At 69.5% G+C, this 230,686-nt stretch carries 197 protein-coding genes, 9 tRNA genes, 1 other RNA gene, 20 pseudogenes and 1 other annotated feature (2 of these 228 only partly in view); of the genes and pseudogenes, 132 read left to right on the top strand and 95 right to left on the bottom strand.

Translation table 11 applies throughout. The annotated features are described in order from the left end of the window. Together FHX68_RS01930 and clpX are read left to right on the top strand one after the other, a co-directional pair. Window positions 1-640 carry the 3' portion of an ATP-dependent Clp protease proteolytic subunit gene (locus FHX68_RS01930; RefSeq protein WP_373288696.1) on the top strand. 50 nt of this gene lie to the left of the window's left edge, so 640 of the gene's 690 nt are visible here — the last part of the coding sequence; its start codon lies off the left edge, out of view; its stop codon occupies window positions 638-640. A gap of 159 nt (window positions 641-799) precedes the next feature. Continuing rightward, window positions 800-2,068 (top strand): ATP-dependent Clp protease ATP-binding subunit ClpX, encoded by a 1,269-nt coding sequence (gene clpX, locus FHX68_RS01935; protein ID WP_141379991.1) that lies wholly within the window; start codon window positions 800-802, stop codon window positions 2,066-2,068. 114 nt (window positions 2,069-2,182) lie between these two features. Here clpX and FHX68_RS01940 read toward each other — a convergent pair whose 3' ends face one another. Next, window positions 2,183-4,231, bottom strand: a complete 2,049-nt coding sequence (locus FHX68_RS01940) for a M3 family metallopeptidase (RefSeq protein ID WP_141379990.1) — start codon at window positions 4,229-4,231, stop codon at window positions 2,183-2,185. Between the two features lie 79 nt (window positions 4,232-4,310). Here FHX68_RS01940 and FHX68_RS01945 point away from each other — a divergent pair, with 79 nt between their 5' ends. Further along, on the top strand, window positions 4,311-4,937 hold the full coding sequence (locus tag FHX68_RS01945; protein WP_229661488.1) for a winged helix-turn-helix domain-containing protein: 627 nt from the start codon (window positions 4,311-4,313) through the stop codon (window positions 4,935-4,937). Further along, entirely contained in the window at window positions 4,937-5,164 is a 228-nt protein-coding gene (locus tag FHX68_RS01950; protein WP_141379988.1) for a hypothetical protein, read from the top strand. The genes FHX68_RS01945 and FHX68_RS01950 overlap by 1 nt, the downstream gene beginning before the upstream one ends. Window positions 5,165-5,171: 7 nt before the next feature. Here FHX68_RS01950 and FHX68_RS01955 read toward each other — a convergent pair whose 3' ends face one another. After that, a complete protein-coding gene (locus FHX68_RS01955; protein WP_141379987.1) occupies window positions 5,172-5,420 on the bottom strand; it encodes a hypothetical protein in 249 nt (82 codons plus the stop codon). A 1-nt stretch (window position 5,421) separates the two neighbouring features. Then, entirely contained in the window at window positions 5,422-8,019 is a 2,598-nt protein-coding gene (valS, locus tag FHX68_RS01960; RefSeq protein ID WP_141379986.1) for a valine--tRNA ligase, read from the bottom strand. 334 nt (window positions 8,020-8,353) lie between these two features. Here valS and FHX68_RS01965 point away from each other — a divergent pair, with 334 nt between their 5' ends. Next, entirely contained in the window at window positions 8,354-8,632 is a 279-nt protein-coding gene (locus tag FHX68_RS01965) for a type IV toxin-antitoxin system AbiEi family antitoxin domain-containing protein (protein WP_141379985.1), read from the top strand. 18 nt (window positions 8,633-8,650) lie between these two features. Here the strand turns inward: FHX68_RS01965 and FHX68_RS01970 are convergent, their stop codons facing one another. Together FHX68_RS01970 and FHX68_RS01975 are read right to left on the bottom strand one after the other, a co-directional pair. Continuing rightward, window positions 8,651-9,211 (bottom strand): GNAT family N-acetyltransferase, encoded by a 561-nt coding sequence (locus tag FHX68_RS01970; protein WP_141379984.1) that lies wholly within the window; start codon window positions 9,209-9,211, stop codon window positions 8,651-8,653. Further along, complete coding sequence (locus FHX68_RS01975; protein WP_141379983.1) at window positions 9,208-9,582, bottom strand: hypothetical protein; 375 nt, start codon at window positions 9,580-9,582, stop codon at window positions 9,208-9,210. Before FHX68_RS01975 ends, FHX68_RS01970 begins: the two co-directional genes overlap by 4 nt. Before the next feature lie 242 nt (window positions 9,583-9,824). On the opposite strand from FHX68_RS01975, the gene ileS reads away from it, so the two are divergent. From ileS to ndk, 4 genes are read left to right on the top strand one after another with little or no spacing between them, the layout of a single operon-like run. Beyond that, window positions 9,825-13,223, top strand: coding sequence for an isoleucine--tRNA ligase (ileS, locus tag FHX68_RS01980; RefSeq protein ID WP_141379982.1), 3,399 nt, complete (start codon window positions 9,825-9,827; stop codon window positions 13,221-13,223). Further along, window positions 13,220-14,572 (top strand): bifunctional folylpolyglutamate synthase/dihydrofolate synthase, encoded by a 1,353-nt coding sequence (locus tag FHX68_RS01985; protein WP_141379981.1) that lies wholly within the window; start codon window positions 13,220-13,222, stop codon window positions 14,570-14,572. Before ileS ends, FHX68_RS01985 begins: the two co-directional genes overlap by 4 nt. Continuing rightward, window positions 14,560-15,006 carry a DUF4233 domain-containing protein gene (locus FHX68_RS01990; RefSeq protein ID WP_307723051.1) on the top strand — a complete coding sequence of 149 codons (447 nt, stop codon included), beginning with the start codon at window positions 14,560-14,562 and terminating at the stop codon, window positions 15,004-15,006. The genes FHX68_RS01985 and FHX68_RS01990 overlap by 13 nt, the downstream gene beginning before the upstream one ends. Window position 15,007: 1 nt before the next feature. Further along, the gene (gene ndk, locus FHX68_RS01995) at window positions 15,008-15,421 is read left to right on the top strand and encodes a nucleoside-diphosphate kinase (RefSeq protein ID WP_141379979.1); all 414 of its coding nucleotides are present in this window, start codon (window positions 15,008-15,010) and stop codon (window positions 15,419-15,421) included. 43 nt (window positions 15,422-15,464) lie between these two features. Here ndk and FHX68_RS02000 read toward each other — a convergent pair whose 3' ends face one another. Continuing rightward, complete coding sequence (locus tag FHX68_RS02000) at window positions 15,465-16,070, bottom strand: vitamin K epoxide reductase family protein (protein ID WP_141379978.1); 606 nt, start codon at window positions 16,068-16,070, stop codon at window positions 15,465-15,467. Window positions 16,071-16,393: 323 nt separating this feature from the next. Between FHX68_RS02000 and FHX68_RS02005 the strand changes: the two genes are divergently transcribed. Beyond that, window positions 16,394-18,832, top strand: a complete 2,439-nt coding sequence (locus FHX68_RS02005) for an Rne/Rng family ribonuclease (protein ID WP_141379977.1) — start codon at window positions 16,394-16,396, stop codon at window positions 18,830-18,832. A 100-nt stretch (window positions 18,833-18,932) separates the two neighbouring features. Here FHX68_RS02005 and FHX68_RS15655 read toward each other — a convergent pair. Next, window positions 18,933-19,196: pseudogene (locus tag FHX68_RS15655) on the bottom strand (DUF4031 domain-containing protein); the annotation flags it as partial. 249 nt (window positions 19,197-19,445) lie between these two features. Between FHX68_RS15655 and rplU the strand changes: the two are divergent. The 11 genes from rplU to FHX68_RS02065 all read left to right on the top strand — a co-directional run bounded on the left by rplU (window position 19,446) and on the right by FHX68_RS02065 (window position 26,813). Next, window positions 19,446-19,754, top strand: a complete 309-nt coding sequence (gene rplU, locus FHX68_RS02015) for a 50S ribosomal protein L21 (protein ID WP_170214204.1) — start codon at window positions 19,446-19,448, stop codon at window positions 19,752-19,754. Between the two features lie 18 nt (window positions 19,755-19,772). Continuing rightward, complete coding sequence (gene rpmA / locus FHX68_RS02020; protein ID WP_141379975.1) at window positions 19,773-20,030, top strand: 50S ribosomal protein L27; 258 nt, start codon at window positions 19,773-19,775, stop codon at window positions 20,028-20,030. Window positions 20,031-20,119: 89 nt separating this feature from the next. Beyond that, entirely contained in the window at window positions 20,120-21,634 is a 1,515-nt protein-coding gene (gene obgE / locus FHX68_RS02025) for a GTPase ObgE (RefSeq protein ID WP_141379974.1), read from the top strand. Further along, window positions 21,631-22,452, top strand: coding sequence for a glutamate 5-kinase (gene proB / locus FHX68_RS02030; protein ID WP_141379973.1), 822 nt, complete (start codon window positions 21,631-21,633; stop codon window positions 22,450-22,452). The genes obgE and proB overlap by 4 nt, the downstream gene beginning before the upstream one ends. A 31-nt stretch (window positions 22,453-22,483) precedes the next feature. Further along, on the top strand, window positions 22,484-23,743 hold the full coding sequence (locus tag FHX68_RS02035; RefSeq protein WP_141379972.1) for a glutamate-5-semialdehyde dehydrogenase: 1,260 nt from the start codon (window positions 22,484-22,486) through the stop codon (window positions 23,741-23,743). A 40-nt stretch (window positions 23,744-23,783) separates the two neighbouring features. Beyond that, window positions 23,784-24,011, top strand: coding sequence for a hypothetical protein (locus tag FHX68_RS02040; protein ID WP_141379971.1), 228 nt, complete (start codon window positions 23,784-23,786; stop codon window positions 24,009-24,011). Window positions 24,012-24,021: 10 nt separating this feature from the next. After that, window positions 24,022-24,618, top strand: a complete 597-nt coding sequence (gene nadD / locus FHX68_RS02045) for a nicotinate-nucleotide adenylyltransferase (protein WP_141379970.1) — start codon at window positions 24,022-24,024, stop codon at window positions 24,616-24,618. Next, a complete protein-coding gene (locus tag FHX68_RS02050) occupies window positions 24,615-25,847 on the top strand; it encodes a hypothetical protein (protein WP_141379969.1) in 1,233 nt (410 codons plus the stop codon). Before nadD ends, FHX68_RS02050 begins: the two co-directional genes overlap by 4 nt. Continuing rightward, entirely contained in the window at window positions 25,844-26,218 is a 375-nt protein-coding gene (rsfS, locus tag FHX68_RS02055; protein ID WP_141379968.1) for a ribosome silencing factor, read from the top strand. Before FHX68_RS02050 ends, rsfS begins: the two co-directional genes overlap by 4 nt. 77 nt (window positions 26,219-26,295) lie before the next feature. Then, window positions 26,296-26,368, top strand: a tRNA-Ala gene (locus FHX68_RS02060). 118 nt (window positions 26,369-26,486) lie between these two features. Beyond that, entirely contained in the window at window positions 26,487-26,813 is a 327-nt protein-coding gene (locus tag FHX68_RS02065) for a hypothetical protein (RefSeq protein ID WP_141920015.1), read from the top strand. A 354-nt stretch (window positions 26,814-27,167) separates the two neighbouring features. Here FHX68_RS02065 and FHX68_RS16290 read toward each other — a convergent pair. The 4 genes and pseudogenes from FHX68_RS16290 to FHX68_RS02085 form a co-directional block, all read right to left on the bottom strand. Then, window positions 27,168-28,037: pseudogene (locus FHX68_RS16290) on the bottom strand (recombinase family protein); the annotation flags it as partial. Between the two features lie 166 nt (window positions 28,038-28,203). Continuing rightward, on the bottom strand, window positions 28,204-28,401 hold the full coding sequence (locus FHX68_RS02075) for a hypothetical protein (RefSeq protein ID WP_211345062.1): 198 nt from the start codon (window positions 28,399-28,401) through the stop codon (window positions 28,204-28,206). 9 nt (window positions 28,402-28,410) lie between these two features. Continuing rightward, window positions 28,411-29,016: a hypothetical protein gene (locus FHX68_RS02080; protein WP_211345056.1), complete on the bottom strand. Its 606-nt coding sequence runs from the start codon at window positions 29,014-29,016 to the stop codon at window positions 28,411-28,413. Window positions 29,017-29,031: 15 nt separating this feature from the next. Beyond that, window positions 29,032-29,511, bottom strand: a complete 480-nt coding sequence (locus FHX68_RS02085; RefSeq protein ID WP_141381591.1) for a single-stranded DNA-binding protein — start codon at window positions 29,509-29,511, stop codon at window positions 29,032-29,034. Window positions 29,512-29,770: 259 nt separating this feature from the next. Here FHX68_RS02085 and FHX68_RS02090 point away from each other — a divergent pair. After that, a protein-coding gene (locus FHX68_RS02090) for an IS3 family transposase (protein WP_425325853.1) occupies window positions 29,771-30,969 on the top strand; the annotation gives its coding sequence in 2 pieces (ribosomal slippage) (window positions 29,771-30,040 and window positions 30,043-30,969; 1,197 coding nt in all). A gap of 65 nt (window positions 30,970-31,034) precedes the next feature. Here FHX68_RS02090 and galK read toward each other — a convergent pair. Next, window positions 31,035-32,255 carry a galactokinase gene (gene galK / locus FHX68_RS02095; protein WP_229661640.1) on the bottom strand — a complete coding sequence of 407 codons (1,221 nt, stop codon included), beginning with the start codon at window positions 32,253-32,255 and terminating at the stop codon, window positions 31,035-31,037. Between the two features lie 264 nt (window positions 32,256-32,519). Here galK and FHX68_RS02100 point away from each other — a divergent pair, with 264 nt between their 5' ends. From FHX68_RS02100 to FHX68_RS02120, 5 genes and pseudogenes are all read left to right on the top strand, one after another. Next, complete coding sequence (locus tag FHX68_RS02100) at window positions 32,520-35,588, top strand: glycoside hydrolase family 2 TIM barrel-domain containing protein (RefSeq protein WP_013160163.1); 3,069 nt, start codon at window positions 32,520-32,522, stop codon at window positions 35,586-35,588. 22 nt (window positions 35,589-35,610) lie between these two features. Next, window positions 35,611-36,999 (top strand): MFS transporter, encoded by a 1,389-nt coding sequence (locus FHX68_RS02105; protein ID WP_141381462.1) that lies wholly within the window; start codon window positions 35,611-35,613, stop codon window positions 36,997-36,999. A gap of 45 nt (window positions 37,000-37,044) precedes the next feature. After that, window positions 37,045-38,040 (top strand): UDP-glucose 4-epimerase GalE, encoded by a 996-nt coding sequence (gene galE, locus FHX68_RS02110; protein ID WP_141381463.1) that lies wholly within the window; start codon window positions 37,045-37,047, stop codon window positions 38,038-38,040. A gap of 242 nt (window positions 38,041-38,282) precedes the next feature. Next, complete coding sequence (locus FHX68_RS02115; RefSeq protein ID WP_141381464.1) at window positions 38,283-39,590, top strand: ISL3-like element ISPfr4 family transposase; 1,308 nt, start codon at window positions 38,283-38,285, stop codon at window positions 39,588-39,590. Window positions 39,591-39,722: 132 nt separating this feature from the next. Then, window positions 39,723-40,445, top strand: a pseudogene (locus FHX68_RS02120) (IS256 family transposase); the annotation flags it as partial. Window positions 40,446-40,526: 81 nt separating this feature from the next. On the opposite strand, the gene FHX68_RS02125 reads toward FHX68_RS02120, so the two are convergent. The 3 genes from FHX68_RS02125 to FHX68_RS02135 are packed head-to-tail and all read right to left on the bottom strand — an operon-like array spanning window position 40,527 to window position 43,674. Then, complete coding sequence (locus tag FHX68_RS02125; RefSeq protein WP_141381569.1) at window positions 40,527-41,519, bottom strand: tyrosine-type recombinase/integrase; 993 nt, start codon at window positions 41,517-41,519, stop codon at window positions 40,527-40,529. Further along, window positions 41,516-42,451 (bottom strand): tyrosine-type recombinase/integrase, encoded by a 936-nt coding sequence (locus FHX68_RS02130; protein WP_141381568.1) that lies wholly within the window; start codon window positions 42,449-42,451, stop codon window positions 41,516-41,518. The genes FHX68_RS02125 and FHX68_RS02130 overlap by 4 nt, the downstream gene beginning before the upstream one ends. After that, entirely contained in the window at window positions 42,448-43,674 is a 1,227-nt protein-coding gene (locus tag FHX68_RS02135; protein WP_141381567.1) for a tyrosine-type recombinase/integrase, read from the bottom strand. The genes FHX68_RS02130 and FHX68_RS02135 overlap by 4 nt, the downstream gene beginning before the upstream one ends. A gap of 162 nt (window positions 43,675-43,836) precedes the next feature. Between FHX68_RS02135 and FHX68_RS02140 the strand changes: the two are divergent. Further along, window positions 43,837-44,370: pseudogene (locus FHX68_RS02140) on the top strand (IS256 family transposase); the annotation flags it as partial. Beyond that, window positions 44,370-45,095 (top strand): hypothetical protein, encoded by a 726-nt coding sequence (locus FHX68_RS02145; protein ID WP_141920017.1) that lies wholly within the window; start codon window positions 44,370-44,372, stop codon window positions 45,093-45,095. The pseudogene FHX68_RS02140 and the gene FHX68_RS02145, both read left to right, overlap by 1 nt. On the opposite strand, the pseudogene FHX68_RS02150 reads toward FHX68_RS02145, so the two are convergent. From FHX68_RS02150 to FHX68_RS16235, 5 genes and pseudogenes are all read right to left on the bottom strand, one after another. Next, a pseudogene (locus FHX68_RS02150) lies at window positions 45,073-46,373 on the bottom strand (ISL3 family transposase). The gene FHX68_RS02145 and the pseudogene FHX68_RS02150 overlap by 23 nt on opposite strands. Before the next feature lie 59 nt (window positions 46,374-46,432). Further along, the gene (locus tag FHX68_RS02155) at window positions 46,433-47,188 is read right to left on the bottom strand and encodes an IS110 family transposase (RefSeq protein WP_141920019.1); all 756 of its coding nucleotides are present in this window, start codon (window positions 47,186-47,188) and stop codon (window positions 46,433-46,435) included. A gap of 429 nt (window positions 47,189-47,617) precedes the next feature. Continuing rightward, window positions 47,618-50,695 (bottom strand): DEAD/DEAH box helicase, encoded by a 3,078-nt coding sequence (locus tag FHX68_RS02160; RefSeq protein ID WP_307723047.1) that lies wholly within the window; start codon window positions 50,693-50,695, stop codon window positions 47,618-47,620. Window positions 50,696-50,891: 196 nt separating this feature from the next. Continuing rightward, window positions 50,892-51,914 carry a helix-turn-helix domain-containing protein gene (locus FHX68_RS15665; RefSeq protein ID WP_229661450.1) on the bottom strand — a complete coding sequence of 341 codons (1,023 nt, stop codon included), beginning with the start codon at window positions 51,912-51,914 and terminating at the stop codon, window positions 50,892-50,894. Window positions 51,915-51,932: 18 nt separating this feature from the next. Next, window positions 51,933-52,229 (bottom strand): annotated as a pseudogene (locus tag FHX68_RS16235) (recombinase zinc ribbon domain-containing protein); the annotation flags it as partial. A gap of 85 nt (window positions 52,230-52,314) precedes the next feature. On the opposite strand from FHX68_RS16235, the gene FHX68_RS02170 reads away from it, so the two are divergent. Further along, on the top strand, window positions 52,315-52,932 hold the full coding sequence (locus tag FHX68_RS02170; RefSeq protein WP_141379537.1) for a TIGR02391 family protein: 618 nt from the start codon (window positions 52,315-52,317) through the stop codon (window positions 52,930-52,932). On the opposite strand, the gene FHX68_RS02175 is transcribed toward FHX68_RS02170, so the two are convergent. Continuing rightward, a complete protein-coding gene (locus FHX68_RS02175; RefSeq protein ID WP_141379535.1) occupies window positions 52,910-54,013 on the bottom strand; it encodes a magnesium and cobalt transport protein CorA in 1,104 nt (367 codons plus the stop codon). The genes FHX68_RS02170 and FHX68_RS02175 overlap by 23 nt on opposite strands. 179 nt (window positions 54,014-54,192) lie before the next feature. Between FHX68_RS02175 and nagE the strand changes: the two genes are divergently transcribed. Next, entirely contained in the window at window positions 54,193-56,142 is a 1,950-nt protein-coding gene (gene nagE / locus FHX68_RS02180; RefSeq protein WP_141379533.1) for an N-acetylglucosamine-specific PTS transporter subunit IIBC, read from the top strand. A 9-nt stretch (window positions 56,143-56,151) separates the two neighbouring features. Here nagE and FHX68_RS02185 read toward each other — a convergent pair whose 3' ends face one another. Genes FHX68_RS02185 through FHX68_RS02195 form a run of 3 tightly spaced genes read right to left on the bottom strand, consistent with a single transcriptional unit; the run spans window position 56,152 to window position 58,608 of the window. Next, window positions 56,152-56,862 (bottom strand): SOS response-associated peptidase, encoded by a 711-nt coding sequence (locus FHX68_RS02185; RefSeq protein ID WP_141379531.1) that lies wholly within the window; start codon window positions 56,860-56,862, stop codon window positions 56,152-56,154. Between the two features lie 32 nt (window positions 56,863-56,894). Next, window positions 56,895-57,929, bottom strand: a complete 1,035-nt coding sequence (locus FHX68_RS02190; protein WP_141379529.1) for an App1 family protein phosphatidate phosphatase — start codon at window positions 57,927-57,929, stop codon at window positions 56,895-56,897. 4 nt (window positions 57,930-57,933) lie between these two features. Next, a complete protein-coding gene (locus FHX68_RS02195) occupies window positions 57,934-58,608 on the bottom strand; it encodes a DedA family protein (RefSeq protein ID WP_141379527.1) in 675 nt (224 codons plus the stop codon). A 37-nt stretch (window positions 58,609-58,645) separates the two neighbouring features. Between FHX68_RS02195 and FHX68_RS02200 the strand changes: the two genes are divergently transcribed. From FHX68_RS02200 to holA, 5 genes are all read left to right on the top strand, one after another. Continuing rightward, entirely contained in the window at window positions 58,646-59,995 is a 1,350-nt protein-coding gene (locus tag FHX68_RS02200) for an anthranilate synthase component I family protein (protein WP_141379525.1), read from the top strand. Window positions 59,996-60,058: 63 nt separating this feature from the next. Next, entirely contained in the window at window positions 60,059-62,656 is a 2,598-nt protein-coding gene (gene leuS, locus FHX68_RS02205) for a leucine--tRNA ligase (protein WP_229661448.1), read from the top strand. A 172-nt stretch (window positions 62,657-62,828) separates the two neighbouring features. After that, complete coding sequence (locus FHX68_RS02210) at window positions 62,829-63,437, top strand: ComEA family DNA-binding protein (RefSeq protein ID WP_229661447.1); 609 nt, start codon at window positions 62,829-62,831, stop codon at window positions 63,435-63,437. Beyond that, entirely contained in the window at window positions 63,434-66,004 is a 2,571-nt protein-coding gene (locus FHX68_RS02215; RefSeq protein ID WP_229661446.1) for a ComEC/Rec2 family competence protein, read from the top strand. Before FHX68_RS02210 ends, FHX68_RS02215 begins: the two co-directional genes overlap by 4 nt. Before the next feature lie 9 nt (window positions 66,005-66,013). Next, on the top strand, window positions 66,014-67,060 hold the full coding sequence (gene holA / locus FHX68_RS02220; protein WP_141379523.1) for a DNA polymerase III subunit delta: 1,047 nt from the start codon (window positions 66,014-66,016) through the stop codon (window positions 67,058-67,060). 165 nt (window positions 67,061-67,225) lie between these two features. Here holA and rpsT read toward each other — a convergent pair whose 3' ends face one another. After that, on the bottom strand, window positions 67,226-67,486 hold the full coding sequence (gene rpsT, locus FHX68_RS02225; RefSeq protein WP_141379521.1) for a 30S ribosomal protein S20: 261 nt from the start codon (window positions 67,484-67,486) through the stop codon (window positions 67,226-67,228). Between the two features lie 285 nt (window positions 67,487-67,771). On the opposite strand from rpsT, the gene FHX68_RS02230 reads away from it, so the two are divergent. Then, the gene (locus tag FHX68_RS02230) at window positions 67,772-68,899 is read left to right on the top strand and encodes an MFS transporter (protein WP_229661445.1); all 1,128 of its coding nucleotides are present in this window, start codon (window positions 67,772-67,774) and stop codon (window positions 68,897-68,899) included. A 40-nt stretch (window positions 68,900-68,939) separates the two neighbouring features. On the opposite strand, the gene FHX68_RS02235 is transcribed toward FHX68_RS02230, so the two are convergent. Both FHX68_RS02235 and FHX68_RS02240 read right to left on the bottom strand, forming a co-directional pair. Then, window positions 68,940-69,686: an alpha/beta fold hydrolase gene (locus FHX68_RS02235; RefSeq protein WP_141379519.1), complete on the bottom strand. Its 747-nt coding sequence runs from the start codon at window positions 69,684-69,686 to the stop codon at window positions 68,940-68,942. A 90-nt stretch (window positions 69,687-69,776) separates the two neighbouring features. Then, entirely contained in the window at window positions 69,777-74,576 is a 4,800-nt protein-coding gene (locus FHX68_RS02240; protein ID WP_342353555.1) for an ExeM/NucH family extracellular endonuclease, read from the bottom strand. Between the two features lie 234 nt (window positions 74,577-74,810). Here FHX68_RS02240 and lepA point away from each other — a divergent pair, with 234 nt between their 5' ends. Beyond that, entirely contained in the window at window positions 74,811-76,655 is a 1,845-nt protein-coding gene (gene lepA, locus FHX68_RS02245; RefSeq protein WP_141379515.1) for a translation elongation factor 4, read from the top strand. A gap of 4 nt (window positions 76,656-76,659) precedes the next feature. Here lepA and FHX68_RS02250 read toward each other — a convergent pair whose 3' ends face one another. Next, the gene (locus FHX68_RS02250) at window positions 76,660-77,394 is read right to left on the bottom strand and encodes an AAA family ATPase (RefSeq protein ID WP_141379513.1); all 735 of its coding nucleotides are present in this window, start codon (window positions 77,392-77,394) and stop codon (window positions 76,660-76,662) included. Between the two features lie 80 nt (window positions 77,395-77,474). Here FHX68_RS02250 and FHX68_RS02255 point away from each other — a divergent pair, with 80 nt between their 5' ends. Beyond that, entirely contained in the window at window positions 77,475-78,125 is a 651-nt protein-coding gene (locus FHX68_RS02255) for a DUF1990 domain-containing protein (protein ID WP_141379511.1), read from the top strand. Then, window positions 78,125-79,342 (top strand): radical SAM family heme chaperone HemW, encoded by a 1,218-nt coding sequence (hemW, locus tag FHX68_RS02260; RefSeq protein WP_141379509.1) that lies wholly within the window; start codon window positions 78,125-78,127, stop codon window positions 79,340-79,342. The genes FHX68_RS02255 and hemW overlap by 1 nt, the downstream gene beginning before the upstream one ends. 52 nt (window positions 79,343-79,394) lie before the next feature. On the opposite strand, the gene FHX68_RS02265 is transcribed toward hemW, so the two are convergent. Both FHX68_RS02265 and FHX68_RS16085 read right to left on the bottom strand, forming a co-directional pair. Then, entirely contained in the window at window positions 79,395-80,000 is a 606-nt protein-coding gene (locus tag FHX68_RS02265) for a carboxylesterase family protein (RefSeq protein ID WP_255314005.1), read from the bottom strand. Window positions 80,001-80,122: 122 nt separating this feature from the next. Then, window positions 80,123-80,299: pseudogene (locus tag FHX68_RS16085) on the bottom strand (carboxylesterase/lipase family protein); the annotation flags it as partial. Window positions 80,300-80,369: 70 nt separating this feature from the next. On the opposite strand from FHX68_RS16085, the gene hrcA reads away from it, so the two are divergent. The 9 genes from hrcA to leuA all read left to right on the top strand — a co-directional run bounded on the left by hrcA (window position 80,370) and on the right by leuA (window position 89,757). Beyond that, the gene (gene hrcA / locus FHX68_RS02270; protein ID WP_141379507.1) at window positions 80,370-81,431 is read left to right on the top strand and encodes a heat-inducible transcriptional repressor HrcA; all 1,062 of its coding nucleotides are present in this window, start codon (window positions 80,370-80,372) and stop codon (window positions 81,429-81,431) included. Window positions 81,432-81,495: 64 nt separating this feature from the next. Continuing rightward, a complete protein-coding gene (gene dnaJ, locus FHX68_RS02275; RefSeq protein ID WP_141379505.1) occupies window positions 81,496-82,608 on the top strand; it encodes a molecular chaperone DnaJ in 1,113 nt (370 codons plus the stop codon). Window positions 82,609-82,613: 5 nt separating this feature from the next. Next, complete coding sequence (locus tag FHX68_RS02280; RefSeq protein ID WP_141379503.1) at window positions 82,614-83,417, top strand: 16S rRNA (uracil(1498)-N(3))-methyltransferase; 804 nt, start codon at window positions 82,614-82,616, stop codon at window positions 83,415-83,417. A 157-nt stretch (window positions 83,418-83,574) separates the two neighbouring features. Further along, the gene (locus FHX68_RS02285; RefSeq protein WP_141379501.1) at window positions 83,575-83,922 is read left to right on the top strand and encodes an HIT domain-containing protein; all 348 of its coding nucleotides are present in this window, start codon (window positions 83,575-83,577) and stop codon (window positions 83,920-83,922) included. Window positions 83,923-83,983: 61 nt separating this feature from the next. Continuing rightward, the gene (locus FHX68_RS02290) at window positions 83,984-85,060 is read left to right on the top strand and encodes a PhoH family protein (protein ID WP_141379545.1); all 1,077 of its coding nucleotides are present in this window, start codon (window positions 83,984-83,986) and stop codon (window positions 85,058-85,060) included. Next, window positions 85,057-85,524 (top strand): rRNA maturation RNase YbeY, encoded by a 468-nt coding sequence (gene ybeY / locus FHX68_RS02295; protein WP_141379500.1) that lies wholly within the window; start codon window positions 85,057-85,059, stop codon window positions 85,522-85,524. The genes FHX68_RS02290 and ybeY overlap by 4 nt, the downstream gene beginning before the upstream one ends. After that, window positions 85,521-86,870 (top strand): hemolysin family protein, encoded by a 1,350-nt coding sequence (locus FHX68_RS02300; RefSeq protein WP_141379498.1) that lies wholly within the window; start codon window positions 85,521-85,523, stop codon window positions 86,868-86,870. Before ybeY ends, FHX68_RS02300 begins: the two co-directional genes overlap by 4 nt. Continuing rightward, complete coding sequence (gene era, locus FHX68_RS02305; protein WP_141379496.1) at window positions 86,867-87,760, top strand: GTPase Era; 894 nt, start codon at window positions 86,867-86,869, stop codon at window positions 87,758-87,760. Before FHX68_RS02300 ends, era begins: the two co-directional genes overlap by 4 nt. 236 nt (window positions 87,761-87,996) lie before the next feature. Continuing rightward, window positions 87,997-89,757, top strand: coding sequence for a 2-isopropylmalate synthase (gene leuA, locus FHX68_RS02310; RefSeq protein WP_141379494.1), 1,761 nt, complete (start codon window positions 87,997-87,999; stop codon window positions 89,755-89,757). A 124-nt stretch (window positions 89,758-89,881) separates the two neighbouring features. On the opposite strand, the gene FHX68_RS02315 is transcribed toward leuA, so the two are convergent. After that, the gene (locus tag FHX68_RS02315; protein ID WP_141379492.1) at window positions 89,882-90,589 is read right to left on the bottom strand and encodes a trimeric intracellular cation channel family protein; all 708 of its coding nucleotides are present in this window, start codon (window positions 90,587-90,589) and stop codon (window positions 89,882-89,884) included. A gap of 148 nt (window positions 90,590-90,737) precedes the next feature. Between FHX68_RS02315 and recO the strand changes: the two genes are divergently transcribed. The 3 genes from recO (at window position 90,738) to FHX68_RS02330 (ending at window position 93,051) form a co-directional block, all read left to right on the top strand. After that, window positions 90,738-91,475 carry a DNA repair protein RecO gene (recO, locus tag FHX68_RS02320; protein ID WP_141379490.1) on the top strand — a complete coding sequence of 246 codons (738 nt, stop codon included), beginning with the start codon at window positions 90,738-90,740 and terminating at the stop codon, window positions 91,473-91,475. Beyond that, complete coding sequence (locus tag FHX68_RS02325) at window positions 91,472-92,275, top strand: isoprenyl transferase (RefSeq protein WP_141379488.1); 804 nt, start codon at window positions 91,472-91,474, stop codon at window positions 92,273-92,275. The genes recO and FHX68_RS02325 overlap by 4 nt, the downstream gene beginning before the upstream one ends. A gap of 113 nt (window positions 92,276-92,388) precedes the next feature. Then, a complete protein-coding gene (locus FHX68_RS02330) occupies window positions 92,389-93,051 on the top strand; it encodes a DsbA family oxidoreductase (RefSeq protein ID WP_141379486.1) in 663 nt (220 codons plus the stop codon). Window positions 93,052-93,077: 26 nt separating this feature from the next. Here FHX68_RS02330 and FHX68_RS02335 read toward each other — a convergent pair whose 3' ends face one another. Beyond that, the gene (locus tag FHX68_RS02335) at window positions 93,078-93,587 is read right to left on the bottom strand and encodes a glutathione peroxidase (protein WP_141379484.1); all 510 of its coding nucleotides are present in this window, start codon (window positions 93,585-93,587) and stop codon (window positions 93,078-93,080) included. 62 nt (window positions 93,588-93,649) lie between these two features. Here FHX68_RS02335 and dusB point away from each other — a divergent pair, with 62 nt between their 5' ends. The 5 genes from dusB (at window position 93,650) to FHX68_RS02360 (ending at window position 99,171) form a co-directional block, all read left to right on the top strand. Beyond that, window positions 93,650-94,852, top strand: coding sequence for a tRNA dihydrouridine synthase DusB (gene dusB / locus FHX68_RS02340; protein WP_229661444.1), 1,203 nt, complete (start codon window positions 93,650-93,652; stop codon window positions 94,850-94,852). Further along, complete coding sequence (locus FHX68_RS02345) at window positions 94,842-96,230, top strand: deoxyguanosinetriphosphate triphosphohydrolase (RefSeq protein WP_141379482.1); 1,389 nt, start codon at window positions 94,842-94,844, stop codon at window positions 96,228-96,230. Before dusB ends, FHX68_RS02345 begins: the two co-directional genes overlap by 11 nt. Next, window positions 96,230-98,125, top strand: coding sequence for a DNA primase (gene dnaG, locus FHX68_RS02350; RefSeq protein ID WP_141379480.1), 1,896 nt, complete (start codon window positions 96,230-96,232; stop codon window positions 98,123-98,125). The genes FHX68_RS02345 and dnaG overlap by 1 nt, the downstream gene beginning before the upstream one ends. Before the next feature lie 127 nt (window positions 98,126-98,252). Further along, entirely contained in the window at window positions 98,253-99,017 is a 765-nt protein-coding gene (locus FHX68_RS02355; protein WP_141379478.1) for an ATP-binding cassette domain-containing protein, read from the top strand. Between the two features lie 81 nt (window positions 99,018-99,098). Then, window positions 99,099-99,171 (top strand) — tRNA-Asn (locus tag FHX68_RS02360). 170 nt (window positions 99,172-99,341) lie between these two features. Here the strand turns inward: FHX68_RS02360 and def are convergent. Continuing rightward, the gene (def, locus tag FHX68_RS02365; RefSeq protein WP_141379476.1) at window positions 99,342-99,908 is read right to left on the bottom strand and encodes a peptide deformylase; all 567 of its coding nucleotides are present in this window, start codon (window positions 99,906-99,908) and stop codon (window positions 99,342-99,344) included. A 43-nt stretch (window positions 99,909-99,951) separates the two neighbouring features. On the opposite strand from def, the gene FHX68_RS02370 reads away from it, so the two are divergent. From FHX68_RS02370 to FHX68_RS02380, 3 genes are all read left to right on the top strand, one after another. After that, entirely contained in the window at window positions 99,952-101,028 is a 1,077-nt protein-coding gene (locus FHX68_RS02370) for a DMT family transporter (protein WP_141379474.1), read from the top strand. A gap of 30 nt (window positions 101,029-101,058) precedes the next feature. After that, a tRNA-Ile gene (locus FHX68_RS02375) sits at window positions 101,059-101,132 on the top strand. A gap of 150 nt (window positions 101,133-101,282) precedes the next feature. Continuing rightward, a complete protein-coding gene (locus FHX68_RS02380) occupies window positions 101,283-101,813 on the top strand; it encodes a DUF3145 domain-containing protein (protein ID WP_141379472.1) in 531 nt (176 codons plus the stop codon). Window positions 101,814-102,000: 187 nt separating this feature from the next. Here FHX68_RS02380 and FHX68_RS02385 read toward each other — a convergent pair whose 3' ends face one another. The 6 genes from FHX68_RS02385 to aceE form a co-directional block, all read right to left on the bottom strand. Beyond that, window positions 102,001-103,239: a beta-ketoacyl-[acyl-carrier-protein] synthase family protein gene (locus FHX68_RS02385; RefSeq protein ID WP_141379471.1), complete on the bottom strand. Its 1,239-nt coding sequence runs from the start codon at window positions 103,237-103,239 to the stop codon at window positions 102,001-102,003. A gap of 108 nt (window positions 103,240-103,347) precedes the next feature. Beyond that, on the bottom strand, window positions 103,348-103,596 hold the full coding sequence (locus tag FHX68_RS02390; protein WP_141379469.1) for an acyl carrier protein: 249 nt from the start codon (window positions 103,594-103,596) through the stop codon (window positions 103,348-103,350). 97 nt (window positions 103,597-103,693) lie between these two features. Further along, on the bottom strand, window positions 103,694-104,695 hold the full coding sequence (locus FHX68_RS02395; protein ID WP_141379541.1) for a beta-ketoacyl-ACP synthase III: 1,002 nt from the start codon (window positions 104,693-104,695) through the stop codon (window positions 103,694-103,696). Between the two features lie 11 nt (window positions 104,696-104,706). After that, window positions 104,707-105,639: an ACP S-malonyltransferase gene (locus tag FHX68_RS02400; RefSeq protein WP_141379467.1), complete on the bottom strand. Its 933-nt coding sequence runs from the start codon at window positions 105,637-105,639 to the stop codon at window positions 104,707-104,709. Window positions 105,640-105,791: 152 nt separating this feature from the next. Beyond that, window positions 105,792-107,003 (bottom strand): PucR family transcriptional regulator, encoded by a 1,212-nt coding sequence (locus tag FHX68_RS02405; protein WP_141379465.1) that lies wholly within the window; start codon window positions 107,001-107,003, stop codon window positions 105,792-105,794. A gap of 8 nt (window positions 107,004-107,011) precedes the next feature. Continuing rightward, the gene (gene aceE / locus FHX68_RS02410; protein ID WP_141379463.1) at window positions 107,012-109,741 is read right to left on the bottom strand and encodes a pyruvate dehydrogenase (acetyl-transferring), homodimeric type; all 2,730 of its coding nucleotides are present in this window, start codon (window positions 109,739-109,741) and stop codon (window positions 107,012-107,014) included. Between the two features lie 159 nt (window positions 109,742-109,900). Here aceE and FHX68_RS02415 point away from each other — a divergent pair, with 159 nt between their 5' ends. Beyond that, window positions 109,901-110,695 (top strand): MOSC domain-containing protein, encoded by a 795-nt coding sequence (locus FHX68_RS02415; RefSeq protein WP_141379461.1) that lies wholly within the window; start codon window positions 109,901-109,903, stop codon window positions 110,693-110,695. 28 nt (window positions 110,696-110,723) lie between these two features. Here FHX68_RS02415 and FHX68_RS02420 read toward each other — a convergent pair. Together FHX68_RS02420 and FHX68_RS02425 are read right to left on the bottom strand one after the other, a co-directional pair. Then, window positions 110,724-110,796 (bottom strand) — tRNA-Val (locus FHX68_RS02420). 13 nt (window positions 110,797-110,809) lie between these two features. Then, window positions 110,810-112,312, bottom strand: a complete 1,503-nt coding sequence (locus FHX68_RS02425) for an amino acid permease (RefSeq protein WP_141379459.1) — start codon at window positions 112,310-112,312, stop codon at window positions 110,810-110,812. Window positions 112,313-112,417: 105 nt separating this feature from the next. Between FHX68_RS02425 and FHX68_RS02430 the strand changes: the two genes are divergently transcribed. Together FHX68_RS02430 and FHX68_RS02435 are read left to right on the top strand one after the other, a co-directional pair. After that, window positions 112,418-113,149, top strand: a complete 732-nt coding sequence (locus FHX68_RS02430; protein WP_141379457.1) for a zinc ribbon domain-containing protein — start codon at window positions 112,418-112,420, stop codon at window positions 113,147-113,149. Window positions 113,150-113,162: 13 nt separating this feature from the next. After that, window positions 113,163-114,932 carry a bifunctional 3'-5' exonuclease/DNA polymerase gene (locus tag FHX68_RS02435; protein ID WP_229661443.1) on the top strand — a complete coding sequence of 590 codons (1,770 nt, stop codon included), beginning with the start codon at window positions 113,163-113,165 and terminating at the stop codon, window positions 114,930-114,932. 12 nt (window positions 114,933-114,944) lie between these two features. Here FHX68_RS02435 and FHX68_RS02440 read toward each other — a convergent pair whose 3' ends face one another. Both FHX68_RS02440 and FHX68_RS02445 read right to left on the bottom strand, forming a co-directional pair. After that, complete coding sequence (locus FHX68_RS02440) at window positions 114,945-116,714, bottom strand: DUF4012 domain-containing protein (RefSeq protein WP_141379453.1); 1,770 nt, start codon at window positions 116,712-116,714, stop codon at window positions 114,945-114,947. Then, window positions 116,707-117,315: an LPXTG cell wall anchor domain-containing protein gene (locus FHX68_RS02445; RefSeq protein ID WP_229661442.1), complete on the bottom strand. Its 609-nt coding sequence runs from the start codon at window positions 117,313-117,315 to the stop codon at window positions 116,707-116,709. Before FHX68_RS02445 ends, FHX68_RS02440 begins: the two co-directional genes overlap by 8 nt. A gap of 153 nt (window positions 117,316-117,468) precedes the next feature. Between FHX68_RS02445 and rnpB the strand changes: the two genes are divergently transcribed. Then, window positions 117,469-117,856: RNase P RNA component class A (gene rnpB, locus FHX68_RS02450), an RNA gene on the top strand. A gap of 3 nt (window positions 117,857-117,859) precedes the next feature. Here rnpB and FHX68_RS16240 read toward each other — a convergent pair. From FHX68_RS16240 to ppgK, 3 genes are all read right to left on the bottom strand, one after another. Further along, window positions 117,860-118,243 carry an ATP-binding domain-containing protein gene (locus FHX68_RS16240; protein WP_307723045.1) on the bottom strand — a complete coding sequence of 128 codons (384 nt, stop codon included), beginning with the start codon at window positions 118,241-118,243 and terminating at the stop codon, window positions 117,860-117,862. After that, complete coding sequence (locus FHX68_RS02455) at window positions 118,240-120,159, bottom strand: helicase domain-containing protein (RefSeq protein WP_307723044.1); 1,920 nt, start codon at window positions 120,157-120,159, stop codon at window positions 118,240-118,242. The genes FHX68_RS16240 and FHX68_RS02455 overlap by 4 nt, the downstream gene beginning before the upstream one ends. A gap of 115 nt (window positions 120,160-120,274) precedes the next feature. Then, window positions 120,275-121,102, bottom strand: coding sequence for a polyphosphate--glucose phosphotransferase (ppgK, locus tag FHX68_RS02460; RefSeq protein WP_141379449.1), 828 nt, complete (start codon window positions 121,100-121,102; stop codon window positions 120,275-120,277). Window positions 121,103-121,171: 69 nt separating this feature from the next. Between ppgK and FHX68_RS02465 the strand changes: the two genes are divergently transcribed. From FHX68_RS02465 to FHX68_RS02475, 3 genes are read left to right on the top strand one after another with little or no spacing between them, the layout of a single operon-like run. Then, window positions 121,172-121,414, top strand: coding sequence for an SPOR domain-containing protein (locus FHX68_RS02465; RefSeq protein ID WP_141379447.1), 243 nt, complete (start codon window positions 121,172-121,174; stop codon window positions 121,412-121,414). Window positions 121,415-121,465: 51 nt separating this feature from the next. Next, the gene (gene glnA, locus FHX68_RS02470; protein ID WP_141379445.1) at window positions 121,466-122,803 is read left to right on the top strand and encodes a type I glutamate--ammonia ligase; all 1,338 of its coding nucleotides are present in this window, start codon (window positions 121,466-121,468) and stop codon (window positions 122,801-122,803) included. A 6-nt stretch (window positions 122,804-122,809) separates the two neighbouring features. Next, a complete protein-coding gene (locus FHX68_RS02475) occupies window positions 122,810-125,806 on the top strand; it encodes a bifunctional [glutamine synthetase] adenylyltransferase/[glutamine synthetase]-adenylyl-L-tyrosine phosphorylase (protein ID WP_141379442.1) in 2,997 nt (998 codons plus the stop codon). 395 nt (window positions 125,807-126,201) lie between these two features. On the opposite strand, the pseudogene FHX68_RS02480 reads toward FHX68_RS02475, so the two are convergent. Next, window positions 126,202-126,381, bottom strand: a pseudogene (locus tag FHX68_RS02480) (IS256 family transposase); the annotation flags it as partial. Window positions 126,382-126,436: 55 nt separating this feature from the next. Here FHX68_RS02480 and FHX68_RS15425 point away from each other — a divergent pair. The 16 genes and pseudogenes from FHX68_RS15425 to FHX68_RS02555 form a co-directional block, all read left to right on the top strand. Next, a pseudogene (locus FHX68_RS15425) lies at window positions 126,437-127,350 on the top strand (IS3 family transposase); the annotation flags it as partial. Next, window positions 126,736-126,870, top strand: a sequence feature (AL1L pseudoknot). (Overlaps the previous pseudogene by 135 nt.) 159 nt (window positions 127,351-127,509) lie before the next feature. Next, entirely contained in the window at window positions 127,510-128,064 is a 555-nt protein-coding gene (locus FHX68_RS15675; protein ID WP_229661628.1) for a transposase, read from the top strand. A gap of 16 nt (window positions 128,065-128,080) precedes the next feature. Beyond that, window positions 128,081-128,314, top strand: a pseudogene (locus tag FHX68_RS02490) (integrase core domain-containing protein); the annotation flags it as partial. Between the two features lie 183 nt (window positions 128,315-128,497). Next, entirely contained in the window at window positions 128,498-128,746 is a 249-nt protein-coding gene (locus tag FHX68_RS02495; protein WP_141381324.1) for a hypothetical protein, read from the top strand. A 68-nt stretch (window positions 128,747-128,814) separates the two neighbouring features. Next, window positions 128,815-130,683 (top strand): molecular chaperone DnaK, encoded by a 1,869-nt coding sequence (dnaK, locus tag FHX68_RS02500; protein WP_141381323.1) that lies wholly within the window; start codon window positions 128,815-128,817, stop codon window positions 130,681-130,683. Between the two features lie 19 nt (window positions 130,684-130,702). Then, window positions 130,703-131,245 (top strand): nucleotide exchange factor GrpE, encoded by a 543-nt coding sequence (locus FHX68_RS02505; protein WP_141381322.1) that lies wholly within the window; start codon window positions 130,703-130,705, stop codon window positions 131,243-131,245. A 3-nt stretch (window positions 131,246-131,248) separates the two neighbouring features. Next, complete coding sequence (locus FHX68_RS02510; RefSeq protein ID WP_141381321.1) at window positions 131,249-132,136, top strand: DnaJ C-terminal domain-containing protein; 888 nt, start codon at window positions 131,249-131,251, stop codon at window positions 132,134-132,136. Continuing rightward, on the top strand, window positions 132,133-132,444 hold the full coding sequence (locus FHX68_RS02515) for a chaperone modulator CbpM (protein ID WP_141381320.1): 312 nt from the start codon (window positions 132,133-132,135) through the stop codon (window positions 132,442-132,444). Before FHX68_RS02510 ends, FHX68_RS02515 begins: the two co-directional genes overlap by 4 nt. After that, entirely contained in the window at window positions 132,435-135,059 is a 2,625-nt protein-coding gene (gene clpB / locus FHX68_RS02520) for an ATP-dependent chaperone ClpB (protein WP_141381319.1), read from the top strand. The genes FHX68_RS02515 and clpB overlap by 10 nt, the downstream gene beginning before the upstream one ends. Beyond that, window positions 135,056-135,508, top strand: a complete 453-nt coding sequence (trxA, locus tag FHX68_RS02525) for a thioredoxin (protein WP_141381318.1) — start codon at window positions 135,056-135,058, stop codon at window positions 135,506-135,508. Before clpB ends, trxA begins: the two co-directional genes overlap by 4 nt. 56 nt (window positions 135,509-135,564) lie before the next feature. Next, window positions 135,565-135,765, top strand: coding sequence for a UBP-type zinc finger domain-containing protein (locus FHX68_RS15680; RefSeq protein WP_255314041.1), 201 nt, complete (start codon window positions 135,565-135,567; stop codon window positions 135,763-135,765). Then, window positions 135,762-137,516, top strand: a complete 1,755-nt coding sequence (locus FHX68_RS02535) for an FAD-dependent oxidoreductase (RefSeq protein ID WP_141381316.1) — start codon at window positions 135,762-135,764, stop codon at window positions 137,514-137,516. Before FHX68_RS15680 ends, FHX68_RS02535 begins: the two co-directional genes overlap by 4 nt. After that, a complete protein-coding gene (locus tag FHX68_RS02540; protein WP_141381315.1) occupies window positions 137,513-138,379 on the top strand; it encodes an alpha/beta fold hydrolase in 867 nt (288 codons plus the stop codon). Before FHX68_RS02535 ends, FHX68_RS02540 begins: the two co-directional genes overlap by 4 nt. Before the next feature lie 38 nt (window positions 138,380-138,417). Beyond that, complete coding sequence (locus FHX68_RS02545; RefSeq protein ID WP_141381314.1) at window positions 138,418-138,867, top strand: Hsp20/alpha crystallin family protein; 450 nt, start codon at window positions 138,418-138,420, stop codon at window positions 138,865-138,867. A gap of 54 nt (window positions 138,868-138,921) precedes the next feature. Continuing rightward, window positions 138,922-139,113, top strand: a complete 192-nt coding sequence (locus FHX68_RS02550) for a hypothetical protein (RefSeq protein ID WP_141381313.1) — start codon at window positions 138,922-138,924, stop codon at window positions 139,111-139,113. Further along, complete coding sequence (locus FHX68_RS02555; protein ID WP_141381312.1) at window positions 139,110-139,637, top strand: general stress protein; 528 nt, start codon at window positions 139,110-139,112, stop codon at window positions 139,635-139,637. The genes FHX68_RS02550 and FHX68_RS02555 overlap by 4 nt, the downstream gene beginning before the upstream one ends. A gap of 121 nt (window positions 139,638-139,758) precedes the next feature. Here FHX68_RS02555 and FHX68_RS02560 read toward each other — a convergent pair. Beyond that, window positions 139,759-140,259: pseudogene (locus FHX68_RS02560) on the bottom strand (transposase); the annotation flags it as partial. 308 nt (window positions 140,260-140,567) lie between these two features. On the opposite strand from FHX68_RS02560, the gene FHX68_RS02565 reads away from it, so the two are divergent. Then, window positions 140,568-141,875, top strand: coding sequence for an ISL3 family transposase (locus tag FHX68_RS02565; protein WP_141920021.1), 1,308 nt, complete (start codon window positions 140,568-140,570; stop codon window positions 141,873-141,875). 291 nt (window positions 141,876-142,166) lie between these two features. On the opposite strand, the gene FHX68_RS16090 is transcribed toward FHX68_RS02565, so the two are convergent. The 18 genes from FHX68_RS16090 to FHX68_RS02650 all read right to left on the bottom strand — a co-directional run bounded on the left by FHX68_RS16090 (window position 142,167) and on the right by FHX68_RS02650 (window position 154,615). After that, the gene (locus FHX68_RS16090) at window positions 142,167-142,295 is read right to left on the bottom strand and encodes a hypothetical protein (RefSeq protein WP_255314008.1); all 129 of its coding nucleotides are present in this window, start codon (window positions 142,293-142,295) and stop codon (window positions 142,167-142,169) included. A gap of 238 nt (window positions 142,296-142,533) precedes the next feature. Further along, window positions 142,534-142,743, bottom strand: coding sequence for a hypothetical protein (locus tag FHX68_RS02570; protein ID WP_141379650.1), 210 nt, complete (start codon window positions 142,741-142,743; stop codon window positions 142,534-142,536). Between the two features lie 28 nt (window positions 142,744-142,771). Then, on the bottom strand, window positions 142,772-143,743 hold the full coding sequence (locus FHX68_RS02575) for a hypothetical protein (protein ID WP_141379651.1): 972 nt from the start codon (window positions 143,741-143,743) through the stop codon (window positions 142,772-142,774). A gap of 1 nt (window position 143,744) precedes the next feature. Then, entirely contained in the window at window positions 143,745-145,064 is a 1,320-nt protein-coding gene (locus tag FHX68_RS02580; RefSeq protein ID WP_141379652.1) for a hypothetical protein, read from the bottom strand. Next, entirely contained in the window at window positions 145,061-145,429 is a 369-nt protein-coding gene (locus FHX68_RS02585; RefSeq protein WP_141379653.1) for a hypothetical protein, read from the bottom strand. The genes FHX68_RS02580 and FHX68_RS02585 overlap by 4 nt, the downstream gene beginning before the upstream one ends. Next, complete coding sequence (locus FHX68_RS02590; protein WP_141379654.1) at window positions 145,426-146,538, bottom strand: hypothetical protein; 1,113 nt, start codon at window positions 146,536-146,538, stop codon at window positions 145,426-145,428. The genes FHX68_RS02585 and FHX68_RS02590 overlap by 4 nt, the downstream gene beginning before the upstream one ends. Next, window positions 146,538-147,044, bottom strand: coding sequence for a hypothetical protein (locus FHX68_RS02595; RefSeq protein WP_141379655.1), 507 nt, complete (start codon window positions 147,042-147,044; stop codon window positions 146,538-146,540). Before FHX68_RS02595 ends, FHX68_RS02590 begins: the two co-directional genes overlap by 1 nt. A 5-nt stretch (window positions 147,045-147,049) precedes the next feature. After that, a complete protein-coding gene (locus FHX68_RS02600; RefSeq protein WP_141379656.1) occupies window positions 147,050-147,457 on the bottom strand; it encodes a hypothetical protein in 408 nt (135 codons plus the stop codon). 2 nt (window positions 147,458-147,459) lie between these two features. Next, window positions 147,460-147,834 (bottom strand): hypothetical protein, encoded by a 375-nt coding sequence (locus tag FHX68_RS02605; protein WP_141379657.1) that lies wholly within the window; start codon window positions 147,832-147,834, stop codon window positions 147,460-147,462. Further along, window positions 147,824-148,156 (bottom strand): hypothetical protein, encoded by a 333-nt coding sequence (locus FHX68_RS02610; protein WP_141379658.1) that lies wholly within the window; start codon window positions 148,154-148,156, stop codon window positions 147,824-147,826. The genes FHX68_RS02605 and FHX68_RS02610 overlap by 11 nt, the downstream gene beginning before the upstream one ends. 18 nt (window positions 148,157-148,174) lie before the next feature. Next, window positions 148,175-149,713, bottom strand: a complete 1,539-nt coding sequence (locus FHX68_RS02615) for a phage major capsid protein (RefSeq protein WP_141379659.1) — start codon at window positions 149,711-149,713, stop codon at window positions 148,175-148,177. Window positions 149,714-149,715: 2 nt separating this feature from the next. Beyond that, a complete protein-coding gene (locus FHX68_RS02620) occupies window positions 149,716-150,720 on the bottom strand; it encodes a phage portal family protein (protein WP_170219037.1) in 1,005 nt (334 codons plus the stop codon). 312 nt (window positions 150,721-151,032) lie between these two features. Beyond that, on the bottom strand, window positions 151,033-152,565 hold the full coding sequence (locus tag FHX68_RS02625; RefSeq protein ID WP_141920024.1) for a hypothetical protein: 1,533 nt from the start codon (window positions 152,563-152,565) through the stop codon (window positions 151,033-151,035). 301 nt (window positions 152,566-152,866) lie between these two features. Continuing rightward, window positions 152,867-153,514: a hypothetical protein gene (locus FHX68_RS02630; protein ID WP_141379662.1), complete on the bottom strand. Its 648-nt coding sequence runs from the start codon at window positions 153,512-153,514 to the stop codon at window positions 152,867-152,869. Between the two features lie 22 nt (window positions 153,515-153,536). After that, a tRNA-Arg gene (locus FHX68_RS02635) sits at window positions 153,537-153,609 on the bottom strand. Between the two features lie 32 nt (window positions 153,610-153,641). Beyond that, window positions 153,642-153,887: a hypothetical protein gene (locus FHX68_RS02640; RefSeq protein WP_141379663.1), complete on the bottom strand. Its 246-nt coding sequence runs from the start codon at window positions 153,885-153,887 to the stop codon at window positions 153,642-153,644. Then, window positions 153,884-154,234 carry a hypothetical protein gene (locus FHX68_RS02645; protein ID WP_141379664.1) on the bottom strand — a complete coding sequence of 117 codons (351 nt, stop codon included), beginning with the start codon at window positions 154,232-154,234 and terminating at the stop codon, window positions 153,884-153,886. Before FHX68_RS02645 ends, FHX68_RS02640 begins: the two co-directional genes overlap by 4 nt. 177 nt (window positions 154,235-154,411) lie before the next feature. Continuing rightward, window positions 154,412-154,615 carry a helix-turn-helix domain-containing protein gene (locus tag FHX68_RS02650; protein WP_141379665.1) on the bottom strand — a complete coding sequence of 68 codons (204 nt, stop codon included), beginning with the start codon at window positions 154,613-154,615 and terminating at the stop codon, window positions 154,412-154,414. 131 nt (window positions 154,616-154,746) lie between these two features. On the opposite strand from FHX68_RS02650, the gene FHX68_RS02655 reads away from it, so the two are divergent. Together FHX68_RS02655 and FHX68_RS02660 are read left to right on the top strand one after the other, a co-directional pair. After that, entirely contained in the window at window positions 154,747-155,337 is a 591-nt protein-coding gene (locus FHX68_RS02655; protein ID WP_141379666.1) for a helix-turn-helix domain-containing protein, read from the top strand. Beyond that, window positions 155,312-156,394: a tyrosine-type recombinase/integrase gene (locus FHX68_RS02660; RefSeq protein ID WP_141379667.1), complete on the top strand. Its 1,083-nt coding sequence runs from the start codon at window positions 155,312-155,314 to the stop codon at window positions 156,392-156,394. The genes FHX68_RS02655 and FHX68_RS02660 overlap by 26 nt, the downstream gene beginning before the upstream one ends. A gap of 46 nt (window positions 156,395-156,440) precedes the next feature. Here the strand turns inward: FHX68_RS02660 and glnA (FHX68_RS02665) are convergent, their stop codons facing one another. Then, window positions 156,441-157,865, bottom strand: a complete 1,425-nt coding sequence (gene glnA, locus FHX68_RS02665) for a type I glutamate--ammonia ligase (RefSeq protein WP_141379668.1) — start codon at window positions 157,863-157,865, stop codon at window positions 156,441-156,443. 153 nt (window positions 157,866-158,018) lie between these two features. Between glnA (FHX68_RS02665) and FHX68_RS02670 the strand changes: the two genes are divergently transcribed. Continuing rightward, on the top strand, window positions 158,019-158,420 hold the full coding sequence (locus FHX68_RS02670; RefSeq protein ID WP_141379669.1) for an RDD family protein: 402 nt from the start codon (window positions 158,019-158,021) through the stop codon (window positions 158,418-158,420). Between the two features lie 17 nt (window positions 158,421-158,437). Here the strand turns inward: FHX68_RS02670 and FHX68_RS02675 are convergent, their stop codons facing one another. Continuing rightward, window positions 158,438-159,148, bottom strand: coding sequence for a DUF4191 domain-containing protein (locus FHX68_RS02675; RefSeq protein ID WP_141379670.1), 711 nt, complete (start codon window positions 159,146-159,148; stop codon window positions 158,438-158,440). Window positions 159,149-159,309: 161 nt separating this feature from the next. On the opposite strand from FHX68_RS02675, the gene FHX68_RS15685 reads away from it, so the two are divergent. Next, window positions 159,310-160,884, top strand: coding sequence for a hypothetical protein (locus FHX68_RS15685; protein WP_141379671.1), 1,575 nt, complete (start codon window positions 159,310-159,312; stop codon window positions 160,882-160,884). Window positions 160,885-160,899: 15 nt separating this feature from the next. Here the strand turns inward: FHX68_RS15685 and sucB are convergent, their stop codons facing one another. The 3 genes from sucB to FHX68_RS02695 all read right to left on the bottom strand — a co-directional run bounded on the left by sucB (window position 160,900) and on the right by FHX68_RS02695 (window position 165,565). Further along, a complete protein-coding gene (gene sucB / locus FHX68_RS02685; RefSeq protein ID WP_141379672.1) occupies window positions 160,900-162,663 on the bottom strand; it encodes a 2-oxoglutarate dehydrogenase, E2 component, dihydrolipoamide succinyltransferase in 1,764 nt (587 codons plus the stop codon). 65 nt (window positions 162,664-162,728) lie between these two features. Beyond that, window positions 162,729-164,099: a dihydrolipoyl dehydrogenase gene (lpdA, locus tag FHX68_RS02690; protein WP_141379673.1), complete on the bottom strand. Its 1,371-nt coding sequence runs from the start codon at window positions 164,097-164,099 to the stop codon at window positions 162,729-162,731. Continuing rightward, entirely contained in the window at window positions 164,096-165,565 is a 1,470-nt protein-coding gene (locus FHX68_RS02695; RefSeq protein ID WP_141379674.1) for a leucyl aminopeptidase, read from the bottom strand. The genes lpdA and FHX68_RS02695 overlap by 4 nt, the downstream gene beginning before the upstream one ends. A gap of 113 nt (window positions 165,566-165,678) precedes the next feature. Between FHX68_RS02695 and FHX68_RS02700 the strand changes: the two genes are divergently transcribed. The 3 genes from FHX68_RS02700 (at window position 165,679) to FHX68_RS02710 (ending at window position 168,896) form a co-directional block, all read left to right on the top strand. Further along, window positions 165,679-166,602, top strand: coding sequence for a proteasome assembly chaperone family protein (locus tag FHX68_RS02700; RefSeq protein ID WP_141379675.1), 924 nt, complete (start codon window positions 165,679-165,681; stop codon window positions 166,600-166,602). Window positions 166,603-166,821: 219 nt separating this feature from the next. Next, a complete protein-coding gene (locus FHX68_RS02705) occupies window positions 166,822-168,201 on the top strand; it encodes an RNA polymerase sigma factor (RefSeq protein WP_141379676.1) in 1,380 nt (459 codons plus the stop codon). Further along, entirely contained in the window at window positions 168,198-168,896 is a 699-nt protein-coding gene (locus FHX68_RS02710) for a coenzyme F420-0:L-glutamate ligase (protein WP_141379677.1), read from the top strand. Before FHX68_RS02705 ends, FHX68_RS02710 begins: the two co-directional genes overlap by 4 nt. Before the next feature lie 24 nt (window positions 168,897-168,920). Here the strand turns inward: FHX68_RS02710 and FHX68_RS02715 are convergent, their stop codons facing one another. Then, window positions 168,921-169,946, bottom strand: a complete 1,026-nt coding sequence (locus tag FHX68_RS02715; protein WP_141379678.1) for a sugar-transfer associated ATP-grasp domain-containing protein — start codon at window positions 169,944-169,946, stop codon at window positions 168,921-168,923. A 75-nt stretch (window positions 169,947-170,021) separates the two neighbouring features. Beyond that, window positions 170,022-170,240, bottom strand: a complete 219-nt coding sequence (locus FHX68_RS02720; protein ID WP_141379679.1) for a DUF7455 domain-containing protein — start codon at window positions 170,238-170,240, stop codon at window positions 170,022-170,024. Window positions 170,241-170,432: 192 nt separating this feature from the next. Here FHX68_RS02720 and FHX68_RS02725 point away from each other — a divergent pair, with 192 nt between their 5' ends. Further along, window positions 170,433-172,574, top strand: a complete 2,142-nt coding sequence (locus FHX68_RS02725; RefSeq protein ID WP_141379680.1) for a DNA gyrase/topoisomerase IV subunit B — start codon at window positions 170,433-170,435, stop codon at window positions 172,572-172,574. A gap of 266 nt (window positions 172,575-172,840) precedes the next feature. On the opposite strand, the gene FHX68_RS02730 is transcribed toward FHX68_RS02725, so the two are convergent. Further along, window positions 172,841-174,010, bottom strand: a complete 1,170-nt coding sequence (locus FHX68_RS02730; protein WP_141379681.1) for a sensor histidine kinase — start codon at window positions 174,008-174,010, stop codon at window positions 172,841-172,843. 240 nt (window positions 174,011-174,250) lie between these two features. Between FHX68_RS02730 and FHX68_RS02735 the strand changes: the two genes are divergently transcribed. Then, window positions 174,251-174,913 (top strand): response regulator, encoded by a 663-nt coding sequence (locus tag FHX68_RS02735; protein WP_141379682.1) that lies wholly within the window; start codon window positions 174,251-174,253, stop codon window positions 174,911-174,913. A gap of 27 nt (window positions 174,914-174,940) precedes the next feature. Here the strand turns inward: FHX68_RS02735 and FHX68_RS02740 are convergent, their stop codons facing one another. Then, on the bottom strand, window positions 174,941-177,415 hold the full coding sequence (locus tag FHX68_RS02740; RefSeq protein ID WP_141379683.1) for a DNA gyrase/topoisomerase IV subunit A: 2,475 nt from the start codon (window positions 177,413-177,415) through the stop codon (window positions 174,941-174,943). 75 nt (window positions 177,416-177,490) lie between these two features. Between FHX68_RS02740 and FHX68_RS02745 the strand changes: the two genes are divergently transcribed. Further along, on the top strand, window positions 177,491-178,633 hold the full coding sequence (locus FHX68_RS02745; protein WP_174799075.1) for an alkaline phosphatase family protein: 1,143 nt from the start codon (window positions 177,491-177,493) through the stop codon (window positions 178,631-178,633). A gap of 57 nt (window positions 178,634-178,690) precedes the next feature. On the opposite strand, the gene sepH is transcribed toward FHX68_RS02745, so the two are convergent. Then, window positions 178,691-179,731, bottom strand: a complete 1,041-nt coding sequence (gene sepH / locus FHX68_RS02750) for a septation protein SepH (RefSeq protein ID WP_141379685.1) — start codon at window positions 179,729-179,731, stop codon at window positions 178,691-178,693. Window positions 179,732-179,983: 252 nt separating this feature from the next. Here sepH and FHX68_RS02755 point away from each other — a divergent pair, with 252 nt between their 5' ends. After that, the gene (locus tag FHX68_RS02755; RefSeq protein ID WP_141379686.1) at window positions 179,984-180,277 is read left to right on the top strand and encodes a DUF4193 domain-containing protein; all 294 of its coding nucleotides are present in this window, start codon (window positions 179,984-179,986) and stop codon (window positions 180,275-180,277) included. A 20-nt stretch (window positions 180,278-180,297) separates the two neighbouring features. Here FHX68_RS02755 and FHX68_RS02760 read toward each other — a convergent pair whose 3' ends face one another. Continuing rightward, window positions 180,298-180,792 carry a DUF3093 domain-containing protein gene (locus FHX68_RS02760; RefSeq protein WP_141379687.1) on the bottom strand — a complete coding sequence of 165 codons (495 nt, stop codon included), beginning with the start codon at window positions 180,790-180,792 and terminating at the stop codon, window positions 180,298-180,300. A 24-nt stretch (window positions 180,793-180,816) separates the two neighbouring features. Between FHX68_RS02760 and dut the strand changes: the two genes are divergently transcribed. The 4 genes from dut to acnA all read left to right on the top strand — a co-directional run bounded on the left by dut (window position 180,817) and on the right by acnA (window position 185,664). Further along, on the top strand, window positions 180,817-181,266 hold the full coding sequence (dut, locus tag FHX68_RS02765; RefSeq protein ID WP_170214189.1) for a dUTP diphosphatase: 450 nt from the start codon (window positions 180,817-180,819) through the stop codon (window positions 181,264-181,266). After that, window positions 181,263-181,850 carry a DUF3710 domain-containing protein gene (locus FHX68_RS02770; RefSeq protein WP_141379688.1) on the top strand — a complete coding sequence of 196 codons (588 nt, stop codon included), beginning with the start codon at window positions 181,263-181,265 and terminating at the stop codon, window positions 181,848-181,850. The genes dut and FHX68_RS02770 overlap by 4 nt, the downstream gene beginning before the upstream one ends. Further along, on the top strand, window positions 181,847-182,647 hold the full coding sequence (locus tag FHX68_RS02775; RefSeq protein WP_141379689.1) for a DUF3159 domain-containing protein: 801 nt from the start codon (window positions 181,847-181,849) through the stop codon (window positions 182,645-182,647). The genes FHX68_RS02770 and FHX68_RS02775 overlap by 4 nt, the downstream gene beginning before the upstream one ends. A 155-nt stretch (window positions 182,648-182,802) precedes the next feature. Further along, window positions 182,803-185,664: an aconitate hydratase AcnA gene (acnA, locus tag FHX68_RS02780; protein ID WP_141379690.1), complete on the top strand. Its 2,862-nt coding sequence runs from the start codon at window positions 182,803-182,805 to the stop codon at window positions 185,662-185,664. 95 nt (window positions 185,665-185,759) lie between these two features. Here the strand turns inward: acnA and FHX68_RS02785 are convergent, their stop codons facing one another. Next, window positions 185,760-186,107: a UBP-type zinc finger domain-containing protein gene (locus FHX68_RS02785; RefSeq protein ID WP_141379691.1), complete on the bottom strand. Its 348-nt coding sequence runs from the start codon at window positions 186,105-186,107 to the stop codon at window positions 185,760-185,762. A gap of 73 nt (window positions 186,108-186,180) precedes the next feature. Here FHX68_RS02785 and dxs point away from each other — a divergent pair, with 73 nt between their 5' ends. Both dxs and pepN read left to right on the top strand, forming a co-directional pair. Continuing rightward, the gene (dxs, locus tag FHX68_RS02790; protein ID WP_141379692.1) at window positions 186,181-188,139 is read left to right on the top strand and encodes a 1-deoxy-D-xylulose-5-phosphate synthase; all 1,959 of its coding nucleotides are present in this window, start codon (window positions 186,181-186,183) and stop codon (window positions 188,137-188,139) included. 119 nt (window positions 188,140-188,258) lie between these two features. Next, a complete protein-coding gene (pepN, locus tag FHX68_RS02795) occupies window positions 188,259-190,796 on the top strand; it encodes an aminopeptidase N (RefSeq protein ID WP_141379693.1) in 2,538 nt (845 codons plus the stop codon). Window positions 190,797-190,961: 165 nt separating this feature from the next. Here pepN and FHX68_RS02800 read toward each other — a convergent pair whose 3' ends face one another. The 6 genes from FHX68_RS02800 to FHX68_RS02825 form a co-directional block, all read right to left on the bottom strand. Continuing rightward, window positions 190,962-191,645: a TetR/AcrR family transcriptional regulator gene (locus FHX68_RS02800; protein WP_141379694.1), complete on the bottom strand. Its 684-nt coding sequence runs from the start codon at window positions 191,643-191,645 to the stop codon at window positions 190,962-190,964. 44 nt (window positions 191,646-191,689) lie between these two features. After that, window positions 191,690-192,406: an SPFH domain-containing protein gene (locus FHX68_RS02805; RefSeq protein WP_229661475.1), complete on the bottom strand. Its 717-nt coding sequence runs from the start codon at window positions 192,404-192,406 to the stop codon at window positions 191,690-191,692. A gap of 210 nt (window positions 192,407-192,616) precedes the next feature. Beyond that, window positions 192,617-194,761, bottom strand: a complete 2,145-nt coding sequence (locus FHX68_RS02810; protein WP_141379695.1) for a 3-hydroxyacyl-CoA dehydrogenase NAD-binding domain-containing protein — start codon at window positions 194,759-194,761, stop codon at window positions 192,617-192,619. An 11-nt stretch (window positions 194,762-194,772) separates the two neighbouring features. Further along, window positions 194,773-195,975: a thiolase family protein gene (locus tag FHX68_RS02815; protein ID WP_141379696.1), complete on the bottom strand. Its 1,203-nt coding sequence runs from the start codon at window positions 195,973-195,975 to the stop codon at window positions 194,773-194,775. A 72-nt stretch (window positions 195,976-196,047) separates the two neighbouring features. After that, entirely contained in the window at window positions 196,048-197,244 is a 1,197-nt protein-coding gene (locus tag FHX68_RS02820; RefSeq protein WP_141379697.1) for an HRDC domain-containing protein, read from the bottom strand. Then, a complete protein-coding gene (locus FHX68_RS02825; RefSeq protein WP_141379698.1) occupies window positions 197,237-197,827 on the bottom strand; it encodes a DUF3000 domain-containing protein in 591 nt (196 codons plus the stop codon). The genes FHX68_RS02820 and FHX68_RS02825 overlap by 8 nt, the downstream gene beginning before the upstream one ends. Window positions 197,828-197,852: 25 nt before the next feature. On the opposite strand from FHX68_RS02825, the gene FHX68_RS02830 reads away from it, so the two are divergent. The 4 genes from FHX68_RS02830 to FHX68_RS02845 all read left to right on the top strand — a co-directional run bounded on the left by FHX68_RS02830 (window position 197,853) and on the right by FHX68_RS02845 (window position 202,280). Further along, window positions 197,853-199,079, top strand: a complete 1,227-nt coding sequence (locus FHX68_RS02830; protein WP_141379699.1) for an alpha/beta hydrolase family protein — start codon at window positions 197,853-197,855, stop codon at window positions 199,077-199,079. Window positions 199,080-199,135: 56 nt separating this feature from the next. Further along, window positions 199,136-200,098 carry a cell division protein ZapE gene (gene zapE, locus FHX68_RS02835; RefSeq protein WP_141379714.1) on the top strand — a complete coding sequence of 321 codons (963 nt, stop codon included), beginning with the start codon at window positions 199,136-199,138 and terminating at the stop codon, window positions 200,096-200,098. Window positions 200,099-200,314: 216 nt separating this feature from the next. Continuing rightward, window positions 200,315-201,541, top strand: coding sequence for an ammonium transporter (locus tag FHX68_RS02840; RefSeq protein WP_141379700.1), 1,227 nt, complete (start codon window positions 200,315-200,317; stop codon window positions 201,539-201,541). Between the two features lie 130 nt (window positions 201,542-201,671). Further along, window positions 201,672-202,280 (top strand): type II toxin-antitoxin system PemK/MazF family toxin, encoded by a 609-nt coding sequence (locus FHX68_RS02845; RefSeq protein WP_141379701.1) that lies wholly within the window; start codon window positions 201,672-201,674, stop codon window positions 202,278-202,280. A 27-nt stretch (window positions 202,281-202,307) separates the two neighbouring features. On the opposite strand, the gene FHX68_RS02850 is transcribed toward FHX68_RS02845, so the two are convergent. Together FHX68_RS02850 and FHX68_RS02855 are read right to left on the bottom strand one after the other, a co-directional pair. Next, entirely contained in the window at window positions 202,308-202,652 is a 345-nt protein-coding gene (locus FHX68_RS02850; RefSeq protein ID WP_141379702.1) for a YnfA family protein, read from the bottom strand. A gap of 62 nt (window positions 202,653-202,714) precedes the next feature. Beyond that, window positions 202,715-202,790, bottom strand: a tRNA-Val gene (locus tag FHX68_RS02855). A gap of 172 nt (window positions 202,791-202,962) precedes the next feature. On the opposite strand from FHX68_RS02855, the gene FHX68_RS02860 reads away from it, so the two are divergent. From FHX68_RS02860 to FHX68_RS02875, 4 genes are all read left to right on the top strand, one after another. After that, a tRNA-Gly gene (locus tag FHX68_RS02860) sits at window positions 202,963-203,035 on the top strand. Between the two features lie 67 nt (window positions 203,036-203,102). Next, window positions 203,103-203,173, top strand: a tRNA-Cys gene (locus FHX68_RS02865). A gap of 28 nt (window positions 203,174-203,201) precedes the next feature. Continuing rightward, window positions 203,202-203,273 (top strand) — tRNA-Val (locus tag FHX68_RS02870). Window positions 203,274-204,406: 1,133 nt separating this feature from the next. Beyond that, window positions 204,407-205,408 (top strand): hypothetical protein, encoded by a 1,002-nt coding sequence (locus FHX68_RS02875; RefSeq protein ID WP_141379703.1) that lies wholly within the window; start codon window positions 204,407-204,409, stop codon window positions 205,406-205,408. Here the strand turns inward: FHX68_RS02875 and FHX68_RS02880 are convergent. Next, entirely contained in the window at window positions 205,355-207,073 is a 1,719-nt protein-coding gene (locus FHX68_RS02880; RefSeq protein WP_307723050.1) for an NAD(P)/FAD-dependent oxidoreductase, read from the bottom strand. The genes FHX68_RS02875 and FHX68_RS02880 overlap by 54 nt on opposite strands. Before the next feature lie 152 nt (window positions 207,074-207,225). Between FHX68_RS02880 and FHX68_RS02885 the strand changes: the two genes are divergently transcribed. From FHX68_RS02885 to FHX68_RS02910, 7 genes are all read left to right on the top strand, one after another. Then, window positions 207,226-208,098, top strand: coding sequence for an NAD-dependent epimerase/dehydratase family protein (locus tag FHX68_RS02885; RefSeq protein WP_141379704.1), 873 nt, complete (start codon window positions 207,226-207,228; stop codon window positions 208,096-208,098). 65 nt (window positions 208,099-208,163) lie between these two features. Then, window positions 208,164-208,457, top strand: a complete 294-nt coding sequence (locus FHX68_RS02890; RefSeq protein WP_141379705.1) for a DUF2277 domain-containing protein — start codon at window positions 208,164-208,166, stop codon at window positions 208,455-208,457. Window positions 208,458-208,664: 207 nt separating this feature from the next. Then, window positions 208,665-209,669: a TerC family protein gene (locus FHX68_RS02895; RefSeq protein WP_141379706.1), complete on the top strand. Its 1,005-nt coding sequence runs from the start codon at window positions 208,665-208,667 to the stop codon at window positions 209,667-209,669. Between the two features lie 112 nt (window positions 209,670-209,781). Continuing rightward, entirely contained in the window at window positions 209,782-209,907 is a 126-nt protein-coding gene (locus tag FHX68_RS16095) for a hypothetical protein (protein ID WP_255314009.1), read from the top strand. Between the two features lie 332 nt (window positions 209,908-210,239). Next, window positions 210,240-211,373, top strand: coding sequence for a DUF998 domain-containing protein (locus tag FHX68_RS02900; RefSeq protein WP_141379707.1), 1,134 nt, complete (start codon window positions 210,240-210,242; stop codon window positions 211,371-211,373). A 43-nt stretch (window positions 211,374-211,416) separates the two neighbouring features. Further along, window positions 211,417-212,460, top strand: coding sequence for a zinc-binding dehydrogenase (locus FHX68_RS02905; RefSeq protein ID WP_141379708.1), 1,044 nt, complete (start codon window positions 211,417-211,419; stop codon window positions 212,458-212,460). Then, window positions 212,457-212,792: a DUF6804 family protein gene (locus FHX68_RS02910; protein WP_141379709.1), complete on the top strand. Its 336-nt coding sequence runs from the start codon at window positions 212,457-212,459 to the stop codon at window positions 212,790-212,792. The genes FHX68_RS02905 and FHX68_RS02910 overlap by 4 nt, the downstream gene beginning before the upstream one ends. On the opposite strand, the gene FHX68_RS02915 is transcribed toward FHX68_RS02910, so the two are convergent. After that, complete coding sequence (locus FHX68_RS02915) at window positions 212,773-213,240, bottom strand: prolipoprotein diacylglyceryl transferase family protein (RefSeq protein WP_141379710.1); 468 nt, start codon at window positions 213,238-213,240, stop codon at window positions 212,773-212,775. The two genes, FHX68_RS02910 and FHX68_RS02915, sit on opposite strands and share 20 nt — an antisense overlap. 190 nt (window positions 213,241-213,430) lie before the next feature. After that, window positions 213,431-214,186, bottom strand: a pseudogene (locus FHX68_RS02920) (transposase); the annotation flags it as partial. 117 nt (window positions 214,187-214,303) lie between these two features. Between FHX68_RS02920 and FHX68_RS02925 the strand changes: the two are divergent. Continuing rightward, entirely contained in the window at window positions 214,304-215,821 is a 1,518-nt protein-coding gene (locus tag FHX68_RS02925) for an IS1634 family transposase (protein WP_141381636.1), read from the top strand. Window positions 215,822-215,846: 25 nt separating this feature from the next. On the opposite strand, the pseudogene FHX68_RS02930 reads toward FHX68_RS02925, so the two are convergent. Then, window positions 215,847-216,353: pseudogene (locus FHX68_RS02930) on the bottom strand (IS110 family transposase); the annotation flags it as partial. A gap of 252 nt (window positions 216,354-216,605) precedes the next feature. On the opposite strand from FHX68_RS02930, the gene FHX68_RS02935 reads away from it, so the two are divergent. From FHX68_RS02935 to FHX68_RS15095, 7 genes and pseudogenes are all read left to right on the top strand, one after another. Further along, window positions 216,606-216,983, top strand: a complete 378-nt coding sequence (locus tag FHX68_RS02935; RefSeq protein WP_141381624.1) for a hypothetical protein — start codon at window positions 216,606-216,608, stop codon at window positions 216,981-216,983. A gap of 192 nt (window positions 216,984-217,175) precedes the next feature. Next, on the top strand, window positions 217,176-217,511 hold the full coding sequence (locus FHX68_RS02940) for a hypothetical protein (protein ID WP_141381625.1): 336 nt from the start codon (window positions 217,176-217,178) through the stop codon (window positions 217,509-217,511). A gap of 121 nt (window positions 217,512-217,632) precedes the next feature. Beyond that, a pseudogene (locus tag FHX68_RS02945) lies at window positions 217,633-218,382 on the top strand (IS1380 family transposase); the annotation flags it as partial. A 163-nt stretch (window positions 218,383-218,545) separates the two neighbouring features. Beyond that, a complete protein-coding gene (locus tag FHX68_RS02950) occupies window positions 218,546-219,664 on the top strand; it encodes an IS30 family transposase (protein ID WP_211345038.1) in 1,119 nt (372 codons plus the stop codon). An 18-nt stretch (window positions 219,665-219,682) separates the two neighbouring features. Further along, window positions 219,683-219,854: pseudogene (locus FHX68_RS02955) on the top strand (IS1380 family transposase); the annotation flags it as partial. Between the two features lie 64 nt (window positions 219,855-219,918). After that, window positions 219,919-220,086, top strand: a complete 168-nt coding sequence (locus tag FHX68_RS15090) for a hypothetical protein (RefSeq protein WP_170214313.1) — start codon at window positions 219,919-219,921, stop codon at window positions 220,084-220,086. A gap of 23 nt (window positions 220,087-220,109) precedes the next feature. After that, on the top strand, window positions 220,110-220,262 hold the full coding sequence (locus FHX68_RS15095) for a hypothetical protein (protein WP_170214314.1): 153 nt from the start codon (window positions 220,110-220,112) through the stop codon (window positions 220,260-220,262). Here FHX68_RS15095 and FHX68_RS02960 read toward each other — a convergent pair. Together FHX68_RS02960 and FHX68_RS02965 are read right to left on the bottom strand one after the other, a co-directional pair. After that, window positions 220,248-221,846 (bottom strand): ATP-dependent nuclease, encoded by a 1,599-nt coding sequence (locus FHX68_RS02960; protein WP_141381589.1) that lies wholly within the window; start codon window positions 221,844-221,846, stop codon window positions 220,248-220,250. The genes FHX68_RS15095 and FHX68_RS02960 overlap by 15 nt on opposite strands. Window positions 221,847-221,904: 58 nt before the next feature. After that, window positions 221,905-223,026, bottom strand: a complete 1,122-nt coding sequence (locus tag FHX68_RS02965; RefSeq protein WP_141381590.1) for a tyrosine-type recombinase/integrase — start codon at window positions 223,024-223,026, stop codon at window positions 221,905-221,907. 33 nt (window positions 223,027-223,059) lie between these two features. On the opposite strand from FHX68_RS02965, the pseudogene FHX68_RS15690 reads away from it, so the two are divergent. From FHX68_RS15690 to FHX68_RS02985, 4 genes and pseudogenes are all read left to right on the top strand, one after another. Beyond that, a pseudogene (locus FHX68_RS15690) lies at window positions 223,060-223,507 on the top strand (IS5 family transposase); the annotation flags it as partial. A gap of 52 nt (window positions 223,508-223,559) precedes the next feature. Beyond that, window positions 223,560-224,446: pseudogene (locus FHX68_RS02975) on the top strand (IS3 family transposase); the annotation flags it as partial. A 67-nt stretch (window positions 224,447-224,513) separates the two neighbouring features. Further along, a complete protein-coding gene (locus tag FHX68_RS02980) occupies window positions 224,514-225,890 on the top strand; it encodes an IS30 family transposase (RefSeq protein ID WP_141381637.1) in 1,377 nt (458 codons plus the stop codon). Window positions 225,891-225,900: 10 nt separating this feature from the next. Further along, window positions 225,901-226,188: pseudogene (locus tag FHX68_RS02985) on the top strand (integrase core domain-containing protein); the annotation flags it as partial. Between the two features lie 112 nt (window positions 226,189-226,300). Here the strand turns inward: FHX68_RS02985 and FHX68_RS16295 are convergent. From FHX68_RS16295 to FHX68_RS03000, 3 genes and pseudogenes are all read right to left on the bottom strand, one after another. Then, a pseudogene (locus tag FHX68_RS16295) lies at window positions 226,301-226,597 on the bottom strand (IS3 family transposase); the annotation flags it as partial. Then, window positions 226,597-226,902 (bottom strand): transposase, encoded by a 306-nt coding sequence (locus FHX68_RS02995; RefSeq protein WP_170219038.1) that lies wholly within the window; start codon window positions 226,900-226,902, stop codon window positions 226,597-226,599. The pseudogene FHX68_RS16295 and the gene FHX68_RS02995, both read right to left, overlap by 1 nt. A 78-nt stretch (window positions 226,903-226,980) precedes the next feature. Further along, window positions 226,981-227,838: pseudogene (locus FHX68_RS03000) on the bottom strand (IS110 family RNA-guided transposase); the annotation flags it as partial. 200 nt (window positions 227,839-228,038) lie between these two features. Here FHX68_RS03000 and FHX68_RS03005 point away from each other — a divergent pair. From FHX68_RS03005 to FHX68_RS03015, 4 genes are all read left to right on the top strand, one after another. Next, window positions 228,039-229,013: an IS481 family transposase gene (locus FHX68_RS03005; RefSeq protein ID WP_141920031.1), complete on the top strand. Its 975-nt coding sequence runs from the start codon at window positions 228,039-228,041 to the stop codon at window positions 229,011-229,013. 97 nt (window positions 229,014-229,110) lie between these two features. After that, entirely contained in the window at window positions 229,111-230,112 is a 1,002-nt protein-coding gene (locus tag FHX68_RS03010; RefSeq protein ID WP_141920034.1) for an IS481 family transposase, read from the top strand. 365 nt (window positions 230,113-230,477) lie between these two features. Beyond that, window positions 230,478-230,624 carry a hypothetical protein gene (locus tag FHX68_RS15100; protein ID WP_170214239.1) on the top strand — a complete coding sequence of 49 codons (147 nt, stop codon included), beginning with the start codon at window positions 230,478-230,480 and terminating at the stop codon, window positions 230,622-230,624. A gap of 33 nt (window positions 230,625-230,657) precedes the next feature. After that, window positions 230,658-230,686, top strand: the 5' portion of a protein-coding gene (locus tag FHX68_RS03015; protein WP_141380653.1) for a glycine cleavage system transcriptional repressor. 502 nt of this gene lie beyond the right edge of the window; the window shows 29 of its 531 coding nt (coding positions 1-29); it begins with the start codon at window positions 230,658-230,660; its stop codon lies beyond the right edge, outside the window.

Raw genomic sequence — 230,686 nt, forward strand, 5'->3', positions numbered from 1 at the left:
GCTGCCCGGGCTGATGCCGCAGAGCCGGTACATCCTGCCCCAGTTCGAGGAGCGCACCGCCTACGGCTACAAGCGCCAGGACCCGTACAACAAGCTGTTCGAAGACCGCGTGATCTTCCTCGGCGTGCAGGTCGACGACGCGTCTGCCGATGACGTCATGGCCCAGCTGCTCGTGCTCGAGTCGCAGGACCCCGACCGCGACATCATCATGTACATCAACTCGCCCGGCGGCTCGTTCACGGCGATGACGGCGATCTACGACACCATGCAGTACGTGTCGCCGCAGATCCAGACGGTCGTGCTCGGGCAGGCCGCCTCCGCGGCCTCCGTGCTGCTGGCGGCTGGCGCCCCCGGCAAGCGCCTGGCGCTGCCCAACGCGCGCATCCTCATCCACCAGCCCGCCGTCGGCGAGGCCGGTCATGGCCAGGCATCCGACATCGAGATCCAGGCCGCGGAGATCCTCCGGATGCGCACCTGGCTCGAGGAGACCATGGCGCGGCACACCAACCGCACCCAGGAGCAGGTCAATAAGGACATCGACCGCGACAAGATCCTCTCCGCGCACGAGGCGATGGAGTACGGGATCGTCGACCAGGTGCTGACCTCGCGCAAGCGTCAGCCCGCGGCGATTACGTCCTGACGCCTCGCCCGCCACGAAGCCCCGCCGTGCACTGCATCCGTCGTTGCACCGGCGGGGCTTCATCGTCCCGTCGACAACCGGTGACTCAATCCGCCGATGTGTCGGCGGCCTCGGTTAGGCTCGAAGTGCATTCTGAGTGGTTCCTGAAGGGGGAGCAACATGGCTCGCATCGGTGAGAGCGCCGACCTGTTCAAATGCTCCTTCTGCGGCAAGAGCCAGAAGCAGGTGCAGCAGCTGATCGCCGGCCCCGGCGTGTACATCTGCGACGAGTGCGTGGAGCTCTGCAACGAGATCATCGAAGAGCGCATGGCCGAGTCGGGGGAGGGCGCGGTCGCCGACTTCGACCTGCCGAAGCCCCGCGAGATCTACGCGTTCCTCGAGGAGTACGTCGTCGGGCAGGATGCCGCGAAGAAGGCCCTCGCCGTCGCGGTCTACAACCACTACAAGCGGGTCCGCGCGCACGGCACCCTGCTGCCCGCCGAGCAGCGCGCCGACGAGGTGGAGATAGCGAAGAGCAACATCCTGCTCCTCGGGCCCACCGGCTGCGGCAAGACGTATCTGGCGCAGACGCTCGCCAAGCGCCTGAATGTGCCGTTCGCCGTCGCGGACGCCACGGCGCTGACCGAGGCGGGCTACGTCGGCGAAGACGTCGAGAACATCCTGCTGAAGCTGCTGCAGGCCGCCGACTTCGACGTGAAGCGCGCCGAGACGGGCATCATCTACATCGACGAGGTCGACAAGATCGCCCGCAAGGCCGAGAACCCCTCGATCACCCGCGACGTGTCCGGCGAGGGCGTGCAGCAGGCGCTGCTGAAGATCCTCGAGGGCACCGTCGCCTCGGTGCCGCCGCAGGGCGGGCGCAAGCACCCGCATCAGGAGTTCATCCAGATCGACACGACGAACGTGCTGTTCATCGTCGCGGGCGCGTTCGCGGGTCTCGAAGACATCATCTCGTCGCGCGTCGGCAAGCACGGCGTCGGCTTCGGCGCCCCGCTGCAGGAGAAGGGCAAGGAGCTCGACCTGTTCAGCGAGGTCGAGCCCGAAGACCTGCACAAGTTCGGTCTCATCCCCGAGTTCATCGGCCGCCTGCCCGTCGTCACCTCGGTCGCGCCGCTCGACCAGGAGGCGCTGATCGAGATCCTCACCGGCCCGAAGAACGCGTTCGTGAAGCAGTATCAGCGCATGTTCGAGCTCGACGGCGCCGAGCTCGAGTTCGAGGATGACGCGCTCCGCGCGATCGCCGATCTCGCCGTCGCGCGCAAGACCGGTGCACGCGGCCTCCGCGCGATCCTCGAAGACGTGCTCGGTCCGATCATGTTCGACATCCCGTCGACCGAAGACGTCGCCAAGGTCATCGTGACACCCGCCGCCGTCACCGAGGGTGCCCCCCCGACGCTCGTCCTGGAGCGCAAGCGCAAGAGCGCGTGAGTCCACGCTCGGCGACGGCGCGGAGTCCGCGGAGCTCGCCGTAGGTCGGTGGCCACGCCGGCCGCCCGCACCGCCTGCACGTCGGCGGGGCGGGCACGCCGAAGGGGTGAGGCGTCACGCCAGGCCGCGGCGGGCGAGCAGGGGTGCGATCTCGGCATCCCGCCCGCGGAAGTCGCGGTACGCCTCGAGCGGATCCTTCGAGCCGCCGACGCCCAGCAGTCGCTGGCGGAAGCGGTCGCCGTTCGCACGCGCGAGCCCGCCGTTCTCGGTGAACCACTCGACGGTGTCGGCGTCGAGCACCTCGCTCCAGATGTACGAGTAGTACCCGGCGCTGTAACCGCCCGAGAACACGTGCGCGAAGTAGGTCGACGAGTAGCGCGTCGGCACGAGTGGATTGTCGAGGCCGATGTCGGCGAGGGCGGATGCCTCGAAGTCCGCGACATCCGTCACCGCCGCCGCCTCCTCGGCGCCCAGCGAGTGCCAGGCCTGGTCGATCCACGCCGCGGCGAGGTACTCGCTCGTCGCGAAGCCCTGGTTGAAAGCCTCCGACGCGTGCAGCTTCTCGGTGACCTCGGCCGGCAGCGGCTCGTCGGTGTCGATGTGGCGGGCGTACGACGCGAGCACCTCGGGCCATAGGATCCACATCTCGTTGACCTGACTCGGGAACTCGACGAAGTCGCGGAAGACGTTCGTGCCCGCGAAGTGCGGGTAGGTCACCGTCGCGAACAGTCCGTGCAGCGCGTGGCCGAACTCGTGGAACAGGGTCGTCACCTCGTCGAGCGTGAGGAGCGTCGGCTGCCCCTCGGCCGGCCGCGGCACGTTGAGGTTGTTGACGACGACCGGTGACGTGCCCCGCAGGGCCGATTGCGAGACGATCGAGTTCATCCACGCGCCGCCCCGCTTGGTGTCGCGCGTGTACAGGTCGAGCAGGTAGAGCCCGAGCGGCGAGCCGTCGGCTTCGCGCACTTCGAACACCCGCACGTCGGGGTGGTAGCCGAGGAGGTCGTCCCGCTCGGTGAACGTGATGCCGTAGAGCTCCGTCGCCGCGCGGAACACACCGTCCTGCAGCACACGCTCGGCCTCGAACCAGGGGCGCAGGGCCGTGCGGTCGAGGTCGTACTCCGCCGCGCGGACGCGCTCGGTGTAGTACGCCCAGTCATGCGCGTCGATCGGGAAGGGTTCGTCCTCGGCATCCACGATCGCCTGCAGCGCCGCCGCCTCGGCGCGGGCGTTTCGGGCAGCCGGTACGGCGAGGCGCCGCAGCAGATCGTGCACGGCCCCCGGCGACCCGGCGGTCTCGTCGCTCGTGACGTAGGCGGCGTGGCTCGAGTAGCCGAGCAGTGCCGCTCGCTCGGCGCGCAGTCGCACGATCTCGCGCAGCACGTCACGGTTGTCGTGCTCGTTGCCGCGCGAACCCCGGCTGCGCGAGGCTTCGAGCAGCCGCCGACGGCTCTCGCGATCGGTCAGGCTCGACAGATACGGATGCCCCGTGAACAGCGTGAGCGTCACGACGTAGCGACCGGGGAGCCCCCGGTCGGCGGCGTTCTGCGCGGCGGCCGACAGCTCGCCGTCCGTGAGGCCGTCGAGCTCGACGGCGTCGTCGAAGACCACCGCAAGGTCGTTCGTGTCGGCGAGGAGGTTCTTCTCGAAGGTGGTGGTGAGCACCGAGAGTCGCTGGTTCAGCTCGGTCAGTCGTTCCTTCTCGGCGTCGTCGAGCCCCGCACCGGCGTGCGTCATCTCGCGGTAGTGCCGTTCGACGAGGTAGCGCTGCTCCGCGTCGAGGTCGAGCTCGTCGAGGCGCTCGTGCAGGGTCGCGATGCGCCAGTACAGGGCGCTGTCGAGCTGGACGGCGTCGTTGTGTGCGGCCATCAGCGGAGCGAGAGTCTCCTCGATCTGCTGGATGTCGGCGGTCGCATCGGCCGAGGAGACGGTGTAGAAGGTGCGCGCCACGCGCCCGAGCAGGTCGCCCGAGCGCTCCAGCGCGACGACGGTGTTCTCGAACGTGGGCATCGAGCGAACGCGCGTGATGGCGTCGATCTCGCGACGGTGCTCCGCGAACGCCTCCTCGAAAGCGGGCAGGTAGTGCTCCGGTGCGATCTCCCGGTAGTCGGGAAGTCCATAGGGGAGAGTGGCGGGGGACAGCAGGGGATTCGCATCGGCCATGCGGCCAGCCTAGAGGCATCCTCCTTGCAAAGGAGTAGTTGCAAACATTCACTTGCAAAGAAGCCTTTGCATTGCTACCGTGAACGTCGTGGCAGCGAAGAAGCAGACCGAACCGGTGGACGAGGCACAAAACCGCCTGCTCGACGCGGGCGCGCTGAAGGCGCTCGCCCACCCCCTGCGTGTGCGGATCTTCGACATCCTCAGCCAGTATGGGCCGCAGACCGCGAGTTCGCTCGCCGAGCAGCTGGGGGAGTCGAGCGGCGCCACGAGCTACCACCTGCGTGCCCTCGCGAAGCACGATCTCATCCGCGAGGTCGACGGGCGCGGGACGGCCCGCGAGCGCTGGTGGGAGCGACCGAAGGGCTCGGTGACGATCTCGACCCCCGAGGCGGTCCGCACCCCGTCGGGCCTCGCGGCGTCGCAGATCGTCGTGACCGAGACCTACCGGCAGCGCCACGATCAGCTGATGCGGTTCCTCGCACAGTCGTGGAGCTCCGACGACGCGCTCGAAGAGGCCGCGGAACTGTCCACGGCCAACGCACGCCTCACACGCGAGCAGTTCGAAGACGTCAGAGACCGCATCGCCGCGATCATCACCGAGGCGGTGCGCACGCACCGCGACCAGGAGGGCGACGACGTGCGCCCGTACCTCATCCGACTGGACATGTTCCCGATCGACGGCCCACGAGTGAGAGAAGGCAGCTGATGGCACTCATCGAGAGCACGCGTGCGCGTCTGCATCCGACGCCGGCGGAGCGGCTCGCACTCGCCCTGGCGACGGGGATCTCGGTCGGCGTCGCCGAGCGGATGGCCCGTCGGGCGCAGCGCCTGACCGACGCGTGCACCGCGAGCGACGCGGCGGCACTCGAGGACGTCGCCGCCACCCATCGCGACCGGGAGCACGCCCGCGCCTACCTGCTCGGCATCCGCTGAGGCGCGGTCAGCCGAACTCGTCCTCGTCGTCGTGGCGCACGACGACCGCCCCCGTTGCTGTCTGCTCGACGACCATTCCGGTGTCGAGCTCGGCGATGGGGCGCCCTTCGAGGAAGGTCAGCGTCCACCGCGGGCGCGGCTGACCGAGGTCGTCGGTCGGCAGCGCGCGGTCGACGGCGGCAATCTGCGGGCGGAGACTCGCGGGCACGGCCGCGGGCGGCTCGTCGCCGCTCGTCCACCGCGTGCCGAGCTGCATGTCAGGCCTCCGTCTCGACGGGCGCGAGCTCGACGGTGTCGACGGCGAACGCCTCGGCTCCGCCGACGATCTCGAGGCTCTCGATCCGTCCGACGGCCTTGAGGTCGCCCTCGGCGAGCGTGAGGGCCGCGGCCGTGGCATCCGGTGCGCGCAGCACGAGACGTGCCACGGGCGTCTTCTGGGAGGCCTTCGCCTCGGTCTTCGCGCGACGGATGCCGATGAGCGCCTCGCTCGCCGCCTTCAACACCGCGGGGTCGCCCTCGATGCCGAGCGGCGTGGGCCACGCCGACGTGTGGATCGAGCCGTCTTCGAACCACGACCAGGCTTCTTCGGTCGCGAAGGCGAGGACGGGGGCGAGCAGACGCAGCAGCGACGACAGCGCGAGGCGCAGCGCGAGTGCGGCGGATGCCTGGCCGACGTCGCCCTGGTTGTAGGCGCGCTCCTTGACGAGTTCGAGGTAATCGTCGCAGAACGTCCAGAAGAACGCCTCGGTGATCTCCAGGGCGCGCGCGTGGTCGTAGTTCTCGAACGCCGCCGTCGCGTCGCGGATCACCTGATCGAGCGTCGCGAGCATCGCGGCATCCAGCGCGTGGGTGACCTGCGCGCCCTCCGGCACCGGGAACGACAGCACGAACTTCGCCGCGTTGAGCACCTTGATCGCGAGCCGCCGGCCGATCTTCACCTGCGTCGGGTTCTGCGGGTCGAAGGCGGCGTCGGCGCCGAGCCGGCTGGATGCCGCCCAGTACCGCACGGCGTCGGTGCCGTGCTGATCGAGGATGTCGGCGGGCGTGACGACGTTGCCCTTCGACTTCGACATCTTCTTGCGGTCGGGGTCGACGATGAAGCCTGAGATCGCGGCATCCGACCACGGCGCGCGGTCATCCTCGAGGGCGGACCGCACCATCGTCGAGAAGAGCCACGTGCGGATGATGTCCTGGCCCTGCGGGCGGAGGTCGAACGGCGCCACGAGGTTCCAGAGCTCGTCGTCGCGCTGCCAGCCGCCGGCCAGCTGCGGGGTGAGCGACGAGGTCGCCCAGGTGTCGAAGATGTCCTTCTCGCCCTCGAACCCGCCCGGCACGCCGCGCTGCGACTCGTCGAAGCCGGGGGCGGTGTCGGTGGTGGGGTCGACGGGGAGAGCGGCCGCGTCGGCCGTGATCACGCCGCCCTCGATCCGTTCGCCGTTCTCGTCGAGCGGGTACCAGACCGGGATCGGCACGCCGAAGAAGCGCTGACGGCTGATCAGCCAGTCGCCGGTGAGCCCGTTGGTCCAGTTCTCGTAGCGCACGCGCATGAAGTCGGGATGCCAGTCCATGCCTCGCCCCAGCGCGATGAGCTTCTCGCGGAACGCCTCGTCGCGGGCCCCGTTGCGGAGGTACCACTGCCGCGTCGAGACGATCTCGAGCGCCCGGTCGCCCTTCTCGTAGAACTTGACCGGGTGACTGAAGGGCTTCGAGACCTCGAGCAGTTCGCCGGATGCCTGCAGCAGTTCGACCATCTTCTTCTTCGCGCTGAAGACCGTGAGACCGACGATCTCGGCGTAGGCCGCGCGTGCGGCATCCGTCTCGAGCGCTTCGGGTGCGTCGGCGAGGATCCGACCGTCCTGACCGAGGATCGTGCGGTTGGGGAGGTCGAGCTCGCGCCACCAGATAATGTCGGTCACGTCGCCGAAGGTGCAGACCATCGCGATGCCCGATCCCTTGTCCTGCTGGGCGAGCGGGTGGGCGAGCACCGGCACCTCGACGTCGAAGATCGGGGTGCGCACCGTCTTGCCGAAGTAGTCCTGGTACCGCTCGTCGCCGGGGTTCGCGACGAGGGCGACGCACGCGGCGAGAAGCTCGGGGCGTGTCGTCTCGATGTGGATGTCGCCCGAGCCGTCGGTCTTGTGGAAGGCGAGGTGGTGGTAGCTCGCCTGCTGCTCGCGGTCTTCGAGCTCGGCCTGCGCGATCGCGGAGCGGAAGTCGATGTCCCACAGGGTCGGCGCCATGGCCTGGTACGCCTCGCCGCGCTCGAGGTTCCGCAGGAACGCGAGCTGGCTCGTGCGGATCGTGTCGTCGGAGATCGTGCGGTAGGTCTGCGTCCAGTCGACCGAGAGGCCGAGCTGGCGGAACAGCGCCTCGAACTGCTTCTCGTCTTCGAGGGTCAGCTCTTCGCACAGCCCGATGAAGTTGCGGCGGCTGATCGGCACCTGGTCGGCCGGCTTGAGGCTCTTCGCGTCGCCGTGGAAGGGCGGGGTGAAGTCCGGATCGTAGGGGAGCGACGTGTCGCAGCGCACGCCGTAGAAGTTCTGCACGCGGCGCTCGGTGGGGAGGCCGTTGTCGTCCCAGCCCATCGGGTAGAACACGGTCTTGCCGCGCATGCGCTCGAAGCGCACCTTGACGTCGGTGTGCGTATAGCTGAATACGTGCCCGATGTGCAGCGACCCGGAGGCCGTCGGCGGGGGAGTGTCGACCGAGAAGATCCCCGCGCGACCCTGCGCCTGCGTGGCCGCCTTGGCGGCGTCACGGTCGAACAGGTACGGGCCCTGCGCCGCCCACGCGGCATCCCACTTCTGCTCGAGGCCTTCCAGGGCGGGCTTGTCGGGAATCTGTGCGTCGGCCATGGCTGTCTCCTCGAGCGATATGTGCGGCACTGTGTGAGCGTGCCTGAGTGTGGTTTGTCCGGCCATTCTACGCGGGTCGGATGCTGCGGAGACGACGGCTGGCGCGGAGGCGGGTGCGGGTGCCGGGAGAGTCGGATGCTGAGGAGATGACGGATGCTGAGGAACGATTCCGGGCATCCGGTCCTCAGGAACCGGCAGGCTCCTCAGGAACCTCCCGGGTGACGGGCCGGGCTCTGGGGCCATCGCCTCCTCCCCAGATGCCCGATCCGGTGGACTGTCCACCGATGCGCCCGCGCGCGCGTCGGACCGGCCTCGGCGCGGGCAGGCTGATGCCATGAGCGTTCAGGTCGTCGTGCGCGACAACGGAGGGCTGGCTCGCGTGGGGCTCGTGCGTGGGCGCGGGTGGAGCGAGCGGGCGATCCGCCGCGCCGTCGAAGCCGGCGAGGTGTCGCGGCCGCGCAAGGGGTGGCTGGCCGCGCCGGGCGCCGATCCGCTGCTGGTGTGCGCCGCGCGAGACGGCGTCGTCCTCTCGTGCGTGACAGAGGCGCGGCGTCTGGGCCTGTGGGTGCTCGAGCGGGGCGACCGTTCGCACGTCGCGGCCGACCCGCAGTGATTCCGGGGCATCCGGTCCTCAGGAACCCGCAGGCTCCTCAGGAACCGACCGCCGCCCCCGCGACCACGCCTCGCGCGACACCGCGAAGGCGAGGTGCGGCATGTCGACGCCGCGGTAGTGGGTCGTGAAGGTGCGCCGCACGGTCGTGCCGAGCCGGATGGCGACGTTCATGGATGCCACGTTGGTCGAGCGCACCTTGGCGTACAGCTCGTCGATCGGCAGCTCACGGAAGGCCCAGTCGCGGCACGCGCTCGCCGCCTCGACGGCGTACCCCCGGTGCCAGTGGGCGCGCGCGAACAGGTAACCCACCTCGATCACCTCGTCCTGATCGATCCGCTGGCGGGTGATGCCGCACTGCCCGATCATCTCGCCCGTCTCGCGCAGCACGACGGCCCACAGCCCGAAGCCGTCGTCGGCGTACCGCTCCTGCATCCGCCGCAGCCAGGCGAGCGACTCCGCGTCGTCGAACGCGCCCTCGTACGCGATCATCGCCACGGGATCGTGCAGGATCGCCCGGAGCGCCGGCAGATCGGCATCCGTCATCTCGCGGAGGTCCAGTCGCCCGGTGGAGAGGATCACCCGGTCACCCCGATGCCCAGCGCCTCGGCGAACGCGACCGCGTGCAGTTCGGCCTGGCGCGGCTCGAGCCACGCGCCGCCCCGGCAGACGAGCTCGGCGGCACGCACACCGGTGATCGCGACGTCGACGAGGGTCGCCCCGGTGAGATCGAGGCGCGTCACGGATGCCTCGTCGAGCCGCGACTCGGCGATGCGCCCGTGCGCGTCACTCACCACGTCGCCCGTCGCGCGCAGCCGCACTCCGATCAGGTCGGCGCGGGGCGCGAGATCGGCGTCGCCGTCGAACCGAGCGGGCAGGTCGGGCGCCGTCACGCGCGGAGCGTGCGGGCCGCGCGGGGTCCGGCGCCCGCCGGTGGACCGAGGGGAGGGCATGCCCGCCAGCCTACGTCGCCGGTATGCTGGAGGGACCAGCATCGATCCGGCCATCACCGGGGAGCTCGCGGAAGAACGCATCGGCCCGTCCGACGCCACTAGAACCGCGCGGGGCAGGCCCGTCACAGCCGCAGGAGAGAGGCCCTCGTCGGATCGGGGAGGGCAAGCGGGGTGGTACCGCGGCCCGTGCGACAGCACGGATCGTCCTCGCAGGAAGCATCAGACGCACCTGCTGGAGAGACATGACCTACCCGCGCACCTCCGCCTTCGGACCGGCCGCCGGCGCCACGCCCGACACCATCTCGCCGAGCCCGCGCTTCCCCGAGATCGAGGGTGAGGTGCTCGCGTTCTGGGCATCCGACGACACCTTCCGGGCATCGATCGCGCAGCGCGAGGGCGCCGACGAGTGGGTCTTCTACGACGGCCCACCGTTCGCCAACGGGCTTCCGCACTACGGGCATCTGCTGACCGGCTATGCGAAGGACCTCTTCCCGCGGTTCCAGACGATGCGCGGCAAGAAGGTCGACCGCGTCTTCGGCTGGGACACGCACGGCCTGCCGGCCGAGCTCGAGGCGATGAAGCAGCTCGGCATCACCGAGAAGAGCGAGATCGAGCAGATGGGCCTCGGCGCGTTCAACGCCAAGGCGAAGGAGTCGGTGCTCGAGTACACGCAGCAGTGGGAGGACTACGTCACCCGCCAGGCGCGCTGGGTCGACTTCGAGCGCGGCTACAAGACACTCGACACCGGGTTCATGGAGTCGGTGCTGTGGGCGTTCAAGAACCTGTGGGACAAGGGCCTCGCCTATGAGGGCTACCGCGTGCTGCCCTACTGCTGGCGCGACGAGACCCCGCTGTCGAACCACGAGCTGCGCATGGACGACGACGTCTACAAGATGCGGCAGGATCCGTCGGTCACGGTCACCTTCCCCCTCGTCGGCGTCAAGGCCGAGTCGCTCGGCCTCACCGGCGTGCGCGCGCTCGCCTGGACGACGACCCCGTGGACCCTCCCGACGAACCTCGCGCTCGCCGTCGGCCCCGACATCGAGTACGTCGTCGTGCCGGGCGGCCCGCTCGGAGCGTCCGACGTGCACGAGAGCGCCGCCGAGGGCGAGGCGCACCGGTACCTTCTGGCCGCCGACCTGCTCGGCAACCACGCGAAGGAGCTCGGCTACGAGGATGCCGCGGCAGCGGCCGCCGCCGTCGAGCGCACGCTCACGGGCGAAGAGCTCCGCGACGTGCACTACGACCGGCTGTTCGACTACTACGCCGACGCCGAGGTCTGGGGCACCGACACCGCGTGGCGCATCCTCGTCGACGACTACGTGACGACCACCGACGGCACTGGCATCGTGCACCAGGCGCCCGCCTACGGTGAGGACGACCAGCGGGTGACCGGGGCCGCCGGCATCCCGCTCATCATGTCGCTCGACGACGGCGGACGCTTCCTGCCGCAGGTGACCGACGTCGCCGGTGAGCTGTGGATGGATGCCAACCGGCCGCTCATCCGGCTGCTGAAGGCCGAGGGGCGACTCCTCCGCGAGGCATCCTACGAGCACTCCTACCCGCACTGCTGGCGCTGCCGGAACCCCCTCATCTACAAGGCCGTCTCGAGCTGGTTCGTGCGCGTCACGGCGATCAAGGACCGCCTGATCGAGCTCAACGAGCAGATCACCTGGGCGCCCGAGAACGTCAAGCACGGCCAGTTCGGCAAGTGGCTCGAGGGCGCGCGCGACTGGTCGATCAGCCGCAACCGGTTCTGGGGCTCGCCGATCCCGGTGTGGAAGAGCGATGACCCGGAGTATCCGCGTGTGGATGCCTACGGCTCGCTCGCCGAGCTCGAGGCCGACTTCGGCCGCCTGCCGGTCAACGAGGCGGGCGAGGTCGACCTCCACCGCCCGTACATCGATGAGCTGACCCGTCCGAACCCCGACGACCCGACGGGCCGCTCGACGATGCGCCGCATCGAGGACGTCTTCGATGTCTGGTTCGACTCGGGGTCGATGCCGTTCGCGCAGGTGCACTACCCGTTCGAGAACCGTGAGTGGTTCGACGAGCACGCGCCCGCCGACTTCATCGTCGAGTACATCGGGCAGACCCGCGGCTGGTTCTACGTCATGCACGTGCTCTCCGGCGCGCTGTTCGACGGGCCCGCCTTCACGGGCGTCGCGTGCCACGGCATCGTGCTCGGCAGCGACGGCCTGAAGATGTCGAAGTCGCTGCGGAACTACCCCGACGTGAGCGAGGTGTTCGACCGCGACGGGTCCGACGCCATGCGCTGGTTCCTGATGGCGTCGTCGGTGCTCCGCGGGGGCAACCTCATCGTCACGGAGGAGGGGATCCGCGCGGGCGTGCGCGAGTTCCTGCTGCCGCTGTGGAACGCGTGGTACTTCTTCGCGACCTACGCCAACGCGGCGGGCGGTGAGGGCGGCGAGGGGTATGAGGCACGCTGGCGCACCGACTCGACCGACGTCCTCGACCGGTACATCCTCGCCCTCACCGGCGAGCTCGTCGACGGCGTCGCCGCCGACCTCGAGGCGCTCGATTCGACGACGGCGGCCGCGCGCCTGCGCGACTTCGCCGAGGTGCTCACCAACTGGTACATCCGCCGGTCGCGGGACCGCTTCTGGGTCGGCGTGAAGGCCGGCGACGAGGCATCCACCGAGGCGTTCGACACGCTCTACACGGTGCTCGAGACGCTCACCCGCGTCGCGGCTCCGCTCATCCCGCTCGTCTCCGAGCGCATCTGGCAGGGGCTCACCGGCGGGCGCAGCGTGCACCTGACCGACTGGCCCGACGCCGGCGCGTTCCCGGCGGCGGCCGACATCCGCTCCGCGATGGACGCGGTGCGCGAGGTGTCGAGCGTCGCGAACGGCCTGCGCAAGAAGGAGGGCAAGCGCGTGCGGCTGCCGCTGCCCCGGCTGACGGTGGTCGCCGACGGTGCGGAGCAGCTCGAGCGGTTCGAGGAGATCCTGCGCGACGAGCTGAACGTCAAGGAGGTCGCGTTCGCGCCCCTCGGCGAGACGACGGCTGTCGAATACGGGATCACGCATCGCCTGTCGGTGAACGCCCGCGCGGCCGGTCCGCGCCTCGGCAAGCAGGTGCAGCAGGTCATCGGCGCCGCGCGCGGCGGTGACTGGAGCGAGACCGACGGCGTCGTCACGGCGGGCGGCGTCGCCCTGGAGCCCGGAGAGTACGAGCTCGTGCTCGAGACGACCGGGCGGCCCGAAGGGGAGGCGCTCGCGCTGCTGTCGGGCTCGGGCTTCGTCATCCTCGACATCACGACGACGCCCGAGCTCGAGGCCGAGGGGCTCGCGCGCGACGTGATCCGCGCGGTGCAGGACACCCGCAAGGCCGCCGGTTTCGAGGTGAGCGACCGCATCCGGCTGCAGCTGCTGTTCGCGGCGCAGGAGGATGCCGAGGCGGTCGCCGCGGCGTTCGCCGCCGCCGACGTCGCCGGAGAGACCCTCGCGCTCGACTACGCCGTCGTCGCTCCGGGCGGTGAGCCGCTCGTCGCCGAGGGATCGGTGCTGGCCTCGGCCGATACCATCGACGCGGAGCACACCGCCGTCGTACCGGCGGGAACCTACGCCAACCGCGGCGACCTCACCGTCGCCGTCACGCGGATCGGAGGCGCACAGTGAACGATCGAGCGAGAGCGGATGCCGTCTACGCGGCCCTCCTCACCCGTCAGGGCGAGCAGTGGGTGCAGCCGCGCGTCGAGCGCACCCGGCGGGTGCTGGAGCTCCTCGGCGACCCGCAGGCGAGCTACCGGGTCGTGCACCTCACCGGCACCAACGGCAAGACGTCGACCGCGCGGATCGTCGAGTCGATCGTCCGCGCCCACGGTCTGCGCACGGGCCTGTTCACGAGCCCGCACCTGGAGCGGTTCACCGAGCGGGTCATGATCGACGGCGAGCCGATCGACGACGGGCTCGTCGCGGATGCCTGGGACGAGATCTCGCCGTTCGTCGATCTCGTCGACGCCGAACTCGCCGCCGCGGGCGACGCGCCCCTCACCTTCTTCGAGCTGCTGACGGTGCTCGCTTTCGTGGCCTTCGCCGACGCGCCCGTCGACGTCGCGGTGATCGAGGTCGGGATGGGCGGTTCGTGGGATTCGACCAACACCGCCGACGGCGACGTGGTGGTGTTCGCCCCGATCGACCTCGACCACGCCGACCGCCTCGGGAACACGGTCGCCGAGATCGCCACCGTCAAGTCGGGCATCATCAAGCCCGGCGCCGCGGCGGTCTCGGCCGAGCAGAACCCGGCGGCGCTCGAGGTGCTGAAGGCCGCCGCCGACGCCCGCAGCGCCTCGCTCGCGGTGGAGGGCGACGCGTTCGCCCTCACCGCGCAGAGCCTCGCCGTCGGCGGCCAGCAGATCAGCGTGCAGGGTCTCGCCGGCACCTACGACGAGCTGTACCTGCCGCTCTACGGCGCCCACCAGGGCCACAACGCGGCGCTCGCGATCGCCGCGGTCGAATCCCTCATCGGGGGAGCCGAGCAGCCGCTGGCGACCGACGTCGTCGCCGACGGCCTCGCCCAGGTGACTTCGCCCGGCCGGCTGCAGCTCGTCGGAGTGGCGCCCACCGTGCTCGTCGACAGCGCGCACAACCCGCACGGCGCGCGCGCTCTCGTCTCGGCGCTCGAGGACTCGTTCGACTTCGACGAGTGGGGCATCGTGCTCGGCGCGTTCGGCGACAAGGACATCGCCGGCATCGTGTCGACCGTCGTCCCCGCCGCGGCGCACGTGTTCGCGACCGCGCCCGACTCCGACCGCGCCGCCGACCCCGATGCCCTCGCCGACCTGGTCGAAGCGGCCGGGGCGCACGTCACGGTGCACAGCGACCTCGCCGAAGCGGCCGAAGCCGCACGGGAATGGGCCGCGGCATCCGACCGCCGCGCCGTCGTCATCGCCGGCAGCGTCGTGCTCGCCGGGGAGGCCCTCCAGCTCGCGGCCGAAGAGGACTGGAAAGACGGGTGGCAGGCGTGAGCCAGGATGCCTCGGGCGCGGCAGACCCCGCGGGCGCACCGGGTGCGGCTCGCGCGCCTCGGGCGCGTCGGCAGCGCGGAGCGCGCGAGTCACTGGCATCCATCGTGCTCGGCTTCGAGTCGATCATCGTGTTCCTCGGCGGACTCGCCCTCTACGGGCTGAAGGCGCTGCCGGCGGGCATCGAGCAGTGGTGGGGGATCGTGGTCGGGGTGGTGCTGGCGATCCTGCTCATCGCGACCTCGGGGGTGCTGCGCCACGACTGGGGCATCGCACTCGGCTGGTTCTGGCAGCTACTGATCATCGCGGGCGGGTTCCTCGAGCCGGCGCTCGCGGTCGTCGGGCTCATTTTCGGCGCGATGTACGCGTATGCGACGATCAAGGGCGGCTCTCTCGACCGCCGCAACGCGGCGCGAGCCGCAACGAACGGAGACTGACATGCCCACCGAAGAGACTCTCGTCCTCGTCAAGCCCGATGGCGTCGCCCGCGGCCTCACCGGGGCGATCCTCGCCCGCATCGAGGCGAAGGGGTACGCGCTCGTCGACATCAAGCTCGTCGAGCCCGACCGCGAGGTGCTCGAGCAGCACTACGCCGAGCACGTCGGAAAGCCGTTCTACGAGCCCCTCGTCGAGTTCATGCTGTCGGGTCCGTCGGTCGCGATCCGCCTCGCCGGAAACCGCGTGATCGAGGGCTTCCGCTCGCTCGCCGGCACCACCGACCCCACCACCGCGGCGCCCGGGACGATCCGCGGCGACTTCGGCCGCGACTGGGGCGGCAAGGTGCAGCAGAACCTCGTGCACGGCAGCGACAGCCCCGAATCGGCGGCGCGCGAGCTCGCGATCTGGTTCTGACCGCGGCGCGCGGGGCGCGTCCGGCGCGCCCCGCGCCGTCGCGTCAGAACAGCGCGCTCAGGACGTCGAGGCGCAGCTGGGCGAGGACGCCGACGACCGCGTAGGTGAGGATGGCCATGAGCGGCACCCACGCGCCGAGCGAGGCGCCGACCGCCTTCACCCGCCGCGACGACGAGATCACCCCCGAACGCAGCAGCTGCACCCACACCGCGTAGAACGTCGGGATGGTCACGACCCACGTGACCATGCACCACGGGCACAGGGTGCCGAGCGAGAAGATGCTCTGCCCGATCAGCCAGAGCACGAAGCCGAAGGCGAACGTGATGCCGGCGGCGAAGGCGAGCCAGAACCAGCGCGCGAATCGTGCACCGGCGAGGATCGCCATGCCGACGACGATCGACGCGACCCAGCCGGTGAGGCCGAGGATCGGGTTCGGAAAGCCGAACACGCTGCCCTGCCATGAGTCGAGGTTCTTGGTGCACTGCACGAGCGGGCTGAAATCGCACGACGCGGGCCCCGCGTCGGGGTTCGCGAGGGCGAGGAATTTCTCGGTCGTGAGCGCGAAGGCGGCGATCCAGCCGATGACTCCGGCGATCACCAGCCACACGGCGAGGACTGTCGGGCGGCTGTCGATGGTGCGCGGCGGCATGCGGCGATTATCGCACCGTGATTCTTTGGCTCCGCCGCATGTGCCGGGCACGGCCGCTCGCGGCGCGCTCTCGATCGCCGAGGCGGTCGTTCACACAATCCCGACGCGAAAGTGCGATAATGATGGCCGACGCCTTCGCGGCCGCGCCGCGCGCCGGGTGTCACCGATGACTTCGGGCGATGAACGCCCAGCGCAGGACGAGCCCCGCCGGAGAGCGGGTGAGACTGCAGACCGTATGAGTTCGCGGTAGCTCCGGACCGGAGCCGCACCGCCAGATTCGCCCGGGACGGCCCGCGGAGCCGCCCGCAAGGAGTTAGCCAGAGATGGCCGATGAGCACAATGACACCACCGAACCCGCCCGCCTCGACCTGGAGCAGCTCGCTCAGCTCCCGCTGACGCCCGAGCAGGAGGCTCCGGATGCCGCCGATGCGGCTCCCGAGTCGGCGCCCGTGGACAGCGACACCGACGCGCAGCTCGATGTCATCGTCGTCGAGACGGTCGAGATCGCGCCCGACACCGAGGCGGATGCCGCGGCCGACGCCGTCGCCGAGCCCGTCGTCGTCGAAGCCGTGGCCGAGGCCGCCGCGGCGGAGGCGGTCACCGAGCCCGAGCCCACCGAGTCGGAGCCCGCCGCCCCCGTGACCGCCGCCTCGCTCGGTCTGCTGCCCGCCGAGTTCGTCTCGCAGGTCTCGACCCAGCTGATGTTCTACGCGCCCGAGGTCGTGGCGCTGCCCGCTCGTCCCGGACGGGGCGGCGACGCACAGCGCGACGACTCCGGCGACCAGGGGTCCGAGAGCGGATCGAGCGCCCGGAGGCGCAACCGTCGCCGCGGCGGTGGCGGCCAGGCATCCGACGGCGACGACGCGCCGAGCCAGGGCGAGCGCCCCGGCCGTCAGCCGCGCCAGCGGGCCGTCGAGCTCATCACCGAGCCGCAGCGCATCAAGGGATCGACGCGGCTCGAGGCCAAGAAGCAGCGTCGCCGCGACGGCCGCGAGGCCGGACGCCGGCGCACCGTCGTCACCGAGGCCGAGTTCCTCGCGCGCCGCGAGGCCGTCGACCGCGACATGATCGTCCGCTCGAAGAACGGCCGGATCCAGATCGCCGTGCTCGAGGACAACGTGCTCGTCGAGCACTACGTCGCCCGCAGCCAGGAGTCGTCGCTGATCGGCAACGTCTACCTCGGTCGCGTGCAGAACGTGCTGCCCTCGATGGAGGCCGCCTTCGTCGACATCGGTCGGGGCCGGAACGCCGTGCTGTATTCCGGCGAGGTCGACTGGGACGCCGTCGAGACCGGCAACCAGCCGCGCCGCATCGAGCTCGCGCTCAAGAGCGGCGACCGCGTGCTCGTGCAGGTCACGAAAGACCCGGTCGGGCACAAGGGTGCGCGTCTGACGAGCCAGATCTCGCTCCCCGGCCGCTACCTCGTGTACGTGCCCGGCGGTGCGATGAACGGGATCTCCCGCAAGCTCCCCGACACCGAGCGGGCGCGCCTGAAGCGCATCCTCAAAGAGGTGCTGCCCGAGTCGAGCGGCGTCATCGTGCGCACCGCCGCCGAGGGCGCGACCGAGGATCAGCTGACCCGCGACGTGCAGCGCCTGACGAGCCAGTGGGAGCACATCTCCACGCAGCTCGAGACGGTGCAGGCTCCCGCGCTGCTGCACGCCGAGCCCGACCTTCTCGTCAAGATCGTCCGCGACGTGTTCAACGAGGACTTCTCCAAGATGCTCATCCAGGGGGAGGACGCCTACCAGACGATCACCGCCTACCTCGCCGGCGTCGCGCCCGACCTCCTCGAGCGCGTCGAGAAGTACGACGACGAGCAGGACCCGTTCGACCGGTTCCGCGTCAGCGAGCAGATCGAGAAGGCCCTCGACCGCAAGGTCTGGCTGCCCTCGGGCGGCTCGCTCGTCATCGACCGCACCGAGGCGATGACCGTCGTCGACGTCAACACGGGCAAGTTCGTCGGTACCGGCGGCAACCTCGAAGAGACCGTCACGAAGAACAACCTCGAGGCGGCCGAGGAGATCGTCCGTCAGCTGCGGCTGCGCGACATCGGTGGCATCATCGTCGTCGACTTCATCGACATGGTGCTCGAGTCGAACCGCGACCTCGTGCTGCGCCGGCTCATCGAATGCCTGAGCCGCGACCGCACCAAGCATCAGGTCGCCGAGGTCACCTCGCTCGGCCTCGTGCAGATGACCCGCAAGAAGCTCGGCCTCGGTCTCCTCGAGACCTTCAGCGAGCCCTGCGAGGTCTGCGCCGGACGCGGCGTCATCGTGCACCACGACCCCGTCGTCAAGCACCGCAGCGCCGCACCGTCGAACGGCTCGTCGGGCGGACGCCGTCCGCGGCAGTCGTCGTCGGGCAACGGCAACACCAACGGCAGCAGCACCCCCGGCGGCACGCACGTCATCACGGAGAGCGCGAAGTCGGCCCTCGCGGCGATCGCGGCCTCGACGATCCACCCGGCGGCGGATGCCGCCGGCGAGACGACGGCGGTGGCCGTCGAGCTCGAGGTGCCCGTCGAGCGGCCCAAGAAGGCCCGCAAGAAGCGCGAGAGCCGCCCCTCCGCGGCGAAGAACGAGCGGTCGGATGCCTCGGCCGCGCCCCGCACCGAGAAGGACCTGCTGCTCGACTCGGTGCTGAGCGCCCTGCCCGAGCCGAAGGCTCCCGGTCAGGGTCGTGGGCGTCGGCGCGTGACGACGGCCGCGCTCAGCGGCACCCCGGTCTCCGCGACGCCCGACCAGCCGCGCGAGGACTGACCACGACGCCAGTCGCGGCCGGTGTCACCGCGGGTGCGGTGGCATCGGGTCGGCCCCCGGCGACGGGTCCGCCCCCGGCGACGGGTCCGCGCCCGGCGCTCCGGCGTTCGCGGGCGGTGATGCGCAGGCCCGAGGCGATCAGGCGGCGCACCAGCTCGTGGCCGCTCACGTGCTCGGCGCCGGCGGCGATGAGCCGGGGGAGCGCGTCTTCGGGAACGTCGTAGTGGTCGAGGTCGAAGGCGCGGGAGGGGATGCCCTGGGCATCCGCGAAGGCGTGCAGTTCGGCGAGACCGCTGTCGCTGACGAGGTGGGCCCAGAGCCGATCATGGGCGTGCCAGCGCGCGTCGTCGATCAGAATGGCCACACCTTCATCGTAGGCATCCGCGACACGCCCGAGCCGGTTTCGCGCTCCTTTTGCCCGTTGGCGCGGCATCCGGTAAAGTAGTCCCTTGGTGCGTCGCGTCACAGGCCCTTCCCTGCGACACCAGCCCGGCTCCCGGTCCGTCCGGCGGGCATCCGCACCGTGACTTTCCCTCAGATCGCCCGTGCCCCGCAAGGTCGATCCGCAAGGACAATTCGGAGCCGTGTGCTCCACAGAAGAAACAGGTGTGAAGTGGTTTACGCAGTTGTGCGCGCCGGCGGTCGGCAGGAAAAGGTCGAGGTCGGCACGATCGTCGTCCTCGACCGTCAGAAGGCGAAGGCCGGCGAGAAGCTCGAGCTTCCCGCGGTGCTGTTCGTCGACGGCGACACCGTCACGACCGACGCCGACAAGCTCGCGAAGGTGACCGTCACCGCCGAGGTCCTCGGCGAGGAGCGCGGCCCGAAGATCGTGATCCAGAAGTTCAAGAACAAGACCGGCTACAAGAAGCGCCAGGGGCACCGTCAGGACCTCACGCGCGTCAAGATCACCGGCATCAAGTAAGCCAGGGGAGAAGACGAGATGGCACACAAAAAGGGCGCAAGCTCTACCCGTAACGGTCGCGACTCCAACGCCCAGCGACTGGGCGTGAAGCGCTTCGGCGGCCAGCAGGTGCTCGCCGGCGAGATCATCGTCCGCCAGCGCGGCACGCACTTCCACCCGGGCGCCAACGTCGGTCGCGGTGGCGACGACACGCTGTTCGCCCTCTCGGCCGGCGCGGTCGAGTTCGGCACGAAGGGCGGCCGCAAGGTCGTCAACATCGTGGCGGGCGCGGAGTAATCCTTCGACAAGCTCAGGAACCCACAGGTTCCCTATAGTGAGGGGCGGGCTGCGGCTCGCCCCTCATTTTTTCCCGAGGAGGGATCGACATGGTCACGTTCGTCGACCGGGTCACGCTGCACCTGCGTGCCGGCAAGGGCGGCAACGGCTGCGTGTCGGTCCGCCGCGAGAAGTTCAAGCCGCTCGCCGGCCCCGACGGCGGCAACGGCGGGCACGGCGGCGACGTCGTGCTGGTCGCCGACCCGCAGGTGACGACGCTGCTGTCGTTCCACCACTCGCCGCACCGGCACGCCGGCAACGGCGGCTTCGGCATGGGCGACAACCGCTCCGGCTACCACGGCGAGAGCCTCGAGCTGCCCGTGCCCGTGGGCACGGTGGTGAAGGATGCCGACGGCGAGACCCTCGTCGACCTCATCGAGCCGGGCATGCGCTTCGTGGCCGCCCCGGGCGGTCAGGGCGGACTCGGCAACGCCGCGCTCGCGAACCCCAAGCGCAAGGCCCCCGGGTTCGCGCTGCTCGGCACTCCCGGCTGGGAAGGCGACGTCTTCCTCGAGCTCAAGACCGTCGCCGACGTGGCCCTCGTCGGCTTCCCCTCCGCGGGCAAGTCGAGCCTCATCGCCGCGGTGTCGGCGGCGCGCCCGAAGATCGCCGACTATCCGTTCACGACCCTCCACCCGAACCTCGGCGTGGTGCAGGCCGGCGACGTGCGCTTCACCGTCGCCGACGTGCCCGGCCTCATCGAGGGCGCGAGCGAGGGCAAGGGTCTCGGCCTCGAGTTCCTCCGTCACGTCGAGCGCTGCACCGCGCTCGTGCACGTGCTCGACTGCGCCACGCTCGAGCCGGGCCGCGACCCGCTGACCGACCTCGACGTGATCCTCGAAGAGCTCGGCGCATACGCCGTCCCTGAGGGGCAGACGCCGCTGCTCGAACGCCCCCAGCTGGTGGCGCTGAACAAGGTCGACGTGCCCGAGGCGAAGGATCTCGCCGACCTCGTGCGCCCCGAGCTCGAGGCGCGCGGCTACCGCGTGTTCGAGATCTCCACGGTCAGTCACGAGGGCCTCCGTCCGCTGACCTTCGCGCTGGCCGACATCATCGCCCGCCACCGCGCCGACCTCGCGGCGGCTCCCGCGCCCGAGCGTGTCGTCATCCGCCCGAAGGGCGCCGAGCGCGAGTTCGAGATCCGGGTCGAGGGCGGCACCTACGGCAATCTGTACCGGATCCTCGGCACGAAGCCCGTGCGCTGGGTGCAGCAGACCGACTTCCAGAACGAGGAGGCCGTCGGCTTCCTCGCCGACCGGCTCGAGAAGCTCGGTGTCGAAGACGAGCTCTTCCGCGTCGGCGCCGTCGCCGGATCGACCGTCGTGATCGGCGAGGGCGACGGGGTCGTCTTCGACTGGCATCCGTCCCTCTCGTCGGCCGCCGAGCTCATGACCGCGCCGCGCGGCACCGATCCACGCCTCGACCTCAACCCGCGCCGCACGACGTCGCAGCGCCGCGAGCGCTACCACGAGCGCATGGATGCCAAGGCGGAGGCCCGCGCCGAGCTCGAGAGCGAGCGCATCGCCGGCGCCGACGCCGACTGGTCGGAGGACGATGAGTCGTGAGCATCGAGGGGCGGGCACAGCTGCCCGGTGCGCGCCGTGTCGTGGTGAAGGTCGGTTCGTCGTCCATCAGCGGCGAGAACGCCGGCAAGATCCAGCTGATCGTAGAGGCCCTCGCCGACGCGCACGCGCGCGGCACCGAGGTGGTGCTCGTCTCCTCCGGCGCGATCGCGACGGGCATGCCCTATCTCGCGCTCGACGAGCGCCCCGTCGACCTCGCGACGCAGCAGGCCGCCGCCGCGGTGGGGCAGAACGTGCTCATCTACCGCTACCAGGACGCGCTGCGGCCGTTCGCGATCGTCGCCGGCCAGGTGCTTCTGACCGCCGGTGACCTCGAGAACGCGACGCACCGGTCGAACGCCCGCCGCGCCATGGAGCGGCTGCTGGGGCTGCGGATCCTCCCGATCGTCAACGAGAACGACACGGTCGCGACGCACGAGATCCGCTTCGGCGACAACGACCGCCTCGCGGCGCTCGTCGCGGCGCTGATCGGCGCCGACGCGCTCGTGCTCCTGAGCGACATCGAATGCCTCTACACGCGGCCGCCGAGCGAGCCGGGCGCCGAGCCGATCGACACGGTCTCCTTCGGCGACGATCTCGCCGGATTCGAGTTCGGGTCGGTCGTCGTCAACAGCGTCGGCACCGGGGGAGCGGCGACGAAGGTGTCCGCGGCACGCGTGGCCGCCGAAGCGGGGATCGGCGTGCTCGTCACGAGCGCCGACCTCGTCGCCGAAGCCCTCGCCGGAGAGCAGATCGGCACCTGGTTCGCGCCGGATCCGTCGGCCTCGCCGTCGGTGCACACCGGCGCCGTCCGCGCCTGAGCCGCTCGCGGGCGCTCGCTAGACTGACGCCATGACGATCACGGCGACGAGCGCGCAGGAACGCATGACGCGGGCCAAAGAGGCCTCGCGCAGCGTGGGGCTGTTGGATGACGGCGCGAAGGCGCGCGCGCTGAACGCGATCGCCGACGCGCTCGACGCCGCCACGGCCGACGTTGTCGCCGCGAACGCCGACGACCTCGCGCGCGGTCGCGACAGCGGTCTGTCGGAGGGGCTCCTCGACCGGCTGCGGCTCGACGACGCGCGCGTGCACGCCCTGGCATCCGCGGTGCGCGACGTCGCCCTGCTGCCCGATCCGGTCGGGCGTGTCCTCGACGAGCGCACGCTCGCGAACGGCGTCTCGCTGCAGAAGGTGTCGGTGCCGTTCGGCGTCGTCGGCTCGATCTACGAGGCCCGCCCGAACGTCACGGTCGACATCGCCGCCCTGGCGCTGCGCTCGGGCAACGCGGTGGTGCTCCGCGGCGGCACGGCCGCACAGTCGTCGAACGCGGCCCTCGTGGCCGTCATGCGCGCGGCGCTCGAGAGTGTCGGCGTCGACCCCGAAGCGATCCAGACGGTCGACGACTTCGGTCGTGACGGCGCGAACGCCCTCATGCAGGCGCGGGGGCTCGTCGACGTGCTGGTGCCGCGGGGGAGCGCGCAGCTCATCGAGACCGTCGTCACCCAGTCATCCGTCCCGGTCATCGAGACCGGCGCTGGTGTCGTGCACATCGTGCTCGACGCGTCGGCGCCCCTCGAGTGGGCCGAGCAGATCGTCGTCAACGCGAAGGCGCAGCGACCGAGCGTGTGCAACGCCGTCGAGACGGTCCTCGTCGTGCGCGACGCCGCCGATCGGCTGATCCCGCCGGTCGCCGCCGCGCTCGAGAGCGCGGGCGTCACGATCCATGGCGACGAGGCGGTGCGCGCGCTCGTCGCGGGCGCGGCGCCGGCCACCGACGACGACTGGGCGACCGAGCACATGAGCCTCGACCTGTCGATGCGCGTCGTCGACGACCTCGACGAGGCGCTCGCGCACATCCGGCGCTACTCCACCCACCACACCGAGTCGATCGTCACCGCCGACGAGGAGAACGCCGAGCGCTTCCTCGCCGAGGTCGATTCGGCGGTCGTCATGGCGAACGCCTCCACCCGCTTCACCGACGGCGGCGAGTTCGGGTTCGGCGCCGAGGTGGGCATCTCGACCCAGAAGCTGCACGCGCGGGGACCCATGGGGCTGCCCGAGCTGACGAGCACGAAGTGGCTCGCCCGCGGGGCGGGTCAGATCCGCGCGTGAAGCGCCTAAACTTGTCTCACCCGAACCGAACGGAGTCCACATGACCCTCGCCACGATCCTCGCCCTCGCCGGAGAGGCCGCCGAGCACCACGGCAACGTGCAGGCGGAGACGTTCATCTACGGCGCTGTCGCGTTCGTCGTGTTCCTGGCGCTCGGTCTCGTGACCCTGTCCTACCGCAACGTGGCCAATCGCCACGCCCACAAGGCCGAGGCCTACGCCAAGGCGCACCCCGTCGACCAGGCGCAGGTGGGCCACGGCCACCACTGAGGCCGGCTCGATGGTTTCTGCGCGCGCCCCGCGGATCGGGGTCATGGGTGGCACGTTCGACCCGATCCACCACGGTCACCTCGTGGCCGCGAGCGAGGTGGCGCAGTCGTTCGACCTCGACGAGGTCGTCTTCGTGCCCACCGGCATGCCCTGGCAGAAGACGAAGGTCACCGAGGCCGAGCACCGCTACCTGATGACCGTCATCGCGACCGCGTCGAACCCGCGGTTCACGGTCAGCCGGGTCGACATCGACCGCGACGGCCCGACCTACACGATCGACACGCTCCGCGACCTCAAGGCCGCGCGGCCCGACGCCGAGCTGTTCTTCATCACCGGTGCCGACGCCATCGCGCAGATCCTCGGATGGCGCAATCACGACGAGCTGTGGGAGCTGGCGCACTTCGTCGCCGTCTCGCGACCCGGGCACGTGCTCAGCACCGAGGGGCTGCCGAGTGAGGACGTCAGCCAGCTCGAGGTTCCAGCGCTGGCGATCTCGTCGACCGACTGCCGTGCGCGGGTGCGTGAGGGAAACCCGGTGTGGTACCTCGTTCCCGACGGGGTCGTCCAATACATTGCGAAGCACCACCTTTACCGGAGCGAGGCATGAGCACACCCGAAAAGCCTGAATCGCCCCAGCTGACCCGTCGTCAGCTCCGCGAACTGCGCAATACCGCGTCGAACACGATCATCACTCCCGAAGAGGCCGAAGCCGCGGCTGCTGCGGCGGCCACGGCGGCGCCGGTCGCCGCGCCGCTGCCGCGTGCGGCCGAGCCGGTCGTGGTGGCCGAGGAACCGCCCGCCGCCGAAGACGTCGACCTCGAGTCGCGCGCACTCACCCGGCGCGCCGCGCGGCAGCAGGAGCGCCTGCGCACGGTATCCGTGCCCGTCATCGACGGGGAGACCGACGAGACGGCGGGGGAGGCCTCGGTCGACGAGGCTTCCGCCGTCGAGGACGAGCAGGCGACAGTGGATGCCTCCGCGGAGGCCACGGGCGACGACGCTGCCGCCGTCGAGGACGAGGTCGCTGTCGACGATGAGACGCCCGCCGACGAGCCCGCCGATGACGAGGTCGTGGCGGAGGTCGTCGAACTCGAGGTCGTGGACGTCGAGCCGGTCGCCGCCGATGTCGAGGCGGACGAATCGACCGATGACGCCGCCGCCGACGTGGACGCGCCGGTTCCGGACGTGGATTCGGACGACGCCACCGAGGCTGCCGAGGCTCTCGCCGATGCGCAGACCGAGTCGCCCGACGTCGAGACCCTGCTCGCCGGCGACACCGACGAGGCCGAAGCCGAGACGGAAGAGGCCGAGGACGGCGACGAGGAGCGTCGGGCCGTCGTGGCGCCGACCTTCGGATCGGGCCTGCTCGCCGGTGACGGCGTGGAGATCGAACTCCCGGCATCCTTCGACCAGCTGCTCACTCGTGGCAGTGCGGCGACCGGCTCGCTCGCCGCCTCGAACGCGCTCATCCTGTCGCAGACGCCCGACACCGGATCGTTCTCGGCGCCGGTCGCGGCGACCGGCGAGGTGCTCATCACGGGCACGTTCAACCTGCCCGAGTCGTTCGGATCGACCGGCACCTCGCACGGGTCCTCCGATGGCAAGGAGATCGACGCCGTGCTCGTCGACGGCGAGCTGCCGGCGTCGTCGTCGCCGACGCCGATCGCCGCGAGCTCGGCGATCAGCACGATCAAGAGCGCGGACGACATCATCAAGCCCCCGGCGCCGGAGAAGGGCGGGCGCCTGATGCTCGCGCTCGTGATCACCGCCGGTGCGCTGGCGCTCGCGCTCACCGGCGCGCTCATCGTGGCGCTCGTGACGGGGGTGTTCCGATGACGGCGAATGCGCGCACGCGCGAGCTGGTCGAGATCGCCGCGGCCGCCGCCGACAGCAAGGGCGCCGAGGATCTCGTCGCCTTCGACGTGTCCGATCCGCTGCCGCTCGTCGACGCGTTCCTGCTCGCCACAGGCAACAGCGAGCGCAACGTCGCCGCGATCGCCGATGCGGTCGAGGAGGCGATGCTCGAGCAGGGCGTCAAGCGTCTGCGACGCGAGGGCAAGGGCGAGGCGCGCTGGATCCTCATCGACTTCGGTGACCTCGTCGTGCACGTCTTCCACGAGCAGGAGCGGGTGTTCTACGGGCTCGAGCGTCTGTGGAAGGACTGCCCGGTGCTGCCGACGGGTGTGCCGGTCGACGCGCCCGAGTGACCGCCCCGGTTCGGAGCACGCCCGCGGATGTAGTAGCATCGAAGGGTTGTCGCGGGAGCGGTGACAACCCAGAGAACGGGCCTGTGGCGCAGCTGGTAGCGCACCTGCATGGCATGCAGGGGGTCAGGGGTTCGAGTCCCCTCAGGTCCACGTAAAGTTGAACGTTCGAACCTTGCCCCGCTTGATCGCGGGGCAAGGTTCTTTCGTTGTGTGGCCTGGGGATGGCGGCGAGGATCGTCGCGATCGTCTGGGCTGGTTCGAGGGCGGCTTGGTCGTCGTCATCGATGGTGATGCGGTCGAACAGTGCCCGGTTGAGCATCCGCCGTTCGGCGGGTTCGGCCTTCGCGTACACGTCGCCGATGTCGGTGAGGAGACCGAGGATCGCGTCGAGCCCGACCTTCGCGTTGTCGTAGGTCGATGTGAGGGTGTCGAGCCGGCCGGTGATGGCGTGGAGGCTCGCGCGGATGCGGTCCTGTTCGGTTTTGAGGAGGTCGATGGGGATCGCGTCGGCGTAGTGGGCTTGGAGGACCTTGACCTGTTCGGCTTCGAGCTTGATCTTCTGTCCTTCGAGGAGGGTCCGTTCATCGCTGGTTGACTCGGCGAGGGCGTCGAACACCTGCCCGAGGACGGCCTGGATCTGTCCGGCCTCGTCCTCGGTGACGGAGACGTGCTGGTAGCGGGTCTCGATGCTCTGCTCGACGCGGTGGACGAGGGCGGCGGTGCGCTGGCAGTCGTTGCGCTTGAACCGGCGGCCGGTGCAGGTGAAGTAGTCGTAGGCGACGCCCTGGTGGTTGCGGGGCCGTTCGAACATGAGCTTCTTTCCGCAGCCGCAGTAGATCGAGCCTTTGAGGTAGTGGTCGTACTTCTGCGGCTTGTCGCCGGTGACGTGGTTCTGCTGGAGGATCGTCTGCACCTGCTCGAACGTCTCCGGGGTCACGAGTGGCTGATGGGTGCCGGGGTAGGTGACCTCGCGGAACGTGACGATGCCCTGGTAGTAGGGGTTCGTGAGGATCTTGTGCAGCCCCGTGGTCGTGACCGGCTTCGCGGGGAACGTCGGTGTGGGCCGGGTGACAAGGCCGCGGGTCTCTAGCTCGCGGGCGAGCTTGGAGACGGACCAGTCGCCGGTGGCGTAGGCGGTGAACGCGAACCGGATCAGGTCGGCCCGGTCGGGATCGAGTTGCACGTCGCGCACTTCGTGCCCGTTCGCATCGGTGAGGCGGACGTTGAGGTAGCCGATGGGTGCCTTGTGCGGGGTGCCGCCGATGGACGCTTTCTGCACGAGCCCCTTGGTGACCTCTTGGGCGAGGTTCAGGGAGTAGAACTCCGCGATCGAGGCCATGATGCCGTGCATGAGCATCCCGGAGGGCGTCTCATCAATGTTCTCCATCACCGAGACCAGGGTGACCCCGGCCTGGCGCAGCGTGGCGTGGATGATCGCGTCATCGAGCCGGTTCCGGGCGATCCGGTCGACCTTGTTGATGATGCAGTACCTGACGGGATGCTCAGCGAGGTAGTCCAGCATCTCCTGGAGGGCTTTGCGGCGAGCGGTCTTGCCGGACTCGCCGGGCTCGATGAACTCTTTGACGATGACCGCACCGAGCTGCTCGGCCTTGCGCTGCGCGGCCTCGCGCTGCGCAGGGATGGACAGACCCTCTTCGAGGCCGTTGCGGGTGGCCTGGTCCTTGGTGGAGACCCGCAGGTAGGAGATCGCCGGCACCTTCCCATCGGGAAGGGTGACATCGAGGGCCTGGGTCGCGGGGCCGGCGAGGGAACGCAGGGCGCTGAGGTCGAGGCCGGCAGGAAGGTCGAGGAGCGTCATGGTCGTGACTGCCTTTCGGGCGCTCACCCATTCCCCAGTAGGGATGGGTGCGGGCGCCGTTGGGCTGTCACGACACAGATGGGGAGGCCTGCCGAACCGCGACGGGTTCGGGCAACAAAGGGGTAAGCCGGTAGCGCCCTGATGGACGTACTACGTACCAGGGATTCTACCGCTCGCTGCTCAGCAGCGCCCGGAGTCGGTTGCCGGCCTGCCCGGCCTTCGTTCCCGTGCCGGCTTCTCGCAGGGCGACGCGGATGAGGACTTCGGCGACCTTCTCCACGTCGATCTGCTCGCGCCGGGTGAAGGTGACGCGCAGGTTCCGGTCTGCGGAGGGCCGCTGGGTCTTGCGTTGATAATTCCGCACCACCGCTCTTCACCTGCCGTCGTCGCCGGCATCGGAGCGGGTGGCGTCATCGAGGCGGGCGAAGACGGCGTCTTCGGCGGCCTTGCGGCGGGCGACCTGCTCGATCACGAACGCCACGAAGTCCGCGCGTCGGTCGGTGATCGGGGTGTCCTCGACCGGCGGGGCGGGTGGTTCGCCGGGCCACGCGGTCTGCCGGGAGGGCCGGTCGCGGTCCAGGCGGGTCCCGGAGGCGGCCACCCAGTCGCGGAGGCGCTGGCGGGCGGCGGCGAAGTCGCGGTGCCAGCCGATCGCGGCGGACGCGTTCTGTTCCGGGTCGTAGGCACCGAGCCAGTGCAGGTGCAGCGCGCTGAGCTCCCATTGCAGTTCGGAATGCCGGTGCCAGTACGGCGGGATCACCGACGCGGGCAGCGCGTAGGTGTGGCGGAGCCATTCGACCCAGCGGTTGAGGGCGAGCCATTCCTGTTCCAGGTCGTGGGAGAGCAGCAGGTTCCAGTTCACCGGCCGCGGCGGCCCCGGAATGTCATCGTCAGGGTCGAGCCGACCGAAGTCCTCCTCCTCCCATTCCTCGGGTTCGGAACCCATGTCGTCGGGCGGGAGCGTGGCGTCGTCGTTCATCATGCTTCGCCCCTCTCACATGGCCCGTGCGGGCTGCTCGTGCTCGGGCTGGTCCTGCACGGGCGGCTCGAACGCGACCTCACGCGCCGGTCGTTGACGGTCCGGGGACTCCATCTGGGAGCGGCGACGCGGGGTGCCGACCTCGGTGTTCATGCGGGCGAGGTCGTGTCCGAACCGGCTTGCGATGAACTCCGTCGATTCGACGCCGGTGTTGGGGTTCGTGCTTGTCTGGGTGCGGCCGATCGCGAGGAACCAGTCGCCCTTGGCGAGCTTCACTTCGCCGCTCTCGGCAGCGCCTCGGAACGCCACCACATCGTGGAAGGTCGTGGGGAGCTTGATCCGGGACCCGTCGGCTGCGAAGTCGTGGTGCTCTTGCCCGGCCTTGAAGTACAGACGTTTCTTGCCCTCGCTGCCTGACGGCTGCGGGTCGGAAGCGACGAACCCGTAGAAGGCTGTATCCAGTTCCGGGTCCGGGTCGCGTGGCTGCTCGTTCATCGTGTGCTCCTGACGGTCTGCTCAGGCGGCCACCACTCGTCGGGGCCGCTGCGGCAGGCAGGTGCACTCGCCCTCCCGCCCGCTGGATCAGTCCCAGTGGGCGTCGTGGAGGAGGCGTTCGACCTCGGCCCGGTCGGCTTTGAGCTGGGCACCGTCGGGGCGGTTGGGCCAGGCGCGCAGGTCGGTGAGGGAATGTTGAAGCTTTGGTTGACTCTGGGACTGCTTTGATTTGAAGGATCGGGGCGGGAAGGATGAAGTCATGCCGGTGAAGTTTTCGGAGGAGTTCAAGCGCGACGCGGTCGCTCTGGTGCTCACGCAGGGAATGTCGCAGAAGCAGGTCTGCGCGGATATGGGGATCTCGAAGTCGGCGTTGCAGGCGTGGGTGCGTAACGTCGAGCTGGCCGGCCGCGGGATCGCGCCGGCGGCGTCGAGCGATCGGGACGGGCAGCGTGAGCAGGCGAAGATGCTCAAGCGGATCCGCGAGTTGGAGATGGAGAACGAGATCCTCCGGAAGGCCGCGGCGTATCTTTCGCAAGCGAACCTTCGGATCGGTGCTGCGTCCCCAAAATAGTGTTCCCGCTCGTCCGTGAACTGGCTGCGGCCGGCGCCCCCGTGAGGGTGTCGGTCGCGGTGGCGTGCAGGGTCCTCGGCTTCTCCAAGCAGGCGTACTACCAGTGGCTGGCCAATCCGGTCAGCGATCGCGACTGGGACGAGGCGCATCTGATCAACGCTGCCCGGGACGTGTGGGATGAGGACCGTTGTCAGGGGTACCGGCTCATCTCCGACGAACTCGTCGACGACGGCTGGCAGGTGTCTGAGCGTCGCGTGTGGCGGGTGTGCTCGCAGGAGGGCATGTTCTCGGCCGCGCACCGCCGCAAGGGCTCTCGGAAGCATCGCCGGCCGGGTCCTGCCGTGCACGACGACCATGTCAGACGTGACTTCACCGCCGACCGGCCCAACGAGTTGTGGCTCACCGACATCACCGAACACCGAACCGGTGAGGGCAAGGTGTACTTGTGCGCGGTCAAGGACGTGTTCAGCAACCGGATCGTGGGCTACTCGATCAGCGACCGGATGAAGGCCCGACTGGCCGTTGACGCGCTCACCGACGCGTTCCACCGGCGCGGTAAGCCAGCCGGGGTGACGGTGCATTCCGATAGAGGCAGTCAATTTCGAAGCCGTAGATTCCGGCGTGCCCTTCGACACTTCGGGCTGCGCGGATCGATGGGCAGAGTCGGCGCGTGCGCGGACAACGCGGCCATGGAGAACTGGTTCAGTCTGCTGCAGAAGAACGTCCTCAACCAGCAGCAGTGGACCACCCGTGACGAGCTTCGCCTCGCGATCGTGTACTGGATCGAGGCACGCTACCACCGATGCCGCCGTCAACGAAGACTCGGGAAGTTGACGCCCATCGAGTTCGAGACCATCATGAAACACCCCGCCTGCCTGGCGGGATAAGGAAACGAGTCAACCAAAGGCTCAGCATTCCCCACCCCGGGTCGACGAGCGCAGGACCTGGTCACTCATGCAAGACGCCCCGCGGCCGCGCTGGGAGTGACCAGGTGCACCTCCGGGATCGGGAAACCTTCCTGTTGCGCCCGCTCGACTACCGCGTGGGCAACGTCCGAGGCCCGCCCTCGCGGCACCAGCGCCACGATGCTCCCCCCGAAGCCACCGCCGGTCATCCGGGCGCCGAAGGCCCCCGCCTCGACGGCCGCCTCCACCGCACCGTCGAGCTCTGCGACGCTCACCTCGAAGTCATCACGCAGCGAGGCATGTGACTGGCTCATCAACCGGCCCGCCCCCACGGCGTCACACGCACCCAGAGCCTTCACCATGTCCTCCACCCGCCACATCTCGGTGATGGCGTGGCGGGCCCGGGACCGCATCTGCTCGTCCGGCAGCGCCGCCAGGAGCGGCTCGAGATCCTCGGGTCGGTTGCGGTCTGCCACCTCGCGCAGCGAAGCGACGCCCAATGCCCGGGCCGCCGCCTCGCAGCTCGCACGGCGTTGTCCGTACTGCCCGTCGGCCAATTCGTGACTGGCCCTGGTGTCGACCACGACCAGGTCGACACCCATCTCCCCCATGGGGAAGGCCACGTGCTCGACGGATCCGTCACGACAGTCCAGGTGCAGCAGCGTCCCAGCTTCCGACCTCAGTGACGCAGCCTGGTCCATGCCACCGGTCGGGGCTCCAGCCACCCGGTTCTCCGACTCGACGCACAGTGCGGCCAGGCGGGCGCGACCCGCGTCGTCGCCACCCATCGGTGCGCCGTTCAGCTCCCCCAGGGCCAGACCCATGGCGCACTCGACCGCAGCCGAGGACGACAGACCGGCGCCCACGGGAACGCAGGACACGATTGCGGCATCGAAGCCGGTTGTCGCCACGCCCTCTTCCCGCAGCGCCCAAGCGGGTCCCGCACTGTAGGCCACCCATCCTTCGACGCCGCCCGGCCGCACCTCTGCGAGGTCACCCCGCCACGGGGCGTCTGTCTGCAGACCGGTGACCAGGCGTACTGCAGTGTCGCTGCGACGCGCCACCGCCACGAAGGTGCGGTGCGGCAGGGCCATGGGCAGGCAGGTGCCGTCGTTGTAGTCGACGTGGTCACCAATGAGGTTCACCCGACCGGGGGCCGCCCAGACGCCGCCGGGTCGCCCGTCGAAGTGCTGCTGGAACAGTTCCAGCGCCGCGCGCGTGCCCTGCTCGTCACTCCATGCCTGCTGGGCCAGATCGTCACCCGTCACGTTCCTCCTCACCGCCGACCCCGGGCGTGTGGCCCAGCCGGAAGACCTCGTCGTCGACGTTCATGTTTGCGCGAACAAGTGCTCGCGCTCAAGACCTTGACATTCTGCACATCCAAGGCGCAGCATCGAACAAGGATCCCGATGGTGCCGCAAACATTTCTACGTGGAGGCGCAGAATGGTCGGCGAAGTTGCCGAGTCCGACGAGGCCACCACCCCACAGGAGTTCCACCCCACCGTCGGGGCCGGAACGGACAGGAGCAGCGGTGAGCATCCCGAAGCACCACCAGGGCCTGGAGGTCCTGCACGAGAACACGCTGGCCGCCCATGCCTACTTCGTGCCGGCCTCAGCGGCAGTGACCGATGTCGTCACCGCCCGTGAGTCGTCCGACCGGGTCCAACTGCTCAACGGTCAGTGGGACTTCCGCTACCACCACTCGGTCAACGACCTGGACGAGGCCTTCATGGACCCCGGGTGCACGGTCGAGGGTTTCGCTCCAATCACCGTTCCGGGTACTTGGCAGCATCAGGGCTACGACGCTCACCAGTACACCAATGTGCGCTACCCGATCCCGCTGGACCCGCCCCACGTCCCCGTGGACAACCCCTGCGGCGCCTACCGGACCACCTTCGATCACCACGCCGACGCGGCGGCGCCCGACACGACGCTGGTCTTCGAGGGCGTCGACTCCTGCTTCTACGTGTGGGTGAACGGGCACTACGTCGGTTACAGCCAGGTCAGCCACGCCACGAGCGAGTTCGATATCACCGAGGCGCTCGTGGAGGGCACCAACCACATGGCGGTGTTGGTGTTCAAGTGGTGTGACGGCACCTACCTCGAGGACCAGGACAAGTTCCGCACCAGCGGCATCTTCCGCGACGTTTACCTCGTCGACCGCCCTACCCGTCACCTGTTCGACTACTTCACCACTACCCAGATCCACGAGGCCGGCGCCACGGTGCGCCTGCGTGCCTCGTACGTGGGTGGCCCGGTCGAGACCCGGGCCACGCTGCTCGGCGCAGATGGCACGACGGTGGCCAGCGGTGTGCTGGCCGAGGCCAACGACGCCCGCGGGTACAGCCACGCCGTCGAACTCCACGTCAACCGGCCACGCCTGTGGAACCCCGAGCACCCGGAGCTGTACACCCTGTTGCTGGAGATGCCAGACGAGGTCGTCACCGACCAGGTGGGTCTGCGAGAGGTCTCGATCGACGACGTGGTCCTGCGCCTCAACGACTGCCCGGTGACGTTGAGGGGCGTCAACCGCCATGACTCCGCCCCCGCCACCGGACCCACCGTCGACGTCGCCCACATGCGCCGCGACCTGGAACTCATGGTGCGGCACAACATCAACGCCGTGCGCAGCTCCCATTACCCCAACGACCCCCGCTTCTACCAGTTGTGCGACCAGTACGGCCTGCTGGTCATGTCGGAGGCCGACAACGAGAGCCACGGAACGCAGGCCCAGTTCCTGGCCGACGAGTCCTGGGACAACGTCGTCGAGCACTGGAACGAGCTGATCGCCGACAGTCCCGACTGGACGGAGGCGACCCTGGACCGCGTGCAGCGTTGCGTCCAGCGCGAGAAGAACCGGCCGAGCATCTTCTCTTGGTCGGCCGGCAACGAGTGCGCCTATGGCTGCACCCTCGAGGTCTCCCTGGCCTGGATGAAGGAGTTCGACCCGGACCGGGTGACCCACTACGAGAGCGCCTTCTACCGCGATTCCAAGCGCAGCTATGACTACTCGAACATCGACCTGTACAGCCGCATGTACCCGTCACAGCAGGAGATGCTCGACTACCTCGCAGGCGATCCAGACAAGCCGCTGGTGCTGGTGGAGTACTGCCACGCAATGGGCAACGGGCCCGGTGACCTGGAGGACTACTGGCAGCTCATCCACACCGACCCTCGCCTGTGCGGCGGGTTCGTGTGGGAGTGGTGCGACCACGCCGTCCTAGCCGGCCACACCGACGACGGCCGCCCCTGCTACCTGTACGGCGGCGACTCCGGTGAAGTCATCCACGACGGGAACTTCTGCGTCGACGGCCTCGTGTGGCCCGACCGCCGACCCCACCCCGGCCTTTTGGAACTGAAGAACGTGCAGCGCCCAGCCCGAGTCGTCGCGCACGACCCCGGCGCGGGCATGCTGACGCTGCGCAACGACCTGGACTTCACAAATCTCGACGAGGTGGTCGACCTGTCCTGGGAGCTGGTCTGCGACGGGATCGTCCTAGATCGTGGCGACCTGTCCTTCACGCGTCCTGTTCCGCCCCACACCGAAACCCAAGTGACCTGCCGCCCCCAGCTGCCGCGGGTAGGGCGCTGTCACCTGCGTGTGACGCAACGCCTCCGCGTCGGCGACGCGGTGCGCGCCGCGGGCCAGGAGCTCGGCTTCGATGAGGTCGCCGTCCCTGTCGCCGACCCCCGCAACCAGCAGTCCGTGCAGTTGCTCGAGGCACCGCCCGGTGGCGTCTCCCCCGCCGTCGAGCAGGACCCCTCCGCGATCACGGTGCGTGGTGACGGCTTCCAGTACCGTTTCGACACCGGCACCGGGATGCCCACGTCGATGCTCGTGGGCGACCAGGAGATGTTCACGGCACCTGCGGAGGTCAACATCTGGCGCGCGCCCACCGACAACGACCGACGCATCCGCCTGGAGTGGGAACGGGCCCGCTACCCGTATGCCGCGGTCCGCGCACATGAGTGTTCCGCCCAGACCCTTGACGGGTCCGTGGTGGTGCGCGCCCGCATGACCCTGGACGCCGCGACGATCCAGCCCATCCTGCGCCTCGACGCCAGCTGGACCATCGACGTCGCGGGCCGATTGCGGTGCCAGATGGACGTCACTCGCACACCGGGGTTCCCAACCCTGCCCCGACTGGGTCTGCGCTTCTTCCTGGCACCGGAACTCGACCAGGCGTCGTGGGTCGGGCTCGGTCCGGGCGAGAACTACCCAGACAAGCGGCAGGCCAGCCGCCACGGCCACTTCACCAGCAGCATCGACGGACTGTTCGTCGACTACCTCCGCCCCCAGGAGAACGGCAGCCGCGGAGACTGCGACTGGGTCCGTGTGGAGCAAGCCGATGCGGCGCGTGGCCTGACCGTCACCTCACCGCGACCGTTCTCGTTCAACGCCTCCCGGATCACCCAAGAGCAGCTGTCGATTACGAGACACGACGTCGAGCTGGACCCCGACGACCAGGTGGTGCTGTGCATCGACCACGCCATGGCCGGGATCGGCTCCAACAGCTGCGGCCCCGAGCTGCTCGCCCGCTACCGGGTCGACGACGAGACGTACCACGTCGACCTCGTCCTCGCCCCCACCCGCCGCTGAACCCACCGGGAGACCCGAAACCATGCCCACACACGCTGCAAGTTCTGGCAAGACGTACCTGACCTGGGGCAACAAGATCGGCTACGGCTCCGGCGACGTTGCCGGCAACGTCGTCTACGCCTTCCTGTCGGCCTTCCTGATGATCTACCTGACCGACCAGATGGGCCTCAACCCCGGCGTCATCGGCACGCTCATGATGGTCGCCCAGCTGTTCAATGGTGTCACCGACATCGGTTTCGGGGCCTTGCTCGACCGCACCCATACCCGAATGGGCAAGGCCCGCCCGTGGATGCTGTGGTCCTATATCGGCTGCGCCATCACCCTCGTCGCCTGCTACGCCATCCCCGGCGGGCTGGGCCAGACCGCACAGTACGTGTGGTTCTTCATCGCCTACACCCTGCTCAACAGCGTCTTCTTCACCGCCAACAACATCGCCTACTCGGCGCTGACCGCGCTCATCACCAAGAACTCCGTAGAACGCGTCCAGATGGGCTCCATCCGGTTCATGTTCGCCTTCACCACCAGCATGCTCATCCAGACCTTCACCGTGCAGGGGGTCCGCGCGCTGGGTGGCGGCGCCGACGGCTGGCGCTGGATCGCGATCATCTACGCGGTCATCGGGTTGGTGGTGAACACCATCTCGGTGATGTCGGTCAAGGAGCTCCCCCCGGAGGAACTCGACGAGGGTCGCGAGACTGGTGTCGCGGACAAGTACACCTTCAAGGAGGGCGCCCGGATCCTGCTCAGCAACAAGTACTACCTGATCATCCTGGTGATCTTCCTGGTGCAGCAGATCTTCACCGCCACCCTCAACATGGGCATCTACTTCATGACCTACATCCTGGGCGACGCCACCCAGCTGGGCGTGTTCGCGTGGGCCATCAACATTCCGCTCATCATCGGCCTGCTGTTCACCCCCGCGCTGGTGAAGCGTTACGGCGAGATGTTCAAGGTCAATGTGTGGGGCTACGTCATCGCACTGGTGGGCCGGCTCGGCGTGGTGGCCAGCGGCTACCTTGGCAACATCCCCTTGATGATCGCCTGCTCCGCGATCGCGTCGTTCGGCATGAGCCCCCTGCAGGGAACCCTCAACGCGCTGATCGCCGAGGCCTCCGAGTACAGCTTCCTGCGCACCGGCAAGCGCATCGACGGAATGATGTTCTCCTGCACCACCCTCGGCGTGAAGATCGGCGGCGGCGTCGGGACCGCCCTGGCCGGCTGGCTCCTGGCGGCCAGCGGCTACGTCGGCAAGGCCACCACCCAGCCCGACTCGACCATCACCATGCTGTACTTCATGTACCTGTGGATCCCGGCCATCGCCACCGGCATCATCCTGTTCTTCCTCACCCGGCTCGACGTCGAGAAGGCCAACCGGGCGCTGCGCACGTCGGCAGACCGCGTGACCGCGTGAGCACCAGCACCCTCTTCGAGCATCCCCAGAGACACAGGAGAAGACATGTCGTGGTTGGTCACCGGCGGAGCCGGCTACATCGGGTCGCACGTCGTGCGGGCCTTCATCGAGCAGGGCATCACCCCGATCGTGGTCGACGACCTGTCCAGCGGCCACCGGGAATTCGTGCCCGACGGCGTCGACTTCGTCGAAGGCCAGGTGCAGGACACCTCGCTGCTGGAGCGGACGATGCGTGAGCACGACGTCGAGGGCGTGATGCACATCGCTGGGTACAAGTACGCCGGCGTGTCGGTCGCCCGGCCGCTGCACACCTACAGCCAGAACGTGCAGGGCACCGCGGCGGTGCTGGAGGCGATGCAGCGCGTCGGCGTCAGCCGAATCGTGTTCTCCAGCTCGGCGGCCGTCTACGGCACCCCCGACGTCGACCTGGTCACCGAGGACCAGCCCACCGCCCCCAAGTCGCCCTACGGCCAGAGCAAGCTGATCGGCGAGTGGCTGCTGGCCGACCAGGCCCGCGCGCTGGAGCTCACCGACGGTGCCACGCCGCTGCAGCACGTCAGCCTGCGCTACTTCAACGTCGTCGGCTCCGGCACCGACGAGGTCTACGACACCAGCCCGCACAACCTGTTCCCGCTGGTCATCGAGGCGCTCATCGAGGGCCGCACGCCCCGCATCAACGGCACCGACTACCCGACGCCGGACGGCACCTGCGTGCGCGACTACGTCCACGTCGCCGACTTGGCCACCAGCCACGTCGCCGCCGCGACGGCGATGGCCGAGGGGCGCGAGCTGCGGCCGGTGTACAACCTGGGCAGCGGCGACGGGCTCTCGGTGCGCGAGATCATGGACGCGATGCAGCGTGGCACCGGCCACACCTTCGAGCCGGTGATCGGCGAGCGCCGCCCCGGCGACCCGGCGCGCATCGTCGCCAACGGGGACGCCGCCGCCCGCGACCTGGACTGGCGGATGCGCCACTCCATCGACGACATGGTCACCTCGGCGTGGCAGGCGCGCACCGCCCATCCCGACATAAGCGAGTGAGACCCGCTGACCACGGCACCTGCCTCATCGGGACACGACACGCCTCACCCCACCCGCGATGTCGACCACCCGAACCCGCACCCAGTTGACCAGGAGAAGTACTCAGTGGCAGACGTTTTCCAACCACCGGGTATCTTAATCGGCTCATCACAGATGAGGGTGTAGCTGGGGCGGTGGCCAGGTAGGGGCCGAGGTCTCCCGATGATGGGGGTTCCTACACCTTCCATCCAGAAGACCTCGACTTGTCTGACGCTACCTTCGCTTGCCCCGACCTGACCAAGTTCTGTCGGCTCGACGACCTCGGGCTCGTCGTCACCGGGCAACGGATCGAGCCCGACCGTGCCGTTCTCGCGTGCCGGGTCGTCGACGACGACCGCTGGTGCCGCGGCTGCGGCTGTGAAGGCAGCCCGCGCGACTCGGTCACGCGCGAGCTCGCCCACGCCCCGCAGGGCTGGCGGCCGACGACCTTGGTCGTGACGGTCCGTCGGTACCGGTGCACCGGCTGCACCCGCGTGTGGCGCCAAGACACCAGCGCGGCGGCCGAACCGCGGGCCAAGCTGTCCCGTGCTGGGCTGCGGTGGGCGCTGGAAGGGATCGTGGTCCAGCACCTCACCGTGGCCCGGGTCGCCGAAGGACTCGGCGTCGCCTGGAACACCGCCAACGACGCGGTCCTGGCCGAAGGCAAGCGGCTGCTGATCAACGACCCGGCCCGATTCGACGGCGTCAAGGTCATCGGAGTCGACGAACTCGTGTGGCGCCACACCCGCCGCGGCGACAAGTACGTCACCGTGATCATCGACCTCACCCCTGTCCGTGACGGCACTGGCCCCGCCCGGCTGCTCGACATGGTCGAGGGCCGCTCCAAGCAGGCGTTCAAGTCCTGGCTCGCCGACCGGCCGCAGTCGTGGCGCGACGCCGTGCAGGTCGTCGCGATGGACGGGTTCACCGGCTTCAAGACCGCCGCGGTCGAGGAGTTGCCCGACGTGGTCACCGTGATGGACCCCTTCCACGTCACCAGGCTCGCGGGCGAGGCACTGGACGTGTGCCGCCGTCGGGTCCAACAAGCCATCCACGGGCACCGCGGGATGAAGGGCGACCCGCTCTACTCGGCGCGACGCACGCTGGGCACCGGCGCCGACCTGCTCACAGACAAGCAGGCAACCCGACTCAGGTCCTTGTTCGCCGACGACAACCACGTCGAGGTCGAGGCGACCTGGGGCGTCTACCAGAGGATGATCGCTGCCTACCGGCACGAGGACCGAAGCCGTGGCCGTGAGCTGATGGCCAAGTTGATCGACGACCTCAGCGCCGGCGTGCCGACGGTCCTGGTCGAGATCACCAAGCTCGGCAGAACCCTGAAGAAGCGCGCCGCCGACGTCCTGGCCTACTTCGACCAGCCCGGCACCAGCAACGGCCCAACGGAGGCGATCAAGGGCAGGCTCGAGCACCTGCGCGGCTCCGCGCTCGGGTTCCGCAACCTGACCAGCTACATCGCCAGATCGCTGCTCGAGACCGGAGGGTTCAGGCCGCAACTACACCCTCGATTGTGAAGAGCCAGATAAGTCGGGTGAGACCATGCGCCAACAGATCAAGGGGACTGTCTGAATAACGGTGTGTGAGGGTCCGGCCTGATCCGAAAGGAGATGGCCGTGGCTGACACGACCAAGATGTTGGACGAGACGATGATTGATCCCGTGACCGGGGAGATCATCGATCAGAAGGACCTCGCGGAGCGGTTGCTCGCGCAGGCGAAGGAACAGGGCGTGAGCCTGGTGGGCCCGGGAGGGCTGCTGAACCAGCTCACCAAGAGTGTGCTCGAGACGGCGTTGAACGCTGAGCTGACCGAGCATCTCGGCCATGATCACGGCGGGACGCCGACGGCCGCGAATATGCGCAACGGGACGCGGGTCAAGACGGTGTTGACCGAGATCGGCCCGGTGGAGATCGAGGTCCCCAGGGATCGGGATGGGTCGTTCGAGCCGGTCATCGTCCCCAAACGGAAACGCCGCCTCGAGGGGATCGATCAGATCGTGCTTTCCCTCTCGTCCCGCGGGCTCACGACAGGTGAGATCGCGGCGCACTTCGACGAGGTCTACGGGGCGAAGGTCTCCAAGGACACCATCAGCCGGATCACGGAGAAAGTCGCCGGGGAGCTCGCGGAGTGGTCCGCGCGACCGTTGGACGCGCTCTACCCGGTGATCTTCGTCGACGCGATCGTCGTCAAAGTCCGCGACGGGCAGGTCCGCAACACCCCGTTCTACGTCGTGATGGGCGTCACCACGGCCGGGGAACGGGAGATCCTGGGGATCTGGGCCGGTGATGGCGGCGAAGGCGCAAGGTTCTGGCTGCAGGTGTTCACGGAGCTGAAGAACCGTGGCGTCGAGGATGTCCTGATCGCCGTCTGTTATGCCGTGGTCGTGGTTATGCCGATGATGCTCGGGCGGTCCTGGTCAGCGGCGGTGGCCGGGCTGCGGTTGTCGGCATAATCAGAGCCGGTCGAGGAACGCCAGGAGCGTGTCGCTGGGCTGGTAGCGCGGGCTGGGGCTGGTGCCGACCGGTGTGGTCTTCGCGATCGCTTGCTCCTTGATGGTCATGTCGGCGTGGATGTAGATGCTGGTCGTGGCGACGTTCTCGTGCCCGAGCCAGAGCGCGATCACGGTCGCGTCGACGCCCGCGTGCAGCAGCCGCATCGCTGCGGTGTGACGCAGCGTGTGGACGGTGACGTTCTTTCCCGTCAGTGACGGGCAGGACTTGGCCGCTCCCGCGGTGGTGTGGCGGAGCCTGGCTTCGACCGCGTCGCGGCTCAGGCGCCGGCCTGTGGTCGTCGCGAACAGCGGCTCCGTGCCGGGGGTGGCGCGTTCGGTGATCCAGGCGTTCATGATCGCGATGGTGTCGGGCAGCAGCGGGGTGGCGCGTTCCTTACGGCCCTTGCCGAGGCAGTGGACGTGCGCGCCGGTCCCGGTGCGGATGTCGGCGAGGTTCAGCCCGGTCAGCTCGCTGACACGCAGCCCGGTCTGGATCGCGAGGGCGAACATCGCGTGGTCGCGTCTTCCGGTGCGGGTGGTCTGGTCGCAGGCGTCCAGCAGCGCGGTGGTCTCGGCGTCGGTGAGCCAGGTGACGAGGTTGCGCTGGATTCTCGCGGCGGGGATCGCGAGGACCCGGGCGATGGTGTCGGCGTGCTCTGGATGCCGCAGTGCGGCGTAGGAGAACAGTGAGTGGATCGCTGCGAGCCTCGCGTTGCGGGTGCGGGGACTGTTGCCCCGCTCGTGTTCGAGATGACTGAGGAACCCGCCGATTCGGGTCGCGTCGAGATCGCCGATGTCCAGGCCCGCAGGTGCCGTCCCGGTGTGCTCGTGAAGGTAGGCGAGCAGGAGCCTGAACGTGTCGCGGTAGGCGGCGATTGTGTTCGCGCTGGCGTGGCGTTGAGTGATGAGCCGGTCGGTGAAGAACGCCTGCAGCAGCGGAGCGAACGCGGTCATGTGCGCGCCTCCCGCGTCGTCTGCTGCGCGATGTTGAGCATGCGGGCGGCGTGGGCGAGCAGCTCCGGGACGGTGGTGAGATACCAGTAGGTGTTGGCCGGGTTGCTGTGGCCGAGGTAGGTCGACAGCCTCGGCAGCAGGCCCGCGACGTCCGCCCCCTCGCGATACCAGCCCAGCAGCGTCGTGACCGCGAACGTGTGCCGCAGATCGTGCATCCGCGGCCTGGCCCCGCCCGCGGTCAGGCCAGCGGCCTCGCGGGCCCGCTCGAACGCATACTGCGTGTTGCAGCGAGACAGCCGCCTGCCGCGGTGATCAATGAAGAACGCCGCGGACTGCGCCGTGCGATCGGCGCGCCGGGCGGCATACTCGGTGAGCGTCGCCGCTGTCGTGGCATGGACGGGGACGAGCCGGGGGTCGCGGGACTTGCCGCGGCTGACCGTGATGATCCCGGCGTCCAGGTCGACCTCGTCGGCGTCGAGCGCGAGGAGTTCCCCGACTCTCATGCCCGTCGCCGCGAGGAGCCCGAACACGACCGGGAAGATCCGCGAACGCTCGTATCGCCGCAGCCGGCCAGCCGCTTCCAGCAGACCGGTGATCTCGCCGGGCGTGTAGATGTAGGGCGTGGTCCGTCGCGTCTGGTGCGAGAACACCGCCGCGGGCGGGACCTCGTGGGCTGGGTCGAGGGCGTGCATGTAGGCGGCGAACGAGCGCACCGCCCTCATCCTCACTGCCGCGCGTGATGCTCCGGCCCCGCCGTCGGGGCGAGGCAGACCGGCCCAGTCGATCATCGCCGTCGTCGTCAGGAGCCTGGCCCCGGCGGCGTTCAGGTGCGTCGTGAACTGTCCGAGGAGGTGCTCGTCCCAGACCAGGGTGAATCCGAGCTGGCGGCGCAGCCGCAAGTAGTCATCGACGTGCGCTTCCCAGGCGATCATGACCGACCGCCGCCCGTCATGGCGGGCCAGGGTTGCGCCAGGTCGCGCAGCGCCGTGACATCGACGCGCGCGTAGCCCGCGGTTGTCAGCGCCGTCTCGTGTCTCAGCACTTGCCCGATCGCGTCCAGCGGGACCGCGGCGGCGACCATCTGCTCGCCGAGGGTGTGCCGCAGCCGGTGCGCCCCGAACCTCGCCAGGCTCGCCCGGTCGCAGGCGCGTTCGACGATCCCGCCGACCGCTTCCCGTGTCAAGGGACGAAGCGGCGCGCGGTCGGCGGCGAACACCTCCCGGAACCCGACTCCGGCAGGGCGCGCCTCTTGCAGGTAGGCGACGACCGCTTCACCGACCTCGGCGGGCAGCGGGAGCCGCTCGTCACGATTGCCCTTGCCCCGCACGAGAATCTCGCCACGGCGCCAGTCGAGGTCGTCCAGTCGGAGCCGGGCGACCTCGATCGCACGCAGCCCGAGGTGGGCCAGGAGCAAGAGCACCGCGTGGTCGCGCAGTCCCGCGCTGGTGTCACGGTCGCAAGAGACCAAGAGTGCAGCCACCTCGTCGCGACTCGCGCCGACGGGAAGGCGGGAGGGTTGCGGGGAACGGATCACCAGCGTCGCCGCCGAAAGGTCGTGACTCGTCACACCGGTGATGAAGAAGAACCTCAGCAGCGCCCGGAGCGTGTATCCGAACGCCTTCACCGACACCGGGCGACGGGTGACGCCCTCGTCCAATAGCGCCCGCGTCACCTCCGCCGCGGTCAACGCGACCGCTCCTTCTGGCGGGGCATACCCGGCGAGGAACCTGCGCGCCCGGGCCACGTTTGCCGCGATCGTGGACGCCGCCAGGTGACGCTCAACGCGCAGATACCCCTCAAACCCGACCAACTCCACCGGATCCGTAGCCGTCGGCGCGATGGTCGCCGCGGCCGGGATCACGCCCTCGTAGGCGAGCCATTCCAGCGTCGGGCCAAGCGCCTTTCGCGAGAACAGGCCCGTGTGGGTGCGGCGCCGCTCAGCGAGGAACACCTCGACCTGCCCCGCCGTCAACTCGCCCACCGCGATGCCCCGCGCCTGCAGCCACCGGGACAGATGGGCCAGCAGCCGCAACTGGTTCATCAGCGACTTCCGCGTGAACCCCCGCCGGACAAGTTCGTCCTCGAACCGGCGGGCTATGTCTTCCAGTGGACCGGCGATGAGCACACCGCGTCCCTCGATCTCGATCCTGACCATGATCAACTCCTGTCTCCTCAAGTTGAGAAGACCAGCCGATCAGGATCACACGATTATGCCGACAACCGGAGCCCGCCCACCGCCGCTGACCAGGACCGCCCGAGCATCATCGGCATAACCGCGAGCACGGCATAACAGACGTTATGCCGATGTCGGCATAGCGTCTGCGACGGGCTGAAGGGACTCCCCGAAGCGATCAACACGACGTGGGAGCAGGCGGTTGTGCAGCAGTGCATCGTGCACCTGATCCGCAACAGCTTCCGCTACGCCGGCCGCCAACACCGCGACGCGATCGTGAAGGCGCTCAGACCGGTCTACACGGCCCCGTCCGAGCAGGCCGCGAAAGACAGGTTCGAAGAGTTCGCCGCCGAGTGGGGTGGGCGATACCCGGCGATCATCCAGCTCTGGAAGAGCGGCTGGGCGGAGTTCGTGCCGTTCCTCGAGTACGACGTCGAGATACGGAGGGTGATCTGCACGACGAACGCGATCGAATCGATCAACGCCCGATACCGCAGGGCGGTCCGGGCGCGCGGGCACTTCCCGAACGAGCAAGCCGCGTTGAAGTGTCTCTACCTCGTGACCCGCTCGCTTGACCCCACCGGCGGCGGCAGGGCACGCTGGGTGATCAGGTGGAAGCCAGCGCTCAACGCGTTCGCGATCACCTTCGCCGGACGGTTCGAGAGAACCACCTACTAATGAAAACCGCCGGACCCCACACACCGTTTATCGGACAGACCCAGATCAAGCGTGGTGGAGCTCATGGCAAACCAACGGTTTCGGATGATCTCGTCGTTGATCTTGCGGAATGGGCTACGGATGAGAAGGTGGAGCATGCTGAAGGGGTTGTTGTTAGAGAGCCAGAGGATCTTGTGCCCTTGAATGTTGCCATCGCTTCGGCTCGTCGCTACGCTCAACGATTCTTAGGTGTGGATGATGAATTGATGAACAGTTTCGCTGTTGACACTGTTGCTGGCCTAGTTGCGGAGAAAGGCGGCAGTTTGTGGGATGCTCTATCGGAAGCGTTCGAAGATCATTTTGAAACTGGGATCGGAAAGGTCGGATTTGCGAAAGAGCTGATTGGATATCTGGACGAATCAGAGGCTTCGGGAGGATCGCGGCCTACTGGTGTACCCGCTCTCGATGACAACTTTGGGGCTCTCATAGAGAGGCTCGCTGATGCCCTTGCACTTGCGCGTCAAAACGAATCTGATGCGCGCCGTGACAATCGGCTCGAACGGATCGTCGATTCCTTTAGAGCAGACTACCCAACCGGATGCACCCGCGATGTTGCTTCAACTACCCTTCGGAGGATCGATGCAGCGGTAGACGATACGGTTGCTGGCGATGTCGTTCACTCGGGCACGATGAGAATGAGGCGAGATTTCAGGCTCTTCGGAATCAAGGGTGTAGCGAGGGTCTGAAACCTCCGGCCTCGAGCAGGCTCCTGGCTGTGTAGTTCGCGAGGTTGCGGAAGCCGAGCGCGGAGCCGCGGAGATGCTCGAGTCGGCCGTTGATCGCCTCTGTCGGACCGTTGCTCGTGCCGGGCAGGTCGAAGAACGCGAGGACGTCCGCGGCGCGCTGCTTCAACGTCCGACCGAGCCGGCGAATCTCGGCCAGCATCGCGGGGACGCCACTGCTGACGGAATCGATCACCGACCGCATCATCTCCTTCGCCTTCTTCTTGTCGGGTTCGCGGTAGGCGGCGACGATGCGCTGGTAGATGCCCCAGGTCGCTTCGACCTCGACGTGCTCCTCGACCGCGAACACCGCGTCCAGCCGTGCAGTCTGCTTCTCGGTGAGGAAGCTCACGCCGGTGTGGAGGGTGCGGCGGACCCCGTAGAGCGGGTCCCCGGCTGACCGCGGTGCCCGAGAGTGTCCTGCTGAACCCTCTGCCGGGTCCGGTCCAGGGCGTCACCGGCGAGCCGGACGACATGGAACGGATCCATCACCGGGACCGCGTCGGGGAGTTCCTCGGACGCGGCGGTCTTGAACCCACTGAACCCATCCATCGCGACTACTTCGATCTGCTTCGACCACTCCTTGGGCCGGGCGGCGAGCCACTGCTTGAACACCGCCTTCGACCGACCCTCGACCATGTCCAGCAGCCGTGCGGGACCTGTCTTGTTGCGGGCGGGCGTGAGGTCGATGATCACGGTCACGTACTTGTCACCGAACCGGGTGTGACGCCAGACGTGCTCGTCGACGCCGATCGTGGTGACGCCGTCGAACCTGGCCGGATCGTCGATCAGCCGCCGCTTGCCCTCGGCGAGGATCGCGGTGTTCGCGGTGTGCCACGACACCCCCAGGCCTGCCGCGGCGCGGGAGACGGTGAGGTGGTCGACCACGATCGCCTTCAGCGCCCACCCGACCCCGCCGCGGGAGATCTTCGCCCGCGGCGCCGCCGCGTTCGTCGTGTCCTGCCGCCAGGTGCGGCGGCAGTGGCCGCACCGGTAGCGGCGTACCCGCACCAGCAGCGTCGTGGGCCGGTGACCGAACGGCTCGTGCGCGAGCGGACGCGTCACGGTGTCGCGCGGCACGCCCTCGGCGCCACACTTCCGACACCACGGGTCATCGTCAACGACGCGGCACTCGAGTACCGCCCGGTCGGGCTCGATCAACTGGCCGATGGCTTCGAGGCCGAGCTCATCGAGACGGCAGAACGTGGTGAGGTCAGGGGTCGCGAACGTAGGGTGGCGCAAGTCGAGGTCTTCCGGCAGATGGGCAGTGTGAGAACTTCCATCCTGGAAGACCTCGACGTCTATCCGCGAACCAGCCGCCGACCCTCGACTACACCCTCAACTGCGAAGAGCCCCTTTGCCGGCGACTGAGCGAGGAGCGCAGTCGTAGCCGCGATGTTCTCGGCGAGCTCGCTGTCCAGAGCGGTGATGCGTCTGGCGAGCCTCACGGCTTCGTTCCGGGCCGTTGCAATGCCGACCTCTTCATGGCGGACGCGCCAATGGGACACCTCGCCGATCTGCGTTCTCGTGAGCGGCTTGCGCGCGTCAATGCCCAGATCCACCATCCGCAGCAAGGCGAGCAGTGCGTTGACGTTGGCCGTCCGCTCGCCTGTCATCAGCTCCCGAGCAGTCACCAGTACGCGCAATCCTGCACGTACTGCGTCGTCCGAGCGCAACTGGCGCATCCGGTCGACCTCGAGGGGCAGCACGGCGGCGGCAATCCGGCGGGCGTCCAACTGATCGGACTTGCCGATTCCGCGGTTGGCTTTGGCGTTCATCCGCGCAGCTTCGACGGCCGTGTAGCCGGTGTCGGCGACGGCGCGAGCGAGTTGCGCGCCGTAGGTGGCGGCGCATTCGATCACCCACAACACCGTGAGATCGCCACCAGTTCGACGCCCTGCCCAGGCGACGGCCCGCGCCAGGCCGCTACGGGTGGTGGGGAAGGTCGCCTCCTCGATGATCTCGCCGCTCGGTGTGGCGAGGATCGATAGGGCGTGGGTCTTGGCATGTGTGTCGACACCGATGACGAACGGGTGGGCGTGCGCGACGATAGTCATTGCGGCTCGGTCCTTCCTACTTGAGACAGATGGGCTGGCCGCGACGGCCAGTGCCAGCCCGGGTAGGAGTCACTTCGGGGCAGGACTGTGATGAGTCACAGCCTCGCTACGGCGGGGCTGGACAAGCTTCTGATCAGGTCACCGAGGTGGGCCGGGATGGCGCTGGCCGACCTGCTTCCGCTGGACAATTCAGTTCGAGGACACCGCTCACACAGGTCAGTCACCTATTGGGTCACAGCAGTTACAGCCGGCCAACGCCATCCTTCAGCAGCCGGTCCCGGACCAGCCACCTCAAGACTCACAGTCACCTATTCGTGCAGCAGTCCCCGTGACCAAAGGTGGGTTTGAGGTCTACGGATCGGACTGAGTGGCAATAGCCGTACGGATCTTCGACGAAACAAACATCGACGCCCGCGTCGTCTGTACGGGCTATTGAACGAGTGCGTTGGACAGGTCTCGGAAGTAGTTGTGGCGCGCCCAAAAGGAGCGATCGCCAATGACGTAGAGGCGGCGTTTGGCGCGGCTGGCGGCAACGTTGACAAGGTTCGGGGTGCGTGCCCAGTAGGCGGGTGCTCCCGGTTTGCTGGGGTCACCTCCGAGGACGAGGATCACGACGTCGGCCTCGCGTCCTTGCGCTGTGTGAATGGTTCCGGCTTGGAGGCCCTGATATTTCGGGATGAGGCTGCGGAGGCGATCTGCGACGGCTCGGAACGGGGAGATGGCGATGACCTCCGACGGCGGGATGCCGTGGTCGTTCAAGTAGGCGAGGGCCTTCTCGAACCGCTCGATCTGGCTTGGTTGGAGATGGCTGCCTGGGTTGTTGGCCGGCTCGTCGGCCCAGTAGCTGGGGGCGATGAGCGGTCCGGTTGGGCTGTCGAAGCGCTCGTCGGGGTCGTCGAGATCACGGTGGACGCCGTTGACCATGAGGTTGTTGTAGGCGATCTGGTTGCACAGAGTGAACATCGGGTTGTCGCAGCGTCGGTGCACCAGGAGTGGCGCGCTGACCCAGACTTTGTCCTCGCCTTGATCCAGCTGGGTCCCAAACGGCGTGATGCGGTCGGCCAGGGTCTGGACGGAGGCATGTGGCGGGATCCAGGTCGTGCTGAGGCCGTAGTTGCTGGCGATGTTGCGTTGTGCCTTCTCGGGGAGTGTGACGACGGGCTCGAGCTGGAGCGGGTCGCCCACTGCGACGATGCGTTGCGCGCGCCAGATCGCGCCGGCGGCGTACTGGGGTGAGGCTTGTCCAGCTTCGTCGATGAGGAGCCAGCCGATCGCCTCGGAGCCGATGCCGCTGAACATCCGGCTGGCCGAGGCGAAGGTTGTGGATATCAACGGGACGACGAGGAAGAACAGTTGCCAGGCAGCCCGGAGCTTCTCGGGCTCGAGGTCGCGGGGGTAGTTCCCAGCGACGACCTCACCGGCGGCGCGCAGCACGTTGAGCATGTCGCGTGCGGTGTTGGCGAGGAAGTCTTGGTGTAGTTGGAGTGCCGCGACGAACAGATCCGACCGGGCGGTGTCAAGCTCCTTGTCGAGCCAGGGGGCGTGCAGCTCTCGCTGGTCGCCCTGCCATGCCGGGCCGGGATAGGCCACACCGAACCGTTCTTCGTCCTGAGCACACAGAGCCTGAAGCCTGGCCCGTTGATCTCGGAGCCCGTCCAAGTCGTGTTGGACTGAGGACAGCCGTGCATGGGCATGGTGCACGGCATCACGGAGCCGTTGGCCACGATCGTGCACTTCTCGGTGGTGTTGCTCGGCGTTGTCCTGTGCTCGCGACAGGTCGTTGAGGTGTGCGCGCCACGCTCGTACGGCTCGCCCGAAGGAGAAGAGTGTCTCCAGTACGCCGGGCTTCGTAGCAAGGTGTCGGTCGTGGCTGTCAGTGGCTTGCGCGCGGGCTGCGTCTGCCTGCTGCTGAACGGGCTGATGCTGAGACAGATCATGTTGGGCCCGGTTCAGATCTCGGAGTCCCTGTTCGATCGCCGCTTCCAGACCGCGTTCACGTTCAGCGAGTTCTGGGACTCGCCGGAGCCGATCCTCGGCCTGCGCCCGTTGTCGGATGAGTGCGTCGACGCGCTGCTCGACAGTGCAGAAGGCTTCGCGTGCTTGAGCCCAGGGCTTGTAGGGAACCTTGCCGTCGCGCCACTGGACCAGCCTGGTCTGCATCCTTGGAACGCCGTTCTCGACAGGTTTCTTGGTCTTGGGGTCCTTCTCATCGAACCAGAATGCTGAGTGGAAGGCCGAACGGTTCCTCTTTCTGCCGAGTCGAGCGGCGACGAGACCCCAGGCTGTTGGCGGTGTCGCGTCGCTGGTGGAGTCGCTGCCAGTCACGTCTTGGAGGATCTCGGTCGCGATATCACCGAAGTAGTCGATGCGGCCGCGCCACGGCGCTTCGATTGCGTCCTCGTCGGGGATCTCGGTGGTGACGTTCTCGACGGCCGCGTTGTTCGCCGACGCGACGACCATCTCGAACCCTGTCAGCTCGGGTTTGAGTTGGCGAACGATCCGGTCGTGGCCTTCGCCGTCTGACCATCGATGGGTAACCTCAGTGAAGGCATGCGATGGCCGAGTCAGCGCTGCGAGTCGTCGGGCTCGCTCGACGACGTTCCCGGCGAGGATATCGCGCAGCATGGTCGTCTTGCCCGTGCCCGGCGGACCGTTGACGCCCATTAGACCACTGCTGTGCCCGAGGTCGTTCAGCGCTCGATTGACGGCGAACTGCTGGCTCAGGGCCAGCGAGTGGTCCGGGTTAGCCGGCCATCGGCCCTTGGGGAGGCGCTCGATCCCGGTTCCTGCGTCGACCGCGCCCGGGTGTGTGACGACATCGATCCGGTCGGACACAGGCAGCGTCTGGTCGCCGGTGAGATACGTGGCGAGGCCGGCGCCGAGATCTCCGCGTGCGACATGGTCGCGTAAGGCCGCGAGGTCGTCGAGGTAGAAGCTGTTCAAGAAGTCGGTGTCCGTGCCGTCTTCGGCTCGTCGTGCCGACACCGCCACGCTCTCGATGACCACGCGATCGTCCGCAAGGTCATCGAAGTCGTCGACTCCGGCGGCGACATGGGACAGCTTCAGCAACTCGTCCAGCGAGTCCGAGTCGTAAGGCGGTGGCTGCTCTCCGCCATCGGCATCACGGCGGGCGCCTTCAAAGGCGTCAATCGAGTCGACGAATTTTCCCGCGGTCTCGTCGAACCCGTCCATCCAGCGCGGGTTGCTCGGTCCTGGATCTCGCGTACGACCGGCAGCCCAGAGCGCCGAGGACAGCACCGCCGAATCGGTGACGAGACGACCGTCGTGATTGATCAGGATCCCGGCACAGGCGCTCTCACCCTCAGGCCGCTTGTCGTAGGCATCGGGATCCTCGCCGAACACACGGCCCAACGCCTCGTAGGTCGCTTCAAGCTTGTAGACGCCCAGATATACGGTGTGACGCCAGACCCTTCGGGTCCCGTTGAACGGCTCGGGCGGAGCCAACGTCTCCCAGGGGAGAGGGTCACCCGATTGCCACGCGATCACCTGACGATCCGACGGGCGGGTGGCTCGACGCGTCAACGCTGGTACCCGCTGCGGGCTGAATAACTCCAACATCCACCAGAACGTCAGTATCCGCAGACGCTCATCGCTGCCCCGATCCACTCCCATGCCCCTCATCTTGCCTGATCGGGTTGTCACAGCCGCCCCGGCGCCCAGTCTCGGCGATCGACGTGGTTCGCTATCTTTCACGTCCGTGCGCATCACGCAGCACTGTGCCGGCAGATCGGAGATGGTTGCGGACTGTGCTGGGTGAGAATCCCAGGTGCTTGCCCACGCGTTCGAGCGACTCACCACCGGCATAGCGACGAGCCACCTCCCGCACCTCATCCGGCGACGGTGTAGCACGCCGCATCCGTACACCCCGGTCCCGCAGCAGTAAGGCCAGTCGCTCCCGACCGATCCCGATCTCGTTGGCAAGCTCTCGCAACGTGGCGCCAGCCTCGTACTGTCTCTGCGCCACGTCGAGCAGGTCCTTGCCGGCGCGAGGGAGCCTACGCGGGAGCGGCTCCTCGTGGCCGGCCTTGAGCACGCGGATGCGAATCGACTGGTGCATCGAACCGATCCGAACCAACGGCGGGGCAAGTTTCGACAAGCCTCCCGCAACGTCCACCGCACGCACAAGGCTCGAACCCTTGCCAATGGAAACGTTGGCAGAGGTTCGGGCCTTGTTCATGTCTGCGGCCCAGGTCAGCGCGTTAGCGTTGACCTGCGGATCGAGGAGCATTTCGAAGGGCCGGTTGTGCTCGACGCGCAACTCGTTGTCCTCGTCGATGAAGACCTTCGTGAAGAACGCCTGGTTGCACAGCCGCCGGTTGGTGTCGTCGCAGCGGGCGTAGATGTCAGCGCAGTTGGCGAGCAGGCCGAGCGCGTCATCGAGGTGGGCGCGAGCGTCGGCGTAGTCGCCGAAGTGCGCGTCGATACGTCGGGTCACCTTGTCGAGTTCGGCGACGATGCGGTCCTGCTCGCGCTTGAGCACGGTCAGCGGGATCGCGTCGGCGTAGTGCGCCTGCATGAGCCGGTCCTGCTCGCTTTCGAGCCGGTCGCGGCTGGTGGTGAGGCGTTCCAATTCCTCGGTTTCGGCGGCCATGAGCCGTTCGAACTCGTGGTGGAGCATCCCTGCGAGTGCGTCCTGCTGAGCCGGCGTGATCTGCACGCGAGAGTAGTAGTCCTCGACGAGCTTCTCGACATCCTCGATGAGCATCGCCTGGCGCGTGCAGTCGGTCCGCTTGGAGTGTCGGCCGGAGCAGACGAAGTAGCAGTACACGTTGCCGTGGCGGTTCTTCGCGTTGGAGACGATGAGCCGCGAACCGCACTGGCCGCAGTGGATAGTGCCTTTGAGGTAGTGGCCGTGGACTTGGGTCGCCTCGACGGCGCACTGACATCGCCCTTGTAGTACGGGTTGGTCAGGAGGCGATGGATGGTGGACACGGCCAAGGGCTTCGCCGGCCTCTTCGGCGTGGGCAGGCTGCGCAGTCCGCGCGAGGTGAGTTCGTCGTGGAGCTGGCTGACGCTCCAGTTCCCGGAGCGCGGTTTCGGTAACTGGCGCCTACATTGCGATCGCGGGCATCGGAGCGATAGACCCGATCTCCAACTGGTCGTTCATGTCTGCACCAAAGGCTCCGATTGCACCTCGGGACATTCGCACGACGGCCGCCAACGTCAAGGGCAGACTGGACGCGATGATCGTGGACGCAGAGTCCCGCACCGACTCTGACTTGCCGACTTTCGCCCCCACGCAGCTCCACCCTGTGGTCTGGTCCGGCGCTTCCGCACACTGGGCTACGCACCAGTACCGAGTGGTAGTCCGCGAGGCAGCCGAAGGCCTCACAGTCCACTGGAAGGAACGGCTCGGCCGGAACGATGTCGATGACACGGTCTTCTGGCAGCAGACGCTCTCACCCGGTGCGCAGGAACCAGGCAAACCGAAACTCACCTGGCCAGGAGCGTTGGACGACAAGACGGTGAGGAGCATGCGCGGCGGTCTCGAACCGCTCGCGAAGGCACTCAATTTGCTGGCCACCGGCCTGAACCTGACGGTCCGCAACGTGACGACGCATACGCGCACTGAGCTGTCAGAGCAAGAAGCGATGGAACGCCTCGCCGCCTACAGTTATCTCGCGCGACTGCTCGATCGGGCGGGCGACCGACGAGCACGAGCCGGCGCCGAGCGAGACCGCCGCGGCCTGAGCGGCCCGCTCACATCCACTTCTGGCGTTTGAAGATGAGGTAGAGCACGAGCGCGAACGCGACCATGGCGCCGATCGCGAGGGGGTAGCCGAAGGTCCAGCTCAGTTCGGGCATGTTCTCGAAGTTCATGCCGTAGATCGCGCCGATGAGCGTGGGCGCGAAGAGGATCGCCGCCCAGCCCGAGATCTTCTTCATGTCCTCGTTCTGCCGCTGCGCGACGAGCGTCCCGTTGACGGTGAGGATCTGCGTCAGCGACTCCCGCAGCTCGACGACCTGCGTGTCGACGCGGCTGAGGTGGTCGGCGACGTCCTGCAGGTACGTCTGCAGGGGAGCGGGGATGCCGTACCGCTCGAAACCCTGACGCAGCAGACGCAGCACCTCGGTGAGCCCCGCCGTGGCCTGACGGAGGTCGATCACCTCCTGACTGAGCCGATAGATGCGCTCGGTGACGCCCGCATCCCCGCTGAACACCTGCCGCTCGATCTGCTCCTTGTCGATCTCCAGCCCGCGCAGCACCGGGACGTATCCGTCGACGATCGCGTCGAGCAGGCGGTAGACGATCGCCTCGGGACCGTGGTCGAGCAGCTGCTCGTCGTCGAGCAGCGTCTGATCGCCCCGGTCGGCGGCCCCCGACGCGTCGTCGGCGTCGTGACCGTCGATCCACCGGCCGTCCTGACAGAACACGGCCACGGCGTGGGGCCGAACCAGGATGTGGAACTCGGCGAAGTCGACGTCTTCGGCCGCGTCGACGTACCAGGCCGAGCGCACCACGAGGAAGAGCGTGTCGCCGTAGCGTTCGAGCTTCGGTCGCTGGCCGGCGTGGTGCAGGTCTTCCACGAGAAGAGGATGCAGGTGCCACGCGGCGGCGAGCTCATCCACGTCCTCCGGGGAGGGGCGGGGGTACAGCAGCAGCGCGGTGCGTCCCTGGGCTCCCTCGACGAACGCCTCCGCGTCGGCGACGCTCGTCTCTCGGGGTGCCCGGACGAGGTGGCCGCGTTCGACATAGCGCGTCCGTCGCGTCGCCGGTGCGTCGGGCGCCGATCCGACCGCCGGCCGGCGCCGGAAGACGTTGCTGCGGCGCGCCGCCGATTCGTCGCGCGGTGGGTTGCCCATGTCGGTGATCCTCTCGCTCCGCTCGATGCAGGACAGCACCCGTACGCTACCGCCCCGCGACGGCGGAGATACGGGGTTCCCACATTCCTGGGAAAAGGCTGTATGTGACGGCGGATTCTCGATACCGTCGGAGGGAACGGCTGTCCCGTTCGTTCCCCGTTCCTCGGATGGAGTCGAGAATGAAGTTCTTCCAACGCCTGGGCAGATCGCTCATGCTGCCGGTCGCGGTGCTGCCGGTCGCCGCGATCCTCTCCGGCATCTCCTACTGGATCAGCTCCGCCGCGGGCGGCGCGAACACGGTGTCCGCCTTCCTCGGCGCCGCCGGTGGTGCGCTGCTCGACAACATGCCGCTGCTGTTCGCGGTCGGCGTCTCGATCGGCATGGCGAACAAGACCGACGGCACGTCGGCTCTCGCCGGCCTCGTGTCGTGGTTGACGATCACGACGCTGCTGGCGCCCGCGACCATCCAGAACCTGCAGGGCCTCGACAGCGTCGACGACGTCAACCCCGCCTTCAGCAAGGTGCAGAACGTCTTCGTCGGCATCATCGCCGGTCTCATCGGCGCCTGGTGCTACAACAAGTTCAAAGACACGAAGCTGCCCGACGCGCTCTCGTTCTTCTCCGGCAAGCGCTCCGTCGCGATCGTCACCGCCGGCCTCTCGCTCGTGGTCGCCGTCATCCTGATGTTCGTCTGGCCGGTCGTCTACACCGGGCTCGTGACGTTCGGTGAGTGGATCTCGACCCTCGGACCGTTCGGCGCCGGCCTCTACGGGTTCTTCAACCGCCTCCTCATTCCGACGGGCCTCCACCACGCCCTCAACTCGGTGTTCTGGTTCGACGTGGCCGGCATCAACGACCTCGTGAACTTTCTCGCCGGCAGCAACGGCGCGGGCGTGTACGGCGTCACCGGTCAGTACATGGCGGGCTTCTTCCCGGTCATGATGTTCGGCCTCCCCGGCGCCGCCCTGGCGATGTACCTGACCGCCAAGACGACCCGCAAGAAGGTCACCTACGGCATCATGCTCTCCGCCGCCGTCGCCTCGTTCTTCGTCGGCGTGACCGAGCCGCTGGAGTTCTCGTTCATGTTCCTCGCGCCGTGGCTGTACCTCATCCACGCGGTGTTCACCGGCATCTCGGTGGGCGTCGCGGCGTGGCTGCCGACGCGCCTCGGGTTCGGCTTCTCGGGCGGTTTCATCGACATGGTGCTGCAGTGGGCGAACCCGCTCGCGCAGAACCCGTGGATCCTGCTCATCATGGGCGTCGCCTGGTTCTTCATCTACTTCTTCACGTTCTACTTCGTGATCAAGCGCTTCAACCTGAAGACGCCCGGTCGTGAGGACGAGGAGGACGCGCAGGACGCCGACAACCTCGAGACGAGCCTCACCGGCTACCACGGCACCGCGGAGAAGTTCATCGCGGGCCTCGGCGGCAAGGACAACATCATCGACGTCGACAACTGCGCGACCCGCCTGCGCATGGAGATCGCCGACCCCTCGAAGATCGACGAGCACGCCCTCAAGCGCGCCGGCGCCGCCGGCACGATCAAGACGGGCGGGCACGCCGTGCAGGTCGTCTACGGTCTGAACGTGCAGTTCGTGAAGGATGCCATGGACGACCTCATCTCGGGCCGGACGGCCCGGATCGAGGCAGCCCAGGCCGCCGGCGACCTGCCCGCGGACGGCACCGACGGCGGTGGCGTCGCCACCGTGACCACGACGGGGACGCGGACGCTGGCCCTTCGCCAGCCGGTCGAGGGCACGGTCGTCGCGCTGGCCGACGTGCCCGACGCGATGTTCGCACAGGGGGCGATGGGCCCGGGGCTCGCGATCGACCCCGCCGGGGACACCGTGGTGGCGCCCGCCGCCGGCACCGTGGCATCCGTCTTCCCGACCGGTCACGCGATCGGGCTCGCGCTCGACGACGGCACCGAACTGCTGATCCACGTCGGCATCGACACCGTCGGGATGAAGGGCGACGGCTTCGAGACGCTCGTGAAGACCGGCGACCACGTCGAGGCGGGCACGCCGCTCATCCGGTTCGATCCGGCGAAGATCCGCGCCGCCGGCCTCTCGCCGATCACTCCGGTGATCGTGCTGAACGACGAGAACGCGACGGTCGCGTTCTCCTGAGCCGCACCCTCAACGGGCCGGGGCGATGAGCTCCGGCCCGTTGTTGCGTACGTTGCCGACCGCGGGCCCGACCTCGCGCATCGCCAGGCCGTCGACGAGCGCGGGGGCCGCGTCGATCGTCGCGTCGAGCAGGTCGCCGACGGTGTCGGTCGTCGGGTCGAGCCACACGTCGGCGTAGTCGGCGTCGATGAACAGCGGCATGCGGTCGTGCACCGAGCCGAGGGCGCCGGTCGACCCGCGGGTCATGATCGTGAAGCTCAGCAGCCAGCGATGCGGATCGTCGTCGGGCTTCGAAGCATCCTTCCACCACTCGTAGAGTCCCGCGAACAGCAGCGGCGAGTCGTCGGCGGGGTGGATGTAGTAGGGCGTCTTCACGCCGTCCTCGGTGTGCCAGTCGTAGTAGCCGGATGCCGGGATCACGGCGCGTCGCTTGATGAGGGCCTGCCGGAACATCGGCTTGTCCTCCACCTCTTCGGCGCGCGCGTTGAACGCTCGGGAACCGATCGAGGGGTCCTTCGCCCACGCGGGCACGAGGCCCCACCGCGCCGCCTCAAGCCGCCGCGTCGGGGGCTCGGTCTTGGGCGAGTCGAGCACGATCGCGACGCGGTCGGTCGGGGCCACGTTGAACGAGGGCGCGGGCAGATCATCGCCCTCGAGGTCGATTCGGAGGACACCGACGAGCTCTGAGCCGCTCGCGGCCACGACGAAACGTCCGCACATGCAGCCAGCCTACGCGCGGCCGCCGACACGGCTCAGTCGCCGTCGATGACACCCGCTTCGGTCAGCCGGTCGAGCAGCTCCGCGCCGTCCGACTCCGACACCCACGGCACCGACGCGGCGGAGTGGTCGTTGACGGCGGTGCGACCGCCGGCGAGCACGGCCTCGGCGGGGGACAGGCGCCGGATCGCGACGGCGGTGACGTGATCGGGGAACTCGCTCGTGAACGCCGCGTACAGGTCGTCGTCGTGCTGGCCGTCGTCACCGATCAGCATCCACTTCACCTGCGGGAACTCGCGCACGAGCCGTCGCAGGTTGTCCTCTTTGTGCTCGCGGCCGCTGCGGAACCAGCGGTCGTGCGTCGGCCCCCAGTCGGTGAGCAGGAGCGCCCCCGGCGGGTAGAGGTGCCGGCGCAGGAACCGCTGCAGCGTCGGCGCCACGTTCCACGCGCCGGTGGAGAGGTAGATCACCGGCGAACCGGGGTGGTCGCGCACGAGCCGTTCGAGCAGCACCGCCATGCCGGGCACGGGCTGACGCGCGTGCTCGTCGAGCACGAACGAGTTCCACGCCGCGACGAGCGGGCGGGGGAGCGCCGTGACCATCACGGTGTCGTCGACGTCGGAGACGACGCCGAAACGGACATCCGCACCGACGATGAACACGCGCGTCTCGACCGGCTCCGAGCCCTCGACGCTCATCGTGATCGGCTGCCAGCCGGGTGCCAGGCGCGCCGGCAGCACGGTGTCGATGACGCCGCCGCGGTCGGCGACGACCTCGTGGCTCACGCCGTCGATCGTCACGGTGACCTGGGCGTAGCCGACCGGCACCGCGGCGAAGGAGCGCCAGCCCCGCACGTTCGCGTATTCACCGCGGTACTTCGTCGGCAGCGGAGGCACGATCAGCACGCGGCCGAGCACGCGCACCCACTCCTCGCTGCCGTACCCGGGATAGGCGGCGATGCTGGCGCGGTTGCCCCGGGCGCGCGCCCGACGCTCGCGCCACGCGTGGAAGCGGTACTCGAGGCGTGCGATCCACAGCACCTTGGTGCGGGGTGCGGGTTTCGCAGACATCGTCTCAGTCTCCCACGGGCGACGGCGGCTCGTCGCCGTCGCGGCTGCGCATGTGACGCGCTTCGCCGCGCGAGATGAGGCGCTTGACGACGTAGGCGGCGAGGAGGAACGCGACGAGGATGCCCACGAACAGGTAGCCCGCGTAGTGCAGCCGATCGGAGAGCTCCCGATACGTGCCCGCGGCCGCCGCGCCGACCCCGACGTACGCGATCGCCCAGACGGTGCACGCGGGCGTCGTCCACGCCATGAACCGGCGATAGGAGAATCCGCTCATCCCGACGGTGAGCGGCACGAGGGAGTGCAGCACCGGCAGAAACCGGGAGAGGAAGATCGCGGGGCCGCCGCGGCGGCGCAGGTAGAGCTCGGCGCGCGTCCAGTTGTCTTCGCGGAGGCGCTGGCCGAGTCGCGAGAACCGGATGCGCGGCCCCAGCCAGCGGCCCAGCCAGAAGCCGATGCTCTCGCCGATCAGTGCGCCCACGATCACGACGAGCGCCAGGATGACGCCCTCGGCGACCGAGCCGACCGCGGTCGCTGCGACGAGCACGACGGTGTCGCCGGGCACGATGAGGCCCACGAGCACGCTCGTCTCAAGCATGATGGCCACACCGGCGAGGATGGTGCGCAACACCGGATCGACGCTCTGCACGGCATCGAGCAACCACGTCAGGACGTCGTTCACCGTTCAAGCCTACGGTGCGGCGCTCTAACCTGAGAGGGTGTCCGCCCGCCCCGTCGCCCAGCGTCTCGCGTGGGTCGACCCGGAGGTGCTCTTTCTCGGCGGCCCAGCGGCGGCCGAGCACGCGTTCTGGCTCGATGCGGGGCCGGATGCCACGTCGGGCTGGAGCTGGCTCGGGGACGGTTCGGCGGTGGGGACGTTCCCGCGAGACCTGATCGTCGGCGGTGCGGCGGGCGCCCCGGCACCGGCGGTGCCCGGCGGCTTCGCCGGGGGATGGGTGGGATGGATCGGCTACGACGCGGGCGCCCGTGCCGCCGGCGCTCCGGCGGCGTTCGAGGCGGAGCCGCTGGAGGAGGTCGCTCTTCTCGCGGAACGGCTCGTCGCGTTCGATCACGCCGCTCGCGAGGCGTGGCTCGTCGCCCCGGCGGCGGTGATCGATGCGTTCGCCGCCGACGTGGCGAGCTGGCGAGAGCGCGGTGCGGCGCGGCATCCTGCCCCCTCCGGCGCGGAGCGCGGCCACCGGGGCGCGTCCTCGCACTCGCCCCGGCACGCCACCGCCCGGCACACCCCGGCGGAGTACGCCGCGCTGATCGCACGCTGCCGCGCCGCGATCCGCGCGGGCGAGGCGTACCAGCTCTGCCTCACGACGCGGTTCTCGGTGTTGGCGGGAGCCGCGCCGGTCGACGACGTCGAGACCTACCTGCGGCTCCGCCGTGCGTTGCCCTCGCACCACGGCGGCTGGGTGCGCTCCGGCGGGCACGCGCTGCTGAGCGCGAGCCCGGAACAGTTCCTGCACGTCGCGGACGGCGTCGTGCGCACCAAGCCCATCAAGGGGACGAGGCCGCGCTCCGCCGACCCGGCCGAGGACGCCGCCGCGGCCCGGGAGCTCGTCGAGAGCCCGAAGGAGCGCGCGGAGAACGTGATGATCGTCGACCTCATGCGCAACGATCTGCAGCGGGTGTGCCACCCCGGCACGGTCGCCGCCGAGCGCCTCCTCGCCGTCGAGTCGTACCCCGCCGTGCATCAGCTGGTCAGCACCGTCGCCGGACGCCTCCGCGCCGGCACGACCCTCGGGGAGCTGCTCGAGGCGACCTTCCCCGCCGGGAGCATGACGGGCGCGCCGAAGCTCTCGGCGATGAGCATCCTGCACGGCCTCGAGCGGGCCCCGCGCGGCGTGTTCGCGGGATGCTTCGGGCGGGTCTGCGCCGACGGCGCCCTCGATCTCGCGATGACGATCCGCTCGATCGTCGTGCACCCGGACGGCGCCTACGTCGGCGCGGGCGGCGGGATCACGTGGCTGTCCGAGGCGGGTGACGAGGTCGCCGAGGTCGCCGTCAAGGCGCGCGGACCGCTCCGCGCGCTCGGTGCGACTCTTCCGGCGGGGTGGTGAGGCGGGTCCGGTAACCTGGAAGGACGCGTGCGTGCGTACCCGAACTTCACGAATAGGTGACCTGTGTCCTCCAACCCCGCCTCGATCTCCGTCTACGCCGCGCCCGGCGACGGCTACGACCCGCACGCCATCCAGCAGAAGTGGCAGGACCGCTGGAAGGACGCCGACCCGTTCCGCGCCGGCGGCGAGAGCGACACCCGCCCGCGCAAGTACGTGCTCGGCATGTTCCCGTACCCGTCGGGCGACCTGCACATGGGGCACGCGGAGAACTACGCCTACCTCGACGTCGTGGCGCGCTTCTGGCGGCACCGCGGCTACAACGTGCTCAACCCGATCGGCTGGGACTCGTTCGGCCTCCCCGCCGAGAACGCCGCGATCAAGGGCGGGGCGGGCAGCGATCCGCGCGAGTGGACGTACCGCAACATCGAGCAGCACAAGAAGAGCTTCCGCGAATTCGGCTCGTCGTACGACTGGAGCCGGGTGCTGCACACCTCCGACCCGGAGTACTACCACTGGAACCAGTGGCTGTTCCAGCGCCTTTACGAGCGGGGCCTGGCCTACCGCAAGGAGAGCCCGGTCAACTGGTGCCCGCACGACCAGACCGTGCTCGCCAATGAGCAGGTCGTCGACGGCCGCTGCGAGCGCTGCGGCACCGTCGTGGTGAAGAAGAAGCTCACGCAGTGGTACTTCAAGATCACCGACTACGCCGACCGCCTGCTCGACGACCTGAACCAGCTCGAGGGGTTCTGGCCGCAGAAGGTCATCCGCATGCAGCGGAACTGGATCGGCCGCTCGGTCGGCGCCGACATCGACTTCGAGATCGAGGGCCGCGCCGAGAAGATCACGGTCTTCTCCACGCGCCCCGACACGCTGTACGGCGCGACGTTCTTCGTCGTCGCCCCCGACAGCGACCTCGCCGCCGAACTGGCCGCGGGAGCGGACGCCGACGTGCGTATGCGCTTCCAGGCCTACCTCGACGAGGTGCAGAAGCAGACCGACATCGAGCGCCAGTCGACCGACCGGCCGAAGACCGGTGTCTTCCTCGGCCGCTACGCGATCAACCCGGTGAACGGGGAGCGACTGCCCATCTGGGCCGCCGACTACGTGCTGGCCGACTACGGCCACGGCGCCGTGATGGCCGTGCCCGCCCACGACCAGCGCGACCTCGACTTCGCGCGGGCGTTCGATCTGCCCGTGAAGATCGTCGTCGACACGACGGCGCCGGTCACCGGCGCCATCCCCGTCATCGAACTGGACGATGAGGGCGTGCCGATCGACCCGGGCGCCGACGAGCCCGGCCTCGAATCGCTCGACCCCGCCGTCACCGGCGTCGCGCTCACCGACGACGGGCGCCTGATCAACTCCGGCCCGCTCGACGGGCTCAGCAAGCGCAACGCCATCACGCGGATGATCGAGCGGCTCGAGGCATCCGGCACCGGTCGCGCCGCCAAGTCGTATCGCCTGCGCGACTGGCTGATCTCGCGGCAGCGGTTCTGGGGCACGCCCATCCCGATGATCCACACCTCCGACGGTCGCGTCGTGCCGGTGCCCGACGAGCAGCTGCCGCTCGAGCTGCCCGACGCGCGGAAGCTCGACCTGAAGCCCAAGGGCACCTCGCCGCTCGGCGGAGCGACCGACTGGATCCACACCGTCGACCCCGAGACGGGCGAGCCCGCCCTCCGCGACGCCGACACGATGGACACGTTCGTCGACAGCTCGTGGTACTTCCTGCGGTTCCTGAACCCGGGCGACCAGACCCAGCCGTTCTCGCCCGCCGAGGCCGACCGCTGGGCGCCGGTCGACTCGTACATCGGCGGCGTCGAGCACGCGATCCTGCACCTGCTGTACGCGCGCTTCATCACCAAGGTGCTCTTCGACATGGGCATGATCGAGTTCACCGAGCCGTTCTCGAGCCTCGTCAACCAGGGCATGGTGCTGCTCGACGGCTCGAAGATGTCGAAGAGCAAGGGAAACCTGGTCGAGTTCGCCCCGAGCATGGTCGACCCGGGCGCCGATGCCGTGCGCACCGCGATCGCCTTCGCCGGCCCCGTCGAGGACGACATCAACTGGGAGGACGTCTCGACGACCGGCGCCCAGAAGTTCCTCGCCCGCGCCTGGCGGATCGCGCACGATGTGACGAGCGCCCCGGAGGTCGTATGGGCCGACGGCGACGAGAGCCTCCGCCGCGTCACACACCGGCTGTGGGCGGATGCTCCGGCGCTCATCGAGCAGACGAAGTTCAACGTCGTCGTCGCGCGCCTGATGGAGCTCGTCAACGCGACCCGCAAGGCGATCGACGGCGCCGCCGGCCCCGGCGACCCGGCGGTCCGCGAGGCGGCCGAGGCGATCGCGATGATCCTCGACCTGTTCGCCCCGCACACCGCGGAGGAGATGTGGGAGATGCTCGGGTACGAGCCGTTCGTCGGGCTCGCGACCTGGCGGCAGGCCGACCCGACGCTCCTCGTGGAGGACTCGGTGACCGCGGTCGTGCAGATCGACGGCAAGGTGCGCGGCACGCTGACCGTGCCCGCCCGCATTTCGGCCGACGACCTCGAGGCGCTCGCGCGCGCCGATGAGAAGATCGTGCGCTCGCTCGCCGGTCGTGAGATCGCGCGCGCCGTCGTCCGCGCGCCGAAGGTCGTGAGCTTCACCACCGCGTAGTTCGTCATCGTCGACGCCACAGGGCGCGCCCGTCGGGTGCGCCCTGTGGCGTCGGTGGTGGTGCGGGATGCCTCGCGTCATCGCCTCCTCCACCGACGGCCGATTTCGAGATCCATCCACCGATCCGCCCTTTCGGGCAAAAGGGTCGCCCGCGCGCTGACAGTCTTCCCGGGTGAGCGCAGCGACGATCGACCGACCGGCGCGGCGGCGTCTGGGTGTGGGCGCGGCCATCGTGCTGGTGCTCGTCGTCGCGGCGGTCTCGGTGCTGATCGGGGTCGTGCGCTCCGCGGGCGCTCCCGACGTCTCCGGCGAGCAGGTGGTCGCCGCGACCGGGGCGGCCGAGCTGCCGCCGGTGTACGTGCACGTGTTCGGCGCCGTGCAGCGGCCGGGGCTCTACCGGCTCGACGAGGGCGCGCGGGTCGTCGACGTCATCGCGGCGGCGGGCGGACTGACCCCCGAGGCCGACGAGACGGCCGTGAACCTCGCCCGCCGGGTCGCCGACGGTGAGCAGCTGCGCTTGCCCGCGATCGGCGAGGTGCCGCCTCCAGCCGGCGGCGCGGCTGGGGGAGCGGGCGCTGTGGCATCCGATGGGCGCGTGAACCTCAACACCGCCGACATCGCCGCGCTCGACACGTTGCCGCGCGTGGGCCCGGCGATCGCGGAACGGATCATCCAGTGGCGGGAGACCAACGGCGCATTCACGAGCGTCGACGACCTGCTGGCGGTGCCCGGGATCGGCGAGAAGATGCTCGCGTCGATCCGAGACCTGGTGACGGTGTGAGCACGCGGGCGGATGCCGCGGTCGAGGCCGTGTCGCGGGCGGCGGCGCCGGCAGCGCCGCCGCCGGGCGCGCAGGCCTCCGTCGCGGAGCGCGGCGCCGCCCCGCCCGCAGGAAGCCTTCGGCGCCTGCGCCGCCGGGACGCGCGGCTCGTGCCGGTCGCCGCCGCGGCGTGGGCGACCGCCGCCCTCTCGACCCTGCATCCGGATGCCGCCGTTCCCGTCGCGGTCGTGCTGTGGATCGCTGCGGCCGTCTCGATCGCCGCGGCGCTGCGCCTCCGCGGGGCGGGGCGGGGCGGGGGCGCCCTCGTGGCGGTGGTCTTCGCCGTGGCGGCGGGAGTGGCCACCCATGTCGCCGTGTCGCTTCCGACGCGCGACGCCGCGAGCGCGCTGAAGATCGACGGCGGCCGCGCACTGAAGGTCGAGCTCACGGCCGTCGGCAAGATCGAGCGCAGCGCCGACGGTTGGCGCTTCGACGCCGCGCTGCACCGCGCCCTGCTCGGCGGCCGCGGGTCGGAGGAGACCGCCTTCGCCGGTGCCGGGGTGCCGGTGCTCGTGCGCGTGGCGGGCACTGAGCCCGGCGGCGCGGGCGAGACACGCGACGGCGACGGTGCCGCGTGGCGAGGTGACGATTCCGCGGCCGGCACCCGTGGCGACGCGCCCGCAGCGCTGCCCGGCCGCCTCGACGATGACATCGACCTGGGCGCGCGGCTGCGCGTGACGGGCACCGCGTGGCGGGCCGACCCGGGGGACCGGGCGGTGCTCGTGATCGATGCGAACGGACCCGTCGAGGTGCTGGCGCCGCCGCACGGCGCCCTCGCCGCGGCATCCGCTCTCCGCCGCGGGCTGGTCGCCGTCACGAGCGGACTGCCGCCGCCGGGCGGGGGATTGATCGCGGGGCTCGCCGTCGGCGACACGAGCGCCGTCGATCCGGCGCTGGATGCCGCGATGAAGACGTCGTCGCTCTCGCACCTGACCGCCGTCTCGGGGGCCAACTGCGCGCTCGTAGTCGCATTGGCGTTCGGCGCCGCGGCGCTGTGCCGGGCTCCTCGTGGCGTGCGCGTGCTCACCGGTCTCGGCGCGCTGACCGCGTTCGTCGTGCTCGTCTCACCCGAGCCGAGCGTCGTGCGCGCGGGGGCGATGGCGGCGATCGCGATGCTCGGCATCCTGCTCGGCCGCCCCGGCGCGGGGCTGTCCCTCCTCACGACCGCCGTGGTCGTGCTGCTGCTCGCCGATCCGTGGCTCGGGCTCTCGCTCGGCTTCGCCCTGTCGGCGGCGGCGACCGGCGCGCTGCTCGTGGGCGCGGGCCCCCTCGCCGACGGGCTGTCGCGATGGATGCCACGACCGCTCGCTCTCGGCCTGTCGGTGCCGCTTGCGGCCCAGCTTGCGTGCGGTCCGCTCATCGTGCTGATCTCGCCGCAGCTGTCGGTGTACGGCGTCGTCGCGAACATGATCGCCGCGCCCGCGGCGCCGCTCGGCACCATCGTGGGGCTCGCGGCGTGCGTCGGCGCCGGGATCCCGCTGCTCGGGAGCGGGCTCGCCGCGCTGGCATGGCTTCCCGCCGCCTGGATCGCGGGCACCGCGACGACGTTCGCGGACCTCCCCGGCGCCGTCGTCGCCTGGCCTGAGGGATTCGGCGGGCTCGCCGCTCTGGCCGTGCTCGGCGGCGCCGTCGCGGCGCTGATCGTGCCGGGGCATCCGCGCGTCCGCGCCGCCGCGGTGCTCCTGGTCGCCGCGGCGACCGGCGCGGCGCTCGCCCTCGGCCCGATCGCCGACGCCATGACGCGCGCGGGCATCCCGCCGGGATGGACCCTCGCCGCCTGCGACGTCGGCCAGGGTGACGCGGTCGTCGTGCGCTCGGCGGGGAGCGTCGCCCTCATCGACACCGGACCCGACCCCGCGCCCCTCGCACGCTGCCTCGATGAGCTCGGCATCGTGCGCGTCGACCTTCTGCTGCTCACCCACTTCGACCTCGACCATCGCGGCGGCATCGACGCGGTGCGCGGCCGCGTCGGAAACCTCGTGCACGGGCCGACGAGCGGACCCTCCGACGTGCGCGTCCTCGAGGAGCTGGCCGCCGGCGGAGCGCGGATCACCCTCGCGAGCCGGGGGACGAGCGGCCTGCTCGGTGAAGCGCACTGGCGCGTCCTCTGGCCGCGGGCCACGACCGCGCCCGGCAACGACGCGAGCGTCGTCGTGGAGTTCCGGGGCGGCGGCGTGCCGACCGCCCTCTTCCTGGGTGACCTGTCCGCTGCGGGCCAGCAGGCCATGAAAGCCGGGGCGGACCTGCTCGCCGGATACGACGTCGTGAAGGTCGCCCATCACGGCAGCGCCGATCAGGACGCGGCCCTGTACGGGCGGCTGCACGCCGCCGTCGCGCTGATCACGGTGGGGGAGAACGACTACGGTCATCCGCGCGGCGAGACGCTCACCCTCCTCACCGCCGCGGGCGCCCGCGTCGCGCGCACCGATCTGGAGGGTCTCGTCGCGCTTTGGCGGGATGCTGACGGCATGCGTCTCTGGCACGAGCGTGCGGCCCCGCCGCCGGCCGCTGTCGCACCCGGCGGATAGGCTGGGCGTATGACACCCGCACCCCGCCGAGCCCCTGCCCGGAGCGGCGGAAAGAGCGCGTCGGCGATCCCGCAGGTGTCGTGGCGCACGCCGCAACCGGCTCCGATCGTGCTCGTCTCGGGGCCCGAAGAAGTGTGCGCCGAGCGGGCGATCGCCGGTGTGCGCGACTTCCTTCGCGCCGAGGACGACAGCCTCGAAGTCTCCGACCTGCGTGCCGACGATTACGCGTCGGGCAGCCTCTTCGCGCTCACATCCCCCTCGTTGTTCGGTGAGCCGCGCCTCGTGCGTGTGTCGGGCGTGGAGAAGTGCTCCGACGCGTTCCTCACCGAGGCGCTCGCCTACCTCGACGCGCCGCAGGACGGCGCGACCGTGGTGCTGCGGCACACCGGGTCGAGCGTGCGCGGCAAGAAGCTCCTCGACGCGATCCGCTCCGGCACGGGCGGCGGCATCGAGATCGCCTGCCCGGCGGTCAAGCGCGACTCCGACCGGTTCGACTTCGCCGCGGGCGAGTTCCAGTCGGCGAACAAGCGTATCGCCCCGGTCGCGCTCCGCGCGCTCGTCGGGGCGTTCTCCGACGATCTGACCGAGCTCGCGGCGGCGTGCCAGCAGCTGATCGCCGACGTGCCCGGCGACATCACCGAGCAGATCGTGGAGCGCTACTACGGCGGTCGCGTCGAGACATCCGCGTTCACCGTCGCCGACACGGCCATCGCCGGCCGTTACGGCGACGCGCTCGTGGCGCTCCGCCACGCGCTCGCGAGCGGGGCCGACCCGGTGCCGCTGGTCGCGGCGATCGCGTCGAAGCTCCGCGCCATGGCGCGGGTCGCCAGCACCCGCGAATCGTCGTCGGCCCTCGCCGCCCGCCTCGGCATGAAGGACTGGCAGGTCGATCGCGCGCGCCGCGACCTCACCGGCTGGAACGAGACCTCGCTCGGCATGGCGATCCAGGCGGCCGCACGAGCGGATGCCGAGGTCAAGGGCGCGTCGCGCGACCCCGTCTTCGCCATCGAGCGCCTCGTCACCGTGATCGCGACGCGCGCTCCGTTCGGCGCCTGACCCGCGCCTTCGCGCGAGCGCCCTCGCCGCCCGAGGTCGCCGACCCGCAGCAACGCGCCCTCGGCACTCGACCCGCGCCGAGCGCGATCACCCCGCGAAATACTCCCGTTCACAGCGAAGAGCCCGCCCCCACGAGGGGACGGGCTCTTCGACGACGGGGGCGGCTCAGAGAGCGGCGACCTGCTTCGCGATGGCCGACTTGCGCTTCGCGGCCTGGTTCTCGTGGATGACGCCCTTGCTCACGGCCTTGTCGAGCTTCTTGGTCGCCTTAGCGAGGGCCTTCTCGGCGGCGGCCTTGTCGCCCGCGGCGACGGCCTCGCGGGTGCGACGCACCTCGGTCTTCAGCTCGCTCTTGACGGCCTTGTTGCGCTCGTGCGCCTTCTCGTTGGTCTTGTTGCGCTTGATCTGCGACTTGATGTTGGCCACGACGGCTCTTTCGTTCGGAGTTTTCGATGGATGTGCCGGGGTGGCGGTAGAGGGGCGCCTCCGGCGGCGTGTGAGGTGGGACCCACACGCAAGCCAATCACCGAGTCTACCAGGTGGGCGCCTGACGCCTCCAATCGGTGTCGCGGTCGTGCGGCGCGCGTGCGCGGCATCCAGGGCGCGCCGTGCGGGCGAGGGATGCGGGGCGCCGGGCGCGACGTGCGGCATGATCAGCCCGCCGGCACCCGCCGACGCCACTCGGCAGCGTTCTCGACGAAGGAGTCGGCCGTGCCCCACCATTCGCCCGCAGGCGACCCGACGACCCCGCCGGTCGCCGGGAGCACCGCACCCGCAGGCACCCCCTCGGGGTCGACCGCCGCAGCATCGTTCCGGGCCGGCGCCCGCTGGTCCACCCTGTTCACGCTCGCCTGGCTCGCGCTGTGGACCGTCCAGCTGACGCCCCTGCAACTACTCATCCCGCTGCAGCTCGACACCCCCGACGACGCCGGCGGCTGGATCTCCGGCGTCGTCTCGTCGGGCCTCGTCCTCGCGGTGGGCGGCCTCGCCGGGGTCATCGCTGGCCCGCTCGCCGGTGGCCTCAGCGACCGCACCCGCGGCGCGTTCGGGCGCCGTCGACCGTGGGTGATCGGCGGCGTCGTGCTGGGTTCGGCGTCGCTCGTCGGCATCGCGTTCGCGCAGGGCCCCTGGGGCGTCGGCGTCGCCTGGGTCGGCGTCTCGATCGGCATCGCCGTGGCCTCCGCCGCGTTCACGGCGCTCATCGCCGATCAGCTCACCGACCAGCGCGGCGCCGCGTCGGCGTCGATCGCCTCGTCGCAGGCGGTCGGCATCGTCGTCGGGGGTCGGCGTGATCGTGCTGCTCGGCCTCGGCGTCGTCACGGGATACCTCGCGCTCGCGGGGTTCCTGCTGGTCGCCGGCGTCGGGGCCGCGCTGTGGCTGCCGATCCGCCGGCACCGGCCGCTTCGGCGTCCGCGCGCTCGGTGCGCAGGCTGTCGCAACGGCTCGCCGCCTTCCGCGACCACGAGTTCGGGTGGCTGCTCTGGGGTCGCCTCGTCGTCAACATCGGCAACGCCCTCGGGACGGCGCTGCTGCTGACGATGGTCGCCGCGGCCCTCCTCGGCGGCGGGTACGGCGCCTACATGTCGGTCGGTCTCGCCCTCGCGACCGACCTGCTGCCCTCTCCCGACGACAGCGCGCGCGACCTCGGCTTCGTCACCGTGGCGGCGAGTCTCGGGCAGCTGCTCGGACCCGTGATCGGCGCGGGGCTGGTCGCGCTCGTCGGCGGCTTCTGGCTGCTGTTCGCCGTCGGGGGAGTGCTCTCGATCGTCGGCGGCCTCATGACCCTGGAAATCCGCCGCCGCCCCGCCGACGCCGCGGTGTCCTCAGCGCCGCGATGACCCCGTCGAGCGGCTCGGTGACGGCGGCCGCGGAATGACCTCAGCGGCTCGATGACGTGACGGCGGATGCCTGGGCATCCATCGTCGCGAGGGCGAGATCGAGCAGCGCGTTGAAGACCCGCGGGCGCATCGCCGTCACGAGGTGACTCGTGCGCGGCACGACGATCAGCTCCGACCCGGGCACGAGCGAGACGAACAGCCGCTCGTTAAGGCGGAGCTGGTCGTACTGCCCGTTGATGAACCAGGTCGGCACGTCGATGCGCCGAAGGGCGGCGAGCAGGTCGAGCACCGACAGGCTCCGCAGGGCGACGTCCTGCGCGTCGTAGGCGTAGCCGCCGGCTCCGAAATCGGCGCGGGTCTCATCGGGCAGCGTGCGGTCGAGCACCCACTCCGCGATCCGGGCGCCGCGACCGGGCAGGCGATCGAAGCCGCGCGCGAGGGTGCGGTAGGTGGCGAGTCCGACCCCGCGGGGGATCGCGGTGCACGAGGCGGCGATGAACGCGTCGACGGGCGGCTTCTGCTCTCCGCCGACGTAGGCGGTGCTCACGAGCCCGCCCATCGAGTGCCCGACGAGGAGCACCCGGCCGTTCGCCGCGGCCGTGCGCACAGCATCGTCGATCGTCGCGAGAGCGCCCCCCAGCGTGAAGGCCTCGGTCATCCGTGTGCCGTGCCCGGGGAGGTCGACCGCCACGGCCGGCACGCCGCGCTCGGCGAGGTGCGCGAGCTGCGAGCGCCACATCGTCGCAGACGTGCGGATGCCGTGCACCATCACCACCGTCGTCGTCACGGTCTCAGCCTAGGCATCCACGCCGACAGGGACACGCGTGCGGCGCCGGGCATGAAGCCCGACGCCGCACGCGTCTCATCGCAGAGCCGGTCAGAACAGCGCCCGCACTCGCACCGGCCCGCTGGTCGAGCCCGTCGCGACGGTCGTGTCGGCCGGTTCGAACGTCGCCGTGTAGGTGTGGACGCCGAGACCGAGCCGCCCGAGGCGGTGGGTCGCGATGCCGCGCTGGACGGGCACGGTCGCGATCACCGTGTCGCCCTCGCGGAACACCACGACGCCGTCGGGGCACGCGCCGTCGTCCTGTCGCACGGTGGCGACGAGCGTCGACGGCAGGATCCGGTTGATGTGCACCGGCAGGATCGCGACGAGGCGCGTCGTCGTGGCGGCGGCCACCACCGCCTGCTCGACCTCGATCGGCACGCGGACGACGGTGCCGGATGCCGGTGCCGTGAGCGTCAGCGTCGCCGCGCCCGCGGGGGTGCCCGCCGGGAGCGTCACCGTGACCGTCGCCGCACCCGCCGCGACCGGCACCTCGCCGAGCGCGGTGTCGCCGAGGGCGACCTGCAGCGTGGTGTTCTCCGGAGCGCCGCGGCTCGTGAGGTTCAGCCCGCCGACCTGGAAGGTGACCGCGTCACCGGCCGTCACCGTCTCGGGCACGCCGCTCACCTGCACGCCCTGCTTCGCGAACGAGGGCGCGAGCGGCGAGCCGTCGGCGATGTAGTCCATCCACGCCTCGTAGTCGAGCAGCCCGGTGTCGACGTAGTCGGTGCCCTGCGTGAACACGCGGAAGTTGTCTCCGCCCGTCGCGAGGAACGAGAACGTGCCGATCCGGTAGCTCGCCGCGGGGTCGAGCGGCGTGCCGTCGACCGTCACCGAGGTGATGCGCTGGCCCTCGGGGAGCGCGGCGTCGTACGTGTACGAGACGTTGTCCGACAGACCCAGCTGGAGGTACGGCCGCTGCGGCACGGTGCCGTCGGCGGCGCGCTGCCACTGCTGATCGAGCATAGTCTTGAACTGCGCGCCGGTCAGGGTGACGAGGGCGAGCGTGTTGTTGAACGGCAGCACCGCGTTCGCCTGCGAGAACGAGATCGTCCCATCGGCGAGGCCCGGCACCGCGGCGGCGCCGAACTCGGCCTGCGTGTCCCACAGCTCCGAGCGGAGGCCGCCCGGGTTCGTCACGCCGATGACGGCGCCGTTCGGCAGCGACGACAGGCTGTCGCGCAGCATGTTGCCGACGGTGTTGCCGAGCGCCGACTCGCTTGCGCGGTCGTCACGCGTGCCGCCGGTCCACACGCCGTCGACGAAGGAGCCGCCCGCGAACGCGGTGGTGATGTCGGCCGAGACCTCACCGATGGCGGTGTTGCCCACCTCGGCGGCGGCCGCGAGGGCCTTCTTCACGATGGCATCCACCTCGGCCACCTTCGGGTAGGTCGCGACGAGCTCGGCGGCCGGCGTCGTCGTGCGCTTCACGAGCTGCTCGGTGTGCGCCGAGACCGCGCCCGTGCCCGGGTCGACCGTCAGGGTGATCTTGCCGAGGTTCGCGCCGTACGAACCGGTCTGCACGACCGGACGCGTGCGGTCGGTGCCCGGGATCGGCGCCGACCAGGCGTACTCCTTGTGCGTGTGGCCGGTGAAGATCGCCGCGACCTTCGGGTCGGTGTCGTTCACCAGCGACGCGAACGCGCCGCCCGCGGCGAGCTCCTGATCGAGGGTCGCGCCGTCGGGCGTGCCCGCTCCGGCGCCCTCGTGGTAGAGCGCGACGAGCACGTCGGCCTCGCCGTTCGACGGGTCGCCGTCGGTCAGCTGCGCGGCGACGCGGTTGACCGCCTCGACGGGATCGCCGAAGTCGATCCCCGTGATGCCGCTCGGCGTCACGAGCGTCGGGGTCTCCTCGGTCACGGCGCCGATGACGCCGACGGTGAGCGTCCCGGCATCCACCAACTCGTACTCCGGCAGCGCCGGCGTCGTCGTGCCCTTCAGGTACACGTTGGCGCCGAGCTGGGGGTAGTCGGATGCCTCGGAGACGCGGCCCGACAGGTCGTCGAACCCGCGGTCGAACTCGTGGTTGCCGACCGCGGAGGCCTGCAGCCCGAGCGCGTTCAGCACGTCGATCGTGGGCTGGTCCTTCGCGACCGACGAGGCGAACAGCGAGGCGCCGATGTTGTCGCCCGCCGAGAGGAACAGCGTGGGTCCGGATGCCTCGGCGCGCTGCTGCTCGACCGTGCCGGCGAAGGCGACGGTGTTCGCGTCGATGCGGCCGTGGAAGTCGTTGATCCCGAGGAGGGTCAGCTCGACCGGGGGAGCGGCGGCGGCGAGACCCACGAGCACGGGATCGTGGTCGCTCGAGCGGTGCGCGTCGGGCGCGTAGAACTCGGTGCCGTGACTGCGGAAGCGGCTGTATTCGAGGGCGACCGACTCGCCGGAGTTGATGTTCCAGATGTCGGCGCCGGTGGCGCGGTCCTTCGCCGCTCCGCTCAGCAGGATGTGGTCGAGCGAGCCCGACAGCCCCGAGAAGCTGTACGACGAGGTCGGCACGCCGAACGCGCTGGCCGCGTCGACGTAGCCGGCGTCGTAGAGCACCTGCAGCGGGTCCTCCTGCGTGTAGGAGTTGAAGTCACCCGCGAGGGCCACCGATGCGGTGTCGCCGCGGATGCCGTCGACCCAGTCGCGGAGCGCCGTCGCCTGGCGCACGCGCGACTCGTTCGAGGCGCCCTGGCCGTCGCCCGCGTCGGCGTCGCCCGGCCACGGACCCGCCGAGCCCTTCGACTTGAAGTGGTTGACCACGAAGAGGAACGTGTCGCCGCCGGCCGCGGGCGCGAACGCCTGCGCGATCGGCTCGCGCGCGTTCTGGAACGCCTCGCCGTCATCGCTCTGGTCCCCGAGCGCGCGGGAGTCGCCGACGCGCTTCACCGCCGCGGTGCGGTAGATGATCGTGTTGGTGATGACGTCCTGCTCGGCGGCGGGCGGCAGGTCGGCCGACGAGGGCACGAACGCCCACGTGCCGGCGCCCACGGCGGCGTTCAGCGCCGCGACGAGGGTTGCGGTGGCCTCGTCGGGCTGCTCGCCGAGTGCGGCGGAGTTCTCGATCTCCATGAGGCCGACGACGTCGGCATCGAGGTCGCCTATCGCGGCGACGATCTTGTCCTGCTGGCGCTGGAGGTCGGCGGCATCCCACGCGCCGCGCTGCGGGCAGCCCTCGCGGACGGTCACGCCGTCGCCGAAGCGATCCTTGTACGCCACGCACGACGCCGAGTCGGTGCCGAGCGTCGTGAAGTAGTTGAGCACGTTGAACGACGCGAGCCGCACATCGCCGCCGACGGCGTCCGGCGCGGCCGTGCGGGGGTCGGACAACGCGACGCCGTCGGTGCCCGAGCCGTCGCCGGCGAGCGGTGCGGTCGGGTTCAGCTTCCACGAGTTGTTCCGCCAGTCGACGATCACCGGGTCGGTGAACGTGACGGATGCCCCGACGACGATCGGCTCGACCAGCGACACGTACGCCGGGGTCAGGGCGCTGTTCGCGGCGGAGAGGTAGTTGATGCTCGTGCCGTCGTCGAGGGTGATGCCGCGGGCCGCGTTGTCGGCGGCGACGGCGGCCGCCTCGGCAGTGCCGGGGCGCGCGGCGTCGGTCGGCTGACGGAGCGGCGCGTCACCGGCGGCGAGGCCCACCTCGCCGTACTGGTTGGTCGAGTACGTGTTCGAGACGGTGAACGCGCCCTGTGGGGCGACGAGCATCGACTCGAGCGATTCGCGCTGCGCGGCGTCGGCAGGCCACGCGACGGACGCCGGAGCGGGCGCCGGCTGCGCGTCGATGCGCTGCGCGGCGCCGGCCGCGACGGTCAGCTCGGTGAGTCCGTTCCACTCCGAGACCACGCCGGTCACGCGTACGGTGTCGCCGGGGGAGACCTCCGAGACGGCGCCGGGCGCGTAGACGAACAGCGCGTCGGATGCCGCGTGCGCGGCCAGGTCGAGCGCGCCGCCGGTGCCCGCGGTCTGGATGACGTAGCCGTCGAATCCGCCGGTCGGGTAGTGCGCCGTCACGACGCCCTCGGTGGTGACCGTCTGGCCGGCCAGCGGCGAGGCGTCGCCGGTGCCCTGGATGTCGGCGATCGCGACCACGGTCGGGTCGGTGGGGTCCGTCGGATCGGTGGGGTCTGTCGGATCGGTGGGGTCCGTCGGATCGGTGGGGTCCGTCGGATCGGTCGGATCCGTGCCGAGCCCGGTCGGCGTCGGGACGCCGGCGGTGAAGTCGGCGGCATTGTCGCCGGTGTTGTCGAACGCGGCCGAGCGGGCCACGCTCGTGCCGTTGGTCGTGCCCGGCGCTGCGGCGGTGCCGGCGAAGTGGGTCGCCCCGCCCCAGCCGACGAAGTCGATCACGTCGTCGCGCGTGGCGATGCCGGTGGCGCCCGACAGCGCGGTCTGGGTCGAGACGAGGGCCACCTTGCCCTGCGCCCCGGCGAGGGCGATCGAGCCCTCGACGTCGGCGGTGACGCCCGGCTGCGAGGCATCCGCGCCCGTCGCCTCGCCGATGAGCACCTGGCCGCCGGCGGGCACCGTGATGCCGCTGAGCGGCGTCACCTGCCACGAGCCTCCGGTCGCGGAGGCGTACTGCACGCTGAACGAGGAGAGGTCGACCGCGGCATCCGACACGTTCGCCAGCTCGATGAAGTCGCGGTTGAACGCGCCGCCGTTGTTGCCGCCGCCGCCGTACACCTCCGAGATGACGACCGGTGCGCCGGGGCCGGCGGCCGCGTGGGCGGCCGGGGCGAGGATCACGCCCGCCGCCACGGTCGTCAGCACGGTCGCGATCGCGAACCCGCGCCGTGCGTGCGAACGCGGCGTCGGGTGCGATCGGGAGGAAAGGGGCGGGGGCACGGGGTGCGCGTTCGTCACGATGATCTCTCCGGGGACGGCCGGGCACGACTGGGGGTTTCGCGCAGAGGACGGCCGCCAGATCGAGCATTCTTGTCCGCACGGCCCGCTGACAAGTGACAGATCGGTTAACTCTTTCTCATGCAGGCGTTTGCTGGCGTGTCCGCGCGCGGGTCGATATTGTGCGCTCGCGCAGACGGGTGGCCGAGGCATCCGCCGTTCGCACCGCCGCCGCGCCGGTAGACTCGACGAGACATGTCACCCCGCGCCCTGAAGCCTCTCGAGCCGTCTGCGACCCCTCCCGAGCTGATCCGCAACTTCTGCATCATCGCCCACATCGACCACGGCAAGTCCACGCTGGCCGACCGCATGCTGCAGATCACCGGCGTGGTCTCCGACCGCGACATGCGCGCGCAGTACCTCGACCGCATGGACATCGAGCGCGAGCGCGGCATCACGATCAAGAGCCAGGCCGTGCGGATGCCGTGGCAGACGGATGCCGGCACGTTCGCGCTGAACATGATCGACACCCCCGGTCACGTCGACTTCACCTACGAGGTGTCGCGCTCGCTCGCCGCCTGCGAGGGCGCGATCCTGCTCGTCGACGCGGCGCAGGGCATCGAGGCGCAGACCCTCGCGAACCTCTACCTGGCGCTGGAGAACGATCTCCAGATCATCCCGGTGCTGAACAAGATCGACCTGCCCGCCGCCGACCCGGAGAAGTACGCGGCGGAGCTCGCGAACCTCATCGGCGGCAAGCCCGAGGACGTGCTGCGCGTCTCGGGCAAGACCGGCATGGGCGTCGAAGAGCTGCTCGACCGGATCGTCGAGCAGATCCCCGCACCCGTCGGCGACGCCGACGCGCCCGCCCGCGCCATGATCTTCGACTCGGTCTACGACGCCTACCGCGGTGTGGTGACCTACGTGCGCATGGTCGACGGCAAGCTCGAGCCGCGCGAGCGCATCCAGATGATGTCGACGCGGGCGACGCACGAGCTCATCGAGATCGGCGTGTCGAGCCCCGAGCCGGTGCCGACGAGGGGACTCGGCGTCGGCGAGGTCGGCTATCTCATCACCGGCGTGAAGGACGTGCGCCAGTCGAAGGTCGGCGACACGATCACGAACCAGCGCAAGCCCGCCTCCGAAGCCCTCGCCGGATACACCGACCCGAAGCCGATGGTGTTCTCCGGGATCTACCCGATCGACGGCAGCGACTACGCCGACCTCCGCGAAGCGCTCGACAAGCTGAAGCTCTCGGATGCCTCGCTGCAGTACGAGCCCGAGACCTCGGTCGCCCTCGGGTTCGGGTTCCGCGCCGGATTCCTCGGCCTCCTCCACCTCGAGATCATCACCGAGCGGCTCGCCCGTGAGTTCGGGCTCGACCTCATCACCACCGCGCCGAGCGTGACCTACGAGGTTACGACCGACACGGGCGAGCAGGTCGTCGTGACGAACCCGAGCGAGTATCCGGACGGCCGGGTGGCCTCCGTCTCCGAGCCGGTCGTGAAGGTGGGCATCCTCCTGCCGAAGGACTACGTCGGCACCGTGATGGAGCTCTGCCAGTCGCGTCGCGGCACGCTCCTCGGCATGGACTACCTGAGCGAGGACCGCGTCGAGCTCCGTTACAACATGCCGCTCGGCGAGATCGTCTTCGACTTCTTCGACCAGCTGAAGTCGAAGACGCAGGGCTACGCCTCGCTCGACTACGAGCCCGCCGGTTCGCAGGAGGCCGACCTCGTGAAGGTCGACATCCTCCTCCAGGGCGAGAAGGTGGATGCCTTCTCCTCGATCGTGCACCGCGAGAAGGCCTACGCCTACGGCACCCTGATGACCGAGCGCCTGCGCAAGCTCATCCCGCGCCAGCAGTTCGAGGTGCCCATCCAGGCCGCGATCGGCGCGCGGATCATCGCGCGCGAGAACATCCGCGCGATCCGCAAGGACGTGCTCGCCAAGTGCTACGGCGGTGACATCACCCGCAAGCGCAAGCTGCTCGAGAAGCAGAAGGAGGGCAAGAAGCGCATGAAGATGGTGGGCCGCGTCGAGGTGCCCCAGGAGGCGTTCATCGCCGCGCTCTCCGGCGACGTCGAGACCAAGAAGTAGGCGCTCAGTCGAGCAGATGCCGCAGGTAGCGCTGCGGAGCGTCGAGGTAGGCGCGCCAGTGGTGGACGAGCTCGAGGTCGTCCCACGCGGCACGGCGCATGCCCCAGGGACCCAGCTCGAGGATCGTCGCGCCGGGCAGTGACGCGAGCACGGGGGAGTGCGTCGCGCAGAGCACCTGCCCGCCCCGGTCGGCGATCCGCTGCAGGGTCGACATGAGCGCCAGGGTGGACGAGAACGACAGCGCAGCCTCGGGCTCGTCGAGGCAGTAGAAGCCCGGCCGGTCGAAGCGCGTGTCGAGGATCGCGAGGAACGACTCGCCGTGGCTCATCTCGTGGAACACGGGCTCGGCGGTCTTCCCGGGGTTGTCCTCGAGATACGTGTAGAACGAGTGCATCGTCTCGGCCCGGAGGAAGAAGCCCCATCGACTCGCCCCGATGCCGCGCTGGAGTTCGATCCACTCGGACAGCGGCGACTCGCTGCGGCGCGTGGTGTGGCGCGCCTGGTTCGAGCCGCCCTCGGGCGAGAACCCGTAGGCCAGCGCGATGCCTTCGAGCACGGTGGACTTGCCCGAGCCGTTCTCCCCGACCAGGAACGTCACACCGGGGCCGAGCTCGAGGCCGCCGGCCATCAGCTGGACGACGGCGGGCACGCTGAGCGGCCATGTTCCGGGCGCGCGCATCGGATCGTCGATGACGCGCACGGCCGCGACCGGCGGCTGGTCGAACGGACTCCGGGGCATCCGAGGATCATCGCACGGGGCGGCGACATCGCGCCGGGCCGTGGCCTCCTGCGTCAGCGTCGCTCGGTAGGCTGGACGCCATGCGCCGCGGGAACTTCCAAGAGGGCACGGTCGATTACGCCGCCGTCGGTGCGACGAGCGCGCACGATCTCATGTCGTACCCGCCGGAGCGGAGTGTTCCGGCCGAAGCGTCGTGGCGGCTCGGCAGCGGCGAGGCCCGGTTCGCCTCGTCGGCCGAGGCACTCCTCGCCTGGGCCGCGCTCCGCGGCGCCGGGCTCGAGATCACCGATGTGCGCCCGGCCGCGGGGCCGATGTACTCCGGTGTCGGTTTCGACGCGGAGGGGGCGCCCGTCGCCCCGAGCCGACTCGAGGCCGACCAGCGGTTCGACGTCGACGGCACGCCGTACGTCGCGGCGGGCACGACCATCCGGGTGCACGGGCGCGTCAAGGGGATGAACGCCGACGGCGAGCTGCGGGTGATCTCGGCGACCGAAGAGCCCCGCCGGGTCGCCTTCGCCCTCGGCACCGTCGGCTCGTCGGTCGTCAGCGGCGAGGAATCGTTCGCGGTCGAGTGGACCGACTCGGACGAGGTGCGCTTCGTCGTGCGCGCGTTCGACCGGCCGGTCTCGCCGCTCTACCGCCTGCTGCCGCCCCTCGTGAAGCGTCGTCGTCGCGAGCTCTTCCAGGGCTACCTGCGCGCGATCTCGCCGCTGTTCACGACCCCCGCCTGATGGGGTCGGCTCTGCCCCTGGGCGACCCGGCGCCTCTCGACGGCGCCCTGCCGGACGACATCGCGATCGACGCGCAGCGCGACTTCGGCGTCTACCTGCACGTGCCGTTCTGCCGTGTGCGGTGCGGCTACTGCGACTTCAACACGTACACCGCGACGGAGCTGCGCGGAGCGCGGCAGGACGCGTACGCCGACGAGGTGCTCCGCGAGATCGCCCTCTCCCAGGACGCGCTGGCCGCGCGCGGCGCGCTCCGGCCCGCGCAGACGGTGTTCTTCGGCGGCGGGACCCCGACCCTGCTGCCCGGCGGTGACCTGGCGCGCATGCTCGGGGGCATCCGCGACACGTTCGCGCTGGCGCCGGATGCCGAGGTCACCGTCGAGGCGAACCCCGACACCGTGACGCCGGAGCTCGCCGAGGAGCTCGCCGCCGCCGGCGTGACGCGGCTGTCGATCGGGATGCAGTCGGCCGTGCCGCACGTGCTCGCCGCGCTCGACCGCACCCATGATCCCGCGAACGTCGCGACGGCCGTCGCCGCCGCCCGTCGGGCGGGTCTCGACGTGAGCGTCGACCTCATCTACGGCGCGCCGGGCGAATCGCTCGCCGACTGGGAGACCTCGGTGCGCACCGCGATCGCGCTCGCCCCCGACCACGTCTCGGCATACGCGCTCATCATCGAGGAGGGCACGCAGCTGCACCGTCAGATCCGGCGCGGCGAGGTGCCCGCGCCCGACGACGACCTGCAGGCCGACATGTACGAGCTCGTCGACGATCTGCTCGGTGACGGGGGCTTCGACTGGTACGAGGTGTCGAACTGGGCGACCGCGCCCGCGCACCGTTCCCGCCACAATCTCGCCTACTGGCGAGGCGCCGACTGGTGGGGGTACGGCCCCGGCGCGCACAGCCACGTCGACGGGCTGCGATGGTGGAACGTCAAGCACCCCGCCGCGTACGCGCAGCGCCTCGCCGCGGGGCAGTCGCCCGCGGCCGCCCGGGAGCGACCGGATGCCGCGGCGCGCCGCCTCGAGGATGTGCTGCTGCGTTCGCGCATCTCCGACGGCCTCGCGGTGTCGGAACTCGAGGGCGAGGGGCGTCACGCGGTGGCCTCCCTCATCGCCGACGGCCTCATCGACGGCGCCGCCGCCGTGCGCGGCCGCGTCGTGCTCACCCGTCGCGGGCGCCTGCTCGCCGACGCCGTGGTGCGCGCGCTGACCGCGTGAGCACTGATCGCGCGGGCGTCCGGGGCGCGACGGCCGCGGCCGGAGCCGCGGGTCAGCCGGGCAGCGAATCGACCGCCGCGGCGCGGCGGAGCGGCGTCACGCGCGACGTGACGTCGTACACCTGCACCTCACGACCCGCGCCGTAGCGCGGCCAGCCCGGGTCTCCCGTCCGGGCGACCTGCACCCAGTCGCCGTGCATCCGCCCCGCAAGCTCCCGTGGTGCGTCGGCGCCGACGACGAGCTGCGAGTCGGGCGCCTCGATGCGGTCGAACACGAAACCGATGTCGATCGCGTGCGCCGCCCGCAGATCGCGGACGGGACTCCGCCAGGCGGGCTCGTACACGTACGTCGGGGCGGTGCGGGCGGCGGCGAGCCGCACGGCGGGGGCGCGCTCGGGGGCGACCGCCTCGAGGGGGCCCGACTGGATGACGGCGGCGACCGGGATCGCCGCCGTGTCGGGCCGTGCGAGCAGCGCCGCGACGAGCGCTCCGCCGGCCGATTCGCCGACGATCGTGATGCGCGCCGGATCGCCGCCGAACCGCGCGATCTCGCGCTGCACCCAGACGAGTCCCGCCGCCGCGTCGCACAGCCCGAGGTTGCGCGGGGCGCCCTCGAGCACCGAGAAGCCCTCCGCGCCGACGCGGTACGCGATCGACACGAACACGACCCTGTCACGGGCGAACGTGGTGCCGTCGTACGCGGGCAGGGCGGGCGTGCCCGCTCGAGCGCCCCGCCGTGGTACCAGACGACGACGGGGAGCGCTCCGCCCGCTTGCGCCGCGCCGGCGGGCGCCCACACGTCGACCGTGAGGATGTCCTCGCCCGGGATCTCGACCGACCCGAGCAGATCGCCGAGCGCGCCGAAGTAGGGATCCTGCGGCGCGGCGGGGCCGTGCTCCGCGGCATCCCGCACGCCGTCCCAGGGGCGGGGGTGGGCATCGGCGCGCATACGGCTCATCGCAGGGTGAGCGCGATAGGATTGGCACTCGACGCCCCGGAGTGCCAATGCCCGGGCGGGAGGAGGAGCGATGGTCTCGGAGCGCGGACTGCAGGTCCTCCGCGCGATCGTGCAGGACTACGTCGACACCAACGAGCCCGTCGGCAGCAAGACGATCGTCGACCGCCACCAGTTCGGCGTCTCGGCGGCCACGATCCGCAACGACATGGCCCTGCTCGAAGACGAAGAGCTCATCGCCGCCCCGCACACCTCGTCCGGCCGCGTGCCGACCGACAAGGGCTACCGCGTGTTCGTCGACCACCTGTCGCAGCTGCGCCCGCTCTCCGGCGCGCAGCGCGCGGCGATCTCGACCTTCCTCGCCGACCCCGTCGACCTCGACGACATACTCACCCGCACCGTCCGCGCGCTCACCCAGCTCACCGGCCAGGTCGCGATCGTGCAGTACCCCTCCTTCGCCCGGGCGAGCGTGTCGCACGTCGAGTTCGTGCACCTCGGCGGCGCCCGCGTCGTCGTGATCGTCGTGACCGACACCGGCCGCGCCTCGCAGCGGGTCGCCTTCCTGCAGGGCGATCTCGACGAGAGCGGCGCGGCCGAGGTCAAGGGGCGCCTGGCGGCCCTCGTCACCGGCAAGCCCGTCGCGGAAGCCGCGCAGGCGATCGCCGACCTCATCGCCGTGCCGGAGGAGTCGGGACAGGCATCGCCCGAGGCATCCACGCCCGTCGACGCGGCTATGCGCACCGTCGCGCGGATCGTCGCCGAAGAGCTCGACGAGTTCCGCCAGGACAAGCTCGTCATGGCCGGCACGGCGACTCTCGCCCGCCGCGAGGGCGACTTCCGCGGCAGTATCTACCCGCTCCTCGAAGCCATCGAGGAGCAGGTGACCCTCCTCCGCCTCATGGGTGAGATGGTCGCCGACGAGCAGGGCCTGGCGGCGAGCATCGGGCGCGAGAACGCGCCGTTCGGTCTCGGCGAGGCATCCATCGTCACGAGCGACTACGCCGGCGCGGGCACGCGCTCGCGCGTGGGGCTGCTCGGTCCGATGCGCATGGACTATCCCACCAACCTCGCGGTGGTCCGCGCCGTCGCGCACTACCTCAGCCGACTGCTCGACGAGGACGAATCGTCCCGCTGAGCGGCCCGCTGCCCCTTATCCACCGCGTTACCCACCGCGCCCGCAGGGGCGCCGAAAGGCGATTGTGGCCGACCACTACGAAGTCCTGGGCGTCTCGCGCGACGCGAGCCCCGAAGAGATCAAGAAGGCGTACCGGCGCCTCGCGCGGGAGCTGCACCCCGATGTGAATCCCGGCGAAGAGGCATCCGAGCGCTTCAAGCTCGTCACCCACGCCTACGACGTGCTGAGCGACCCGGAGCAGCGTCAGCGCTACGACCTCGGCGGCGACGGGTCGCCGTTCGGCGGCGGCGGGGGAGCGGGCTTCGGCGGGTTCGGCGACATCTTCGAGACCTTCTTCGGCGGCGGCGGGGCGCGCACCGCGCGGCCGCGCTCGCGGCGCGAGCGGGGGCAGGACGCCCTCGTGCGCGTGACCCTCGACCTCAAGGACGTCGTCTTCGGCACGCACCGCGACCTCGAGGTCGACACGGCCGTGCTCTGCGAGACCTGCGAGGGCTCGTGCTGCCAGCCCGGCACCCAGCCGGTGACCTGTGACATCTGCCAGGGCTCGGGCCAGGTGCAGCGCACGGTCCGGAGCCTCCTCGGGAATGTCGTCACCTCCCAGCCGTGCACCACGTGCCAGGGCTACGGCACGACGATCCCGTACCCGTGCGCCAGCTGCCAGGGCCAGGGCCGCGTGCGCGCGCGCCGCACGGTCTCGGTCGACATCCCCGCCGGCGTCGAGACGGGGCTGCGGCTGCAGCTGCCCGGTTCGGGCGAGGTGGGCCCGGCGGGCGGCCCGAACGGCGACCTGTATCTCGAGGTCACCGTCGCGCACGACGACGTCTTCAGCCGTGACGGCGACGACCTGCTCGCGACCCTCGAGGTGTCGATGCCCGACGCGATCCTCGGCGCGAACACGACCATCACCTCGCTCGACGGCGACGTCGACCTCGAGGTGCGCCCCGGCGTGCAGTCGGGCGACGTGCTCACGATCAAGGGACGCGGCATCACACCGCTGCGCGGCGGCAACCGCGGCGACCTGCGCGTGGGCGTGCAGGTGGTGACCCCGACGAAGCTGGATGCCAAGACGCGCGCGCTCATCGAGGACTTCAAGAAGAAGACCAAGTCGCCGGAGCCGCAGCTCGCCCAGTTCCACCAGGGCCTGTTCTCCAAGCTCCGCGACCGATTCCGCGGCTGACGACGATGGCCCTGCACTTCCTCGTCGACGAGGGCGCCGAGCTCTCTCGCGCGACCGGCGACCTCGCCGCCGACGCGGAGGTCGCCCGGCGCGGCACGCTCGCCGGTGCCGAGCCGGGAGACACGGTCACCCTGACCGGCGCCGAGGCGCACCACGCCGCGGTCGTCCGCCGGGTGCGGGTCGGCGAAGCGGTCACCCTCGGCGACGGGGCGGGCACCTGGCTCGAGGGGGAGGTGCGGGATGCCGCGCCGAAGCGCGTCGTCGTCCGCGTCACCGCGCGCGCCGACATCGCCGCGGTACGCCCCCGCCTCATGCTCGTGCAAGCGCTCGCGAAGGGTGACCGCGACGAGCTCGCCGTGCAGGCGGCGACCGAGCTCGGCGCCGACGAGATCGTGCCGTGGCAGGCATCCCGCAGCGTCTCGCGCTGGGACGCCGCCAAAGCGGTCAAGGGCGTCGCGCGTTGGCAGAGCATCGTGCGCGAGGCCGCCAAGCAGGCCCACCGCGCCTGGGTCCCGACCGTGACGAGCCCCGTCGCCACACCCGTGCTCGTCGCCCGGGCGGGCACCGATCGCGTGCTCGTGCTCGATCCCACGGCATCCACCCCGCTCGCGCAGCTCGAGATCGCCCCCGGTGACGAGCGCGACCTCGTGCTGGTGGTCGGCCCCGAGGGCGGCATCGACCCGAGCGAGCTCGACGCGCTGTCCGCCGCGGGCGCCGAGCTCGTCCGTCTCGGCGACGCCGTGCTCCGCACCTCCACGGCGGGGCCGGCGGCCCTGGCCGTGCTCAACGCGCGCCTCGGGCGCTGGTAGGAGGGCGCAGCGGGCCCGCAGCACCTCGGGGCGCCGCTGTCCGGGAGGTGATCTGCATTCGGGAGGACTCTACGGCCCGACGCGTCCTCCCGAGTGCCGATCTCCTCCCGAGTGCGCACCCACCCGCGCCGGAGAGCCCGCGACATAGACTGAGGGTATGAGCGAGTCGTCGATCTTCAGCCGCATCTACCGGGGCGAGATCCCGTCCGAGATCATCGCCGAGACCGAGAACGTCTTCGCGATCCGCGACATCGCGCCGAAGGCGCCCGTGCACCTGCTCGTCATCCCGAAGACCGACGAGTACCGCAACGTCGTCGAGCTCGCCGCCGGCGACCCGACGCTGCTCACCGAGATGATCGGGCTCGCGAACTCGCTCGCCGCCGAATACGCCGACGGCGACTTCCGGCTCGTGTTCAACACGGGGGAGGGCGCCGGGCAGACCGTCTTCCACGTGCACGCCCACGTGCTCGCCGGCGGACTCTCCGAAGGGAACCTCCGTGGCTGACGACGCCGCATCGAACCCCTCCGAAGACGTCGTCGAGCGCATCTACGCCGACGGCATCGCGATGGTGCAGCTGCTCGGGCCGCAAGACCGGCTGCTGCGCGTCGTCGAACGCGAGCACCGCGACGTGCAGGTGCACGTGCGCGGCAACGAGATCACCCTGACGGGACCCGCGGATGCCGTGGCGCGCGCCCGTGCGCTCGTCGACGAGCTCATCGCGCTCTCGCGCAGCGGGCAGGGGCTCGACCCCGCCGACGTCGTCACGAGCGACCGGATCCTCCGCGCCGACACCGGTGACCGCCCCTCGGACGTCCTCGGCGGCGAGGCGATCCTGTCCTCGCGCGGGCGGATCATCCGCCCGAAGACGCTCGGCCAGAAGGCCTACGTCGACGCGATCGACGAGAACACGATCACGTTCGGCATCGGCCCGGCCGGAACCGGCAAGACCTACCTCGCCATGGCCAAGGCCGTGCAGGCGCTGCAGCGCAAAGAGGTCAGCCGCATCATCCTCAGCCGCCCGGCGATCGAGGCGGGGGAGCGGCTGGGCTTTCTCCCCGGCACCCTCAACGACAAGATCGATCCGTACCTCCGGCCGCTCTACGACGCGCTCAACGAGATGATGGACCCCGAGATCGTGCCGAAGCTCATGGCGTCGGGCACGATCGAGGTCGCCCCGCTCGCGTACATGCGCGGGCGTACGCTGAACGACTCGTTCGTCGTGCTCGACGAGGCGCAGAACACCACCCCCGAGCAGATGAAGATGTTCCTCACCCGGCTCGGGTTCGGGACGCGCATGGTCGTCACCGGCGACATCACGCAGATCGACCTCCCCGCCGGCGCGTCGGGGCTCCGGCTCGTCACCCGCGTGCTGAAGGACATCGACGACATCGACTTCAGCTACCTCACGAGCGACGACGTCGTCCGTCACACCCTGGTCGGCCGCATCGTCGACGCGTACACCGAGTACGACGAGCAGCGCCTCGCCGACCGGCGCGAGCGCGACGAGGCATCCGCGTTCATCGCCGCGCGCGACAAATCGGGCGGAGCGAAGGGCGCGAGCGGCAATCGTGCCCAGCGTCGCGGCCAGCAGTCCCGCCCCGGCGGCCCCCGAGACCATCTCCCCAAGCGAGGCATGTCATGACGATCGAGATCACCAACGAGTCCGGTGTGGACGTCGACGAGACGGTGCTGCTGCGGCTCACCGAGCACAACCTTGCCGAGCTGCACGTCAGCCCGGATGCCGACATCGCGATCCTCCTCGTCGACGAGGGCGCCATGGAGGCGCTGCACGTGCAGTGGATGGACGAGCCGGGCCCGACCGACGTGCTGAGCTTTCCGATGGACGAGCTGCGCCCCGGCACGCAGGAGGAGCCGACCCCGGCCGGTCTCCTCGGCGACATCGTGCTGTGCCCGCAGGTCGCGGAGACCCAGGCGCTGGCGGCGAAGCACTCGACGCTCGACGAGCTGATCCTGCTGACGACGCATGGCACGCTCCACCTCCTCGGCTTCGATCACGCCGAGCCCGCGGAGGAGCGCGAGATGTTCGCGCTGCAGCGCGAGCTGATCGCGTCCTTCCAGGCCACCGAACGCCGACGACGCGCATGACACCGATCCTGCTGCTGATCGCGGCGGGGCTGCTCGTCGCCCTCGGGGGGCTCATGGCCGCCCTCGACGCCGCCCTCGGAGTGACCTCGCGCGCCGACCTGTACGACCTGGCAGCCTCGTCGGGGCGGAGCCGCAAGGCGCTCGAGCGCATCGCCGCCGACCCCGAGGCGCACGGCAACGCGGTCGTGTTCATCCGCATCCTCGCCGAGACCACCGCAGCCGTGCTCGTCACCGCGGCGTTCACGATCATCTTCGACAACATCTGGTGGGCGCTGCTCGCGGCGGCCGTCCTCATGACGGCGGTCTCGTTCGTGCTCGTCGGCGCGAGCCCCCGCGCCGTGGGGCGTCAGCACGCCCGCGGTCTGCTGAGCGGCGCCGCGCCGATCGTGCGCGGTGCGCGCGTGTTCCTCGGCCCGCTCGCCCACCTCCTGGTCGTGCTCGGCGACCGGGTGACCCCCGGCATCCATCGCGGCGCGTCGTTCGCGAGCGAGGAGCAGCTGCTCTCGATGGTCGACGAGGCGGCCTCGCAGGACCTCATCGAAGAGGACGACCGCGAGCTGATCCATTCGGTCTTCGACTTCACCGACACGTACGTGCGGGCCGTGATGGTGCCCCGCACCGACATGGTGACGATGGATGCCTCGGCCACCACTCAGCAGGCGATGCAGCTCTTCCTCGACAAGGGCGTCTCGCGCGTGCCGGTGGCCGACGGCGAAGCCGACGACATCACCGGTGTCGTGTACCTGAAGGACCTCGTGCAGTTCGCGTTCCGCGACGAGTCGGCCTGGCGCGACTCCCCGGTCGCGCAGATCGCGCGCCCCGCCGTCTTCGTGCCCGAGTCGATGAAGGCCGAGACGCTGCTGCAGCAGATGAAGCGGGATGCCGTGCACGTGTGCCTCGTCGTCGACGAGTACGGCGGCGTGTCGGGGCTCGTGACCCTCGAAGACCTCATCGAAGAGCTCGTCGGGGAGATCTCCGACGAGTACGACCCGCGCCAGAGCGAGGTCGTCGACCTCGGCGACGGACGATACCGGGTGAGCGCCCGGCTCGGCCTCGACGAGGTGGGCGAGCTGTTCGGCATCGAACTCGACGACGAGGACGTCGACTCGGTCGGGGGACTCCTCGGCAAGCTGCTCGAGCACGTGCCGCTCCCCGGCGAACGGGCGGAGTACGGCGGGCTCGTGCTCACCGGCGGGACCTCGCGGGGTCGTGGTCGGGGGCTCGCCACCGTGTTCGTCGAGCGGAGCGAGGCGGGGGAGGCGGCCGAGGCCGCATTCGGGGGCGGTTCGCGTGCGCGTGCCCCCCGCACCGGCGCAGTGCCGGTGCAGAGAGGCGAGGACAGATGACCGACCACCGATCCGGATTCGTGACCTTCGTGGGGCGCCCGAACGTCGGCAAGTCGACGCTGACGAACGCCCTCGTGGGCGAGAAGGTGGCGATCACCTCCGACAAGCCGCAGACGACCCGGCGCGCGATCCGGGGCATCCTGAACCGCCCGTCCGGGCAGCTCGTGATCGTCGACACCCCCGGCATCCACAAGCCGCGGACGCTTCTCGGCCAGCGGTTGAACGACCTCGTCGAGCAGGTTCTGGGCGATGTCGACGTGATCTGCTTCCTCGTGCCGGCGACCGAGAAGGTCGGCCCCGGCGACCGCCGGATCGCCGCGTCGCTCGACGGGTATCCGCGCGCCAAGAAGGTCGCCGTGGTCACCAAGACCGACATCGCCTCGCGCGAGCAGATCACCGAGCGGCTCATGGAGGTCGACAGCCTGCGGAGCGACTGGGCGGCGGTCATCCCACTCTCCGCGGTTGCCGGTGAGCAGCTCGACGTGCTCGCCGACGAGCTGCTCGCGCTCATGCCCGAGGGTCCCGCGCTCTACGAGGAGGGGGTCACGACCGACGAGTCGATCGAGGACCGCATCGCCGAGATCATCCGCGAGGCGGCGCTCGACGGGGTGCGCGACGAACTGCCGCACTCGATCGCGGTGACGATCGACGACATCGCCGAGCGCGACACGGGTTCGATGACCGACATCTACGCCAACATCGTCGTCGAGCGCGACAGCCAGAAGGCGATCATCATCGGCCACAAGGGGTCGCGCCTCGCGGCGGTCGGCGCCCGCGCCCGGGCGCAGATCGAGCCGCTCGTGGGCACCAAGGTGTTCCTGAAGCTCCACGTGCGCGTCGCGAAGGAGTGGCAGCGCGACCCGAAGCAGCTCGGCCGCCTCGGGTTCTGATAGCGCGCGGCAGTACAGACCGTCTGGCTCTCCGGACGTCGCGGCTGGGCGCCCCGCTGCCGTTCGCCGTGACATCTCCCTCGCCGCGAACGGTGTACTCTGTCCCCATGCGCTTCGGCCAGCTTCTCCTTAGCTGCCGCGACGAGGCCTCGATCTAGGGCCGTCCTCGTCGCGGAGCTTGTCGTTGGTGCGACGACCACTGGCCCGCCAGATCCGACGAGACAGAAGCGACCATCATGGACAACACCCAGAAGCCCTCCGGCATGCCGGTGCACAAGTACCGCCCCTATCACGAGCAGATCCGCGTCGAGCTGCCCGACCGCACGTGGCCCGACGCCCGCATCGCGACCGCTCCGCGCTGGTGCGCGGTCGACCTCCGCGACGGCAACCAGGCCCTCATCGACCCGATGAGCCCCGAGCGCAAGCGCATCATGTTCGACCTGCTCGTCTCGATGGGGTACAAGGAGATCGAGGTCGGGTTCCCCTCGGCATCCCAGACCGACTTCGACTTCGTGCGTCACCTGATCGACGAGGGCGCCATTCCCGACGACGTCACGATCCAGGTGCTGACGCAGGCCCGCGAGCACCTCATCGAGCGCACCTACGAGGCGATCGCCGGCGCGAAGCAGGCGATCGTGCACTTGTACAACTCGACGAGCGTGCTGCAGCGCGAGGTCGTCTTCCGCAGCGACAAGCAGGGCATCATCGACATCGCCCTGAACGGCGCGCGGCTGTGCCGCGAGTTCGAGAAGCGCATCCCCGAGACGAAGGTCTACTACGAGTACTCGCCCGAGTCGTACACCGGCACCGAGCTGGAGTTCGCGCTCGAGATCTGCAATCAGGTCATCGAGGTGTTCGAGCCGACGCCCGAGCGCAAGGTCATCATCAACCTGCCCTCGACCGTCGAGATGGCGACGCCCAACGTCTACGCCGACTCGATCGAGTGGATGAGCCGTCGCCTGGCGCACCGCGAGAACATCATCCTGTCGCTGCACCCGCACAACGACCGCGGCACGGCGATCGCCGCGGCCGAGCTCGGCTACATGGCCGGAGCCGACCGCATCGAAGGATGCCTCTTCGGCAACGGCGAGCGCACCGGCAACGTCGACCTGGTCGCCCTCGGTGTCAACCTGCTGACCCAGGGCATCGACCCCCAGATCGATTTCAGCGACATCGACGGCGTCAAGCGCACCGCCGAGTACTGCAACCAGCTGCCCGTGCACGAGCGCAGCCCCTGGGCGGGCGACCTCGTCTTCACCGCGTTCTCCGGATCGCATCAGGACGCGATCAAGAAGGGATTCGAGGCGATGGATGCCGCGGCACAGGCATCCGGCGTCACCGTCGACGAGATCGCGTGGGCCGTGCCGTACCTGCCGATCGACCCGAAGGACCTCGGACGCTCGTACGAGGCCGTCATCCGCGTCAACTCGCAGTCGGGCAAGGGCGGTGTCGCGTACCTGCTGAAGACCGACCACGCGCTCGACCTGCCGCGAAAGCTGCAGATCGAGTTCTCCGGCGTCGTGCAGGCGAAGACCGATGCCGAGGGGGGCGAGGTCTCCAGCGAGCAGATCTGGGCGGCGTTCACCGACGAGTACCTGCCGGCCGCGGCGCCCGGTGACAAGTGGGGCCGTTTCGAGCTGCTGTCCACGCGCACACAGAGCGACATGTCCGGCGAGGTCGCCCTCGATGTGACGCTCCGCGACGGCGACGGCGAGATCGCGACCCGCGGCGTCGGCAACGGGCCCCTCTCGGCCTTCCTCGAGGTCATCCGCGAGCAGGGCTTCGACATCACGCTGTACGACTACGTCGAGCACACGCTCTCGGCCGGCGGCGACGCCCAGGCCGCCTCGTACGTCGAGATGCAGATCGACGGCGAGCGCCTCTGGGGCGTCGGCATCGACGGCGACATCTCAACGGCGTCGCTCAAGGCCATCGTGTCGGCGGTGAACCGCGCCATCCGCACGCGTTCGCGCGCCGGCGAGCTCGCCGCCGTCTGACGCGGCGCGGCGCGCCGCGCACGTCGCCGAGAGAACAGTCCATCGCGGAGAGAACGGGTGCACCCCGCTCCCTCGGCGATGGGCTGTTCTCTCGCGGTCGGGGCCGGGGCGATGCCCGAGTGGGTCAGGCGGTCGGCGGTGTGACGATCGGGATTGCGCTCGCCTCGAGGGCGACCTTGCGGCGGTGCAGCGCGCGCTGCTCGGGCAGCGAGATGTCGAAGATCACCGCGAGAAGGCGGATGACCGTGGTCACGATCACCCCGGCCACCGCCGCGGCCGCGACCGGGGCGCCGAGCGCGACGGCGCCCGCGAGCACGGCGCAGCCGACGCCGGCCGCGACCGCGTAGAGCGACCCCACGTGCATCACGGCGACGGGAAGCCCCATGATGACGTCGCGCAGGATGCCTCCGCCGACGGCGGCGCACACGCCGACGAACACGGCCGGCACGACCGGCAGGCCGAGCACGAGCGCCTTCGAGGTGCCGAAGGCGCCGAACAGGCCGATCACCACGGCATCCAGGGCGACGATCACGCCGTTGAGCCGCTGGAAGACGTTCGCGAGCAGCATGCCCACGAGCGCCGCGCCGGCGGCCGTGAGCAGGTACCAGTTGCTCTGCAGCGTCGTCGGGGCGACGTTGAGCAGCAGGTCGCGGATGAGGCCGCCGCCCATCCCCATGACGATGCCGATGATGGCGACGCCGAGGAGGTCGAGGCGCCGCCCGCCGGTGCCGTCGTCGGAGAACCCCGAGGCGAAGAGGGCCCCCTGCACGCCGCCGAGGCCGACGGCGGTGAGGTCGGCCCAGAGCGGGATGACGAAGACCGGTTCGTTCACCGTCCCATTCTCGTGCCTCCCTCGTTTCTCCGGCGCGCATTCCCCGCCGGTCTCGGGGATCTGGTGGGTCTGTCACACCCGGGAGCCCACCGGACGCCGACGCCGTGCCGCTGCGGCCGGTGTCGGCGACCGCGGAGATAATGGAGCAATGCCGACATACCGCGACGAGGTCGTGGTCCTGCGCACCCACAAGCTGGGGGAGGCGGACCGCATCGTCACGATGCTCAGCCGTCGGCACGGCAAGGTGCGCGCCGTCGCGAAGGGAGTGCGGCGCACGTCGTCGCGGTTCGGCGCACGGCTCGAGCCGTTCATGGTCGCCGACGTGCAGCTGTATCAGGGCCGCACGCTCGACATCGTGCAGCAGGCCGAGTCGCTCGGATCCTACGGCGCCCCCATCGCGGCCGACTACGACAGCTACACCGCCGCGCACGCGATGGTCGAGACCGCTGATCGGCTCAACGAGGCCGAGGCGACGCCGCAGCAGTACCTGCTGCTCGTCGGGGGGCTGCGCACTCTCTCACTCGGCGGCCACGCGCCCCGGTCGGTGCTCGACTCGTATCTGCTGCGCGCCATGGCGCTGTCGGGATGGGCGCCCGCGCTCGACGCGTGCGCCCGGTGCGGTGCCGAGGGCCCGCACGACTGGTTCGTCGCGCAGCTGGGCGGCAGTGTCTGCGGCGAGTGCGCCCCCGCCGGCTCGGCGCGCGTGCGCCCCGAGACGCGGCAGCTGCTGCGGGCGCTGATCGCGGGGGAGTGGGAGGTCGTGGATGCCGCGACCGAGCACGCGTCCGCCGCCGCGTCCGGCCTCGTGGCCGCCTACACGCAGTACCACCTCGAACGAGGCATCCGTTCCCTTTCGCACCTCTCGCACCTGGAGACCCGTCGGTGACACCGAAGCCCTATACGCACCGTGACGCGGTGCCCTACCGGCCGCTCGACTGGACCGGCGTCCACCCGCCGGCGTTTCCGAAGGGCGGCGTGCCGCGGCACGTCGCGCTCGTGATGGACGGCAACGGCCGGTGGGCGAACCGCCGCGGGCTTACCCGGATCGAGGGGCATCGGGCGGGGGAGGAGGTCCTGCTCGACGTCGTCGCGGGGGCGATCCAGGCGGGTGTGAAGCACCTCAGCGTATACGCGTTCTCGACCGAGAACTGGACGCGGTCACCCGACGAGGTCCGATTCCTGATGGGGTACAACCGTGATGTGCTCCACCGCCGCCGCGATCAGCTCAACGAATGGGGCGTGCGCATCCGGTGGGCGGGGCGCAAGCCCCGGCTGTGGGGCTCGGTGATCAAGGAGCTCCAGTACGCCGAGCAGCTCACCGCCGACAACGACACCCTCACCCTCACGATGTGCATCAACTACGGTGGCCGGCACGAGATCATCGACGCCATGCGGGCGATGGGCGAGGAGATCGCCGCGGGTCGCATGAAGCCGTCGGCGATCACCGAGAAGGCGCTCCGCCGGCACCTCTACGTGCCCGACATGCCCGACGTCGACCTGTTCGTGCGGTCGAGCGGCGAGCAGCGCACCTCGAACTTCCTCCTCTGGGAGTCGGCGTACGCCGAGATGGTGTTCCTCAACACGCTGTGGCCCGACTTCTCACGCACCGACCTCTGGCACGCCATCGAGCTCTACCTCGACCGCGACCGCCGATTCGGCGGCGCCGTCGACGCGCCGACCGCCTGAGCGGAGCGGAGCGGTTCGTGTCGGGGATGCCCGAGGCATCCTGCGCGAGACCCGTCTGCGCGGATCATGCCGATCCGGGAATAGACCCCGGCACCCGCGCCGTTGTCCCTGGTGTGACGGATGCCATCAAGATCGACGTATGGAGTGACATCGCCTGCCCGTGGTGTTACATCGGGAAGCGCAATCTGGAGAAGGGACTCGCCGAGACGGCGTCGGACGCCGACGCGCCCGCCGTCGAGGTGACCTACCACTCGTTCGAGCTGTCCCCCGACACGCCCGTCGATTTCGAGGGCGACGAGTTGGACTTCCTCGCCGGTCACAAGGGCATGCCCCGCGAGCGGGTCAGCGAGATGCTCGAGAACGTCACCGGCGTCGCCGCGAACGCTGGTCTCGAGTACCGGTTCGACCTGCTGCAGCACACCAACACGGTGAAGGCGCACGAGCTGCTGCACTTCGCCAAGGCGCAGGGCGCGCAGCTGCCGATGGCCGAGCGACTCATGGCCGCGTACTTCACCGAGGGCCGTCATGTCGGCCGCGTCGACGACCTCGTCGACCTGGCCGGCGAAGCGGGGCTCGACGCCGATGCCGCGCGCGAGGCGCTCGAGTCGGGTCAATACCTGCCGGCGGTGCGCGCCGACCAGGCGCAGGCGCAGGCCTATGGCATCCAGGGTGTGCCGTTCTTCGTCATCGACGGCAAGTACGGCGTCAGCGGCGCGCAGCCGCCGGAGGCGTTCGCCCAGATCGCCCGCCAGGTCTGGGGCGAGAAGCAGGCCTGACGCACGGGGCGGAGAGCCCCCCGCAGTCACTCGGGCTGGGGCAGACCCGCCTCGATCGCCGCGACGACCTCCGGGGCATCCGGCTTCGTCTGCGGGCGGAACCGGTGCACCGTGCCGTCCGCGGTGACGAGGAACTTCTCGAAGTTCCACATGACCGGGCCTTTCGCGCCCTCCGCGTTGCGCGTCTTCTTCAGCGCCTTGTAGAGGGGAGCGGCGTGCGAGCCGTTCACCTTGACCTTCTCGGCGATGGGAAAGGTGACGCCGTAGGTCACCGAGCAGTACTCGAGGATCTCGTCCATCGACCCCGGTTCCTGCCCCATGAACTGGTTGCAGGGGAATCCGATCACCTGCAGACCCCGGTCGCCGTAGGTCTTCTGCAGCTGCTCGAGCTGCTCGTACTGCGGCGTCAGACCGCATTTGGATGCCACGTTGACGATGAGCACGGCCTTGTCGCCGAACTCGGCGAGGGTGTGCTCGGCGCCGTCGGCGCCTTGGTACGGGATGTCGCGGAGGTCTGCGGTGCGCGTGTCGGCCATGTTGTCCACGATAGGCCCGCCGTCGGCGCCGCGGTGCGGCGGATTCTGGGAGAATGGAGAGGATGTCCACGCTCACCGCCGCCCCCGCCGTCACCGACCGCACCCCGCCGCCCGCGGACGCGTCGGCGACGCCGAGCGCGCTGCGGATCGGGCCGATCACCCTCGATGCGCCGGTCGTGCTCGCGCCGATGGCGGGCATCACCAACACGGCGTTCCGGCGGCTGTGCCGCGAGTACGGCGCCGGCCTGTACGTGAGCGAGATGATCACGACGCGCGCGCTCGTCGAGCGGAACGCCACCACGATGCGGCTCATCACGCACCACGAGTCGGAGACCCCCCGGTCGATCCAGCTTTACGGCGTCGACCCGGCGACGACCGAGGCCGCGGTGCGGCTGCTCGTCGACGAAGACCGGGCCGACCACATCGACCTGAACTTCGGATGCCCCGTGCCCAAGGTCACCCGCAAGGGCGGGGGAGCGGCGCTGCCGTGGAAGACCGAGCTGTTCCGCGAGATCGTCACGCGCGCGGCGCGCGCGGCGGGCGACGTCCCGCTCACGGTGAAGATGCGCAAAGGCATCGACGCCGACCATCTGACCTTCCTCGACGCGGGCCGCATCGCCGAAGACGCCGGCGTCGCCGCGGTCTCGCTGCACGCGCGCACCGCCTCGGAGTTCTACTCCGGGACCGCCGACTGGGACGCGATCGCCCAGCTGAAGCAGGTGGTGACGAGCATCCCCGTGCTCGGCAACGGCGACATCTGGTCGGGCGCCGACGCCGTCCGCATGATGGCCGAGACCGGCTGCGACGGCGTCGTGGTCGGCCGCGGCTGTCTCGGCAGGCCGTGGCTCTTCGGCGACCTGGCGCACGCGTTCGGCGCCCCCGGCATCCGGCCCGATGCCACCCTCGGGTTCGTCGCGGGCGCGTTCCGCCGGCACGCCGAACTGCTCGTCGAGTTCTTCGACGACGAGGGGCGTGGATGCCGCGACATCCGCAAGCACGTCGCGTGGTACTTCAAGGGCTACCCCGTCGGCGGCGACACCCGCGCCGCGCTCGCGACGGCATCCACCCTCGCCGAGTACGACGACCTGCTCGCGACGCTCGACCACGACGCCCCATACCCGGGCGCGGCGGCGGAGGGCCAGCGCGGCCGTGCCGGCACCCCCAAGCGCCCCGCCCTGCCCGACGGCTGGCTCGCGACCCGCGAGATGTCGGGCGACGCCTCGCGCACCCTCGCCGAAGCCGAACTGGACACCAGTGGCGGGTGAGGGCGGCGGGCTCGGCGCGCTGCCCGGTCGCCCCGCGGGATACGACGAGCACGACGCCGCGCGCCTGCTCCCCGAGACGCACCGCTCCCGCCGTGACAGCTTCGCCCGCGACCGTGCGCGCGTGCTGCACTCCGCCGCGCTGCGACGCCTCGCCTCCAAGACGCAGATGCTGAGTCCGGCGAGCCCGGCAGACTTCGCGCGCAACCGGCTCACGCACTCCCTCGAGGTCGCGCAGGTGGGTCGCGAGCTCGCGATCGCCCTCGAGCTCTCCCCCGACGTCGTCGACACCGCCTGCCTGAGTCATGACATCGGGCATCCCCCATTCGGGCACAACGGCGAGCGCGCGCTCAACGAGTGGGCCGCCGACATCGGCGGCTTCGAGGGCAACGCGCAGACCCTGCGCATCCTGTCGCGCCTCGAGCCGAAGGTCATCGGACCCGGCGGCGAGAGCGTCGGCCTGAACCTCACGCGCGCGAGCCTCGACGCGACCTGCAAGTACCCGTGGACGGTCGAGCACGCCGTGCCCGACCCGGGCGGCCGCGACAAGTTCGGCGTGTACCCCGAGGACGAACACGTCTTCCGGTGGATGCGGGAGGGTGCCCCGGGGCGCCTCCGCTGCATCGAAGCCGAGGTCATGGATCTCTCCGACGACATCGCCTACTCGGTGCACGACTTCGAAGACGCCGTGCTGAACGGCTACCTCGACCCGGCCCGGCTCTCCGACGGGCGTGAGCGCGAGGCGCTGCTCACCGCGATCCAGACCTGGGTGGGCTACGGGTTCAGCCGCGACGAGCTGGCCGACGCGCTCTATCGCCTGACCCAGCTGCCGGAGTGGCTGACCTCGTTCACGGGCGACCGCGCCTCGGTCGCGGGGCTGAAGAACCTCACCTCCGACCTCATCGGGCGCTTCGCGCGCGCCGCCACCACGGCGACCCGCGAGCACTACTCCGCGCCCGTGCTCACCCGGTATCGGGGTCGCGTGGTCGTGCCGCGCGTCGTCGAGGCCGAGATGGCGGTGCTGAAGGGCATCATCGGCGCCTTCGTGGTGTCGATCGACGGCCGCAAGGGGCTCTATAAGGAGCAGCGTCGCGTGCTGAAGCGCCTGGCGACCGCCCTCGAGGAGCAGCCCGAGCACCTCGACCGGCTGCACGGCGAGGACTTCCGCGCGGCGGAGTCGGATGCGGCGCGTCGCCGGGTGATCGTCGACCAGGTGGCGAGCCTCACCGACCGGTTCGCGATCGAATGGCACGCGCGCCTCGTCGGCCCCGTCGACCTGCGTGAGCTCGGTCTGTGGTCGAGCGCGCGCCGCGAGGTGGCACCGACCGGCTTCGCCCTTCCCGAGCCGATCGACGGGCTCTGGTCCGGAGAGGGCTTCTGATGGCGCGGATCGCGCAGGCCGACGTCGACGAGGTCAAGGCGCGGACGAACATCGCCGACATCGTCGGGGAGCGCGTCGCTCTGAAATCGGCCGGCGTCGGCTCACTGAAGGGCCTCTGCCCCTTCCACGACGAACGCAGCCCCAGCTTCCACGTGCGCCCGCAGGTCGGCTACTACCACTGCTTCGGCTGCGGCGAGTCGGGCGACGTCTACTCGTTCCTGCGCGCGATGGACCACCTGTCGTTCACGGAGTCGGTCGAGCGGCTCGCGGCGCGCATCGGCTACACCCTGCACTACGAGGACGGCGGCGCCGCCCCCGAGACGAGCGGCCGCACGCGGCTCTACCAGGCGAACACCGCCGCGGCTGAGTGGTTCCGCGGTCAGCTGGCGAGCCCCGAGGCCGAGACCGCGCGGCGGTTTCTGGGCGAGCGCGGCTTCGACGCCGGCGCCGCCGCGCACTTCGGCGTCGGGTATGCGCCGAAGGGGTGGAACGGCGTCCGTGACGCGCTGAAGAGCCAGGGCTTCACCGACGAGGAGATGCTCGCCGCGGGGCTGCTCTCGCAGGGTCAGCGGGGGGTCTACGACCGGTTCCGTGGGCGCGTGGTGTGGCCGATCCGCGACGTCACCGGCCAGACGATCGGCTTCGGCGCGCGGCGCCTGTACGACGACGATAAGGGACCGAAGTACCTCAACACCCCCGAGACGCCGATCTATAAGAAGGCGCAGGTGCTCTACGGGCTCGATCTCGCGAAGAAGGACATCTCGCGCTCGCACCGGGTCGTCGTCGTCGAGGGGTACACCGACGTGATGGCCTGCCACCTCGCCGGGGTCACCTCGGCGATCGCCACGTGCGGCACTGCCTTCGGCGCCGACCACATGCGCGTCGTGGGGCGCATCGTCGGCACGGATGTCTCGGGCGAGGTCGTCTTCACCTTCGACCCGGATGCCGCGGGTCAGAAGGCCGCCGTGCGCGCCTTCGCCGAGGCCCGCACCTCGGGTCTGCAGAGCTACGTCGCCGTCGGACCGGAGGGGCTCGACCCCTGCGACCTGCGGCTCAACCGCGGCGACGGCGCGGTGCGCTCGATGATCGAGACGAAGTCGCCGCTGTTCGAGTTCGTCATCGACCAGCGGATCGCCGGGCACGACCTCGCGTCGGTCGAGGGTCGGGTCGCGGCGCTGACCGCGGCGGCGCCGATCGTCGCCGAGATCAAGGACACCGGCATCCGCGGCCGGTACGAGCACGTGCTCGCCCGGCGCCTCGGCGAAGACCTCCGCGAGGTGCACCGAGAGGTGCAGCGCGCCGCGGCGCGCGCGAGCCGGACCGACGCGGGAGCCGCGGCCGGGGGAGCCGCGCCCGGCGCGGGAACGTCCGCGCACGGTGCGGCGTCCGCGGACGGAGGCTCGGGCGAGGCCGCCCCCGAGATCCGTGCGACGATCGCCGCGCTGCCGCGCACAGCCGACGCGGCGCTCGAGCGCGACGCGCTCATGGGGGTGCTCCAGTACGGGCATCTGATCGACGCGGCAGACCTCGACGCGGCGCTCGCGCTGCCGATGCAGGTGCCGTCGCTCGACGCGGTGCGCCAGAGCATCCAGGGGCAGCCCGACCGCACACGCATCGGCTGGGCCTCCACGGCCGTCGAATCGGTGCGCGAGCCGTACCGTTCCCTCGGGGTGGAGCTGCTCACCGCGGCGTTCCCGGCGCTCACCGAGGAGGAGGCGACCGCCTCGACGCGGGCCCTCGCGCAGCGCCTGCGCATTCGCGCCCTCGACCGGGAGAAGACCGAGCTCCTCGGAGCGATCCAGCGCCTCCCCGCCGAGTCAGAGGAGGGGCGCGCGGTGCGGGTCGCGCTGCGCGACCTGGATGCCCGGCGCCGCTCGCTCGCCGAAGGGCTGTGAGCGCTCGGCGCCCCCGGTGCGCGAGCCGGTCCCGGCCGGCGCGGCGGGCGGTGCGGTGGCGCCGGTCGACGGGCTCGGTCGGGGGTCCGGCTGGCGAAGCGGACGCCGAGCGGGCAGGATGAAAGCCATGCAGCGCCGCGCCTCGAGCGAGTTCGCCGTCCAGTGCGACGACCTGTCGGTCGCGCGTGGCGGAACGCGTGTCGTCGAGGGCGTGACGCTCCGGCTCGCTGCCGGCCGCGCGCTCGCGATCATGGGACCGACGGGCGCCGGCAAGTCGAGTCTCGCCGCACTGCTCGCCGGCGCCGACGAGCCCGGTCTGGCGGTCGTCGGCGGATCCGCTGCGGTCGAGGGCATCCCGGTGCGCGCGCGGGGGCGAAAGCAGCGCGTCCGCACGTACCTCACGGGCTATCTCTCGCAGGGCGCCGGCGGTGAGTTGCCGGCGAGGCTGACCGTCGGCGAGGTGATCGGCGAGCCCGTGACCTCCCGGGATCGACGTGTCAACGAGCGCGCCCTGGCGTTGCGGGTCGCGGGTCTCCTCGACGAGCTGCAGCTGCCGCTCGGTGCCGCCGCGAAGTACCCGTACGAGCTCAGCTCGGGCATGCGGCAGCGAGTCGCCCTGGCGAGGGCGCTCGTGCTGAACCCGCGGCTGTTCGTCGGGGACGACCCCTACGCGAACCTCGATCTGGAGGTGCGCAAGGCCGCGCGCGATTCGCTGCTGCGCCGTCGCGACGAGGACGGGATGGCGATCTTCGTGGTCACGAACGACGCCGAGACGGTCCGCGACCTCGATGCCGATGTGCTCGTGCTGCGCGCGGGGCGCCCGGTCGGATTCGGCCATGGCACCGCCGATGTGCTGTGGACTCCCGACGAGGGTGCGCGGATCGCGTCGTGAGCGACACGCGGGGTGGGGCGCGTCACGAGCACCCCTCCGACTTTGCTATTATGGACGGGTTGCCCGCTCGCGGGTGACTGATCCTCGGTAGCTCAATTGGCAGAGCAGCCGGCTGTTAACCGGCAGGTTCTTGGTTCGAGTCCAAGCCGGGGAGCGAACGGCCCCAGACTCCACTCTGGGGCCGTTTTCGTCTCCCGAGGCATCCCTCATCGCGCCGCTCCGACGCGCGTGGCTTGGCCACTTGTGGCCAGTTGTGGCGGGCTCGGGCCGGTGGATGCCACCACAAGTGAACACAACCCGCGCGGCGAGAGCAGCGCCACCGGATCACGCGTCGAGGTCATCGACACCCGGGGTCCACGAGGCGCCGGGGCGCCCCCAGCCGCGCTTGCGGGCGATCTTCTGCACGGTCTTCCAGTCGCCGTCGTCGAGGCGATCGATGTAGAGCGTGCCGTCGAGGTGGTCGAACTCGTGCTGCATGATGCGCGCCCGCCACCCGTCGACCTCGATCCGCACCGGCTTGCCGTCGAGGTCGATGCCGGTGACGATCACCCGATCGGAGCGGCGGAGCGCGAAGCGCTCGCCCGGGAAAGAGAGGCATCCCTCCGACTCCTCGTCGGGGTCGGGAACGCCCGGCTCGAGCGGCACCATCCACAGCTCCGGATTGATGATCACGCCGCGCCAGGGCGCGCCGTCGTCGTCCTGGTATGTGTACGTGTAGATCCGCAGACCCACCCCGACCTGCGGGGCCGCGAGACCGACGCCGGGCGCGGCATCCATCGTCTCGAACATGTCCGCGACGAGCTGGCGCACCTCATCGGTGATCTCGGCGACGGGGGAGGCGGGGGAGTGCAGCACGGGGTCGCCCATGATGCGAATCGCAAGAACAGCCACGTTCTGAGCCTACCGAGCGGCGCGGCGGGGTTAGTGTCGAGGAGTGGAAGCCTTCGCCCCCGATCTGGGAGACGTGGCCGACCAGCTGGTCGGCGTCTTCAAAGACCCCGGCATCCTCATCGGCATCCCGCTGGCGCTCCTCGGTGCCGTCTTCATGTCGTTCGGCGCCCAGTACCAGCACCGCGGCGTACAGAAGGTCGAACGCCTCACCGGAACCGACGGCGGCACGGGGCTCACCGGCGGCCAGATCTGGAACCTACTGCGCCGCCCGTCGTGGGTCGCCGGCACCGCCATGCTGGGGCTCGCGATCGTCTGCCAGCTCGCGGCCCTCTCGTTCGCGCCGCTCATCCTCGTGCAGCCGCTCGGCGCGGTCTCCCTCGTCATCACGACGCTCCTCAACGCCCGCATCAGCGGCCACAAGCCCACCCGCCAATCGATCACGGCGATCGTGCTCTGCATCGCCGGCATCTTCACGTTCGTCACGATCGCGGCGGTCTACGCGACCGAGACACCCGTCAGCGACGGGCAGCTGATCACGGTGCTGATCATCCTCGCGGCGGTGATCCTGCTCGTCGGCGGCTCGTGGCTGTGGTTCCGCCAGCGCGCCTCGGCCCTGTTCTACATCGTCGCGGCCGGGATGATCTACGGCTTCGTCGCGACGCTCGCGAAGGTCGTCATCAACCGCGTGCAGAACGAGAACTTCGACTGGCTCACGATCATCTGCATCGTCGCGCTCCTGGCCGGCACCGCGTCGGGCGCGTACTTCGTGCAGACGGCGTATGCCTCGGGGCCGCCCGACCTCGTGATCGCGGGGCTCACGGTGGTCGACCCGATCGTCGCGATCATCATCGGCCTCGCCGTGCTGCACGAGGCCGACGGCGCCCCGTTCGGGGCCTACATCGGCTTCGCCGCCGCCGGTGCCCTCGCGGTCACGGGCGTGTTCCTGCTGGCGCGCTTCCATCCGGAGGTCGTCAGCAACAACAGCGCCGAGGTGCCGATCGTGCGCGGCAGCGGCGGCGCGGGGGAGCCGCGCACCAACTCCGAGAAGCTGACGGATGCCGTGGCGAAGGTGTGGCCCGAGCCGCCGGTGCGCGATCGCGACGATCCGCGACGTCGTTAGAATCGAACCCGGCGCGCGCACGCGCGGCACGGGGCGGTGGCCAAGCTGGTCAAGGCAGCGGGCTCATAACCCGACGATCGTGGGTTCAAGTCCCACCCGCCCTACTCGTCCGAGACCGATGAAATGACACGGTTGTGATTACCGCGTCCGATCGGTCATAATGGGCGCACAACCGCATACTCGCTGCACACTCGCCACATGCTCCGGCACCCAGGTCGTAGGGGAAGACGTACCTGAAGAAACGGAGAATCGTGATGGCGACCACGTCGAACCCACCTGTCGCGTCGGCGACACTGGCGCGCGGAGTGATCTACATCCACTCCGCGCCGCGAGCGCTGTGCCCCCACCTCGAGTGGGCGGTCGGGCGTGCCCTCGGGCGTGCGGTCAACTTCGACTGGGCCGACCAGCCCGTGCTCGCCGGCAGCCGCCGCGCCGAGTTCTACTGGGAGGGCCCAGCCGGCACGGGTGCGGCGCTGGCGACCGCGATCCGCGGCTGGGAGCACCTGCGCTTCGAGGTGAGCGAAGACCCCACGCCGCGCAGCGACGGCGGCCGCTGGCTGCACACCCCGGACCTCGGCATTCACTTCGCGCAGACCGACACCGCCGGCAACATCGTCATCGGCGAAGACCGGGTGCGGTACGCGATGGAGATCGCCGCCGGCGACGTGTTCGAACTGCAGCGCGAGCTCCAGGTCGCGCTCGGCACCGTGTGGGACGACGAGCTGGAGCCGTTCCGCCACGCGAGCGACGACACTCCCGTCGTATGGCTGCACAAGGTGGGCTGAGCGCCGCACAGACCACCACACAGACCGGGCGACGCGGGGCGCTCGTACCCACTTCGGACGGCTTCCCGGGGATGGGGATCGCGTACCGCTCGCCTCACCCGAGAAGGGCCCCTCCGCTGGCTTCGCGGAGGGGCCCTTTCACCGGCGCGTCACATGCGCGCGGTCGAGGTCGAGGTCGGACGGCGGGTCACACTGAGGCGAACGCCGCCACGGCGTTGTGCCCGCCGAATCCGAACGAGTTGCTGATCGCGAGCTGCGGGCCCTCGCCCAGGGGCTGCGGCTCGCCGGAGATGAGGAACGGCACCGCCGGGTCCTGCTCGGTGATGTTGATCGTCGGCGGCGCGACGCGGTCGCGGAGCGCCAGAACCGTGAAGATCGCCTCGAGCGCTCCGGTGCCGCCGAGGAGGTGACCGGTGGATGCCTTGGTGGCCGACACCGGGATCTCGCCGATCCGGTCGCCGAACACGTGGTGCAGGGCGACGTACTCGTTGGGGTCGCCGACCGGGGTGGAGGTCGCGTGCGCGTTGATGTGCGTGACATCGTCCGGCGAGGCATCCGCCATGTCGAGCGCCAGCTTCACGGCGCGCGCCGCTCCCCAGCCCTCGGGGTCGTTCGCGGTGATGTGGTACGAGTCGGCGGTGACGCCGCCGCCGACGACGGCGGCGTAGATCTTCGCGCCGCGGGCCTTGGCGTGCTCCTCGGTCTCGAGGATGAGCACCGCCGCGCCCTCGCCCATGACGAACCCGTCACGGTCGATGCTGCCCGGCCGCGATGCGGTCTCGGGGGAATCGTTGCGCTTCGACAGCGCCTGCATCGAGGCGAACGAGGCGATCGTGACCGGGTGGATCACCGATTCGGTGCCGCCGGCGATCACGACGTCTGCGAGGCCGTCGCGCAGGTGCTCGACGGCGTTGACGATCGACTCCGTGCTCGAGGCGCAGGCGCTCGCGACGGTCCGCGCGTATGCGCGCGCACCGAAGTGCAGCGAGAGGTTGCCGGCCGCCGCGTTCGGCATGAGCATCGGCACCGTCATCGGCAGCACCCGACGCGGGCCCTTCTCGCGCAGCGTGTCCCAGGCATCCAGCAGCGTCCACAGACCCCCGATGCCGGTCGCGAAGTCGACGCCGAGCCGTTCCGGGTCGACCTCGGGCGATCCGGCATCGGCCCACGCCTCGAGGGCCGCGACGAGCGCGAACTGCGACGACGGGTCGAGGCGCTTGGCGACGGGGCGCTCCAGCACGGTGTCGGGCCGCACGGCCGCCTGCGCGGCGAACGTGACCGGCAGGTTGTACTGCTCGACCCAGTCGTATTCGAGCGTGCGCGCGCCGGAGGCGCCGGCCAGCAGCGCCGACCAGCTCTCGGGGGCGGTGCCGCCGATGGGGCTGGACGCGCCGATGCCGGTGACGACGATTCGGGGGTTGCTCATGATGTCCTCACGCGTGTGGGGGTGCTCCGGTGGGGGCGAGGCTGCAGCGGGGCCGCCGCGAGGCCCCCACCGGTTCAGGCGGGTCAGCTGGGTGACGCCCGGAGGCGATCAGCCCTGGTTGGTGGTGATGAAGGTGACGGCGTCGCCGACGGTCTTGAGGTTCTTGACCTCTTCGTCGGGGATCGTGACGCCGAACTTCTCCTCCGCGTTGACGACGATCGTCATCATCGAGATCGAGTCGATGTCGAGGTCGTCGGTGAACGACTTCTCCAGCGCGACCTCGTCGGCCGAGATGCCCGTCTCGTCGGTGATGAGCTCGGCGAGCCCGGCGAGGACCTCGTCGTTGCTGAATGCCATGGGATTCTCCTTGTTTTCGGGGTGTTTCGCGGTGTGGTCCACCGAGGACGCGGACCCGGAAAGGTCCGGGATCAGTCTAGGTGCGGGCGGCTTTCCCTCACGGGAGCACGACGACCTGCGCTCCGAAGACGAGACCGGCGCCGAAGCCGATCTGCAGGGCGAGCCCGCCCGAGACCTCGGGGTGCTCCTCGAGCAGGCGGTGCGTCGCGAGCGGGATGGAGGCGGCCGACGTGTTGCCGGTGGTCTCGATGTCGCGGGCGATGACGACGGACTCGGGCAGACCCAGCTGCTTGGCGAACTCGTCGATGATGCGCATGTTCGCCTGGTGTGGCACGAACGCGGCGAGATCGGATGCCTCGACGCCCGCCGCCTCGAGCGCCTGACGGGCGACCTTCACCATCTCCCAGACCGCCCAGCGGAAGACCGTCGGGCCCTCCTGGCGGAGCGTCGGCCACGGGGCGAGCCCGTCGCGGAACTCGACGAGGGTGTGGTTCATGCCCACCGCGTCGGCCTTCGAGCCGTCGGAGCCCCAGACGGTCGGGCCGATGCCGGCGTAGTCGCTCGGCCCGATCACGACCGCGCCCGCCCCGTCGCCGAGGAGGAACGAGATCGAGCGGTCGGTCGGGTCGACGACGTCGCTGAGCTTCTCGGCGCCGACGACGACGGCGTAGTGCGCGGCGCCGCCCCGGATGAGTGCGTCGGCCTGCGCGACGGCGTAGGCGAAGCCCGCGCACGCGGCGTTGACGTCGTAGGCCGCGGCGGGGTTCGCCCCCACGCGGTCGGCGACGATTGCCGAGACCGACGGGGTCTGCTTGGGGTTCGAGATCGTCGCGACGATGACCGCGTCGATATCGGCCGGGTCGACGCCGGAGCGGGCGATCGCCTCGGCGGCGGCGTCGGTCGACAGCTCGATCGCCGTGGTCTCGGCGTTCGCGCGGGTACGGGTGATGATGCCGGTGCGCTGCCGGATCCACTCGTCGCTGGAGTCGATCGGGCCGACGAGGTCGTCGTTGGGCACGGCGTTCTCGCCGCGGGCGGCGCCGTAGGCGTAGATCCGCGTGTGCGCGGGGCCCGTGGGCTGGTGGAGCGCGGGGCGGATGGTCGAGGTGCTCACGCGCCTTCTCCTGTCAGCAGAGCGGCGGCAGCCGCGAGGTCGTCGGGCGTCTTCACCGCGACGGTGGGCACGCCGCGGAGGGCGCGCTTGGCGAGCCCGGTGAGCGTGCCGGCCGGGGCAAGCTCGATGATGCCGGTCACCTCGTGCGCGGCGAACGACTCCATGGCGAGGTCCCAGCGCACGGGGGAGGCGACCTGCGCGACGAGCAGGTGGAGGGCCGGTCTGCCGGCGGCGACGGGTGCGCCGTCGCTGTTCGACCAGAGGGTGAGCGTGGGGTCGGATGCCTCGATGCGGGCGGCCGCGTCCCGGAGCGCGTCGACGGCCGGGGCCATGAAGCGCGTGTGGAAGGCGCCGGCGACCTGCAGCGGGATCACCCGGGTGCCCGCGACAGGCGAGGCGGCGAGGGCCTCGAGCGCGTCGAGGGTGCCGGCGGCGACGATCTGCCCGGCCCCGTTGTGGTTCGCCGGGGTCAACTCGAGCTCGTCGAGGCGCGCGAGCACGGCGTCGCGGTCGCCGCCGATGATCGCGCTCATGCCGGTCTGGGCGGCTGCGGCGGCGTCGGCCATCGCGCGGCCGCGGATGCCGACGAGACGCATGCCGTCGTCGTCGCTGAGCACGCCCGCCGCGACCAGCGCGGCGATCTCGCCGACCGAGTGGCCGGCGACGCCGTCCGGCGTCGTGGGCGGTGTCATGGCCGTGGCATCCAGCAGCGCCGCGTACGACAGGAGGCTCGCGGCGACGATGAGGGGCTGGGCCACCTGCGTGTCGCGAATGCGGTCGGCGTCCCACTCGGTGCCGGCGGCGATGAGGTCGACGCCGCTGTCGGCGGAGTAGCGCTCGAGGCGCTCGCGAACGCCCGGAACGGCCAGCCACGGCTCGAGGAACCCGGGGGTCTGCGCGCCCTGTCCGGGGAAGACGGTGATGATCACTGCTCTATCCTGCCAAGATCTGTCGGAGTGTGCTGGGGGTCATGTCACAAGAAACGCCGGATGCCTTGTGTCCACCGTACAACGGTGGCGCGATCGTGCGGTGCGGGGGCCGCGGTGCGGCGGTTCGGCGGCGCTGTGGAGCTCGGCGTCGGTCAGGACGGGCGGCGCATGCCCGCGCGCCGACGGGTGACCTCGGTGCCGATCGAGCCGATGATGAGCGCGGTCTGCAGGATGAGGGCCTCGCGCGGCCCCGTGGCATCCCACCCGATCACGTCGGACACGCGCCTGAGCCGGTAGCGCACGGTGTTGGGATGCACGAACAGCTCGCGGGCCGTCGCCTCGAGCGACCGCCCGTTGTCGAGGTAGCTCCACAGCGTCGTCACGAGGTCGGACGAGTGCGCCTGCAGCGGACGGTAGATCCGCTCGACGAGGGTGGCCTTGGCCGCGCTGTCGCCGGCCAGCGCGCGCTCGGGGAGGAGATCGTCGGCCTCGACCGGCCGCGGGGCGCCGCGCCACGCTCCGGCCACGGCGAACCCGGCGAGGGCGGCGCGGGCGCTCTGCCCGGCGTCGACGAGTGCGGGCACTGTGGGGCCGAGCACGAGGTGCCCGGCACCGAACCCCGGCTCGAGGCGGGTGGCGATCTCGGGGAAGGTCAGCTCGGCGCGGTTCTCCTCGCCGGCGGGCGTGTCGGCGCGGCCGATCACGAGCACGAGGCGCGATCCCTGCACGCCGATCAGCACGTCGACGCCCATCTTGCGGGCCATCCGCCGCAGCTGGTCGACGTCGAACTGCGGAGGCGTGGTGCCGACGAGCACCGCGACCTCGCCGTGGCCGTGCCAGCCGAGCGCGGCGATCCGACTCGGCAGCTCTTCGTCGGCCTCGCCGGTGAGGATCGAGTCGACGACGAGGGCTTCGAGCCGGGCATCCCAGAGGCCGCGCGCCTCCGCGGCGCGGGCGTACACGTCGGCGGAGGCGAACGCTACCTCACGGGAGAACAGCAGGATGCTCTCGCGCAGGTCCTCGCCGCGCCCGGCGACGCGCTCCTCGGTCACCTCGACCGTCACCCGGATGAGCTGCAGCGTCTGCGTGAGGCTGACGCTGCGCAGCAGCTCACGGGGCGCCGCGGCGAAGATGTCGGCCGCGATCCACGGGGTCGAGCTGGGGTCGTCGTACCACTGAATGAACGAGGCGATGCCCGCCTGCGCCACGAGCCCCACGGCCGAGCGGCGCGCCGGCGGCATGTCGGCGTACCACGGCAGCGAGTCTTCGAGTCGCTTGATCGTGGCCGTCGCCAGGTCGCCGGAGATCCGCCGCAGCCAGGCGAGGGTCTCCGCCTTCTCCTGCGGGGTGGGGCGGGCGGGCATCGATCCGGTCAGCTCTCGCCGCCGGCGTTGCCGCTCGTTCCCGCCGTCACGTCGTTCAAGCGGTACTTCTCGATCGCCTGCGCCGACAGGGCGCGGTCGACCTTGCCCTCCTCGGCGAGCGACTGGAGCGTGCGCACCACGAGCGACGGACCGTCGATCTTGAAGAAACGACGTGCCGCGGCGCGCGTGTCGGAGAAGCCGAATCCGTCGGCGCCGAGGGTCGCGTACGAACCCGGCACCCACTTGCGGATCTGGTCCTGCACGGCGTGCTCGAAGTCGCTGACCGCGACGACGGGGCCTTCGGCATCGCGCAGCTTCTCGGTGATGTACGCGGTGCGCGGCTCCTCGAGCGGGTGCAGGAAGTTGTGCTCGTCGGCGGCGAGGCCGTCGCGGCGCAGCTCCGACCAGCTGGTGACCGACCACACGTCGGCGGCCACGCCCCAGTCATCCCGCAGCAGCTGCTGGGCCTCGAGCGCCCACGGCACGCCGACGCCCGACGCGAGCAGCTGGGCCCGCGGTCCTTCGCCGGTGCCCTCGGAGATGCGGTGGATGCCTCGGATGATGCCGTCTACGTCGACCCCCTCCGGCTCGGCCGGCTGGACGAGCGGTTCGTTGTACACCGTGAGGTAGTACATGACGTCGGGGTCCGGGTGGTTGCCGCCGTACATCCGGTCGAGGCCGGTGCGCACGATGTGGGCGATCTCGTAGCCGTAGGCCGGGTCGTAGGAGATCACGGCCGGGTTCGTCGACGCGAGCAGCGGCGAGTGGCCGTCGGCGTGCTGGGTGCCCTCGCCGGTGAGCGTCGTGCGCCCGGCGGTCGCGCCGATGAGGAAGCCGCGCGCCATCTGGTCGCCCGCCGCCCACAGGGCGTCGCCGGTGCGCTGGAAGCCGAACATCGAGTAGAAGATGTACACCGGGATCAGCGGCTCGCCGTGGGTCGAGTACGACGTTCCGGCCGCGGTGAACGCGGCGCTCGCGCCCGCCTCGTTGATGCCGACGTGCATGATCTGGCCCTGCGGGCTCTCCTTGTACGCCAGGAGCAGCTCGCGGTCGACCGAGGTGTAGTTCTGGCCGTGCGGGTTGTAGATCTTCGCGGTCGGGAAGAACGCGTCGATGCCGAAGGTGCGGGCCTCGTCGGGGATGATCGGGACGATCCGGTGACCGAAGCCCTTGGCGCGCAGCAGGTCCTTCAGCAGGCGCACGAACGCCATGGTCGTGGCGACCTCCTGCGTGCCCGAGCCCTTCTTAGGGAGCGCGTACGCGTCGTCGCCGGGCAGCTCGATCGGCACGTGGTGGGTGCGCCGCTCGGGCAGGAACCCGCCGAGCGCGCGGCGGCGTTCGACCATGTACTCGATCGTCTCGTCCTGGAGACCCGGGTTGAAGTACGGCGGCAGGTAGGGGTTCTCCTCGAGCTGCGCGTCAGTGATCGGAATGCGCATCGAGTCGCGGAAGTGCTTGAGGTCGTCGAGGGTCATCTTCTTCATCTGGTGGGTCGCGTTGCGGCCCTCGAAGTGGTGACCGAGACCGTAGCCCTTGATCGTCTTGGCGATGATGACCGTGGGCTGGCCCTTGTGCTCGACGGCGGCCTTGTAGGCGGCGTAGAGCTTCTGGTAATCGAGGCCGCCGCGGCGCAGGCCGCCCCAGATGTAGTCGTCGGAGAGGTCCTTGACCATCGCGGCGGTGCGCTCGTCGCGACCGAAGAAGTGGTCGCGGATGAACTTGCCGTCCTCGGCGCGGTAGGTCTGGAAGTCGCCGTCGGGAGTGGTGTTCATGAGGCGAACGAGCGCGCCGTCGACATCCTTTTTCAGCAGGTCGTCCCAGCCGCGGCCCCAGACGACCTTGATGACGTTCCAGCCGGCGCCGCGGAAGAACGCCTCGAGCTCCTGGATGATCTTGCCGTTGCCGCGCACGGGGCCGTCGAGGCGCTGCAGGTTGGCGTTGATGACGAACGTGAGGTTGTCGAGTCCCTCGTTGGCGGCGACCTGCAGCTGGCCGCGGCTCTCGACCTCGTCCATCTCGCCGTCGCCGAGGAAGGCCCACACGTGCGAATCGGAGAGGTCCTTGATCCCGCGGTTGGTGAGGTACTTGTTGTTCATCGCCTGGTAGATGGCGTTGATCGGGCCGAGGCCCATCGACACCGTCGGGAACTGCCAGTAGTCGGGGAACACGCGGGGGTGCGGGTAGGAGGGGAGGCCGTTGGGGGCCGCCGACTTCTCCTGACGGAAGCCGTCGAGCTGGTCCTGGCTGAGGCGGCCCTCGAGGAACGAGCGGGCGTAGATGCCGGGCGAGGCGTGGCCCTGGATGAAGATCTGGTCGCCGCCGTTCGGGTCGTCCAGACCCTTGAAGAAGTGGTTGAAGCCGACTTCGTACAGCGACGCCGACGAGGCGTACGTCGAGATGTGGCCGCCGACGCCGATGCCGGGTCGCTGCGCGCGGTGCACGGTGATCGCGGCGTTCCAGCGGATCCAGCGGCGGTAGCGGCGCTCGAGCTCTTCGTCACCGGGGAACTCGGGCTCGTTCTCGGGGGCTATCGTGTTGATGTAGTCGGTGACGGGGACCTGGGGCACGTTCAGCTGCAGCTCGTGCGACTTGTTCAGCAGGCTCAGCATGATCTCGCGACCGCGACCGGCGCCCTTCGCGTCGACGAGCTGCTGGAGCGACTCCGCCCACTCGCCGGTTTCTTCGGGATCGCTGTCCTGCGGGCCCTGCGAATACGGATCCTGATCGTTGACCGTCACGAGACACCTTTCGTCTTCTGGCAGATCGTGCCAGGTAGGGGCTTCGGGTGCGCGCGGCGTTGTGCAGCGTCCACGACGCGTCCTTGGATCAGCCTAGTCACAATCCGAGACCGGTCGGATGCGTTTCCCGACTCCGACGCGGCTGACAGACTGGACGTCGTGCCGCACGTCGTCGCCCTCTTCCGCCACCCCGTCAAGGGCTTCACGCCCGAGACGCGCGACGAGCTCGAGGTGCAGGAGGACGGCCGGATTGCGGGGGACCGGGTGCTCGCGTTCCGGTTCGCCGACGCCGCCCGGCCGGAGGAGCGCGACGGTCTCGACTACTGGCCGAAATCGAAGGGTCTCGCGCTGCAGGACTTCCCCTCGCTCGCGCGTCTGTCGGTGGCGTACGACGACGCCGAGCGTCGCGTGCGGGTCGCCCTGGGGTCGGAGGTGCTCGTCGAGGCGGGCATCGACGAGCCGGGACGCCGCCTCGTCGTGGACACCGTCACCCAGTACGTGCTCTCCTCGCCGGATGCCGCGCGCCTGCACGCGCCGGGACGGCTGCCTCTCGTGCTCGTGGGCGACGGGGTCACGTCCCGGTTCCAGGACCGAGCGCGCGGCTTCGTGTCGGTGCACACCCGCGAGAGCGCCGAGGCCCTGGACGCGGCGCTCCCGGCATCCGTCGACGACCGGCGATTCCGCTCGAACGTCGTCATCGCCGGCGCCGCGGCCTGGTCCGAGCTCGACTGGAGCGGACCGGTGCGCATCGGCGACGTGCTCTTCGCCCCGCAGGGGCCGATCGTCCGCTGCCTCGCCACGCACGCGAACCCGGACACCGGCGAACGGGACGCGCCGATCCTCACGACCCTGACCCGCCGGTTCGGCCAGCAGCAGCCGACGCTCGGGCGCCTGCTGCTGCCGGTCTCGGGCGGCGGCCGCATCCGGGTGGGCGACGACGTGCGAGTCGACTAGCGGGCGTCGCGCTCCCGCGCGGGTGGGGTGGGCCCTGCCGGGATCGAACCGACGACATCCACGGTGTAAACGTGGCGCTCTACCAGCTGAGCTAAAGGCCCTGACGCGACCAGTCTACGAGTCGCGCCCGACCACCCTGGGCTCCGCGGGGTTGTAGTACGTCTCGGCATCTTTGCCCAGGCGAGAGTGGCGGTGCGCGTAGGCGAAGTAGATCACGATCCCGATGGCGAGCCAGATGAGGAACCGCAGCCACGTCTCCACGGTCAGGTTCAGCATGAGGTAGGTGCAGATCGCGGCGGATAGGAGCGGCAGGAACGGGCTCCACGGCACCCGGAAGCCGCGCTTCAGGTCCGGACGGGTGCGACGCAGCACCACGACGCCCACCGAGACGAGGACGAACGCCGACAGCGTGCCGATGTTGACCATCTCCTCCAGGATGCCGACGGGCGTGAACCCGGCGACGAGGGCGACGACCACGGTCACGATGATCGAGATGAGCCACGGCGTGCGACGCGTCGGGTGCACCTTGGCGAGGGCGCCCGGCAGGAGATGGTCGCGCGCCATCGCGAAGATGATGCGGGTGGCGCCGATCAGGAGCGTCAGCACGACCGTGGTGAGACCGGCCACGGCGCCGGCGGAGATGACGGTCGCTATCCAGTCCTGCCCGTGATACGCGAAGGCGTTGGCGAGGGCGGCGGCGGGGTCGAGTTGGTCGTAGCGGACCATGCCGGTGACGACGAACGCGACCGCGCAGTAGAGGAGAGTGCAGATCGCGAGGGAGGCGATGATGCCGATCGGCATGTCGCGCTGCGGGTTCTTCGTCTCCTCGGCGGTCGTGGCGACGACATCGAAGCCGATGTAGGCGAAGAACACCAGCGCCGCACCGGCGAAGATGCCGCCGACACCGAACGCGGTCGGCTCGATTCCGGCGAGGAACTGCAGGAGCGGCTGCGTGAGCCCCGTCGCCGTCTCGCGGGGCGCGGCATCCGGAACGAACGGCGCATAGTTGGCCGGGTTGATGAACTGGATGCCGGCGACGATGACGAAGAGCACGATGAAGAGCTTCACGGCGACCAGCACGAGGTTCACGCGCATCGACTCGCGGATGCCGAAGGTCATGAGCGCGCCGAGCACGACAACGAGGAGCACCGCGGGCAGATCGACCGTGCCGCCGTAGCTGATCTCGGGGGGAAGGACGACACCCAGCTGTCCGAGGAGCACGCCGAGATAGGCGCTCCATCCCTGGGCGACGACGCTCGCCCCGAGGAACATCTCGAGGATGAGATCCCACCCGATGATCCAGGCGAACAGCTCGCCCAGGGAGGCGTACGAGAACGTGTAGGCAGAACCCGACACCGGCACGGTCGAGGCGAATTCGGCGTAGCACATCGCGGCCAGCGCGCACGCGATCGCGGCGACGACGAAGCTGACGACGATGGCGGGGCCGGCGACCTCGTGCGCCGCGCGGCCCGTGAGGGTGAAGATACCGGCGCCGATGACGACCCCGACGCCGAACACGGTGAGGTCGAGGGCGGAGAGGGACTTCTTCAGCCGGAACTCCGGCTCCTCCGTGTCGGCGATCGACCGCTCGACCGATTTCGTGCGCATCACGCTCATGAATCCTCCTCGCGGCGATCTCCGACGGGCGTCAGAGCCCACATGCTACCGCCTCGCCGCGCCGCGGAAAGGGTCGATGCCCGACCGGCGCGGTAGGTTGGACGGGTGAAAGCACGCCCCGCCGACCAGCTCCTCCTGATCGATCTCGCCCGTCTCGACGCCACGATCGGCCGAGCCGATGCGGAGCGGCGCAATCCCTCCCAGACGGCGCGCGTGAACGAGCTGCTCGCGCAGCGCCAGGCGGAATCGGCGGTGCTCACGGGACTCCTCGGTGAGCGCGACGACGCCCGTGCGGAGCTCGGCCGCCTCGAGTCCGACGTGGCGCTCGTCGACGCGCGCGTCGCCCGCGACACCGAACGCCTCGCTTCGACCTCCAACGTGAAGGAGGCGCAGGGGCTCGAACACGAGCTCGCATCGCTCGCGGGCCGCAAGAGCGACCTCGAAGACGCCGAGCTTGTGATCATGGAGCGACTCGAGTCGGCGGATGCCGCCGTGGCCGCGCAGGAGGCGGTGATCGCCGAGATCAACGAGTCCGGGGCGCACGCCAGCGCCGAGGGGAAGGCGGCCGTCGCGGCGGCGACCTCGTCGTGGGAGGCGGCCACGCGTGACCGCGAGGCCGTTGCGGCGCGTGTGCCCGCCGAACTGCTGGCCGTGTACGACCGACTCGCGTCCCGCGGTGTCGGTGCGGGACTGCTGCGGCGTCGGGCGTGCGAGGCGTGCCACATGGTGCTCTCCGGCACCGATCTGCAGACACTGCGTCAGGCGGCCGACGACGATGTCGTCTTCTGCCCGGAGTGCGGCGCGATCCTGGTGCGCACCGACGAATCCGGCCTGTGAGCCGACGGCGGCCGTGACCGCCGCGGGCGAGGTGCGGTGGCGGGTCGTGGGCCGCGAGGGCGGTTCGGTTGTGCTCGTCGACCTCGACGCCGGTCTCGACGAGGTGCGCCGGGAGCGGGTGGGTCCCGACCGGTGGGCCGTCGAGGCACCCGCCGCAGACCCCTCCGCCCGTTGGGTGTGGAGCGATACCGCGCGGTGGTACCCGGACCTCCTCGCCGCGGGGAGCGTCGTCGCGCGATGCCAGGACCTGCGGCTGTGCCACGCGATCCTGCGCGCGAGCACTCTCGTCCCCCCGGCCGCGCGCGCAGACCGGTCCGCTGACGCGCCCGGTGACGCGTCTCGCGACGAGCGGTGGGATGCCGCGCCGGTGGATGCCTCGTCAGCTGTCGCCCCGGCGGGGGAGCCCGCCCTCTTCGACCTCGACGACGCCCCGGCGGCACCGGTCGGCGTGCCCGACGGGATCGATGACGTGCTCGCCGAGTTCCGCCGCCAGCAGGACGCCCTCCGCGCGGCGAGCGACCCCGGTCGCCTGCGACTGCTGATCGCCGCCGAGTCGGCGGGCGCGCTGCTCGCCGCCGAGATGCAGGCTGCCGGGGTGCCGTGGAGCCTCGACGTGCACGAAGGCATCCTCGAGGCCACGCTCGGCGCGCGTCCGACCGGCGGGGCCGCGCCCGCGCGGGTGCAGGAGGTCGCGCGGGCGGTCCGTGACGCGCTCGGCGACCCGGCGGCGAGCCTCGACTCGCAGCCGAAGCTGCTGCGGAGCCTGCACCGAATCGGGATCCACGCGCGCTCGACGAGCCGGTGGGAGCTGGCGGAGTACGACCACCCCGTGATCGCGCCGCTGCTGGAGTACAAGAAGCTGATGCGCCTCATGAGCGCCAACGGCTGGGCATGGCTCGACGAGTGGGCGCGCGGCGGCAGGTTCCGGCCCGTGTACGTGCCCGGCGGCGTCGTGACCGGGCGCTGGGCGTCGTCGGGCGGGGGAGCGCTGCAGCTGCCGCGGGCGCTGCGACCCGCGGTGCACGCCGACCCCGGGTGGACGCTCGTGGTCGCCGACGTCGCGCAGCTCGAGCCGCGCGTGCTCGCCGCGATGTCGGGCGATCTGGCCCTCGCCGAGGCGGCGCGGGGCCGCGACCTCTATGACGGGATCGTCGCGTCGGGCTCGATCGCCACGCGCGCCGAGGCGAAGATCGCGATGCTCGGCGCGATGTACGGCGCGACCACGGGCGACAGCGGGCGGCTCGTCCCCGCTCTGCGCCGCGCGTATCCGCGTGCCATGGGGCTGGTCGACGCCGCCGCCCGCACGGGAGACAGCGGCGGCGCCGTCACGACCTGGCTCGGCCGGTCGAGCGCGCCGGCCGGTTCGGAGTGGCACGAGGTGCAGGCGCGCGCCGGTGGGCCGGATGCCTCCGACGCCGACCGTGCGCAGGCGCGCCGCTCCGCGGGCGATCGAGGTCGCTTCACGCGCAACTTCGTCGTGCAGGGAACCGCGGCCGAGTGGGCGCTCGCGTGGCTCGCCGACCTCCGGGGCCTTCTCGCCGAGCTGCCGGCGGTGCCGGTCGAACAGGGCGCCGAGGCATCCGGGCCGGTGTTCTCCCGGCGCGCGCATCTGTGCTTCTTCCTCCACGACGAGATCATCGTGCACGCGCCGCTCGCGCAGGCGGAGGCGGTGGCGGATGCGGTCGCGCGGAGCGCCGAGCGGGCCGCACGGCTGCTGTTCGGTGGCTTCCCGATCGACTTCCCGCTGGACCTCCGCATCTCGATCGACGCCGCGAAAGGGTGAGACGCGGCGCGGTCAGTCGCAGGGCGCCGCGGCGACCGGCGCGACCGTGACCGGGTTCATCATCGGGGTGTGCACGATCACCGGGTGGGGCGACTGTCCGTCCTTGCCCGCAAGGAACCGGAAGGTCGTCGTCTGCGACTGTCCCGGTGTCAGCGCGATGCGGACGACGGATGCCGGGTTCGCGCCGGGCACATCGGTCGAGACGACGGCCGCGCCGCCGCTCTCGACGCCGCCGAAATACCAGCCGCTGGGCACCATGACGGTCACGTCGGTCGTGATGTCGCCCGGGGCGCCCGGGTTCGTGCCTCCGGTCATCGACGGGGGGTAGGTGCGCGCGGAATCCGTCAGCGTGCTCTGCAGCGTCACGGCGACCTCGACCTCCGCGACGCCGTCGGCCCGGCACACGCGTGTGGACGGATCGACCTGCACATCGAGGAAGGTGTCGAGCTTTCCCGTGGTCGCGTCGTTGAAGAACACGCCGATGGCGTCATCTCCCGCGGCCCGATACCGGGCGAGCGTGCCGGCGAGCGGACCGTCGGCGAGCACCGCCTGTTCGTCGGCGTGCGCGCTCCACACCGAGACGCGGCCCTGCGCGACGGGCTCGGCCAGCGCCTGCGCCCAGGCGGCCACGTCGAACGGCGTGTCGAGCAGCGTCTCGAAGAGGTGCGGGGTGAGGTCGCTCTGCATCGCGGTCTGCTCGAGCGGGGTGCGTTCGAGGTACGGACGCACGAGCATCTGCTCGATCACCGAGGCGGTGTCGACGACCGGGCCGTCGGAGAGCGTGAGCGGGCCGGTGATCCGCAGCAGCGCACGGAGCACGATCGGGTCGATCGACACGATCGCATCGGGCGCCGGCTGGGCGAGTGTCTGCCACCACGCCGACGCGAGACGGGCGCTCAGATCGAAGTCGGGGGTGACGGTGATGTTGGTGACGTATCGACCGAACGTCGGGCCGTACAGAGCGGTGAGTTCGGTCGGGAGCTCCTTGGCCGGCGGTGCGCTCCGTGCGAAGCTCGCCGAGTCGGCGTGCGCTCCGACGCTCAGCTTTCCGTCCGTCGCGCGCACCTCGATGAACGAACCGGTGATGCCGCCACCGGTGCGCGCCTCCGCGGCGTTCTGCACCATCACGAGCAGCGTGCGGTCGCCGTCCGCTCCGAGCATCGCCGGCAGGATCGACGCGGCCGACGCCGCGTCGTCGAGGAGCGGCGCGGCATCCGTCACGAACGCGCGGATGTCTGTCACGCCCTCGCGCATCGGCGGCAGCAGGGCGCCGGGGTCGATGCGGTCGAGTTCGGTCTGCGCGTGGGCGGCCGCGTCGGCGGTCTGGCGCAGCGGCGCGGTGAGCCCCTGGATGCGGGCGAGATCGACGCCCGGCTCGGTGCCAGTGCCTGCATGAATGGCTTCGAGGAGCGGGTCGGCCGCGGCTGTCAGGTCGCGCACCGACTCCGCTGACACGCGCACCGCCGCGGCATTCGGTCCGGCGAACGGCAGCACCTCCGCGGCGCGCCAGAGCGGGTCGGAGGTGAGCTCGGCGGCACGGGCGGCGTGGGCGTGCACGTCGTCGAGTGCCGTCTGCGCGGCCGGCATGTCGCGCGTGCCGATCGCCGCCGTCAGCGTCGTCCGTTCCGCCTGCACCTCCTCCAGCTCGCCCTTCGCGAGCCACGCCCGCACGCCGAGCCACGCGGCGATGCCGACGAGGAGGGCGAGCACCACCCCGATGGCGGGGAGGAGCCAGCGCCGGCGACCCGTGCGCGGCGGAGCGGTCGTCGGAGCGTCAGCCACGCGCGCGACGGGAGCGTCGCGCGACGAGGAGCGTCCCTCCGGCGATGACGAGTGCGCCCGCCCCCCAGAGGAACGGGAGTACCGCGGCCGCGTCGCCACCAGTGGAGGGCAGGCTCAGCCCCGCCGTCGTGACGGTCGCCCCGGGAGGCGAGGTCAGGCACTGCGGCGTCGACGGCGGGTACGACAGCGGCACCGACAGCGTCGGGTCCACCTCGATCGTCGCGGTGATCTCCCCGCGCGCCCACGCGAAGTTGCCGGCGGTCTCGACCCACTCGCCGTTCGTGTACTCCCAACCCGGCCAGCCGTTGCCGCGTCCGTCGTCGCCGACCGAGGCGCCCGGCCACAGCACGGTGCCCGAGAGTCGGCCGTCGACGAGCTCGCCGAGCGGGATCGTGACGCTGTCGCTGCCGTTGGAGAGCACGAGCCGGGCGGTGTGCCCCGTGGCGACGTTGCTCGGATCGTTGAGGGCCACGGAGTACGTGATCCACGGCACGTCCGCGGAGCAGGCGGGCGAGACGCTCGACCCGCTCAGCGACGGTGTCACGGGCGGTGACGGCGCGTAGGAGTCCGAATCGGTGGCCGCCGCGGCGGCACTGGACACGCCGAGCACCATCAACGCGGCGCACGCAACGGAAAGAAGAAACTTGCGCATGACTGCCTCCCCAATGGCAATCGGACCCAACCCCCCAGCCGGGCCCGTGCGAACACCGTAGCACGCCGGAGAGGCGGCGGACAGGTAGACTCGACGGGCGAATGGGTCGGCTGGACGGTCGCGTGGCGGGGGAGACCCCGCGCCGAGGAACGTCCGGGCTCCACAGGGCAGGGCGGTGGGTAACACCCACCCGGAGCGATCCGCGAGACAGTGCCACAGAGAGCAGACCGCCCCGGATTCTCGCTCGTCGAGAGCCGGGGTAAGGGTGAAAGGGTGGTGTAAGAGACCACCGGGGTCGTGGTGACACGACCCGCACGGTAAACCTCGCCCGGAGCAAGGTCAGACAGGGGATGTGGACGCGGCCCGCCGAGTCCCCGGGTAGACCGCTGGAGCGGCACGGCAACGTGTCGCCGAGAGAGATGACCGTCCACGGGGCCTCACTTCGGTGAAGACCCCCGGACAGAACCCGGCGTACAGGCCGGCCCATTCGCCCTCACGAGGTCAGCAGCACGAGCTGCGCCGTCGCGCGGGTCATCGCCACGTAGCGGTCCACCGCTCCGGTGAGTCCGTCGCCGAACCCTTCGGGGTCGACCAGCACGACGAGATCGAACTCCAGCCCCTTCACCCGCTCGGGGTCGAGCGAGCGCACGCGATCGCGCGGCGGGAACCACGGCGCCCCGATCACGACGGCGACGCCCTCCGCGTGGGTGTCCGCCCACTCGGTGATGATCCGCTCGAGATCGACCACCGGTCCGTGCCGCACCGGCAGGCCGGAGTGCCGGATGGCGCGGGGCACCGAGGCATCCGGCAGTGCCGCCCGGATGACGGGCTCGGCGACCGCCATCACCTCCTCGGGTGTGCGGTATCCGATCGTCAAGGTCGACACCGTGACGCGCCCGACGCCCACGCGCCCGACGCGCTCCTCCCACGTCTCCGTGAACCCGTGCCGCGCCTGCGCCCGGTCGCCCACGATCGTGAAGCTGCCCGAGGGGCACCGGCGCAGCAGCATCTGCCCCACTGCGCGTCGGTCAACTCCTGCGCCTCGTCGACCACGATGTGCGCGAACGGGCCCGCGAACGGATCCGCCGGCGCCTCCGCAAAGGTGTCGAGGGTCTGGCGCAGATCCTGCCCGCGCCGCATGGACATGACGCGCAGGTCGCCGTCGTCCGCCGCGATGAGATGCGTCACGACGTCATCCATCACCGCGCGATCGGCGGCGGCTTCGGCGCGAGCGCGCCGCCGCCGCACCTCGTCGGCGGGATCGCCCACCCGCAGGCGCGCGGCATCGAGCGACGGCAGGTCGACGTCGGTCGAGTCAGCGCCCGCCGCGCGCGTCAGCACCGCGACATCCGCACCGGTCAGCCACGGCGCGCACGTCGCCAGCATGTCGGCAGATGCCCACAGCCCCCGGAGCAGCGCCTCCGGGTCGAGAAGCGGCCAGATGCGTGCGAACGCGGAGCGCAGGTCGTCGTCGGCGTCGAGCACGGCGCGCGTCGCCCCCGCGTGGTCGTCGAGGCCGTAGGCGTCGAACTGCCCCTCGGCCTCGAGCGGATCGTCTCCGAAGCCGTCGTCGGCCTCGACGGGCGTCGCCTCGCCCCAGCCTTCGCTCCAGCGCTCGTCCGTGCCGCCGTCCGCCGCGTCGCCCGCTCCCGGCGTGAGACGGCGCAGCGTCTCATCCACCCGATCGGCGACGAGGTCGACGAGACGCTCCCACGCGTCCGAGTGGACGGCGTTGTGCGGGAGATCACCGGATGCCTCGAACACCTCGGCCCACTCGGCCGCAGAGACCTGCACCGGGCCCCACGGCGTCGGAACCGCGCGCGCCGCGACGGGCGGATGCTCCCACAGCGCGGTGGCGGCGTCGATCGCCGACGCCATGCGCGCGTCGCTCTTCACACGGCGGAGGTCGAGGTCGGACTCGACGGGGACATCGGCGCCTCCGCCGGTGACGAGGTCGGACAGCGTCGCGACGAGCGCGCCCTCCTCCCCGAGGCTCGGCAGCACGTCGTCGATGTAGTCGAGGTACGGGCGGTGCGGCCCCACGAACAGCAGCCCACCCCCGCCCTCGCGCAGGCGAGGGTCGCCGTAGAGCAGATACGCCGCGCGGTGCAGCGCCACGACGGTCTTGCCGGTGCCCGGTCCGCCCTCGACGACGAGCGCCCCGCTCGAGCCCGCCCGCACGATCGCGTCCTGATCGGCCTGGATCGTCGCCAGCACATCGCGCATGCGCGGAGAGCGGCTCGCGCCGAGGCTCGCGATGAACGCGGACTGGTCATCGAGCGCGGCGCCGTGATCGATCCCATCGGCCGCGAACATCTCGTCCCAGTAGTCGACGATGCGCCCGCGCGACCAGCGGTAGCGGCGACAACTGGCGAGCCCCAACGGATGCCCGTGACTCGCCGCGAAGAACGGCTCTGCCGCGGGAGCGCGCCAGTCGACGAGCAGGCGTGCGCCGGTGGCATCCGACAGCCCGAACCTGCCGACGTACACGAGCTCACCGTCCATCCCCGCCATCCGCCCGATGCACGCGTCGAGGCCGAAGCGCCGCAGCACCCGCAGCCATGCGCTCAGGCGCTGCACCTCGCGGTCGCGCTCGAGAGCCGCCTGCCCCGCACGACCGGGCTCGAGACGTACCCGCGCAAGACGCGCCGCGGTGTCGTCGACCGCGTCCGCCAGGGCGTCACGGATGCGGGCGAACATCTGCTCGTCGTCGCCGATGAGCGCGGGGGCGCTCTTCTCCGCCAGCCGGTCGGGGAGCGCGAATGCGCTCGTTCCGTCGTCGCTCTCCCGCATGCCGCACCCCTCACTCCACGCGCCCAGAAATCAGGCACGATCAGCGATTCTGGCGCACGAAGGGGGCCTTGCCGCAAGAGCCCCCTGAGGAGGGATAAGGGAAGGGGAGAGGGGTTCAGTCCGTCTCGGCGACGAGGTCGTCGGCCGACTCCGCCGGTACGCTCGCTTCATCGTGAGCGAGCGCGAGCGCCGCGGCGCCGATGATGCCCGCATTGTTGCGGTGCACGGCCGGCACCATCGGCGTCTGCAGGTCGAGCAGCGGCAGGAAGTGCTCCGAGTGCTTCGAGACTCCGCCGCCTACGATGAACAGGTCGGGGTTCAGCACGAACTCGAGGTGGCTGTAGTAGCGCTGGAGGCGCTTCGCCCACTCGTGCCAGCTCAGCTGCTCGCGCTCGACCGCCGAGTAGGCCGCCCAGCGCTCGAAGTCGGTGGACTCGTTCGCGCGCTGGAGGTGACCGAGCTCGGAGTTCGGGATCAGGATCCCGTCGTGCAGCAGCGCGGTGCCGATGCCCGTGCCGAGGGTCGTCAGGAGCACGAGGCCCTCGACACCGCGCGCGGCGCCGTACTGCGCCTCGGCGACGCCGGCGACGTCGGCGTCGTTGGCGAAGTGGATCTCGCGACCGAGACCGTCTTCGAAGAACTTCTCGGCCTCGAAGCCGATCCAGGTGTCGGCCACGTTCGCAGCAGACAGGGTGCGGCCGTGCTTCACGATCGCTGGGAAGGCGACCCCGAGCGGGATGTCGGCGTCGGTGACCCCGAGCGTGTCGAGCACGGTCTGCACGGCGGTCAGCACGTCGTCGGGCTCGGCGCCGGTCGGCGTCGCGACCTTCACCCGCTCGCTGAGCAGTGTCCCCGCCTCGAGATCCACCAGGGCGCCCTTGATGCCCGTGCCACCGATGTCCACCCCGACCGCCTGGGTCGCGTGCGTCGCCTGCGTCGTCATGCCCCCAACCTTAGCGACGCGGAGCGCGGCGATCATTAGGATCTGAATGAACCCTCGGAAGGAGCCGCTATGTTTGCCGGCGAAGACAAGTTCTGGTACAACCTCACGACAGGAAAGGTGGAGCGCGGTTTCGAGTCGCCCGCGATCGATCGCGTCGGCCCCTTCGACACCGAGGAGGAGGCGGCCGCGGCCCCGAAACTGCTCGCCGAGCGCTCGCGCGCGTGGGCCGACGACGACGCCGCCGAGGATGCCTGGGGAACGGGCTCCGGCGCGGCCTCGGGCGATGAGCAGACGGACGCACCGGGCCGATAGTCTGGCCTTCGAGTCGGTCGCGCGTGCGCGGGCCGTGTGGGAGAGGACGCGATGGACAAGCAGCGGGACTTCGTACTGCGCACGATTGAGGAGCGGGGGGTCAAGTTCGTCAGGCTGTGGTTCACCGATGTGATCGGCACGCTCAAGTCGGTCGCGATCGCTCCCGCCGAGGTCGAGGGCGCGTTCACGGAGGGCCTCGGCTTCGACGGTTCGGCGATCGAAGGGCTCACCCGCTCGTACGAGTCGGACCTGCTGGCCCACCCCGACCCCACGACCTTCCAGACGCTGCCCTGGCGCGGTGAGATCGACCCGACGGCGCGGATGTTCTGCGACATCACGACCCCCGACGGCCAGCCCGCCGTCGCCGACCCGCGGCACGTGCTCAAGCGCACGCTCGCGAAGGCGGCCGACGCCGGGTTCACGTTCTACACGCACCCCGAGATCGAGTTCTACCTGCTGAAGTCGTCGTCGTTCGGCCCCGACGGGCCCGAGCCGGTCGACTCGGCCGGCTACTTCGACAACGTCCCCGGCGGCACCGCGCACGACTTCCGTCGCCGGAGCGTCCGGATGCTCGAAGACCTCGGCATCTCGGTGGAGTACAGCCATCACGAGGGCGGCCCGGGCCAGAACGAGATCGATCTGCGCTACGCCGACGCCCTCGCGACCGCCGACAACATCATGACGTTCCGCACGGTCGTCAAAGAGGTCGCGATCGAGCAGGGCGTGTACGCGACGTTCATGCCCAAGCCCCTCTCGGGGAAGCCGGGCAGCGGCATGCACACGCACATGTCGCTCTTCGAGGGCGACCACAACGCGTTCTACGAGGAGGGCGCGCAGTACCAGCTCTCGAGGGTGGGGCGTCAGTTCATCGCGGGCCTGCTGACCCACGCGAACGAGATCGCGGCGGTCACGAACCAGTTCGTCAACTCCTACAAGCGACTGTGGGGCGGCGATGAGGCGCCGAGCTTCATCTGCTGGGGGCACAACAACCGCTCCGCCCTTGTGCGGGTGCCGATGTACAAGCCGAACAAGGGTCAGTCCACGCGCGTCGAGTACCGCGCGCTCGACCCCGCCGCGAACCCCTACCTCGCCTACGCCCTGCTGCTGGCGGCCGGGCTGAAGGGCATCGAGGAGGGCTACGAGCTTCCGCCGGAGGCCGAGGACAACGTGTGGTCGCTCACCGACGCCGAGCGGCGTGCGCTCGGCTACGCGCAGCTGCCCGCGAGCCTCGACCACGCCCTGGAGTACATGGAGGACTCGGAGCTTGTCGCGGAGACGCTCGGCGAGCAGGTGTTCAACTACGTGCTGCTCAACAAGCGCCGCGAATGGCAGGAATACCGCGCCCAGGTGACGCCCTTCGAACTGAAGAGCAACCTGGAGATGCTCTAACCCGCCATGTCCGGCGGCGAGCGAGCCTTGGGTCGCACGACCCTCGCGCGCGACGGGTTCAGCGAGCTCGGCGACGCCGATCGCCTCCTGACCGAGCTCTCCGATGCGGTCGGGATGCCGCGCGAGGAGATCCTCGTCGGCGCGGCGTCGGCCGCCGATCCCGATGCCGCACTGTCGGCCCTCGCCCGGATCGCGCGCCGTGATCCGGCGGCGGTCGGCTCGGCGCTCCGCCGGGTCGGCCCGACGCTCTGGCTGCTTCTCGGCGCGTCGAGCGGCTTCGCCGAGTTCTATCAGCGGCATCCCGAGGAACTGGCCGAGCTGCCCGAACCGGGTGGGGCGCTCCCGAGCGGTGACGACCTCGTCGCCGAGCTGCGCGCGGCAGTCGACGCGGATGCCTCCGGCTTCGCCGCACACGGCGACGAGTCGGCGTGGGTCGCCCTACGCGTGCGCTATCGGCGTCTGCTCGCCCGGATCACGGCGTTCGACCTGTCCGCCGACGACCCCGTCGCGGTGCTGCCAGCAGTCGCGGCGGCACTCGCGGATGCGGCGGGGGCGGCGCTCGAGGCATCCCTCTGCGTCGCCCGCACGCGTGTCGCGGGTGCCGCCGGCACGGGTCTGTTTCCGCGGGAGCAGGTCGAGGCGACGCGGCTCGCCATCATCGGCATGGGCAAGGCCGGGGCGCGCGAGCTGAACTACGTCAGCGACGTCGACGTCATCTTCGTCGGCGGTGGCACCGATGCGCTCCTCGACGAGATCGGGGAGAGCCGGGTGATCGACATCGCGACGCGCCTGGCGGTGCAGACGATGCGCGGCATCTCGGGCATGGAGATCGAGCCGCCGCTGTGGGAGGTCGACGCGAACCTCCGCCCGGAGGGCAAGCAGGGCGCCCTCGTGCGGAGTCTCGACTCCCACCTGGCCTACTACGACCGCTGGGCGAAGAGCTGGGAGTTCCAGGCGCTGCTGAAGGCGCGTCCGCTCGCCGGGGATCGCATGCTCGGGGCGGCATATGTCGAGGCGCTGCAGCCCAGTGTGTGGACGAGCGCCGCGCGGGAGAACTTCGTCGACAGCGTGCAGCGCATGCGCGAACGCGTGACGGAGTTCATCCCCGCCGAGGAGGTGCCGTACCAGCTGAAGCTCGGGCCGGGCGGCATCCGCGACATCGAGTTCACGGTGCAGCTGCTGCAGCTCGTGCACGGTCTCGCCGACGACCGCATCCGTCAGCGCGGCACGCTCGACGCGCTCGAGGCCCTCGTCGCCGAGGGGTACATCGGGCGCATGGATGCCGCGGCGTTCGCCCGCGACTACCGCATGCTGCGCGTGCTCGAGCACCGGATGCAGCTGCGGGAGCTGCGTCGTACGCACCTCATGCCGCAGACGCCCGAGGGGCTCCGCGTGCTCGCTCGCGCCTCGCGGCTGGCCTCGGACGGCCCGGGTGTCTGGGCTCTCTGGGAGGGGATCAAGCGCGAGGTGCGCGAGATCCACGTGCGGCTGTTCTACCGGCCGCTCCTCTCCGCCGTCGCCGCACTCCCCGCCGAGGAGCAGCAGCTGTCGACGGCGCAGGCGCACGACCGACTCGCGGCGATCGGGTTCCGCGACCCCGCCGGCGCGCTCCGCCACATCGGCGCGCTCACGGGCGGCATCAGCCGCAAGGCATCCATTCAGCGTCACCTCATGCCGATCATGATCCGCTGGTTCGCCGACGGGGTCGATCCTGACTACGGACTTCTCGCGTACCGGCGCATCAGCGAGCGGCTGGGGGAGACCCCCTGGTTCCTGCGCATGCTGCGCGACTCGTCGGGCGCGGCCGAGCGGCTCACGCACGTCCTCTCCGGATCGCGATACATCGGCGAGCTGATGGAGTGGATCCCCGAGTCGGTCGCGTGGCTCGACTCGGACGACCAGCTGCGGCCGCGGAGCGGTGTCGCCCTGCAGGACGAGGCGCGGGCGATCCAGACCCGTCACGAGACCATCGGCGACGCGATGCGCGCGGTGCAGAACCTCCGCCGGCGCGAGCTGTTGCGCTTGGCGTTCGGCGCGATCCTCGGCACCCTCACGATCGAGGAGCTCGCCGAGGGGCTCACCACGGTCAGCGAGGTGACGATCCAGGCGACTCTTCGCGCCGTGCGGCGCGAGGTGGTGCCGCCGGAGGATGCGGCCCTCGACTTCTCGGTGATCGCGATGGGCCGGTTCGGCGGCGGCGAGCTCGGGTTCGGCTCCGACGCCGACGTGCTCTACGTCTACGACGCGAACGGGCTCGACCCCGAGCGCGCGCACGAGCTGTCGCGTCAGCTCGTGGCGGGCCTGCGCACCTACTCGGAGGATCAGCGCGTGCCGTTCGACCTCGACGCTGATCTCCGCCCGGAGGGCCGGAACGGCCCGCTCGTGCGCTCGCTCGACTCGTATGCCGAGTACTACCGCCGCTGGTCGCTGTCGTGGGAGGCGCAGGCCCTGCTGCGGGCGCGCGGAGTGGCCGGCAGCGTGAACCTCATCCGGCGGTTCATGGCGATCGCCGACGAGGTGCGGTATCCGGCGCAGGTGCAGGTGCAGGATCTGCGCGAGATCAAGCGGATCAAGGCGCGCGTGGAGAACGAGCGGCTGCCGCAGGGCGTCGACCGTGCGCGCCACGTGAAGCTCGGCCCCGGCGGGCTGAGCGACGTCGAGTGGCTCGTGCAGCTCATCCAGCACGAGCACGCCCACGCCCTGCCGGGCCTGCGGACGAGCTCGACGCTGGATGCGTTGGAGGCGGCCCGCGCGGCGGGGCTGGTTCCGGATGCCGCGGCCGCGCGCCTGGCCGCATCGTGGCGTCTCGCGAGCCGGCTGCGCTCGGCGAACACCCTCCTGTCCGGGCAGACGAGCGATGTGCTCCCGACCGACCGGGCCAAGCTCGACGGCATCGGGCGGCTCCTGGAGTACCCGGCCCGGTCCGCGACGCTCGTCGAGGAGGAGTGGCTGCGCACCGCGCGCCGTGCGCGCCGCGACTTCGAGAAGCTCTTCTACGGGTGAGGCTCCAGCCGCGGTTGAAGCCCGCGCCCGGCCGCCGCAACTGCAAAGCCGCGGCGGCGACACGCCGACGATCGGGTCGCGCAGGCGGCGTGTCGCGCAGGATGCCTTGCAGTTGGGGCGCGAGGCATCCAGCCCTGACCGTGCCCACGTGCCAAACCCCCACCGCAACGCCGAACGCCCCGGCATCCAGGGATCGGATGCCGGGGCGTTGCGCGGTGCGTTGGGAGATCAGACGCCGAAGTACAGCTCGGCTTGAGGATCTGAGAACCGGAGGGGGTTCCGCAGGCTCACACTTCCCTGCAAACACAGGGAAGTGCAATGGTGAGTATGGGTGGGGTCGGTCAAGCCCCGGGACGTGGTGTAGCGGTCGGTGATCCTTCTGCTGTTGATTTTGGTTAGGCGCTGAGTTCGAGGACGGTGTCGGTGGTCGCCTCCGTTCCGGTGTCGGGGATGAGGGTGAGGCGGGACTTGGCGAGGATGTCGAGGCCGAGGTAGCGGCGTCCTTCGGCCCATTCGTCGGTGTGTTCGGCGAGGACCGCGCCGACGAGGCGGATGATCGCGTCACCGTTGGGGAAGTGAAGCGCCCTGGGTCTGATGGAGACTCTTGACCTTGGAAACGAGGATGGAGTTATGCCCAAAGAACTGGCGAATGGGAAGCCGGCAACGCGTCGCTACTCGGTCGAGGAGAAGGCCGCCGCGGTGCGGATGGTGAGAACGCTGCGCGCTGAGCTCGGCGTCATGCAAGGGACCGTGCAGCGCGTCGCGACGCAACTCGGCTACGGGGTCGAGTCCGTGCGGACGTGGGTGAGGCAGGCCGACGTCGATGACGGTGTCGCCCCCGGCGTGAGCAGCGCCGAGGCGCAGCGGGTGCGAGAGCTCGAGCAAGAGAATCGGGAGCTTCGCCGGGCCAACGAGGTGCTCAAGCGAGCCGCGTCTTTCTTCGGGGCGGAGCTCGACCGCCACTACCGGAAGTAGTCGCGTTCATCGACGCGAACAAAGACGACGTCGTGGACTGCCGTCGCCTCGGAGTCGAGCTCATCTGCAGACTGTTGCAGGTGGCTCCGAGCAGCTACTACGCCGCCAAGATCCGCGCCCCCTCGGCCCGTGCCCTGCGGGACGAGGAGTTGGTGCCGCAGCTGGTCGAGATCTGGGAAGCCAACTATCGCGTTTACGGGGTCCGCAAACTCTGGAAAGCCGCCCGACGTGCGGGGATCACGATCGGCCGGGACCAGACCGCCAGGTTGATGCGGATCGCGGGGATCGAAGGCGCGAGGCGGTCGAAGCGGATCAAGACGACCAGGCCGGATCCTTCGTCGGCGCGGCACCCGGACCTCGTGAAACGGGAGTTCACCGCGACCGCGCCGAATCGGCTCTGGGTCACGGATCTGACATTCGTGCCGACCTGGGCCGGCGTCGCGTATGTGTGCTTCATCGTCGACGCGTTCTCCCGCATGATCGTGGGGTGGCGGGTCGCGCCGCACATGCGCACCGAGATGGTCCTCGACGCGATCGAGATGGCCCGCTGGTCCCGCGGCGCCCACCACGCGACCGCGATTCCGAAAACCGCCGACGGCGCCGTCGAGATGATCCGCCAGTTAAAAGTTGTGCATGATTCCGCGGTCGTGAACCGCTCCTCGACGATGATCATGATGAAAGCGATGCTCGTCCACGGCACGGACGAGATGCGCCGCGAGACGAACAGAATGTCACGCCCGAAGCTCGCCCGACACCTCGCTGCCTCACGACCGCGGAACCTGGACACTCCCGACGACGCGCTGCGCCACTCGGTCCGCACTTTGGCGCGACGCTGGCTTACCCTGGACGCGGAAGCCAAGGAACTCGAAGAACTCATCGAGGCCCTCGTGCGCAGCACCGCCCCGCAGCTGCTCGAGCAGTTCGGGATCGGAGTCGACACCGCCGCAGAAATCCTCATAGTCGCCGGAGACAACCCGGAACGGATCCACTCCGAAGCCGCATTCGCCAAGCTCGCTGGCATCGCCCCCGTCCCAACAGGCTCGGGCATGAGCAGCGGGAAGCATCGCATCAACCACGGAGGCCACCGCCAGCTCAACGCCGCGATCTATCGGACAGTGATCGTGAGGATGCGGTTTCATGAGCCGACCATCGCGTACGTCGCCCGACGCACCGCTGAGGGCCGAAGCAAGCGAGACATCATCCGCTGCCTCAAGCGCTCTGTGATCCGCGAGGTCTACCACCTCGTCAAAGCGCACCCCACGACCGGCGAAATCGGGAGTTGACAAATATAGGAGCTTCAACGCCCTGGCCGAGACGGTCAACGGCTACTACAAGACCGAACTCGTCCGCGGGCCCTCACGCCCCGGACCCTGGCGAACCGTCGAAGACCTCGAGCTCGCGACCCTCGGCTGGGTGCACTGGCACAACACGCAGCGCCTCCACGGCTACCTCGGCGACATCCCACCCGCCGAGTTCGAGAACGCGTTCTATGCTGTCCACGGCGACCGCAACCTGCTGGTCGGAATCAAATAGCGCGAGTCTCCATCAGACCCAGGGCGCTTCAGGGGTACGCGGAGAACGGGTCTGGAACCTCGCCGCGGCACGAGTGCTTCTCGGAGCTAATGCCCGAGGTCGAGCCGTATCGGCTCACGGTGAACGAGGAGGTCACCAAGTGTTCGCAAATGCAGTGCACGCAGCGCCAAGCAGTCGACGCGGGTGGATCTATTCCGCGATCGCGACCAGTACATCGTCGATGCCAATCTGCCTCGCGTTGACCCTGGCTGCTTCGACGTCGACGGGCAGCTGATGAGTACTCGCGCGGCAAGTCAGCAGATGGCGCCCAGCAGTAAGCGGATCACTGACCGCTACCACAACACCGTGCTGCTCATCGGGATGTTGATGGCGAAGCTGCCGGTGCGCAATCCCCTCGAGAACCCACTCGAGCCCCGCATGTCACTTGCGTAGCGCCGTCCGGGCGCTATGCTCGGGGTATCCGGAAATCGGGCGCTCACCGCAATAGAAGGGAAACCGACATGGCCAAGGCAGCAGGAATCGACCTCGGAACCACCAACTCCGTCATCGCCGTCTGGGAGGGTGGCGAGGCGAAAGTGATTCCCAACGCTGAAGGCGCCCGCACCACCCCGTCCGTCGTCGCTTTCACAGAGGACGGGGAGCGGCTGGTCGGGCAGCTGGCCCGCCGGCAGGCCATTCTGAACCCGAAGGGCACCATCTCCTCTGCGAAGCGGTTCATCGGTCGTTCTTTCGACGAGGTCAAGGACGAGGCCAAAGCCGTCGGATTCGACGTGGTCCCAGGACCGAACGGCGAGGCCCGGTTCAACATCCGGGGAAAGCTCTACGCGCCGGAGGAAATCGCCGCTATGATTCTGCGCAAGCTCGCCGACGACGCCAGCAAATTCCTGGGTGAGAAAGTAACTGAAGCCGTCATTACCGTTCCGGCATACTTCAACGACGCACAGCGGACCGCCACGAAGGACGCCGGCCGCATCGCGGGCCTGGACGTGCTCCGCATCATCAACGAGCCCACCGCGGCCGCTCTCGCGTACGGGATGGACAAGAAAGGGCACGAGACGATCCTCGTGTTCGACCTCGGCGGTGGCACGTTCGATGTCAGCATCCTCGACGTAGGCGACGGCGTGGTGGAGGTCCGTTCCACCGCTGGTGACACTCACCTGGGCGGTGACGACTTCGACCGCCGCCTTGTGGACTACTTCGCCGAGCAGTTCAAGAACGAGAACGGCATCGACCTGCGCAATGACCCGCAGGCGCTGCAGCGCCTGTTCGAAGCGGCCGAGAAGGCCAAGATCGAGCTCAGCTCGGTCACCCAGACGCAGGTGAGCCTGCCGTTTATCACGGCTGACGCCAACGGGCCGAAGCACCTGACTTTGACGATCACGAGGTCCAAGTTCGAGGACCTCACGGCCGACCTCGTGGAGCGATGCCTGGGCCCGGTGCGTCAGGCGATGGCTGACGCGAAGGTGAGTGAGAATGACATCGACGAGGTGATTCTCGTCGGGGGCTCCACCCGCATCCCCGCCGTGCAGGCGCTGGTGAAGAGGCTGACCGGGGGCAAAGAGCCCAATATGACCGTCAATCCCGACGAGGTGGTCGCAGTCGGCGCCGCCATTCAAGCCGGTGTGCTCAAGGGCGAGGTCGATGACGTGGTGCTGCTGGACGTGACCCCACTGTCGCTGGGGGTGGAGACTCGCGGTGGAGTGATGACGAAGATCATCGAGCGCAACACCACCATCCCCGCGCGACGCAGCGAGGTCTTCTCAACAGCCGAAGACAATCAACCTTCGGTGGACGTCGTCGTCTTGCAGGGTGAGCGTGAGAACGCGGCGGACAACCGGGTGCTCGGCCGGTTCCAGCTCACCGGTATCCGTCCGGCGCCTCGCGGCGAAGCGCAGGTGGAGGTCACCTTCGACGTCGACGCGAACGGCATCCTGAATGTGACCGCGAAAGACAAGGACACCGGCACCGAGCAGGGGATCACGATCAGCGGCACCTCGAACCTCGACCAGGGTGAGATCGACCGAATGATCAAGGAAGCCGAGCAGAATCGCAACGACGACCAGGCGCTGCGGCGGGCCGTCGATGCCCGCAACGAGCTGGATTCCGCCGCCTACCAGGTGGAGCGGGCGTTGCGCGAGCTCGGTGAGTCGGCGCCCGGGCATGAGCGGGCGCGAGCAGAGATGCTCATCACTCAGGCGCGTGAAGCGGTGGCAAACAACGTCAGCGAGCAGGAGGCGAAGGATCTCACCGGTGAGCTGTTGCAGATGGCCCAGTCTCTCGCAGCGGCCCGCGCGACCAGCCAGAACGAGGACTCCGCATCCGTAGACGAAGACGAAGACGACGTCGTTGACGCCGAGTTCGACAAGTAACGGGAAGGAGTACACCTCGATGCCCGACGAACACGATCACGAACACGACACCACGCCGTTGGACCAGGTCGACACCGGAACCGCGGATGCGCTCTCTGACGCGGGCACCGCGACGGCGGAATTCGCGGAGCAGCTGCGTACTGCTGAGGACCGGTGGCGGCGGACGGCCGCGGACCTGGACAACCTCCGCAAGCGGACGGCGCGGGAGATCGAAACGGCCCAGGAGCAGGAGCGGCGGCGGACAGCGAGATCTTTCTTGCCGGTCATCGACGGTTTGGACAGGGCGTTGAGCTTTGCCGAGAACCTGGGTGAAGGTGTGCGCGGCGGGATCGAAGCGGTCCGGGCTGAGGCTGCCGGTGCGTTGCGCGCTCTCGGGTACCCGGAGATCGCCGTGGAAGGCGTGGTCTTCGACCCGCAGCTGCACGAAGCAGTGTCAGTGGTCGAAGATTCCCAAATGCCCGCGCGCACCGTTATCGCCGTCACTCGGCCGGGGTTCGGCACAGCTGAACGCATGCTTCGCCCCGCTGCGGTGGTCGTCACTCGCCTTCCCGACGGGGGCTAGCCCATGGCGGACGACCTGTACGGCGCCCTGGGGGTCTCCCGGACGGCAGACCAGAAAGAGATCCGCCGCGCATACCGTGAGAAGGCCCGCAAATTCCATCCGGACGTCAACAAGACGCCGGGCGCGGAGGAGACCTTCAAGCGCATCAGCGAGGCCCACGATGTGCTCTCCGACCCGGAGACCCGCGCCCAGTACGACCGGTTCGGGGAGAACTTCCGCCAGTACGCCGCCGCCGATGCCGCGCATTCCGCTTCTGGCCCGCGTCGCGGCGGCGGCACCCGGTACACCCGCGGTGGGACGGGTGCCCAGAATGTGAACTGGGAGGATCTGTTCGGCGGGGGCTTCGGCGGCTTCGGCCGAGGAGTGGACCACTCCGCCGAGCTGGAACTCACCGTCGAAGAGGCCTACCGGGGCGGGAAGCGCACTGTGCAAATCGGATCGCCGTTCGGCGGGGCGCGGGAATACGTCATCGACATCCCCGCTGGCGCCCTCGACGGTCAGCGGCTGAGGATTCCCGGCGCAGGCGGGGCCGGTGCGGACGGGCAGGACGGCGATCTGCTGGTCACGCTGCGCGTGAAAGACAGCAAGAGGTACCGACTGGATGGCGCGAACATCGAAACCGACCTTCCCATCGCCCCGTGGGAGGCGGCGCTGGGCGCGGATGTGAACATGCCGACCCCTGGCGGTTCGGTCACCGTGCACGTCCCGCCCGGCTCTTCCACCGGCAGGCGGCTGAGGCTTCGCGGTCAGGGTATGCCGCGACGTGGACAGCCGGGCGACTTGTACGCCCGGGTCAAGGTCGTCGTCCCCCGCACCCTCACCAAAAAGGAGAAGGAGCTGTTCGAGAAGCTCCGCGATGTGTCGTCGTTCGATGCGAGGAGAGGATCATGACCTCACGTCACCTGCCCGTTCGGATTGCCCGGGTCGACCTGAAGGCCGCTGCTGTCGCCGCCGGCATCCACCCCGACACGCTGCGCAAGTTCGTCGACCTCGGCCTTGTTACCGCGCACACCGATCGCACCGGAAGTCTCTGGTTTGCGCGGACCGTGCCCGACCGGGTGCACACAATCGTGCGGCTGCACTCGGATCTCGCCGTCAATTACGCAGGCATCGCGCTTGTCCTGGATCTACTCGCTCGCATCGAGCAACTCGAGCAGCAACGCCCTATTCGACTTGAAGGAGACACCTCGTGGACATGAACCGGCTCACCCAGAAGTCGCAGGAAGCTCTCGCCTCCGCGCAGAACATCGCTGTCCTAGCCGGGCAGATTGAGACGGACGAAGAGCACCTCCTGCTGGCGTTGCTGCAGCAGGAGGAGGGGCTGGCACCCCGGCTGCTGCAGGCGACCGGCGTTGACCCGGACTCGGTGCGCGCGGCGGTGGAGGCGGAGATAGCCCGGAAGCCGAGGGTGTCCGGAGCCTCCCCGCAACCCACGCAGGTCTACCTCAGCCGCAGCCTCGCGGCCACTCTTGAACGCGCCGAGCGGGAAGCGAAGCGGCTGAAGGACTCGTATATCTCCGTCGAGCACCTGATGCTCGCCCTCGCCGATGACTCGTCTTCCCGGCCCGCATCGCGGATCCTCCGTGAGCACGGCGTCACCCGGGAGAACTTCCTGGCTGCCCTCAGCAAGATCCGAGGCAACCAGAATGTGAACTCTGCCACCCCCGAGCAGACCTACGAAGCGCTCGAGAAATACGGCCGAGACCTGGTCGCTGACGCCCGCGCGGGGCGTCTGGACCCGGTCATCGGCCGGGACTCGGAGATCCGCAGGGTCATCCAGATCCTCTCTCGCAAGACGAAGAACAACCCCGTCCTCATCGGGGAACCCGGCGTCGGAAAGACCGCCATTGTGGAGGGGCTGGCCCAGCGCATCGTCAACGAGGACGTCCCCGAGGGGCTGCGGGACAAAACGATCTTCTCCCTGGACCTGTCCTCGCTGGTAGCGGGGGCAAAGTACCGGGGTGAGTTCGAAGAGCGGATGAAGGCCGTGCTCGCTGAGGTCACTGCAGCCCAGGGGCGGATCCTGCTGTTCATCGACGAAGTGCACACCCTCGTCGGTGCGGGCGCCACGGAAGGAGCGATGGACGCCGGCAACATGCTCAAGCCGATGCTTGCCCGCGGAGAACTGCACCTGATCGGGGCGACCACTCTCGACGAGTACCGCAAGCACATCGAGAAGGACGCCGCACTGGAGCGACGGTTCCAGACGGTGATGGTCGAAGAACCGGACGTGGAGGACGCGATCTCCATTCTCCGCGGGCTGCGGGAACGTCTGGAGGTCTTCCACGGCGTCCGCATCCAAGACAGTGCCCTGGTAGCCGCGGTCACGCTGTCCCACCGTTACATCCCGGACCGGTTCCTGCCGGACAAGGCGATCGACCTCGTCGATGAAGCCTGCGCGCGGCTGCGCACCGAGATCGACTCGATGCCCGCTGAGTTGGACGAGCTCATCCGTCGCGTCAGACGCCTGGAGATCGAGGAAGCGGCGCTGTCCAAGGAGACCGACGCTGCCAGCAAGAAACGGCTCGAGGAGCTGCGCCGCGAGCTCGCCGATCTGAGGGCAGAAGCGGACGCGATGCTGGCGCAGTGGGAGGCGGAGCGGCAGGCGATCCGCAAGGTGCAGGAGCTGCGCGCGGAGCTGGAGCGGCTGCGCCGCGAAGCCGAGGCCGCCGAACGCTCCTACGACCTCAACCGTGCCGCCGAGTTGCGGTACGGGGCCATGGCCGACGTCGAGCGCCGCCTCCGGGCGGAGGAGGAACGGCTGGCCCTCAAGCAGGGCGGACAGCGGCTGCTGCGCGAAGTGGTCACCGAGGATGAGATCGCCGAGATCGTCGCCGCGTGGACAGGCATCCCGGTCGCCCGGTTGAAGGAGGGGGAACGCGACAAGATCCTCTCCCTCGACACCAGGTTGAAGGAACGGGTGGTCGGCCAGGACGAAGCAATCGCGTTGGTCACCGACGCGATCATCCGCGCCCGCTCCGGTATCCGCGACCCGCGCCGCCCCATCGGGTCGTTCATCTTCCTCGGGCCCACCGGTGTGGGGAAGACCGAGCTTGCAAAGGCGCTCGCGGAGGCCCTGTTCGACAGCGAGTCCGCGATGGTCCGCCTCGATATGAGCGAGTACCAGGAACGGCACACCGTCAGCCGCCTGGTCGGGGCGCCTCCCGGGTACATCGGTTACGACGAGGGCGGCCAGCTCACCGAGGCCGTACGCCGCCGCCCTTACAGCGTCGTCCTGTTCGACGAGATCGAGAAGGCCCACCCGGACGTGTTCAACACGCTGCTGCAGGTCCTCGACGACGGACGGATCACCGACAGTCAGGGCCGTACCGTCGACTTCCGCAACACCATCATCATCATGACCTCCAACATCGGTGCCCATCACCTGCTTGCTTCCGATGGAGGCGAGATCCCCGACGATGTCCGCAACAAGGTCCTCGCTGAGCTGCGCGGCCACTTCCGCCCGGAGTTCCTCAACCGTGTGGACGACATCGTGGTGTTCGCGCCGCTGGGGCGCGAGCAGATCCAGGAGATCGTGGAGCTGCAGTTCAACGACCTGCGCGCCCGACTGGCGGAGCGTAATATCCGCCTCGAACTGACCCCGGAAGCGCGGCAGTTCATCGCCGACCGGGGTTACGACCCGGTGTACGGCGCCCGGCCGCTGCGGCGCTACATCAGCCATGAGATCGAAACACGGCTGGGGCGGGCGCTCCTCAGCGGCGAGGTGATGGACGGGGCGACGGTCACTCTCGATGTTCGCGAGGGTGAGCTTGTCTTCGACATCGACAACTCCGCATCCGAGGAGACGGCATGAGCGCCATCGTCTCGTGCCCGAACTGCGGGAAGAAGAACCGCGTCCCTTCTGCAGCATCCGGGTACCCTCGATGCGGGGTCTGCAAGACCACGCTCCCGTGGATCGTGAATGCCGACGACGGTGACTTCTCCCGGGTCGTGGAGCAGGCGCCGCAGGTGGTGCTCGTCGATCTGTGGGCGTCCTGGTGCGGACCGTGTCGGCAGGTCAGCCCCGCACTGGAGAACGTCGCCACGCAGCGGGCAGGAAAGCTCAAGCTCGTGAAGGTGGACGTGGACGCTGCACCGGAAACGGCGCGGAAGTTCTCCGTTCAGGCAGTACCGACCCTCCTCATCCTCAAAGACGGGAAGGTCCTCGCCCGCCAAGCCGGCGCGGCACCCCCGGACGTGCTGCTGCGGTGGGTCGACGAAACCCTCGAGAACCAGCCCGCCTCCTCAGGCGCGACCACATGAGGTACGCCGACCCGCACGCTCCCCTCATCCGCCCCGTCCGGCCCCGCACCCCCGGCATGTGTGAGGACTGCGTAGCCGCCGGTACGCGGTGGGTGCACCTTCGGATGTGCCGGACGTGCGGGAAGGTCGGCTGCTGCGACTCATCCCCGATGCGCCACGCCCGCGCGCACGCGTTCACGCAAGGGCATCCCATCGTGCGCTCCCTGGAACCGGGGGAGAACTGGAGCTGGTGCTATTTGGACGAAGCGTACCTATGAGCGACGCTCCCGACCCCTCCGACACCCACCTCCCGCAGACCGAAACCCCCGACCCCTCCGACACCTACCTCCCGCAGACCGAAACCCCCGACCCCGTCGGCGCGTTTCCTCGCCTGTCTGATGAACAGGTCGACGTGCTGCTTGAACGCGGGAGGCGGCGGCGGCTCGCCAAGGGCGAGGTGCTCATCCGACCCGGAGATCACCCCTCGTCGCTGTACGTCGTGCTGGACGGCTACCTGCTGACCACGGATACCGAACCAGCAGACGACCCGCGCCCAGCGGACGAGCCGTCGACGGTGGGCGTGCACGGCCGGGGACGGTTCGTCGGGGATGTGGGGCTGCTGGAAGGGCAGCCCTCGTTCGAGTTCGTGTCCGCCATCGACGCCGCCGAGGTCGCGGAGATCCCCGTGGAGGAACTGGAGGCCATCGTCACCTCCGACCCGCTTCTGGGCGAGATCATCCTGCGCGCCTACCTCATCAGACGCTCCCTCGCCATCGGCGTCGGCGCCGGGTTGCGGGTCGTGGGCTCGTGCTTCTCCCCTCAGACCCGTGAGCTCTTGGACTTCGTCGCCCGCAACCGGCTCCCCCACCGGCTGGTCGACTTGGACAAGGACGAGAAAGCGGAGCAGTTGGTCCGCCGGCTGGGCGCGACGGTAGCCGACTTCCCCCTGGTCATCCTCGGCGGCGCCCGCACGGTGCTGGCCGCCACGCCGGCCCGGCTGGCCGCTGAACTCGGAATGCGACCCCCGGCACCGCCGACGACCTGCGACGTCGTCGTGGTCGGGGCAGGACCCGCCGGGTTGGCATCGGCGGTGTACGCGACGTCGGACGGGCTGTCGGTGTACCTGTGCGATTCGGTGGCAACCGGCGGGCAGGCGGGCACGTCGGCGAGGATCGAGAACTACCTCGGCTTTCCCGCCGGGATCTCCGGTGCCGAGCTTGCGGACCGCAGCGTCCTGCAGGTTCGGAAGTTCGGAGCCACCTTGGAGATCCCCGCTACTGTGATGGAGATCGTCGAGGATGACGACAGGTTACGGGTCGTGTTCGATGACGGCCGTGAGGTGACCTCGGAGGTCGTCGTGCTGGCCACAGGAGTCAGATACCGGTCACTTTCCGCCGCGGGTTTGGACAGGTTCCAGACCTCCAACGTCTTTTACGCCGCGACCGCGCAGGAAGCGCGGGTGTGCGGGGACGCGCCGGTCGCCGTCGTCGGCGGCGGGAACTCCGCCGGCCAAGCGGCGCTGTTCCTTGCCCGCACCTCCTCCCGCGTGTACCTGGTGGTGCGGGCGGCGGAGCTGGAGGCGGGGATGTCACGCTACCTCGTGGACCAGATTCAGAATCACCCCCGCATCGAGGTGCTGCTGTCATCGGAAGTCGTCGACGCGGACGGCGACGGTCGGCTGGAACGAATCACCGTCCGAAGTGCACACGGTGAACTGCGGGAACTTGAGGTCGGGTACGTGTTCGTGTTCATCGGCGCCGTCCCCGCCACCGACAGGCTGACCGTCGGGGTGCAGCGCGATGCCGACGGATACATCCTCACCGGATCGGACGCCGAGCTCGCCGGCTTTCACTCGTCCGGCTCCGCCCGATTCTCGCTGGAAACCACCGTCCCGGGCATCTTCGCAGTCGGCGATGTGCGGCATGGTTCGGTGAAGCGCATGACCTCAGCGGTTGGGGAGGGCGCCAGCGCGGTCGGACAGATCCACGAGTACCTCTCCAAGGGTCGTCACAACCGGGTGGGCGCATGAGGGCGGCGCTCACCTGGCCGCTGCGCCTGGCACGGCGAATGCCGGTCCTTCACATCGCCGCGGAGCGGGGGGAGGGCCCGACGGTCATTCTGCTGCACGGCATCGCCTCCTCATCGGTGACGTTCCATAACGTCCTTCCGCTGCTTGAGAGCACGCGCCGCTGCATCGCCATCGACCTGCTCGGTTTCGGGGAGTCACCTGCCCCCGCCTGGGCGGACTACACCCTCGCCGAGCACGCGGCTGCCATTGAGCGCACGGTGGCATCACTGCGGCTGCGGGAACCGTTCACGGTCGTCGGCCATTCCATGGGCGCGCTCATCGCCGCCCGGTATGCCGCACGTAATCCACGGCGAGTCTCTGGACTCGTTATGGTCAGCCCGCCTATCTACCTCTCCCCGACGGAGATCGGCGATACATTCGAGCGCGCACGAATGAGCTTCTACCTCCGGCTCTACGAGTACCTGCGAACGAACCGAGAGTTCACGCTTCGTAGTGCCGCCCTGGTCCAGCGACTTGTTCCCATCCCGAAGGCCGTGGACATCACCGAACGCAACTGGGAGCCGTTCGTCAAATCGTTACAGCACTCTATCGAGTCGCAGACCACTCTCAGCGATCTCGCTCACGTGAAGGCGCCCGTGGACGTGATCATGGGCGACCTCGACGAGTTCCGGTCAGAAGCCGCGCTGCGCATCGTCGAACGGATGCGGGGCATCCGGGTCCGGCGAGTCCGCGCGACCAACCATCTCATCGGCAAGCGGCTCGCACGGGCTGTCGCTCAAACGGTGCTAACCCAATCTCCCTCAAATATTGCCAAGAATGAGTGGCACTCTCGGGGTGGAGTGCTACAATTGTATTCGTCATAACCACCTGACACCCAATTGAAGAAAGGAAGCAACACAACATGGCAATGTCATTTGATCCTTTCAGCGAGATCGACCGGCTCGCCTCCGTGCTGATCCAGTCTCGCCCGGGACCGCGAGTGATGCCCGTGGACCTTTACCGCGACGGCGACCGCTATATCCTTTCCGCGGACCTGCCCGGGGTGGACCCTGGGTCGGTGGACATCGATGTGGATGGTCAGCTCCTGACCATCCGTGCGCAGCGCTCCGCCGCGCGCGCCGACGGCGCCAAGTGGCTTCTACAGGAGCGCCCCGCAGGCACATACCTGCGTCAGTTCAGCATCGGTGAGGGCGTCGATTCGGCCAACATCTCGGCCTCGTATGAGGACGGTGTGCTGAGATTGGTCATCCCGGTCAGCGAAAGGGCCAAGCCGCGCAAGGTTCAAGTGATGACTCAGAACTCGGCCGCTGATCAGGGCGAGGTTGGCAAGCAACCGATCCAACAGGGCTGACCTCGCGCGCCCCGGAGATTTGGCGTGTACGCAGTGGTCCGGAGAGTGCCTCACATGGTCGAGCATCGGCTCGTCATCAACCAGACTTTACCAGCACGCCGCGTCGCGGCCCACGACAGCGAATCAGGTCGACAAACGCTCGATCCGTCCGCATTGGACGGATTGGGGGTGGACGAACATCTGAAGCGCTCGCCCGCCACACCCAACCACCCTCTCATTCATCGCGTCAATTGGAGTTCACCGTGACTAGCACCGACACACCCGGCGACCCGTCCTCCGCCAGCAGTCCTGAGGAGTTCGAGTACACCGCGGACCCCCGCTGGAAGCAGGCAATTGCGGAATACGCTGACTATGCCAGCGCCCAAGCGGCCGTCGATCGTCTCGCCGACGCAGGTTTTCCCGTCGAGCGCGTCGCCATTGTCGGCTTCGATGTGCGTGTCGTCGAGCATGTTCTCGGTCGTATCACTACAGGCAAGGCCGCGCTTCGTGGCGCGGCCGCCGGCGCCTGGTTCGGTCTCCTCATCGGGTTGCTGTTCGGCCTGTTCGCGCCCGGCTTCGGCTGGTTGGCTATCGTCGCGATCTCCGTCGTTTCCGGCGCGGTGTGGGGCGCGTTGATGTACTTCATCGCGCACCTCACCACCGGCGGGCGACGGGGTTTCGATTCCGTCGAAACGCTCGAAGCCGGCCGGTACGAGGTCCAGGTCGAAGCGCCCTTCGCGCCAGAGGCCGCGCGCCTGCTCGCGGACCAACCCGCCCGGCCCGTCAACTGACCTTTCACGCGTTTTGGCGCCTGACGCATGTCAAGTTCCCAACGGGGCCACCGGTGGATCTCCCTGCCGCGGGGGACTGCCGCGATGGTGTCGTCGACGATGCCGTCCACGTCGTCCGCACCGCGGCGACGAACGTGAACGGGCCGGCGTCGCCGAGGGGGCGGTGGCGGAACTGGTCGACGTGTTCGTCGAGGTCCGCGGCCATCCGGGAGACCTGCGACTTCGACAGCGAGTGGATCCCGAGGGTCTTGACCAGCTTGTCCATCCGGCGGGTCGAGACGCCGGCGAGGTAGCAGTCCGCGACGACCGTGATCAGCGCGGTCTCGGCGCGTTTGCGGCGTTCCAGCAGCCATTCCGGGAAGTACGTCCCTTGCCGCAGTTTCGGGATCTGAACGTCGATGGTGCCGACCCGGGTATCGAGGTCGCGGTGCCGGTAGCCGTTGCGCTGCGTCACCCGGTCGGGTGAGGGCTGGCCCCATTCGGCGCCGACGACGGCGTCCGCGTCCGCGGACAGGAGCGCGTTGATCATCGTCTGCAGTAGGCTGCGCATCAGATCCGGGGACGAATCGGCGAGGGCTTCACCGAGCAGGCGGGCAGGGTCGACAATATGAGGTGCGGTCATCGTGATGATGCCTTTCGAGTGGGATGTGGGAGATTCCTCGAAGGATCACACGGTGACCGCGCCCACGTTCACGACGAGGCCGGCCACCGCGGGCTACACCACCTTATGGGGCACTACTACAGTGCAGGCCCGCAGCTCGTGCCTCCTGCCATCGCTGCGCGTGGGCGGAAGCGGTGAACCACCCTGTCCGAAAACGGCTCTTCACGAACGAGGGTGTAGTCGGTTGAGCGCGTCGGTGGCCGGGTAGGGGTCGAGGTCTCCCGGATGATGGAAGTTCTTCACGCTCACCATCGCCGAAAGACCTCGACGTGCTCCACCCTACGTTCGCGACCCCTGACCTGACGACGTTCTGCCGCCTCGATGAGCTCGGGCTCGTCGCCGTGGGCCAGTTGATCGAGCCGGATCGGGCGACGATCGAGTGCCGGCCAGTCGAGACGGACCCGTGGTGCCGGAGGTGCGGGTCGGAGGGCGTGCCGAGAGACACAGTGACGCGTCGGCTCGCGCATGAGCCGTTCGGGCATCGGCCGACGACGCTGCTGGTGCGGGTGCGCCGGTACCGGTGCGCGCACTGCCGACGGGCGTGGCGGCAGGACATGACGAACGCGGCGGCGCCGCGGGCGAAGATCTCCCGCCTCGGCGTGGAGTGGGCGTTGCGGGGCGTCGTCATCGACCACCTCACCGTGACCCGTGTCGCCGCGGGCCTCGGGGTGTCCTGGAGCGCCGCGAACACCGCGGTGCTCGCCGAGGGCAAGCGCCGACTCATCGAGGACCCTGCCCGGTTCGATGGGGTGACCACGATCGGCGTTGACGAGCACGTCTGGCGTCACACCAGGGTCGGCGACAAGTACGTGACCGTGATCATCGACCTCACCCCAGCCCGTGAGAAGACGGGTCCCGCACGACTGCTGGACATGATCGAGGGACGCTCGAAGGCGGTGTTCAAGCAGTGGCTCGCGGCGCGGCCGACCGAGTGGAGCAAGCAGATCGAAGTCGTCGCGATGGACGGGTTCGCAGGCTTCAAGACCGCCGCCGCCGAAGAACTCCCCGACGCCGTCCCGGTCATGGATCCCTTCCACGTCGTCCGCCTCGCCGGCGACGCGTTGGACCAGTGCCGCAGGCGCGTCCAGCAAGACCTGTTCGGGCGCCGCGGGATGAAGAACGACCCGCTCTACAAGGCCCGCCGCACCCTGCACACCGGCGCGGACCTGCTCACCGACCGGCAGCGCGTTCGACTGGACGCGGTGTTCGCGAGTGAGGAGCACGTCGAGGTCGAAGCGACTTGGGGCATCTACCAGCGCATCGTCGCCGCCTACCGGGAGCCCGACAAGAAGAAGGCCAAGGAGATGATGCAGTCCGTGATCGATGCGATCACCACAGGGGTCCCCGCGGCGCTGGTCGAGATCCGCAAACTCGGTCGCACCATGACACAGCGTGCCGTCGACATCCTCGCGTTCTTCGACCGCCCCGGCACGTCCAACGGGCCGACGGAGGCGATCAACGGGCGGCTCGAACACCTCCGCGGCTCAGCGCTCGGCTTCCGCAACCTCACCCACTACATCGCCCGGTCGCTGCTCGAAGCCGGAGGATTCAGACCCGCGCTACACCCTCAATCGTGAAGAGCCCCGAAAACCTGTCCGTTTACTGCCCGTAGCCGTCCGTAAACGTCCAGAGATAGACTGAGCCCCAGACGGCAACCCCCGCCTGGGGCTCAGTAAATCGCTGGTCTCAAGAACCGGAAGTGTGGCTCTGAGGGCCTCCCGGAATCAGACCCCGAAGTACAGCTCGTAGTATCCCGGGCCTGGCGGGCGGTGGCGGGTGCCGTGTCTGCCGCGTGATTCCGCGGTTCCCGCTGTCTCCACGGGCGACGCTAGGGCGCCTCAGTGAGACTTCTGCGGACTTTCTGCGGACTAGCCTCCAAAGCCGCTGAGCATGTCGTCGACGTCGTCGTTGATGCGCTTGTCGATCGCCGCGTTGATGAGAGCTTCCTCTTCCTCGGGGGTGACATCCTCTGGGATCGGAACGTTGATGTTTGTCATGCTCTGAGGCTAGGACCGCCCGCCGACACCGTTGTGTCGCGTCTTGCGGGATGGGGTTGAGGGAGGGCCGCTACGAGGGGTGCGAAATACCCCCGGCTCCTTCCCCGACTATGGACAGGGCCACCATAGCGGCCCTCCCTCAACCCCATCCCGCCCGTCATGCGGCCTCTCTCCTCGCGTCACGCCGCATCCCGACGACTCGCTGAATGTGCGGGGTAAATGCGGGGTGATGCCATCGCTAGAGCTCGGTGAGCTTGTCCACCTCGTCTAGCTTCAGGCCGTAGGACACGGTCACCTTCACGACGTGCGAGGTGGACGAATTCATCACGGGCGGCTGGGACTCGATCTCCACGGAGACGTCGTGGGACTTGCCCTGATCGAAGCCATATGCAGTCGAGACGTAGTCGATGATCTTTTGGTCGTCGATATACCGCTGAATCTTTGCCATGGGCTGAGGATAAGACCGCCCGCCGACATCACGCGGCGTAGACGGACCGCCGGCCGCTCTTCACGTACTGGTTGACGTGGTGGTAGGCGACACCGAGGTCGTCGGCGATCTGCTTCTGCGACATCCCCGATGACATCCACTTGTCGACCTGCGCCTCTTGGAAGGGCGACAGGGCGCGGGACGCAGCGTGCGCGGTCGCTCCGTAGTGGCGCCCCTCGCTGAGGATGTCGGTGAGGTATGACACATCCTCCCGGAAGGCGATCGTCACGATACCCAGGTACTCGTCGAGGTTCATTCGGTGACGGTCTCGCACGTACGCTTCGAGCGCCGGCGGCGGCGTCCATCGCAGGTTCTGTGCGGGGTCTGCGAGCGGCACGTAGTGGTCGGTGAACTGGTTCCGTGCGTGATCAACCCACCCGCTGCGGAGGGTGGTGATCCGCCGCTTCGATGCCGCGGTGCTAATTCCAATGAGCTCGGCGGTCGACGCGTGGGAGAGCTCGTCGAAGTAGCGCAGCGCGATCTGCACCTTGTCACGCTTCTGCAGGAAGACGTAGTAGTCCACGACGGTCGATTGCAGCATCTTCCAGTGAGGGAGCATCGACGGGGCATTCAAGGAGGTGCGGTACTCGGCGTCGGTGTTCTCACCCTCGCCCCCGTGCTCGAACAGGGGATGGTCGTCGAAGCTGACCGCGATGGGGTTCTGCTCGCCGGGCTCGGGGTCCCCGGCCTCGCGACGTCGGTACTTCATGATGGAGCGCTTCACGTCCTCCTTGAGCATCACGTAGAAGGCACCGTCATTGTTGTTGGGGTCCCAGCCGCGGTCTGCGGCGATGCGAGGCCACCGGTCGACGTGTCGCAGGAGCGCGATCGAGGCGACCTGGATCATGTCGTCGACAGTGATCATGCAGTTGCCGCGCCGTTCGAGCCATCCGTACTTGCCGATGATGTGTGCTCGCATCTGCGGCAGGAACTCGGTCACCATGTTCTCGACGTTCGTCATGTCAAACCGTCCCTCGAAACGCGAGATGCAGTTGTTGGTTGGTCTCCCTGATCCTCGAGACCGTCGCAGAGTCCGCGGCGATCAGCACCTGGTCCGCGAGGGCGCGCGCCTGCTCGAGTGCGCGGTCGCCGGAGATGCGGGTGGAGGTGTCTCGGGTGTCTCTGTCGACGGGCATGGTGGCGGCGGAGCGGGCGTGTACGGTCATCTCGCCGGCTGCGGTGTCCCAGTCCACGGACACGATCTCTGCAGTCGTGACACCGGATTTGAGGTGCATCTCGACGAGCGTCCCTGGTGCGACGTCGAGTGCGATGCGGGCTGTGATGGTGATGTCGTGCCCGCGGCGGTACGCGCGCGCTGCGATGCTTGCGGCGATGTTGCCGGAGGGCTCGAGGGAGTTGGCGGGGATCACGCGGCCGCGCGAGCGGTTGCCGCCCTCCGCGGAGTGGCGCCAGGTGCGCGTCTCGCTCAGCGATCCGCTCTCCCCGGTCACGACGATGGTGTCCGCCCAGTCCCCGTCCCGAGTGATCGTCTCTTGGTAGTCGGTGATGATCGGGTCGACGCCGTCGGGCACGTCTTCGTGGGACGCCCACCGGTGGGTCGTGGGAGCGCCGGGGAAGACGGGCGGGTGGTCTCGGTCGCAGATGAACCATCCGACCCCCCACGCGTCAAGGAGGCGGCATCCGGCGGAGGAGAGCTCAGTGTCGATGAGCTGGGCGAAGGATGCGCCCTGCGGGGCGGGGAACTGGGCGTCCATCCCGACGCGTGTGAGCGTGGAGTAGAGAGGCACGTCGCGCGCAGCGCTCGCCAGCGCGTCCGCGGCGGTCGTGGTCGTGGGTCCGAAGGTGAGGGTGAGCAGCGCGTCGACGTACTCGCCAGCGTTACGAGCAGCCGCGAGGACACGAGAGATCTCGTATCCCGAGGCGAGGCGCCCCGTGTCTTCGAGGACGAGCCGGTCGTCGACCATGGTCTCCCCGCCGCCGAGGTTGAGGGTGATGCTGTTGAGGGTGCGGGTCGCGTTCCGGACAAACATCGACGCCCATTCGTCGGAGTTGTCCGTGACGTGGGGGAGGCGGCCGAGCAAAGTGCCGTCGACATCTTGCTGGCGGATCTTCCACCGGACCTGCCCGCGCAAGTGGGGGTCCACGGCGCGCGCGTCGAGGAGCGCCCACGTGGCGTTGTTGACGGGGCCGAGTTCGATGACCGCGGACGTGAACGGGACGCGGTCGAGGTGCGCGGAAGGTTTGATCGCCGTTACGGGCAGGTCGAGCCAGGTTGCCCCGGACCTGACCTGAGCTTCGTATTCGTAGGTGACGGAACTCATCCGAGCACCTCTCTCCACGGGAGGCTCACAACCCACGACCCGACGTCCTGCGCGACGGTGATGTCGCCGCCCGTGACGACGAACCGGCCGGCGAGCTCGGGAGGGTTGACGGGCGACATCCCGAACTCGGAGGGGGTGGAGAAGAAGTCGCGCGCGGCGTGCGCGGCGGTGATACTCGGGAGGCGGAGCTTCATCGTGCCGGCGCTGGGACGCGGCGGGCGGAGCGTGTACAGCGTCATCGACGACTCGAGCAGCTGGTGTTCGATGGTGCGCACGGTGCGCACTGAGGACCAGGGAGACTCAACGGTCGACACGACGAGTTGGTCGCTGGGCCCCGCGTACGGGTAGCGGGTGAAAGTGGTCACGGGATGTACCTCGTCGCGTTCTCTGCCTGCACGGCCTTGATCTCCGCGTACTTCTGTTTGGGTGTGTAGTTGTCCCAATCGGATGTGTCGACGTGGAGCTTGATGGTCTTGTCCGCGATCCGGCGTTTCTCGATCGCGTCGATGTCTTCGTACGCGGTCTTCGTGTTCGCGTCGACGACGATCTCCTTCCCATCGGGAAGACGCATGATCGCGTTGCCGAGGTCGTCGGTCTCGCCGGTGGCTTCACCGACACTGGTCGCGTACTCGTAGGTCAGCTTCGCCGCGAGCTTCGCGGCGTCCCCGCCGTTCAGGTAGCCCTCCATCGTGCCCTTGAGGGCCGACTCGAGTTCGAGCGCGCGGCCGCTGGCGACGTCGGTCGTATTCGCGCCTTCCTCAAAAGCGGCCCAGAGCCCATCGAGTTTGTCGCCTCCCGATGCGAGAGCGTCGATCACGTCGGCGACGTCCTGCCCGGAAACCTTCGCGATGTCTTGCGCCTGCTTCAGCTTCTCGGTGTCGCTCGTCCACTGCGCGACGCGTTCGGTGTACCCGGCATTGTCGAGCGCTCCCTGCACGTCGTACGCGAACTGGAACGCACTATCGCGGGCTTCGTCGGCCGCCTCGCCGGCGTTGGTGAAGGCTTCGGTGATGACGCCGATACCGGCCGCGGCGGCTGCTGCAGCGCCACCGAGGGCGGGGCCGAGTCCTTGGGTGAGGCCACCGAGAGTGCCCTGCACGAGGTCGCCGACAGACTCCATCGACCCGTTGAACGAGGAGGTCACTTCGGACAGGTTCGCGAGGGTCTCGTCCTTGAACTCCTTCCCCGCTTCGCCTGCTTTGCCCATCCCGTCACGGGCAGAGTCCTTCGCTTCGCGGTAGGCGCGCTTGTACTCCTTCTCGATCGCGTCGGCGGTGTCCTTCGTCTCCCGCTCGAGCCTCTTCGTCTCGTCCTGCGCATCCTTCATCGCCCGTTCGAGCTCTTCCGGCCCGCGCGACTTCCCCAGCTTCAGGAGTTCGTCTTGCGCATCCTCGAGCGGGGCGATGATCCCCGAGTCGATGCCCTGCTTGAACGCCTTCGTCTCGGAGTTGATCCCGACGGTGTAACCAGCCATCAGCGACCCGCCTTCTCGAACGTCTCCGCCACAGTCCGGTACGCGGTCTGGAACCACAGCGACGCGACACGAGGGATCGATTCGTGCGCGGCAGGGAAGAACACTTTGCCCTTGCGGATCGGGTGGCCGAACGCGTTACCCATCCGCCGCGTGTAGACCTTGTTCGGGCCGCGACCGGAGCGCTGCTTGATCTGCTTCCCCTCGAACCCGCCGAACTCCGCCGGCCCCGCAAGCTTCGACACCGGGACACCGGAAGACAGCTTCCCGACCTGCGCGGACTTGATCATCACGTTCTGATCGGTGACGGACACGCGCGCCGAGTCGACGAGGACACGGTTCTGCAACCGGGTGCCGGTGTGCTGCGCGATCTCCGACTTCCACAGGGGTGCCGCCTGCTGACGGGTGTGGGTGCGGATCTGCTTCCTCACGTCCGCGTCCATGCCGCGCACCGCCTCCACGAGCACGCGCATGTCGTGGGAGACGAGAAGCGAGATCCGCCCCGCCATGAGAGTTACGCCCCGGCGCTGAAGTCGGGCTGACCGTTCACGCCGAGGTTCAGGGTCGCCGTGTTGACCTGCTTCGACGCGCCGCCGATCTGCGACGGCTGGAACACGACCTCGACGGTGATGACCTCCGCGCCGGTCTGCGGGGTGAACTCGATGATCTTGGTCTCCCCGGCCCACTCGATGCTCTTGCGGGACAGGGAGCCCACGGACGCCCAGTCCTGGTCGAACGTGATCTGCACCATCCACGTCGTGTCGCCGACGAGGGACTGCACACCGCCGCCGATGTCGACGCGCTGCTCGGTCTGCGTGGTCGGGACGAGCGCGAAGCTCGACACGCCCTTCGTGAAGTTGTCGGCACCGATCTTGATGACACCGGACTTGTTGTACGTAGCGACGTTGGGAGCGTCAGCCATGATCAGGCCTCCTCAGGCTCAGGGTTGGTGATGACGGAGAGGGAGATGTCCCACCCGAAGTAGTTCTGATTGGGGGAGATGACCTTCTCGGCCGACTCGAAACGGATCTGATCGTGCGCGTCGATTTCGGTGAGAAGGACGGTCACAGAGTCGTCGAGGGAGTCCTCAGCGGTCGCGATCGTCTGCAACGGTGAGAACACGGACAGGACGACCGTGTGCCGCAACTGGCCGACGCTGCCCTCCTCGAGCGGTTCGATGCGCGAGTGCTTCGTGATCACGGTGATCTTGCCGATCACGTCGGGCACACGCTGCTCGCTGATCCACTCCCACCCGGCCGGGACCGTGAGAGTCTCCTTGAGCCACGACCTAACGGACACTGATGCGCCCCCGCTTCGGTCGGATCAGGTTCTTCACATGCCAGTCGAGGGGGTACGTGGTGATCGCGTACCCTTCCCCGTCGCCGATCTGCCCGCCCCCGTCGACCGTGATCGCACGGTGAATGTTCTGCGCCTGACGGAGTTGAGCGAGCGCGAGACGCTCAGGGATGCCACCCTCAACCGGGGTGCCGGCGGGGGCGTAGATGATGACCTGCTCCTTGGCGACCTCGAGCAGGGTCGTCAGGACTGCTCCGTCGAGCGTGCCCGCATCGGGCCACACGTCGAAGAGTCCTTCCGACCCTGTAAGCCACCAGGTATCCATCGTCTACGCCCCTACCGGTCAGGCCGCGACGGTGACGGAACGGATCGCCGCAGTGTTCGCGGTGATCTGCGCCCAGTACGCGAACACGGCCGGGTCGAACGCGCCGTGGTGAGGGTCGATGCCCTCGACGCGGATGGGAGCGCCGGGGAGCTGGAAGAACTGGATGGCTTCCTTCGCGCCGACCATGACCTTGCCGGTACCGATCGTGGCGGGCAGGATCTTGAACCCGGATGCGCTGCCCTCCTCGAGACCGAACCCTGCGGACAGGTATGCGAGGACGTCGTCCTTCGGGCTGAGGATGATGTCGCGCCACAGCTCGGGAGACACCAGCGCGAACGCCGGAGTGTTCTCCGTCCCGATGACTCCGAGCGCACCGTCGACGACAGCGGCCAGGCCCTTGGCGATCCCGGCGGGGACGGTGCCGGGGGCGGTCGTGGTCGCGGCGGCGATGATCGCGGCGAGGGCCTTCGCGTCGAGCTTGCGGGCGGTGTCCTCGGTCATGTGGTCGAAGTACGACGCGATCACACCGTTGTCGTTGAAGTCGAGATACTTCCGGTCGATCTTGTGACCGCCGGCGATGCGCGCGGCATCCGCGGTCAGCGGCTTCGTGTCGACCGCGTTCGACGGGATCTCCGCCGTGTTGCCGGCGTAGTCGCCTACCTCGGGCTCGACATCCCACTGCCAGCCCAGCACCTTGTAGCTGGTGAGGGTGCCGGGGGTGAGGAGCGGGATGAACCGCTGCGCGTACTTCCGGCGCTTCCACAGTTCACCGACGTAGGCGGGGATCTCAGTGTCGGCTCCGATGGTCTTCGTCGTCGGGCCGGAGTGCTGGACCGTCGAGATCGCGAACAGGGCGTCTCCGCCGGTGTACGCCTTCACAGCGTCGGGGTTGCCGGACTTCACAGCGGCGACCGCGGCGAACAGTCCGTCGGCGGTCGTGGTGTCCTTCTTGATCGCCGGGGGCACGAGACCCGCCGGGACCGTGGCTGCCTGAGCAGTCATGTCTTCCTCCTTCTCGGGCTCGTCGCCCTCGGGGTTATCCGTCGCGGCGGGCGCCTCGTCGGGGGTATCAGTGACCACGTCGGCCACAGCTTCGATGAGGTCGTCGACGGCCTCTTCGATCGGGTCGAGAGCGGCGAACAGTGCAGCGGATTGGAACGCGCCCTGAGGGACTACAGCAGCGCCTCGCAGAGCGGATGAGACGGCGTCAGCGCCCCGGCGGACCAGGCCGCGCAGTTCGGCGCTCAGGCGGGGGCGTGGCGTCTGCTGAGCGGCGGCGAGCAGCTGGTCACCCTCAGGGGTCTTCGCGATCTCGAACTCCGCGACGACACCCTCCGCGGTCTCCTCGAGCTCGACCGCGCGGCCTCGGGGCTCAAGCTGATCGTGTGCCTCGTTGAGCGTCACGATCGACGGGTCGGTGGGGAGCGTGACCGTCCCTGCGGAGAACATGACCGGCTCAGTCCCCGACACGTTCGGCGCGGACAACTCGCCATACGGGATCAGTAGGCCGCGGATGCGTCGAGTCTCAACGTTCACGGAGAAGAATGCGTCGGTCATGGTCAGTCTTCCTTCGGGGTTCGGACGGGCTCAGCGACCACGTCGACGAGCGACGACATGTCGTAGCGGATGACTTCACCGGCCGGCGCGACGTCATCCATCGACAGGCGCGCTTCGATCGGTGACGTCCATGCGGGGATCGACAGAGCCGCGAACTCGCTGCGCTTTCCCTCGGTTGTGACGTAGGTGAGTGACGCTTGGGTTTGCGCGCCGTCGATGAGGCTCGCGGGAATGTTCAACAGGCGGGCGACGTCGAGGACAGCAGCGTTCCGACCCTCGACGAACAGGTCCGTGGAGGACTGCCCGTGAGTCTTGACCTCGATGTTGTGGGGCGTGTACCCGACGGCACCGTTCGGCGACAGGCGGGCCGCTGACCACTCGTCGACGAGACGCTGGATCTCGTCCTCTTCCTCCTCGTCGGTGCCGTCAGTGAGAGGGTCGTCGCTGGTCTGGTGCAACTCGACGAGGGGGATCGGGTTCTGCGCGCGGCCGATCCATGAACGCTCGAGCGCCCGGTAGCCCTTGATCGTCTGCGCACCCGACATGAGGATGCCGCCGGACCCGTTGCCCGGGAAGATGATGATCTGTGAGGCGTCGACCTGCTCACCGTCGACGTGGACGACACCGGTGAAGTCGTCGACCGCCCACCGTTCGAACGGGATGCGGAGAGCGTCGGTGATCGGGTCTGTCGGGTCGGACCCTGCCCGGGAGACAGCCCACGCGGACCAGTCGTAGAAGATCAGATCATCGATCGTGCCGGCCATGCGATGCCACGGTGAGATCCCGCTGCCCGCGCTGTTCAGCAGCCACGGCGACGGGACCTTCACGTCGTCGCGCCACTGCTGCAGTTCCATCCCGGCGATGACGCCGACGAGGATGTCACGCCCACGCTTGAGCGGCGGGATCGATAGTGCGCTCTCACGCGTGACCTCAGCGACCTCACCCGCGAAGTACTCCGAGAACACGAGGCGCGACATCTGCGACGTCGACCCGGCCAGCGGAGACACCAGAGGGGCACCAGCGAACGGCGTCGACAATGCTCGCTCCGTCACCCGAAGCGAGCGTGTCATCCTGTCGAGAAGTCCCATCCCGTCCAGGTTCGACCCGGTTTATCGGGAAGTGAGCGGGTATTCAGCGCGGCGTGTTGCGGTAGTAATGCAGGGCCGTCGTCGCCTGCCGAGCACCCGGATGCGCCCGCCGTTCATGCTCCCGCGCCGCCTCCCACCCTTCACGCCTCGTGAACCGGAACGCCGTCCAGAAGTCACAATCCGCGCACCTCACGACTACCCCCGAAGAGGACACGTCGAGGCTGATGCGCTTCACGCTGCGACCCGCCCCCGCGCCCGAGACTTCGGTTTCGTCGTGTCGTAATGCAGTTGCGCCATAGCCCATGCTTCAACCCCCGTCACATCATCATTCGGTTGCTTCGGGTTGCGGCCCACCAGCCATCCACGATCACCCGACTTACGCTTCACGGACTTGTAGATCGCCTCATTGAGCTCGACCTGCCGACCCCAGTGGGCGACGTTCTCCCGGTCGACGTCATCGACGATCAGGGACGCAGCCCGCTTCACGTCCGCGAACGTGTACGTCTCGAACCTCGGCCGCACACCACCGCGCTGCTGGTTCACCTTCTCGACGATCAACTGCGCCACCTGGTTACCCGCGTCGTACACGATCGGGACCTTGTACTTCGCCCACAGCTTCCTGAGCGCCGGCACCGCCCCGTCTATCCCCGTGATCCGCTCGAGGAGCATCGGCACCGCCCGCCCCTTCTCATCCCGCCACGCGGCGACGATCGACACGCACAACTGGTCAGGGTGCGGGGCGAAGGCGATAGACCATCGCTCAGGCGGCGACACCTTCCCCGGGTCATCATCCGACCCAGTACGCGCCCACTTGAGCGGGTCGAAGAGGGATGTCGTCCCGCCCTCATCGCCGAAGATCCCGCCGTACTCCGCGAGGAACACGATCCGCGGCAAGGTCTCGTAGTTCCCCCGGATCGTGTCCTCCGTCGTCAACGTCCCGATCCCCGGATGAGAAGCAACCACGAGATCACGGATCGCGTCCCACGTCGCGACGTCCTCGTCCTGCACCGTGTCCGGCATCCCGTACTCGACGATCCCCGCCCGCCCGCCGCGCCCAAGCTCAAGCCACTCCCACAGCATGTTCCCGGTCCGGTACTTGCCCGCCGTGCCCGCCACGACGATCTGCGCGCCCGGGCGTGTGTCCAACGTCGGGAGCGCCGCCGCGAGCGCATCCTGCACCTTCTGCGGGTCCGGCTCTCCCGCCTCATCCAGAATGATCAGGTCGAACGCTTCACCGCGCAGATCCTCGAGCGACGACAGCCACTGCACCATCCCACCCGACGGGAACTCGACACGCTCCTGCCCCGCCGACCTGACGATCTTGTGCTCACCGGGGACACGCTCCAACGCCGGCGCGACATCCTTCATGAAACGGGACCGACCCGCCTTACCCGTCGTCATCGTGAGGACACCGACGCGGTAATCCTCCCGGGCCTCCGCCCGTCCGAGCCCGACCGCGATGAGCGTCGTCGACTTCGCAGACCGCCGGGGGAGGAGCACCGCGTTCTTCTGAGCGCCCGCGGCGAGAGCATCGACCACGACCAGCTGCTGCGGCTTCGGCTCACGGCCGACCATCGCACGCTCACCGAAGAACCGCAGGAGCGTCGCGCCGCGCAGGAACTCAGCACGATCCGCCTCAGTCGTCACAAGCTCCGAGACCACCAACGGCGGCAACGCGCGACCCCGAACCTCAAGCCACTCCGCCTCGTCGAACAAAGATCGTGCTGTGAGGGCCTTGCTGGGGGACGTACCGGGGTCGGTCAAAGGAACGGTCACCATGTAGGTAGTCCTCTCGCGGTGCGGGATTGATGGTGTGTGATGGCTGCGCCGACTCTGCCGCCGGCTGCTCGGTTCTCTCGTCGGTGTTGTGGTCCGAGGTTGGTGAGGTCGTGGGTGCCGCCTCTTCCTGCGTCTACTCGGTGGCCGATGTCGAAGGCTTGGTCGGGGGTGATGGGTTTGCCGCATCCGATGCAGGTGACAGGGATGCCCGCGGTGTGTGCTGCACGGGTGGTCTTCCGGATGATGCGGGCGTTCCGCTGGTAGGTCGGATGCCGGTGATGATGCGTCATGCCGCCACCCGCTTACGCGCCTCACGGTGAGGTTCGCTGACCTTCGAGCACAACCCCCACTGATCGAGTTGCCCACTCACCTGTTGACCGCACACGACGCAACTCTTCGCCCCGGGGATCTCAGCAACCGGCCAACTGGTCACCGGCATAGCATCGAGGACCTCGCCCGTCTGTGCGTTCACGTTCCCGAGATCGTCGTCGAGAACTGTGCTTCCGTATTCAGCCTGTCCTGTCCTGTCCTGTCCTACGTGACCGGCTGGCGTGACAGTGTCACGTGACTGGTCACCCTTGGCCCTCTCTCGGTACGCCTTGGATGTGGCCTTGCTCGCGTTGCGGTTCTTCTGCACTTGTGCTGCGGTCGACTGTCCGAGCCCTCCGAGGTGTGCCTTCTTGGCCCAGTCCTTGAAGGCGTATCCGTCGGGGGTGGGTGCCCATAGGCCGAGGTCTGCGAGCTCCTTGTATGCGGCGGGTTGGGTCTCGCCGGAAGGGTGGAACTGTGAGAGGTAGCGACGCTTGACGACGCCGTCGGTCCCGGCCTCGTTCGACCACGCGATCGCTTTGGTGAACACGCACCAGGCGTCGACGCTCATCTCGGCGAAGCGGGGTTCAGCGATCCACTTGCCGGGTATGCGTCCATCGGTCATCGGGGGCCTCCCTTTCGTTGCGTCCCTCTGGCTGGGTTCGAACCAGCGGCATCCTGACTTAGAAGGTCGGTGCTCTTCCGCTGAGCTACAGAGGGTGGTGGGGGCCGCGGGATGCGACCCCCGGATGTCAGTCGTCAAGTACTTGCAGGTGTTCGTCTACGGCCCGTGGACGGCGCAGACGAACGGTGCGCTTCTCGGCATCCGTAGCGGCGTCGAGGAGGGCTTGGGCGAACGCGCGTGCCTCGTGAGGGAACAGGGCGATGTCGAAGCCGGGCGCCATGACCGTGACGAGCTTGGTCGCGGCGTCGTAGGTGGCGTGACCCTGGTCGATGAGAATGGGCCCTCCCGCGAACCGGGCATCGACGACGGTCACTTGGTCACCTCGGGGAACTCGGGGCGCGTCGGGAACGTGAGGCGTAGCTCGTCGGCGAGGCGCATGAGGGCGAACCGGAAGACGTGGCGGAGGTGACGCTCGGACACACGCCCGTCGTCGTCGACCATGTCGGCGAGAACCTGGTCTACGAACTCGAGGTCGTTGGCGTGGTTCCAGACGAGGGCCGCGTATCTCTCCCCGTGCGCCCTGAACAGCCCCCGCTCAATGTCGGCGGAGCTTGGTACGCTGGTAGCCTCGTTCACGATCGTTCCTTTCGTAGGGTTTCGGTCTTCGCCCTCGACTGAGTTGCAGCTCACGTCGGGGGCATTCTTCTTGGTGGTGGTCACTGCTCGTCCGCCTTCATCTCCGCGGCGAACATGTGGCCCTCTGCTCCCGCACCGAGAGCAGAGGGATGATGGACCTCGCGACTTTCCGGCTGATGCGGATCGTGGTGTCGCCGATCGTGAGAGATCCGTCGCAGTTCGCGAACTGGTACGCGTTGAATGCCTTGCCGGCGGTGCTCATCAGGAAGCCTCCGCGAACGCGTCCTCGATGAACTTCTCGAGGTCGGACGAGCGCACGCACACGCGGCCTCCGAGCTTCGCTGCCTTCAGCTGCTTTGTGTTGATGAGCCAGCGGACGCTGTCGACGGAGCGACGGAGACGCTCCGCCACCTCGGGTACGAACAGGATGTCCGGCAGCACCTCGCCGATTGCGGTACGGGTCATGATCGAGACTCTCATTTCTAGTCGTTGCTGACTTCCTTCTGGAGTCGACCATACACCACAATCCCGAGTCGAAAGCAACTAGCAATGCGTGTTCACTAGAACTGAGCGTCGGCAACCACTAGGGTTGACGCATGCTTACGGATGAACAGATAGGCCGGAATCTCGCCGCATGGCGCGGGGACCGGAGCCAGAAGGACCTCGCAAGTGCGATGAGAGAGCTCGGCTTCAAGTGGTCGCAGGCGACGGTATGGAGCATCGAAAAGGGCGAACGCCCGCTCAGACTCTCTGAGGCAGAAGCGCTTGCGCAGGTGATGGGTCGGAGCAACCTCCACCTCTTGTCGAAGAGCGACGCCGCATCCGACGCCTTCGCTGCAGGGTCCGCAGCCAGAGACGCCTACGAGACGCTCCTGGCGAGCCTCAAAGCATTCGATGCTGCTCGGGTCAACCTCGCCTTCTCCCTGGACGCCGTAGCACCCGAGGATCAGACGGGATTCTTGCGAGAGCTCGGGGACTGTTGGATTGGAACGAGTGTCGAGGACGTCCTCGAGGAGTACCGAACGGAAAGCCTCGCGGACTCGGTTCGGGAACAGTTGCTATCGGGAACGACAGACGAGGATCTGGAAGACATCGAAGAACGGCAGCGAGGGACGTGGATCGCGCGGCTCAGCGAGGTCAACCGAGGGGTTCAGAGCGCCGATGGCGAGCGTCAAGCAGAGGCCTGACGGCGTCTGGCGGGCCCGCTACCGGGGCCCGGACGGCCGTGAGTACTCGAAGCACGCGAAGCTGAAGCGCGACGCTCAGGCATGGCTCGACGACGCGATCGGCGCGATGAAGGCTGGCACGTGGGTCGACCCTTCGACGTCGAAGATGACGGTCGGGGAGTGGCTCGACAAGTGGACCGCCGGGTACGCGGGCAACAAGGCGGGGACGGTGAAGTCCGCGGCCGTGCACGTGAAGCTGATCCGGGAGAAGTTCGGCACCCGGCAGGTGCGGACGCTTCGCCCGTCCGACGTGAAGGAGTGGATGGCGGAGCTGTCGCAGAAGTACGCCCGCTCGTACGTGTACGCGATCCATCGTCGCCTGCATCAGGTGCTCGAGGATGCCGTGCACGATGGCGTCCTGACCCGGAACCCGGTGTCGAGGCGCACGTCGCCGCCCACGCCCCTGCAACGCCCCTACGTCGCGACGACGGAGCAGGTGTGGGCACTGTACGACGCCCTGCCGAAGGAGTATCGGTCGATGGTGCTCCTGGGTGCGTTCGCGGGCCTGAGGGCGGGGGAGATGGCCGCGCTGACGCGTGACGACGTCGACTGGGACGGGCACTCGATCACCGTGTCAGCGCAGCACGACGACGAGGACCTGAAGTCGGATGCGTCGGCCGGGACGATCCCGGTCCCCGCCGAGCTCACGACGATGCTGCAGGGGGACGCCGGCGTGCGGATGATCGTGCCCGGCGTGTTCGGCCGCGGGGTTACTGCGTGGCAACTCAACCGGGTCTGGTCGGACACTCGGGGCGGCGTCAAGGGTCTGCCCGAGGGCTTCCGTATCCACGACCTGCGGCACTACTTCGCGTCGCTCCTGATCGCTGCGGGCCTCGACATCAAGGTCGTGCAGACGCGGATGCGGCACGCGTCGCCCGTCGTGACGCTGCGCACGTATGGGCACCTGTGGCCAGACACGGATGACACCTCACGGGCCGCGGTCGCCGCGGTCCTGGGTGCGCGAAAGAGCCCCCAGGGTGCGGACCCTGAGGGCTCTCTCGAGGATTCTGCGGACTAAATGCGGACTAGACGCCCGTTTCGTCCCGGAATCATGCGGAATCTGGCTAGACCCCGAAGTACAGCTCGTACTCGAACGGGTGCGGGCGCGCGGCGAGCGGCTTGATCTCGTTCTCGATCTTGTACTCGATCCAGGTCTCGATGAGCTCCGGCGTGAACACGCCACCCGCGAGCAGGAACTCGTGGTCGGCGCGCAGCGCCTCGAGCGAGTCGAGCAGCGAGTTGGGCACCTGCGGGATGTTCTTCGCCTCCTCGGGGGGAAGCTCGTAAAGGTCCTTGTCGACGGGCTCGTGCGGCTCGATGCGGTTCTTGATGCCGTCGAGGCCCGCCATCATCTGCGCGGCGAACGCGAGGTACGGGTTGCCCGAGGCATCCGGCGCACGGAACTCGATGCGCTTCGCCTTCGGGTTCGAGCCGGTGATCGGGATGCGGATCGCGGCGGAGCGGTTGCCGGCCGAGTAGACCAGGTTGACCGGGGCCTCGTAGCCCTTGACCAGGCGCTTGTACGAGTTCAGCGTCGGGTTGGTGAAGGCGAGCACCGCGGGTGCGTGCGCGAGGAGGCCGCCGATGTACCAGCGGGCGATGTCGGAGAGGCCGCCGTAGCCCTTCTCGTCGTAGAAGAGCGGCTTGCCCTCGAGCCACAGCGACTGGTGGGTGTGCATGCCCGAGCCGTTGTCGCCGAAGAGTGGCTTGGGCATGAAGGTCGCGACCTTGCCCCACTGCTCGGCGACGTTCTTGACGATGTACTTGAACTTCAGGATGTCGTCGGCCGCGTGCACCATCGTGTCGAAGCGGTAGTTGATCTCCTGCTGGCCGCCGGTGCCGACCTCATGGTGCGCACGCTCGAGGATCAGGCCCGAGTCGATCAGGTGCAGCGAGATGTCGTCGCGGAGGTCGGCCGTCTTGTCGACGGGGGAGACGGGGAAGTAGCCGCCCTTGAAGGGGGTCTTGTTGGCGAGGTTGCCGCCCTCTTCGGCGAGGCCGGTGTTCCAGGCGCCCTCTTCGGAGTCGACGGAGTAGAAGGAGCTGTTCTGCTTCACTTCGTAGCGCACGTCGTCGAAGATGTAGAACTCCGCCTCGGGGGCGAAGAACGCGGTGTCGGCGATGCCGGTGGAGGCGAGGTACTTCTCCGCCTTCTTGGCGACCTGACGCGGGTCCTTCGAGTAGATCTCACCGTTGCGCGGGTTGTAGATGTCGAAGAGCATGATGAGCGTCTTCGCCTCGCGGAACGGGTCGAGGTACGCGGTGGAGACATCCGGAATCAGCTGCATGTCCGACTCGTGGATGTTCGCGAAACCGCGGATCGACGAGCCGTCGAAGAGCTGACCGACCGTGAAGAACTCCTCGTCGACGGTCGATGCGGGGATATTGAAGTGCTGCTGCACACCAGGAAGGTCCGTGAAACGGATGTCGAGGAACTTGACGTCCTCGTCCTGGATGAACTTCAGCACCTCGGATGAATCTTTGAACATGGAGTCTCCAAGATCGGGTGCGGAACTGAGCTGACGGGATCAGGCTCGCGCTCACGCTAGCGGGGGAGGGTTGCTCCCCAGTATCCCCCGTGTTTCGAGGATGTTACGAGCCCCCCGGCTCGGAGCGCGCGAGGCCGCGGGTAGGCTGATGAAGTGACGGATGCCGCTGCCGAGAACTCCTATCCGGGCGAGCGTCTGGGCCTGCCGTCGGCGGGAAGCGGCAGCATCGCCCGCCCCGGACGACGTATCGCGGCCCTCGCGATCGACTGGGCGTGCGCCGTGATCGTGTCGATCGCGTTCTTCGCCTACGACTCGCTCGCGACCCTCGTGGTGTTCGCGATCGTGCAGATCGTGTTCATCCCGACGCTCGGCGGCAGCCCCGGCCATCGCCTACTCGGCATGCGCGTGCAGCTCGTCACCGGCGGCTGGGTGGGGCTCTGGCGTCCGATCGTGCGGACGGTGCTCCTGTGCCTCGTGATCCCCGCGGTCATCTGGGATGCCGACCAGCGCGGGCTGCACGACAAGGCAGCCGGCACGGTGCTTCTCCGCCGCTGACCGGACCCGCTCGCGGATCAGCGCGGACGCGGCGCCCGCGCGCGCATCGGGTCGACGCCCTTAGGGATCGGCAGCGACGTCACCGACTGCGACACCGAGTCGACGCGCTTGACGACGGCGGCCATGGTGGTGCGGTCGACCTTCTTCGGCAGCGACTTGATCGTCGACGAGAGCTTCGAGATCGGCACGTCGCCCTCGCCGTGACCGACGTAGATCACCTGGATCGGCACACCGGAGGCGACGCGCTGCACCTTCATCTTCTCGTCGTTCACGAGACGGGTGAGGCGCCCGCGCGAGCCCTCCGCGACGAGGACGACGCCGCCCCGGCCGATCACGCGGTAGACCGCGTCCTGCGTCTTCGGGTTGACGCCGACGGGCATGTCGGATGCCACCCAGTTGCGCCCGAGCGAGGTCGAGAGCACGTGGCCCGAAGCTCCCGGCATCCCGTCGAGCTTCTTGTACATCGCGCGCGTCGACAGACGCGTGAGGAGCACCATCGCGCCCAGGATGCCGAACATCAGACCGGTGAGGGCCCAGAGGATGACGCTCCACACCGCGACCGGCGGGATCAGGAAGCCGATGAGCAGCCCGATCGCGACGCCGAGCACGACGATGCCGATGAGCGCCCAGCCCAGCCACGAGAACTCTGCCTTCGTGAACGTGAACAGCGAGCGCAACTGCGCGAAGAATCCGGGGCGCTTCTCGGGCGCGGTACTGCGGGAGGCCATGCAGACAGCCTACCGTCGCGGGCCCCGTCCCACTCACCGGGCCTCGCGCCGGTCGGGGGCGCTCGAGCGGCGCCTCCTCCCCAACGCGCGCCCGAGCGGATCTGTCCACAATCGGGCCGTTCCGTGCTCTGCGCCGCGGCCGGGCGCGCCACACTCGGGGCATGTCCGTCATCGCCCCGATCGTTCTGCTCGACCCGCCCGCGGCGCTCCGGCGGCTGCGCGCCGACGAGGCACCCTACCCGGGCACGCTGCACGCGGGCGACCCGCAGACCGTCCACGTCGACGTCGACCTCCTCCCCGCGGCGGTGTGGCGGTGCCGGCCGGACGGGCACCTGCTCGTGCCGCACGACCTCGCCCGCACCGCGGACGGTCACGCCGCGGTGATGATCCACTGCCCCGAGCGTCTGGTCTCGTTCGTGGGCGCCGCCACCCCGCCCGGCGAGGCCGTGACGATCGCGGTGAGTGTGCTGCGCGCGGCGGAGGAGGCGCGTCGCGCGGGGATCGAGGCGGGTGCGTGGTGGGTGGATGCCGGTGGTCGCCCGGTGCTCGCCGCCGGCGGAGACCGGCGGTGGGCGGGGGACGCCGCCGACCTCCTGGCCGAGCTCGCCGAGCTGATGCGCGCGCAGGAAGCACGGGAGGCGCCGGCCTTGTGGGCGCCGCCGGCATCGCGGGGAGAGCACCGCACCGCTCGCGAGGTCGCCGACGCGCTCGACGATGCGGCGCGGCTCGTGGCGGCGCCCCGTCTGCACGCGGCCAATGTCGCCTCCTGCGAGGAGGCCCTGTTCGCGGCGGCAGCGCCCGAAGCGCTCGCGCGGGCGGCGTCGGACGGCGCGGAGGAGTCGATCGCGCCGCGGCGCGCGGACTCGCTGCGGCGGACGGCGACGCCGGAGGCCGCGGAATCGTGGCTCGCGCGCTTCACCGACGCGGAGTGGGCGGCGCGGGTCGCGGAGGCGCTGCGCTCGCTGGTCGCCCTCCCCGCCCGCATGGGCGAGCGACGACGCGAGCGATCGGTGCGCGCGGCGGGGTCTGCGCGGAGGGGCGGGCGCGCGGCCCGCGCCGCCGATCGGGGTGAGGTCGACGCCCGCAGCCGCCGCGGCGGCGGTGCCGCGCAGCCCGCCGCCGCGACGTCCGCGACGGGCGCGAAGAGACGAGCGCCGCTGCTGATCGCTGCGGCCGTGGGCGCCGTCGTGCTCCTCGGGGGGCTGCTGTGGCCCGAACCCGGGTCGCGCGCCGCCGACGGGGCACCCGTCTCGCCCTCACCCGGCTCCGCGTCGGCCGCCGTCGATCCCGCGGCGACCGCCCCCGCCGACGCGTCTGCCGACCCCGCGACGGAGCCGGCGGCCGGCGATCCGGCGACGCCCGATGCCGTGGTGTCCCCGGCGACGACCCCGCCTTCGGAGGGCGGCGACCTCGAGGAGGCGGCACGTCAGATCGTGCGGGCGGTCGCGGCCTGCACTCCCGAGCCGGAGTCCTGCGCGGTGCTGCGCGAGGATGCCACGGCGGAGCCGCTGTCCGGACTGGTCACGAGCCCCACCGAACCGGTCATCACGCTCGTCGACGAGTACGGCGGGGTCGCCGTCTTCCGGCTCGAGCCGGCCGCGGCCGGCACCGAGCCTCCGACCGAGCCGACCGAGGCAGAGGCGATGGGCAGCGGGGCGGCGCAGATCCTGGTGCTCGTCAGCGTCGACGGAAAATGGCTGATCCGCGACGTGTACGACGTCGCGGATCAGCCATGACCGGGTGGGATCGGATCAGATCCCGAGCTGCGGGGCGAAGTCCGCCGTCTCGAGGCGGCTCTTCACCGCACCGAGGAAGCGGGCCGCGTCGGCGCCGTCGACGATGCGGTGATCGTACGACAGTGCGAGGTAGACGTACGAGCGGATGCCGATGGCATCCACACCGTCGACCTTGACGACACCGGGCTCCTTGACGACCGCGCCCGTGCCGAGGATCGCCGACTGCGGCAGGAAGACCACCGGAGTGTCGAACAGCGCGCCGCGCGAGCCGGTGTTGGTCACCGTGAAGGTGCCGCCGGCCAGCTCATCGGGCTTCAGCTTGTTGTCACGCGTGCGGGCCGCGAGGTCGGCGATCTCCGAGGAGATCTCCGCGAGCGACTTGCCGGCCGCGTCGCGCAGCACGGGCGTCAGCAGGCCGCGCTCGGTGTCGACCGCGATCGAGATGTTCTCGGTGGCGGGGTAGAAGATGTCGGTGCCGTTGACGGTCGCGTTGATCACGGGGTAGGCCTGGAGGGCTTCCGCCGCGGCGAGCACGAAGAAGGGCAGGAACGACAGCTTCCCGCCGGTCTTCGCCACGAAGTCCGACTGCACGGCGCCACGGTAGGCGGCGACCTTCGTGACGTCGACCTTCACGACCGTGGTCAGCTGAGCGGTCTGCTGCATCGAGGCGACCGCGCGCTCGGCGAGCACCTTGCGCAGACGCGACATCGGCTGCGTCGTGCCGCGGAGCTCCGAGACCTCGAGCGCCGGGGCGGCGGGAGCGGCGGGTGCGGAGGCGGCGGGTGCGGAGGCGGCGGCCGGCGTCTTGGCCGCCTCTGCCGCCTTCAGCACGTCTTCCTTGCGGATGCGGCCACCGACACCGGTGCCGGTCACGCTCGCGAGGTCGACGCCCTGCTGCTGGGCCAGGCGGCGAACGAGCGGCGTCACGTACGTTGTGACGTCGTCGTCGGATGCCTCGGCAGCGGGAGCCGCAGCGGCCGGAGCGGCAGCCGGGGCGGGCGCGTTGGCGGGAGCAGCAGCGGCCGGGGCCGGGGCAGCCGCCGGAGCCGCAGCGGGGGCCGGCGCGGGAGCCTCGGCGGCCGGCGCGGGAGTCTCGGCGGCCGGCGCGGCTGCCGGTGCACCCGAGCCGATGCGGGCGAGCACGGCGCCGACGGCGACGGTCTCGTCTTCGCCGACGACGATCTCCTGCAGGGTTCCGGCGACCGGCGACGGGATCTCGGTGTCGACCTTGTCGGTCGAGATCTCCAGCAGCGGCTCGTCGACGGCGACGTCGTCGCCGACCTGCTTGAGCCAACGGGTCACGGTGCCCTCGGTGACGCTCTCGCCGAGCTCGGGCAGCACGACGTCCTTCGCGTCGCCGGAGGCGGCGGGCGCAGGCGTGTCGACGGCCTGCTCGGGGGCGGTCTCGGGCTGGGCCGGCTCGCTGACCTGCGCGGGTGCCTCGGCGGCGGGTGCCTCGGCGGCGGGCGCCTCGGCAGCCGGGGCGGCCTCGGCCTGCGGCTCCTCGGCGGCGGGCGCGTCACCGGCGGACGCAGAACCGCTGCCGTCGCCGATCTTGGCCAGGATCGCGCCGACCTCGACGGTCTCGTCCTCGCTCACGAGGATCTCCTCGATGACGCCGCTGACGGGAGACGGGATCTCGGTGTCGACCTTGTCGGTCGAGATCTCGAGCAGGCCCTCATCGGCCTGAACCGTGTCACCGACGTTCTTGAGCCAGCGGGTGACCGTACCCTCGGTGACGCTCTCGCCGAGCGCGGGGAGGACCACGGATGTGCTCATGACTGTGTCTCCTTCAAAAAAGTCCGATGTCGTTCTAGCTTAGTGACCCGCGCACGGGGCGGGTGTCAGAGGGCGTGCAGCGGCTTGCCGGCGAGCGCCAGGAACGCCTCGCCGAGAGCCTCGCTCTGGGTCGGATGCGCGTGGATGAGCGGCGCGAGGTCTTCGGGGTGCGCCTCCCAGCCGACGGCGAGCTGGCCCTCGGTGATGAGCTCCCCGACGCGGTCGCCGATGAGGTGCACGCCGACGATCGGTCCGCTCTCCGTGCGCACGACCTTGACGAGGCCGGCGGTGCCGATGATCTCGCTCTTGGCGTTGCCGGCGAGGTTGTACTCGTACGTCTGCACCCCCTCGCCGTGCAGCTCCCGCGCCTGCGCCTCGGTGAGTCCGACGGAGGCGACCTCCGGGCTCGAGTAGGTGATGCGCGGGATGGATGCCTCGGGCACCGCGACGGGGGACAGGCCCGCGATCTGCTCGGCGACGAAGATGCCCTGCTGGAAGCTGCGGTGGGCGAGCTGGAGGCCCCGCACGATGTCGCCGACCGCCCAGATGTGCGCCGCCGACGTCTGCAGTCGCTCGTCGACGGTCACGAAGCCGCGCTCCCGCGCGACACCGGCCTCATCGAATCCGAGTCCGTCGGTCGCGGGCCCGCGACCGACGGCGACGAGCAGGTAGTCGGCCTCGAGCACGGTGCCGTCTTCGAGGGTCAGCGAGACCGCGGCATCCGTCTGCGACACGCTCGCGTAACGCACGCCGAGCTTCTGCCCGATGCCGCGCTTGCGGAACGCCCGCTCGAGACCCTTGCTGAGGGCGATGTCCTCGTTGGGGACGAGGTGGTCGAGCGCCTCGACGATCGTGACCTCGGCCCCGAACGAGCGCCACACACTCGCGAATTCGACGCCGATGACCCCGCCGCCCAGCACGATCACGCGCTCGGGAACGACGTCGAGCGCCAGCGCGCCCTCGCTGGTCAGCACCCGGCCGCCGATCTCGAGACCGGGCAGCGTGAGACTGTACGACCCGGTGGCGAGCACGACGTCCGCGCCGCGGTAGACGTCGTCGCCGACGGCCACCCCGCGGTCGGTGAGGAGACGCCCCTCGCCCTCGACGACGGTGATGCCGCGGGCCTTCAGAAGCCCCTGCAGCCCCGCGTACTTCTTCGCGACGATGCCCTCGCGGTACGCCGTCACCGCCGTCGCGTCGATGCCCTCGAGGGAGGCGGTCACGCCGACGCCCGCAGCGCTGCGCACATGGTCGGCGACCTCGGCGGTGTGCAGCAGCGCCTTCGTGGGGATGCAGCCGCGGTGCAGGCAGGTGCCGCCGACCTTGTCCTTCTCGATGACGGCGACGCTCCGGCCGAGCTCGGAGGCGCGGATCGCGGTGGCGTAGCCGCCGCTGCCGCCGCCGAGGACGACGAGGTCGAAGGTGTGCTCGGTCATCGCCCTGCCTCCTCGAGAAGAGCGACGAGCGAGCGCACGGTTGCGGCGGTCGGGCCCTTGTCGGTCGCGCCGAAGGATGCCTTGGCGGTGCCGCTGCCGGCGATGTCGAGATGCACCCAGGGGATGCGCGGCGCGTCGTCATCATCAGAGACGCGGCCTACGAAGCGCTGCAGGAACAGTCCCGCGAACAGCGATCCGCCCGAGGTGTCGCCCATCTTGGCGTTCTGCAGGTCGGCGATGGGGGAGTCGAGCTCGTCCTCCATGTGCGTGGGCAGCGGCAGGTGCCAGGCGAGCTCGTCGGCGCGCTCGGCGGCCGCGAGGTACGCGGCGACCGCGTCGTCGTCGCCCATCACGCCCGTGTGGCGGTGACCGAGCGCGACGATGATCGCCCCGGTGAGCGTCGCCACATCGACGATCAGGTCGGGTCGGGTGCGGCTCGCCGCGACGAGGCCGTCGGCGAGCACCACGCGGCCCTCCGCGTCGGTGTTGAGCACCTCGACGCTCTGGCCGTCGGCGATGCGCACGACGTCGCCCGGGCGGAGGGCGCGGCCCGAGGGCATGTTGTCGGCAACGCACAGCCAGCCCGACACGCGGATCGGCAGTCCGAGCTCCGCGGCGGCGCGCACGACCGCGAGCACGGTCGCCGCGCCCGCCATGTCGAACTTCATCCCCACCATGCCCGCCGGCGGCTTCAGCGAGAGCCCGCCGGTGTCGAAGGTGATGCCCTTACCGACGAGCGCCACGTGGTGGTCGGCGCCCTCCGGGTGATAGTCGAGGTGCACGAGGCGCGGCGGCCGGTCGGATCCCTGGCCGATGCCGAGGATGCCGCCGAAGCCCTGCTCCTCGAGCGCGGTCTCGTCGAGCACCGTCACCTCGATGGGAAGGTCCGCCACGGCGCCCTGCGCGGCCTCGGCGAGATCCTGCGGGCCGAGCCACTGCGCGGGGGTGTTCACGAGGTCCTTGACGAGTGCGGCCGCGGCGGCCACCGTGCGGGCACGGGGGAGCGAGGCATCCGCTTCGGCCGGTGCGCCGTGCAGGCTCACGTGCTCGGCGCGCGCGGGGCTGGTCGTCTTCTTGTAGTCGTCGAAGCGGTAGCCGCCGAGCAGGGCGCCCTCCGCGACGGCGGGCCAGCGGTCGTCGCCGAGACCGGGCGCGCCGACGGCGAGGTGGGCGAAGCCGGTCGTGGTGCGCACCGCGGCACCGACGGCGTCGCGCACGGCGGCGGCGCTCGGGTCGGCGCCGGTGCCGACCGCGAACACGGGCAGGGCGGTCACGTCGGGCAGCGCGACGCGGGTGGTGGATCCGGGCGACCCGACGAAGCCGGCGCCGGCGAGCGCGGCCGCGAGACCGGGCCACTCGGCGAGCAGCTCCTCGGTCTCATCGAGAGGCGGCAGTGCCAGCACGAGCGCGTCGGCATCGGCCTGGGTCAGCGGAGTGGAAGAGATCGACAGCTCAGGAAACGCCATGGATCCCATCCTAGGTTTGCCGCCCCGCGGGCGACCCGCCGCGCCGCAGCGGGGCGTGTTCGCTGTCAGCGGTACAGCGCCGCACCCCCTCGCGCGGCTCATACAGTGGATGCATGCCCTTGAGCGGTCCCCTCTACGAGCGCGTCGCGTCGGCACCTCCCGTGCCCGCGGGCCTTCCCCTGGTCGTCGCGCTGACCGGATTCACGGATGCGGGCAGCGCCGTCTCCCGCATGATCGAGCTGTTCCGCGACGACCTCGACCCGTCGCCGGTCGTCACGTTCTCCGCCGACGTGCTGCTCGACTTCCGCGCCCGCCGCCCCATCGTCACCTTCGACGGCGACCACCTCGTCGACTACCGCCCGCCGCGTCTCGAGCTGTCGCTCGCGCACGACGCCCTGGGGCAGCCGTTCGTGCTGCTGGCCGGCTACGAGCCCGACTTCGCGTGGGATGCGTTCGCCGAGACGGTCGTGGGCCTCGCCGAGGGGCTGCAGGTCTCCGGCGTCACGTGGGTGCACGCCATCCCCATGCCGGTGCCGCACACGCGGCCGATCGGCACCACCGTCAGCGGCACCCGGAAGGACCTCACACAGGCCCATTCGGTGTGGAAGCCGCACACGCAGGTCCCCGCGACGATGGGCCACCTGCTCGAGCTCCGCCTCGCCGAAGCCGGTCAGGCCGTCGCCGGGTTCGTGCTGCTCGTGCCGCACTACCTCGCCGACACCGAGTACCCGGCCGCGGCCATCGCGGGGCTCGACACCCTGTCGGTCGCCACGGGGCTCGTCTTCGATGCCGACGAGATCCGCGACGAGAACCGCGACTACCTCGCCAAGGTCGACGACCAGGTCGAGGGCAACAGCGAGCTCACGGCCATGCTGCACACGCTCGAAGAGCGCTACGACGCCTATATGGCGGGGTCGACGCTCGCGCAGCCGATCATCCACACCGGAGACCTGCCGAGCGCCGACGAACTCGCCGCCGAGCTCGAGCGCTTCCTCGCCGATCGGCGCGAGGGCGACGACAAGCGCGGCCGCCGCTGACCGATCACGGCGGAATGCCGGAGCGCTCCGGCGCGTCGCACAGAGGTTAGGACGCACACCCGACGTGTTGCGCAAGTTCGCAGTCTGAGGTATGCGACAATAGGACCTCGACCCGTCGTCTCGACGGCGTGATCCCCTCGCCGGGGTGAAGCGCTGGACTTGACAAGGGTCTTACTAGTGTCCGAACCCCCGACGCATCGCGTCGGTGAAAGGCGAGACGTGACTTCTGGCACGAAGACCCCCCGTACACGCAGGGCAGACGGCACCGAGGTGGCCGAGCAGGCCGCCGAGAGCACCGCGACGAAGACGGCTGCGAAGAAGCCCGCGACCAAGACATCCGCCGCCAAGACCGTGGCGGCAAAGCCGGCGGCGGCCAAGACCGCCGCGAAGAAGCCCGCCGCGACGAAGCCCGCCACCAAGGTGACGGCCGCGAAGGCGAAGAAGGCGGCCGACGACGAGGTCGAGGTCGACGACGAGGAGATCGAGGTCGACGAGACGGACGACGCCGACGACGCGGCGCCCGCCAAGGACGCGAAGGATGCCTCGGACGACGGCTCCGACGACGACGAGGACGAGGAGGGCACGACCAAGCCCGCCTTCACCGAGCCGCTTCCCACCGGCGCGATCATCATCTCCTCGAGCGACGACGACGAGGTGCCCGTCTATTCGACGCAGATCACCGGTGCGACCGCCGACCCGGTCAAGGACTACCTGAAGCAGATCGGCAAGGTGCCGCTGCTGAACGCGGCCGAAGAGGTCGAGCTCGCGATGCGCATCGAGGCGGGTCTGTTCGCCGAGGAGAAGCTGTCGCACATGTCGGCTTCGGAGAAGTCGAACCAGCTGGGCCTCGACCTGCAGTGGGTCGCCCGCGACGGGCGGCGCGCCAAGAGCCACCTGCTCGGTGCGAACCTGCGCCTGGTCGTCTCGCTCGCCAAGCGCTACACCGGGCGCGGCATGCAGTTCCTCGACCTCATCCAGGAGGGTAACCTCGGCCTCATCCGTGCGGTGGAGAAGTTCGACTACACCAAGGGCTTCAAGTTCTCGACGTACGCGACGTGGTGGATCCGTCAGGCGATCACCCGTGCCATGGCCGACCAGGCCCGCACCATCCGCATCCCCGTGCACATGGTCGAGGTCATCAACAAGCTCGCCCGCGTGCAGCGCCAGATGCTGCAGGACCTCGGCCGCGAGCCCACGCCCGAAGAGCTCAGCCGCGAACTCGACATGACCCCGGAGAAGGTCATCGAGGTGCAGAAGTACGGCCGCGAGCCGATCTCGCTGCACACGCCGCTCGGTGAGGACGGCGACAGCGAGTTCGGTGACCTCATCGAGGACACCGAGGCGGTCGTCCCGGCCGACGCGGTGGGCTTCACCATGCTGCAGCGTCAGCTCGAGTCGCTGCTCGACTCGCTGAGCGAGCGCGAGGCGGGCGTCATCCGCATGCGCTTCGGTCTCGGCGACGGACAGCCCAAGACGCTCGACCAGATCGGCGACACGTTCGGGGTCACCCGTGAGCGCATCCGCCAGATCGAGTCGAAGACGATGGCCAAGCTCCGTCACCCGTCGCGGTCGCAGTCGCTGCGGGACTACCTCGAATGAACGAGGCCCCCAACGACGGCAAGGTGCTGTCGGTCACGACCGATGCGGGCACGTTCAAGCGCATTCCGATCCGCACGCGGGTCGTCATGCCGGGCGACGACCTCGACGCGTTCGTGACCGAGTACGCCGGCGAGGTCGTCGAGCCCGGCGACACGCTGTTCGTCACGGAGAAGATCGTCGCGATCACGCAGGGCCGCTCATACACGCTCGACGAAATCGAGCCGCGTCCCCTCGCCCGGCTGCTGTCGAAGTATGTCGTCAAGACGCCGTACGGCATCGGCCTCGGCATGCCCGAGACGATGGAGATGGCGCTGCGCGAGTGCGGCACCCCGCGGATCCTCTTCGCCGCCGCCGTCAGCGCGGTCACGAAGCTGTTCGGCCGGCGCGGCGACTTCTACCGGATCGCCGGTGACAAGGCGCGCGCGATCGACGGCCCCACCGACGGCACCATCCCGCCTTACGACCGCGCCGTCGTGCTCGGCCCCACCGAGCCGGACGCGGTCGCGGAGCGGCTGAAGGCGCTCCTCGGCGCGCCGGGCGCGGTCGCCGTCGTCGACATCAACGACATCGGCGGCAACATCCTCGGCTCGACGCTCGATCGGGCGGGGGAGGCGCAGCTCGTGCGCATCCTCTCCGACAACCCTCTCGGTCAGGGTCGCCAGTCGACCCCCATGGGCATCATCCGGCGCGTCTGACGCCCGAACGCGGATGCCGCCCCGTCACCAGCCCATCGCGGCGCGGTAGCGGGGCAGGTGTCCGTGCCGGATGCCGCTGGCGGTCGGCTTGTTCTCGAAGACGCCCGCGCCCCAGTTGCCCTCGACGAGCACGGGCCCGGTCGGCGTCACGACGATGTCCCAACCGACGTAGCGCACCTCCGGGATCACGAGGGCGACCTCGGTGATGAGCGCGCGCACGGCATCCATCATCGGCAGCCGGTAGTCGGCGATGCGGTAACCGGTCTCCGGGTGCGTCTCGAAGAGGGCGCCGGAGGTGTTGTAGCCCATGCCCATCGCGCGGCCGTCCTCGTGGAGAGCCGTGTAGAAGCCGCCGAAGGATGCCTGGTCGCTGACCTGTCCGCGGCCGAACTTCTGCGCCATGTTGATGATCGCCACCGTGCCGTCGTCGCGTACGAACGTGGTGACGCGCGTCGTGTTCGCCGTGCCGGGAGCGATCGCCTCGAGGTCGGCGTGCTGCAGGATGCGCTCCTCGATCAGCACCTCGCCCTTCGCGAGCAGGTCGGCGTGGAACGCCGGCCAGTCGGTGACATCGGCGGCGTCGTAGCGGCGCACGCCGGCGCCGGACTTGCTCACCGGCACCTTCGCGATGAACACCGGATGCCGCTGCGCGAACGCCTCGAGCTCGGCGGCGTTGCCCGCTTCGAGCGCCAGCCACTCGCGCCCGAGGAACCGGTCGAAGTCGCGGTTGAAGTCGATCTTGTCGTGGAAGCGGTGTACCTGCGCCGGATCGTCGTACCGGTTCGAGAGCTCGAGCGCCAGCGGGCTCGTCACCCACGTGGCGCGCTCGGCGCGCGTGAGGATCGCGAAATCGAACTCGATGTAGTCGTTGAACCCGACGCGGTGGCGTGCGGCCGACCAGAGCATGTCGGCGAGCACCAGGGGGTAGCTCTTGCCGTGCACCCGGGCGGTGAAGCGGGCGCGTTCGGTCACCGAGGCGTAGTCGAAACCGCGCGCGCGCTCGAACAGCACGCTCACTCGGTGCAGGGGCGACAGACCGCGCGAAGCCATGACGAATCCTCCGAAGGACGGCAGTGGGGACGGCGTCAGTCTACGCGGCCCCCACCGCCGTGCCCGTTCGGACGATCAGCGGGCGTCGGCGAGGCGTGCGGTCTCGTCGTGCCACGAGGTGGCGACGGAGCGCAGCTTCTCTTCGTACTTGCGGCCGTGGTGCGCGCAGAACAGCAGCTCGCTGCCGTTGACCTCGGCGGCGATGTAGGCCTGGGCGCCACAGGAGTCGCAACGGTCGGTCGCGGTCAAGCGGTACTCGAGGACGTCGGGCTCGGCGGTCGTGGACATGCTCATTTCGGTTCCTCCTCGAGACATGTGATGCGGTGCGGTTGCCTCACATACAACCACGCGGTCGCCGGGAGAATGCCGCGATCCGGTCACATTTCGCTGTGCGCGTACGGAGCGGGCTCGGCGCCGAGCACGGTCGGGTAACGCTCGCGTGTCCCGGCGCCGCGGTGTCGACGCCCCGGCATACGCTTGGAGATTGTGACCGCTGAGTATTCCGCCCATCACCTCCAGGTGCTCGAAGGGCTCGAAGCCGTCCGCAAGCGCCCCGGCATGTACATCGGCTCCACCGATTCGCGCGGGCTCATGCACTGCGTGTGGGAGATCGTCGACAACGCCGTGGACGAGGCGCTCGGCGGCTACGGGTCGCGCATCGACGTGGTGCTGCACGCCGACGGCAGCGTCGAGGTGCGCGACCGCGCCCGAGGCATCCCCGTCGACGTGGAACCGCGCACCGGGCTCACCGGCGTCGAGGTCGTGTTCACGAAGCTCCACGCCGGTGGAAAGTTCGGCGGCGGATCGTACGCGGCCTCGGGCGGTCTGCACGGCGTCGGCGCCTCGGTCGTGAACGCGCTGAGCGAGCGCCTCGACGTGGAGGTCGACCGCGGCGGCAAGACCTACGCGATGTCGTTCCACCGCGGCGAGCCGGGCGTCTTCGACGGCCCCGGCCCCGATTCGCCGTTCAGGCCGTTCGAGCGCGCCTCCGAGCTCCGCGTTGTCGGCAAGACCGCGAAGGGCGTCACGGGGTCGCGCATCCGGTACTGGGCCGACCGGCAGATCTTCACGAAGGATGCCACGTTCAACCTCGGCGAGCTGGAGCAGCGCGCGCGTCAGACCGCGTTCCTCGTGCCGGGACTGCAGATCGACATCACCGACGAGCGACCCGGCTCGGCCCCGGTGGCCGCCCTCGAATCGGCGGCGGAGTCGTCGGCCGAGTCGGAGACGACGCCCGCCGAGACCGGCGCCACCGTCACGACCTTCCGCTACGACGGCGGCATCTCGGAGTTCGCCGAGTTCCTCGCGCCCGACGCGGCGATCACCGACACCTGGCGCCTGACCGGCTCGGGCACGTTCACGGAGACGGTGCCCGTGCTGCAGCCCGGCGGCGCGATGGTCCCCACCGACGTCGAGCGCACGTGCGAGGTCGACGTCGCCGTGCGCTGGGGCACGGGGTACGAGACGGTGATGCGGTCGTTCGTGAACATCATCGCCACGCCCAAGGGGGGCACGCACCAGGCGGGCTTCGAGCAGGGCCTGATGAAGGTCATCCGCAGTCAGGTCGACCAGAACGCCCGACGGCTGAAGGTCGGCAACGACAAGCTCGACAAGGACGACATCCTCGCCGGTCTCACGGCGGTGCTGACGGTGCGCCTGCCCGAACCGCAGTTCGAGGGGCAGACGAAGGAGATCCTCGGCACGCCTGCGGTGCGTGCGATCGTCGCGAACGTCGTCGCGAAGGAGCTCACGACGCGCTTCGCCTCGACCAAGCGCGACGACAAGACGCAGACCGCGCTCGTGCTCGACAAGGTCGTCTCGGAGATGAAGGCGCGCATCTCGGCGCGTACGCACAAGGAGACCCAGCGCCGCAAAAACGCCCTGGAGTCGTCGTCGCTGCCGGCGAAGCTCGCCGACTGCCGCACGAGCGACGTCTCGCAATCGGAGCTGTTCATCGTCGAGGGCGACTCGGCGCTCGGCACCGCCAAGCACGCCCGCAACAGCGAGTACCAGGCGCTCCTACCGATCCGGGGCAAGATCCTCAACGTGCAGAAGGCGTCGATCAGCGACATGCTCGGAAACGCCGAGTGCGCGGCGATCATCCAGACGATCGGTGCCGGGTCGGGGCGCTCCTTCGACCTCGATGCGGCCCGCTACGGCAAGATCATCCTGATGAGCGACGCCGACGTCGACGGCGCGCACATCCGCACGCTGCTGCTGACGCTGTTCTTCCGGTACATGCGGCCGCTCATCGAAGCCGGACGCGTCTACGCGGCGGTGCCGCCGCTGCACCGGGTGATCATCATGAATCCGGGCTCGAAGCCGAACGAGACCGTCTACACGTACTCCGAGCAGGAGCTGCACTCCCTATTGGCGAAGCTCACCAAGAGCGGACGCCGCTGGCAGGAGCCGGTGCAGCGCTACAAGGGGCTCGGCGAGATGGATGCCGACCAGTTGGCGACCACGACGATGGACCGTGCCGGGCGCACCCTCCGCCGCGTGACCGTGAGGGATGCCGAGGCGGTGTCGGGCGTGTTCGAACTGCTCATGGGCAGCGACGTCGCTCCTCGCCGCGACTTCATCGTGTCGTCGAGTGATCGCCTCGATCGTGAGGCGATCGACGCCTGAGACGCGCGGGGCCCGAAACCGAGCTGGGGGGATCGGTTTCGGGCCATCGCCGCGGCATCCGCGCGTCAGTCGTGATGACGATGGCGGCAAAGCCGGCCCTCGTCCCCGAAATCACAGACGACACAGCAGACACTCGATGAGAGACCGACTGGGGACCGGTCTCTCGGCAGTTGCCAGCGTACGGGCGCGCGGAAGCTCCCTTGCGCGACGAACGGATAGATCGTCTGCGACTTTCGTCTAGTCTGCGGGCGGGAGAGGTCTCTGGATCAGGATTCGAGGGGGAGTGAGGCCGACACGACCCATCCCTGTGGGCCGCGCGCGGCGCGGAACGAGCCGCCGAAGAGGCGGAAGCGCTCCTGCAGGCGCATGATGCCGTAGCCGGACGTCGGCAGGCCGGCCGTGCGCGCGGGCGGAGAGTCGTCGCTGAACTCGAGGCGCGCCCACCCGCGTTCGACGCGCAACGCGATGCGCACGTGGCGTGCGCCGGTCGCGTGCTTCAGGACATTCGTGCCGCTCTCGCGGATGACGCGGATGAGGGCCACCATCGACGCGCTCGGCAGTCGCACGTCGTCGGGCACGTCCACCGTCACCTCGATGCCGGCCTGTTCGAGCTCCTTGGTGACCACGGCGATCGTCCCCGGCAGGCCGTCGGGGGAGGGCAGGCGGTCGGGTGTGAGGTTCTCCTCGCCGCGCACCATGCCGAGCACGCGGCGGATGTCGGTGAGCGCCTGGACCGCCGCCTCGCGGATCGCGGTCTGCGACTGAGAACGGGTCGTGCGGTCTTCGGTTCGTTCGAGCACAGCGGCGTGCAGCGCGACGATCGTGATCTCGTGCGCCACGATGTCGTGCAACTCGTCGGCGATCAGGTCGCGTTCGTGGCGGAGCTGTTCCGCCACCTCGCGCTCCGTCGCCTCCAGCTGAGTCGCCAACACCTGAGCTCTTTCGTATTGATTCCGGATGGTCAGCGCGATGATGAGGCTCATCAGGCTGATCATCGCGATGATGATCGCACCGAGCGGGTGGAACCCGGAGTCGGGTCTGCCGACGATGGCGAGAAGCCATGCCACCCAGACGAGTGCGTACACCCCGGTGAGTGTTGCGCTGCAGGTGAAGGCGGCGAGTCCGATGATGACCGCACCGACCAGCAGGCTGTCAGCCACGCCCGTGATGGCCGCCGTGATTCCCGCGATGCTCAGAACGATCGTCGCGACCGGCGGTCGCCAAGCGAACAGCGCCACCGCTACCGTGATCGTCGTGGTGACGATCGCCGAAACGACAGTGGTTGTTCCGCCGTTCGTCGCCCGCCCGATCGAGTCGAGCAGCAACGTGATGGCGACGAGCGCGATCAGCAGTCGTCGTGCCAGCGTCGGAAGAGCGTGGTACCCCCAGAAGGGGGTTCGCACATATCCGAGCAGGCGGGCTCGCAGAACATTCACCCCGCGATTATCTCCCGGTCGTGTTCTGGGGCCGTCGTATTACTTCCAGATGCCAAGCCAGCGTCCAAGCCAATCCCACATTTCCATCACCTCCACAAGGTCTCGAATCGATTCTTCAAACAGACGTCTCCGCGCACGAGAGACCATTGGCTACATCGATTGCGACTTTCGTCTAGTCCCCGACGGGAGTCCTGCCGGCGACGCGCGGAGGGCGCTCACGGGCATCCGTAAGATGGCGATGTGACTGAAGCCATCCGGGTGATCATCGTGGACGACGAGTCGCTGGTGCGCGCTGCGCTGCGCGTGTTCCTGGAGTCAGCCGACGGGTTCGAGCTCGTCGGCGAAGCCGACAACGGCGCCGACGCGATCACGCTCGTGCGCGCCACCCAGCCCGACGTCGTGCTGATGGACGTGCAGATGCCGATCATGGACGGCATCGAGGCGACGCAGCGGCTCACGCGGGAGTTCCCTGGGCTGAAGATCGTCGCGCTCACGACGTTCTGCACCGAGCGGGTGATCGTGCCGATGCTGAGCGCGGGGGCATCCGGCTTCCTCGTCAAAGACACTTCTCCCGACCGCATCCTCGACGCGGCGCGCCTCGCCCATGAGGGCGGCTACGTGCTGTCGCCGCGGGTCGCGAAGGAACTCGTCACCTCGGTGCAGTCGGGCGCGGCCTCGGCCACGCGGGAGCTCGGCCGCGACGAGGAGCTCACCGAGCGCGAGCTCGAGGTCGTGACGCTCCTCGCGCAGGGCATGTCGAACGCCGAGATCGCGGCGGCGATGTACGTGTCGGAGGCGACCGTGAAGTCTCACCTCGGCCGCATCACGGCGAAGTGGGGCGTGCGCGACCGCATCCAGGTGCTCATCCGTGCCACCCAGCTGGGGCTCGTGACGCTCGTCTGAGAGCTCGGCGCGGCGGTCAGCAGCCCGTCAGCCGATGACCGTGCCGACGGCGGCCACGACCGCCTCGAGGGGCTGGCCCGAGGCATCCCGCTTCGCGCCGGGCGCCGGCAGCTGCCGCACCGCGCCGTCGGCGGCGAGCGCCCGCGGCTCGACGCCCACCCAGGCGAGGGTGAGCACGTCTTCGCCCTTCACGAACCGCTGCGCGCGCACCCCGCCGGTGGCACGCCCCTTGGCGGGGAACTCGTCGAACGACGACACCTTCGCACTGCCGGGGTCGGTGCCGGCGATCGCCTGCGACGATCCGGCGACGGTGACGACGACGGTGCGCTCGTCGCGCGGTGCGGGCTGGAAGGCGATGACCTCGGCGCCCGTGCTGAGACGGATGCCGGCCATGCCGCCCGCGGCACGCCCCTGCGGACGCACCGCGTCGGCGCCGAAGCGCAGCAGCTGGGCGTCGGAGGTGACGAAGACCAGGTCGTCGTCGTCGGGGGCGAGACCCGCTCCCACGACGCGGTCGCCGGGTTTCAGGGCGATGATCTCGACCTCGTGCTTGCCGGGGGGCAGCTCCGAGGTCGCCACGCGCTTGACGGTGCCCTGGGCGGTGCCGAGCGCGATGATCTCGCCGGAGAGGGGCACGATCGCCACGACGTGCTCGCCCGAGGGGAGCGCGAGGTACTGATCGGCCCGCGTGCCGGCCGCCGGCTGCACCGAGTTCGCCGGCACCGAGGGGAGGTCGACGGGGGAGAAGCGCACGAGCCGGCCTGCGGTGGTCACCGCGCCGAGGTCGCCGCGCGTCGTCGCATCCACTGCCGAGCGGATGCCGTCGTGCTTCGAGCGTCGCGTGGGCGCGACGACGCCTCCCGTGACGTCGCCGGAGCCGTCCGCGCTCTCGGTCGGGGCGAGCTCGGCGCGGACGAGCCGGCCCGTCGCCGTGAGGAACACGCGGCACGGGGCATCCGCGATCTGCAGGTCCGCCGGGGCGGCGGCGCGCGAGCGGGGCGTGACCGGGCCGCCGTTCAGCAGCAGGGTGCGCCGGGGCGTGCCGAACGTCTCGGCGGTGGCGTCGAGCTCACGGGCGACCTGCGCGCGCAGCAGCACGTCGCTGCCGAGCAGCGCCTCGAGGTCGGCGATCTCCTTCTTCAGCGCGTCGCGCTCGGTCTCGAGCTCGATGCGGGAGAACCGGGTGAGGCGCCGCAGGCGCAGCTCGAGGATGTACTCGGCCTGCGGCTGCGACAGGTCGAACACGCTCATGAGCTTCGTGCGCGCCTGCTCGCCGTCGTCGGAGGCGCGGATCACCTGGATGACTTCGTCGATGTCGAGGATCGCGATCAGCAGGCCCTCGACGAGGTGCAGGCGCTCCTGCTTGCGGGCGAGGCGGAAGCTGCTGCGCCGCGTGACGACCGAGAGGCGGTGGTCGAGGTAGACGCGCAGCAGCGGCTTGAGGCCGAGCGTCTGCGGCTGGCCGTCGACGAGGGCGACGTTGTTGATGCCGAACGAGTCCTCGAGCGGGGTCAGCCGGTAGAGCTGCTCGAGCACCGCGTTCGGGTCGAAACCGGTCTTGATCCCGATCACGAGACGCAGCCCGTGGTTGCGGTCGGTCAGGTCGTTGAGGTCGGCGATGCCCGTGAGCTTCTTCGCGTTGACCGCGTCCTTGATCTTCTCGATCACGCGCTCGGCGCCGACCATGTAGGGCAGCTCGGTGACCACGAGGCCGGTGCGGCGCGGACCGAGGGACTCGACCGAGACCTTCGCCCGGGTGCGGAAGGTGCCGCGACCGGTCTCGTACGCCTCGCGGATGCCGTCGAGCCCGACGATGATCCCGCCCCCGGGGAGGTCGGGGCCGGGCACGAACTGCATGAGGTCGGCGGTGGACGCGTCGGGGTTGTCGAGCAGATGGATCGCCGCGGCGACCACCTCGATCAGGTTGTGCGGCGCCATGTTCGTCGCCATGCCGACCGCGATGCCCGTCGTACCGTTGACGAGCAGGTTCGGGAAGGCGGCGGGCAGCACGTCGGGCTGCTGGAACTGACCGTCGTAGTTCGGGATGAAGTCGACGACATCCTCGTCGAGGTTCTCGGTGAGCGCGAGCGCCGCGGGCGCGAGACGCGCCTCCGTGTAGCGCGCGGCGGCGGGGCCGTCGTCGAGGGAGCCGAAGTTGCCGTGGCCGTCGACGAGCGGCACGCGCAGGGCGAACGGCTGCGCCAGGCGCACGAGCGCGTCATAGATCGCGGAGTCGCCGTGCGGGTGGAGCTTTCCCATCACCTCGCCGACGACGCGGGCGCTCTTGACGTGGCCGCGGTCGGGGCGCAGCCCCATGTCGGCCATCTGGAACAGGATGCGCCGCTGCACGGGCTTCAGGCCGTCGCGCGCGTCGGGGAGCGCCCGCGAGTAGATGACCGAGTAGGCGTACTCGAGGAACGAGTCCTGCATCTCCGCCGACACGTCGACGTCTTCGATGCGGCCGTGACCTTCGGGAATGGACTCGGTGCGCGCAGCTGCCATGGAAACTCGGGTGCCCTCGCTGGTGGGAGATGTGACGGGACGGGGCCGTGTGCGCCGTGTGCGAGACTGGCCCCGATGCGTCTCAGCCTACCCGTGGACCCGCCGACGGCCCGGAGCCTCACCGGCGTCGTGCCGCAGATCATGCGGTCGCTCGAGGGCGACCCCGACTGGTTCCCGGCGGCCCGCTCGGCGATCGTCGTGGTGGTCGACGGCCTCGGCCGCGCCAACCTGACGGCGCGCGCGGGGCACGCGCGGTTCCTCACCGGACACATGGGCAAGAAGGATGCCGCGCGCACCGTCTTCCCCGCGACGACGGCCACCGCCCTGACGAGTCTGCTGACCGGCACGCGGGCGGGCGAGCACGGGATCGTCGGATACCGCGGCCTCGTGCCGGGGACGCTCCGGGCCCCGAATCAGCTGAAGGGGTGGGAGACCGACGGGCTCGATCCGCTCACGTGGCAGCGCGCACAGCCGCTGTTCGAGCGCCGCGCCGAGGCGGGACTGCCCTCGTTCGTCGTCTCGAAGGGCACGTACCGCACGACCGGCTTCACGCGCGCGATCCAGCGCGGAGCGACCTTCGCCGACGCGGCGACCCCCGACGAGCGCATCGAGACCGCGGCATCCCTCGCCGCAGACCACCCCGGCGCACTCGTCTACGTCTACCTGCCCGAACTCGACACCGTCGGCCACGCACAGGGCTGGGAGAGCGACGCCTGGATCGCGGGCCTGGAACGGGTGGATGCCGCGATCCGGCGTCTCGCCGAGCTCTCCGGCGCCGGCACCGGCATCGTCGTCACGGCCGACCACGGCATGGTCGACGTGCCGGCGCATCGGCAGGTGCTGCTCGGCGCCGGTGACCTGCTGCTCGACGAGGTCCACCTCGTCGCGGGCGAGCCGCGGCTGCTGCAGCTGTACACCACTCAGGGTGAGGCCGCGGCCGAGCGTATCGCGGCGCGCTGGCGCGACAGCGAGGGGGAGCGGTCGTGGGTCATGACCCGGCAGGAGGCGGTCGCGGCCGGGCTGTATGGTCCGCGGGTGGATGCCGAGGTGCTGCCGCGCATCGGCGACGTGCTCGTGGCGGCGCGCGCGGCGATCGCCTACTACGACGACCGCCTCGCCGACAAGAAGTCGCAGCGGATGATCGGGCAGCACGGCTCGCTCACCGATCAGGAGCGGATCGTCCCGCTCATCCGCCTCGGCGCGTTCGCCGCGCCCTGACGCAGATCGCTGATTCCGCTGGCTGACGCCGGACGCTCATGCCGTGCCCTGAGCCGGTCAGGAACCGTCTTCGGTACGCGCGCCGAAGACGATCTCGTCCCACGACGGCATCGAGGTGCGTCCCTTGCGGCGCGACGCCTCGGAGATCACGGTGTCATCGAGGGTGTCGTCGTCCTCCTCGGCGCGCGCGCTCTCGTCGTAGCCGGGCTCGAGGGCGTCGAACAGCGCGGCTCCGCCGTGCGCGGGCGCCGACGGCGTCGCGGGGGTGGCCGCCTGCTCGGTCGGCATGGGCTCGCGCAGGCCGCGCCGGCGGCGCAGCGCCTCGAGCAGGTCGGCGGTCTCGGCGGAGGTCACCGACTGGTCGGGGGCGCGCTTGATCGCCGCCTCCTGCACCGCGGCGGTGACCGTCGGGCGGATGTCGCGGGACACGATCTCGGCGTCGGGCTCGAGGCGGCGTGGACCGAACGCGCCGGAGTCGAAGCGCGACGAGTCCTTCACCGGCGAGACGTCGAGGGCGCGCAGGCGCGGGATGAGCCCCTCGGGGAGCGATCCCTGGCGCGAGAGCTGCGTGGCATCCGCGTTCTGCGGCGACAGCGTCGAGCGGCGCGGGTCGAAGCTCCACCGCGCGTCGTGGTCGACCTCGCTCGCGGTGAACTCGAGCTTGACGATCCAGCCCGACTCCTCGCGCCAGCTCGTCCAGCGCTCCCCGGTCGCCCCGGCGTCGGCGAGCTTGGCCCGCACCGCGGTGCCGAACGTCGGCTGGGCGTCGTCGCCGAGCTCGCCGGCGATCAGCACCGGCACCGCCAGCGCCTGGTCGACGATGTGCTCGCGCTCGGCCAGCACGGGGCGCTCGTACCGCTGCACGTCCTCCAGTCGCGCGCCCAGCAGGTCGGCGACCTCCTGAGCGGACAGGCCGGAGCGGATGTGGGCCTGGATGTCGCGGGGGCTCGGCCGCGGCGTGCGAGGCTCGGCGTCGCGCTGCACGCGGCGCAGTTGCGAACGGAGGGTCTCGTCCACCGCCAGGGCGAACCGTTCACCCGTCTCGGTCGCGACGACGAGAACGCCCTCTTCGATTCCGATGACTTTGAGCTGCTCCATGCGAGACACGCCTCCAGATCCCTGCGAAGACACCGCATCGCGGCGCCGCGACCATGCTGACACGGCGGCGCGCCCGCAACGGGAATATCGCGGGCGCGCCGCGAGTTCCTCTCGTCGCACCCGCCGGAAAGCGGGCTGTGGATGACCGGCATTTGCGAAAAGCGGGCGGGTCATGCAAACTATCGCCGCCCCGGGCCATGCGGCCCATGCCCACGAGGTTGGGCGAGCCCGTCAGATCCTGGAAGTGAGAGCATGGCGACCGATTACGACGCCCCCCGCAAGACCGACGACGACAGCGAGTCGATCGAGGCCCTGAAGGAGCGCGTTCCCGACAAGCTCTCCGGGGCGGTCGGCGATGAAGACGCCGACAACCCCTCGGGTTTCGAACTGCCCGGAGCCGACCTCTCCGACCTCGAGCTCGACGTCGTCGTGCTGCCCCCGCAGGAGGACGAGTTCACCTGCGTCGAGTGCTTCCTCGTCAAGCACCGCACCCAGATCGACCACGAGACCTCCATCGGCGCCATCTGCGTCGAGTGCGCCGCCTGATCGCCTCCGGATCGGCGTGATCAGCCGCGCTGTGCGCGCCTGATCACGCCGATCACCCGGTCGGGAGTGCGCGTCGAGAAGACCCACTCCCGCACCGGATCGCGGTCGTCGTCGACGCGGACCGCGACGACCCCGTCGATCCCTCCGCGCAGCAGATGCCAGGCCGTCCGCGGCAGTCCGGGCCCGCGCAGCTCGCGGGCCTCGTCGCCGGTCGCGCCCGTCGCCTCGCCCAGCATCCGCACCGGGATGTGCGCGCGACCGACGCGCAGCTCGCCCGCCCGCACCTCGACGACCGGCGAGGCGAACACGAGCGTCGCCACGATGACGACCGCGACCGCCAGTCCGGCGAGGAGCGCGACCGTGGCATCCAGTGGCACGAAGACCAGCGAGACCATCGGCGCCGCGACCGCCGCGCTCAGCAGCGTCCACAGCGACGGGCTCAGCCGCTCGCGGTAGACCGGCGCGGGGGCACCCGGCCGGGTTGATTTCCGTGGGCGGGCAGGGTCTGCGTTCATCTGGGCGTGCATTAGCCTCGTGGGGTGATCGAATCCGTGGACGTTCCCATTATCGCCGCGCACGTTCCCGCATACGCGCACCCCGGCGACGCGGGAGCAGACCTCGTCGCGACCGAGGCCGTCCGGCTGGGGCCGGGCGAACGCGCGCTCGTGGGGACCGGCGTGCGCATCGCGCTCCCCGACGGCTACGCGGCGTTCGTGGTTCCGCGCAGCGGCCTCGCGGCCCGCCACGGCATCACGATCGTCAACTCTCCCGGCACCGTCGACGCCGGCTATCGCGGCGAGATCAAGGTCTCGCTGCTGAACACGGATGCCTCGGAGGCATACGACGTGGCGGTCGGCGACCGCATCGCGCAGCTCATCGTGCTGCCGGTGCCCCGGGTGCGATTCGTCCCGGTCGACGACCTGCCGGCCTCCGTCCGTGGCGACGGCGGCTTCGGGTCGACCGGCTATCAGACAGGAGCGAACTCATGAGCGATGAGCTGCAGAGCAAGTCGGCCCCCGACGACCGTGCGGGGACGGGCCCCTTCGACGAATCGGAGGCCAACCCCGTGCGGCCCTACATCGACCTGGGCGGCATCAAGGTGCTGCCCCGCGAGGGGCTGAATCTGCGCCTCGAGGTCGAGGAGCAGACCGGTCGCATCGTGGCCGTCGGTCTCGACTACGCCGACTCCACCCTGCAGGTGCAGCCATTCGCGGCGCCGCGGACGACCGGACTCTGGGGGGAGACGCGCGAGCAGATCCGCCAGCAGATCCGCCAGCAGGGCGGCCGCGTGGAAGAGCGTGAAGGCCCCCTCGGCCCCGAGCTGCTCGCCGAGGTGCCCGTCGCCGCCGGTCCCGACGCGAAGCCGGGCAAGCGGCTCGCACGCTTCGTCGGCATCGACGGACCCCGCTGGTTCCTGCGCGGTGTGATCGGGGGAGCGGCGACCGGCGACGTCGAAGCGGCGGCGAAGGTCGAAGACCTCTTCCGCTCGCTCGTCGTCGTCCGCGGCGGCACTCCGATGCCCCCGCGCGATCTCATCCCGCTGAAGATGCCGGCCGCGCCCGGCACGGCATGAGCGTTCCCCTCGATCCGCCGCCGCCGAGCGACCGCGAGCCGGAGCGCGGAGCCCGGCGCGACGGCCCCGATTCCGACGCGCCGACCGCGCCCTCGGCGTCCGAGCTGTTCGGCCAAGCGCTCGGCAGCGCCGCGCGTCGTGCCGGGATGGACCCGACCAAGGACGCGCACACCGGCCACGTCGTCTGGCGTGCGATGGGGGGCTGGCGCGGCGTCTTCGAGTCCGTGCTGCCGGGTCTCGCCTTCGTGCTGCTGTTCACCGTCACGCGAGACCTCGTGCTGGCGCTCGTCGTCTCGGTCGGCCTCGCGGCCGTCTTCACGATCATTCGTCTGGTGCAGCGCTCCACCATCAGTGCGGCGCTCGGCGGGCTCATCGCCGCCGCGGCCGCCGCGGCGCTCGCCCTCTGGACCGGGCGCGCGCAGGACAACTTCGTGCCCGGTCTCATCACGAACGCCGCCTACGGCACGGCCTTCCTCGTGTCCGCGCTCATCGGCTGGTCGCTCATCGGTCTCGCCGTGGGATTCCTCATGAACGAGGGCACCGCTTGGCGAGGGGATGCCCGTCAGCGGCGCGTCTTCTTCTGGCTCGCGATCGCTTGGGCGGCGCTGTTCTATGTGCGCCTCGCAGTGCAGTTGCCGCTGTACCTCGCCGGCACTGACGAGGCGACGACGGCCCTCGGCACGCTCAAACTCGTCATGGGCCTGCCCTTGTTCGCGCCGCTCGTGGCGGTCACGTGGCTCGCCGTCCGCGCCGTGTATCCCCCCGCCGCGAAAACCGGCTCGTCTTCCGAGGCATGATAGATTTATCTTGACATCAAGATAAATTTCTCCGCGATCACGCATGCTGTCGGTAAGGGCGACCTCACTAGCCGCACGCGACGGAGCCGGGGAAGATGGAGTGATCGGCCGGCGCGAGACGTGTGCGCCCGTGCCCCCGAAGAAGGAGTAGAGACGTGTCCACAGTTGACAGCTTCGGAGCGAAGAGCACCCTGACGGTCGGCGGCACCGACTACGAGATCTATCGTGTCGACACGGTCGCCGGTTACGAGAAGCTCCCGTTCAGCCTCAAGGTGCTGCTCGAGAATCTGCTGCGCACCGAAGACGGCGCGAACGTCACGAAGGCGCAGATCGAGGCGCTCGGATCATGGGACCCCGATGCGGAGCCCGACACCGAGATCCAGTTCACGCCGACCCGCGTGGTCATGCAGGACTTCACCGGCGTCCCCTGCATCGTCGACCTCGCCACCATGCGTGAGGCGGTCACGGACCTCGGCGGCGACCCGAACCGCATCAACCCGCTGTCGCCGGCCGAGATGGTCATCGACCACTCCGTCATCGCCGATCTGTTCGGCCGTCCCGATGCGATCGAGCGCAACGTCGAGATCGAGTACCAGCGCAACGGCGAGCGGTACCAGTTCCTGCGCTGGGGCCAGACCGCGTTCGACGACTTCAAGGTCGTGCCTCCGGGCACCGGCATCGTGCACCAGGTCAACATCGAGCACCTGGCGAAGGTCGTCTACGACCGCGCCGTCGACGGTGTGCTGCGCGCGTACCCCGACACCTGTGTCGGCACCGACTCGCACACCACGATGGTCAACGGTCTCGGCGTGCTGGGCTGGGGCGTCGGCGGCATCGAGGCGGAGGCCGCGATGCTCGGCCAGCCCGTGTCGATGCTCATCCCGCGCGTCGTCGGCTTCAAGCTCACAGGCGAGATCCCCGCTGGCGTGACCGCGACGGACGTCGTGCTCACGATCACCGAGATGCTGCGCCAGCACGGCGTGGTCGGCAAGTTCGTCGAGTTCTACGGCGCAGGTGTGGCATCCGTGCCGCTCGCCAACCGCGCGACCATCGGCAACATGTCGCCTGAGTTCGGGTCGACCGCCGCGATGTTCCCGATCGACGACGTGACCCTCGACTACCTGCGCCTCACCGGACGCGACGAGCACGCCGTCGAGCTGGTCGAGCAGTACGCGAAGGCCCAGGGCCTGTGGCACGACGCCGACAAGGAGCCCTCGTACTCGGAGTACATGGAGCTCGACCTGTCGACGGTCGTCCCCTCGATCGCCGGTCCCAAGCGCCCGCAGGACCGCATTCTGCTCGCCGAGGCGAAGACTCAGTTCGAGAAGGACATCCTGAACTACGCCTGCGCGAACGAGGTCCCGGTCGAGGTCGAGGGCACGTTTCCGGCATCCGACCCCGGCTACGCGCCAGGTGTCGAGCACGAGCACGTGTTGGGGGAGGGCGTCTCGTGCCAGCACGAGAGCGCGCACCAGCACTCCATGCTCGCCTCGAGCGGCGACCACGGCGCATCCAACCCGGTTAAGGTGACGACCCCCGAGGGTCAGGACTATATCCTCGACAACGGCGCGGTGACCCTGGCTGCCATCACCTCCTGCACCAACACGTCGAACCCGTCTGTGATGATCGCCGCCGGCCTTCTCGCCCGCAAGGCGCGGAACAAGGGCCTGAAGCAGATGCCGTGGGTGAAGACGACGCTCGGCCCCGGTTCGAAGGTCGTCACCGACTACTACGAGAAGTCGGGTCTCGACAAAGACCTCGAGGGCCTCGGCTTCTACACCGTCGGCTACGGCTGCACGATCTGCATCGGAAACTCCGGACCGCTCATCGAAGAGGTCTCGAAGGCGATCAACGAGAACGACCTCGCCGTCGCGGCGGTGCTCTCGGGCAACCGCAACTTCGAGGGGCGCATCAGCCCCGACGTGAAGATGAACTACCTGGCATCCCCGCCGCTCGTCGTCGCCTACGCCCTCGCCGGCTCGATGCACTTCGACTTCGACACCGACCCGCTGGGGAAGGACGCCGAGGGCAACGACGTCTTCCTGAAGGACATCTGGCCCTCGCCCGACGAGGTGCAGGAGATCATCGACTCGTCGATCTCGCGCGACCAGTTCATCAAGCAGTACGCGACCGTCTTCGACGGCGACGAGCGCTGGACGAGCCTGCCGACCCCCGAGGGTCCCATCTTCGAGTGGGACGCCGACTCGACGTACGTGCGCAAGGCGCCGTACTTCGACGCCATGTCGATGGAGCTGACCCCGGTCAGCGACATCCAGGGTGCACGCGTCATGGCGACGCTCGGCGACTCGGTCACGACCGACCACATCTCGCCGGCCGGCAACATCAAGGCCGGCACCCCTGCCGCACAGTACCTGACCGAGCACGGCGTCGCGCAGAAGGACTTCAACTCCTACGGCTCGCGCCGTGGCAACCACGAGGTCATGATCCGCGGCACGTTCGCGAACATCCGTCTGAAGAACGAGCTCGTCGCCGCCGTCAACGACGGTCATGTCGTCGAGGGCGGCTTCACCCGTGACTTCACGCAGCCCGGCGGCCCGCAGTCGTACATCTTCGACGCGAGCCAGAACTACCAGGCGCAGGGCACGCCCCTCGTCGTGTTCGGTGGCAAGGAGTACGGCTCGGGCTCGTCGCGCGACTGGGCGGCCAAGGGGACCTCGCTCCTCGGCGTCAAGGCGGTCATCACCGAGAGCTTCGAGCGCATCCACCGCTCGAACCTGATCGGCATGGGCGTCGTCCCGCTGCAGTTCCCCGAAGGGCATTCGTGGAAGAGCCTCGGCCTCGACGGCACCGAGATCGTCTCGATCGAGGGCCTCGAAGAGCTCAACAGCGGCACGACGCCGACGACCGTCAAGGTCACCGCGGCGCCGAGCGAGTTCTCGCCGGAGGGCAAGGAGACGGTCGTCTTCGACGCCAAGGTGCGCATCGACACGCCCGGTGAGGCCGACTACTACCGCAACGGCGGCATCCTGCAGTACGTGCTGCGCTCGCTCGTCTGAGCCTCCCGCACACAGAGCGCCCGTCCCGGTTCGCCGGGGCGGGCGCTCTCGTCGTCCGCGCCCGGGAGTGGGGAGCTGCCGGGCGCGGCCCGGGGTCAGCGGTCCTCGAGCTGGTCGAGCCAGTCGGCGGGCACGCGCTCGCTCGGCCGGGGCACGCTCTGGCCGGCGGGGTGGCTCGTCGGCGGCGCGAGCGGAGGCCCATCGGTGAAGGTCCGCGTCCGGTAGTCCCAGAACCAGTCCTCACCCGGTTCGAAGCTCTGGATGATCGGATGCCCGGTGCGTTCGCCATGGGCCGGCGCATGACGCGACAGCGAGTCGTCGCAGCATCCGATGTGCCCGCACTGCGCGCAGCGGCGGAGGTGGAACCACCAGCCGCCGGCGGCGTCGCATTCGAGGCATCCACCGCCGCTCGGCGCGACCTCGGGGTCGATCTCCGCACTCATGCGCCCTCCTCCGACACCTCGATCATGGTGCCTCCTCGCCTGCTTCGCCACCGTCCCCGCGTAGACTCGGGGGATGAGTCTGCTCGCCTCGATCACCGGTCCGCGCGATCTCGATGCGCTCACGCCGGCCCAGCTGGAACAGCTGGCCCAGGAGGTGCGCGACTTCCTCATCGAGAACGTCGCACGCACCGGCGGTCACCTCGGACCGAACCTCGGCGTCGTCGAGCTGACGATCGCCCTGCACCGCGTGTTCGACTCGCCGAACGACCCCTTCGTCTTTGACACGGGGCACCAGTCGTACGTCCACAAGCTGCTGACGGGGCGGCAGGACTTCAGCGGGCTCCGCTCCCGCGGCGGCCTCGCCGGGTACCCGCAGCGCTCGGAGAGCGTGCACGACGTCGTCGAGTCGTCGCACGCGTCGAGCTCGCTGAGCTGGGCCGACGGCATCTCCCGGGCCCTCAACCGCACCGGGCGCACCGATCGACATGTCGTCGCCGTCGTCGGCGACGGGGCCCTGACCGGTGGCATGACGTGGGAGGCGCTCAACAACATCTCCGACGACAACGAACGCAACCTCGTCATCGTCGTCAACGACAACGGTCGCTCCTACGCGCCGACGATCGGCGGCATGGCTCGCTACCTCAACCGCGTGCGCACGACCGAGGGCTACGAGAACCTCCGTCGCGGGTCCGACTCGTTCTTCCGCAAGCTCGGCCCCGCCGGGCGCGCCGTCTACCGCGGCGTCCGCGGCGGCACACATGGCTTCCTCTCGCGCTTCTCGAACAACGCGGCGCTGTATTCCAATCTCGACATCAAGTACCTGGGGCCCATCGACGGCCACGATCTGCCGGTGCTCGAAGAGACCCTGCGCCTCGCGAAGGCGTACGGCGCGCCCGTCATCGTGCACGTCATCACCGAGAAGGGGCAGGGCTACGAGCCCGCCCGCAACGACGAGGCCGATCAGTTCCACGCCGTCGGCAAGATCGATCCCGTCACCGGCGAGCCGCTCGGCGGCGGCGGTGGCACCGCGTGGACCGACGTGTTCTCCGACGCGCTCGTCGAGGCCGGCGAGCAACGGGACGACCTCATCGCGGTGACGGCGGCGATGCTCCGGCCCACCGGGCTGCAGCCGTTCGCGCAGCGCTTTCCCGACCGGGTGTACGACGTCGGCATCGCCGAGCAGCACGCCGTGGCATCCGCCGCCGGCCTCGCATTCGGCGGCCTGCATCCCGTCGTCGCCATCTACGCGACGTTCATGAACCGTGCGTTCGATCAGGTGATGATGGATGTCGCGCTGCACCGCGCCGGCGTCACCTTCGTGCTCGACCGCTCCGGCGTCACCGGCCCTGACGGTCCGAGCCACCACGGCGTGTGGGATCTGGCGATGCTGCAGCTCGTCCCCGGCATCCGCATCGCGGCGCCGCGCGACGAGGCGCGGCTGCGGGAGGAGTTCGCCGAGGCGATCGCGATCGACGACGCGCCGACGGTGGTGCGGTTCCCGAAGGGGAACGTCGCCGCCGACCAGCCCGCGATCGAACGGCTCGACGACGGCGTCGACGTGCTGTGGCGCCACGGCGAGCAGGACGTGCTGCTGGTCGGCATCGGTCCGATGACCCGGCTCGCCATCGAGGTCGCCGAGCGTCTGCGCGCGCAGGGGATCGGCGCGACCGTCATCGACCCGCGCTGGGTCGTGCCGGTGCAGCCGTCGGTCGTGAGCCTCGCGGCCGCGCACCGCCTGGTCATCACGATCGAGGACGGCATCCGCGTCGGGGGCGTCGGCACGCGCGTGCGCCAGGTGCTCCGCGAGGCCGGCGTCGACACGGCGGTCGACGAGCTCGGTCTGCCCGACGAGTTCCTGAACCACGCCACGCGCGAGCAGATCCTCGACGACGCAGGCCTGTCGGCCGCGAAGATCGCGCACGACGTCGTGGCGCAGGTGCTCGGCACCCGGATCCCGGTCGCGCGCCCCTCGGCCGACACGGGTGCCATCTGGACGGTCGGCGCCCCCGACGGCGAGCCGCAGGAGCGCTGAGCGCGGGGGCGCGCTGCGGGCGGCTGGCTTTCGGCGCGTGCGGGTTGTGCCGCATGCATCACGTGCGGCCCGCGGCCTGCGCACCTGGCGCCCGCCCGCGGCCGTGACACGATGGAGGGATGACCTCCACCGCCAACCTCACCCGTGACGAGACGGCGGCCCGAGCCGCCGGCATCCGCCTGAAGACCGTCGACGTCGAGGTCGACCTGCGCGGTGCTGTATCGAGGGATGCCGCGACGTTCGCCACCTCGTCGACGCTGACGTTCGAGGCATCCGTCGACGCCACGTGGATCGACTTCATCGGCGCGTCGGTCGACGAGGTGACCGTCAACGGCGCCCCGCAGCCGGTGGACTGGGACGGGTCCCGCGTACGAGTGAACGGGCTTGCGGCCCACAACGTGGTGGCCGTGCGCGGCACCGGCCGCTACAGCACGTCGGGCGAGGGGCTGCACCGCTTTCGCGACCCGGTCGACGACGCCGTCTACCTGTACACGCAGTACGAGCCGGCGGACAGCCGACGCGTGTACCCGGTGTTCGAGCAGCCCGACCTCAAGGCCCAGTGGCGCTTCGTCGTGGTCGCTCCGGACGGGTGGGAGGTGCTCTCGAACGGCGCTGAGGCCGCCCGTGAGCCGGTCGACGGCGGCGTGCGGGTCGCGTTCGCCGAGACCCTGCCGCTCTCCAGCTACATCACCGCCGTCGCCGCGGGGCCGTACCGTCGCGTCGACGGGGTGTGGGACGGCCCCGACGGTCCCGTGCCACTCGGGGTGCTCTGCCGGGCATCCCTCGCCGAGTACCTCGTCGACTCCGGTGATGCCGAGGAGATCCTCGGCATCACGCGCCGCGGTCTCGATTTCTTCGGGGAGGCGTTCGGCCGGCCCTACCCGTGGGGCAAGTACGACCAGATCTTCGTGCCCGAGTACAACCTGGGCGCGATGGAGAACCCCGGGCTCGTGACCTTCACCGAGCGGTACGTCTTCCGCGGGGCGGCGACCGTCGCGCAGCACGAGGGCCGTGCGAACACGATCCTGCACGAGATGGCGCACATGTGGTTCGGCGATCTCGCGACGATGCGGTGGTGGGACGACCTGTGGCTCAAGGAGTCGTTCGCCGACTTCTCGGGCGCGTACGCGGCGGTTGCCGCCGGGGGATTCCCCGACGCGTGGGTGACCTTCGCGAGTCGCCGCAAGGGCTGGGCCTACGTGCAGGATCAGCTGCCCACGACGCATCCCATCGTCGCCGACATCCCGGACCTCGAGGCGGCGAAGCTCAACTTCGACGGCATCACGTACGCGAAGGGCGCGTCGGTGCTCAAGCAGCTCGTCGCGTTCGTGGGGGAGGATGCCTTCTTCCGCGGTGCGAGGCGGTACTTCGCCGAACACGCCTTCGGCAACACGACGCTGGCCGACCTCCTCGACGCGCTCGAGGCGGAGTCGGGGCGCGACCTTCGCGAGTGGAGCGACGCCTGGCTCCAGACGACCGGCATGTCGCGCCTGTCGGTGTCGCGGGACGAGGACGGCGTGCTGACCCTCGGGCAGTCCGACCCGCGCCCGCACCGGCTCACGGTCGGGCTCTACGGCTTCGAGGGTGAGCGGCTCGTCCGTCGCGGCGGAGTCGAGCTCGACATCGCGGGGGAGCGCACCACGCTCGAGGCGCCGGCAGTCGGCGGCGTGGCATCCATCGCCGACCTCATCGTGCCGAACGACGACGACCGCACGTACGCGAAGGTGATCCTCGACGAACGGTCGACGGATGCCGCGGTGCGCGCCCTCTCGACAATCGACGACGCGCTCGCGCGTGCCGTGGTGTGGGCGGCGCTGTGGGATGCCACGCGCGACGGCGACCTGCCGGCCGCCCGCTACCTCGAGGTGGTCGCGCGGCACGCTCCCGCGGAGGAGAACGCGGCGCTCCTGGCCGATGCGCTCGCGCACGCGCACGCGCAGTTCGCGATCGGTCACTACGTCGCGGGCGCCGATCGGAGCGCTGGGGCCGCCGCCTGGCTGGAGACCGCGTGGCGTGCGCTGTGGGCGGCGCCGGCCGGGTCGGACGCGCAGCTGGCGTGGGCGCGTGCGGTGGGTGCCGCCGCGTCGCGCAGCGATGGCCGCGCCGCGGAGATCGCCGCGATCCTCGCCGGGTCGGCGCCCGCACCCGAGGGGCTGCGGCTCGACCCCGAGCTGCGGTGGGACTGGCTCGTCGCCCTCGCCGCGACGGGGCACGCGGGCATGGCCGAGGTCGACGCCGAGCTGGCCCGCGACGGGTCGGCGCAGGGGCGCACCGCCCATCGGACGGTGCTCGCCGCCCGCCCCGACGCCGAGGTGCGCGCCCGCGCCTGGCACGCGGCGTGGGAGGACGAGAGCCTCACCAACGACCACCTCGACGCCACGATCGCGGGCGTTCGCGCCGGCGGTCGGCGCGACCTCGTCGCCGCATTCGACGACGAGTACTTCGCCCGCATCCGTCCCGCGTGGACCGACCGCAGCATCGAGATCGCCCGTCGCCTCGTGGTGGGGCTGTTCCCGGCATCCCAGTCCCTCGACGCGGTCGACGCCTGGCTCGCCGCGAACGCGGGTGCCCCGGGCGCGCTCCGCCGCCTTGTGATCGAGCAGCGCGACGGACTCGCCCGCGACCTGCGGGTGCGCGCCGCCCAGCCCGTGGCGTAGGCCCGGGCGCCGCGCGCTGGCCGGGCGCCGCGCGCGCGGCGCGGGGCCGGAATCGGAAGAACGCAACAGAATCGGATGCCTCGCGCCCGGGCATCCGATTCTGTTGACGTTCTCCGAATCTGGGAGCGCAAGCCCGGGTCGGCAGGGACGGCTAGGGTGCGCGGGTCACGGCCGCGCCTCGCCGATCAAGGCGAGCAGCTCGGCGAGGGGGCGGCGGAGCAGGGGGAGCCGCGCCAGGGGCAGCGCGAGGCCGAGGAGCGACAGGCCCCGGTCGAGGAGCCGCCGCGAGCGTCCCTGGCCGGGCGAGTCGTCGTAGGCCCAGGAGAGCGCGAGCAGCAGGTGCGACAGGAACAGTGCGCGGGGGAGCGCCGCGGCGATCTCGCGCGGCAGCGTGTGCCGGGCGCCGGCGACCGCCTCGGTGTAGAGGCCCTCGGTGATGTCGCGCGCGGACGTCGACTCCGGGGCGAGCGGGTTGATCCCCGACCGCGGCGCCAGGGCCGCGGAGACGAACTCGGCCGCGTGCGCGTGGTACGGCGTCAGCTGATCGAGCCCCGTCGTGTACACGATCCGGAGCCGCTCGATGAGGTCGCCGGTCTCGGCGAGGAGGGGCGTCGCGGCATCCCGGTGCCGTTCCTGCACCTCGATGTACAGCTCCTGCACGAGGTCGGTCTTCGACGCGAAGTGGTAGTTCGTCGTGCCGACCGACACCCCGGCCTCGCCGGCGATGAGCCGCATCGTGGTCGCGTCGTAGCCCCGCTCGCGGAACGAGCGCAGCGCGAGATCGCGCAGCAGGGCCCGCGTCCGCTCGCTCTTCGTCGTCTTCTCGGGCCCGCCGGTAGAGCTGAACATGTTCAGAGCATAGCCGCGCCGCGCGCACCGGACGCGGCGCGAGGTCAGACGGAACGCAGCGCCGTCACGGCCCCGGCCCAGGCGTCGACCGCGCGGGTGTCCGTGTCGAAGGCATCCGCCCCACGCGCCGAGATCGCCTCGGACAGGAGGTAGCCGTCGGTGAGGGCATCGCCGGTGATGACGACCGACAGCAGCTCGATGCCGCACGCGGCGCGCACGCGCTCGGCGCACGCGGCCACGGCGGCAGCCGAGAGGTCGGCGTTCCGCGGCAGCCGCCCGGCCTCGTCGTCGCGCACGAGATCGCGCAGCGCGGCCCCGACGATGTTGCCCGTCCGCTCGGCGACGTGCACGACGTCGAGCTCGAAGACGCGCAGGTCGGAGCCGGTGACGAACGGTCGCCAGTCGAACGACGCGTGCACGAGGTGCTGCCGCCCGCCGCCCGCGGTGAGCTGGCGCGCGGGCAGGTCCGTCGAGCGCACGCGGGTGTCAACCCGCCGGTACCACGCGAGCACCGGGAAGACGGCATGCGTTCCGGGGCCCAGCACGACCACCTCACCGGCCTCGCGGTCGCCGCGGGTGCGGCGCCGCACGATTGGACGGCCGTTGCGCGTGCGGATCGCGGCCTCGCCCTCGTCGATCGTCACCATGAGCAGCTTGCACAGCGCCGGCACGACCAGCAGCACCGTGAGCACCGCGCCACCGGTCTTGATGAGCGAGTTCATGCCGCTCGAACTGAACATCGACGTGAGAGTCTCGATCACACGCCCAGGATGCCCCGTCGCGCGCCGCGCGGCGCGCCGATCGGGCCGCGCGCACCGAGCCTTCGGCGACCTGTCACCTGCCGTTTCCCACTCGCACCGGAATCGGCAATAGACAACAGAATCGGATGCCGCGCCCTGCGGCATCCGACTCTGTTGCAGTTTTCCGAATCCGGTGGCGCGGGGCTCCGCCCAAGACCCGGAGGGAAGGCGTCAGCCGCCGATGCCCCGGATCACCGGGTGGTGGAACGTGTCGCCGAAGGCGCGCTCCGAGGCCCCCTCGCGGTCGAGGTACGGCGAGGCGCCGCCGTCGATGAACGGCCAGCCCGCACCGAGGATGAGGCACAGGTCGATGTCCTCGACCTCGGGCACGACGCCCTCATCGAGCATCAGCTTGATCTCCTGCGCGAGCCCGTCCTGCACGCGGCGGAGGATCGACTCAGCCGAGGCCGGCGTCGTGCCGACGTGGCCCTTGAGCACCTTCTGCGCGTCCTTCGTGAAGCCGGTGACGCGCCCGCCCTTGTCCTTCTCGACGACCTGCGGCAGCTCGGCGAGCTGGTGGAAGTTCTCGTTCGAGTAGAAGCGGTCGGGGAAGGCGTGCGCCATCGTGTCCTGCACGTGCGCCGCGACCTTCCAGCCGACCAGGTCGATCAGCTGGAACGGACCCATCGGCAGGCCGAGCGGCGCGAACGCCTTCTCGACGTCGGCGACGGGGGTGCCCTCGTAGACGGCGCGCGCGGCCTCGCCCATGACCTTCGCGAGCAGGCGGTTCACGACGAACCCGGGTGCGTCGGCGGTGAGGACGGCGTTCTTGCCGAGGCCCTTCGCGACGACGAACGCGGTCGACAGCGCGGCATCCGAGGTCTCCTGCGTCTTCACGATCTCGATCAGCGGCATGACCGCGACCGGGTTGAAGAAGTGGAAGCCGACGAGGCGCTCGGGGTGCGCGAGCTTCGCGCCGATCTCCTCGACCGACAGCGACGAGGTGTTGGTCGCGAGGATCGCGTCGTCGGCGATGATCGGCTCGATCTCGGCGAAGACGGCCTGCTTGACGCCGACCTCCTCGAAGACGGCCTCGATGACGAAGTCGCAGTCGGCGTAGAGGCTCTTGTCGGTCGTGCCGGTCACGAGCGCGCGCAGCTGGTTGGCCGAGTCGCCGTCGAGGCGCCCCTTCGCCTCGAGCTTCCCGATCTCGTCGTGGATGTACGCGACGCCCTTGTCGACACGCGTCTGGTCGAGGTCGGTGATGAGCACCGGCACCCGCAGTTTCCGCACGAACAGCAGCGCGAACTGGCTCGCCATGAGGCCCGCACCGATGATGCCGACCTTCGTCACCTTCTTCGCGAGGGTCTTGTCGGGAGCGCCGACGGGCCGATTGGCGCGCTTCTGCACGAGGTCGAAGGCATACATGGATGCCGCGAACTGATCGCCCGTCACGAGGTCGGACAGCGCCTCGTCCTCGCGGGCGAAGCCCTCTTCCTTCGTGCCGCTCTTCGCCTTATCGAGCAGGTCGAGCGCGACATAGGGGGAGCGGGGGACGGTGCCGATCTTCGACTCGAGCATGCCGCGGGCCATCTTGATCGCGACCGGCCACTTGACCGTGCGCTCGATCTTGCCCGGCTGGTTCTTGCGCTCGACCTTGATCTTGCCGGTCAGCACGCCGTCGGCCCACGCGAGCGAGCGCTCGAGGTAGGTGGCGGCGGGGAAGATGGCGTCGAAGATGCCGTAGTCGTACGCCTGCTGGGGCTTCAGCATCCGGTTCTGCTTCAGCGGATTCGAGATCACGACCTCGAGAGCGTTCTCGATGCCGATGAGGTTCGGCAGCAGGTACGCACCGCCCCAGCCGGGGATGATGCCGAGGAAGACCTCCGGCAGCGCGATGGCGGCGGCGGAGGCATCCACCGTGCGGTAGTCGGAGTTCAGCGCGATCTCGAGCCCGCCGCCGAGCGCGAGCCCGTTGACGAACGCGAAGCTCGGCACGCCGAGCGTGGAGAGCTTGCCGAACACCTTGTGACCGAGCTGCGCGACGAGCTTGGCGTTGGCCTTGGAGCCGACCTTGGTGATGTCGCTGAGGTCGGCGCCGGCGGCGAGGATGTACTGCTTGCCGGTGACGGCGACGGCGTCGATCTCGCCCGCGGCCGCGCGGGCCTTCAGCGCGTCGAGGGTCTCGCCGAGGGCGGTCATGGTCGCCGGGCCCAGCGTGTTCGGCCGCGTGTGGTCGCGTCCGTTGTCGAGCGTGACCAGGGCGAGCACCTTGCCGGAGGCGAGGCGCACGTCGCGCACGCGGGCGTGGGTGATGACCTCGCCCTCGGTGAGCGCCAGGAGAGGGGAGAAGTCGATCTCGTCGTAATTCGTCATTGCCGTCTCCCTCAGCGCTTCTTGCCGTTGTAGTGCGGGTTCTCCCAGATGACCGAGCCACCCTGGCCGAGTCCCACGCACATCGCGGTGAGGCCGTAGCGGACGTCGGGGCGCTCGGCGAACTGCGCGGCGAGCTGGATCATGAGGCGCACACCGGATGCCGCGAGCGGGTGCCCGAGCGCGATCGCGCCGCCCCACTGGTTGACGCGCGGGTCGTCGTCGTCGATGCCGAAGTGGTCGAGCAGCGAGAGCACCTGCACGGCGAAGGCCTCGTTGAGTTCGAACAGGCCGATGTCGTCGATCGTCAGGCCGGCCTTGCGGAGCGCCTTCTCGGTCGAGGGGATCGGGCCGATGCCCATGATCTCGGGCTGGACGCCGGCGAACGCGAACGAGACCATCCGCATCTTCGGGGTGAGGCCGAGCTCCTTCACGGCGCCGCCGCCGGCCAGGAGCGACATCGTCGCGCCGTCGGTGAGCGGCGAGGAGGTGCCGGCGGTCACGCGACCGTGCGGGCGGAAGGGGGTCTTCAGTGCCGCGAGGTCTTCCATCGTGGTCTGCGGGCGGCGGCCCTCGTCCTCGGTGGCGAGGCCCCAGCTGCCCTCGGCGTCCTTGATGGCGACGGTCACGAGGTCGGGCTGGAACTTGCCGGCCTCGTACGCGGCCTGCGCCTTCTGCTGGCTGCGCATGCCGAAGCGGTCGCTGCGCTCCTTGGTCAGCTGCGGGAAGCGGTCGAAGATGCGCTCCGCCGTGACACCCATGTTGAGGGCGCCCGGGTCGACCATGCGCTCCGAGACGAAGCGCGGGTTCGGGTCGGCGTTGCCGCCGATGGGGTAGTGGCCCATGTGCTCGACGCCGCCGGCGAGGGCGACGTCGTACATGCCGGCGCCGATGGATGCCCCCATCATCGCGACGCTCGTCATCGCGCCCGCGCACATGCGGTCGATCGCGAAGCCCGGCACCGTCTGCGGCAGGCCGGCGAGGATCGCGACGGAGCGGCCGAGGGTCAGGCCCTGCTCACCGGTCTGGCTCGTCGCGGCGATCGCCACGTCGTCGACGCGGTCGGCGGGAACGGCGGCGTTGCGTTCCATCAGACCGATCGTCGCCTTGACCGCGAGGTCATCCGATCGGGTGTTCCAGTACATGCCCTTCTCGCCGGCGCGACCGAAAGGGGTACGCATGCCGTCGACGAAGTAGACGTCCGAGAGCTCGGCCACACTGCCTCCAAAGTTTGGGATTGAGTACAGCCTAACGTGACACTCAGTCCCGCGGAATCGGTTGATTCGATTCTACGAGGCGTCGGCAGGGGCGGCGTCGGCCGCGTGCACGGATTCGACAAATGCCTCGGCGATGACCGGCGCGACGAGCTCGATCTGCCACGGGCGCGCACCGTGATCCGCGAGCAGCTCTCCGACCGACTCGGCGTCGACATCCTCCGGCGGCGCCCAGGCGACGCGGCGGAGCGTGTCGGGGGTCAGCAGGTTCTCGGTCGGTATCCGGAGGTCGACGGCGAGCTGCTCGACCGCCGGTCGGGCGGCCTTCAGGCGCGCGTCGGCGGGAGGGTTCCGATCGGCCCACGCCCGCACCGGAGGCATCCCGTCGCCCGGCACCCGCTCGGCCGGCAGCGCCGTCTCCGCCCGTCCGGTCTGGATCGCCGTCCACCAGCGGTCGAGCTCGGTGCGGCTCGCGCGCCCGGTGAAGTCCTTGACGCGGGCGAGCTCCTGCTTGCTCGCGGGGTCGGCGAGCACCGCCGCGATCAGCGACCGGTCGGGCACGAGGCGCCCGGGCGACGTGTCCTGGTCGCGGGCGTAGTCCTCGCGCGCCTGCCACAGCGAGCGGGCGACCGCGAGCGCGCGCCGGCCGCGCACCGTGTGCAGGCCGCTGAGGCGGCGCCACGGCTCCTCCCGCGGAGGCTTGTCGGGCCGCGTGCGCACGGCTTCGAACTCCTGCGCCGCGATCTCGGTCTTGTCCTGCTCGGCGAGCTCGGCGACGAGCGCGTCGTACACGTCGACGAGGTGCAGCACGTCGAGCGCGGCGTACTCGAGCCACGGCTGCGGCAGCGGCCGAGTCGACCAGTCTGCCGCCGAGTGGGCCTTGGCGAGCGTGATGCCGAGGGTGTCCTCCACGACGGCGCCGAGGCCGACCCGGTCGTGGCCGAGGAGGCGCGCGGCCAGCTCGGTGTCGAAGATCGACGGCGGGTCGAGGTGCAGTTCGCGCAGCGACGGCAGATCCTGGCTCGCGGCGTGCAGGATCCACTCCTCGCCGCCGATCGCCCGCTGCAATGCCGACATGTCGCCGATCGCGGGCGGGTCGAAGAGGAACGCGCCGGCGCCGCGGCGGTACACCTGCACGAGGTAGGCGCGCTGCGAGTAGCGGAAGCCCGACGCACGCTCGACGTCGACGGCGACCGGGCCGGTGCCCGCGGCGAGCAAGATGGATGCCTCGTCGAGCCCCGCGGCGTCGGCGATCACGTCGTATTCAGCCACGCGTCATCCTCTGTGCTCCGAACACGGCGATCCCTTCCGACCCCGGCGGAAGGCCCGCCAGCATGCACACCAATTCTGCCCATGCGTCGAGGTGCGCGGCGAGGTCGCCCGAGGGCGACCATGATGCGCGCAGCTCGATCTGGGCGCCATCGCCCTCGTCGGCGAGGCCTCCGAACCCGCGCGACAGCGTCTTCGTGGCGGTGCCGGATGCCGCGTGGTAGCTCGCTCCGCGCGCGTCGAGCGCGTCGAGCAACCACGACCAGGCGACCTCCGCCAGGAGCGGGTCGGTGCCGATCTCGGGCTCGAGGGGCGCCTGCGCGAAGCAGACGATGCGCCAGGCGCCGTCCCAGGCGTCGGGCTCGGCGGGGTCGTGCAGCAGCACGAACCGGCCCGTGCCGAACTCGGAGTCGGCGCCGGCCTCGCCGGGGCGCACGTCACCCGCGACGGCGAAGGCGTCGGGGGCGAGGGTGGCGGGGGCGGGGATCTCACGCACGGCGAAATCGGATCGGAACGTCATCGCACGCAAAGCGTCGGCGACGCCGGCGAACGTCGGCGATCCGGCCGGGGGACGGGGCTCATCCACCCGATCAGACTAGAATGCAGGGACGATGAAGGCATCCAGGCGCGCCGTCGCCCTCGACTCACGATTCGGTTCCGCGGCGGCCCTGCGGGCCGTGATCGTCGCGCTGGCATCCGCTCTGTTCGCGGTCTGCGCCGCCCTCGCCATGGTGACCCTGCGGGTCGCGCGGCGCGTGGTCATGCCCGCCGCGCGGGCGGCGGACACACGCATCCTCGACGTCGACGTCTCGGCGCAGACGATCACGCTGAGCCGCACCCCCGACACCGAGCTGCCGGGCCGCTACGGCCTGTTCACGACGGGCGCCGCCGACTACCTCAAGATCGGCTCCGTGCTCTCGAGCGACGGCGGCAGTGTGAAGCGCAAGCTGCTGACCGAGGTCGAAGGCGACATGCACCTGGCGGCGGAGGCGGCCTTCAGCGGCTGGTACTTCCAGCGCCCCGAAGAGCTGCACCTGCCGTTCACCGAGGAGCACATCCACGCCGCGGTGGGCAGCTGCCCCGCGTGGCTCTTCCCGACGGGCGAGCCGGGAGAGAACGACGGCACGTGGGTCATCCAGATCCACGGGCGGGGGACCACCCGCGCCGAATGTCTCCGGGCCGTGCCGGTCTTCCACGCCCTCGGCATCACCTCGCTCGTCGTCTCCTACCGCAACGACGGCGACGCGCCGCGCACTCGCACCGGCAGCTACGCGCTCGGGGCGACCGAGTGGCGCGACGTCGACGCCGCGATCGCGTGGGCGCGCCGGCGCGGTGCGGAGCGCATCCTTCTCATGGGGTGGTCGATGGGCGGCGCGATCGCGCTGCAGGCGGCGCTCGGATCGGCGCATCGGGAACGGATCGCCGGCCTCATCCTCGACTCGCCGGTCGTCGACTGGCGCACGGTGCTCGCCTACCAGGGGCGCGCGCTCGGCCTCCCGGCGCCGGTGACGGGCCTCGCGATCGAGACGCTCCGCGCCGACTGGACCGCCCCGGCCACCCGGTCCGACGGCGGCATCCCGTTCGACCGCCTCGACATCGTCGCGCGCGCGGGAGAGCTGCGGCATCCTATCCTCCTCCTGCACAGCGACGACGACGGCTTCGTGCCCTCGAGCGCCTCGCACGCGCTCGCGCAGGCGCGCCCCGACCTCGTCGAGCTGCAGACCTTCTCGACCGCGCGGCACACGAAGCTCTGGAACTACGACCAGGAGCGGTGGACCGACGCGATCGGCGACTGGGTGCGCCGACAGGGTCTCGCCGCCGAAGGCGTCGCCTCGTGAGCGCACGCGGCCTCGTGCACCTCGTCGACCGCTCCCCGCAGGTCTCCGGTGCCGACATGGTCGCCGCCCTCGTCCCGCCGCCGCAGTTCGACGACGCGACCTTCGAGACCTACCGCGCCGACCCCGAGCACCCCTCGCAGCAGGAGGCGAAGGACCTCCTGATCGCGTTCAGTCGCGGGGGCGCACCGGCCGAGCGCGGGGGACTGTTCCGCCGCGCGAAGAAGGCCCCCGAGATGAAGCCCGGGGTGTACCTCGACGGCGGGTTCGGCGTCGGCAAGACCCACCTGCTGGCATCCATTTACCACGCCATGCCCGCGCGCCGGAAGTACTTCGGGTCGTTCATCGAGTACACGGCGCTCGTCGGCGCGCTCGGCTACCAGAAGACGGTGGAGCTCTTCCGCGGCGCCGATCTGCTGTGCATCGACGAGTTCGAGCTCGACGATCCCGGCGACACCATGGTGATGACGCGGCTGATCGGCGAGCTCGTGCCCACCGGCACCAAGCTCGCCGCCACGTCGAACACGCCGCCCAACGCCCTCGGCGAAGGACGCTTCGCCGCGCAGGACTTCCTGCGCGAGATCCACGCGATGGCCTCGAGCTTCGAGACGATCCGCATCGACGGCACCGACTACCGGCAGCGCGCGATCGACGGACACGCGGTCGTGCTGACCGACGATGCATACGCGCAGGCACTGACGGATGCCTCGGCCGTGGGCACCGCGTCGGACGACGATTTCAGCGGGCTGATCCGGCACCTGGCATCCGTCCACCCCTCCCGCTACATCCGACTGATCGAGGGGCTCGACACGATCGGTCTGCGCGGGGTCGCGGAACTGGACGACCAGTCGGCGGCACTGCGCTTCGTGGCCTTCGTCGACCGCGCCTACGACGCGCAGATCCCGGTGCGGGCCACGGGGGAGGGTCTCGACGGCGTGTTCGCGCCCGAGATGCTCGCCGGCGGCTACCGCAAGAAGTACCTGCGCGCGATCTCGCGGCTGAACGCGCTCACGCACTCCTGAGCGGGGTTGCGGCGCCCGCCGAACCGGTTCGCGGGGCCGACTCGGCGCTTCCCGAAACGTGATGTTCACACCCGTGGGGTGTCTGTAACCGGTCGGAAACACGACACGCATGCCGCAGGAAACCGTGCGTGGTCACACTGGGGGTGCCTCGACCGTTGCGACCCGAAACGCTGCAGGGGAGGGGCCCGAGTTACACAACCCCGAGTGAGGACCTTCATGGACAGCGGAAACCTCGCGTGGTCTGTCGCCGCGACAGCCCTCGTACTTTTCATGACGCCCGGTGTGGCGTTCTTCTACGGCGGCTTGGTGAAGGCCAAGAGCGTCGTCAGCATGATGATGATGAGCTTCGGAGCGATGGGCCTGGTGGGCGTGCTCTGGATCCTCTACGGCTCGAACATGACCGTCATCGCCGAGGGTGAGAACCAGTTCCTCGCCGGCAACCCGTTCAGCGACTTCGGCCTGGCCGGCGCCAGCAGCGATTCGCTCGTCGTCTCGGCATACGGCGCGACGTTCGCGATCATCACCGTCGCGCTCATCTCGGGTGCCATCGCCGACCGTGCCAAGTTTGGCTCCTGGATGATCTTCGCCGGCATCTGGGCGACGATCGTCTACTTCCCCGTGGCCGCGTGGGTGTGGGGCGGAGGCTGGGTCTACAACCTCGGCGCGAACCTCGGCCTCGACGTGAGCGTGATCGACTACGCCGGTGGTACCGCGGTGCACATCAACGCCGGTGCGGCCGCGCTCGCCCTCGCTCTCGTCCTCGGCAAGCGCGTCGGGTTCCAGAAGGGCATCCACAAGCCGCACAACGTGCCGCTCGTGATGCTCGGGGCCGCGATCCTGTGGTTCGGCTGGTTCGGCTTCAACGCCGGTGCCGAGGGCACGTTCTCGCTGCTCGGCACGGAGGACTCGTCGGTCGGCCTCATCGTGATCAACACGCTCGGTGCGACGGCCGCGGCCATCATCGGCTGGATCGTCATCGAGAAGATCAAGGACGGCAAGCCCACCGCCGTCGGGGCCGCCTCGGGCGCCGTCGCCGGTCTCGTCGCCATCACCCCCTCGTGCGCCGCGCTGGCGCCGGGCTGGGCACTGCTGCTCGGTGTCATCACCGGCGCGGTCTGCGCCCTCGCCGTCGAGCTGAAGTGGAAGCTCGGCTACGACGACTCGCTCGACGTCGTCGGCGTGCACCTGGTCGGTGGCATCATCGGCACGCTCTACGTCGGCTTCTTCGCGACCGGCACGGGCCTGTTCACCGGCGGCACCGGAGCGCAGCTGCTGGTGCAGTTCATCGCCGCCTTCGGCGTGCTGATCTACTCGTTCGTCGTCGCCTACCTGCTGGGCCTCCTCATCGAGAAGACGATCGGCTTCCGCGTGAAGAACGAAGACGAGATCGCCGGCATCGACAACGTCGTGCACGGCGAGGAGGGCTACGCCCTGGTCGACTGACCGCAACCACATCGCACACAGCACACGCTGCAGGGCAGCGCAGGAGAGGGCGCCGGATCGGATCCGGCGCCCTCTTCCGTGCGCCGACCGCGGGCGGGCGCTGACGGGTGGTGTCGGTAGGGTGTCGCCTATGGCGCGCGACAGCTACCTCACCGGTTTCATCAAGGGGCTCATCAACGTTCTCTCGGGCGCCGCGGCGGTCGTGGACGACCAGTTGAAGGATGCCGCGCGGCGTGAGGAGCGCGCGAACCGCGCCGCCGGGTCACTGGCCGGGACGCGCGCCGCGGAGGCGTCCGCGACGGCCACCGCGCGGGCCCAGGAGGGCTTCACGGCGACGATCGAGATCGATCCGCCGGCCCGGTCGGGCCTCCGCATCTCGTACGCGCCTGACCGCGACGGCGACCCCGACGCGGGGGAGATCGTCTGGACGTGGGTGCCGTACGCCGAGCGCGACGGACGCGGGAAGGACCGCCCTGTCCTGGTCATCGCCCGGCAGAGCGACGAGCGCGTGTACGCGGTGCGGCTGACGAGCAAGGCGCACGACGCCGACCGCGACTTCATCGAGATCGGCACCGGGGCCTGGGATGGGCAGGGCCGACCCTCCTGGGTCGACATCGAGCAGCTGTACAGCGTGCACGCCGAGGGCATGCGGCGCGAGGCATCCGCCCTCGATCGCGCACGGTTCGCGCGCGTCGCGCGGGCGCTGCGAGCCCGCTACGGCTGGGCGGTCGAGAGCTGAGGCGGCGCGCGGCGCGGCCGGCGCCGGTCAGTCGATGCGCGTGGCCAGCGGGGCGAAGATGATGATCGCGGCGCCGAGCAGCGCGACGGCCGATCCGACGTAGTCCCACACGGTGGGCTTGAACCCGTCGACGACGATGCCCCACGCGAGCGACCCGGCGACGAAGACGCCGCCGTACGCGGCGAGCACGCGACCGAAGTTCGCGTCGGGCTGGAAGGCCGCGACGAAGCCGTACCCGCCGAGCGCCAGGACGCCGGCGAGGGCGAACCACCAGCCGCGGTTCTCGCGCACCGCCTGCCAGATCAGCCACGCCCCGCCGATCTCGGCGACGGCGGCGAGCAGGAAGAGGACGATGATCCGGACAGTGGTCATGCCGCCCAGTCTCACAGCGACCGGTGTCGGGCGTGTTTCACGCGTAGATGCCGAGGAGAAGGTGGTGGGCGATGCCGGACTCGAACCGACGACCTCTTCCGTGTGAAGGAAGCGCGCTACCAACTGCGCCAATCGCCCGTGACCCGGGATGTGCTCCGTGGGCCGAGATCCGATGTTACCGGATCGGGGCGCCCGGCAACGAATCCTCGGCAAGACACGCGCGGGGCGCATCCGGTTTTGCGAACCGCGGAGAGTGCACTAAAGTCGATCAAGCGCCTGAGGGAGTCGGAAACGACGAACACGGGGGCATGCGGATGTAGCGCAGTTGGTAGCGCACAACCTTGCCAAGGTTGGGGTCGCGAGTTCGAGTCTCGTCATCCGCTCGAGTGCACGGGTCTCTTTTCGAGGAGATCACGGCACGTGGGGTCAAACCACACGGTTAATCCACACGGTGGCGTGGCCGAGCGGCTAGGCACCGGCCTGCAAAGCCGTTTACACGGGTTCGAATCCCGTCGCCACCTCGCCTCACAACTGAATACGCCTGTACAGGCGCGATTGGCGCAGCGGTAGCGCGCTTCCCTGACACGGAAGAGGTCACTGGTTCGATCCCAGTATCGCGCACAGAAGAAAACCCCTGAGAAATCAGGGGTTTTTCTCGCATAGGGAGCGAAGCGCTAGCCTTCGGGCAATATACGGGGAACATCGCTTCGGTGTGCGCGAGGTGAACGGCCGGGTGCGCCTTCCTCTGACGTTTTCCCGCGCGATGGTCTCGAGCACCACAGGTTGTGAGCACCCGGTCCGCTGAGGCATCGCCGGCGCCACTGCCTGCGTGTGACATGACGACAACGATGCGATCGCGATTCAGTGCCTTCTCCGCTTCTTGCGAGGATGCCGCGGGTTCGTGCCCTTTGCGCGCGGCGGTAGTGGGGCGCTCGACGCTTCGATCGGTCGCAGCTTCAGGTCGACCAGAATGCGCGTGGCTTGGTCATAGACAAGGGCAGTCCCGCGGTGAAGCCCGAGATGATACTTCTTGGCCTGAAGGTACCGCCGGAGCGATGACGTGGATGTGTCGGGATCAGATCCCGCAGTACGAGTCGCCCAAACGAACAACCAGCCTTCGCGTTGGTCAGAGCCGAGCGCGATTGTTCGCGACCGCTCCTGCTCGGGAGTGCTGGACGAGCGCCGGAGCTGACCGGGAATCCTCGCCATCGCGTCTTGCGTGGCAGCATTCGCAGACAACAGAGTTGCCCCTGTACTCAACCAGGCGGTATCGCCGCGCGTCTGGAGCTCATCTGCCAGCAGATCAACGGTGCCAACGCTCAGATCCTCTCGCTGCGCCGTGAGCTTGACCTGTGGGACGACCCGGGCCTGGTCAGAGGCATCGAGTCGCGCCTCGCGACGACGCAGGAATCTCTGAAGGGACTGAACACGCAGCTGGAGCAACTCGCCAATGAGCGCGCCTCGGCAGACAATACGGCCGTGATCACCCGCACCGGTGCGACCTCACGGGGGACGCTGGCCTCGTGGTCGCTTCCGGGAGCGCCGGGCGGTGTGACTCTCGAACAGCTCGCCGGCATGAGTGAGACCGACATCGCCACCCTCCTCGCCGCACACCCCGAACTGATCGACAAGCTCCTCACCGCGCAGACCCCCACGCAGACCGCAGCGTGGTGGCAGAGCCTGACCCTCGATCAGCAACACGCCCTCGTCCTCGGCGGCTCCGCCCTCATCGGCGCCCTGGGTGGCACCCAACAATGGTGCGCATCGCGGCGAACCGCCTCAGCGCCGCTGTCGAGTACCGGGCAACGCAAAATGAGATTGCACAAGAGCGCTGGTTTGCCAGCCCCCGCGACATTGACGACCTCACCGTCGGTGCCATCGGTAGCAACCGCAGCCTCGACCAGCTACAGAAGAAGTCGGAGTACCTGGAGCGTGTCATGTCGGGTGCGGTCCAGCTCTACCTCTACCAGCCAGACCGAGATCGCATAGTCGAGATGATCGGCAACCCGAGCGCGTCGACGACCAACTCGGTGACGTACGTTCCCGGCACATTCAGCAACCAATACTCCTTCTACACTGGCGAGGTGCAGCAGGTCGGTAGCTGGTTGAACGGTCAAGACCAGAGCATGGTGGTGTTCGTGTGGCACGGCGGCGAGTTCCCCGGCCAGAGGCCCGGAACAACGCAAGTCGACGGGCTTCTCGCCGCAAACGAAGCTCCCCTTGCCCTCAAGACGGGTGGTGGTCTGGCCGCGTTCCAAGGTGAAGTTGCGACCGACCCTCATCTCAACGCGGCACGGTACGACGCGATTGCTCACTCCTGGGGCCTCGCCGCGACGACTGCCTCTGAACTCAAGGGAGCCAGATACGACAATGTCGTCTCCCTTTCCGGCGCATGGATGCCGCCGGGATGGGAAGGACAGAGCAACACTGCCTACTCGCACTACACCTACACTGACTTCCTCACCGTCGCGAAAGACCTTGATCTCGTCGGCGCCGGGAACGTTCCGGATACCAACCCCGCCTTCACCAAGCCCCTTGGCGATCCCATTCCACCCACGGTGACTGGACGCTCACGCTGCCGACCGGCAGCAGCCCATACGCCGGCAGTGAGCCCGTCAGGGACTGAGATCATCCTCTGGCGACCCGCACCCCGCGAAGTAGCCACTGTTCCTGGTAGTCGGCACCAACGCGAGTATCAGCGACTACCCGACGACCTCGTTCGAGAACTGACAGGTGAAGAACTCGCGACGGCATAGCGTCAGTGCATTCACAGGTCGGATCAAGCCCCTACGCGGCGGGGCAGCCTCGATGCCCTCGAGACGCTCAGGTCCCGGGGTTGACGGGTGCGCACGTCGCTGCGTCGCGATGTGAATCGCGGACAGCACGATGCCCGTCGTCACGACCACCAGCGCGATCCCGCCGACAGGCGCCCACCAGCTCGGGCGGATGCCGCGCGCCACCACGATCACCACACTCACCAGCGCCGCGACGACAGATACGACCAGCGCCGCGCGAGACGCCACGGTCACGAGAGTGAAATCGCATCGGTATCCGCAGCCGTCGATGCTCAACGTCTGCATCACCACCATCCCGTACGCGATGAACGAGACGATCACCTGCAGCACGATGAGCCCCGCCGACCGCAGCGGCTCCGCGGCGCCCATCACCCCCCCCGCGTCCACGAGCACCGCGCGAGCGGCGCGCTCGCCCGACGCCAGCGCACCCTGGATCGACGCCGCATCGCGGTGGTCGCCCGCGAGGTACACCCGGTCAGCCACGCGCGGCTGGCGGGGTGCGCGCAGCGGCGACGGCTGTGTGGGCAGCGCATCGGGGATGTCGTCGCGGCGCAGCAGCTGCCAGTCCGTGACCTCGGCATCCCACAACTCGGCGAGGTGCCGACGCACCTCGTCCTCGCCGGCGGTCGCAACGCCCCGCGGCAGCAGGCAGGTCGCCTCGATCAGGTGACGGCCCGCCGGTGCGTACGACGGCGCGGTGTGGGAGATCACCGCCGTGTTCACGACCGGTCCGCGGCGGCCGCCGCCGCGTCCGTCCACGCTCAGCAGAGCGGATGCCGAGGGCGCGTGCGTCGCCGCGAACCACCACGTCTGCAGTCCGTTGGTCGCCGGTCGCGGCACCGGCGTCAGCTCTGCCACCGTCTCCGGGCCGACAGCCACCACGACCCGCCCGGCGCGAAGGGCCTCGCCACCCGCGACGTCGACCTCGACGATCGGGCCGTCCCTCTCCACGCGCTCCGCCCGCGCTCCGAGCCGGATCTCCGCTCCCGCGGCACGCGCCCGCGCGGCCAGCTGCGCCGGCACCGCCGCGATCCCCTGCGCGGGAAGCCCCGGCCGCCCTCGCGCGAAGTACCGCACCAACTCCTGCACGAACGCGTTCGAGGTCACCCCATCGGCCTCGGCGACGACACCGGCAAGGAACGGCTCGAGCACGGCCGTGCGCAGCGGTCCGCGCAGGCCCGCGGCATCCCACGCCTCGCGCAGCGGGCGGTCATCGCGCGCGCGGTCTGACAGTCGCGGCGTGAACGCCGGTGCGAGCCAGCGTGCGAACGCCACGGCATCCGCGGCGCTCACCAGCCCGCTGCCGATCGTGCGCGCGATCGACGACGGATGGCGCAGCGGATGCCGCACCGCGGCCACCCCGCGATCGGTGCGCACCTGCACGCCGACCGGGAACGATCGCAGCGCGAGGGCATCGAGATCGACACCGCGCCGGAGCGCGGGGTAGGCGGGGTTCAGCACCTGGAAGCCCCGATCGAGGCGGAAGCCGTCGACGATGTCGGTGCGCTGGCGTCCGCCGACCGTGTCCGCCGCCTCGAGCACGACGACCTCGAGACCGCGCTCCGCCAGCACCGCAGCGCACCGCAGGCCGGCAAGTCCCGCCCCGATCACCACCACGTCGTGCATCGCCGCTCCGCCTCTCGTCGTCGGACGCATCCGGGGTCCCCCGTCGCGCCGTCGCCTGCGGCCAGCATACGGAGGGCGCGGCATCCGATCTCGGGGTTGACGAGCTTTCCGAGACCGCCCTCGCCCCGCGGCGGCGTGCCTACGATGACGGAATGAAGATCCTCCTCACCGGTGCCACCGGCTACATCGGCTCGTCCGTCCTCGACGTACTGCGCGCCCACGGTCACGACGTCGTCGCGCCGGTGCGCAGTGCGCACGCCGCGCAGAAGGCCACGGTGACCGGTGCGACCGCGGTCGTCGGCGACATCACCGACGCCGCCTGGTTCACTCCGCTCCTCGAGGGAGTGGATGCCGCGATCCACACCGCCGCACCGAGTGACGGCACCGCGCCGCAGTTCGACGCTGCGGTCGCCGAAGCCGTCATCGCGGCGTTCAGCGGCACCGGCAAGCCCTACATCCACACCGGCGGCCTGTGGATCCACGGCCCGTCCGACGACCTCACCGAGCAGACCCCGTTCAACCCGCCGGCGATCGTCGCCTGGCGTGAGGGAGTGGAGTCCCGGCTCGCCGCCGCCGATCTCGCGCTCACGATCGTCGAACCCGGGATCGTCCACGGTCACGGTGCCGGCATCCCCGCCATGCTGGACTCCGCTCCGCGCGACGCCGAGGGTCGCCTCACCGTCATCGGCGACGGCACCCCGCACTGGGCGACCGTGCACGTCGACGACCTCGCCGAGCTGTACGTGCGGGTGATCGAGAGCCCCGAGCCGGTCGGACGGGTGCTCGGCCTCAGCGGTCACAACGCGACGGTCACCGAGCTCGGCGAAGCGGTCGCCGGCGGTCCTGTCGTTGCGGAGGGCGTCGAGGCATCGCGTGCACGTCTGGGCGCACCGTTCGCCGACGCCCTCATGCTCGACCAGCAGGGAAGCGGTGCGAAAGCGCGCGCGCTCGGCTGGACGCCGACCCGCCCCTCGCTGCTCGAGGAGATCCGCGCCTGCGCGTACGGCTCGGCCGCGCAGGGCTGATCAGGTCACTCGCGGTCGGCGCCGCACCTCTGTCGCCGCGGAGCGCTCCGGTCTACGCTCTCGGCATGTGCCGAAACATCCGGGTGCTCCACAACTTCGACCCGCCCACGACCGATGACGAGGTCCGTGAAGCGGCACTGCAGTTCGTCCGCAAAGTGAGCGGCTCGACGCATCCCTCGCGCGCCAACACCGAGGCATTCGAGGCGGCGATCGACGAGATCGCCGCGGCCACGCGTCGCCTCCTCGATGCGCTCGTGACCGCGGCGCCGCCCAAGAACCGCGAGGCCGAGGCGGTCAAGGGACGCGCCCGCCACGAGAAGCGGATGGAGCGCGAAGTGCGCATCCGCACAGCATCCTGATCGGATGCCGCTGCCGGATGCCGCGGCATCCGGCGACTTCTCAGCTTCACGTCACCGTGCTGCCCTACTGTGGCAGCAGTCCAGGGGGAGTACTCCGACACGGACGGCTCGTCAATACAGTCGCATCGCGGCCCGGGCCGACCGGTCCCGTGAGGGATGGGGGAGACTCTGGCGTCGACTCGTCACGCCATTCTTCGGGAGACCCCTGTGAACATCACCCCGCTCGTGTGGATCATCACGATCGCCGTCACCATCGCCTTCTTCGTGTGGGAGTTCTTCGCGCACGTGCGCAAGCCCCACGAGCCGACCGTCGGCGAGTCCGCGCGCTGGTCGGCCTTCTACATCGGTCTCGCGCTACTGTTCGGTGTCGGCGTGGGCGTCTTCTCGGGGTGGGGATACGGCGGCGAGTACTTCGCCGGGTACCTCACCGAGAAGGCCCTGTCGATCGACAACCTGTTCGTGTTCCTCATCGTCATGACCGGGTTCGCGGTGCCGAAGATGTACCAGCAGAAAGTGCTGATGATCGGCATCGTCATCGCCCTCATCATGCGCGGCGCCTTCATCGCCGTCGGGGCGGCGCTGATCGAGAACTTCTCGTGGGTGTTCTACCTCTTCGGCGCGCTGCTGCTGTTCCTCGCGTACCGACAGGCGTTCGCGCACGGCGAGTCCAACCCCGCCGACGGCTGGTTCATGCGCCTCGTGCGCCGCGTGCTGCCGGTCAGCGACGAGTACGACGGCGACCGGCTCACGGTGAAGAAGGACGGTCGCCGCTTCGTCACCCCCATGCTCCTCGTCATCGTCGCGATCGGCTTCATCGACCTCGTCTTCGCCGTCGACTCGATCCCCGCGATCTACGGGCTCACCGAGGAGGCCTACCTCGTCTTCACGGCGAACGCCTTCGCACTGATGGGTCTGCGCCAGCTCTACTTCCTCATCGGCGGTCTGCTCGAGCGCCTCGTGTACCTCGCCCAGGGACTCGCCGTGATCCTCGCGTTCATCGGCGTGAAGCTGCTCATCCACGCGCTCCACAAGAACGAGCTCCCGTTCATCAAGGGCGGCGAGCACGTGACGTTCATTCCCGAGATCCCCATCTGGCTGTCGCTGCTGTTCATCGCCGCCACCGTCGCCATCGCGACGACCGCGAGCCTCCTGAAGACGCGGAAGGATGCCCGGGGCGACGCCCTGCCCGTCGCGCGCCACGACGCCCGTTGAGGGGGGCCGTTGGCGCTGGGATCACACGCGAGGCAGGCCCGGGGGCACTTCCGGCCGTGCGGCTCTCGGCTGGACGCGCCCGAGGAGAGGACGTGGCAGGGCTTCTCCGACGTTGCCGAGGTCCTGGCCGCCGCGGCACAGCATCTTCTTCGCGAACGGCCTCGACCTGCCGTGGGAGCGGGCCCCCACGTGGGATCCCGCCGTGTTCGAGATCGTCGATTCGGCCCTCACCGCCTGAGGCGCACGCCCGGCATCCGTCTGCGAGCATGAGCGTATCGGGCCGGGGTGCGCTGGGGGAGGTAGCCATGGCCTGGGGTGCCCGCGGGGCGGTGTGGGGTGGCCCGGATCGGCGCCCGGCGCGCCGGGGGCGTGCGTGCCCGGGCGACGCCCACACCCCGGCGGCATCCGAAGTGCAAGGGATGCCGGGCGACACGCCGGTGCGACGCGCGCCCGGGCGGCGTGTCCCCGCGGCCGCCTTGCAGTTCGGGTTATGGGTGGGATGCGGCAGGCGAGCGAAGTCCTGGCCCGGCGGCGGCCGGCGTGCGAGCAGGTCGAAAGTATGCTCGACGCGTGAGCAGATGGTGGCCGTCCCCCGCGCGATGGACACACCACGCGGCATCCGAGACGCCCCGCTTCTCACCGAGCGTCGAGTCCCGCGCCACCCGCTGGTCGCTGGGCGCCGCTCTCGTCGCCGCCGCCGCCACCGTGCTCGTCATGGGCGGGGCGCGGATGCCGCTCGGCGGCGGAGAGTCCGTCGGCAGCCTGGCGGCACTGCTCGCGGCCATCGCGGCCGGTCCGGCCTTCGCCGTCTCGTTCGCGCTCGAACGGCGCCGCGGATATCTCGCCTGGCGCAACAGCCTGCCGCGCGCCAAACGTGTGACCGACCTGATCGCCCTGTCGGCGGCGATGATGATGCTGGCGGCCCTCGTCGTCGTCGCCGTCGCCGAACTCTTCCAGCTGAGCTTCCGCGGCCTCACGATCGACCCGTTCGGTGCCGCGGCGCTGGTCGCCGCCGCCGTCGGCACGATGACCTACGTCGCATCGGTTTCGGGGGCACGGGTCACCTCCACGGGCGTCGCCTCGCTCGCCACCCTCGTGCTGTTCATCGGCACGCTCGCGAGCATGGTGAGCGCCTCGCAGGGTGATTGGTGGCGGTTCCACTTCTCCGAACTGGGCAACGAGTCGGGGTACGCCGGCTACCAGTTCAACCTCTCCCTCATCACGACCGGCGCCGTCATCACCGCGCTCGCCAACTTCGTCGCTCACGACCTCGAGGTGGGTTTGCGTGCGCACGTCGACACCCCACAGCGCCGTGCCCGCCTGTTCGCCTGGCTGCTGGCCGTGATCGGTCTCTGCTTGATGGTCGCCGGCTTCGTGCCGGACGCCGTCGCCTTTCCGGTGCACGTGGGCGCGGCATCCGGAATGGTCGTCGTCTTCGGCGTGCTGGTCGGATGCCTGCTGACTCTCGTTCCCGGCATCCGCCGCGACATCGCGGTCTTCTCGGTGCTGGTCGTCGCGGGCATCGTCGTCGCGGTCGCCCTGTGGGTGCCGATCGACTACTACAACCTCACCGGGTCGGAGTTCATCATCGCGGGCCTGCTGTTCGCATGGCTCATGCTGTTCGTGCGCCAGGCGAGGGCGTACGCGGATGCCGCCGCGCCGGCACCTCCCGTTCCCGCGGCAGCGGCTCCGGCCGCCGCGTGAGCGCGGGTGCACCAACTAACGTGAAGGGGACGAAAGGGTCCGGATGCGTGCAGTGGTGATGGATGCCGTCGGCGCACCGTTGGAGGTGCGTGCGGTCGCTGACCCGGTCGCACCCGCCGGCGGCGTGGTCGTCGAGGTGCGGGCGACGGGGCTGTGCCGCAGCGACTGGCATGCCTGGGCGGGTCACGACGACATCGCCGTGCCGCACGTTCCGGGCCACGAGCTTGCCGGCGTGATCGTCGAGACCGGCGCGGGCGTCGAGCGTTTCGCCGTCGGTGACCGGGTGACCGTGCCGTTCGTCTGCGGCTGCGGGGCATGCGGGTGGTGCCGCGCGGGCGACGCGCAGGTGTGCCCCGATCAGCAGCAGCCCGGGTTCACGCACTGGGGCTCGTTCGCCGAGCGCGTTGCGCTGCACGCGGCCGACACCAACCTCGTGCGCATTCCGGACGACGTCTCCTTCGCCGCCGCGGCTGCCCTCGGATGCCGCTTCGCGACCGCGTTCCGTGCGCTCACCGGTCGCGCGCACGTGCAACCCGGCGAGTGGGTCGTCGTGGTCGGGGCGGGTGGGGTGGGACTCAGTGTCGTCATGATCGCCCGCGCGCTCGGTGCTCACGTCGTGGCCGTCGACCGCAACCAGGCCGCGCTGGACGCGGCATCCGCTCTCGGCGCCGATGCCGTCGTCGTCGCCGACGGGGTGGACGTGCCCGATGCCGTGCGCCGGATCACCGGCGGAGGCGCGCACGTCTCGATCGACGCGGTGGGCGAGGAGCAGACGGCGGCCGACGCCGTGCTGAGCCTGCGTCGCCGCGGCCGCCACGTGCAGGTCGGGCTGCTTCCGTCGGAGACGGGGTTGTCGGGGATGCCGATGGCCCGCGTGATCGCGTGGGAACTCGACGTGCTCGGCAGCCACGGCATGGCCGCCGTCGACTATCCGGCGATGCTCGAGCTCATCGCCGAGGGGCGCCTGCGTCCGCAGGAACTCATCGAACGCACGATCTCGCTCGCCGAGGCCGCGGCGCTGCTGCCCACCTTCAACCGTGCCACGCTTGCCGGTATGACGATGATCGATCCGGGAGTTCTCGCATGAGCGGGACGAAGCGCACCGAGCCGACCTTCCAGCGCAACGCACTGGCACCGGCCTTGCTTGCCGCCGCCGTGCTGTTCCTCGCGCCCGTGCTGCTGACGGCGGGCTGGGGGATCGTGGTGCTCTTCGTCGTCGCGATCCTGGCGCTGATCGTCGGCTGGTTCGCCGTGCAGGCGCGTCAATGGGTGTGGGCCGCGGTGTTCGCCGTGATCGCGGTGGCCTGGAACCCCGTCTTCCCGTTCGGGTTCGACGGCTTGGTCTGGTCGCTCGTGCAGCCGGCCGCCGCCATCGTGTTCCTCGTCGCGGGCGCGATGATCAAGACCCCGCGGGACTGAGCGCCTCGGCATCCTGCCGCTGCTGCGGCGTGACGGTGAACGGTGAGGAGTCTGGCTCGCCGCGGTGACGCACGGTCTGCACGACGAAGATCGCGATCCCGAGCACGACGACGGCGAACGATGCCCAGATGTTCGCCGGGATGCCGAGAGGTGCGTCGCTCGTGGGGTCGATGCGGATCGCCTCCAGCCAGCTGCGACCCAGGCCGTACCAGATGAAGTACGCCGCGATGAGCCGCCACGATGCCCAGGGGAGAACCGTCCACAGCGCCACGTCGAGCACGGTGCCCGCCGGCACCCCGCGGGCGCGCAGCCGCCGCTCGGTGATGATCACGGCGGCGATGATTCCCGCGATGATGCACAGCGCGTAGATGTGGATCGTCAGCGGGCCGATGTGGAAGCTGGACCAGCTGAGGTCAGGGCTCGGGATGCTCAGGTGCACGCCCGACATTATGTGCCTGCCGGGTATGAGTTGGCCCGGGGGGCTCGGGGTTCCGTTCCGCGGTGACCGAACTGCAAGGCGTCGACCGCAACACGTGGGGTCAGGCCCGGATGTTGCGGCGTGTCGCTCGGCATCCCTTGCAGTTCGGGTCGGGAATGGGCGTTCCACTGACGCGTGGGGGGTGCCCCTATGTCTTCTGTCAAGCGGCGAGGACCGGTTCGGTGATGCGCGACTGGTAGAGGGTGCCGTCGCGGAGCATCGCGAACAGGACGTCGGAGCGGCGCCTGGCGAGAGCGATGAGTGCTTGGTTGTGGCGTTTGCCTTGGGCGATGTTGCGGTTGTAGTAGGCCCGGGACTCGGGGTCGCGGAGCGCCGCGAACGCGGAGAGGAACATGGTCCGTTTCAGGATCTTGTTGCCCCGTCGGGAGGGATGTTCGCCGCGGATCGAGCTGCCCGATCTCCTGGTGACTGGTGCGAGGCCGGCGTAGGCGGCGAGGTGCCCTGCGGTCGGGAAGCTCTTCGTCGTGACTTCGGTGAGGAGCCGGGCTGCAGTCCTGACGCCGACTCCGGGCATGCTCGTCAGGACCGGCTGAAGAGGGTGAGTGTCGACGATCTTCTCGACCTCGATGGCGATCTCGTCGCGTTGCCGCCGCAACGCCTGGAGCTGCTCTGCGAGCCTGGGGAGCACCAGCGCGGCGGCGTCGGTGCCGGTCACCACGACGGTCTGCTCGCCGAGCGCGGTCATGATCTCTGCCGCCCAGACACGACCTTTGCGGGGCGCGTTCTTCAGCAGCCGGTTTCCTAGCCGCTTCTCACCCGCAGTCTTCATCGCCGCCGGCGACGGGTAGCGCTGCAGCAGGTCCAGGATCGCGGGGTGATCCAGCCGCGGCCCGAGCACGCGTTCCAGCGCGGGATGGATTTGGGTGAGCAGACCCCTGATCCGGTTGGAGACCTGGACCTGGATCGTGTCACCGTCGGGTGATTTCGCGGGTTGAGGATCGTTGAGGCTTGATTTTCCGGGGGTGTTGGTGCCTCGTGCGGGGCACTAATGGCGTCGATCTAGACTCGCTCGGTGGGGTGGTTCGTGCGGAAGGTGCGCACCGCGTCGGGTGCGACGGCGGTGCAGATCGCGTCGAAGACCCGTGGTGTGCGGACGATCGTGGAGCACCTCGGCTCCGCGCACGACGATGAGCAGCTCGCGGTGCTGGTCGCGATCGCGCGGGAGCGGATCGCGGAGCTGGCCGGGCATGTCCCGTTCGATCTGGACGGGCTGGGCGCGACGCCGCCGGCCACGACCGCGCCGACGGTGACCGGGTCGAGGTCCAGGTTGTTGTGGGATGTCCTCGAGGACGCCTACGCCCGTCTCGGGTTCGACGCGGTCGGCAACGACACATTCATGAAGCTGGTCCTGGCCCGCGTCGTCGAGCCGACCAGCAAGGCGGACACGCTGCGGGTGTGGGACGAGCTTGGTGTCCCGGGTGCGCCGTCGCTGTCGACCGTGTGGCGGACCCTCGCCCGCAGCGTTGAGCAGGACTGGCGGTCGAAGATCGCCGCCGCAGCCTACGCGCATGCGACCCGATCTGGCCCGCTCACCGTCGTGCTCTACGACGTCACCACCCTCTACTTCGAGGCGGAGCGTGAAGACAAGCTCCGCAAGGTCGGGATGAGCAAAGAGCGCCGCGTCGACCCGCAGATCCTCGTCGGCCTCCTCGTGGACCAGGGCGGGTTCCCCCTCGAAGTCCACGAGTTCGCGGGCAACAGGGGCGAGACCCTCACCCTGCTGCCCGTCCTCGACCAGTTCCGCGAACGTCACTCCGCGACTGAGGTCGTGGTCGTCGCGGACGCCGGCATGCTGTCCGCAGCGAACCTGAACCGGCTGGAGGACGCCGGGTTCGGTTTCATCGTCGGCTCCCGCACCTCCTCCGCGCCATACGATCTCGCCGAGCACTACGCGACCGTCGGGAACATCGTCACCGATGGGGAGACGGTCGAGACCACCCGAACCATGGGTGCGGGTGTGAACGCGCGGGAGCGGCGAGTGGTGTGGCAGTACTCCCACAAGCGGAAGATCCGCGACAACATCACGTTGAACAAGCAGATCGAACGCGCCGAGCAGATCGCTGCCGGCACCCGCCCGGCGAAGAAGGACCGGTTCGTCACCCTCGGCACGGGGCCCGGCGTGAACTGGGCAAGAGTCGAGAAGGCCCGCGAATACATCGGCCTCAAGGGGTACGTCACCAACCTCAGCACCGCGACGGCTTCCGCTGCAGAGATCGTGGCGGCCTACCATGACCTGTTCCAGGTCGAGGCGACGTTCCGGATGGCGAAGACCGACCTGCGGGCGAGGCCGATGTTCGCGTCGACCGCGGACTCGATCCACGCGCACCTCACCGTCGTGTTCTGCGCTCTCGCGATCAGCCGGCACCTCTACAAGACCACCGGCGTGACGGTCCGCCGTATCGTCCGCGCGCTGCGCCCGCTGCGTGACGTCACGATCACCATCGACGGACACGAACTCACCGCGACCACCCCGCCAACGGGGGAAGCCGCCGACATCATCGCCGCACTCCGGCCGGGCGTGGGGCACTAATCTGACACGATCCAGGCTGGACGATCTGACCGGCGAGGTCGTCGTCGAACCCGCAGAGCATCGTCAGCTCCGCGACGTGCTCGTCGGCGATCTGGATCGACCGCAGCGTGTGCGGCATCGTGCGGGCCGTCTCGGCGATGATCGCCGCATCACGGGCATCGGTCTTCGCCTCTCCGGGGTGCAGATCCGCGATCCGGCGCATCGCCAGCCCGGGTAGGTAGCCAACCAGCACGCCTTCCGCTTGAGCGACCGCGACCGGCAGCGCTCCGATCGTCGCCGGCTGATCAACGACCAGGAGGACCTGGCCGTGTTGCGCGAGCTGGGTCAGCACCGCGCGCAGCTTGGTCTCGTCGTTGGGCAGCGCCTTGTCGAACAATCGCCCGCCGGCTCTGCTTAGCGCCACGGCGTGATGTTCGCCCTTGCCGACGTCGAGCCCGACGAACACGTCGACCTCGTCGTATCTGTCGATGCTGGTGACCACTTCGTCCTCCGCTTCACTCGTGACGGCGTCCGCGGCGGCGCGTCTCGGCATCCACGTTACGAACGGCCTCGAGCAACGCTCGGGCCCAGCCCCTATCAGCGATCACACACCGCCAACCGGGCCCGGTGACAACACCCCCCGGATCATCGAGGACAGGGGGCAGCAATCATGCCGGGCCCGGCAGGCCGTCACCACCCAGCATGCTCACCGAGCGGCCACGAAGAAAGTAACGGGGGAGGTGGGGAGCGGCGCGATCAGTCGGCGCGGGCCCACTAGGAGCAGTACGGACGTGACGGATGCCGCGTGCCGCTGCCGTGGACCCGCGAGGGCTCCTCGTTCGGCTTCGGTTCGGGGGGTGCGCACCTGCCGCAGCCGTCGTGGTTCGCGGACGCGTCGGTCCAGGCGGAGGAGGGCGATCCGGCATCCACTCTCTCGCTCTACCGCCGTGCCCTCGCCCTGCGGCACGAGCTCCTGGCGCTGGAGCGACTGGAGTGGGTCGAGACCGGCCGCGGCGATGTGCTGCGTTTCCGCCGCCCGAATGGCTGGGAGGTGGTGACGGTGTTCGGCTCCGCACCGCTCGCGCTGTCGTTCGTGCCGGGTCAGCGTGTCGTGCTGTCGAGCACTCCGCTCGACCGCGACACCGTGCCGGGGGAGACGACGGTCTGGATCACGGGGGACTGATCCGGCCGGTCGCGTTGCGGGTGGGGGCGGGTGCCGAACTGCAAAGGATCGCCGTCGACACGCGGGGGTGGGTGAGGGATGCCGCGGCGTGTCGCCCGGCATCCCTTGCTGTTCGGGCGGGGACGGCGCGAGCGACCCGATCGATGCGTTCAACTGGAGCGTGGCGTCGACCGAGAACGACAAACTGAGCCGATGAGCACAAGGTCAGGCAGGAGTGCCGCGGCATCCGTTCTTGCCGTCGCCGTCATCCAGGTCGTCGCTTTCGCGATCACGACCGCGATCTGGGTCGGGAGCACGATCTTCGCCGGGGGCGCATGTGCGCCTCGCTGCGACTGGTCAGGCGCCGACCTCGCGGGCGTCGTCTACTACCTCGTCGCCGTCGTGATGTTTGTCTGCACCGCAGCGGCGGCACGCTTCGCGCGGCGGACGGAGAAGGATCTCACCTGGGTTCCGCTCGCCGCCAGTGCGGGCATCGTGGCGGGGCTGTTGATAGCGCTCAGACTCGTCCAGGCGGCGATGGGATCTTAACCTCGATCCACCGATGGGGGGGCTTGCTGAGTTGGCGTCGTTACGCAGAAATGCCTCTCTGACCAGGAAGAGTAGAGCTTGTCTAAGGTCCTATTTCCCGAGTCTGAGAGGCATCTCGTAGGTGCAATTCAAGCATGCTCCCGTTGCCGTGTCGGCTGTGTTCGATGATCCGAATCTCGTGTCGGTCGCGGGGCTGGTCCCGATGCTCTGTCTTACCCGTTCTGCGGGGCTTGATGAGCTCGCGCAGTCGCGATTGAGCGTCCCGACGGACAAGGGTGCGAACGCCGGCGGCAAGGTGATGGCGCTGGTCGCGGGGATGCTCGCTGGCGCGGACTCGATCGATGACATGAATCGGCTGCGTCATGGCGGGATGGGCCGGTTGTTCGATCGGACGTATGCACCGTCGACGCTGGGCTCGTTCCTGCGGGAGTTCCGGTGCGGGCACGTCCGCCAGCTCGATGCCGTCGCCTCACGGACGCTGGTGAACCTCGCATCGGCCGCGCCGCTGCTGCAGATCCGGGACGGTGAGCGGGTGATGGTCGACGTGGACGACACGATCATCGAGGTCCACGGGTACCAGAAGCAGGGAGAGTCGTTCGGGTACTCCGGCGTCCGCGGCCTCAACGCCCTCGTCGCGACAGCGTCGAGGACGACCTCAGCGCCGGTGATCCTCGCCCAGCGGTTGCGGCAGGGGAAGACCGGTTCCCCGAAAGGCGCGGCCAGGATCGTCGCCGACACCCTCGCCACGCTTCGCCGCATGGACCTGGGCAGCAGTGTTCGGCCGTTGCTGCGGGCGGACTCCGCGTTCTACGGCCACGCCACCATCGGCACCGCGATCAAGACCGGCGCGGACGTGTCCGTCACCGTTCGTGATGGCGCTCATCGAAATTCCCCAGAGTTGCTCGGCGGGTTCCAGGGATCGTCGCTACACCTGAGGTGAATGGGTGGGTATGAGATCTGGTTCAACGCGTCGTCCGGGACGGCAGCCGATGGTGGACAAGCAGCGGTCGTTCGCGAAGCTACTTCAGCGGGGAATGTTGATCTCGGAGGCGTGCCGGCGTCTCGGGATCGACCGCAAGACTGGGCACTGGTGGAAGAACGGCGGCGCGGTCGTCACGTCCACGGGCACGCGGATAATCGAACCCGTCATCGGGCGGTACCAGGGTAAGCCTGAGTCCGACCGGTATCTCAGTGAGGCCGAGCGGGTGGTGATCGCGGACGGACACCGGGCGGGGAAGTCGGCGCGGGCGATCGCGATGGAGCTGGGGCGCGCGGTGTCGACGGTCGCTCGGGAGCTGACGCGCAACCGTGCCAGCGATGGTGCCTATCACCCGTTCACCGCGCACGCGCTCATGCGAACTCGCCGCCCGCGTCCGAAGCCTCGAAGGCTCGAGATGGACGCGGCGCTTCGGGGTCGGGTGCAGAAGCATCTCGACGAGCACTGGAGTCCCGAGCAGATCGCGCACGAGCTCGCGACGAAGCATGGATCGCCGATCGCGGTGGAGACGATCTACCAGGCGCTCTACGCGCCGACCCGCGTGATCGCACGGGATCCGCGGGCCGTGCTGCGAACCGGGCGCCCGCATCGACGTCCTCGCCGCCGCGGTGATCAGCGCCGGCCTCGGTTCATTGTGCCCATCACCCCGATCGACCAGAGACCAGCCGAAGTGCTGGAACGGGTCGAGCCTGGCCACTGGGAGGGGGACTGCATCGTCGGCGCGTACAACCGGTCCGCGATCGGCACCCTCGTCGAGCGCACCTTCCGCTACACGATCCTGCTTCACCTTGACGGCGAATCTCGAGCGGGCGCCGTCCGGGACCAGCTCATCGCGACGTTCAGCGCGCTACCGCCGGAGATGCGGCGCTCGCTGACGTGGGATCAGGGCAGTGAGATGAGTCACCACCACACCGTCGCGGAAACAGTCGGCATGCCGGTCTACTTCTGCGACCCCGGTAAGCCCTGGCAGAGGCCCACGAACGAGAACACCAACGGGCTCCTACGCGACTACTTCCCGAAAGGCACGAATCTCCGCGTCCACACGGCCGAGGACCTTCAGCGGGTCAGCGACGAGCTCAACAGGCGGCCCCGCAAGACGCTCGACTGGAAGACACCCCACGACCTCTTCACTAGCATTCAGGAGAGACCCGTGTAGCGACGACCACTGGAACCCGCCGAGCAGAACCGAGGAATTTCAGTGAGCGCCGTCATTCGGATGGACCCCGCGGTGAAGACGGCGATCGCGACGATCCCCGAGGACGGGTGGGATCGAGTACCCGAACGCGATCCGTGACGAGGTCACGGGCCGGTGGATCTCGAAGGCCGAGGTCGCCGAGGTGCCCTTCGTCGACCTGCGCGACAACGCGACGAGCGAGCAGGTGCGCGAAGGCGGCGACGACTCTCCTCGAGATGGCCGGCTACGGGAGGCACGTCAAGCACGAAGTGAACGTGATGCCGCCCGCCGAGGCGCGCCGCAGGCTCCTCACCGCCATCCTGGAGCTGCGTGCGGGTTCGGCGACCGAGACAGATGCCGAGCAGGATGTCATCGACGCGGAGATCATCGATGGCGATGAATGACGCAACGACGAGAGGAACGGACGATGGGCCGCAATGACAACGACGAAGCCACCGCGCTGGCTGAGATCGAACGCCTCGCGCATCTGCGCGAGCACGGCGAGACGAGCACCGAACGGATCGCCGCGGCAGACGAGTTGCTGGACCGCGCTGAGGCCGAGGGACTACTCGACGCTTGACGGCACAATCGGAGCAGCCTGGGCAGTTTCGCCAGCCGCGCCGTCCGTGGCGATTTGTCCTGTGCTCGGCACAGGCGGTTCGAAGAGTGAGCCTGGGTGATCGGGGATCACGTCGACTGCGGCATCGAAGAGTGCGCTCACTTCGTCGGGATAGTTCTCGACCCATTGGACAAGGAAGGCGTTTGCGACGGCCTGCCCTGCGAGAAAGTCGAGGTCCTGGCCGATCTGCTCAAAGATCAGATGTGGATCGCGATTCGTGAGGAGTCGCTGGTTCACAACTTCCGCCACACGTTGCTGATCACTTGCTCGCAGGCCGAGATTGAGCGCGAGGCGTGCGGCGATCGAGTCGAGTTTCTCAGCCACGGCCTTGGCGACATGGATCTCAGGATCGCCGCTTCCGGGAAACGCGTAGACGTGATGCGGGGGATCGACCTCATGCGGTACATCTCCGTCGACGATCCCCATGGCGCGGAACGGAATGCTCGGGTTCAGGTTGTGCGCCGTCGTGAGCTTTCGTACGTTCCCCGCGCCGCCGAGTTGGTGCACCTCGACGCCGAGCATTGAGATGCCACTCTGGCGCGAATAGCCTCGAAGCGCTGCGGTAGCCATGGCGGCACCGAAATCGTCCTCGACGAAGATCGCGAAAGACGCACTGACTTCTCCTGTGAGCGTTCTTAGAGCGTTGACGTCGAGCTTCCCCTGCGTGAGCGTACCGTTCGCGCAAGCCCAAACTCCTTCGTCTGGCAAAGGTGCGAGGGCATCGTTCGAATGTGTGGTGAAGACGACCTGGCATGACTTCCGACGCGCCACATCAATCAGGTACTCAACGAGCCGACGGGTCGCTACCGGATGTAGTCCGTTCTCGATCTCCTCGATGACAATCAGGGAACCATCGGGGCTCTCTTCGATATCCCGGACGATTCTGATTACGCTCGCTTCGCCTGCGCCGAAGTGGAACTCTGAGTAAGCATCGCCTGTCGTAGTTCGAGCCGCATACAGTTGCTTGCTGCCCGACTTCGTGCCATCGACGAGCAGGTACTTTTGGGCTTCTTTCCCAAGGATTGACTCGACGGCAGCGACGGTTTGCTCAGAGAGCACAGTCTCACCGAATCCCTTGAATGAGCCTCCGATGAAGCTAGCGAGATCCTTCCTTTCGGTGGCGGGAAGTGTCCGAGCCACTCCGAATGTCAGGATCGTTCGCTTGACGGCGTTGCGGTTCCACTTTGACTTTGGGTAGCTTGCAGTCCTGCTGATCGGCTTCCGGTTCTCGAGAATGTCGTACTCGATCCGCCAGTCCACCATGCTCTTGTCGTAAACGCCGCTCTTTGCGAAGTACTGGCGCGGCTTGACGTCGTGATGAATCAGGGCCGCTGCGCCGAGAACGGTGGACTTTCCTCCACCGTTTGGCCCCACGAGAGCGGTCACCGGGAAATCAAAGCGAATGTGTGAATCCCGGTAAGCCCGAAGGTGCGCGAGGTTCATCGACACGAGGTAGGTGTCATACGCTCTTCGCGACACGCGCTTGATGAGGTCCGCTAGGTCGGAGTCGCGGATCTCAGACCTATCGTGTGTTCCCAGTCCCATGAGAGCACCCTAGCGGGCGGCGCGTGGAAGGCGCGAGGTCTACGGCCCCGACGAGGTCTCAGCTCTGCCGCCGTGCCATCCGCGCGGCCAGCTCGTCGTCGCGGTTGCCCGAGTGCTGATAGCGCATCGCTGCGCCCATCGACGAGTGGCCGAGTCGCGCCATCGTCTCGCGCGGGGTCGCTCCCGCCTGCGCGTAGCGCGTTCCCGCGTAGTGGCGCAGGGCGTGGAACGGCATGTCCGCGCGGCCCGCGGCCGTGCGCGCGGCGTCCCAGTGTCGCCAGAACGCGGACTGGGCGAGGAACGACGCGCCATCTCGAGCGGGGAACAGGAGCGCGTCACCGATCAGGCCGCGCACATGCTCGGCGACGATGGCCGCGTCCTCGCCGAAGATGCCGACGCGCCGCACGCCCGCATCGCTCTTCGTTTCGCCTGGCACGATCCCCGCCTCGGTGCGCACGACGCCGCGGCCGACGTCGAGACGCACGGCGATCACCGCGCCATCCTCGCCGCGCTCGACCGTGACGTCCTTCGCGCGTAGCGCCGTAGCCTCGCAGTAGCGCAGGCCACCGATCGCCGCGACGATGACGAGGGCGCGGAACCTCGGCGCGATCGCCTCGAGGATGGCGCTCAGCTCCGCGTCGGTGGGAGGCGTCACCGTTCGGCCAGTGTGCGTCGACTGGCCGCCCTTCACGGTGCAGGGGTTCTCGTCGACGAGCTTGTCGGCGACGGCTGTCGTCATGATCGCGTTGAGCAGGCCGTAGGCGCGGGAGGTCTGCGTCTTCTTGCCCGTGGCGAGCTGTGCCGACCGCCACGACCGCACCTTCGCGGGCGTGATCTTCGCCAGGGGGAGCGCGGCCAGCTCGGCGAGTGGCCCGCCAGCGTCGTCGGCGTCGTCGGGATCTGGCGCTCGCAGGAGGCGCTTGTACTCGTCGCGAGTGCGCGGGCGCAGGTGATCGTCCTTGCTGTTCGTCCGATCCTTGAGCCACGCCTCGGCGTAGTCGCCGAGCGTGCGCGACGAGGCGCCCTTGCGCTCTGCCTTCACGGTCGGGGAGAGCCACACACCGCGCGCGATCTCGCTTCGCTGATCGGCCAGCCACGCCTCGGCGTCACCGCGGTTGTCGAACGTCATCGGGGCGTTGTAGCGCACGCCGTCGGGAGCGACGTAGGGCGTGTCTGACAATAACTCCAGGGGCCTGGTGACACCCTGGAACGCATGTCTCGTTTCCAGACGCTCTCCGACGCCCAATGGGAACTGATCGCCCCGATGCTCCCGACCCGCACCGGCCGGCGGGGCCGGCCGTTCTCGGATGCCCGCACGATGGTGGAGGCCGTCATCTACCGGTACCGGTGCGGGATTCCCTGGCGGGATCTGCCCGAGGTCTACGGACCCTGGCAGACCGTATGGACCTGGCAGCGGCGCTTGGCCGCTGAGGGCACCTGGGACACGGTGTTGGCGACGCTGACCGCTGCCGCGGACGCCGAAGGTCTCGTGGACTGGTCGGTCTCGGTGGACTCCACGATCGCCCGCGCACATCAGCACGCGACGAACACCACCCGCCTCACAGGGGGCTGGATCGAACTACAAGAATCCGCGGGATGAGCCGGCCGATCACGGGATAGGACGCTCACGGGGCGGGCTGAGCACGAAGATCCATCAGTGGGGTGTGACACTTCTTGTAGACGGTCGTTACCAGGAAGGAACGACAGGCAGAGATGTCTACGAATCGCAGGAAGTTCACTGAGGAGTTCAAGGCCGACGCGGTCCAGCTCGTCGTGCAGGGCGGCCGCCCGATCGCGCAGGTCGCGCGGGAGTTGGAGATCAACGAGAGCTCGCTCGGGTACTGGGTGAAGGCGTATCGGGCCCAGCACCCCGACCCGGAGACGGCGCCGCCACCGGTGGAGGCCGCGCGGATCGCACGGTTGGAAGCGGAGAACCGGCGGCTCGCGGAGGAGAACGCGTTCTTGAAAAAAGCCGCGGCCTTCTTCGCGAAGGAGCAGCGGTGAGCGAGAAGTTCACGCTGATGCACGCGGAGAAGGCCACCTTCACGATCGAGCTGATGGCGCGCCTGCTCAGCGTCTCACGCGCCGGCTACTACGCGTGGGCGAAGCGGCGGGACACGATCCCGCCGACCACGGCGCGGAGGGTGTGGCTGTCTGGTGTGATCACGCAGATCCACGACGACTCGCACGGGGTGAACGGGTTCCGGCGGGTGCTCGCCGAATTGTCTCGCCGCGGGATCGCCGCGTCGGAGGGTCTGGTCCGCAAGATCATGCGGGAGGCGGGGATCTTCGGGATCCAGCCCCGCTCCAAGAAGCGCACCACGATCCCCGCCGACGACGTGGTGACCCGCCCCGATCTGCTCAAGCGGGACTTCACCGCCGACCGGCCCGGGGTCCGCTTCGTCGGCGACATCACCTACCTGCGCACCGGGGAAGGGTGGCTGTATCTGGCGACGGTGATCGACCTGTTCAACCGTGAGGTCGTGGGCTGGTCGATGGCTGAGCACATGCGCACCGAGCTGATCGGCGACGCCCTCACGATGGCCCATACCCACGGGCGCATCGAGTCGGGCGCTCTGTTCCACTCGGACCGCGGAAGCCAGACTGGGCTCAACCGGTGGAAGCAACACCTGATCGGAGGGTGTTGTGGGACGACCGTCAGATTGGATGAAAGAAGTGACGGGGCGGGCGCCGATGCGTTCGCCCGGCCATCCCGGTCATCCGCGTGCAAGGGAACGTGAGTTCTGGGCAAAGATCAGCACCGGGCTACTCCCGACTGAGGCTGGGATCGCGCTCGGCGTGGCTCCTGTCGTCGGATCGCGTTGGTTCCGACAATCAGGCGGTATGACACCGTATTCGTGGCCAGCGCCGTCTGGCCGATATCTGTCGCTCGCTGAACGGGAAGAGATCGCGATCCTCCGCGCAACGGGCGTGGGGGTGCGCGGGATCGCCAGGGCCGTAGGCCGCAGCCCCTCGACGATTTCCCGAGAACTGCGCCGCAACGCCGCAACGCGAGGCGGCAAGCTCGAATACCGCGCGTCGGTTGCGCAGTGGAAGGCGGAGCTGTTCGCGAGGAGACCGAAGGTCGCGAAACTGGTCGCGAATCCACGGCTGCGCGAGTACGTGCAAGACCGGCTTTCCGGGCAGATTCACCGCGCGGATGGGAGCGTGGCCGTTGGGCCGACCCCGCCGCGATGGACCGGGCAGAACAAGCCCCACCGGAAGGACCGGGGCTGGGTTCTCGGGTGGAGTCCGCAGCAGATCGCGAACCGGATCAAGCTCGACTTCCCCGATGATGACAGCATGCGCATCAGCCACGAGGCCATCTACCAGGCGCTGTTCATCCAGAGCCGCGGAGCGCTCAAACGCGAGCTCATCCTGTGTCTGCGCACCGGGAGAGCACTGCGAATGCCCCGAGCCCGGTCCAAGCGGGTGCCATGGGCCCACGTGAGCGCTGACGTCCTGATCAGCGAACGGCCCGCGGAAGCCGAAGACCGGGCCATCCCGGGCCACCACGAGGGCGACCTCATCATCGGCATCAACAGATCCGCGATCGGCACCGTCGTCGAACGGACCACAGGATTCACCACGCTGGTCCACCTGCCCCGCGAGCACGGATGGCGCGAACAACCCATCGTCAAGAACGGCCCGGCGCTGTCCGGCTACGGGGCACTGTCGATGAACAGGGCGCTGGCGGCAGCAATGAGCACGCTGCCCGCGGAACTCAAACGCTCCCTGACCTGGGACCGCGGGAAAGAGATGTCCGCCCACGCTCAGTTCACCATCGACACCGGCCTGAAGGTCTACTTCGCCGACCCTCACAGCCCCTGGCAGCGAGGCACGAACGAGAACACGAACGGACTACTCAGGCAGTACTTCCCGAAGGGCACCGACCTCTCCCGCTGGACCCCGGACGACCTCGCCGCCGTCGCCCATGCCCTCAACACCCGACCGCGTAAACGCCTCGACTGGCGCACCCCTGCCGAAGCACTCAACGACCACCTAGCATTGCTGCAAACAAGCGGTGTTGCGACGACCAGTTGAATCCGCCCAGTACACCTCTGACGAGTACGCCAAGCTCGCGGGCCGTTTCGGGGTGCGGTTGTCGGTGGGAAGGACCGGGGTGTGCTGGGACAACTCGGTCGCCGAATCGTGGTTCTCGATGCTCAAGAACGAGATGTACTACCGGCAGTCCTTCGCGACCCGGCGGCGAGCGAGATTCGCCGTGATGCAGTACATAGAGGTGTTCTACAACCGCCGCCGGCTGCACTCCACCCTCGGCTACCGCACCCCCGCCGAGACCCGGGCCGCCTACTACGCCCAGACCGCAACCGCGGCCTGAAATCCACAAAGAGATCGTCTACGAAGCTTGACACAGCCCAGTCACGTCTGACATGGTCGTCGTGCACGGCAGGACCCGGCCGGCGATGCTTCCGAGAGCCCTTGCGGCGGTGCGCGGCCGAGAACATGCCCTCCTGCGAGCACACCCGCCACACGCGACGCTCAGACACCTGGCAGCCGTCGTCGACGAGTTCGTCGGAGATGAGCCGGTACCCCTGACAACGGTCCTCATCCCACACGTCCCGGGCAGCGTTGATCAGATGCGCCTCGTCCCAGTCGCGATCGCTGACCGGATTGGCCAGCCACTGGTAGTACGCCTGCTTGGAGAAGCCGAGGACCCTGCACGCCACCGCGACCGACACCCTCACGGGGGCGCCGGCCGCAGCCAGTTCACGGACGAGCGGGAACACTATTTTGGGGACGCAGCACCGATCCGAAGGTTCGCTTGCGAAAGATACGCCGCGGCCTTCCGGAGGATCTCGTTCTCCATCTCCAACTCGCGGATCCGCTTGAGCATCTTCGCCTGCTCACGCTGCCCGTCCCGATCGCTCGACGCCGCCGGCGCGATCCCGCGGCCGGCCAGCTCGACGTTACGCACCCACGCCTGCAACGCCGACTTCGAGATCCCCATATCCGCGCAGACCTGCTTCTGCGACATTCCCTGCGTGAGCACCAGAGCGACCGCGTCGCGCTTGAACTCCTCCGAAAACTTCACCGGCCTGACTTCATCCTTCCCGCCCCGATCCTTCAGATCAAAGCAGTCACAGAGTCAACCAAAGCTTCAGCATTCCCCTTCGATCAGCAGCCGGCGGGCGTGACCGTTGCCGGTCTTGGTGATCCCGCCCAGTGCCCGTGACGCCCCGGACGAAGACTCCGACGGGGTCAGGCCGACATAAGCGCCGATGCGGTGCCCGTCCAGGCGGGTCCAGTCGCCGATCTCGACCGCGAGACCGAACCCGGTCAGCGTCGACACGCCCCGCAGGCAGCAGAGCCGGTTCACGACGTCGGTGAACTCGCTGTCCGCGGCCATACGGGTGATCGCCGCGTCGAGTCTGTCGCGTCGATCTACGGCCTGGATCATCGCTTCGTAGGCGGCGTCGAACGCGGCCTGCAGACCGACCAGCTCGAACCACTGCGATCGCAGCCACCCGTCGTGCGCGACGGTCCAGGCCTTTCCGCCCGTGTACTGGATGCCTTGCCGCAGCAACAGCTTGCTGACCCGGTGCCGGGCGGACATCAGATCGCCGCGGGCATCCTCGCGGGCGCGCACCAGATCCCTGGCCGCTTCGGACTCGACGCTCGGGACGACCACCTCAACGATCTCCCCGAGACGCAACAGGCGGGCCAGATGGACCGCGTCGCGCGCGTCGGTCTTCACCCGGTCACCGACCGGGCGCTGCAGCTTCGACGGCGCCGCGACCACGCACCGCACCCCCGCCGCCGTCAACGCGCGGGCGAGGCCGAACCCGGTCGGACCGGCCTCGTACGTCGCCGCGACCGGGCCCGGCAGACCCGTCACCCATGCGACGATCTCCTCGGTGCTGGAGCCCATGCGTCGCTGCACGAGCTCCCCGGTTCGCTCATCGATCGCGGCCGCGACCACGCTCCGCGCGTGCACATCCAGCCCGACACTCGTACGCTCAGATATCAACTGGGGCCTCCCTCACGTATGTGGATAGGCGAAGCCGGAAGACCGGCTCGCAACCCACGGTCTACGCGAGCGGAGGCCTCAGGCTCAACCACTCATAGCGTCTAGCTGTACTGACCCAGATCGTTGTTGACGTAGGAGAGACCTCCGGGGTCGAGTTGGAGCTGTCTAAGTTCTTCAGCTCAAACGCACGGAGGTCTCTCTTGTCTCACGCTAATGCCCGGCTGACTCCGGCCGGCCGGTTGATCATGGTTCAGCGCATCCAGTCGGGGCGTGCGGTCGCGCATGTTGCCGCGGAAATGGGGATCTCCCGCACGACCGCGTGGCGGTGGTGGCGCAGGTTCCGGGAGTGCGGCCCGGCGGGCCTGATCGATCGTTCCAGCGTCGCCCGCTCCCACCCTCGCCAGACCAAAGCGTGCGTGGAGGCGAGGGTGCGGATCATGCGGCACCTCACTCGGCGTGGGCCGGTGTTCATCGCTGACAAGCTCGGCTTGCAGGCCTCAACGGTCGGTAGGGTGTTGCGCCGCCACCACGTGCCGTTGCTGCGGGAGCTGGACCCGGTCACGGGGTCCGTGATCCGCGCGACCCGCCGATCCGCGCAGCGTTACGAGCATGATCATCCCGGGTCCCTGATCCACGTTGATGTGAAGAAACTCGGCCGTATCCCCGACGGCGGCGGATGGCGTCTGCATGGCCGCGGGCAACGTCCTGCGCGCAAGCGGGGCCTGGGTTACGACTACGTGCACACCGTCATCGACGACCATTCCCGAGTTGCTTACGCGGAGATCCACGACGACGAGAAAGGCACCACCGCGGCGGGTGTGCTCGAGCGGGCGATCGCGTTCTACGCGCGCCTCGGCGTCACAGTCGAACGCGTCATCAGCGACAACGCGTTCGCTTACCGCCACTCGGCCGCGTTCAAGGCCGTGGTCGACGCGCACGGCATCCGACAGCGGTTCATCAAACCGCACTGCCCCTGGACCAACGGGAAAGTCGAACGCCTCAACCGCACCCTCGCCACCGAGTGGGCCTACGCCCGCCCCTGGAGCTCGAACGACGACCGAAAAGCAGGGTTGACGACCTGGCTCGACTACTACAACCTAGACAGGCACCACCTCGGCATCGGAGGCCGCACCCCCATCGACCGAATCAACAACGGTCGAGGTCAGTACATCTAGCTGTACTTCCTCGGGAGGTTGTGAACGGGTGAGGTAGGCGAAGACCTCCGGGCAGGATGTGGGTTACCACACTCGCATCCTGACCACGGAGGTCTTCGTGTCTCACGCTAACGCGCCTTTGACGCCGGAAGGGCGTCGTCGTCTTGCTGTCCTCGTCGTGGATCGGGGCTGGTCGTTGCGGCGGGCAGCGGAACGGTTCCAGTGCTCGCCCGCGACGGCGAAACGGTGGGTCGACTGGTATCGGGCCGGGCTGCCGTTGACGGACCGCAGCTCGAGGCCGCAGACCTCGCCGAACCGGCTCCCGCGGAAGACGGAGCGGAGGATCGTGTCGTTGCGGTTCACCCGCCGGTGGGGTCCGCACCGGATCGCGTATCACCTGGGCCTTGCCCGCTCGACGGTCGGCCGGGTGCTGGCCAGGTATGGGATGCCGAAGCTCGTGAACATCGATCAGGCCACCGGGCTGCCAGTCCGAAAGCCGACGCCGAAGCGGTACGAGGTTGCAAGACCGGGCCAGCTGATCCACGTCGACATCAAGAAGCAGGGCCGGATCCCTGATGGCGGCGGCTGGCGCGCCTTCGGCCGCGGATCGGCGCAGGACCGTGCCGCGGCATCCGTCCGTGACAAGGCCGCACGGGCAGGAGCGGCCGGCTCCCGCGGCTACCGGTATCTGCACCACGCCGTCGACGACAACTCGAGAGTCGCGTACTCGGAGATCCTCGACGACGAACGCAAGGAGACCGCGGCAGGGTTCTGGACCCGCGCGAACGCGTTCTTCGCGAGCCTCGGAGTCACGGTCACCGCCGTGATGACAGACAACGGCGCGTGCTACCGGTCACACGCGTTCGCGGACGCGCTCGGCGACGGCGTGAAGCACAAGTGGACAAAGCCGTATCGGCCACAGACCAACGGAAAGGTCGAACGCTTCAACCGCACCCTCGCCGCCGAATGGGCCTACGCCAAGCCCTACGCCAGCGAAGCAGAGCGAGCCGCGGCATACGAGACCTGGCTGCATCACTACAATCACCACAGACCCCACACCGGGATCGGAGGCCAGACCCCCTCAGCCCGCGTTCACAACCTCACGGGGAAGTACACCTAGCTCGCCTGCAGACGTCCGCTGCGCTGCGTCTTGATCTTCCCCCAGCTCGCCCGCGTGGCCGATCGCTCGCGGCCGAGCGCGTCCGTGATCGTCGCCTTCGCCTTCCGTGCCATCCCTCGCACCCTCTCCGCGCCCCAAACGCGCCCTTAGATTTGTGAATCCGTGTCCGCGCGTGTCCGCTTATGACCATAGCGCGACACGCCGACATACCTCTAACTACGCGCGCGCGAGGCGATGCATCCGCACTGTGGCGCGGGAGGCCGATTCTGCCTCCTGTACTGGTTCGATCCCAGTATCGCGCACCGACCAAAGCCCCCGGCCTCGCCGGGGGCTTTTCTCGTCGCGGCAGTCGTTATCGTGGGGCCATGTCGTCGCAGCACGCCTCCTCGCCGTGCGGTTTCTCTGCTCCTCCGCGGCAGCGGCGCGGCGGCGCCTACCTCGTGGTGTTCGCGGGGTTCGCGGTTTCTCTGCTCCTCGGTCTCACGCAGCTGAGGTTCGCGTCGACGTACTGACGCGCGCGGTCGTCGCCCGGCTAGGCTCGCGGCATGGCCGATCTCGTGCTCACCGTCGTCGG

This window comes from Microbacterium lacticum, assembly GCF_006716815.1.
Classification (GTDB): domain Bacteria; phylum Actinomycetota; class Actinomycetes; order Actinomycetales; family Microbacteriaceae; genus Microbacterium; species Microbacterium lacticum.

Coding starts and splice junctions, on each gene's coding strand:
- clpX (WP_141379991.1), top strand. CDS start 800: ATGGCTCGCATCGGTGAGAGCGCCGACCTGTTCAAATGCTCCTTCTGC.
- FHX68_RS01940 (WP_141379990.1), bottom strand. CDS start 4,231: ATGGCCGATGCGAATCCCCTGCTGTCCCCCGCCACTCTCCCCTATGGA.
- FHX68_RS01950 (WP_141379988.1), top strand. CDS start 4,937: ATGGCACTCATCGAGAGCACGCGTGCGCGTCTGCATCCGACGCCGGCG.
- FHX68_RS01955 (WP_141379987.1), bottom strand. CDS start 5,420: ATGCAGCTCGGCACGCGGTGGACGAGCGGCGACGAGCCGCCCGCGGCC.
- valS (WP_141379986.1), bottom strand. CDS start 8,019: ATGGCCGACGCACAGATTCCCGACAAGCCCGCCCTGGAAGGCCTCGAG.
- FHX68_RS01965 (WP_141379985.1), top strand. CDS start 8,354: ATGAGCGTTCAGGTCGTCGTGCGCGACAACGGAGGGCTGGCTCGCGTG.
- FHX68_RS01975 (WP_141379983.1), bottom strand. CDS start 9,582: ATGCCCTCCCCTCGGTCCACCGGCGGGCGCCGGACCCCGCGCGGCCCG.
- ileS (WP_141379982.1), top strand. CDS start 9,825: ATGACCTACCCGCGCACCTCCGCCTTCGGACCGGCCGCCGGCGCCACG.
- ndk (WP_141379979.1), top strand. CDS start 15,008: ATGCCCACCGAAGAGACTCTCGTCCTCGTCAAGCCCGATGGCGTCGCC.
- FHX68_RS02000 (WP_141379978.1), bottom strand. CDS start 16,070: ATGCCGCCGCGCACCATCGACAGCCGCCCGACAGTCCTCGCCGTGTGG.
- FHX68_RS02005 (WP_141379977.1), top strand. CDS start 16,394: ATGGCCGATGAGCACAATGACACCACCGAACCCGCCCGCCTCGACCTG.
- rpmA (WP_141379975.1), top strand. CDS start 19,773: ATGGCACACAAAAAGGGCGCAAGCTCTACCCGTAACGGTCGCGACTCC.
- obgE (WP_141379974.1), top strand. CDS start 20,120: ATGGTCACGTTCGTCGACCGGGTCACGCTGCACCTGCGTGCCGGCAAG.
- FHX68_RS02035 (WP_141379972.1), top strand. CDS start 22,484: ATGACGATCACGGCGACGAGCGCGCAGGAACGCATGACGCGGGCCAAA.
- FHX68_RS02040 (WP_141379971.1), top strand. CDS start 23,784: ATGACCCTCGCCACGATCCTCGCCCTCGCCGGAGAGGCCGCCGAGCAC.
- nadD (WP_141379970.1), top strand. CDS start 24,022: ATGGTTTCTGCGCGCGCCCCGCGGATCGGGGTCATGGGTGGCACGTTC.
- FHX68_RS02050 (WP_141379969.1), top strand. CDS start 24,615: ATGAGCACACCCGAAAAGCCTGAATCGCCCCAGCTGACCCGTCGTCAG.
- rsfS (WP_141379968.1), top strand. CDS start 25,844: ATGACGGCGAATGCGCGCACGCGCGAGCTGGTCGAGATCGCCGCGGCC.
- FHX68_RS02080 (WP_211345056.1), bottom strand. CDS start 29,016: ATGAACGACGACGCCACGCTCCCGCCCGACGACATGGGTTCCGAACCC.
- FHX68_RS02085 (WP_141381591.1), bottom strand. CDS start 29,511: ATGAACGAGCAGCCACGCGACCCGGACCCGGAACTGGATACAGCCTTC.
- FHX68_RS02105 (WP_141381462.1), top strand. CDS start 35,611: ATGCCCACACACGCTGCAAGTTCTGGCAAGACGTACCTGACCTGGGGC.
- galE (WP_141381463.1), top strand. CDS start 37,045: ATGTCGTGGTTGGTCACCGGCGGAGCCGGCTACATCGGGTCGCACGTC.
- FHX68_RS02125 (WP_141381569.1), bottom strand. CDS start 41,519: ATGACCGCGTTCGCTCCGCTGCTGCAGGCGTTCTTCACCGACCGGCTC.
- FHX68_RS02130 (WP_141381568.1), bottom strand. CDS start 42,451: ATGATCGCCTGGGAAGCGCACGTCGATGACTACTTGCGGCTGCGCCGC.
- FHX68_RS02135 (WP_141381567.1), bottom strand. CDS start 43,674: ATGGTCAGGATCGAGATCGAGGGACGCGGTGTGCTCATCGCCGGTCCA.
- FHX68_RS02145 (WP_141920017.1), top strand. CDS start 44,370: ATGAAAACCGCCGGACCCCACACACCGTTTATCGGACAGACCCAGATC.
- FHX68_RS02155 (WP_141920019.1), bottom strand. CDS start 47,188: ATGACTATCGTCGCGCACGCCCACCCGTTCGTCATCGGTGTCGACACA.
- FHX68_RS15665 (WP_229661450.1), bottom strand. CDS start 51,914: ATGCTCATCGAGGATGTCGAGAAGCTCGTCGAGGACTACTACTCTCGC.
- FHX68_RS02170 (WP_141379537.1), top strand. CDS start 52,315: ATGTCTGCACCAAAGGCTCCGATTGCACCTCGGGACATTCGCACGACG.
- FHX68_RS02175 (WP_141379535.1), bottom strand. CDS start 54,013: ATGGGCAACCCACCGCGCGACGAATCGGCGGCGCGCCGCAGCAACGTC.
- nagE (WP_141379533.1), top strand. CDS start 54,193: ATGAAGTTCTTCCAACGCCTGGGCAGATCGCTCATGCTGCCGGTCGCG.
- FHX68_RS02185 (WP_141379531.1), bottom strand. CDS start 56,862: ATGTGCGGACGTTTCGTCGTGGCCGCGAGCGGCTCAGAGCTCGTCGGT.
- FHX68_RS02190 (WP_141379529.1), bottom strand. CDS start 57,929: ATGTCTGCGAAACCCGCACCCCGCACCAAGGTGCTGTGGATCGCACGC.
- holA (WP_141379523.1), top strand. CDS start 66,014: ATGACACCCGCACCCCGCCGAGCCCCTGCCCGGAGCGGCGGAAAGAGC.
- lepA (WP_141379515.1), top strand. CDS start 74,811: ATGTCACCCCGCGCCCTGAAGCCTCTCGAGCCGTCTGCGACCCCTCCC.
- FHX68_RS02250 (WP_141379513.1), bottom strand. CDS start 77,394: ATGCCCCGGAGTCCGTTCGACCAGCCGCCGGTCGCGGCCGTGCGCGTC.
- FHX68_RS02255 (WP_141379511.1), top strand. CDS start 77,475: ATGCGCCGCGGGAACTTCCAAGAGGGCACGGTCGATTACGCCGCCGTC.
- hemW (WP_141379509.1), top strand. CDS start 78,125: ATGGGGTCGGCTCTGCCCCTGGGCGACCCGGCGCCTCTCGACGGCGCC.
- hrcA (WP_141379507.1), top strand. CDS start 80,370: ATGGTCTCGGAGCGCGGACTGCAGGTCCTCCGCGCGATCGTGCAGGAC.
- FHX68_RS02280 (WP_141379503.1), top strand. CDS start 82,614: ATGGCCCTGCACTTCCTCGTCGACGAGGGCGCCGAGCTCTCTCGCGCG.
- FHX68_RS02285 (WP_141379501.1), top strand. CDS start 83,575: ATGAGCGAGTCGTCGATCTTCAGCCGCATCTACCGGGGCGAGATCCCG.
- FHX68_RS02290 (WP_141379545.1), top strand. CDS start 83,984: ATGGTGCAGCTGCTCGGGCCGCAAGACCGGCTGCTGCGCGTCGTCGAA.
- ybeY (WP_141379500.1), top strand. CDS start 85,057: ATGACGATCGAGATCACCAACGAGTCCGGTGTGGACGTCGACGAGACG.
- FHX68_RS02300 (WP_141379498.1), top strand. CDS start 85,521: ATGACACCGATCCTGCTGCTGATCGCGGCGGGGCTGCTCGTCGCCCTC.
- era (WP_141379496.1), top strand. CDS start 86,867: ATGACCGACCACCGATCCGGATTCGTGACCTTCGTGGGGCGCCCGAAC.
- leuA (WP_141379494.1), top strand. CDS start 87,997: ATGGACAACACCCAGAAGCCCTCCGGCATGCCGGTGCACAAGTACCGC.
- recO (WP_141379490.1), top strand. CDS start 90,738: ATGCCGACATACCGCGACGAGGTCGTGGTCCTGCGCACCCACAAGCTG.
- FHX68_RS02335 (WP_141379484.1), bottom strand. CDS start 93,587: ATGGCCGACACGCGCACCGCAGACCTCCGCGACATCCCGTACCAAGGC.
- dusB (WP_229661444.1), top strand. CDS start 93,650: ATGTCCACGCTCACCGCCGCCCCCGCCGTCACCGACCGCACCCCGCCG.
- dnaG (WP_141379480.1), top strand. CDS start 96,230: ATGGCGCGGATCGCGCAGGCCGACGTCGACGAGGTCAAGGCGCGGACG.
- FHX68_RS02355 (WP_141379478.1), top strand. CDS start 98,253: ATGCAGCGCCGCGCCTCGAGCGAGTTCGCCGTCCAGTGCGACGACCTG.
- FHX68_RS02380 (WP_141379472.1), top strand. CDS start 101,283: ATGGCGACCACGTCGAACCCACCTGTCGCGTCGGCGACACTGGCGCGC.
- FHX68_RS02385 (WP_141379471.1), bottom strand. CDS start 103,239: ATGAGCAACCCCCGAATCGTCGTCACCGGCATCGGCGCGTCCAGCCCC.
- FHX68_RS02390 (WP_141379469.1), bottom strand. CDS start 103,596: ATGGCATTCAGCAACGACGAGGTCCTCGCCGGGCTCGCCGAGCTCATC.
- FHX68_RS02405 (WP_141379465.1), bottom strand. CDS start 107,003: ATGCCCGCCCGCCCCACCCCGCAGGAGAAGGCGGAGACCCTCGCCTGG.
- FHX68_RS02425 (WP_141379459.1), bottom strand. CDS start 112,312: ATGAGCGTGATGCGCACGAAATCGGTCGAGCGGTCGATCGCCGACACG.
- FHX68_RS02455 (WP_307723044.1), bottom strand. CDS start 120,159: ATGCGGGAGAGCGACGACGGAACGAGCGCATTCGCGCTCCCCGACCGG.
- ppgK (WP_141379449.1), bottom strand. CDS start 121,102: ATGACGACGCAGGCGACGCACGCGACCCAGGCGGTCGGGGTGGACATC.
- FHX68_RS02465 (WP_141379447.1), top strand. CDS start 121,172: ATGTTTGCCGGCGAAGACAAGTTCTGGTACAACCTCACGACAGGAAAG.
- glnA (WP_141379445.1), top strand. CDS start 121,466: ATGGACAAGCAGCGGGACTTCGTACTGCGCACGATTGAGGAGCGGGGG.
- FHX68_RS02475 (WP_141379442.1), top strand. CDS start 122,810: ATGTCCGGCGGCGAGCGAGCCTTGGGTCGCACGACCCTCGCGCGCGAC.
- FHX68_RS15675 (WP_229661628.1), top strand. CDS start 127,510: ATGTCACGCCCGAAGCTCGCCCGACACCTCGCTGCCTCACGACCGCGG.
- dnaK (WP_141381323.1), top strand. CDS start 128,815: ATGGCCAAGGCAGCAGGAATCGACCTCGGAACCACCAACTCCGTCATC.
- FHX68_RS02505 (WP_141381322.1), top strand. CDS start 130,703: ATGCCCGACGAACACGATCACGAACACGACACCACGCCGTTGGACCAG.
- FHX68_RS02510 (WP_141381321.1), top strand. CDS start 131,249: ATGGCGGACGACCTGTACGGCGCCCTGGGGGTCTCCCGGACGGCAGAC.
- FHX68_RS02515 (WP_141381320.1), top strand. CDS start 132,133: ATGACCTCACGTCACCTGCCCGTTCGGATTGCCCGGGTCGACCTGAAG.
- trxA (WP_141381318.1), top strand. CDS start 135,056: ATGAGCGCCATCGTCTCGTGCCCGAACTGCGGGAAGAAGAACCGCGTC.
- FHX68_RS15680 (WP_255314041.1), top strand. CDS start 135,565: ATGTGTGAGGACTGCGTAGCCGCCGGTACGCGGTGGGTGCACCTTCGG.
- FHX68_RS02535 (WP_141381316.1), top strand. CDS start 135,762: ATGAGCGACGCTCCCGACCCCTCCGACACCCACCTCCCGCAGACCGAA.
- FHX68_RS02540 (WP_141381315.1), top strand. CDS start 137,513: ATGAGGGCGGCGCTCACCTGGCCGCTGCGCCTGGCACGGCGAATGCCG.
- FHX68_RS02545 (WP_141381314.1), top strand. CDS start 138,418: ATGGCAATGTCATTTGATCCTTTCAGCGAGATCGACCGGCTCGCCTCC.
- FHX68_RS02550 (WP_141381313.1), top strand. CDS start 138,922: ATGGTCGAGCATCGGCTCGTCATCAACCAGACTTTACCAGCACGCCGC.
- FHX68_RS16090 (WP_255314008.1), bottom strand. CDS start 142,295: ATGACAAACATCAACGTTCCGATCCCAGAGGATGTCACCCCCGAGGAA.
- FHX68_RS02570 (WP_141379650.1), bottom strand. CDS start 142,743: ATGGCAAAGATTCAGCGGTATATCGACGACCAAAAGATCATCGACTAC.
- FHX68_RS02575 (WP_141379651.1), bottom strand. CDS start 143,743: ATGACGAACGTCGAGAACATGGTGACCGAGTTCCTGCCGCAGATGCGA.
- FHX68_RS02580 (WP_141379652.1), bottom strand. CDS start 145,064: ATGAGTTCCGTCACCTACGAATACGAAGCTCAGGTCAGGTCCGGGGCA.
- FHX68_RS02590 (WP_141379654.1), bottom strand. CDS start 146,538: ATGGCTGGTTACACCGTCGGGATCAACTCCGAGACGAAGGCGTTCAAG.
- FHX68_RS02595 (WP_141379655.1), bottom strand. CDS start 147,044: ATGGCGGGGCGGATCTCGCTTCTCGTCTCCCACGACATGCGCGTGCTC.
- FHX68_RS02600 (WP_141379656.1), bottom strand. CDS start 147,457: ATGGCTGACGCTCCCAACGTCGCTACGTACAACAAGTCCGGTGTCATC.
- FHX68_RS02610 (WP_141379658.1), bottom strand. CDS start 148,156: ATGGATACCTGGTGGCTTACAGGGTCGGAAGGACTCTTCGACGTGTGG.
- FHX68_RS02615 (WP_141379659.1), bottom strand. CDS start 149,713: ATGACCGACGCATTCTTCTCCGTGAACGTTGAGACTCGACGCATCCGC.
- FHX68_RS02630 (WP_141379662.1), bottom strand. CDS start 153,514: ATGACCGATGGACGCATACCCGGCAAGTGGATCGCTGAACCCCGCTTC.
- FHX68_RS02650 (WP_141379665.1), bottom strand. CDS start 154,615: ATGACCCGTACCGCAATCGGCGAGGTGCTGCCGGACATCCTGTTCGTA.
- FHX68_RS02655 (WP_141379666.1), top strand. CDS start 154,747: ATGCTTACGGATGAACAGATAGGCCGGAATCTCGCCGCATGGCGCGGG.
- FHX68_RS02660 (WP_141379667.1), top strand. CDS start 155,312: ATGGCGAGCGTCAAGCAGAGGCCTGACGGCGTCTGGCGGGCCCGCTAC.
- glnA (WP_141379668.1), bottom strand. CDS start 157,865: ATGTTCAAAGATTCATCCGAGGTGCTGAAGTTCATCCAGGACGAGGAC.
- FHX68_RS02675 (WP_141379670.1), bottom strand. CDS start 159,148: ATGGCCTCCCGCAGTACCGCGCCCGAGAAGCGCCCCGGATTCTTCGCG.
- FHX68_RS15685 (WP_141379671.1), top strand. CDS start 159,310: ATGTCCGTCATCGCCCCGATCGTTCTGCTCGACCCGCCCGCGGCGCTC.
- sucB (WP_141379672.1), bottom strand. CDS start 162,663: ATGAGCACATCCGTGGTCCTCCCCGCGCTCGGCGAGAGCGTCACCGAG.
- lpdA (WP_141379673.1), bottom strand. CDS start 164,099: ATGACCGAGCACACCTTCGACCTCGTCGTCCTCGGCGGCGGCAGCGGC.
- FHX68_RS02695 (WP_141379674.1), bottom strand. CDS start 165,565: ATGGCGTTTCCTGAGCTGTCGATCTCTTCCACTCCGCTGACCCAGGCC.
- FHX68_RS02700 (WP_141379675.1), top strand. CDS start 165,679: ATGCCCTTGAGCGGTCCCCTCTACGAGCGCGTCGCGTCGGCACCTCCC.
- FHX68_RS02710 (WP_141379677.1), top strand. CDS start 168,198: ATGAACGAGGCCCCCAACGACGGCAAGGTGCTGTCGGTCACGACCGAT.
- FHX68_RS02715 (WP_141379678.1), bottom strand. CDS start 169,946: ATGGCTTCGCGCGGTCTGTCGCCCCTGCACCGAGTGAGCGTGCTGTTC.
- FHX68_RS02720 (WP_141379679.1), bottom strand. CDS start 170,240: ATGAGCATGTCCACGACCGCCGAGCCCGACGTCCTCGAGTACCGCTTG.
- FHX68_RS02740 (WP_141379683.1), bottom strand. CDS start 177,415: ATGGCAGCTGCGCGCACCGAGTCCATTCCCGAAGGTCACGGCCGCATC.
- FHX68_RS02745 (WP_174799075.1), top strand. CDS start 177,491: ATGCGTCTCAGCCTACCCGTGGACCCGCCGACGGCCCGGAGCCTCACC.
- sepH (WP_141379685.1), bottom strand. CDS start 179,731: ATGGAGCAGCTCAAAGTCATCGGAATCGAAGAGGGCGTTCTCGTCGTC.
- FHX68_RS02755 (WP_141379686.1), top strand. CDS start 179,984: ATGGCGACCGATTACGACGCCCCCCGCAAGACCGACGACGACAGCGAG.
- FHX68_RS02760 (WP_141379687.1), bottom strand. CDS start 180,792: ATGAACGCAGACCCTGCCCGCCCACGGAAATCAACCCGGCCGGGTGCC.
- FHX68_RS02770 (WP_141379688.1), top strand. CDS start 181,263: ATGAGCGATGAGCTGCAGAGCAAGTCGGCCCCCGACGACCGTGCGGGG.
- FHX68_RS02775 (WP_141379689.1), top strand. CDS start 181,847: ATGAGCGTTCCCCTCGATCCGCCGCCGCCGAGCGACCGCGAGCCGGAG.
- FHX68_RS02785 (WP_141379691.1), bottom strand. CDS start 186,107: ATGAGTGCGGAGATCGACCCCGAGGTCGCGCCGAGCGGCGGTGGATGC.
- dxs (WP_141379692.1), top strand. CDS start 186,181: ATGAGTCTGCTCGCCTCGATCACCGGTCCGCGCGATCTCGATGCGCTC.
- pepN (WP_141379693.1), top strand. CDS start 188,259: ATGACCTCCACCGCCAACCTCACCCGTGACGAGACGGCGGCCCGAGCC.
- FHX68_RS02800 (WP_141379694.1), bottom strand. CDS start 191,645: ATGTTCAGCTCTACCGGCGGGCCCGAGAAGACGACGAAGAGCGAGCGG.
- FHX68_RS02810 (WP_141379695.1), bottom strand. CDS start 194,761: ATGACGAATTACGACGAGATCGACTTCTCCCCTCTCCTGGCGCTCACC.
- FHX68_RS02830 (WP_141379699.1), top strand. CDS start 197,853: ATGAAGGCATCCAGGCGCGCCGTCGCCCTCGACTCACGATTCGGTTCC.
- zapE (WP_141379714.1), top strand. CDS start 199,136: ATGGTCGCCGCCCTCGTCCCGCCGCCGCAGTTCGACGACGCGACCTTC.
- FHX68_RS02840 (WP_141379700.1), top strand. CDS start 200,315: ATGGACAGCGGAAACCTCGCGTGGTCTGTCGCCGCGACAGCCCTCGTA.
- FHX68_RS02845 (WP_141379701.1), top strand. CDS start 201,672: ATGGCGCGCGACAGCTACCTCACCGGTTTCATCAAGGGGCTCATCAAC.
- FHX68_RS02850 (WP_141379702.1), bottom strand. CDS start 202,652: ATGACCACTGTCCGGATCATCGTCCTCTTCCTGCTCGCCGCCGTCGCC.
- FHX68_RS02875 (WP_141379703.1), top strand. CDS start 204,407: ATGGTGCGCATCGCGGCGAACCGCCTCAGCGCCGCTGTCGAGTACCGG.
- FHX68_RS02880 (WP_307723050.1), bottom strand. CDS start 207,073: ATGCACGACGTGGTGGTGATCGGGGCGGGACTTGCCGGCCTGCGGTGC.
- FHX68_RS02885 (WP_141379704.1), top strand. CDS start 207,226: ATGAAGATCCTCCTCACCGGTGCCACCGGCTACATCGGCTCGTCCGTC.
- FHX68_RS02890 (WP_141379705.1), top strand. CDS start 208,164: ATGTGCCGAAACATCCGGGTGCTCCACAACTTCGACCCGCCCACGACC.
- FHX68_RS02905 (WP_141379708.1), top strand. CDS start 211,417: ATGCGTGCAGTGGTGATGGATGCCGTCGGCGCACCGTTGGAGGTGCGT.
- FHX68_RS02910 (WP_141379709.1), top strand. CDS start 212,457: ATGAGCGGGACGAAGCGCACCGAGCCGACCTTCCAGCGCAACGCACTG.
- FHX68_RS02915 (WP_141379710.1), bottom strand. CDS start 213,240: ATGTCGGGCGTGCACCTGAGCATCCCGAGCCCTGACCTCAGCTGGTCC.
- FHX68_RS02940 (WP_141381625.1), top strand. CDS start 217,176: ATGAGCACAAGGTCAGGCAGGAGTGCCGCGGCATCCGTTCTTGCCGTC.
- FHX68_RS02950 (WP_211345038.1), top strand. CDS start 218,546: ATGTTGATCTCGGAGGCGTGCCGGCGTCTCGGGATCGACCGCAAGACT.
- FHX68_RS15090 (WP_170214313.1), top strand. CDS start 219,919: ATGGCCGGCTACGGGAGGCACGTCAAGCACGAAGTGAACGTGATGCCG.
- FHX68_RS15095 (WP_170214314.1), top strand. CDS start 220,110: ATGGGCCGCAATGACAACGACGAAGCCACCGCGCTGGCTGAGATCGAA.
- FHX68_RS02960 (WP_141381589.1), bottom strand. CDS start 221,846: ATGGGACTGGGAACACACGATAGGTCTGAGATCCGCGACTCCGACCTA.
- FHX68_RS02980 (WP_141381637.1), top strand. CDS start 224,514: ATGAAAGAAGTGACGGGGCGGGCGCCGATGCGTTCGCCCGGCCATCCC.
- FHX68_RS15100 (WP_170214239.1), top strand. CDS start 230,478: ATGTCGTCGCAGCACGCCTCCTCGCCGTGCGGTTTCTCTGCTCCTCCG.